This window comes from Deltaproteobacteria bacterium (assembly GCA_026129095.1).
Classification (GTDB): Bacteria; JAGRBM01; JAGRBM01; order JAGRBM01; family JAHCIT01; genus JAHCIT01.
This window is the reverse complement of the sequence record JAHCIT010000003.1, coordinates 173,015-376,523: the sequence shown is the minus strand read 5'-3', so window position 1 is coordinate 376,523 and position 203,509 is coordinate 173,015. Positions and strand designations below refer to the sequence as shown.

The 203,509-nt window shown below is 61.8% G+C and carries 186 protein-coding genes and 3 tRNA genes (1 of these 189 only partly in view); 84 read left to right on the top strand and 105 right to left on the bottom strand.

Annotated features, from left to right (window positions below; translation table 11 throughout):
* From KIT79_06610 to KIT79_06590, 5 genes are all read right to left on the bottom strand, one after another.
* On the bottom strand, positions 1 to 279 hold a 279-nt coding region (locus KIT79_06610), incomplete at its 3' end, for a hypothetical protein (protein ID MCW5828971.1).
* The gene (locus KIT79_06605) at positions 276 to 3,092 is read right to left on the bottom strand and encodes a site-specific DNA-methyltransferase (GenBank protein ID MCW5828970.1); all 2,817 of its coding nucleotides are present in this window, start codon (positions 3,090 to 3,092) and stop codon (positions 276 to 278) included. The genes KIT79_06610 and KIT79_06605, both read right to left, overlap by 4 nt.
* A gap of 36 nt (positions 3,093 to 3,128) precedes the next feature.
* Positions 3,129 to 4,931 (bottom strand): ATP-binding protein, encoded by a 1,803-nt coding sequence (locus tag KIT79_06600; GenBank protein ID MCW5828969.1) that lies wholly within the window; start codon positions 4,929 to 4,931, stop codon positions 3,129 to 3,131.
* 9 nt (positions 4,932 to 4,940) lie between these two features.
* Positions 4,941 to 7,961 (bottom strand): DEAD/DEAH box helicase family protein, encoded by a 3,021-nt coding sequence (locus tag KIT79_06595; protein ID MCW5828968.1) that lies wholly within the window; start codon positions 7,959 to 7,961, stop codon positions 4,941 to 4,943.
* Positions 7,962 to 8,759: 798 nt separating this feature from the next.
* Positions 8,760 to 9,011 (bottom strand): hypothetical protein, encoded by a 252-nt coding sequence (locus KIT79_06590; protein ID MCW5828967.1) that lies wholly within the window; start codon positions 9,009 to 9,011, stop codon positions 8,760 to 8,762.
* A gap of 35 nt (positions 9,012 to 9,046) precedes the next feature.
* On the opposite strand from KIT79_06590, the gene KIT79_06585 reads away from it, so the two are divergent.
* Genes KIT79_06585 through KIT79_06575 form a run of 3 tightly spaced genes read left to right on the top strand, consistent with a single transcriptional unit; the run spans position 9,047 to position 11,573 of the window.
* The gene (locus KIT79_06585) at positions 9,047 to 9,700 is read left to right on the top strand and encodes a phosphatase PAP2 family protein (protein MCW5828966.1); all 654 of its coding nucleotides are present in this window, start codon (positions 9,047 to 9,049) and stop codon (positions 9,698 to 9,700) included.
* Entirely contained in the window at positions 9,688 to 10,839 is a 1,152-nt protein-coding gene (locus KIT79_06580) for a hypothetical protein (protein ID MCW5828965.1), read from the top strand. The genes KIT79_06585 and KIT79_06580 overlap by 13 nt, the downstream gene beginning before the upstream one ends.
* Complete coding sequence (locus KIT79_06575) at positions 10,836 to 11,573, top strand: 1-acyl-sn-glycerol-3-phosphate acyltransferase (GenBank protein MCW5828964.1); 738 nt, start codon at positions 10,836 to 10,838, stop codon at positions 11,571 to 11,573. Before KIT79_06580 ends, KIT79_06575 begins: the two co-directional genes overlap by 4 nt.
* Before the next feature lie 64 nt (positions 11,574 to 11,637).
* On the opposite strand, the gene KIT79_06570 is transcribed toward KIT79_06575, so the two are convergent.
* The gene (locus tag KIT79_06570; protein ID MCW5828963.1) at positions 11,638 to 13,209 is read right to left on the bottom strand and encodes a PQQ-dependent sugar dehydrogenase; all 1,572 of its coding nucleotides are present in this window, start codon (positions 13,207 to 13,209) and stop codon (positions 11,638 to 11,640) included.
* A gap of 197 nt (positions 13,210 to 13,406) precedes the next feature.
* On the opposite strand from KIT79_06570, the gene KIT79_06565 reads away from it, so the two are divergent.
* From KIT79_06565 to KIT79_06555, 3 genes are all read left to right on the top strand, one after another.
* Positions 13,407 to 13,907 carry a hypothetical protein gene (locus tag KIT79_06565; protein ID MCW5828962.1) on the top strand — a complete coding sequence of 167 codons (501 nt, stop codon included), beginning with the start codon at positions 13,407 to 13,409 and terminating at the stop codon, positions 13,905 to 13,907.
* A 170-nt stretch (positions 13,908 to 14,077) separates the two neighbouring features.
* Complete coding sequence (locus KIT79_06560; GenBank protein MCW5828961.1) at positions 14,078 to 15,487, top strand: HAMP domain-containing histidine kinase; 1,410 nt, start codon at positions 14,078 to 14,080, stop codon at positions 15,485 to 15,487.
* A gap of 6 nt (positions 15,488 to 15,493) precedes the next feature.
* Complete coding sequence (locus tag KIT79_06555) at positions 15,494 to 16,912, top strand: HAMP domain-containing histidine kinase (protein ID MCW5828960.1); 1,419 nt, start codon at positions 15,494 to 15,496, stop codon at positions 16,910 to 16,912.
* Positions 16,913 to 16,955: 43 nt separating this feature from the next.
* Here the strand turns inward: KIT79_06555 and KIT79_06550 are convergent, their stop codons facing one another.
* On the bottom strand, positions 16,956 to 17,753 hold the full coding sequence (locus KIT79_06550; protein ID MCW5828959.1) for a hypothetical protein: 798 nt from the start codon (positions 17,751 to 17,753) through the stop codon (positions 16,956 to 16,958).
* Between the two features lie 188 nt (positions 17,754 to 17,941).
* On the opposite strand from KIT79_06550, the gene KIT79_06545 reads away from it, so the two are divergent.
* The 3 genes from KIT79_06545 to mscL all read left to right on the top strand — a co-directional run bounded on the left by KIT79_06545 (position 17,942) and on the right by mscL (position 20,149).
* Positions 17,942 to 18,610 carry a TetR/AcrR family transcriptional regulator gene (locus KIT79_06545; protein ID MCW5828958.1) on the top strand — a complete coding sequence of 223 codons (669 nt, stop codon included), beginning with the start codon at positions 17,942 to 17,944 and terminating at the stop codon, positions 18,608 to 18,610.
* A gap of 115 nt (positions 18,611 to 18,725) precedes the next feature.
* On the top strand, positions 18,726 to 19,595 hold the full coding sequence (locus tag KIT79_06540) for an OmpA family protein (GenBank protein ID MCW5828957.1): 870 nt from the start codon (positions 18,726 to 18,728) through the stop codon (positions 19,593 to 19,595).
* A gap of 95 nt (positions 19,596 to 19,690) precedes the next feature.
* On the top strand, positions 19,691 to 20,149 hold the full coding sequence (gene mscL / locus KIT79_06535) for a large conductance mechanosensitive channel protein MscL (GenBank protein MCW5828956.1): 459 nt from the start codon (positions 19,691 to 19,693) through the stop codon (positions 20,147 to 20,149).
* Positions 20,150 to 20,199: 50 nt separating this feature from the next.
* Here mscL and KIT79_06530 read toward each other — a convergent pair whose 3' ends face one another.
* A complete protein-coding gene (locus tag KIT79_06530; protein MCW5828955.1) occupies positions 20,200 to 21,588 on the bottom strand; it encodes a hypothetical protein in 1,389 nt (462 codons plus the stop codon).
* On the opposite strand from KIT79_06530, the gene KIT79_06525 reads away from it, so the two are divergent.
* Positions 21,587 to 22,957, top strand: a complete 1,371-nt coding sequence (locus tag KIT79_06525) for an adenylate/guanylate cyclase domain-containing protein (GenBank protein ID MCW5828954.1) — start codon at positions 21,587 to 21,589, stop codon at positions 22,955 to 22,957. The genes KIT79_06530 and KIT79_06525 overlap by 2 nt on opposite strands.
* 230 nt (positions 22,958 to 23,187) lie before the next feature.
* Here the strand turns inward: KIT79_06525 and KIT79_06520 are convergent, their stop codons facing one another.
* Genes KIT79_06520 through KIT79_06510 form a run of 3 tightly spaced genes read right to left on the bottom strand, consistent with a single transcriptional unit; the run spans position 23,188 to position 26,219 of the window.
* Positions 23,188 to 23,907, bottom strand: a complete 720-nt coding sequence (locus KIT79_06520) for a hypothetical protein (protein ID MCW5828953.1) — start codon at positions 23,905 to 23,907, stop codon at positions 23,188 to 23,190.
* Positions 23,908 to 23,913: 6 nt separating this feature from the next.
* Positions 23,914 to 24,756 (bottom strand): TetR/AcrR family transcriptional regulator, encoded by an 843-nt coding sequence (locus KIT79_06515; GenBank protein MCW5828952.1) that lies wholly within the window; start codon positions 24,754 to 24,756, stop codon positions 23,914 to 23,916.
* Positions 24,757 to 24,764: 8 nt separating this feature from the next.
* Complete coding sequence (locus KIT79_06510; GenBank protein ID MCW5828951.1) at positions 24,765 to 26,219, bottom strand: hypothetical protein; 1,455 nt, start codon at positions 26,217 to 26,219, stop codon at positions 24,765 to 24,767.
* A 171-nt stretch (positions 26,220 to 26,390) separates the two neighbouring features.
* Between KIT79_06510 and KIT79_06505 the strand changes: the two genes are divergently transcribed.
* Together KIT79_06505 and KIT79_06500 are read left to right on the top strand one after the other, a co-directional pair.
* Complete coding sequence (locus tag KIT79_06505) at positions 26,391 to 27,029, top strand: class I SAM-dependent methyltransferase (protein MCW5828950.1); 639 nt, start codon at positions 26,391 to 26,393, stop codon at positions 27,027 to 27,029.
* Entirely contained in the window at positions 27,026 to 27,811 is a 786-nt protein-coding gene (locus KIT79_06500) for a hypothetical protein (protein MCW5828949.1), read from the top strand. Before KIT79_06505 ends, KIT79_06500 begins: the two co-directional genes overlap by 4 nt.
* 14 nt (positions 27,812 to 27,825) lie before the next feature.
* On the opposite strand, the gene KIT79_06495 is transcribed toward KIT79_06500, so the two are convergent.
* Together KIT79_06495 and KIT79_06490 are read right to left on the bottom strand one after the other, a co-directional pair.
* Complete coding sequence (locus tag KIT79_06495; protein ID MCW5828948.1) at positions 27,826 to 28,545, bottom strand: hypothetical protein; 720 nt, start codon at positions 28,543 to 28,545, stop codon at positions 27,826 to 27,828.
* A gap of 126 nt (positions 28,546 to 28,671) precedes the next feature.
* On the bottom strand, positions 28,672 to 29,505 hold the full coding sequence (locus KIT79_06490) for a hypothetical protein (GenBank protein ID MCW5828947.1): 834 nt from the start codon (positions 29,503 to 29,505) through the stop codon (positions 28,672 to 28,674).
* 214 nt (positions 29,506 to 29,719) lie between these two features.
* On the opposite strand from KIT79_06490, the gene KIT79_06485 reads away from it, so the two are divergent.
* A complete protein-coding gene (locus KIT79_06485) occupies positions 29,720 to 30,712 on the top strand; it encodes an NAD(P)-dependent oxidoreductase (protein ID MCW5828946.1) in 993 nt (330 codons plus the stop codon).
* A 111-nt stretch (positions 30,713 to 30,823) separates the two neighbouring features.
* Complete coding sequence (locus KIT79_06480; protein ID MCW5828945.1) at positions 30,824 to 31,651, top strand: hypothetical protein; 828 nt, start codon at positions 30,824 to 30,826, stop codon at positions 31,649 to 31,651.
* 73 nt (positions 31,652 to 31,724) lie between these two features.
* Here the strand turns inward: KIT79_06480 and tatC are convergent, their stop codons facing one another.
* Positions 31,725 to 32,498 carry a twin-arginine translocase subunit TatC gene (gene tatC, locus KIT79_06475; protein MCW5828944.1) on the bottom strand — a complete coding sequence of 258 codons (774 nt, stop codon included), beginning with the start codon at positions 32,496 to 32,498 and terminating at the stop codon, positions 31,725 to 31,727.
* Positions 32,495 to 32,956 carry a Sec-independent protein translocase protein TatB gene (gene tatB / locus KIT79_06470; protein MCW5828943.1) on the bottom strand — a complete coding sequence of 154 codons (462 nt, stop codon included), beginning with the start codon at positions 32,954 to 32,956 and terminating at the stop codon, positions 32,495 to 32,497. The genes tatC and tatB overlap by 4 nt, the downstream gene beginning before the upstream one ends.
* A 101-nt stretch (positions 32,957 to 33,057) precedes the next feature.
* Between tatB and KIT79_06465 the strand changes: the two genes are divergently transcribed.
* The 3 genes from KIT79_06465 (at position 33,058) to KIT79_06455 (ending at position 38,661) form a co-directional block, all read left to right on the top strand.
* Entirely contained in the window at positions 33,058 to 34,098 is a 1,041-nt protein-coding gene (locus KIT79_06465) for a histone deacetylase (protein ID MCW5828942.1), read from the top strand.
* Positions 34,095 to 37,046 carry an FG-GAP repeat protein gene (locus tag KIT79_06460; protein ID MCW5828941.1) on the top strand — a complete coding sequence of 984 codons (2,952 nt, stop codon included), beginning with the start codon at positions 34,095 to 34,097 and terminating at the stop codon, positions 37,044 to 37,046. The genes KIT79_06465 and KIT79_06460 overlap by 4 nt, the downstream gene beginning before the upstream one ends.
* A 106-nt stretch (positions 37,047 to 37,152) precedes the next feature.
* A complete protein-coding gene (locus KIT79_06455; GenBank protein MCW5828940.1) occupies positions 37,153 to 38,661 on the top strand; it encodes a hypothetical protein in 1,509 nt (502 codons plus the stop codon).
* Between the two features lie 50 nt (positions 38,662 to 38,711).
* Here the strand turns inward: KIT79_06455 and KIT79_06450 are convergent, their stop codons facing one another.
* Positions 38,712 to 39,176 carry a cyclic nucleotide-binding domain-containing protein gene (locus KIT79_06450; GenBank protein MCW5828939.1) on the bottom strand — a complete coding sequence of 155 codons (465 nt, stop codon included), beginning with the start codon at positions 39,174 to 39,176 and terminating at the stop codon, positions 38,712 to 38,714.
* A 151-nt stretch (positions 39,177 to 39,327) separates the two neighbouring features.
* Here KIT79_06450 and KIT79_06445 point away from each other — a divergent pair, with 151 nt between their 5' ends.
* Complete coding sequence (locus KIT79_06445) at positions 39,328 to 39,789, top strand: Rrf2 family transcriptional regulator (GenBank protein MCW5828938.1); 462 nt, start codon at positions 39,328 to 39,330, stop codon at positions 39,787 to 39,789.
* Here KIT79_06445 and KIT79_06440 read toward each other — a convergent pair.
* Complete coding sequence (locus tag KIT79_06440) at positions 39,786 to 41,147, bottom strand: hypothetical protein (protein ID MCW5828937.1); 1,362 nt, start codon at positions 41,145 to 41,147, stop codon at positions 39,786 to 39,788. The two genes, KIT79_06445 and KIT79_06440, sit on opposite strands and share 4 nt — an antisense overlap.
* Positions 41,148 to 41,352: 205 nt before the next feature.
* On the opposite strand from KIT79_06440, the gene KIT79_06435 reads away from it, so the two are divergent.
* Positions 41,353 to 42,888, top strand: a complete 1,536-nt coding sequence (locus tag KIT79_06435; protein ID MCW5828936.1) for a YifB family Mg chelatase-like AAA ATPase — start codon at positions 41,353 to 41,355, stop codon at positions 42,886 to 42,888.
* A 21-nt stretch (positions 42,889 to 42,909) separates the two neighbouring features.
* Here KIT79_06435 and KIT79_06430 read toward each other — a convergent pair whose 3' ends face one another.
* The 10 genes from KIT79_06430 to KIT79_06385 all read right to left on the bottom strand — a co-directional run bounded on the left by KIT79_06430 (position 42,910) and on the right by KIT79_06385 (position 50,562).
* The gene (locus KIT79_06430; GenBank protein ID MCW5828935.1) at positions 42,910 to 43,371 is read right to left on the bottom strand and encodes a hypothetical protein; all 462 of its coding nucleotides are present in this window, start codon (positions 43,369 to 43,371) and stop codon (positions 42,910 to 42,912) included.
* Between the two features lie 136 nt (positions 43,372 to 43,507).
* Positions 43,508 to 44,833 carry a magnesium transporter gene (gene mgtE / locus KIT79_06425; GenBank protein MCW5828934.1) on the bottom strand — a complete coding sequence of 442 codons (1,326 nt, stop codon included), beginning with the start codon at positions 44,831 to 44,833 and terminating at the stop codon, positions 43,508 to 43,510.
* A gap of 116 nt (positions 44,834 to 44,949) precedes the next feature.
* Positions 44,950 to 45,025, bottom strand: a tRNA-Asn gene (locus tag KIT79_06420).
* 3 nt (positions 45,026 to 45,028) lie between these two features.
* Positions 45,029 to 45,208, bottom strand: a complete 180-nt coding sequence (locus KIT79_06415) for a hypothetical protein (GenBank protein MCW5828933.1) — start codon at positions 45,206 to 45,208, stop codon at positions 45,029 to 45,031.
* Positions 45,209 to 45,221: 13 nt separating this feature from the next.
* Complete coding sequence (gene scpB, locus KIT79_06410) at positions 45,222 to 45,995, bottom strand: SMC-Scp complex subunit ScpB (GenBank protein ID MCW5828932.1); 774 nt, start codon at positions 45,993 to 45,995, stop codon at positions 45,222 to 45,224.
* On the bottom strand, positions 45,988 to 46,818 hold the full coding sequence (locus tag KIT79_06405; GenBank protein MCW5828931.1) for a segregation/condensation protein A: 831 nt from the start codon (positions 46,816 to 46,818) through the stop codon (positions 45,988 to 45,990). Before KIT79_06405 ends, scpB begins: the two co-directional genes overlap by 8 nt.
* Before the next feature lie 54 nt (positions 46,819 to 46,872).
* On the bottom strand, positions 46,873 to 48,684 hold the full coding sequence (locus tag KIT79_06400; GenBank protein MCW5828930.1) for a chloride channel protein: 1,812 nt from the start codon (positions 48,682 to 48,684) through the stop codon (positions 46,873 to 46,875).
* A gap of 9 nt (positions 48,685 to 48,693) precedes the next feature.
* A complete protein-coding gene (locus KIT79_06395; protein ID MCW5828929.1) occupies positions 48,694 to 49,473 on the bottom strand; it encodes a TonB family protein in 780 nt (259 codons plus the stop codon).
* Entirely contained in the window at positions 49,470 to 49,922 is a 453-nt protein-coding gene (locus KIT79_06390; GenBank protein MCW5828928.1) for a biopolymer transporter ExbD, read from the bottom strand. Before KIT79_06390 ends, KIT79_06395 begins: the two co-directional genes overlap by 4 nt.
* Before the next feature lie 4 nt (positions 49,923 to 49,926).
* Entirely contained in the window at positions 49,927 to 50,562 is a 636-nt protein-coding gene (locus KIT79_06385; GenBank protein MCW5828927.1) for a MotA/TolQ/ExbB proton channel family protein, read from the bottom strand.
* Positions 50,563 to 50,720: 158 nt separating this feature from the next.
* Between KIT79_06385 and KIT79_06380 the strand changes: the two genes are divergently transcribed.
* From KIT79_06380 to KIT79_06370, 3 genes are read left to right on the top strand one after another with little or no spacing between them, the layout of a single operon-like run.
* Positions 50,721 to 51,656: a hypothetical protein gene (locus KIT79_06380; protein ID MCW5828926.1), complete on the top strand. Its 936-nt coding sequence runs from the start codon at positions 50,721 to 50,723 to the stop codon at positions 51,654 to 51,656.
* Between the two features lie 17 nt (positions 51,657 to 51,673).
* Positions 51,674 to 52,651 carry an NADPH:quinone oxidoreductase family protein gene (locus tag KIT79_06375; protein MCW5828925.1) on the top strand — a complete coding sequence of 326 codons (978 nt, stop codon included), beginning with the start codon at positions 51,674 to 51,676 and terminating at the stop codon, positions 52,649 to 52,651.
* A gap of 2 nt (positions 52,652 to 52,653) precedes the next feature.
* Entirely contained in the window at positions 52,654 to 53,379 is a 726-nt protein-coding gene (locus tag KIT79_06370; GenBank protein MCW5828924.1) for a hypothetical protein, read from the top strand.
* A 33-nt stretch (positions 53,380 to 53,412) separates the two neighbouring features.
* Here KIT79_06370 and KIT79_06365 read toward each other — a convergent pair whose 3' ends face one another.
* The 5 genes from KIT79_06365 to KIT79_06345 form a co-directional block, all read right to left on the bottom strand.
* A complete protein-coding gene (locus KIT79_06365) occupies positions 53,413 to 55,095 on the bottom strand; it encodes an FHA domain-containing protein (protein MCW5828923.1) in 1,683 nt (560 codons plus the stop codon).
* Between the two features lie 95 nt (positions 55,096 to 55,190).
* A complete protein-coding gene (gspN, locus tag KIT79_06360) occupies positions 55,191 to 56,147 on the bottom strand; it encodes a type II secretion system protein GspN (protein MCW5828922.1) in 957 nt (318 codons plus the stop codon).
* Positions 56,147 to 56,686: a type II secretion system protein M gene (locus KIT79_06355; GenBank protein MCW5828921.1), complete on the bottom strand. Its 540-nt coding sequence runs from the start codon at positions 56,684 to 56,686 to the stop codon at positions 56,147 to 56,149. Before KIT79_06355 ends, gspN begins: the two co-directional genes overlap by 1 nt.
* 3 nt (positions 56,687 to 56,689) lie before the next feature.
* Positions 56,690 to 58,768 (bottom strand): hypothetical protein, encoded by a 2,079-nt coding sequence (locus tag KIT79_06350; GenBank protein ID MCW5828920.1) that lies wholly within the window; start codon positions 58,766 to 58,768, stop codon positions 56,690 to 56,692.
* 123 nt (positions 58,769 to 58,891) lie between these two features.
* Positions 58,892 to 59,560, bottom strand: coding sequence for a hypothetical protein (locus KIT79_06345; GenBank protein MCW5828919.1), 669 nt, complete (start codon positions 59,558 to 59,560; stop codon positions 58,892 to 58,894).
* 155 nt (positions 59,561 to 59,715) lie between these two features.
* On the opposite strand from KIT79_06345, the gene KIT79_06340 reads away from it, so the two are divergent.
* From KIT79_06340 to pssA, 4 genes are all read left to right on the top strand, one after another.
* Positions 59,716 to 60,192 carry a 6,7-dimethyl-8-ribityllumazine synthase gene (locus KIT79_06340; GenBank protein ID MCW5828918.1) on the top strand — a complete coding sequence of 159 codons (477 nt, stop codon included), beginning with the start codon at positions 59,716 to 59,718 and terminating at the stop codon, positions 60,190 to 60,192.
* Between the two features lie 20 nt (positions 60,193 to 60,212).
* The gene (gene nusB, locus KIT79_06335) at positions 60,213 to 60,704 is read left to right on the top strand and encodes a transcription antitermination factor NusB (protein MCW5828917.1); all 492 of its coding nucleotides are present in this window, start codon (positions 60,213 to 60,215) and stop codon (positions 60,702 to 60,704) included.
* Between the two features lie 109 nt (positions 60,705 to 60,813).
* Positions 60,814 to 61,830 (top strand): ketol-acid reductoisomerase, encoded by a 1,017-nt coding sequence (ilvC, locus tag KIT79_06330; GenBank protein ID MCW5828916.1) that lies wholly within the window; start codon positions 60,814 to 60,816, stop codon positions 61,828 to 61,830.
* A 60-nt stretch (positions 61,831 to 61,890) separates the two neighbouring features.
* Positions 61,891 to 62,805, top strand: coding sequence for a CDP-diacylglycerol--serine O-phosphatidyltransferase (pssA, locus tag KIT79_06325; GenBank protein MCW5828915.1), 915 nt, complete (start codon positions 61,891 to 61,893; stop codon positions 62,803 to 62,805).
* Position 62,806: 1 nt separating this feature from the next.
* Here pssA and KIT79_06320 read toward each other — a convergent pair whose 3' ends face one another.
* Positions 62,807 to 63,829, bottom strand: a complete 1,023-nt coding sequence (locus KIT79_06320) for a hypothetical protein (GenBank protein ID MCW5828914.1) — start codon at positions 63,827 to 63,829, stop codon at positions 62,807 to 62,809.
* Positions 63,830 to 63,978: 149 nt separating this feature from the next.
* Here KIT79_06320 and KIT79_06315 point away from each other — a divergent pair, with 149 nt between their 5' ends.
* The 8 genes from KIT79_06315 to KIT79_06280 all read left to right on the top strand — a co-directional run bounded on the left by KIT79_06315 (position 63,979) and on the right by KIT79_06280 (position 75,917).
* Positions 63,979 to 64,803, top strand: a complete 825-nt coding sequence (locus KIT79_06315) for a prepilin peptidase (GenBank protein MCW5828913.1) — start codon at positions 63,979 to 63,981, stop codon at positions 64,801 to 64,803.
* Complete coding sequence (locus tag KIT79_06310; GenBank protein MCW5828912.1) at positions 64,800 to 66,320, top strand: HAMP domain-containing histidine kinase; 1,521 nt, start codon at positions 64,800 to 64,802, stop codon at positions 66,318 to 66,320. Before KIT79_06315 ends, KIT79_06310 begins: the two co-directional genes overlap by 4 nt.
* Positions 66,321 to 66,325: 5 nt before the next feature.
* Positions 66,326 to 67,768: a sigma-54-dependent Fis family transcriptional regulator gene (locus tag KIT79_06305; GenBank protein ID MCW5828911.1), complete on the top strand. Its 1,443-nt coding sequence runs from the start codon at positions 66,326 to 66,328 to the stop codon at positions 67,766 to 67,768.
* A gap of 308 nt (positions 67,769 to 68,076) precedes the next feature.
* Positions 68,077 to 68,703 (top strand): prepilin-type N-terminal cleavage/methylation domain-containing protein, encoded by a 627-nt coding sequence (locus KIT79_06300; protein ID MCW5828910.1) that lies wholly within the window; start codon positions 68,077 to 68,079, stop codon positions 68,701 to 68,703.
* A 39-nt stretch (positions 68,704 to 68,742) separates the two neighbouring features.
* Positions 68,743 to 69,387, top strand: coding sequence for a prepilin-type N-terminal cleavage/methylation domain-containing protein (locus KIT79_06295; protein MCW5828909.1), 645 nt, complete (start codon positions 68,743 to 68,745; stop codon positions 69,385 to 69,387).
* A 36-nt stretch (positions 69,388 to 69,423) separates the two neighbouring features.
* Positions 69,424 to 70,821, top strand: coding sequence for a prepilin-type N-terminal cleavage/methylation domain-containing protein (locus tag KIT79_06290; GenBank protein ID MCW5828908.1), 1,398 nt, complete (start codon positions 69,424 to 69,426; stop codon positions 70,819 to 70,821).
* A 41-nt stretch (positions 70,822 to 70,862) separates the two neighbouring features.
* Positions 70,863 to 71,582: a hypothetical protein gene (locus KIT79_06285; protein ID MCW5828907.1), complete on the top strand. Its 720-nt coding sequence runs from the start codon at positions 70,863 to 70,865 to the stop codon at positions 71,580 to 71,582.
* A 57-nt stretch (positions 71,583 to 71,639) separates the two neighbouring features.
* Positions 71,640 to 75,917 carry a hypothetical protein gene (locus KIT79_06280; protein MCW5828906.1) on the top strand — a complete coding sequence of 1,426 codons (4,278 nt, stop codon included), beginning with the start codon at positions 71,640 to 71,642 and terminating at the stop codon, positions 75,915 to 75,917.
* A 102-nt stretch (positions 75,918 to 76,019) separates the two neighbouring features.
* Here the strand turns inward: KIT79_06280 and KIT79_06275 are convergent, their stop codons facing one another.
* From KIT79_06275 to KIT79_06155, 25 genes are all read right to left on the bottom strand, one after another.
* Complete coding sequence (locus KIT79_06275; GenBank protein MCW5828905.1) at positions 76,020 to 77,513, bottom strand: NADH-quinone oxidoreductase subunit N; 1,494 nt, start codon at positions 77,511 to 77,513, stop codon at positions 76,020 to 76,022.
* A complete protein-coding gene (locus KIT79_06270; protein ID MCW5828904.1) occupies positions 77,510 to 79,135 on the bottom strand; it encodes an NADH-quinone oxidoreductase subunit M in 1,626 nt (541 codons plus the stop codon). Before KIT79_06270 ends, KIT79_06275 begins: the two co-directional genes overlap by 4 nt.
* Positions 79,136 to 79,141: 6 nt before the next feature.
* On the bottom strand, positions 79,142 to 81,229 hold the full coding sequence (gene nuoL, locus KIT79_06265) for an NADH-quinone oxidoreductase subunit L (GenBank protein ID MCW5828903.1): 2,088 nt from the start codon (positions 81,227 to 81,229) through the stop codon (positions 79,142 to 79,144).
* Between the two features lie 4 nt (positions 81,230 to 81,233).
* Positions 81,234 to 81,548, bottom strand: coding sequence for an NADH-quinone oxidoreductase subunit NuoK (nuoK, locus tag KIT79_06260; protein MCW5828902.1), 315 nt, complete (start codon positions 81,546 to 81,548; stop codon positions 81,234 to 81,236).
* On the bottom strand, positions 81,548 to 82,048 hold the full coding sequence (locus KIT79_06255) for an NADH-quinone oxidoreductase subunit J (GenBank protein ID MCW5828901.1): 501 nt from the start codon (positions 82,046 to 82,048) through the stop codon (positions 81,548 to 81,550). Before KIT79_06255 ends, nuoK (KIT79_06260) begins: the two co-directional genes overlap by 1 nt.
* A 12-nt stretch (positions 82,049 to 82,060) precedes the next feature.
* Positions 82,061 to 83,359 (bottom strand): NADH-quinone oxidoreductase subunit H, encoded by a 1,299-nt coding sequence (locus tag KIT79_06250; protein MCW5828900.1) that lies wholly within the window; start codon positions 83,357 to 83,359, stop codon positions 82,061 to 82,063.
* A gap of 18 nt (positions 83,360 to 83,377) precedes the next feature.
* The gene (locus KIT79_06245) at positions 83,378 to 84,967 is read right to left on the bottom strand and encodes a (2Fe-2S)-binding protein (GenBank protein ID MCW5828899.1); all 1,590 of its coding nucleotides are present in this window, start codon (positions 84,965 to 84,967) and stop codon (positions 83,378 to 83,380) included.
* Between the two features lies 1 nt (position 84,968).
* Positions 84,969 to 86,231: an NADH-quinone oxidoreductase subunit NuoF gene (gene nuoF / locus KIT79_06240; protein MCW5828898.1), complete on the bottom strand. Its 1,263-nt coding sequence runs from the start codon at positions 86,229 to 86,231 to the stop codon at positions 84,969 to 84,971.
* Positions 86,232 to 86,234: 3 nt separating this feature from the next.
* A complete protein-coding gene (locus KIT79_06235) occupies positions 86,235 to 86,720 on the bottom strand; it encodes an NAD(P)H-dependent oxidoreductase subunit E (GenBank protein ID MCW5828897.1) in 486 nt (161 codons plus the stop codon).
* A 1-nt stretch (position 86,721) separates the two neighbouring features.
* A complete protein-coding gene (locus tag KIT79_06230; protein MCW5828896.1) occupies positions 86,722 to 88,050 on the bottom strand; it encodes an NADH-quinone oxidoreductase subunit D in 1,329 nt (442 codons plus the stop codon).
* A complete protein-coding gene (locus tag KIT79_06225; protein MCW5828895.1) occupies positions 87,947 to 88,282 on the bottom strand; it encodes an NADH-quinone oxidoreductase subunit C in 336 nt (111 codons plus the stop codon). Before KIT79_06225 ends, KIT79_06230 begins: the two co-directional genes overlap by 104 nt.
* 199 nt (positions 88,283 to 88,481) lie before the next feature.
* The gene (locus KIT79_06220; protein ID MCW5828894.1) at positions 88,482 to 89,069 is read right to left on the bottom strand and encodes an NADH-quinone oxidoreductase subunit B; all 588 of its coding nucleotides are present in this window, start codon (positions 89,067 to 89,069) and stop codon (positions 88,482 to 88,484) included.
* Positions 89,070 to 89,073: 4 nt separating this feature from the next.
* A complete protein-coding gene (locus KIT79_06215; protein ID MCW5828893.1) occupies positions 89,074 to 89,574 on the bottom strand; it encodes an NADH-quinone oxidoreductase subunit A in 501 nt (166 codons plus the stop codon).
* Positions 89,575 to 89,659: 85 nt separating this feature from the next.
* On the bottom strand, positions 89,660 to 91,309 hold the full coding sequence (locus KIT79_06210) for an NADH-quinone oxidoreductase subunit N (GenBank protein ID MCW5828892.1): 1,650 nt from the start codon (positions 91,307 to 91,309) through the stop codon (positions 89,660 to 89,662).
* A gap of 53 nt (positions 91,310 to 91,362) precedes the next feature.
* Positions 91,363 to 92,877, bottom strand: a complete 1,515-nt coding sequence (locus KIT79_06205; GenBank protein MCW5828891.1) for an NADH-quinone oxidoreductase subunit M — start codon at positions 92,875 to 92,877, stop codon at positions 91,363 to 91,365.
* A gap of 26 nt (positions 92,878 to 92,903) precedes the next feature.
* The gene (gene nuoL / locus KIT79_06200; GenBank protein MCW5828890.1) at positions 92,904 to 95,234 is read right to left on the bottom strand and encodes an NADH-quinone oxidoreductase subunit L; all 2,331 of its coding nucleotides are present in this window, start codon (positions 95,232 to 95,234) and stop codon (positions 92,904 to 92,906) included.
* Between the two features lie 24 nt (positions 95,235 to 95,258).
* Positions 95,259 to 95,570, bottom strand: a complete 312-nt coding sequence (gene nuoK / locus KIT79_06195; GenBank protein MCW5828889.1) for an NADH-quinone oxidoreductase subunit NuoK — start codon at positions 95,568 to 95,570, stop codon at positions 95,259 to 95,261.
* On the bottom strand, positions 95,567 to 96,157 hold the full coding sequence (locus tag KIT79_06190) for an NADH-quinone oxidoreductase subunit J (protein MCW5828888.1): 591 nt from the start codon (positions 96,155 to 96,157) through the stop codon (positions 95,567 to 95,569). Before KIT79_06190 ends, nuoK (KIT79_06195) begins: the two co-directional genes overlap by 4 nt.
* A 297-nt stretch (positions 96,158 to 96,454) precedes the next feature.
* Positions 96,455 to 97,096: an NADH-quinone oxidoreductase subunit I gene (locus tag KIT79_06185; GenBank protein MCW5828887.1), complete on the bottom strand. Its 642-nt coding sequence runs from the start codon at positions 97,094 to 97,096 to the stop codon at positions 96,455 to 96,457.
* Between the two features lie 24 nt (positions 97,097 to 97,120).
* Positions 97,121 to 98,587: an NADH-quinone oxidoreductase subunit H gene (locus KIT79_06180; protein MCW5828886.1), complete on the bottom strand. Its 1,467-nt coding sequence runs from the start codon at positions 98,585 to 98,587 to the stop codon at positions 97,121 to 97,123.
* A gap of 30 nt (positions 98,588 to 98,617) precedes the next feature.
* Positions 98,618 to 99,754, bottom strand: coding sequence for an NADH-quinone oxidoreductase subunit D (locus KIT79_06175; protein ID MCW5828885.1), 1,137 nt, complete (start codon positions 99,752 to 99,754; stop codon positions 98,618 to 98,620).
* A complete protein-coding gene (locus KIT79_06170) occupies positions 99,751 to 100,371 on the bottom strand; it encodes an NADH-quinone oxidoreductase subunit C (GenBank protein ID MCW5828884.1) in 621 nt (206 codons plus the stop codon). Before KIT79_06170 ends, KIT79_06175 begins: the two co-directional genes overlap by 4 nt.
* Positions 100,372 to 100,416: 45 nt before the next feature.
* On the bottom strand, positions 100,417 to 100,947 hold the full coding sequence (nuoB, locus tag KIT79_06165) for an NADH-quinone oxidoreductase subunit NuoB (GenBank protein ID MCW5828883.1): 531 nt from the start codon (positions 100,945 to 100,947) through the stop codon (positions 100,417 to 100,419).
* 75 nt (positions 100,948 to 101,022) lie between these two features.
* Positions 101,023 to 101,436 (bottom strand): NADH-quinone oxidoreductase subunit A, encoded by a 414-nt coding sequence (locus tag KIT79_06160; protein MCW5828882.1) that lies wholly within the window; start codon positions 101,434 to 101,436, stop codon positions 101,023 to 101,025.
* A gap of 231 nt (positions 101,437 to 101,667) precedes the next feature.
* Positions 101,668 to 103,110 carry a sodium:solute symporter family protein gene (locus tag KIT79_06155; protein MCW5828881.1) on the bottom strand — a complete coding sequence of 481 codons (1,443 nt, stop codon included), beginning with the start codon at positions 103,108 to 103,110 and terminating at the stop codon, positions 101,668 to 101,670.
* Between the two features lie 61 nt (positions 103,111 to 103,171).
* On the opposite strand from KIT79_06155, the gene KIT79_06150 reads away from it, so the two are divergent.
* Entirely contained in the window at positions 103,172 to 104,443 is a 1,272-nt protein-coding gene (locus KIT79_06150) for a 4Fe-4S dicluster domain-containing protein (GenBank protein MCW5828880.1), read from the top strand.
* 4 nt (positions 104,444 to 104,447) lie between these two features.
* Here KIT79_06150 and KIT79_06145 read toward each other — a convergent pair whose 3' ends face one another.
* The 4 genes from KIT79_06145 to trxA form a co-directional block, all read right to left on the bottom strand.
* Positions 104,448 to 105,566 (bottom strand): hypothetical protein, encoded by a 1,119-nt coding sequence (locus KIT79_06145; protein ID MCW5828879.1) that lies wholly within the window; start codon positions 105,564 to 105,566, stop codon positions 104,448 to 104,450.
* Positions 105,559 to 106,704 carry a response regulator gene (locus KIT79_06140; protein MCW5828878.1) on the bottom strand — a complete coding sequence of 382 codons (1,146 nt, stop codon included), beginning with the start codon at positions 106,702 to 106,704 and terminating at the stop codon, positions 105,559 to 105,561. Before KIT79_06140 ends, KIT79_06145 begins: the two co-directional genes overlap by 8 nt.
* Before the next feature lie 79 nt (positions 106,705 to 106,783).
* The gene (locus tag KIT79_06135; protein ID MCW5828877.1) at positions 106,784 to 107,185 is read right to left on the bottom strand and encodes a hemerythrin family protein; all 402 of its coding nucleotides are present in this window, start codon (positions 107,183 to 107,185) and stop codon (positions 106,784 to 106,786) included.
* Between the two features lie 114 nt (positions 107,186 to 107,299).
* Positions 107,300 to 107,623, bottom strand: coding sequence for a thioredoxin (gene trxA / locus KIT79_06130; GenBank protein ID MCW5828876.1), 324 nt, complete (start codon positions 107,621 to 107,623; stop codon positions 107,300 to 107,302).
* Positions 107,624 to 107,786: 163 nt separating this feature from the next.
* On the opposite strand from trxA, the gene mfd reads away from it, so the two are divergent.
* The 7 genes from mfd to KIT79_06095 all read left to right on the top strand — a co-directional run bounded on the left by mfd (position 107,787) and on the right by KIT79_06095 (position 116,915).
* Positions 107,787 to 111,416, top strand: a complete 3,630-nt coding sequence (gene mfd, locus KIT79_06125) for a transcription-repair coupling factor (protein ID MCW5828875.1) — start codon at positions 107,787 to 107,789, stop codon at positions 111,414 to 111,416.
* A gap of 15 nt (positions 111,417 to 111,431) precedes the next feature.
* Positions 111,432 to 112,439 (top strand): peptidyl-prolyl cis-trans isomerase, encoded by a 1,008-nt coding sequence (locus KIT79_06120; protein ID MCW5828874.1) that lies wholly within the window; start codon positions 111,432 to 111,434, stop codon positions 112,437 to 112,439.
* An 89-nt stretch (positions 112,440 to 112,528) separates the two neighbouring features.
* Entirely contained in the window at positions 112,529 to 113,464 is a 936-nt protein-coding gene (locus tag KIT79_06115; GenBank protein ID MCW5828873.1) for a peptidyl-prolyl cis-trans isomerase, read from the top strand.
* 3 nt (positions 113,465 to 113,467) lie between these two features.
* On the top strand, positions 113,468 to 114,466 hold the full coding sequence (locus tag KIT79_06110) for a peptidylprolyl isomerase (protein MCW5828872.1): 999 nt from the start codon (positions 113,468 to 113,470) through the stop codon (positions 114,464 to 114,466).
* A 17-nt stretch (positions 114,467 to 114,483) separates the two neighbouring features.
* On the top strand, positions 114,484 to 115,476 hold the full coding sequence (pdxA, locus tag KIT79_06105) for a 4-hydroxythreonine-4-phosphate dehydrogenase PdxA (protein ID MCW5828871.1): 993 nt from the start codon (positions 114,484 to 114,486) through the stop codon (positions 115,474 to 115,476).
* A gap of 141 nt (positions 115,477 to 115,617) precedes the next feature.
* Positions 115,618 to 116,055 carry a hypothetical protein gene (locus tag KIT79_06100; protein MCW5828870.1) on the top strand — a complete coding sequence of 146 codons (438 nt, stop codon included), beginning with the start codon at positions 115,618 to 115,620 and terminating at the stop codon, positions 116,053 to 116,055.
* Positions 116,052 to 116,915, top strand: coding sequence for an HTTM domain-containing protein (locus KIT79_06095; protein ID MCW5828869.1), 864 nt, complete (start codon positions 116,052 to 116,054; stop codon positions 116,913 to 116,915). The genes KIT79_06100 and KIT79_06095 overlap by 4 nt, the downstream gene beginning before the upstream one ends.
* On the opposite strand, the gene KIT79_06090 is transcribed toward KIT79_06095, so the two are convergent.
* From KIT79_06090 to KIT79_06070, 5 genes are all read right to left on the bottom strand, one after another.
* The gene (locus KIT79_06090) at positions 116,906 to 117,787 is read right to left on the bottom strand and encodes an alpha/beta hydrolase (protein MCW5828868.1); all 882 of its coding nucleotides are present in this window, start codon (positions 117,785 to 117,787) and stop codon (positions 116,906 to 116,908) included. The genes KIT79_06095 and KIT79_06090 overlap by 10 nt on opposite strands.
* Positions 117,788 to 117,789: 2 nt before the next feature.
* On the bottom strand, positions 117,790 to 118,278 hold the full coding sequence (locus KIT79_06085; protein MCW5828867.1) for a glutathione peroxidase: 489 nt from the start codon (positions 118,276 to 118,278) through the stop codon (positions 117,790 to 117,792).
* A 561-nt stretch (positions 118,279 to 118,839) separates the two neighbouring features.
* A tRNA-Glu gene (locus tag KIT79_06080) sits at positions 118,840 to 118,916 on the bottom strand.
* A gap of 99 nt (positions 118,917 to 119,015) precedes the next feature.
* Positions 119,016 to 120,320: a DUF1015 domain-containing protein gene (locus tag KIT79_06075; protein ID MCW5828866.1), complete on the bottom strand. Its 1,305-nt coding sequence runs from the start codon at positions 120,318 to 120,320 to the stop codon at positions 119,016 to 119,018.
* A 6-nt stretch (positions 120,321 to 120,326) separates the two neighbouring features.
* A complete protein-coding gene (locus tag KIT79_06070) occupies positions 120,327 to 120,956 on the bottom strand; it encodes a threonylcarbamoyl-AMP synthase (GenBank protein ID MCW5828865.1) in 630 nt (209 codons plus the stop codon).
* 126 nt (positions 120,957 to 121,082) lie between these two features.
* Between KIT79_06070 and KIT79_06065 the strand changes: the two genes are divergently transcribed.
* The 10 genes from KIT79_06065 to KIT79_06020 all read left to right on the top strand — a co-directional run bounded on the left by KIT79_06065 (position 121,083) and on the right by KIT79_06020 (position 132,474).
* Positions 121,083 to 123,116 (top strand): HEAT repeat domain-containing protein, encoded by a 2,034-nt coding sequence (locus KIT79_06065; protein MCW5828864.1) that lies wholly within the window; start codon positions 121,083 to 121,085, stop codon positions 123,114 to 123,116.
* On the top strand, positions 123,116 to 123,964 hold the full coding sequence (locus KIT79_06060) for a protein-glutamate O-methyltransferase CheR (GenBank protein MCW5828863.1): 849 nt from the start codon (positions 123,116 to 123,118) through the stop codon (positions 123,962 to 123,964). The genes KIT79_06065 and KIT79_06060 overlap by 1 nt, the downstream gene beginning before the upstream one ends.
* A gap of 71 nt (positions 123,965 to 124,035) precedes the next feature.
* Positions 124,036 to 124,404 (top strand): response regulator, encoded by a 369-nt coding sequence (locus KIT79_06055; GenBank protein MCW5828862.1) that lies wholly within the window; start codon positions 124,036 to 124,038, stop codon positions 124,402 to 124,404.
* Positions 124,405 to 124,451: 47 nt separating this feature from the next.
* Positions 124,452 to 126,224 carry a chemotaxis protein CheA gene (locus tag KIT79_06050; GenBank protein MCW5828861.1) on the top strand — a complete coding sequence of 591 codons (1,773 nt, stop codon included), beginning with the start codon at positions 124,452 to 124,454 and terminating at the stop codon, positions 126,222 to 126,224.
* Between the two features lie 11 nt (positions 126,225 to 126,235).
* Positions 126,236 to 127,021: a chemotaxis protein CheW gene (locus tag KIT79_06045; GenBank protein ID MCW5828860.1), complete on the top strand. Its 786-nt coding sequence runs from the start codon at positions 126,236 to 126,238 to the stop codon at positions 127,019 to 127,021.
* 4 nt (positions 127,022 to 127,025) lie between these two features.
* Positions 127,026 to 128,621 carry a HAMP domain-containing protein gene (locus tag KIT79_06040; GenBank protein MCW5828859.1) on the top strand — a complete coding sequence of 532 codons (1,596 nt, stop codon included), beginning with the start codon at positions 127,026 to 127,028 and terminating at the stop codon, positions 128,619 to 128,621.
* Positions 128,622 to 128,666: 45 nt separating this feature from the next.
* Positions 128,667 to 129,464 (top strand): ParA family protein, encoded by a 798-nt coding sequence (locus tag KIT79_06035; protein ID MCW5828858.1) that lies wholly within the window; start codon positions 128,667 to 128,669, stop codon positions 129,462 to 129,464.
* A complete protein-coding gene (locus KIT79_06030; protein ID MCW5828857.1) occupies positions 129,413 to 130,051 on the top strand; it encodes a hypothetical protein in 639 nt (212 codons plus the stop codon). The genes KIT79_06035 and KIT79_06030 overlap by 52 nt, the downstream gene beginning before the upstream one ends.
* 36 nt (positions 130,052 to 130,087) lie before the next feature.
* Entirely contained in the window at positions 130,088 to 131,257 is a 1,170-nt protein-coding gene (locus KIT79_06025) for a chemotaxis response regulator protein-glutamate methylesterase (GenBank protein MCW5828856.1), read from the top strand.
* Positions 131,254 to 132,474, top strand: a complete 1,221-nt coding sequence (locus KIT79_06020) for an FAD-dependent monooxygenase (protein ID MCW5828855.1) — start codon at positions 131,254 to 131,256, stop codon at positions 132,472 to 132,474. The genes KIT79_06025 and KIT79_06020 overlap by 4 nt, the downstream gene beginning before the upstream one ends.
* Here KIT79_06020 and KIT79_06015 read toward each other — a convergent pair.
* Positions 132,440 to 133,045 (bottom strand): methyltransferase domain-containing protein, encoded by a 606-nt coding sequence (locus tag KIT79_06015; GenBank protein ID MCW5828854.1) that lies wholly within the window; start codon positions 133,043 to 133,045, stop codon positions 132,440 to 132,442. The two genes, KIT79_06020 and KIT79_06015, sit on opposite strands and share 35 nt — an antisense overlap.
* A gap of 50 nt (positions 133,046 to 133,095) precedes the next feature.
* On the opposite strand from KIT79_06015, the gene KIT79_06010 reads away from it, so the two are divergent.
* The gene (locus KIT79_06010) at positions 133,096 to 133,740 is read left to right on the top strand and encodes an HAD-IA family hydrolase (protein MCW5828853.1); all 645 of its coding nucleotides are present in this window, start codon (positions 133,096 to 133,098) and stop codon (positions 133,738 to 133,740) included.
* Here KIT79_06010 and KIT79_06005 read toward each other — a convergent pair.
* The 7 genes from KIT79_06005 to KIT79_05975 all read right to left on the bottom strand — a co-directional run bounded on the left by KIT79_06005 (position 133,730) and on the right by KIT79_05975 (position 141,368).
* The gene (locus tag KIT79_06005) at positions 133,730 to 135,193 is read right to left on the bottom strand and encodes a hypothetical protein (protein ID MCW5828852.1); all 1,464 of its coding nucleotides are present in this window, start codon (positions 135,191 to 135,193) and stop codon (positions 133,730 to 133,732) included. The genes KIT79_06010 and KIT79_06005 overlap by 11 nt on opposite strands.
* A gap of 9 nt (positions 135,194 to 135,202) precedes the next feature.
* On the bottom strand, positions 135,203 to 135,934 hold the full coding sequence (bioD, locus tag KIT79_06000) for a dethiobiotin synthase (GenBank protein ID MCW5828851.1): 732 nt from the start codon (positions 135,932 to 135,934) through the stop codon (positions 135,203 to 135,205).
* Entirely contained in the window at positions 135,931 to 137,352 is a 1,422-nt protein-coding gene (bioA, locus tag KIT79_05995; protein MCW5828850.1) for an adenosylmethionine--8-amino-7-oxononanoate transaminase, read from the bottom strand. Before bioA ends, bioD begins: the two co-directional genes overlap by 4 nt.
* A 3-nt stretch (positions 137,353 to 137,355) precedes the next feature.
* The gene (bioF, locus tag KIT79_05990; protein MCW5828849.1) at positions 137,356 to 138,573 is read right to left on the bottom strand and encodes an 8-amino-7-oxononanoate synthase; all 1,218 of its coding nucleotides are present in this window, start codon (positions 138,571 to 138,573) and stop codon (positions 137,356 to 137,358) included.
* A 26-nt stretch (positions 138,574 to 138,599) separates the two neighbouring features.
* The gene (bioB, locus tag KIT79_05985) at positions 138,600 to 139,703 is read right to left on the bottom strand and encodes a biotin synthase BioB (GenBank protein ID MCW5828848.1); all 1,104 of its coding nucleotides are present in this window, start codon (positions 139,701 to 139,703) and stop codon (positions 138,600 to 138,602) included.
* A gap of 126 nt (positions 139,704 to 139,829) precedes the next feature.
* A complete protein-coding gene (locus KIT79_05980; GenBank protein ID MCW5828847.1) occupies positions 139,830 to 140,534 on the bottom strand; it encodes a methyltransferase domain-containing protein in 705 nt (234 codons plus the stop codon).
* A gap of 93 nt (positions 140,535 to 140,627) precedes the next feature.
* On the bottom strand, positions 140,628 to 141,368 hold the full coding sequence (locus tag KIT79_05975; protein MCW5828846.1) for a TetR/AcrR family transcriptional regulator: 741 nt from the start codon (positions 141,366 to 141,368) through the stop codon (positions 140,628 to 140,630).
* A gap of 629 nt (positions 141,369 to 141,997) precedes the next feature.
* On the opposite strand from KIT79_05975, the gene KIT79_05970 reads away from it, so the two are divergent.
* The 9 genes from KIT79_05970 (at position 141,998) to KIT79_05930 (ending at position 150,794) form a co-directional block, all read left to right on the top strand.
* The gene (locus KIT79_05970; GenBank protein MCW5828845.1) at positions 141,998 to 142,390 is read left to right on the top strand and encodes an RNA-binding protein; all 393 of its coding nucleotides are present in this window, start codon (positions 141,998 to 142,000) and stop codon (positions 142,388 to 142,390) included.
* Between the two features lie 181 nt (positions 142,391 to 142,571).
* Positions 142,572 to 144,074: a hypothetical protein gene (locus tag KIT79_05965; GenBank protein MCW5828844.1), complete on the top strand. Its 1,503-nt coding sequence runs from the start codon at positions 142,572 to 142,574 to the stop codon at positions 144,072 to 144,074.
* 120 nt (positions 144,075 to 144,194) lie between these two features.
* Entirely contained in the window at positions 144,195 to 145,292 is a 1,098-nt protein-coding gene (gene leuB, locus KIT79_05960) for a 3-isopropylmalate dehydrogenase (protein ID MCW5828843.1), read from the top strand.
* A 7-nt stretch (positions 145,293 to 145,299) separates the two neighbouring features.
* The gene (locus KIT79_05955) at positions 145,300 to 146,307 is read left to right on the top strand and encodes a hypothetical protein (GenBank protein ID MCW5828842.1); all 1,008 of its coding nucleotides are present in this window, start codon (positions 145,300 to 145,302) and stop codon (positions 146,305 to 146,307) included.
* Positions 146,308 to 146,357: 50 nt separating this feature from the next.
* On the top strand, positions 146,358 to 148,352 hold the full coding sequence (locus tag KIT79_05950) for a hypothetical protein (protein MCW5828841.1): 1,995 nt from the start codon (positions 146,358 to 146,360) through the stop codon (positions 148,350 to 148,352).
* Positions 148,349 to 149,137 (top strand): hypothetical protein, encoded by a 789-nt coding sequence (locus KIT79_05945; GenBank protein MCW5828840.1) that lies wholly within the window; start codon positions 148,349 to 148,351, stop codon positions 149,135 to 149,137. Before KIT79_05950 ends, KIT79_05945 begins: the two co-directional genes overlap by 4 nt.
* 66 nt (positions 149,138 to 149,203) lie before the next feature.
* On the top strand, positions 149,204 to 149,725 hold the full coding sequence (locus tag KIT79_05940; protein MCW5828839.1) for a hypothetical protein: 522 nt from the start codon (positions 149,204 to 149,206) through the stop codon (positions 149,723 to 149,725).
* A complete protein-coding gene (gene truA / locus KIT79_05935; GenBank protein ID MCW5828838.1) occupies positions 149,725 to 150,525 on the top strand; it encodes a tRNA pseudouridine(38-40) synthase TruA in 801 nt (266 codons plus the stop codon). The genes KIT79_05940 and truA overlap by 1 nt, the downstream gene beginning before the upstream one ends.
* A complete protein-coding gene (locus tag KIT79_05930; GenBank protein ID MCW5828837.1) occupies positions 150,522 to 150,794 on the top strand; it encodes a BolA family transcriptional regulator in 273 nt (90 codons plus the stop codon). The genes truA and KIT79_05930 overlap by 4 nt, the downstream gene beginning before the upstream one ends.
* An 18-nt stretch (positions 150,795 to 150,812) precedes the next feature.
* Here KIT79_05930 and KIT79_05925 read toward each other — a convergent pair whose 3' ends face one another.
* From KIT79_05925 to KIT79_05880, 10 genes are all read right to left on the bottom strand, one after another.
* Positions 150,813 to 151,649 (bottom strand): sulfite exporter TauE/SafE family protein, encoded by an 837-nt coding sequence (locus KIT79_05925; GenBank protein MCW5828836.1) that lies wholly within the window; start codon positions 151,647 to 151,649, stop codon positions 150,813 to 150,815.
* A 55-nt stretch (positions 151,650 to 151,704) separates the two neighbouring features.
* On the bottom strand, positions 151,705 to 153,819 hold the full coding sequence (gene glgP / locus KIT79_05920; GenBank protein ID MCW5828835.1) for an alpha-glucan family phosphorylase: 2,115 nt from the start codon (positions 153,817 to 153,819) through the stop codon (positions 151,705 to 151,707).
* A gap of 28 nt (positions 153,820 to 153,847) precedes the next feature.
* A complete protein-coding gene (locus KIT79_05915; protein ID MCW5828834.1) occupies positions 153,848 to 156,190 on the bottom strand; it encodes a hypothetical protein in 2,343 nt (780 codons plus the stop codon).
* A gap of 65 nt (positions 156,191 to 156,255) precedes the next feature.
* Positions 156,256 to 156,462 (bottom strand): hypothetical protein, encoded by a 207-nt coding sequence (locus KIT79_05910; protein ID MCW5828833.1) that lies wholly within the window; start codon positions 156,460 to 156,462, stop codon positions 156,256 to 156,258.
* 2 nt (positions 156,463 to 156,464) lie between these two features.
* Positions 156,465 to 156,680 (bottom strand): hypothetical protein, encoded by a 216-nt coding sequence (locus tag KIT79_05905; protein ID MCW5828832.1) that lies wholly within the window; start codon positions 156,678 to 156,680, stop codon positions 156,465 to 156,467.
* Positions 156,677 to 156,946, bottom strand: a complete 270-nt coding sequence (locus tag KIT79_05900; protein ID MCW5828831.1) for a hypothetical protein — start codon at positions 156,944 to 156,946, stop codon at positions 156,677 to 156,679. The genes KIT79_05905 and KIT79_05900 overlap by 4 nt, the downstream gene beginning before the upstream one ends.
* A 27-nt stretch (positions 156,947 to 156,973) precedes the next feature.
* Positions 156,974 to 157,690 carry a cbb3-type cytochrome c oxidase subunit II gene (locus tag KIT79_05895; GenBank protein ID MCW5828830.1) on the bottom strand — a complete coding sequence of 239 codons (717 nt, stop codon included), beginning with the start codon at positions 157,688 to 157,690 and terminating at the stop codon, positions 156,974 to 156,976.
* Positions 157,691 to 157,760: 70 nt separating this feature from the next.
* Positions 157,761 to 159,248, bottom strand: a complete 1,488-nt coding sequence (locus KIT79_05890) for a cbb3-type cytochrome c oxidase subunit I (GenBank protein ID MCW5828829.1) — start codon at positions 159,246 to 159,248, stop codon at positions 157,761 to 157,763.
* 33 nt (positions 159,249 to 159,281) lie between these two features.
* A complete protein-coding gene (locus tag KIT79_05885; GenBank protein MCW5828828.1) occupies positions 159,282 to 160,124 on the bottom strand; it encodes a c-type cytochrome in 843 nt (280 codons plus the stop codon).
* 59 nt (positions 160,125 to 160,183) lie between these two features.
* Positions 160,184 to 160,447 (bottom strand): hypothetical protein, encoded by a 264-nt coding sequence (locus KIT79_05880; GenBank protein MCW5828827.1) that lies wholly within the window; start codon positions 160,445 to 160,447, stop codon positions 160,184 to 160,186.
* A 128-nt stretch (positions 160,448 to 160,575) separates the two neighbouring features.
* Between KIT79_05880 and KIT79_05875 the strand changes: the two genes are divergently transcribed.
* Together KIT79_05875 and KIT79_05870 are read left to right on the top strand one after the other, a co-directional pair.
* The gene (locus KIT79_05875) at positions 160,576 to 161,325 is read left to right on the top strand and encodes a Crp/Fnr family transcriptional regulator (GenBank protein MCW5828826.1); all 750 of its coding nucleotides are present in this window, start codon (positions 160,576 to 160,578) and stop codon (positions 161,323 to 161,325) included.
* A gap of 11 nt (positions 161,326 to 161,336) precedes the next feature.
* Positions 161,337 to 161,822 (top strand): hypothetical protein, encoded by a 486-nt coding sequence (locus KIT79_05870; GenBank protein MCW5828825.1) that lies wholly within the window; start codon positions 161,337 to 161,339, stop codon positions 161,820 to 161,822.
* Here KIT79_05870 and KIT79_05865 read toward each other — a convergent pair.
* On the bottom strand, positions 161,816 to 162,370 hold the full coding sequence (locus tag KIT79_05865; protein MCW5828824.1) for a hypothetical protein: 555 nt from the start codon (positions 162,368 to 162,370) through the stop codon (positions 161,816 to 161,818). The genes KIT79_05870 and KIT79_05865 overlap by 7 nt on opposite strands.
* Before the next feature lie 139 nt (positions 162,371 to 162,509).
* Here KIT79_05865 and KIT79_05860 point away from each other — a divergent pair, with 139 nt between their 5' ends.
* From KIT79_05860 to KIT79_05845, 4 genes are all read left to right on the top strand, one after another.
* Positions 162,510 to 163,685, top strand: a complete 1,176-nt coding sequence (locus tag KIT79_05860) for an iron-containing alcohol dehydrogenase (GenBank protein MCW5828823.1) — start codon at positions 162,510 to 162,512, stop codon at positions 163,683 to 163,685.
* Positions 163,686 to 163,734: 49 nt separating this feature from the next.
* Positions 163,735 to 165,348 (top strand): L-aspartate oxidase, encoded by a 1,614-nt coding sequence (gene nadB, locus KIT79_05855; protein ID MCW5828822.1) that lies wholly within the window; start codon positions 163,735 to 163,737, stop codon positions 165,346 to 165,348.
* A gap of 118 nt (positions 165,349 to 165,466) precedes the next feature.
* A complete protein-coding gene (locus KIT79_05850) occupies positions 165,467 to 165,865 on the top strand; it encodes a hypothetical protein (GenBank protein ID MCW5828821.1) in 399 nt (132 codons plus the stop codon).
* Positions 165,862 to 167,208, top strand: coding sequence for a glycosyltransferase (locus KIT79_05845; protein ID MCW5828820.1), 1,347 nt, complete (start codon positions 165,862 to 165,864; stop codon positions 167,206 to 167,208). The genes KIT79_05850 and KIT79_05845 overlap by 4 nt, the downstream gene beginning before the upstream one ends.
* A 58-nt stretch (positions 167,209 to 167,266) precedes the next feature.
* Here the strand turns inward: KIT79_05845 and rho are convergent, their stop codons facing one another.
* The 8 genes from rho to KIT79_05805 form a co-directional block, all read right to left on the bottom strand.
* Positions 167,267 to 168,640: a transcription termination factor Rho gene (gene rho, locus KIT79_05840; protein MCW5828819.1), complete on the bottom strand. Its 1,374-nt coding sequence runs from the start codon at positions 168,638 to 168,640 to the stop codon at positions 167,267 to 167,269.
* 407 nt (positions 168,641 to 169,047) lie between these two features.
* Positions 169,048 to 169,872: a peptidoglycan editing factor PgeF gene (gene pgeF, locus KIT79_05835; protein ID MCW5828818.1), complete on the bottom strand. Its 825-nt coding sequence runs from the start codon at positions 169,870 to 169,872 to the stop codon at positions 169,048 to 169,050.
* Entirely contained in the window at positions 169,859 to 170,908 is a 1,050-nt protein-coding gene (locus KIT79_05830; protein MCW5828817.1) for an RluA family pseudouridine synthase, read from the bottom strand. Before KIT79_05830 ends, pgeF begins: the two co-directional genes overlap by 14 nt.
* A gap of 21 nt (positions 170,909 to 170,929) precedes the next feature.
* On the bottom strand, positions 170,930 to 171,190 hold the full coding sequence (locus KIT79_05825; protein ID MCW5828816.1) for a hypothetical protein: 261 nt from the start codon (positions 171,188 to 171,190) through the stop codon (positions 170,930 to 170,932).
* Between the two features lie 123 nt (positions 171,191 to 171,313).
* Entirely contained in the window at positions 171,314 to 172,183 is an 870-nt protein-coding gene (locus KIT79_05820; protein ID MCW5828815.1) for a helix-turn-helix domain-containing protein, read from the bottom strand.
* Positions 172,155 to 173,129 (bottom strand): P-loop NTPase, encoded by a 975-nt coding sequence (locus KIT79_05815; protein ID MCW5828814.1) that lies wholly within the window; start codon positions 173,127 to 173,129, stop codon positions 172,155 to 172,157. Before KIT79_05815 ends, KIT79_05820 begins: the two co-directional genes overlap by 29 nt.
* A 30-nt stretch (positions 173,130 to 173,159) precedes the next feature.
* A complete protein-coding gene (locus tag KIT79_05810; protein ID MCW5828813.1) occupies positions 173,160 to 173,753 on the bottom strand; it encodes an HNH endonuclease in 594 nt (197 codons plus the stop codon).
* A gap of 49 nt (positions 173,754 to 173,802) precedes the next feature.
* Positions 173,803 to 174,525 carry a GntR family transcriptional regulator gene (locus KIT79_05805; GenBank protein MCW5828812.1) on the bottom strand — a complete coding sequence of 241 codons (723 nt, stop codon included), beginning with the start codon at positions 174,523 to 174,525 and terminating at the stop codon, positions 173,803 to 173,805.
* A gap of 144 nt (positions 174,526 to 174,669) precedes the next feature.
* Between KIT79_05805 and ccsA the strand changes: the two genes are divergently transcribed.
* From ccsA to KIT79_05785, 4 genes are all read left to right on the top strand, one after another.
* Entirely contained in the window at positions 174,670 to 175,548 is an 879-nt protein-coding gene (gene ccsA, locus KIT79_05800) for a cytochrome c biogenesis protein CcsA (GenBank protein ID MCW5828811.1), read from the top strand.
* A 1-nt stretch (position 175,549) separates the two neighbouring features.
* Complete coding sequence (gene hemA, locus KIT79_05795) at positions 175,550 to 176,872, top strand: glutamyl-tRNA reductase (GenBank protein MCW5828810.1); 1,323 nt, start codon at positions 175,550 to 175,552, stop codon at positions 176,870 to 176,872.
* A 115-nt stretch (positions 176,873 to 176,987) separates the two neighbouring features.
* A complete protein-coding gene (locus tag KIT79_05790) occupies positions 176,988 to 178,271 on the top strand; it encodes a hypothetical protein (GenBank protein ID MCW5828809.1) in 1,284 nt (427 codons plus the stop codon).
* 67 nt (positions 178,272 to 178,338) lie between these two features.
* Positions 178,339 to 179,823 carry an AarF/ABC1/UbiB kinase family protein gene (locus KIT79_05785; GenBank protein MCW5828808.1) on the top strand — a complete coding sequence of 495 codons (1,485 nt, stop codon included), beginning with the start codon at positions 178,339 to 178,341 and terminating at the stop codon, positions 179,821 to 179,823.
* A gap of 3 nt (positions 179,824 to 179,826) precedes the next feature.
* On the opposite strand, the gene KIT79_05780 is transcribed toward KIT79_05785, so the two are convergent.
* From KIT79_05780 to KIT79_05770, 3 genes are all read right to left on the bottom strand, one after another.
* Positions 179,827 to 180,204 (bottom strand): hypothetical protein, encoded by a 378-nt coding sequence (locus KIT79_05780; GenBank protein ID MCW5828807.1) that lies wholly within the window; start codon positions 180,202 to 180,204, stop codon positions 179,827 to 179,829.
* A gap of 124 nt (positions 180,205 to 180,328) precedes the next feature.
* Entirely contained in the window at positions 180,329 to 181,045 is a 717-nt protein-coding gene (locus KIT79_05775; GenBank protein MCW5828806.1) for a glutathione S-transferase N-terminal domain-containing protein, read from the bottom strand.
* A 37-nt stretch (positions 181,046 to 181,082) separates the two neighbouring features.
* Positions 181,083 to 181,158, bottom strand: a tRNA-Ala gene (locus KIT79_05770).
* 211 nt (positions 181,159 to 181,369) lie between these two features.
* Here KIT79_05770 and KIT79_05765 point away from each other — a divergent pair.
* The 4 genes from KIT79_05765 (at position 181,370) to KIT79_05750 (ending at position 184,501) form a co-directional block, all read left to right on the top strand.
* On the top strand, positions 181,370 to 181,804 hold the full coding sequence (locus KIT79_05765; protein ID MCW5828805.1) for a response regulator: 435 nt from the start codon (positions 181,370 to 181,372) through the stop codon (positions 181,802 to 181,804).
* A gap of 127 nt (positions 181,805 to 181,931) precedes the next feature.
* Complete coding sequence (locus tag KIT79_05760) at positions 181,932 to 182,468, top strand: hypothetical protein (protein ID MCW5828804.1); 537 nt, start codon at positions 181,932 to 181,934, stop codon at positions 182,466 to 182,468.
* Between the two features lie 64 nt (positions 182,469 to 182,532).
* A complete protein-coding gene (locus KIT79_05755) occupies positions 182,533 to 183,453 on the top strand; it encodes a hypothetical protein (GenBank protein MCW5828803.1) in 921 nt (306 codons plus the stop codon).
* An 85-nt stretch (positions 183,454 to 183,538) separates the two neighbouring features.
* A complete protein-coding gene (locus tag KIT79_05750; GenBank protein MCW5828802.1) occupies positions 183,539 to 184,501 on the top strand; it encodes a deoxyhypusine synthase family protein in 963 nt (320 codons plus the stop codon).
* A 2-nt stretch (positions 184,502 to 184,503) separates the two neighbouring features.
* Here the strand turns inward: KIT79_05750 and KIT79_05745 are convergent, their stop codons facing one another.
* The 3 genes from KIT79_05745 to ptsP are packed head-to-tail and all read right to left on the bottom strand — an operon-like array spanning position 184,504 to position 188,590.
* On the bottom strand, positions 184,504 to 185,454 hold the full coding sequence (locus KIT79_05745; GenBank protein ID MCW5828801.1) for a diguanylate cyclase: 951 nt from the start codon (positions 185,452 to 185,454) through the stop codon (positions 184,504 to 184,506).
* Positions 185,435 to 186,205, bottom strand: a complete 771-nt coding sequence (locus tag KIT79_05740) for a glucose 1-dehydrogenase (protein MCW5828800.1) — start codon at positions 186,203 to 186,205, stop codon at positions 185,435 to 185,437. The genes KIT79_05745 and KIT79_05740 overlap by 20 nt, the downstream gene beginning before the upstream one ends.
* A 3-nt stretch (positions 186,206 to 186,208) precedes the next feature.
* The gene (gene ptsP, locus KIT79_05735; GenBank protein MCW5828799.1) at positions 186,209 to 188,590 is read right to left on the bottom strand and encodes a phosphoenolpyruvate--protein phosphotransferase; all 2,382 of its coding nucleotides are present in this window, start codon (positions 188,588 to 188,590) and stop codon (positions 186,209 to 186,211) included.
* A gap of 130 nt (positions 188,591 to 188,720) precedes the next feature.
* Between ptsP and KIT79_05730 the strand changes: the two genes are divergently transcribed.
* The 3 genes from KIT79_05730 to KIT79_05720 all read left to right on the top strand — a co-directional run bounded on the left by KIT79_05730 (position 188,721) and on the right by KIT79_05720 (position 191,955).
* A complete protein-coding gene (locus tag KIT79_05730) occupies positions 188,721 to 190,112 on the top strand; it encodes an MFS transporter (GenBank protein ID MCW5828798.1) in 1,392 nt (463 codons plus the stop codon).
* Between the two features lie 158 nt (positions 190,113 to 190,270).
* Positions 190,271 to 191,053: a urate hydroxylase PuuD gene (locus KIT79_05725; GenBank protein MCW5828797.1), complete on the top strand. Its 783-nt coding sequence runs from the start codon at positions 190,271 to 190,273 to the stop codon at positions 191,051 to 191,053.
* Positions 191,054 to 191,151: 98 nt separating this feature from the next.
* Positions 191,152 to 191,955, top strand: coding sequence for a hypothetical protein (locus KIT79_05720; protein ID MCW5828796.1), 804 nt, complete (start codon positions 191,152 to 191,154; stop codon positions 191,953 to 191,955).
* Here the strand turns inward: KIT79_05720 and KIT79_05715 are convergent.
* Entirely contained in the window at positions 191,942 to 193,282 is a 1,341-nt protein-coding gene (locus KIT79_05715; protein MCW5828795.1) for a hypothetical protein, read from the bottom strand. The two genes, KIT79_05720 and KIT79_05715, sit on opposite strands and share 14 nt — an antisense overlap.
* 117 nt (positions 193,283 to 193,399) lie before the next feature.
* Positions 193,400 to 194,746, bottom strand: coding sequence for a replication-associated recombination protein A (locus KIT79_05710; protein MCW5828794.1), 1,347 nt, complete (start codon positions 194,744 to 194,746; stop codon positions 193,400 to 193,402).
* A gap of 111 nt (positions 194,747 to 194,857) precedes the next feature.
* On the opposite strand from KIT79_05710, the gene KIT79_05705 reads away from it, so the two are divergent.
* The 4 genes from KIT79_05705 to KIT79_05690 are packed head-to-tail and all read left to right on the top strand — an operon-like array spanning position 194,858 to position 199,254.
* The gene (locus KIT79_05705; protein MCW5828793.1) at positions 194,858 to 195,718 is read left to right on the top strand and encodes an NAD(+)/NADH kinase; all 861 of its coding nucleotides are present in this window, start codon (positions 194,858 to 194,860) and stop codon (positions 195,716 to 195,718) included.
* A gap of 15 nt (positions 195,719 to 195,733) precedes the next feature.
* Positions 195,734 to 197,425, top strand: a complete 1,692-nt coding sequence (recN, locus tag KIT79_05700; protein ID MCW5828792.1) for a DNA repair protein RecN — start codon at positions 195,734 to 195,736, stop codon at positions 197,423 to 197,425.
* Entirely contained in the window at positions 197,404 to 197,895 is a 492-nt protein-coding gene (locus KIT79_05695) for an N-acetyltransferase (protein ID MCW5828791.1), read from the top strand. Before recN ends, KIT79_05695 begins: the two co-directional genes overlap by 22 nt.
* Positions 197,896 to 197,910: 15 nt before the next feature.
* Positions 197,911 to 199,254, top strand: a complete 1,344-nt coding sequence (locus tag KIT79_05690) for a TldD/PmbA family protein (GenBank protein ID MCW5828790.1) — start codon at positions 197,911 to 197,913, stop codon at positions 199,252 to 199,254.
* 8 nt (positions 199,255 to 199,262) lie between these two features.
* On the opposite strand, the gene KIT79_05685 is transcribed toward KIT79_05690, so the two are convergent.
* Positions 199,263 to 199,988 (bottom strand): DnaJ domain-containing protein, encoded by a 726-nt coding sequence (locus KIT79_05685; GenBank protein ID MCW5828789.1) that lies wholly within the window; start codon positions 199,986 to 199,988, stop codon positions 199,263 to 199,265.
* A 110-nt stretch (positions 199,989 to 200,098) separates the two neighbouring features.
* Positions 200,099 to 201,589 (bottom strand): DnaJ domain-containing protein, encoded by a 1,491-nt coding sequence (locus KIT79_05680; GenBank protein ID MCW5828788.1) that lies wholly within the window; start codon positions 201,587 to 201,589, stop codon positions 200,099 to 200,101.
* Between the two features lie 156 nt (positions 201,590 to 201,745).
* Between KIT79_05680 and coaE the strand changes: the two genes are divergently transcribed.
* Positions 201,746 to 202,342 (top strand): dephospho-CoA kinase, encoded by a 597-nt coding sequence (gene coaE / locus KIT79_05675; GenBank protein ID MCW5828787.1) that lies wholly within the window; start codon positions 201,746 to 201,748, stop codon positions 202,340 to 202,342.
* Between the two features lie 4 nt (positions 202,343 to 202,346).
* On the opposite strand, the gene recJ is transcribed toward coaE, so the two are convergent.
* Positions 202,347 to 203,509 carry the 3' portion of a single-stranded-DNA-specific exonuclease RecJ gene (recJ, locus tag KIT79_05670; GenBank protein MCW5828786.1) on the bottom strand. Its footprint extends 607 nt past the window's final position, so the window shows 1,163 of its 1,770 coding nt (coding positions 608–1,770); the start codon falls outside the window, past its right edge — the gene reads right to left on this strand; the stop codon is at positions 202,347 to 202,349.

Sequence of the window (203,509 nt, the reverse complement as noted above, 5' to 3'; positions counted from 1 at the left end):
GCCAGGTTCCATAACGTCGTCCGGACTAAGCTTACCAACTGTTCGTATTATCTCTTTCTCAAGATCATCTATATTCGTGATCTCTTCCAGCTTCATCGTGTTATGACCGGCAGCTTGAATTGAGCCGATAATTTTCCCCCGGCCATCTTCGAATAGATCTTTTGATCTATCTATTGTCCCTGCTCGACGTTTTGCCGCATCATCTACACGTTCAGATTCGTGTTGAAGCGATTTCACTAACTGGTCGAATTCTTCCCATAATTTTTTAGAGCCCATCACTTCACCTCATACACCTTCAGTACTTCGTCGCCGTAGTGGTTGATCACCTTGATAGCGATCTTCTTCGTCTTGGGGGGATCGAAGGGCCGGCTCCTGGTTGAATAGAGCGCCGACCAGGCGGCTTCGTCGATCTCCGCCCGCATGGCGCGTTTGAGCTTGTCGTAGGGCTCCTGTGCCCCCGTGAAGTAGGCGTGCCGGACGAAGAAGCTCTCGCCATTGTAGTTGGTGTCGATAAACCAGCAGGCGATGTCGTCGGTCGAGCTGTTGCGGATCTGGCCTGTGGTCGGGTCGTAGACATCTACACCCTTGATCTCGACCGTGACGCGGCCGTCCTTGCCGGTCACGATCTTCACGTCCGGTTCGCCGAACACCATGAACAGGTTGCCGGTGCCCGTCTTCTTAAGCAGCTCTTCGCCCATGAGCAGATCGGGGTTCATACGGGCGAGCAGAATCTGGAGCTTGCCGTAGGGTTTGTGAGGCTCTTCGCCCGTCTGCGCCTCGAAGGCAAAGCCGCAAACGACCAGCAGGTCGAACCCGATTCCCTTGACGGCCTCAAGAGCCGCGTCCTTGATCAGTTCGCGATTTACGGTTCCGTACTGGGGCCCGACCGCCACCGCCACGCGGCGGGATTTGCCGTCCTTGTCGGTGTATTCGCCGGCACCCTGGATCCAGACGCCCGCGTGGGGCTCCAGCCGGTCGAACTTGAGCCGTTCCTCTTTCACGGTGTTCTGGACGCCGGCCTTCTTCAGGTTCTCCAGGATCATCACATGGAACTGGCCACCCATGTCGGACTTCTGGCCGTCGGTGACAGAGCGGGGCTGTTCCTCGTCGGTCGCCAGCACGCGGTGGGGCGAGAGGCTCTCGACCGTGAACGGGCCAGTCACGCGAACCCGCTTCTTGTCCTCTTCGGGCTGGTCGTAGAGCAGTTCCACGTCGGCGCGACGGGCAATGGAGGCGTCGATCTCCTGCTGTCGTTCCCGGCGCATCCGCCAGAACTCCTCGTGGAGCTTTTTCGCCTCGGACGGCCATGCTCCTTCGGCCTCTCGCGGGACTTCCCACTCTTCCCATTTCTTCTTGATGACAGTCCCGAGGGTTTTCCGCACCGGGTCGATCTTGACGGCCCATTTGTCCCAGATCGGGTCGATCTCTTCATTGTTCGCAATCGCCTTCAGCGTAACGTGCGGAACGCGCTTGTAGACAAACCCCTTGCGGATATCGTTCTCGGTCTTGTAGTCGGGCGGAACTTTGCCGGTGGCTTCAGCTTCCTTCTGGATGCCGTCTTTGGAGTCGGCCAAAAAGTAGTACGGGAACTTGGCGGCCATTAGGCGCGTTCGAGCGAGCGCCAGCGCCACCCGGCTCGTATCCATCGTGATCCACCGGCGGCCCCACTGTTCAGCGACATAGGCGGTGGTGCCACTACCGCAAGTTGGATCAACAACGAGATCACCCGGATCGGTGCTCATCAATAAACACCGTTCAATAACCTTTGCGGACGTTTCCACAACGTACTGTTTGTCGGACGCGAAACCGGCCACCACGGTATCTTGCCAAATATCACTCACAGGAAAAGCACGAAAATCATCAAAATACCGAACGTAATATAAACTCGTGTCCGTCGCTTCTAGACGTTCGGCCCTTAAGAGATTGCTCATCCCGCTTTCATTAGTTTTCCACCGGGCCTTTATGCTGGGTCGATATTCTTCCCCGTTAAGTTGGACTGGAAACCACGACGCAGCCCCCTCCCCCTTTTCGCGTCCCATACTTTGGCTCGTTAGATTGTCGAGGCGGTAGACTCGGGCGTGTGCGGGCAGGTCCACGCGACCAGATTTTTCGTCACTTTTGAACGTTCTACGGCTACCGTCTTGTGCAACAATTCGGTTATATGCCGACCCACCCAGTCCACCGACTTCCTTGACGTGGTAGAGGTTCCGGAACTTAAGACGCTCAGAGTTCTTCGCGTAAAAAAGAATGAAATCGATCGTTCCGGGCAAGTAGTCTTTGGTTGACCCGCTCGTCTTAACAAACGGAACCGTCGCGACATGGTTTTCGCTCCCGAATACTTCATCCAACAAACAACGAACGATATGAAGATTGGCATCACCGATTTGCACAAAGATCGTACCCGATTCGTTCAGTAACTCGTGCCCGACCACAAAGCGGTCGCGCAAATAAGAAAGGTACGAATGAATGCCGAGTTCCCAGGTATCCCGGAATGCGCGAATCTGTTCCGGTTGGCGGGTGACATCCTCACTTTTGCCATCATTTAGATCCCGCTTGCGCGTTGAAACTTGCCAGTTTGAACCGAACTTGATGCCGTACGGCGGGTCCATGAAGATCGTCTGGACCTTGCCCTTGAGCCCTTCCTTTTCGGCCAGCGATGTCATCACGAGTAGTGAATCGCCCAGGATCATGCGGTTCGTCCAGTTCTGCTCGTGCTGGTAGAACTCGATCAGGTCTTCAAAGGCGATCCCGTTGAAGTCGCTGAACAGAGACGCCTGCGCCGGCCCGCCCGTTCTGGCGGAACTGCGGAAATCCTCGATCAGCGCCTGCGGATGGATCTTCTCCTGTATGTAAACCGGCACCACCGGCACTTCGAGGTCCTTGGCGTCCTGCTCGTCCTTCCCCTTCCAGACCAACTGCGGATCCAGCGACGGATCGCGCGGGTAGAGCATGGACTTCGGAGCCTTCTCGTCGTCCTTGATGAAATCCTTCAGCTCCTCCGTCGGGATGTTCGCCCGCTTGTCCTTGTGACGTACGGACTCGATCGGTAGAGACGGAGAGGATGAGGATATTGGGGTCTTCTTGGGAGGCATTAACTGTGTGATCCTTAAATTTGAGCGCGTAGGAAACTACTGGCCGAGTAATTCTAAGATTGTTTCAAAGCGGTTCCGAGCTCCCTGAAGCAGGTGTTCATAGGAAACTAGATGGTTCCCAGCCTTCGCTTGTTTTTCCTTCACGGCAAGAACAGCGGGATCGTATTGCCGACCAATCACGTAGGTCTCAAAGATTATGCCAGGTCTGTGGGCCGCAATAATCCCTTCGTACGTCATGGCTTGGGTAATATGTTCTGGTCTGATCTTTTCCTTGGGGCGTTTGAATTCAAGAACAACGGCTTGTCGCCCTTCATCTCTTGAACGACATACGATATCCGGGCGAATATCTGCGTAGTCCTTATAATTTTCGTCAACTTTTTTATCCAAAACAGTTTTTAGTGGTTTGTCAGAACTCCAAAGCTCCAAACCCTGCCGAACTAGCCAAAGGTTATTCTCAACGAGTTTATGCAAATCTATTTCTTCCGCCGTGTCGTCGGAGATCAAATCTTCAAGCCGCTTTATGATGCTGATCTGATCCTTGACATGCTCAACAACCCCATTGACCTGCTGTAAGCCCCACTCTCTTATCATCTCCGACAATATTGCGACATCTTTCGTGTCGGCCTTCACGATAGCACTTATCAACTCACGCAAGACGTTCGACTCGTAATATTTCAATATCCAATCGATCAGCTCTGAGGCTTGGTCTTGGTCAACGCTTTTGAGTTTAGAAAATACTGTTCGAGCAACACGCTCTGCGGTTGATTTAACATGGGCCGGAAGTTTGTTCAGTCTCGCTTCATATTCAGGATTTTTTAAAACAACTGATTCACGCTTTTTTTCTTCGGCGTCTTCGATCGCTCTGAATATTCTTATTAAAAACTCCCGAACCCACTCCTCAAACTTCTGGACGACCGGAGAATCCTCCAAGAACCCATCTCGACTAGTATTGATGACATCATGTGCGCGATTTTCTCCATCCTCGGGATCAAGAAAATCAGCGTTGATTTCACCGTAAATCCGGTTCGTGGAAAAGAACCAATGTTTCGTCGTGTCAATGCCGAAAAGATTTGGCTCCTTAACCAAACGACCCCGCACCCGGACGGCCATACCAAAATTCGGTAGTCGGTTCCCTGCGATTACATAGAAACCATGTACTCTCCCGACGCTCGGAATTTCTTGGTCAAATGGTGTTCGCGTCCCTTCAAGAGCGTCAGCTGTACATTCCTTTTCGTTCACGTAGACACGAAAATCCGGGGTATTCGGCAAAACACGAAATAGGTGTCGGCGAATAGTAGCTTCATCGGGGACGGAGAGTTGAGAATTGGGATTATGAAGTTCGACAGATGTGCCATCCGCTGCATCCGTAGGCGCTGTCTCGATTACGACTTTCTGATCTGCAAGGGTTTTAAGATCGTCGAAATGATGCCGATCGAGAGTGACTGTGGACTTCATGCCTGTGCGAACTGATATCAATCGGAGTTGAGATGACACACCAAAGCCCGCGAGCTTACCGATCCCCTTACTCCCAATAACTAATCTAGGCCTACCTGATTTGGTGCCTGATGTTCGTTGCCCCAACGTGCGCCGATCCCGCCCGATAAAAAGATAGGACTTTTCGATCTGATCGGCGGTCATTCCTTCGCCATTATCAGTGACCTTAATGACCGAACCTCCCTCCAACTGTACTGGAACGTGTATTCGCACTTCGGTGGCGTCGGCGTCATATGAATTGGCTGCCAATTCAGCCAAGCATTTTTTGAGACTCTCGTATGCTGCGAGGCCGAGATGGTCAAATATCCTCGGCGATACTTGGATAGTGGTTTCTTTGGTGCTCATCGTAATCTCTTACGCGGCGACTCCAGCGCCTTGGTACCGTTGCAGGAATTCTCTGATTTCGGTCTTCGCATTCCAAGGATCCCTGATTTCAATGAACCCCCAACGCCCAAACCCGTCGTGATTGTTGACCGCGGGTATCCAGAGGTCGCGGGCGGTGGCGACCTTCTGCTCCTTGTCCTTCTTGTTCTGGCCGGTGACCTCGACAATCAGGTTGAGCGGCTCTATGCCGGCCTCGTCACGGATACGGACGATGAAGTCCGGAACGTAGTTCTTCTCCTGACCGTTTATCAGGTAGGGTATCGTGAAGTTGAGCCCCTGGTTCTTCACGTAGGAGACCACCTCGTCCATCGTCTCCAGTGACTGGGCCATCTTCTGCTCCCAGCCGCTGTCGGCCGACACATGCGAGACGTGGCACTTGGCGGGATCGGTCGTCCAGACCTCTTTGGACGTATCGAAATCGACGATTGCCGTGCTGCCCACCGTGTCGAAAGGCTTCAGGCGCGGAACGATCCGCTTTTCTCCGTCAGCCGACCGGACGATTGCCCCGTAGATCTTGTCCGAGGCTTCGTGCGCAAGCTGGATCAGCAGGAGCAGTTGCGGAAAGGTGTCGTCCTTGAGCTGGAGACACTGCTCCATCCACTGCCGCGCGATCCGGAGCACCTGCGGGAAGAGCCACGCCTGGACGGACGAGTCGAACCGGTGCTCGGCCGGGCGGTCCTTCTGGATCTCGCCGTCCTGCCGGAAATATTTCTCAAGCACCAGCTTGGCCAGCAGGAAGGCGACCTCCTGTTCGCGGCGGGACTTCAGATCTTCCTGCGTGTGAACGCTTCCCTCGCCGACGATGGGCTGTACTTCCGTGAACGACGGCACATCCTGCGTCGAGACGGACATTCGGGCCTTTTCGTCGAATCGGGCCGTGAGTTTTTCTCCGGGCAGGTCGTACCGGTAGCCTTCAAGACGGGGGAACGTGATCTCGCATTGCTCACGCCGGTCCTCGATGGCGTGAACCCGCGTGCGCTTCAGCATCAGGGAGAGTGCCGGTTTCGCCACCGTCGGGATGAACGAGAACGGGACGCCGTAGACTTCGGCGTATTCAGGCTCGAACTTGCCTTCGGTGTTCTCCGCATAGCTCATCCGGCGGAGTCCGCGGCCCACCACCTGCTCGCACAGAAGCTGTGTGCTGAACGCCCGCACGCCCAGGATATGGGTGACGGTGTTGGTGTCCCAGCCTTCCGTGAGCATGGATACCGACACCACGCACCGGACTTTCTCGCCCAGTTTGCCAGGCTTGCCGACCGTGTTCATCACCTCGCGGAGGATGTCGCCGTCGGTCACATCTTCGGCGTTCTGGTGATGCCGTCTCGCGTACTCGTGCTTGAAATCCTCGATCTCACGGGCCGCTAGCTTCTTGAAATCGTCCTTCAGCGGTTCGCCCGATTCGAGCTGGCTGCTGTCCACGAGAATCGTGTTCTGATGACCGCCCGGCTGGCCGTCTTTCGTATTACTGAATAGCGGTAGTGCGCCGTCTGCCCAGATCGGCGAGCCAGCGGGAGTCGTTTTTCCGGTGTCCCAGCCAGAGATGTAGTCGTAGACCAGTTTTGAAATGGCCGTATTCGCACAGACGACGATAAATACAGGCGGCGTGCGCCCCGCAAGCTGCGCCTGTTTATCCTGCTCCCACGTCTCGTAATACTTCTTATAGTGGTCGTAGAGGCTCCGGATCGCACCCTCCAGTCCCATGGGCAGCTCGGGCGCGCCTTTCCGTTCGGTTTCGGCACGGCCTTTCTTCGGGAGCAGCTGGTTTTCCCGGATGTGGAGCCAGAGGTCGCGATAGGTGGGCTGTTCGCCGACCATGGAATCGTCGGCGACCGGCACACGAGGGATCTTCACAATCCCGCTCTCGATGGCGTCGATGAGCGAAAAATCAGACACTACCCACGGGAACAGCGTGCCTTCCGGATAACCGGATCCGCGCAGGAAAAACGGGGTCGCCGACAGGTCGTAGACAGCCCGAACGCCCAACTTCTGTTTCACCGCCTCCAGGCCGCTGATCCAGATACGGGCCGCTTCGGCCCGTTCTTCGGCATCCCTGCGGTCTTCGCCAGACAGGGCCTCTTCGGCGACCGCGACATTCTCCCGGTAACAGTGGTGTGCCTCGTCATTGATGACGATGAGATTCTTCTTGTTCCCCAGCTCCCTGCAAACGCGGCGAACCATCTGGGCAGGCGTCTCAGTAAACGCTTCTGACTTGAGGATTGCCTTGCCCAGTTTCGAGACATCGCCGATCTCGCGCCGTTTAAAGGTGTGATAGTTGGTAATGACGATTTTGGCTTTCTGGAGCTGAGCCCGGTCTTCCGGCTGGCAGATATCCCGTTCACGGTAGTAGTTGTCCGGTTCACTGGGCAGCAGCACCCGAAGCCGATCCCGGATCGTGATACCCGGCGCGACAAGCAGGAAGGCGTCGGAGAACCGTGCATCCTGGGAATTGGTGATCTTGTTCAACGCCTGCCAGGCAATGAGCATCGCCATGACGACCGTTTTGCCGCTGCCAGTCGCCATCTTGAACGCGATCCGGAAGAGGAGCGGGTTAGCCTCTTCGCTTGCGTGCCGAAGCTCGTTCTCGATCCAGGGATCGTACTTGCTGGCGACTTCGGTGATGTAGATGGCGGTTTCAAGCGCTTCGATCTGGCAGAAGAAGAGCCGCTTGGAGCGCTCGGGATCGTTCCAGTATTCGAGCAGCCGGGCCGTGGTCCGGGTTACGCCGATGTATCCGCCCTGGCGCCATTTGTAGATCTGCGGGCGAATCCGGTTGACGAGCTTGTTCTCCTCTATCCGGTCGGCAGTCCACTGGGTATCGAGCGAGAGCTGTTTCTTGCCCCTCTTGGGCTGGGGGATCGGAACAAAATAGGTACTGTTCCGGCGGCCGTCGACGATCTCGTTCGTGATACCTTCGTCGGTAAAACGGAAATGCCGGTCGGGCTCCTTGAACGGGGAGTTCAGGATAGGATTTTCAATAACAGCCTGTTTCACGGACCCTGCGCTCCCCCTTTGCATTAAATAGCTGCGCTCTGGTTTGGCACCAATTCTTTAGTGAACTTGGGCGAGTATCAACTGGTTTCCGCAACGACTTTTTGGCTACGAAAATACCCAAAAGGCCATGGTAAGCCACGGTCGTGACAGAATATGTCACTCGGTGGCCGGTATCCGCTTTTATTCGGGCTGGGGAAGTCCCACATGAGATATTACGCCCCGTGATTTTCCCGGAAACTGACCCGTGCCGATTGATGTCGCCGCCAGAGCCGAACCGCAGCCGACATTCCCCGTTGCCAGCGACGACTTTTGCCACGTCCAGTTACGAAACCAAAGGCTACTGAGTACTGGACCTTGGCCGAAATCCAAACCAGACCATCGTCGTGCCGCAGTTTATCGGCTCCAAAGCAGGGGTAATTTTCAGGCCACACTACCCACCAACCGGGATTTTCGCCGCGCCTTGCTTCACTGCCAACCCGTTGATATCCAGAGCCTTTTGCCGACGAACAGATTCAAGCGTCCAAGGTGGTCCATGAAAAACGCCCTTTGCGCTCCAACCTGACCCTCACGGAGCGATCACCCGGCACTCACCCAAGCCCCCACCATGTAACTATTCATTTCTCTTTGGAAAAAGAAGAATAGTTAGGGGTTGGTGGGGGCTTTTTGACTCTTCCACTGGCAGGACCCGGTAGTTCTAACGGTGCAGAAAGCCCTCGGACACAACGGTATCCTTTTCAGGGACACTGTTGTGAAAAGGGTTGCGAGGTTGCGTTTGAGCTAACCGGTGGAAATGACGAATCAGGCTGCGTTGTCAGCGGTCACCAGAAACTCCCTGATAAGCGCATCGGTTTCGTTGAGTTCGGCGGCATGGTCAAGGCAGAAGGTTCCAAGGTCGTCACCCGCTGCCCGCCAATCACCGTCTTTGTTGCCTTCGGCAATCATGTCGAACGGGAACACCAGGGAATATCCGACGGCTCCGTTCCTCACAAACAGGTTAGGACGCAGTTCACAGGAAATCCGGCCCAGGGCCTTTGGACTGGCGCTTTCCACGATTGTTTTCCTCCGATTTCGGTTACGCTGGACTCATGCCCGCTGGAAAGGACATATCAGCGATGGCCGCCGGTTCCCGGTTCAGTCCGGAGTTCCTGTTCTGGGCGGCATCTGTTGGCGTCGTGTTCGTGACTGGATATCTCGGCATTCCCCGGATACTCGGCGAACGGGACGGTTACGATCTGTCGATTGGCGTCGAATCGTTTATTCCCTATGCGGGATGGGCGGCGATTCCCTACACGCTGGGATATGTGATCATTCTCGGTCCCGCAATTCCGTTCCATGAGATGCACTTCGTCCGCCGGGGGGCTGCCGCCTATCTTCTGGCGATGGCTATCTGTTTCTCGCTGTTTTATCTGGTGCCCGTGCGGTGCATTCCGCCACCCGCCACGGGTCCGATTGACGGTTTCCTGCTCCCGAGACTTCCGTGGCTGGACGACCGGGGCTGGAACGCCTTCCCGTCGCTGCATGTCGCCATGGCGACGCTGGCCTGCCTTTCGCTGCTGAAAGTGTCGCACTGGGTGTCACTCGCCGCGTTGCTGATCTGGACGCTAGTGTTCGCCAGCACGCTGCTGCTCAAGCGGCATTTCCTGGTCGACGGGCTGGCCGGTGCGGGACTCGCCCTGACCATTCACTTCCGGGTCGTCGAGCCGGAGTTCCGCCGCCGGGGTGTCGTGTGGGCCCTCTAGCCGCCGTGATCCTGCTCGCCGCCGTAGCCAACGGAGAAGGCCCATCCATGAATCCCGCCGATTTTACCCGCACCCGGATATTCGATCATGTGTCGGCAGAAATGGCCGCTCCCGGTCCATGGAAGATACGCACCCGGAGCCCTGACGGGTGGACCGATATCGATGTGGACACGTTCGAGGTCCCCGGCCGCAAGCCGGCAGCGTACGATCTGCATTTTCGCGCAGGCGGCCTGGGCCCGGCCGGGAGCGAAATCCCCCCGGGTGCCAGATGGCGTGTCGTGGCCGGTTCCGGCGGCGACCGCCGGGAAGGCTTTCTCGTCGAAGGCGAAAGCGTCCAGAGCGCTTACCGGCTCGAAGCCGGGGCGATGCACGGTCCTGTCTTCGGACTGGATTTCCCCGGCGGCTCCGGGTTCTTCAGCAATCTCCGGATGACCGGCGTGAGCCTGAATATAATCGACGCATTGAAACTGCAGTTTGACGCCCGGTTGTTCGGTCTTGTCAAGGTGTACCGCGACGAGGGTGATTTCCGGTGGCAAGTGAAATCGCTCGAGACCGGTTCGCAGTGTGCGCTGCGCCGCTCGGATGCATCGGTGAGGGCGTTGGTGCGTTATGTCGATCCACATCCGCAGAATATGCTCGTGTGCGGAAACACCATCTTGCAGAAAGTGGAACTGGCGATTCCGCAACTGATCATGCAGCTCGGAGCCGATGTCACGCTGCGTAACGGTTTCGATCTGCCGCAAGGTACGGAAATGCTTCTGCCCGGTGGCAGATCGCTCCGCCCGGCCGTCCGGGTGGAGGAAGAACTTCCTTACGACTGGATCCTGCTGGCAAATCCGGCCGGTGCGATCCTGCATTGGCTCGAACTTCCTGGTCCGGCGGTGCATCTGCGGCCGATGCTGTATGTCCATACGGACAGCGGACGAGCCATTGCCGGTTACCGGATCAGGCAGATCGACAAGAACTGGAGCGAGGCGGCCGGCGGGGCCGGAACGGTATCGCTGGTCCAGAACCTGGCGGTTCTGGGTGGTCCGGACTGGTACGAGGCACTCCGGAAGCCGGAGTTCGCCGCGGCTCTCGCCCGGTCGCTGGATGAACAGCCGTCCCCGTGGACGGTCCGGCTGGAGACGCTGCCATGAGCAGGCCCCATTCACCGGCAAAAACCGTCCGTACGCTTCAGAGAATGTCGGTCATCGCCGGCGTCACGGCCGGTGTCGGCGCTGTGGCGAGCGTTTTTTTCGCGGCCGGCAAGACGCCGGAATGGGGTTATGAGCATCTGAGCCGCCTGTGGTCCGGCGGAGTGCTCCGGGGCTGCGGGATCAATGCGTCGGCACGCGGGCTTGAGCATGTACATCCGGACACACCCGCCGTGTACGTCTCCAATCACGGCAGCGAGTGGGACTGGTACCTGTTTACGCATTTTGTGCGGCTGGACTGGCGGGCCGTGATCCGGGCTGACTTGCGAAAATTCCCTCTTGGCGGGTATTTCTCGGCGAAAACGGGACAGCTCTTTCTGCCGCGCCGGGCCACGACGGCCGATCTGATCCGGCAGTGCCGGCCGCTCCTGGAACGTGGAACTTCAATTCTCATGTATCCGGAAGGGAAGCGGCCCACCGGGAAAATCCTGGGTGAATTCAGGCGCGGGGCGTTTGAACTGGCTGTCGCCTGCAATGTTCCGGTCGTTCCGGTAGCGGTTGTCGAGGAACATCCGGCACTCGGGCCCGGCGTTCTTGGCCGCAGGCTCGGTCACGAACCGGGCAGGGTGACGATTGTGGTGCTGCCGCCTGTCCATCCGGACGGGAATGACGCTGAAGCCGCCGGCCGCCTGATGACCAGCGCGCACCGGATGATCGAAGCGGAACTGACCGCCTAAGCCCGGAGTCCCCGGATAAGCAGTCCGGCGCCTGGCTTTCGCGTGCCTTTTATCTGCGTCTTGCCTATGGCCCTGGAACCGGCGGTATCAGGTACCGAAAAGCCGCCGGCAGCGTACGTGAGACGCCATTGGCGATTACCACGACGTCCACCAGATCCGCTGTTGGCTCCGTTTCCGCCGGTATGGTGCCGATGATACGGGTCGGGCTCACCCTGGTGATCGAAGCGGCTGCGCCACCGATGGTGACTGCCGTATTGGCGGCAGTTCCAAATCCCGATCCGCTGATGACAAACCGCGAGCCTCCCGTGGAAGGAGCCCGCCAGGGAAAGATATCGTGGACCTGGGGGCCGCCGGAATCCGCCGCCAGGGGAGCGGCCATCCGCAGTTTGCCGCCCAGATAGTCCGCTGAAAACAGGACACCGCCCGGTCCGGCCACGAGGCCAATGCCGGGCATCTCGCTGTTGACCAGCTCATGCGTCACGACTGACCGGCCATTTGCGGAAAGCCGTGCCCGGTAAAGTCCTTTCGTCCAGTGGACCAGCATGAGACTGCCCCGGAAGGCGCCGCCGAAGGTCTGTGCCCGGTATTCGTCGAGCCCGTTGGTGGTGGACGGGAACCAGGCGATCGCCTGTGTGAAGTCGCCCGTTTCTGCATCCGGTCCATAATAAACATTCTGGCGATCGTCATCGATGCCGCGATTACGGTTCGGGTGGCCGTAGTAGTGGCCGGCTTCCAGAAGGTTCAGTTCGTCCGGGGCAGACTCCCCGATAGGGGCGGACGTGCCGGGCCCCGTGGAAACATCCCCCTCGGCGCCGCTTGGGCCGTTGGGACCGTTGTCGGTGGCGTATAGCAGGCCCGCCGTGGTCAGTACGAGATCGAACGGGTTGCGAAGACCGGCGGCGAAAACCCCGACGTATGCGGGCTCGGCCAGTTCGACAATGTCGCCATCAACCTGGTCGTTGTTGGGAGTGCCACCGTCACGCTCGACGTAGGTAATTTCGCCGTCGAAATCCGGATCGGACAGCCGTGCCTTCAGGACAGCACCCGACAGGGGGGATTCAGGCAGTCCGCCCTGGGCACAATGGGGAACTCCAGCATTCGTTTGCCCGCCCTGGGCGATCAGCAGGTCGCCGTCGTTGTCGAACAGGAGATTGTTCACTCCGTGTCCGCCGGGTGAGGATGGCAGGCCGGTGATGACTGGCGTGAGCGTATCGAAGTCCGGTCCCGTGAGCATCGAAACCCGGCCGGCATACTCGTGGGTGATCACCGGGCATGGTGCGCCGGTAAAAAGACGGCTGTGGGACACATAGATGGTCGTCGTACCGGGTGGATCGAACGGGTTTCCCGCAATCCCCAGGATATACCGGTCGTCCAGCCCTGCCAGCGTCGCAATGGCCTGTTTGCCGGTGATCCGGTAATCGTCATCGAAGCTGTAGGCGTAAATCGTGCCGCCAAGGGTCGCGACGTAGAGCCGTCCATCCGAACCCCAGTCGGCCTGTGTCGGCGTAGCCAGTTCGTCCATAATGCCGGTCACGAAGCCGGTAGCGTTGTCCACGGGATGGCCGGATGATCCGCACCCGGTGGGAAGTCCAGTGATAAGGGCTGTCGCCAGTAATCCGAGCAGCAGATGTTTCATTTCGCTCCTGGTCTCATGGCAGCATGGCCGCTGGCTGCCCGTGGGGAGAGCTGTATATCCCACGCAGCGGGATTTCCACTAAAAGGGTCTGCCGGGTTGCAGGTTTTCACGGCTTCGGTTATGGCTGATCCCTTCGCGGATGTGTCTGAACTCAAGGTTCCAGCCGCACAACACAAACTACAGGGGAATTCCATATAATGAAGCGTTCCATTGCACTTTTCGTAGCGATCATTTCTGTCGGGACTATCATGGGTTGCGGCAGCAACCGTGCGGCCGTAGAGGATGAGCCCCATCCCCTCGCTGTCTTTTTGTCCGGTGCTACCGCTGCGACCGGGACATCCTACTGGGAGAGTGCCGGGACCAGTTCGATTGCCCTGAAGATCGCGTTGTATGGTGATGGCGATGCCCAGGTGATCGTGTCGGGTTCACTTTATGACAGCACCAACTTGGAACGGGGCGGCGCTTACGACGGAACCTACGAATTCACGGGTGAGGACAGTATCGATGTGGTCCTTGATGGCGAGAGCGGCGATGTCACGCTCGAAATCACCGACATGTCCTATAATGAAGGCACGGAGAGCTGGGACATTACGGTCTACTACGACGGGATACCCGGCGGTGAGTCGCAGGACTACGTCATGTCGCTTGTGGACTGCAATATCGGAGATGCAAGCACCGAGAGCCCGGGCTGTAACTGACGAGTAGTGCTCGTAACGGCAAGAAAAACGCCAGAGCTATGAAAGCTCTGGCGTTTTTCTTCTTGGGGTCCACGCCTCTTTATAAACAATCTTGCCGGAACACAGTGGACATACCGGTTCCTTTACGTGTTTAGCTGGCGCGAGGCTGCTTTCCCGGTTATCAGTCTGGCATGCCCGAAAAGCCGTCAGCTTCATCAGGTGCAGTTGACTCCCTGATCCAGCGGATTGGTAATCCGCTGGAGTGGAGCCCTGCCGGCAAGGCGGCGCTTGCCTGCGGGACCTGTCTCGGTCTTGCGTTCTCCTGGGCGGTATATTTTTACTGGCTTGTCGAGGATTCGTCCCGGGCTCCGTACATGGAACCTCAGGCGGCGTTATTTGCGAGAAATCTCCAGAACGCATTCGTTGTGATATGGGCCGTATTCCTGGGCATTTGCCTGGCGGCGCGGTCTGACAGGCTCCGGATTCTTGGCCAGCCGCTGGTATACCTGACGGCCCAGCTTTTCACCGTGCATACCATGCTGGTTGGACATGCCTTCGGGCTGTTCACTGCGCCCTATGGGGTTCTTTTCGGTGTGTGTGGAATGCTGCTGGGCGTGCTCCTCATGGGCGTCAGGCCAGTGAGTTATGGCGTGCTGACGGGGGTCGCGATCCAGGTCCTGTCGACCATCGGCAGCCAGAACGGCTGGTTCCCCTATGCTCCGTTATTGCGTGGAACTCCGGTCATTAATGAACGCCTCCCGGTTTCCTGGCTCGTCCTGACAGGTAGCTGGGTGACGATTTGCCAGGTTGCGACGATGGTGGTCGGCCTCTACATCCTGTCCCAGTGGAGAGGCCGGCAGGAACGGCTTGAGGCTGCATACGTGCTGCTGCGTGAGCAGAAAACCCAGCTGGTCAGGGCCGAATCGCTTGCGGCGGTCGGTTCACTGGTATCGGGAGCGGCCAGGGAGTTGCAGCGTCCGCTCGATTTCGCCCGGACGAGTTTCCAGAAGCTCCGGACAGATATCGCCGCATCAGATGCTCCCGAATCCCAGAAATCGGAAGCGCTGCGGATTGTCGAGATGTCGCTGAAAGGGCATGAGCGTGCAGCGGATATTGCTGGCAGGCTGAACTCGATCGCAGAAGCGCTTGCTCCGGGGGGTGAAAGCCATCCACTGGATGCGGTCATGAACCTTATCCGGAGCGACTACCCGCAATCTGTATTTCAGGTATCGCCGCAGGCAGCTTCGGTACCAGTCAATGAACGGCTGGTTGCAACGGTTCTCCGGAATCTTCTGAAGAACGCAGTTGCCGCAGGTGGGGACACGCCGCCGAGGGTTGTGGCGTCGCTGGCGGATCGCTTCCTGGATATCAGGGTCAGTGATTCGGGGAGAGGAATCCCGGAGGCGATGCAAAGCGAGGTGTTCAAGCCGTTTTTTACCGGACAGAAGGCTGGTGAGGGACACGGATTGGGGCTTGGACTGTACATCGTTCATGAACTGGTCCATCGGGCCGGGGGGACCATCGATCTGCAAAGCCAGGCAGGCCGCGGCACTTCGGTTTCAATACTGCTTCCCGTAGATGGAGCACCGCATGGGATGTGACGGGTGATGAGTGGTGTTTCGAAAGCCGCTTTCAGCGGGAAGTCGTTTCTTGATGGGGTTAGCCAGAAGTTCAGCAACCTGCTGGAGTGGAGCCTCGGGGACCGGACGGCGCTGGCTTCGGTGATCTGTCTCGGTCTTTCGGGTGCGCACGGGTTGATGTTCAAATGGTTGCTGGCTGATCCCTTGCGGGCACCATATCTTGAACCGGCTGCGGCACATGTCGCCGACCAGATCGAGATGGGGTTCATTGCCGGATGGGCAGTTCTGGCGATGATCTGTTTTGCGGTGCGCAAGGTGAAATCTCTCGAAACAGTGATGATGCATACAGTCATTCAGCTATGCACCGTTCATACCATGCTGGCGGCACACGGTTTCGGGCTGTTCACCACTCCCTATGCGGTCTTGTTTGGAATATCAGGAGTGCTCCTGGGCGGGCTGCTGTTTGGAATCCGTCCGGTTGTTTATGCGGTTGTTACGGGCGTCTCATTCCAGGCGATTTCCATTGCGGGTTCGCAGTTTGGGTGGTTCCCGTACGCTCCGCTAATGCGGGACGATCTGGTGATTGACGGAAGGCTTCACTCTTCCTGGCTGTTGTTCACGGGAAGTTGGGTAACGGTGTTCCAGCTCAGTATGTTCGTCTTTGCGATATATCTGGTCGAACAGTGGCGAAAGCGGGAGGAGCAGTTGAAAGCGGCATACGCACTCCTTCGGGAACAGAAGGACCAGTTGGTGCGTGCCGAGTCGCTGGCAGCGATGGGTTCGCTGGTAACGGGTGCCGCCCATGAGCTCCGGAACCCGCTTTCATCCAGCGGGGCCTTGTTCCAGATGCTGAAGGAGGATGTCGAGCAGTCGGGTGCCACGGCTTCCCAGAAGCGGGAAGTCCTGCAAAGCATTGATAGTTGCCTGTCAGGGCAGGCGAGGGCGGCGAATATTGCCAGCCGTTTGTATCTTTTGGCCGACCTGCTGGCTCCTGAAGACTCGTCGCGGCCGTTGTCCACTATCCTCGACACGATCCGGTCCGAGTATCCCGGTATTGCTGTTCATACGGAGGCGGGCGTGGACCAGGCTCCCGTCAATGAGCGGATGACACTCACCATGCTCCGGAACCTGCTGGATAATGCCCGTGGAGCAGGCGGCGCACAGGAACCCAGGCTCGCGGCATCATTACATGGCCATTCGCTCCGGCTGAAGATTTCAGATACGGGCCGGGGCATTCCAAAGGCACTCCAGGCAGAGATCTTCAAGCCATTCATTACGGGTGAGGGGGCTAGCGGGAATGTCGGCCTGGGTCTGTACGTGGTAAACGAACTTGTGCACCGGGCTGGAGGAAGTATCGGTCTCGACAGTGAGGAGGGGCGCGGTACAACCGTAACGGTGGATATCCCCCTTGGCAGTGCGGCTGGCCAGGAGGAACTCGCGGCGTAGCAGCCATTGCTGGCAGGAGTCTGTGGCCGCTTGCTTGCCCGGTTTAGTCTGCTGCTAGAAACCGCCCGGACCGGTAGAACTCCCTCACATCGCCAAGGGGCATTTCCCACAGCTCCTCGACCTTGAGCGGTATGTGGAACGGATCCTTCCTGCCGCGCTCCAGCCACTCGACGGCAAGCGAGAGAGCCTCGGGGAAATCCTGCCCGCGCTTGTAGGCGACGTGCATGAGAAGCACGCCAACACCCATGAACCCATGAGAGCCGGCTCCCTGGCGGCCTTTTCCCTGAAGCGTAGCATCCGCCATCGCCTGACCGGCCGACCATGCATTGATCCTGACTTCCCCCATGATCTCGGCGTCGCAGCCCAGTATGGCGTGCATTACATCGTGCAGCTTGTAGGCCCGCCGGATGACCCATTCGCTGAAGTTCCGGGGCTGCCGGATTTTTACCATGCTTTGCAGCTGCTGGATGCCGTTGTCCGACATGAACCGGGCGTAGGTTCGTCCCAGGGTGCCGTCGGGGAGCTTCTCCAGACGGGCAAGATCGACCGGCGGATCGTACCGCTCCTTGTACATTGACCACAGGGCGGGGTGCGCCTTTGAGGCCACCTCAGCGTCGCTCACGGGATTTCTGGACAGGGTGGTATTGATGAGCGCATTGATCCCCTGCTCGATGTCGGAGTTCCACGGGTTGTCGATGGTGACGAGCAGGTTCTTCGCTGACAGGAGCCGGTCCATGATCCCGTCTGGCAGCATGCTGCTGCGCGAGAACAGCATCTCGCGGTATTTGCCGAGATCACTGAACAGGCCGCCCTTTCTTGATGGCTTGCTGTAAACGCTCATGAACGCTCCTTCGACCGGGGTTGTAATGCTCCTGCACAGCCTCCGCTTCGCTATTTATAAGGATATACGGCCGTTCGCCCGGAACTACTCGCATTCGTTTTCATGCCTTGAAGGGCTCCTTTTGCCCATTTCAGGGAAATGGGCTCCTGAAAATTGAGCAAATGCTCGAATATGGATAGACTGACTGCATGAACCGGAAACGCACCCGGAAAAGGGCCGGGAGGCCGGCCGTGACGCCTGCCCGCCGGGCGCCGGTGCAGAACCGCTCGCGGGAGACTGTCCGGGCGGTAATCCAGGCGGCTGCCGAAGTGCTGCTCGCCGAAGGCTATGAACGGACCACGACGAACCGGATCGCTGAACGGGCGGGTATCAGCATCGGCTCGCTCTATCACTATTTCCCCAACAAGGAATCGGTCATCGAGGCGATGACAGACCATGCGATTTCCGAGACTACCGGCTATTTCGTCCTTCACGGCGCTCCGCTCCTGTCCAGGACTTCCCTGGAGGAAACCGTCCACGGACTTGTCGAGACGGCGGTGGCGGCTATCGAGCATAACCGGGTGTACGCACGGGCAATCCTCACCGGGGTTCCCATGATCGAGCAGGCGGCCGTCGCACGGCAGATCGAAACCCGTATTCTGGTGGCGGTCAGCCAGCTCGGCTGGCGGGAGATAGACGCGAGGCAGCCGGAATCCAGACGCCGGGCACGGTTTTTCCTCCTGCTAAGCATGGCTGCCGTGGCGGTCATACGGATCGCGCTGAACCGCCCGGCGGACGTCTCCCGGGAGGAACTGGTTAGCGAACTGGCGGGGATGGTATACGCGCAGTTGAAGGACGGGAGCCATACGGTTGAGTAAACCGGTTGTGTAATGATATTGGTCATGGCGGGGCTGGTCTGCCCTGAGGGATGCTACGGGCGTTTGGCCGGGGATGTGGACTGGCTGACAAAACTACTAAACGATGGAGACAAACTTGAAAAAACTTCTGTTCACTTTGGTCTTGTCGGTATTTGCCGCGGGATGTGCTGATCTTGGAGCGGGGAAATACGAAAACTACCGCGGCACCCTGAATGAGCGCGGGATGCGCCGCTGCAGGTATTGGGATGAATGCGGCAGTGGCTGGGGAAGAAGGCAGGCGGAGAAGGCTCCTGCCCAGGATACGGCAAGGTCCGAGCCTGCCGTCAAGGCACCGGTGGCTGCTGCCGCCAAGACGCAGGGTTCGGCTGAGGGCAAGGTGACGTCTGCTGATGGATCGCCGCTTTCGGCCTCCCTTGCCTTCGAGCAGAACGGGAAAACCGTCAGGAATGTTTCTGCCAGGGATGCTGCCTACAGCGAGGAACTGCCTGAGGGAAACTACCATGTCCGTGCGGCCGCCAAGGATCATGAGCCGCAAGTGAAGGACGTGAAAGTCGCTGCTGGTAAAAAGACAGTGACGGATTTCACGCTGTTGCCAAGCAGCAAGGCCCTGGCACGGGTGGAAGGCAACCGGATCGTGATCCTTCAGCCGGTCTACTTCGCAACCAGTAAGGCCGACATCCTGGCGAAGTCATATGACCTTCTGAACGATGTCGCCCGGGTACTGGTGGACAACCCGCAGATCACGAAGGTCGAGGTGGCTGGCCATACGGATACGGTCGGCGACGCTGCCGCGAACCAGCGGCTTTCCGCGGCCCGTGCCGATTCGGTCAAGGCGTATCTCGTGCAAAAGGGTGTGGCGGGTGGCCGCCTTTCGCCGGTTGGTTACGGGGAGGAAAGGCCGGTTGTTACCCCCGACGATACCCCGGACAAGCAGGCACAGAACCGCCGGGTCGAGTTTCTGGTTCTCGAACCCGCCCAGAACTGATAGATTGATACCGTACGGAAAACCCCGGCCCAGCAAGCTGGGGTTTTTCCAGTTCAAAACGCACCATAAGCAGTGCAAGGAGACATTCCGTGTCGATAGCGAAAGAGTTCCGTGATTTTGCAATCCGGGGGAACGTGATCGATCTGGCCGTCGGTGTGATTATCGGCGGCGTGTTCGGAAAGATCGTGACCTCCGCCGTCAATGACGTGCTGATGCCACCGGTCGGCGCGCTGGTCGGACGGGTCAACTTCAGCGACCTGTTCATCAGCCTGTCGGGTGGTGATTTCAAGTCGCTGGCCGACGCCAAGGCGGCGGGTGCGGCGACCATCAACTACGGCCTGTTCATGAACACGGTGATCGATTTCACGATCACGGCGTTCGTGATGTTCATGATCATCAAGCAGTTCAACCGGGTGAAAACCGAACTGGCACGGAAGGAAGCTCCCGCGGCCCCGGCGGCTCCAACGGAAAAGGAATGCCCGCACTGCTTCTCGAAAATCCATATCAAGGCGACCCGCTGCCCGCACTGCACGAGCGAGATGAAAGCCGCCTAGGGCTTCGCTCCGTTTCGCTTTTGCCGCCGGACATCCGGCGGTGATGTGCGTTAGCCCTCGATGCCGAGGTGCTTCCTCACGCCGGCATCCGAGCCGACGCGCCAGATGATGCCGTCCAGGTAGTAGTGCTGCAGCGACCAGCCGACGAGAAACGAGGCGAAGAGGGCCTGGCCGACGGCGGGATATCCCGGCCGGTCCATCGCGCCGTCGAGCCCGGCGCCGATGTCCGACTGGAGAAAGTCGATCCACGGCCCCCGGAACAGCGCGAACGTGAAGACAAGGCCGGTCAGGGCATAGACAGCCGGATGCGAGAAAATCCGCCGGGCGAGCCCGTACGGGTTTTCCGGCCTCTGGCGTTTCCCGCGTGGCGGCGGGCCGCCTGCCGCCGAATGGTATTTCTTCCGGGCATAGCTCCAGACGATCCGGTGATACTGGAGGTTGTGCCCGGCGGTGACGAGCGGGATGGTGAACAGGGCGAGCACCGGGTGCGAGAGGGCGGCCGCGTGCAGCGGTACGGTGGCGAGAAGCAGCATCAGCTTGGGGCCATTGACCGTCTGGCTGCGCCGGTAGCGCATGATCTGGTACCCGGCATAGGCGGCCGTCCCGGCTGCGAGCAGAATCCATGAGAGCGGGCGGATGATCCGGGCGACGGAAAGGCCCCCGACGAAAGCCGTGTTCAGGCCGAGATCAGGGAAACCGCCCGTCGGCGGCGGGTACCACGGCGCCGTGAGGAACAGCGCCACGGGGAGATACATCGCCAGGTTGAAATACCAGGCGTCGGCCCGGTCCCCGGCGGGGTCGAAATCGCCGGCCTTCCGCTTGTAGAGCCTGAAAAACCCCCAGTGCTGGCGCACGACATGGTAGTAGGCCCACAACCGGAACAGGAAGTAGAAGACCGGCGTTCCGGCGAGCGCGAGGCGGGGCGCTCCGGCGGCGGCCCCCGCGAGCCACAGGCCCAGGATCGTCACCGGTCCCGCGAGGAAGAACAGGAACGACTTCCACAGTACCGGGCCGCGGGTTGCACGCTCGGTGGGGTCCATCACGGTCCGGCCAAGCGTCCCCCACAGGTGCGGCCCATCGAGCACGAACGCCCAGCTCCACAGGACGATCACGGTCAGCGTGACCGGGATATCCAGTCCGCCTGCGCGGAATGTGAAAACGGGATCGGTCTCCGGGTTTTCGAGGCCGCTTCCGAGCCATAGGATGAGCGCCGCGTACAGCCACCCGGCGGCGGCCGAGCCGATATACCAGACGAGATCGGACGTGCGGCTGTCGATCCACGCAAAGCGGACCGGCGACGGGTCCGGCGTTTCAGGGGCGGTGCGGGTCATGGATGTAATGACAAGGATGGCCGTTCCCCAAGGCGGGAGTCCAAGCCTGCCGGTTCCTTCCGGACCGGCGGCCGGATATCCTTCCCCTGCCGCACGAAGGGGAAGCATGTCCGAAGCCTCAAAGAACGGGCCCGGCCATTTGGGCCGTCTGGTGGACCGGATCGGTATACCGCTCGACTGGAGCCAGGCCGACCGGTGCTGGCCGGTGGCCTTGATCCTGACCGGCTGGTGGGCATTCGGCCGGTTCATCCTGCTCAATGCCATACCCGGCCTCCGGGTGATGGAGCTGTCCGAAGCCGATCAGGCTGTGATCCAGACCGCCCGGTTCTGGACAGGGCTGTTCGTGGGGATATGGGGCCTGCTGGCCGTGGCCAGCTTTGCCTTGCGGAACCGGTTTCCCGAAAGCCGCCTCTGGGCGCATCTGGTTTGCCAGGTGTGGGGGTTCACGTTCGCCGTCCATTGCTACGCCTTCGGTCCCACGACGAGCCTCATGCTCGGTTTCGTGTCGGTGACGGGGGCCATCGGTGGTGTGCTTGTGCTGGGCTGGTTCCCGACACTGCTCGGCATGAGCACGTTCGTGGGGATCGGGATTCTCCTGGAAACCGCCGCGTGGAACGGGATGATTCCTTACGCGCCGTTCTTCAACGTGGTGGCGGTCCGCGACGGCAAGCTCCTGCTGAACTGGCTGCTGGTGAGCTGGCCGCTCTCGATATTCATGACGCTGCTCACGATGGTCCTGTTCGGCTACTTCTTCCACCACTGGCGGAGCCGCGAGGAGGAACTGGCCGAGGCCCACGTCCTGCTCCGCGCCTCCAACACCCGGATGGAGGAGGCGGCCCATCTCATCCGCCGCTACGTGCCCAGGCAGCTTGCTGAGCGGATCTTCTCCGGCGACCTTGAGCACGAAGGCAAGTGGGAGCGGCGCAAGCTCACGCTGTTCTTCTCTGACATCAAGGGGTTCACCGACGCCAGCGACGAGCTGGAGGCCGAGGACCTCTCCCGCGTGCTGAACGAATACCTTTACGAAATGTCGGCCATCGCCGAGCGGTACGGCGCGACGCTGGACAAGTTCGTGGGCGATGCGATCATGATCTTCTTCGGCGCGCCGGCGGCCACCGACGACCGCGACCATGCGCTCCGGTGCGTCCGCATGGCGCTGGAGATGCAGGCCCGCATGGGGGAACTGGCCCGCAAGTGGTCGGACGAGGGGATCGAAAACCCGTTCCAGATCCGGATCGGCATCAATACCGGTGTCGCCACCGTGGGGAACTTCGGCTCCGAGGGGCGCATGGACTACACGGCGATCGGCAGGCAGGTGAACCTCGCCGCCCGCCTTGAGTCCAGCTGCACTCCCGGCAGGATCCTGATGAGCCACTCCACCTGGGCGCTGGTGAAGGACGAGATTGAGTGTCAGCCCCAAGGTGAAATCACCGTCAAGGGCATCCACCATCCGGTCAAGACGTACGAGGCGGGGTAGGGCTAATTGCCATCCCCTGAAGTGGAGCCATTGGTGCTGGAAGGCGGCGAGGGCGGCGGCTTAGGTACCAATTGTCCGCCCGCATTTGGGTCTACAGCCACAGACTGAATAAATTCTGAATCGATTTTTGCACCGGGCTGCCCCGTAAGTGACTTTTGCAGTGTTTCAGCCGAGAATGATTCGTCCAGACGTTTGCCAGGCATAATAATCTCCATTCGTGAGGATAATTGTTACCGATGATGCTGCTCATTGCAAAAACTGCTGAAGAATTCCTTTAAAATTTTCCAGAAAGATTTGGGCAGAGGGGGAATTACGGCCTTAGGAACTACAGACTGGATTTCATTTATATCGGTAATTCTAATTAGAACAGAATCCACAAACGTCAGTTTCTGAGGGGGCTGATTGGGTTGAGATATCAGTACTACGTAAACGTCCTTAAGTAAAATGAAAGAATCATCCTTTGTGTCGGGGGCACTAAACAGTACGCCAAAGTATTTGAAACCATCCATGCTGACGATTACGCCGCGATTGATGTTTTCCTGGAAAAATCGAAACGCGACTGAAGGATACCAATCGCGGCCAGTAAAATACTTGATAAGAGAGTCTATTAATGGTTTTTTTCGCAAATAGCCCCATACATTTCCAAGCAAAAATGTGGCAACTAGAATGACGAGATAAAAATAGCTTGTGGAATCATTGATTACCTCAGTCCAGTCGACCGTTCCGTTTTTCGTCGCATTGGTGACACTAGAAACTACGTTCTCTCTGAATGGGAAATACGGGATCATGATTGCAAGTGCCCATATCATTGCACTGTACAAGATTATTTCGAATGTCTTTTCGAATTGGGGGACATTCTCTCGAAGCAGATGGATATCCTTCGATTGTGCAAAAATGTATCCTGGCACGAGCATCAAGACGAAGAAGCCAAGATTAATCGGATTGTCCACGGTTTCCTACCTCCCCAGCGCGGCGATCATGCGGATCATGAGCCGCTGGGCCTCCTCCAGCTCGGCGCGGGTGCTGGCGGGCGACAGGTTCAGGTCGAGGGCGATGGCGAAGACGGCGACGAGCTGGGCGCGGATGTATTTCGGGTCCACCTCACGGCCGACGGCGGCCTCGTAGGCCGGCTGGATCGTGGCGGTGAGGCCGTCGAGTATCTTCCGGTAGCGGCCTTCGAGCGGCGAGCCCGGCCGGAGGGCCTCGGTGAGCAGCACCCGGATCAGGCGGCCCGCGAAGCTGAATCCCCCGATGCAGACACGCACGGCCCGCTTGAGTTTCACCTGCGGGGGGGCTTCCGAACGGGCGGCTTCGGCGAACAGTTCGCCCCAGACCTCCATGACGAGATCGAACAGGTCGTCCAGCACGTCCCCCTTGTCGCTGAAGAACTGGTAAAAGGTGCGGCGGGCGACATCAGAGGCCTCCAGGATGCCGTCAATGCTGGTCGCGTCGTAGCCCTTCTCGCCGAACTCGGCCGCCGCGCCGCGCAGGATGCGGCCGTAGCTCTGGTTCACCCCCATGCTTTCCGACATGCGGACCACGTAGTCGAACGACCGGTCGCGGCTGAAACCGGAGGCAGGGCGGGGCGTGATCTCCTCGCCGGGGAGAATCAGCGCCCGGAACACCTCGGGGCTGAGTGTGCGGAACTGCCGGACGAAGGCGGTGGTCTGGCGCTTGAGCAGCGCGAGCGACTCGGCGCTCGTGCCGGCGCGGTCGGGCTGCGGTCGGGTGCCGGGCTTGCGGCGGCGTCCGCGCCGGGAACCGGCGGGCGTTGTCCGGGTGGAAGCGGCGCGGGGCATGGGGGCGCTTATCCCCACTTGTCCAGGAGGTCTTCCTGCTCGTCGCGGTCAAGCTGGAACCGGCGGCGGTAGTGGCGGCCGATGAAACCGGACAGCAGCATGCCCCCGGCGACGATGGTGAAGTTCATGGCGAACAGCACCGGCCGTCCGTAGTTGGCCCACAGCCCCTTGCTGAGGATGGTGTCGAGCAGGAGGTTGTCCGGCATGAACGGTGCGTAGGGGATAATTCCCAGGTATTCGAGGACCAGGATGCTTCCGTACATGGCCGAGAAGAAGATCGTCACGACCATGGCCGCCTCGTAGCTCTTGTGGAGGCAGACAGAGAAGATGATGACGAAGAAGATGCCGGGCGCGGGCGTCGTCATGGAACCGGCGAACTGGATCAGCAGGATCAGGGCCACGCCGTCGGCCAGCAGCCGGAGGCCCTCGGAGAGCTGCTCGCCGCGCTCGTCGGTGAAGGTGAGGGCAAGACAGACGGTGATGGCGGCGGCGTAGCCGATGCCGGTCCAGAACATGTAGGTGGGGATGGCATCGCCAAAGATGAACAGGGCTGCCGCGGTGAACACGCCGGCCAGCAGGCGGACCACGACGAGGATGCGGCCCTTTTCAAGCACGTCGCCCTGCATCAGATGGGATGCCTCGTGGAGGCTCGCCACCTCGTAGCTGCGGCTGAGGGACTTGATCACCTCGCGGCGCAGGGGGCCGAACAGCCACCGGAACACGAAATACTGGAACGGAAAGACGGCAATCCCGATCCCGGCCGTCACCGTCAGGATGAACAGGGCGAAGAAGTCGCCCCAGTGGAGGATGAGCAGGGCGACGAGCGCCCCGGAGACGGCGCCGAACCCCCACAGGCCGGTCGAGACGAGGGCGGCCCGCATGGCGAAGTTGTCGGCCAGCGCCTTTACCTCGATGGGGTGGACGTGCTTGTGCGCCTCAGGGGCCTTGGCTTCCACGTCTTTCCGGAGACGGGCATGCAGGATGAGCCCGATGGCGAGGATGATGACCACCACCACGTCGGCGATGAGGAGGTTCACGATCCCGGTCATGCCGATGCGGATCATGTCGGCGACGGTGACGTTGTATGCCCACAGCACTGCCGGGATGAACACCATTGCGATCAGCGACAGCACCAGCAGCATCCGGATCACGACCCAGTGGATCGGCTCCAGCTCGCGGGCCTCGGGGCGGTCGGGGTTGGAGTAGAGGACGATCTTCTGGAAGTCGCGCTCGTTCAGGAAGATCTGGGTGACGCCGGCAATGGCGATAATGGCCATGACGAACGGGGCCAGCGAGGCGAGATCCTTCAGGCGGATCTGGACAATGAAGGGGACGAGGATTCCCGTGAAGGCCGTGGCGATGACCGTAACGGCGAAGTTCGCCGTCAGCACCCGGAAGCGGACCCGGTTGGCCAGCCGGGAGACGGCCGCTCCGGGCAGTTCGCTTTCAGCCGCTACCGTCATATCCCCCTCGTTCCGTCCCGGCAGCCGTAACCCGTATCCCCCGCCCCGGCCGTGACGCTCAATGAGAAGCCCTTGCTTTGCCCAAGTCTACACAATCAAGGTGAGTGAAGTCACCGCCGCCGGACAGGAAGATAACACAGCCGGACGGCGGGGAAACCGCAAATTTCAGCCATGGAACTGAACCCGGTCGAAAGATGGTTCGTCAACTCGCCGGTGCGGCGCAGCCTGCGGGCGCGATCGGTCCGCCGGCTGGTCGCGCCATTGAGGGACATTTCACCGGACGGAAGGGCGCTGGAGATCGGTTGCGGGGAGGGAGCGGCCATCGGACCGATCCTGAAGGCCGTCCGCCCGTCGGTTCTGGATGCCTTCGATCTGGACGAGCGGCAGCTTGAACGTGCCCGCCGGAAGTTCGATGCGGAAGGCGGCCGTGTCGTGCTGGGCACCGGATCGGCGGCGGCCATACCCGCGCCGCCCGGCACATACGACACGGTGTTCCAGTTCCAGGTGTTCCACCACATTCCCAACTGGCGCACGGCCCTGGCCGAGGTGAGCCGTGTCCTGAGGCCGGGCGGATATTTCATTTTCACCGACACGCCCATCGAGTTCTTCTCCCGGCTTCCGCTGGGGCCGGTCCTGCGGGCAGTGACGGACCACCCGTACGACATGATGTTCTCCGAGGACGAATTCCGCGATACGCTGCGCGCCGTGAAACTGGAAACCGTCCACTGGCGCAGGCTCCGGTCGGGGTCGTTCGAGGGTGTGGCCCGCCGCGCCGGAAGGCAGGCGGCCGGCAGGGAGGACGCCGCGTGAAGAACGTCACCGAGACATTCCTGCATGACCTGGGGCGCGAGGCGGGGGAACTGGCGCTCTCGCTCTTCACAAAGGTCAGCTTCGACGTGAAGGACGACGAATCGCTCGTTACCGAGGCCGACCGCCGCGTCCAGCAGCTTGTAGTCAGCCGCATCCACGAGGCGTTCCCCGGCCATGCCTTCCTCGCCGAGGAGGAGGGACCGATGCCGGGCCCCGCGCCATCGGGCGCGGACCTCTGCTGGGCCATTGATCCGATCGACGGGACGGCAGCCTTCACGGCGGCGCTGTCGTCCTGGGCGATCTGCGCGGGGCTGCTGCACCAGGGACAGCCGGTGGGCGGAGTGATGAACGTGCCCAGATCGGGCGACCTGTTCCTGCTCGCTCCGGGCGGCACGCCGCGGCTGAACGGCGCCGCACTCACCGGCCTGCGCGATCCGGTGATCGGGAAGAACACGCAGATCGCCGTGCAGTCGGGCTCGCACCGGAAGTTCCGGATCACGTTCCCCGGCAAGGTGCGGGCGCTGGGGTCGGTGGCCTCGCAACTCGGCTACCTCGCCGCCGGAGGATTCGTGGCGAGCCACGTGCCGCGCTGCCGCGTGTGGGATCTCGCTGCCCCGATGGCGCTTGTCTACGCCGTGGGCGGAACGCTCTACAACCTGGACGGCACGGAACTGGATTTCCGCACCCTCATGAACGCCGGGCGCGCCCCGCAGGACATGATCGCCTGCAAGCGGGGGTTCTTCGGCCTGTTCAGGCCCTACTTCGAACTGCTGCCAAAATAGAAACCGGCGGGGCTCTACTCGACGACGAGCCTCAGTTCGTGGAAGTTCCGCCCGACATCGCGCCGCTTGGAGCGGGGGGCGGGAGTTTCGGGTTCGCTGTCAGCCCCGCTTTGCGCGCCTTCACCGGCCGGACCGGTCCCGTCGCCTTCGGCGTCGTCGTCTGTTTCACCGGTATCCGGCTCGCCGGTGGCGCCGCCCTGGACGGCAGCCATGTCCATCAGCTTGATCATGCCGCGCCGGTTCACCGAGAGGCGGAACCGGCCGGGCGAGGCGGCGAGGTCGGCGGCGGCGATCCGGAACGGCTCGCCCCGGCAGGGGACCATCTCGACGGCGGCGGGTTTCTCCCCGGTGGGGATGAGATTCTCCATCGCAATCCAGGTTCGGAGTTCCAGCGGCTTGCCGCGCTTTTCGGGCGTGACCGAGCCGGGAAGCCGGACCACCTCGGTGTTGGGCTTCGTCCAGATGACCATTTCGCCCCTGACGAGACGCAACTCCTTCGAGATACGGCCGGTGCAGCGGCTGGGGACGGGCGGCTTGTCCTTGTTGGCCTCGCGGCGCTCGCGGGCCTTTTTCTGCCATTCGCGGAGCTCCGCGGCCCGTTGCTTGCGGGCCTCGATGGCGGCGGCCTGTTCGGGCGTGCGCTCCGGTTCCTTCTTTTTGCAGGACTGGAGCGGCAGAAGGGTAAGGGCGGCAAGCAGCAGGAGGGCGCGGGCGTGCGGGGGTAACGGGTTCATCAGGTTCACCAGTCTCCTTGAAACAGTGTCATAGCTCCGGCGGCTGGCCAAAGGAACAGCCAAAAGAAGCAGGCCCCCCGGTTTCCGGAGGGCCTGCCGTTGTTTCAAGGGACAAAAGGCGGCGGATCAGGGCACGTAGACGAGCGCGCTGATTGAACTGGGGAGTTCGGTGATCAGGGTGTTCTTTCCTGTCTCCGGATTGATCCGCACCAGCCCCGACGGGTAGTCGTCGTCATCGACGCCGCTATCGTCCACCTCGATGCCGTAAAGCTGGTCGCCGATGAAGGTCATGTCGCCGACGCCATAGGCGCCGTCGGTACCGTAATCGACCTCACCCAGTTCCTCGAGCACGGAACCGTCATCCGGGTCCAGAATCATGTACTTTTCCGTCCCAATGTATTCGAATGCGAAAAGGGTTCCGTCGCTGTCGGCGGCAAGGGAGTTGCCATAGTAGCTGTCGATATCGCTATCCGATCCGACCAGCTCCGCTTCGGCGGTGTCCGTGTCGATGGTGAACAACCTTGGTGCGCTGGTGCCGCCTTCCCAGCCGTACAGGACGTCACCGATGAAGGCGAGACCGGAGATGGCGTCTGCCTCATCCTCGTCGCCGAAATCAATGGCGCCGACCTTCTTGACGTCAACCGAATCGTCTTCGCCTAAGTAGGTCAGCCGGTAGAGCAGGTTCAGATGGCTATTGGGTGCCGCACCGCAGGTAGTTCCGTAAATGGAGCCGTCCGGAGACAGCGCCAGGGCAGTAATGCAGGCGGGCAGATCGCCGATCGTTTCTAGGACGTCGCCGGTGGTTTCATCAACCAGGTACAGGCGGCCGATCTCGCCTTCCTTGCCGTCGGCGATGTAGAGGCCTTGGGGAAAGCCGTTGCGGCCGCCGCTGCTTCCGCAGGCGGTGATGGTGACGGCGACGAGCGCCGCACCCAGGAAACTGATGCTGGACTTCAACATGGAAAAACTCCTCTTTATTCTGGGCAATGCAAGGACAGGCTTGATAAGCCGTGAGCCTTGCTCGCGCTTGTCCATACGCGAAAAAAGGCGGGTGGGCAAGGTTTCGGGATACGGCCTGCCCGGTTCTTGATCCCCAAACGGGCGGCGGCCGGGCTTTTACGTTAGGATGCGCGGGCTCCGGCGGTGCCGGGGCGGCCAGGGGGAGATTTTCCGGATGGATCTGGTGACGGGCGGCGGCGGGTATCTCGGCTCCCATGTGGTAGCCGCGCTGATGGCGGACGGGCGGCGGGTCCGTATTCTCGACGTGCAGAAGACGCCCTACTGTCCGGCCGGGGCGGAGTTTTTCGAGGGGGATATGTCCCGCCCGGAAGACGTGCGGGCATCCATGCGCGGCATCGAGCGGGTCATCCACATCGCGTTCGTCCAGTCCATGTCGCGCCGCCCGGAGGCCGAGCGGTACCGGATCAACATCGGCGGAATGACGAACCTTCTGGAAGCCGCCCATGCGGAAGGTGTAAGGCGGTTTGTCTACACCTCCACCATCGAGATTTACGGCGTGACGCCGCCGTTCCCGTGCCTTGAGGACGCGCCCAAGGACGAGCCGGTCGGCTGGTACGGACGGCACAAGTGGATCTGCGAGCAGATGCTGTGGGACTTCAGCCAAAAAACCGGACTCCCGTCGGTCGCGTTGCGGATGCCCACGATCTGCGGCCAGGGCTTTTACAACAACCGGCCCCTGCTGAAACTGATGGACCGTATTCTCGACAGCAAGACGGTGGCGGTGATCGGCGACGGCTCCGTTCCGGGGGATTTCGTGCTGCTGGAGGACGTGGTCCAGGGTTTCATGCTGGCCGCGAATCATCCCGCCGCGCCCGGCGAGCCGTTCAACATTTCCGGCAAGGGGGCCTCGTCGCAACTGGAGGTGATCCGGGCGATGACCGGGGCGGCGGGGTCGTCGTCAAGAATCGTCCGGATACCCGTATGGGCGGCACGCGGCGGTATCCGGCTGGCGAGAACGCTCGGCCTCCACGACCTTCCGCCGGACCAGGACGGCTACCTGTTCAACCCCAATCACTACTCCGTGGAGAAGGCGCGCCGGATGATCGGCTATGAGCCGCGGGCGACTCCGGCCGAGGCAGCGGCGGCGCTGATCGCCGGATACGCCCAGGACCGTGAATATGTCCGGCAGCGTTCGGAGAACTACTGAACCTTCCGACTGCGAGCGGCAAATTCAAGCTGGCTATTGCCGGTTCCCTTGGAGTCTTTTAGTGTCGGCCTCACATCCGCCCGAAGGGGCCAGTTTCAAGGAGCAGAAAAAATGACGAACCGTTTTCTCACGGCGGCCTGTGCCGCCACGATGGTATTCGCCGCCGGGTGCGGCAGCAGCGGGAGCGGCAGTTTTCTCAGCGGCAAGCTGATCGTCGCTGACGGCAAGGAAGGCGTTAATGGCAGCATCTATACCATTGACCCGGAAACCGGCGAAATCGGGGATGAAGTGGGGACATTGCCACGCGGCCTCACGGCGATGGTGACCGCTCCCGACGGGACGATCTACGGTGTCACGTCCTATATGACTACCGACACTGACGGCGCGGGCAACCTGCGGCTTTACCGGTTTGTCTCCGACAATGCCACCCAGACGCTCGAAGCTGAACTGGTCGGCGACCTGGACGAGATCGCCGAGGAAAATGAAACCGACGCTCCCGGCTATGTGATTGCCGGACTCGTGTATATCGACGGGACGCTGTACGGGCATGAAACCGATGTCGAAGATCCGGCGTTCTACTCGATCGATCCCGAGACGGGCATCATGGAAGAACTCGGCACCGCCGAAGGTTACGGTTCCTATGGTGCCGGTATTGCCACCGACAGCGACGGGACCATCTACGGCATTCTGAACGAATTCCTCGTCACGATCGACCCGGATGACGGTTCGGTGGACGAGGAGATCGCCGAGTGGGAAAACAATACCGATGATGGCTCCTACATTACCGACCTGACTTTCGTGGAAGGCCGCCTGCTCGGGCTGGTGGTTTATGAAACCGCCGAGGACACGATTCTCGTCGAGATCGACCCCGAGACCGGAGAGACAGAGGAGATCGGCGTGCTGCCGGGAGACATCGCGGCAATCACCTACGTTCCCTGATCCCGTTTAATCGAAATCGCAGTTATATCCGGCCCCGTTTCCTCATGACAGAGGAGACGGGGCTTGTGATTTTTCAGGATACTTCCCCGTCTGGCGGGCGGTCCTGCTCCACCAGAGCCACGAGCCCGGCGCTGCCCAGGTAGAGCAGCAGCATCGGGACGCCGAGGATGCTCATGGAGATCACGTCGGGCGGCGAGAGCACGGCCGCGATGATGGCGATGAGGAGCACCGCGACCCGGAAGCCGCCGAGCATCCCGCGGGCGGTGATGACGCCGAGGCGGGCGAGAACGAAAGACACGACGGGAAGCTCGAACACGAGGCCGAAGGCGACGAGCATGGTGGTCGCCTGCGTGAAGTATTCCTCCAGCTTGGGAATGGCGACGATGTCATCGGTTGCATAGCCCTGCACGAGGAACCGGAAACCGAACGGGAAGGCGACGGTGAAGCAGAATGCGACGCCAGCGGCAAAGGCGAGGCTGGCGGCGGTGACGAAGGGGAGGGCGAGCCGCTTCTCCTTCTTGTACAGGCCGGGGGAGACGAACGCCCACACCTGCCAGCAGACATACGGGAAGGCCACCACCAGCGCGGCGACGAGGGACACCTTGAGGTGGACCATGAAAGGCTCGGTGATCTTCGTGAACTGGAGGGTGCCGCCGGGCGGAAGGGCGGCCTTCAGGGGCTTGACGAAAAACGCCACGAGCTTGTCCGACTGGCTGTAGCAGGCGAAAAACGCGGCGCCGAGGGCGATCACGATCCTGATGATCCTGGAACGCAGCTCCTCCAGATGCTCGACGAGCGGCATCTCCCGGTCGCCGGGGGGGCGCGGCTCGGGGGTTTCGTCCGTCATCCGTCCCCCTTCGGCAGTTTCCCGGTGACGAAGGTTTCGAGGTCAGGGTCGGCGACGACTTCGGTGCTGGCGGCCGCCCTGGTGGCAGCGCCGGGCACATCCGCCGGGACTGGTCCGGTGCTGCCGGTTTCATCTTTCCCGTCTTTTGCCGGTTTGCGCCTGCGGCCGCCGGCATCGAGCCCGAGGAAATCCCGCGTCTCCACCTTCCCGGCGATGGTGTCGCTCACCTTGTCGAGGGCGGCGGCCGTCTTGCGGATCTCCCGTGGCATCTCGCCCAGTTCCTTCTCAAGGTCGCCCACGTTCTCGCGCAGCTCGGCGGAAATCTCCTCGGCGTAGCGGCGGATTTCGCGCCACAGGCGGCCCGCCGAGCGGGCCAGCCCCGGCAACCCGCGCGGTCCCACGACCACGAAGGCGATGACGAGGATGACGAGGATTTCGCCGAAGCCGATGTTGAACACGGTGCCCCCGCCTGGCGGCGTTGAATTGCCACCGGGGATATAGCATAGACGGCTTCGGACGGGCCGCAATCCCGGCCTTTTCGCATAGTTACGTTAATCATATGGCCACAGGGATCATCCGAGACGACCGGTTTCTCGCCCACGACATGGGAGCGGGCCACCCCGAATCGCCCGACCGGCTGCGGGATATCCACCGGGAACTGGACCGGCTGAACCTGATGCCGCGCCTCACACATCTGGAAGCCCGCCCGGCGGGCGAGGCCGACATCGTGCGGATTCACGACCCCGCCCTGTACCACCGGGTGGAGTTCCTCTCCAGCCGGGGCGGCGGCGGGCTGGATGGCGACACCTATGCCGCCCCGGAGACGTTCGAGGTGGCGCGGCTGGCCACGGGGGGGCTGCTGCATCTGGTGGAGGCGATCGCCACCGGTACGGTACAGAATGGCATCGCGCTGGTCCGTCCGCCAGGCCACCACGCCGAGCCGTCGCGTGCGATGGGGTTCTGCTTTTTCAACAACGTGGCAGTGGCGGCCGACCATGCGCTCCGTCAGACCGAATGGAAGCGGGTCGCCATCGTCGATTACGACATCCATCACGGTAACGGCACGCAGAACGCCTTTTACGGAAAGGGCGAGGTTCTCTACATCTCGTCCCACCAGTATCCCTACTATCCGGGCACGGGCCATTTCCGCGAAACCGGCACGGGAGCAGGCGAGGGAAAGACCCTGAACATCCCGTTGCCGCCGGGGCAGGGGGACGCCGAGTTCTTGTACTTGTACCAGCGCATCGTCCGTCCGGCGCTGGAAAAGTTCCGGCCCGACCTCATCATCGTGTCGGCCGGTTTCGACATCTACCGGCTGGACCCCCTGGGCGGCATGAAGGTGACCGAGCAGGGATTCGCCGAACTGTCGCGGCTTCTGGTCCGGGCGGCAGGCGATCTGTGCGGAGGCCGGGTGCTGTTCGCGCTGGAGGGCGGCTATCACACGCAGGGGCTCGCCGCGAGCGTCGGGAAGGTCGTGGGCGAACTGCTGGGCGACCCCGCCCAGCCGGTGACCGACCCGGAAACCGCCGCCCCCGGCATCCGGGAATACACGAAGGAACTCATCCACCATTTCCGGCCATACTGGGGGGCGCTCGGTTGAAGAAGGCCGCCATACTTCTCCTGTTCCTGTCTGCCTGCACGCTGGGCGACGATGTGCCGCCGGGAACTCCGTCGAGCGTGCTGTTCGATACGAACCTCAGGCACCTCTCCTGGGTTTCGACAGGTGACGACGGCGATCACGGCCGCGGCGCGCTTACCGACGTCCGCGCCGCCTTCGACCCGGATGACGCGAGCCAGGCGGCGTTCCGGCCGGAGAACGTTGCTGACACGGTGGTGATGGAAAACGTGCCGGGATCGGGCCTGTCGCAGACGCCGCGTGAATATCTGGTGAGACGCCTCAGCCTCGGGCGTCCGGTTTTCCTGCTCGTCGCGCAGCGCGACGAGGTGGGAAACGTTGGACCCTTCGCCACGGCTTCGGGTACGGATGAAAACGCGGACGGTTCGGTCTTCACCAACCTGCTCGACCTTGTGTGCCCGCTGGGAAGCACGCCGTCGTTGTCGGCCATCGCCGCAGGCGATCTGGACGGACTGCCGGGCGATGACATCGCCGTGGGCGACCCGGACAACAACCGGGTGCTGCTGTTCTATGGCGAACCCTACCGGCCGTTCGACCTGCTTCCGGCGGCGCGGTTCTGCGAGCCGGACGCGGTGCTGGACGGTGCGCTACTGGGCGGGCGGTTCGGCGCGGCGCTCTCCATCGGCGATGTGGACGGCGATGGTGCAGGGGAACTGCTGATCGGCGCGCCGGATTTCGACCGGAACGACGGCCTCGGCCCCCGGGGGGCGGTGTTCCTCGTCCGCGCCGGCGGGCAGCGGTCCGCGCCGGGCGATTTCCTGTCGATCCAGACCGGTCCGCAGCAGGGCTATGTCTCGAAGGTGATGTCGTCCGATCCGCCGTTCATCCGGTTCGCCAACCGGTTCACCGAATCGGTGGCCGGCAACCGCGAGCAGCAGTGGACCTACTACAGCGGCACGCCGATGCTGGCGGGCACGGACGCGGCATCGCTCGCCGATCCTGTTCACCATGTCGTGAACGGCCGCCTCCTGGACGGAGTGCAGGAGGGCTGGCTCTTCGAGATCACCAGCGGACCGAACCTGGGATTCCGGTGCCGGATTCACGGGCTGGAGGCGGTGCTGCCTGACGTGCTGCGGATCGTCCGGTGCGACCCGGCCGTCCGGAACGCGCAGGCGCTGACTCCGGCCACGGGCCAGTCGTGGAGGATTTACCGCGATCTTGCCGCCGGACGGACGCTGGTGACCGTGAAAGACAGTCCGTTCCTCGTCATGGGCGGACTCAGGAAGCCGGTGACGGCGCTGTCGCTCACGGGCGCAGGGGGGACCAGCGTTCCGCAGCTCGCGATCCTGGGCCCGGTGCCGGTGGCGAACAGCCTGCCGTCCGGTTTCGGTGAGGTGATCGAGGCGCGGGGTGATATCAACGATGACCGCATCGCCGACGTGGTGCTGGGGCTGTCGGGACTGGATGGCGTCTCCTGGGCCGAACGCGACGTGCCGCTCGCCGAACGGGGCGCGGTGTTCGTGCTCTTTGGCGACGGGCGGTTCACGGCGATCACCGGCGAGGGGCCAAACACGCTGCCCAGCGGCATCCGCGATCTGGCGCGCTTCGATGCCCGCCCGGATGTCGTGTTTCTTGGTGAAAATGCAGGCGACCGGCTGGGTACCTCGGTGGCCACGGGCGTCACGGCCCGGACGAACCCCGCCACGCCGGAGGCCGAAGACCCGATGGTGCCGTATTTCGGGCTGGCGATGGGTGCGCCCGGAGCCGTTGCGGACGGCCGGGCTTCGGCCGGGAAAGTGTATGCGTTTCTCGTGGACCGCTACCTGAAGTCGCGGGACTGGCGGGCGCCGGGTTCGCTGTCCGATGGCGTCTACAACTTCAGCGACCCGGACGGGCCGGACGGGCCGCTTCTTTCCGATCACGGGCATTTCGAGATCTGGGGCGCGGAGGCGGGGGACCGCATCGGCCTTGCGCTGGAACTTGGGGGCGATTTCAACCTGGATTCGGTCGCCGATCTCGCCGTGCTGGGCGCCGGAACAGGCGGCGAGGGAATACTGTACCAGTTCCTGGTGACACCCTACCATCCGGCCCCGCCTCAGGCGTATGTCGTGGATCCGGACGTAACGGGCGGTTCGCCGTTCTACCCGGTCCAGACGATCAACATGGGCAACAGGGACGTGAACCGCCGCGTGGACCTGAACGGCGACAGCCTGCTCGATCCGCACGAGGACCGGTGCGTGTTCTGCATCCTGAACCTCGCCGAGCCCGACATCTTCGGTCTGCCGCAGGTGGCGATGGTGGGCGGCCCGGATGCGGTGGTGACGGGACCCCTGTTCGCGGCCGACACGATTCCGGATGGTCTCGATGATCTTTCCTTTCTGGCGGAAACCCCCGCCGGGACCGTCCCGGTGGTGCTGAATGGCCTCGTGGCAGGAACCGCCCCCTGGGTGGCTCCGGATGCCGATGTCTGCACCATCACGGAGCTTGTCCGGGTCGTTCAGATCTATTCCAAACCCGAGGATGTGGCGCTGGCGGTCGAGTCCGCGCTCCGGGGCCGGACCTGCGACGCGCTTCCACGTGTGCGGGGGAAGATCAGGGGCCGGGCCTCGGCGCAGCAGGGGATCGATCCGGTGCTGGACGGCAATGACGGATCGCTGGGCGCGGTGGGGCGGGATTTCCGGGGCCGCGTGACGATCGACGTGGAGCCGATCGCCGCCGCTCCGCGGTTCTTCCGCCGGCTGGAGGAAGCCGCGCCCGACGCCGGTAACGAAAACACAGTGCGGGTGCATATCAACCGGCTGCCGCTGGAGTCCCGGGAAGTGTGGGGGCCGGTGCTCACCACCGGGCGGCCGCCGGAGGCGGGCTACTTCACCGTTCCACCCGCCGCGTATCATGGTGCGGCCGATGTGAGCGGCGACGGGCAGCCGGATTTCATTGTGATCAGTGGCAGCGACGCTCACGTGCTTCACTAAGTATTTGTTAAAGCAGAGCCGGCCGCGAGACGGGCCGGAAACCGGATAAAGCGTTTACATCCAGCCGGGTGATGTGTAATCTTTGACAAGCCGGGAAATGTGGGGCGTGCCCGCTGCCGTGAACCAGGAGGCGCTCGTGCGTCGATCGATTTCGTTTCTTGTAACCGCAACTCTTTTGGCCGGACTGATGGGTGCTTGCGCCGTCAAGTCCCGGCAGGAACTCTCGCCGGTCATCTATGCGCGTGAGCGCAAATACGGATATGTCTACAAGGTCAACGTGTCGGCCTCCTCGACGCAGGAGCAGGCCACTGCGTTTCTGGACGACGTGGTCGAGCGGTTCCGGACTTTTTACCAGACCAGCACCATTCCACTCCAGGCCGATGCTGGCGAGCTGGATTTCCAGAAAGTGCTGTTCACGGGTGCCCTTAACGACGTTGACGACATACTGGTGATCGAGGGGCAGTTCAGCGGCAACACGTTTACCGGCGGTGTCCGCATCCTGAACACCACGGTCGGCCAGGCGGTATTCAACGAGGCCGTCCAGGGCGGTTCGGCCGAAGGCGTGTGGATGTCGCTGGAGTCGAAGATGCTGGCCAGCTACCGCGACCCCAACCAGTTCGCGGTCTATGACGCAGTCAAGATCGTGCGTCGCTACGAAGATCGCGCCGCGCTCAAGCTCAAATACGCCGACGGCACGGTCCGCGAGACGCTTCCGCCGGTGGCGCTGTTCCGCACACTGGAAAAGGCGGAAAAGGACCGCATCGCCCGCGAGCTGTCACGGGCCCGGGCGGTGATGCAGAAGATTCAGAAAGAGTATGAGTTTGGCCAGCGCCGTGTGCTGAGCAGCGACGACACCGTGCTGATCGGTTACGTGGAAAACGAGATCGTGCGTGTGTCCCGCATTCTCGATTTCTACGAGGAAGAGATCGCCGACGCCGAAAGCACGTTCGAGCTCAGGTTCGAATACACGAACCTGACCCCGCAGTTCCAGGGCTACTTCGCCGAGGCGGCGAAACGGATCGACCTGGAATCGACACTACAGCTTTATACCAAGAAGCCGGTGACGCTGAACATCATTTATGACCCCACGAACGATGTGGGAACGGTATATCTGCAGCTCCAGCTCAATCAGGCGGGTTACCTGGAGTTTCTCCACACCAAGCCGCAGATGCATGCCGATACGCGGGTGCTCCGGCTGGAGATGTATAACCGCGTGATGGGCAAGCTGGTGCAGTACCGAACGGCACTGAAGGAAGTGACACCGCTGCAGTTCCGGAACGTGGTGGACAAGTTCTCGGTTGCGCTGGAACTGGTGCGGCCCCGCATGGGCTATGTTCAGGTTCCGATCCTGGTGCAGGACGGCAGGCTGGTCATGCCGGGCGACCTGCGCGTGAAGCTCTGCAATTTCGACCCGATTCTCGTCCAGTCGGCCAAGCCCGAGTTCACCCGGCGCGAGAGCCTGTTCGCGCTGGGGCCGGGGCAGGACCCGACCGGTGCCCGCCTGCCGTGGGGCAACCTGTACGAATTCTTCCAGATGGCCGACTACTACGGTGTTGAGCTGCGCCCTGCCTGTGACGACAGCGGCGGTGAAATCCCCAGCGTCGTGAAAGAGTAGCGGATTGCCTGGTATTGAAGCCTGGGGCCCGGCGGCAGCGCCGGGCCTCTTTACTTGAAGCCGCCGGTCATGGCGAAGAACGCCTTGATCTTCTCGTTCGTCTCGCGGAGGCGGGACGACAGGGTCCGCACGAATGTCCACAGGATAGGGGTGGCAATCTTCTCGTCCACGAACAGGAGCTGCTCGAAGTCGCCCCGGGATATGGTGGCGCATTTGGTCGCCTTGTTGGCGATGGCGTGAGTCGAGCGTTCGATGTCGTCAATGAGGGCCATTTCGCCGAAAAACGAGCCTTCCTTCAACATGGCGAGAGCTTCCTCGCCCACGCCGGGTATCATCTTCGAGATGCGGACCTCGCCCGACAAGACCATGTAGAGCTTGTCGCCCTTGTCGCCTTCATTGAAGATCCTGTCGCCTGCCTTGAAGGTTTCTTCCTTGCAGATGGCGGCGATCTTGGCGATACCGTCCTCGTCCAGGCCTTCGAAGAGATACATTTTCTTGAGCTGTTCGGCGTCCATGGGGCTCCGGCCGCGTCTGATTCTGCCTCACACAGTGTTGACGGCTGATGGGCAGGATATAGCCGCCCCCGCGGCGGTTTTCCATATGGCGGCCCGGGCAGGATGCAAAAGGCCTTGGCTCCGGTACGGGCCATGAATTACACCATACACCATGCGAGTATCGAGAAGATGCGAGTATGCCCTCCGGGCCCTGCTCGAGCTGGGACTCCAGAAGCCGGGCGGCCGCCCGCTGACTGTCGGCCAGATTGCCCGTGCGCAGCGCGTCCCCGAAGGGGTGCTGGCTAACCTGCTTGTCCTGCTGAAGCGGGCCAAACTGGTGACGAGCGTACAGGGGGCGCGGGGCGGGTTCTACCTTGCGAAAAAACCGGCTGAAATCACGCTGGGCGAGGTACTGCGGCTCATTGACGGGCCGGTGGCAGTGGCGCCGATCAAGTGCCTCGCCGGGGAACGGCCGAAGGAGTGCGCCGAGTCGGAGTGTTCCTACTACGACGTTTGGGGCGAGGTGCGCGACGCCATTAGCCGGATCGTGGACGCGACCACGCTGGAAAATGTCATCGACCGTTCCCGTTCGCAGCGCGAAGGCCGCCCAATCCAGATCATGTACTACATCTAGGGCGCGGGCGGTTTCCCCGCCGGCGGTTTTGGGGCCGGGCTTTTCCCGTCCGCAAACTCCACGACGGTGATATCCCGGCGGATATCAATGCCGTTCAGGGGCGTGCCGCCGGAGCCAGTGTCAACGGCGATGCGGGTGCCGGACGGCGACCAGAGGGCGTAGCGGATATTGGCCCTGAGAATGACCTCGCCCGTCTCGGTGTCCTTCCCCAGCAGGGTCAGTTCGTCGAAGGCCGAGCCGTTCCACCGGGCCCAGAAGCCCCGCCCGCCGCTCCAGCGCCAGTGGCCATCGGCATCTCCGGGGAGCGGACGCAGCTCGGTCCGCTGGCCGGTAGAGAGGTCATGCCGGAACAGCCGGAACCGGACGAAATCGGTCGAACTTAGCAGTATGGTTCGCGGCGGCATCCACTGCTCGAACCGGCTGCCGAGGCCCGGTTTGGCGGCGGGGAGGCGGACGGTATTGAGCGTCTGGGTGTTCAGGAACAGGAGCGAATTGCCGGCGGGCTTTCCGGCCTTGTCCCGCTGAAGCGTGGCCAGGACAAGGTCAAGCTCGCGGGGTCCGCCCCAGAGGGCGATGAAATCGTTTTTCCTGAGTGCGGGGGATGACGTAACGGGATTGATCGCCGCCGTGACCGGATTGAGATACCAGGGCCATCCCTGCTTGAGGAAGTAAAGGCGGCTTCCGGTGTCGCTCCATGAAAAATCATCGATCCCCTCGGCGTCGATGAGCACCGGATCGGGAGCGGGATCGGCATCCCACCTCAGGATGGCGAGCACGGAAGGGTTTTCGCCCGGCTCCCCAAGGAGAAACGCGGCGAACGGCCCAGACGGGGGGCACCGGAGTGTACGCAGGTGCTTGCCTTCGAACCGGGTGAGCACCCGGCTGGTTCCATCTGGCTCGCGGAGAACCACCTGTCCGCGTGCATAGAAAAGGGGGTGAACGACCGGCGAACCGGGTCCGGTGTCTCCGGTTTCCACTTTCTGCCAGAAGGCGGAATCGGTTCCGGCAGGGTCGTAGTCCGGTTCCGACCGGATGTAGAGCAACCGGTCGCCTTCTACCCAGCAGGGCGTGTGGCTGAGGCCGTCGGCCGTAATCTGGCGGACCGTAAACGGTTTCGGAGCCGCTGTTTCTTCTTTCCCTGGATCGGGCCGGAGCAGCCGTTCGTGTTCCGGGACGGCAGGATCGGGGGTTTCCGGCGTGAAGGGTTTGCCGCTGGGGAGATCGGGGAGTTGGGCAGGGTCTCCGGTAGAGTCAGGCCGTCCGCTCGGAAGATCGGAGGGCGGGTGCTGGGCTGCGCCCGTACCCGGCAGTCCGGCTGCAAGGAGCGACAGGAGCAGGATGAACCGGAACCGTATCAATCGGGCAGCCTCGTCATGGTGCGGCCAGCTAGTGCGGGCAGTTTCGAGTGTAGCCGTTCGGAATCTGAACGGGGAACCGCTCCGGGTGAAATCGGGTTCATTCAAGCTACTGAAATCACTCGCGTAAATATCTATCCGGCAGGGCGCGGAAATTGAAGCTGCGGGAGGTGTCGATAGGTCCGTTGGGCAAGGAGAACCGAAACACATGCTGGCTGTTACCCGGAGTGCCGCCGTGCTGGGAATTGACGCCTATCCGGTCGGGGTCGAGGTGGATCTGCAACTGGGGCTTCCGCATGTCTCGACAGTGGGGCTCGCCGAGGCGGCCGTTCGGGAGGGAAAGGACCGGGTACGGGCGGCGGTGAAGAACTCCGGCTTCGACTTTCCCGGCCGGCACGTGACGATCAGCCTTACCCCCGCCGATATCCGGAAGGACGGCTCGGCGCTGGACCTCCCGATTGCCATTGCGATCCTGGCTGCCACCGGACAGGCACCCGCTGGCCGCCTTTCCGGGTTTCTCCTCATGGGCGAGCTGTCGCTGGATGGCGCGCTCCGTCCGGTGCGGGGCGTGCTGCCCGTGGCGGCACTCGCCGCTCGTCTCAAGGTTGAGGGGCTTCTGGTGCCGCGGGAGAACGCCGCCGAGGCGGCCGTCGTGACGGGGCTCAGGGTTATTCCCGTGCAGACATTGACCGAAGTGGTGAAGTTCCTCGCTGGAGAGCTGGAAATCGGACCGGCCAGACCGGCTCCGCCGCCAGAGGCCCCGCCACTGGCGGCGACCGACTTGCAGGACATCAGGGGGCAGGAGCACGCCAAGCGGGCGCTGGAGGTGGCCGCAGCCGGTGGGCACAACATCCTGCTGATCGGACCGCCGGGGGCGGGCAAGACGATGCTCGCCCGCAGGTTCCCGACGATCCTGCCGCCGCTCAACTTCGAGGAGGCCCTCGAAACGAGCAAGGTCCACTCTGTCCTGGGGATGCTTCCCAGGGGCGGTGGCCTTCTGCGCGAGCGCCCGTTCCGGGCCCCGCACCATACGCTCTCGGATGCGGGGCTGATCGGCGGTGGCGCGATTCCCAAGCCGGGCGAGGTGTCGCTCGCCACCAACGGCGTGCTGTTTCTCGACGAACTGCCGGAGTTCCAGCGCAACGTGCTGGAAGTCCTCCGGCAGCCGCTGGAGGAGGGCCATGTGACCCTTTCGAGGGCGGCCGTTTCGCTCACCTATCCGGCGAAGTTCATGCTGGTCGCGGCGATGAACCCGTGCCCCTGCGGCTATCTGGGTGATGCGTTCCATGAGTGCACCTGCTCGGTCGAGCAGATCCGGCGCTACCGCTCGCGGATATCGGGCCCGCTGCTGGACCGGATCGACATCCAGGTGGAGGTGGGCGCGGTCCGGTACCGGGACCTTGCCGACACCCGGCGCGGGGAAAAATCGTCCGAGGTGCTGAAACGGGTGGTGGAGGCGAGGCAGGTCCAGTCCCGCCGGTTCTCCCGCAGCGGCATCCATGTCAACGCCCGGATGACCCCGGCCCTCCGGCGAGAACAGTGTCCGCTGGCCCCGGAAGCCGAGCGGCTCATGGAGCGGGTGGTGGACCGGCTGGGTCTTTCGGCCCGGGCCTGGGACCGGATCATCAAGGTGGGCCGGACGATCGCCGACCTGGACGGCTCCGATATCATCGGTCCGGCGCATCTGGCCGAGGCGGTCCAGTACCGGAGTCTCGACCGGCCGCTCAGGCAGGAGGCCGCGTAAAAATGAGGGCGGCGGGTTTTCCTATTCCGCCTGACGGCCGACGCCGAGCCACCAGGTGAAGCGTCCAGTCAGGCGGTTGATGAAGTTGCTGCGTGGCAGGAAGCCGAACAGGGGCCGGCGGCGGAGCCCCATTTTCTGCGCAAGCAGGTTCAGTTCCTTGTGGTCGCCGTGCATGGCAAGCCCCTGCAGAAGCGCGTCGGAGGCCCGCGAGCGGTCCTTCACATGAAGAGTGGCCTTCACCAGGTTCGCCATGCATTCGGGCCGGTGGAATGATTTTTCGGCTGCCGCCTCGCAAAGATGGATGCCACGGTCGGTGTCGGCACCGGAGAGGGTGAGCGCAAGCCCCAGATATGACTGGACAAGCGTATCGCCGGGGCTTTCCGTGTCCAGTTGCCGGAGCACCTTGAGCGCATCGTAGGGGTGGCCCATCCTGAAATGGCGGACAGCCGATGCCAGCCGCTGCATCTTCTCGCGGTTATCCACGCGCCTTGCCTCCCATCACCTGATCGAATGTGCATCTAGTATCCGGTACAGGAACGGGCCGATGCAACGGGAAAATGAACCGTAACGAAACACTAAGATTAACCGTGTTTCATAGAGGGAAAGATGCAGTTTCTTGCTAGAGAAGCGTCCCGCCGAGGAAAATCTGGGCGGCGGTAAAGTAGATGATGAGTCCAGAGACGTCGACCAGCGTCGCCACGAACGGGGCCGATGCGCTGGCGGGGTCGAACCCGAACCGGCGGATGATGAACGGAAGCATCGAGCCTGCAATCGTTCCCCACAGGACGACGCCGACAAGGCTGCTGCCGACGGTGAGGGCCAGAAGCCCGGAGTGGTCGCCATAGCTGTCGAACAGGAACTCCCACAACAGTATCTTGGACAGTCCCAGCAGGGCGAGAATCATTCCCAGCCCGAAGCCCGCGCCGATCTCCCTGCGGATGATCCGGGTCCAGTCACGAAGGCGGACTTCGCCAAGAGCCATGGCGCGGATCACCAGCGTGGCCGCCTGCGAGCCGGAGTTGCCGCCGCTCGAAATAATGAGCGGGATGAACACCGCGAGCACGACGGCCTTGGTGATGTCGTCCTCGTAGCGGGCCATCGCACCCGTTGTCAGCATCTCGCCCGCGAACAGCAGGGTCAGCCAGCCGCCCCGTTTTTTGATCATCTCCCACAGGCCGGTCTGGAGGTAGGGCGCGTCGAGGGCCTCCATACCGCCGAACTTCTGGGCGTCCTCGGTGGCCTCTTCCTGAACCACGTCCACGATGTCGTCCAGAGTGACGATGCCCTGCATCTTGCCGTCGGCATCGACGACCGGCAGCGCCAGGAAGCTGTGCTGCTTGAACAGGGCCGCGACGGCCTCCTGGTCCATGTCCGCCCGGACGGCGACGGGCTCGGGGTTCATGATCTCCCGCACCGGCTTGTCGGGGGGGGAGGCAAAAAGGTCCCGGAACGAGACGACGCCGATCAGCCGCTGGGCCGAATCCAGCACATAGATGTAGTAGATCGTTTCCAGGTGCGACCGGCCCTGCTTCTGGAGGTACCGGATCGCCTCGTCCACCTGCATGTCGGCCCGGATCCGGGCGAACCGGGGGCTCATCAGGCCGCCGGCATCGTCCTCGGCGTAGGCCATGAGGGCATTCACTTCCCGGCGCGTGGTTTCGTCGAGCAGGGCGAGGAGTTCGGGGCGGTGCTCCTCGTCCGTTTCCTGCAGGACGTCGGCCACGTCGTCCGGGGCGAGAAGCCGGATCCACAGCCGCTTTTCACCAGGGGGGACACGCTCCAGAATTTGTGCCTGCCCGAGCGGATCGAGGCTCTGGAAGAACTCCCCGGCCTCGTCGCGGGCGAGAACGATGAACCCCTCGGCGCGCTCCTCGGCCGACAGCGCGGACCAGACATCGCGCAGTTCATCGACCGTGAGGCGTTCGGGGGCCGGTTCGGGCAGCATGTGAAACCTCCCTAGGGACAGGGGCGTGGAAGCGGGCCGGCAAGACCGGCGGCGGGTTCACGTTGTCTGCGACAGGCTCCGGCGGAGCGGGGCGAAAAGGGTTTCGTTGAAAAGTTTGGCTCCGGTGCCTGGACTCGAACCAGGGACAGGCGGATTAACAGTCCGCTGCTCTACCAACTGAGCTACACCGGAGTGTCAGCGGGCCGCAAAAAAGTCCGCCGGGGCCACTTGATAGCCAGTCGCCGCCGTGAGGGCAAGGGGGCTTGAGGTGGAAAGGCGGGGATCAGGCGCGTCCGGTCTGGTAGCGGCACCGGCGGCAATGGCTCCGGCATAAACGATGACCTGCCAGCGTTCGATCTGTTGGCGGGTCAGCACCGGGGGCGGGACTTCACACCTTCCCCGCGTCGTCCACGCTGGTCTTGGGAACGTCGGGGATGTCGTCCATCTCGTCGTCCTCAAGGGGCGGGGGCGGAAGGCGGGCTTCGAGGTCGGCGAACGAGAGCCCTTGGCTCGTCGTGTGGGCGGCGAAGGGCCCATCGGGGACGTTCTCGGTGATTTCCTCGGACTTCTGTTCGAGGATTTCCTTGAGCGGCGGCATCTGTTCCAGGGATTCGAGGCCGAAGAACTCCAGGAATTCGGCCGTGGTGCCCAGCAGTTCGGGGTGGCCGGGGACGTCCTTGGTGCCGACGGCGCGGATGAACTTGCGCTCCTGAAGCGCCCGGATCACGGCACCCGAATCGACCCCGCGGACCTCGTCGATCTCGGCCCGGGTCACGGGCTGCTTGTAGGCGACGATGGCGAGCGTTTCGAGGGAAGGCTGGGTCAGGCGGAACAGCCGGGTGCCCGACAGCCGGCGGATCCAGGCGGCGTTCTCCGGTATCGTGCGGACCTGATAGCCGCCCGCGACGGCCACGATCTGCACGCCCCGGCCCTCGCCGGGTTCTTCCTTCGCCCACTGGGCGAGCAGCTTTTCAAGTTCCTTCTTCGTCGTTTCCGGAATGGCGGCCGCGAGGTCGGAGGCCCGGAGCGGGCGGCCGTTCACGAACAGGAGGCTTTCCACGACCGACCGCAGCCGTTCAGGCGGCAGCTTCTGGCGCGGCGCGGGGTTGTCGCCCCCCTCCGTCACGGTTCCGGTCTCTTCCTGCTCGTTTTTCCTAGCCACGGTATCCGCCGCCTTCTTCCTCGGTATTGCCCAGTGCAGCCTGTGCGTGCTCCGCATCCAGGGTTTCACGCGGGTCGATCCAGAATTCGTCCTCGCCGGCACCCTGCTCGATGCGGACCATGCGGAGGCGTGCCAGTTCCAGGATGGCGAGGAAAGTGATGACCACCTGCTGGCGGTTCCGGTCGCCGGCGAACAGCGAGGTGAACTGGCGCCGGCCGCCGGACCTCAGCCCGTCAATCAGCTGCATGACGCGGGCCCGGATCGTGATCTCCTCGCGGGCGACTTCCTTGAGGTTGGCTTCTGGCAGCCGCTCCAGAACCTTCTTGAATGCGCGCAACAGGCCCATGAACTCGACCGGCTCGATGGTCTCCTCGCCGGGCGGGAGCTTTTCCTCGACGGGCAGTTCGCGGGTGAAGGTATCGCGGCCCAGAATATCCCGCTTGCCCAGTTCGATGGCCGCTTCCTTGAACCGCTGGTATTCGATCAGCCGCCGCTGGAGTTCGGCCCAAGGGGGCTCCGCCTCGGCCTCCTCACCGGTGTCTTCCACGGGAATCAGCATTTTCGACTTGATGCGGGCGAGTTCGGCCGCCATGGCGAGGAACTCGCCCGCCATGTCGATATTGAGCTCCTTCATCAGCTCGATGTACTCGAGATACTGCTCGGTGATGAGCGAAATCCGGATGTCGAAGATGTTGACGCGGCTTTTCTGGACGAGGTGAAGCAGCAGGTCGAGCGGCCCTTCAAAGAGCGGAAGCTCAAGGTCGTAGTCGAACTCGCTCTCGAACTGTTCTTCGGTTCCGGCAGTCATAAGCACTTCAGCCATTCCGCCATAGCACCCGGCACGGGGGGCCACAACTGGGCTCCGTTGCCCGTCGTGTCAGTCTGCAGGGGGGCGGACCTTCAGATGCAGGAGTATTTCATCCCGGGTGAGAGCCGTAAAAGTCCCGTCCTTGCGGATGACCGGGATGGCGTTCACACCGTCGCGGAGCATGAGGGCAAACGCGGTGGAGAGGGAGTCGTCCTCGGCCACGGGATGCAGGTCGGTGCGGGCCAGCGCACCGGCCAGCGCGAGATCAATGGCGGCACTGCCAATGGGATAGTGCAGAATATCGTTGGACAGCAGGAACCGGAGCGCGGAGTCCGGCGGGTCGTCCTTCCCCTTCACGAGGGCGATCGGGGCCAGCATGAGGATTAGCCGCGTGGCGGGTTCCCCGGGATCGAGCACCGGTATGGTGGCGGCGCTCACGGGGAGCGCGTCGCGCACGGGCAGGTCCTCTCCGGTTGGCTTGAGCCAGATATCCTCGGCCGACTCGGGCCGGTCCTTCTGGGCGGAATAAAACGATGTGTTGCCGAGAAGCCGGAAGGTGATGAACGTCGTCCACAGGGCGGGGATCATCAGCGTGTAACGCCCCGTGACTTCGGACACGAGCAGGACACCCGACAGGGGGGCCCGGGAGAGACCGCCATAGAAGGCCGCCATTCCGACGACGGCGCTTGCCGCGACGGGCGGGGCGAAAGGCGGATAGAGCGTGCCGATGGCGGTGGAGACGAGCGCACCCAGCAGGCCTCCGATCGTCACGGCGGGAGCAAAATCCCCGATCCCGGTGGCCGTGCCGATTCCGATGGCGGAGAAGATGATCCTGAGCCCGAGCACGGCCGCGAGCAGAATGAGCGCATTGTCCAGGTGGGGATCGACAGCACCGGCCCGGAACAGCTGGTAGCCGTCGCCCAGCAGGGCAAGCGCTTTTTCAGGGTTTATTCCCGACTGGATAATCAGGGCGACGGTGGTCCCGAGGCAAAGCCCTCCTGCGAGGGAGATTCCGGTACGTCGCCACGAGTCTCCCGCATATTTCTGGACCTTGTGGATCAGCCCGTGAAAGAAGCGGCCCGTGACAGCACAGGCGGCCCCGAGCAGCGCATAACCGATCAGTTCGGATGGATGGTCGAACGGCTGGGCGTCGAGCGGCAGGGCAGGGCCAAAGCCGTATGCCGTCGCGTAAACACAGAAGGCGGCGATCGAGGCGGGGACCGACACAAACAGGACGCGGGCCTCGATGCCCATGGACCGGTACAGGACTTCGGCAGCAAAAATCGCGCCGGCGATGGGCGCCTTGAAGAGCGAGGCGATGCCGGCGCCCATGCCGGCGGCCAGCAGGGCCCGGCGGGGAAGTGGCGGAAGCCGCATGAACTTGATGACAGTGGCCCCGACGGCAGCGCCCATGTAGCCGATGGGGCCTTCGCCGCCGCCGGCGCTGCCGCTCCCCAGGGCGAGCACCGACTGGATGAACTTGTGCCAGAGTGTGCGGGTCTTCAGCCGCTTGCCATCGTGATAACGGGCGATGGCGACATTGATCCCGCCGGTGGCGGCCTCGCCGAGCAGCCAGGCGCCGATCGCTGTCGCGACGGCGCAGCCGGTGGCGGTGATGGCGACGAGCGAGATGAGACCCGGCAGTCCCCAGGTCCCGTCCGGCGAGGCGGCCATGATGACCAGTTCGCGCAGGCCGTGGGTGGCCTCGGTAAAGGCGATGGCGAGCAGGCCGACCGCAGCGCCCACGACCAGGGCGCCGAACTCGGGCGATTCGAGTATCCGGTCCCGGGTTCGCCGGCCGAAGGACCGGAGTCCGCGACCGGTCACTGGAGGTGAAGCCAGATCAGAGGGATGTGCCGGAGGCGGAGGGGTTCGGTTCACGGGGGCTTTTCAGTTCCTGAGCTGGAATTTGACGGGAAGGGTGGCGCGGACGGCGACCGGTCTCGTGCCAATGCGGGCCGGGCTGAACCGGGCCGCACGGACCGAGCGAAGGGCGCTTTCGACAAAGAGCGGGTCGGCCGCCTCGCCCGCCGCCGGCCTGGCGGCGATGACCGAGCCGTCCGGCGCAATGTCCACCTCGATCCGCACGATCGCTTCGTGTCCGCTCCGGCGGGCAGCCTCGGGGTAGCGGGGCGGGGCGAAGTCGAGAAAGCGGGGGAATTCGGTGACTGACGACAGGGATGCAAAGGCGGGCGGTTCGGTGGTGGGAACGCCGCCGCCGGAGTAGGCGAGCGCGTCCGTTGGCGGAATATCACGGCCGGTATCGGGCGGAACGGCCAGCGTGTTCCCGGCGGGTGCTTCGGCAGCGCCGGTCTCCGGCAGGGGATTCAGGCTTTCCGGCGCAACGCCGAACTTGACCGGTGTCGCGCCGGTGGCTGCGGCCACCGCACTGCGCGAGGGCGGCGGAGGTGCTTCCGGGACAGGGCTGACGGTGGTGATCAGTGGCTCGTCGGCGCCCGGTTCTGACGGAACTGGCGCGGGAGCATCGGGCAGCAGTTCCACGAGCACCAGTTCGGGCGGCCTGGCGGAGTAGGTGGTTTCACCGAAGCTGCTGATCATGGGCCCCAGCACGGCGGCATGAACAGCGGCTGAAATGGCGAGGCTCGCCAGAAGGAGCCTCCGGGGGCTGATGGCCGCAGGCCGTACCAACTGCTCACGGGCAGCGCTCACGGCGGAGGTTCTCCCTGGGGCGGCGCGGACGGGACCGGCTGGACGCCGGGGTCCAGATTGATCCCGAAGCGGGTGACGCCGTTCGCTTTCAGAAGTCCCATCACCTCGGTCACGCGGCCGTGACTGGCGCGGCGGTCGCCCTGTATCAGCACGGTCGCCTGCGCGGGACCGCCCCCGGTTTTCGCCAGTTCGGCAGTAATGGCTTCAGGCGTGGCGGGCGCGCCGTTCAGGTACAGGCGGTCGCTTTCGTCGATCACGATGGAGAAAGTGCCGGGCACGGCGCCGTCTCCGGCGGCGGCAGCGGGCAGGTTGATGCGGATGGCCTGCTGGTCGAGGAAGTTCGCCGTCAGCATGAAGATAATGAGAAGCACAAGGACAATATCCACCAGCGGGACGATGTTGATCTCCTCGATCATCCCGTCGCCGGTGTCCGGTGTACCGCCTGCCACGGGGTCAGCCTCCCTTTTTGGGGGCCGGGTGGTCCGGCGCATGGGCGATGACGGCATGGGCGAGGCCATCCAGTTCGCGCTCGATGCGGGCGATGCGGCGGCGGCAGATGTTGTTGAAGATGACGGCGGGGATGGCGACGATAAGCCCCACCGCCGTTGCGACGAGCGCGGTCGAAATCCCGGCCATGACGGCTCCCGGCTGCGCACTGCCGCTGTGGATGGCAGCGGCGAGGTCGCGGAATGCCTGGATGATGCCGAGAACCGTTCCCAGAAGGCCGACAAAGGGGGCATTGCTGCCGACCGTGCCCAGGACCGCCACCCGGCGCTCCAGATCGAGGCGCAGGAAGGCCCGGGCGGAATCGATGGTCTCGCGGACGCCAGCCTTGCCGAGATGGCTGCTCCGGATACCGGCGGCAACTGCCTTGCCGGCGGCGCCCAGCCGGTATTCAGCCTCGCTGGCATAGGCATCCAGCGTGCCGGCGTTGGCCTGCTCGTTCAGACGGTCCAGTTCGCGGCGGCCATCGAAGGTGGCGGCGCGCAGGTAAACGAACCGTTCGATGAAGATCGCCAGCGAGGCGAAGCTGGCAAGACCCAGCAGGGCCAGCAGGGCATGTTCGCCGGTCGAGAGGAGGGTTTGCATAATGCGTGTGTTCGGCCTCCGGTCTTTCCTTTAAGCCGCTTCGGGACGGTGAGGCAAGGCGGGATAAACCAGTGGTGTGTCCCCATTGGCATGAAAGTTGTGTTAGCTTCCGGGGACGGGATTCAGCTCAAAAGGGGGCACCCGGCGGCAGGGACAGGATGGAATTCCCCGGTTTTATTCTGAGGTTTATCGAGTACGCCGGACTGTTCGGCCTTCTTGCCGGTGTTCCGGTGCTGATTACCGTCCTGTCAGGGTCGCGCCGGCCCGCGGGCTATTTCGCGGTGATGGGGCTGCTTCTGACGTCCGGTTTCGCCATCTGGCGCGAGCTGCTCCAGCCTCCGCCTCCACCACCTCCAGCTCCGCCGCCGGCCATCGTACTGAAGAAGCTTGGCCCGGTAGAGGAACCGCCACCACCACCACCACCTCCTCCTCCGGAGCCCGAACCGGAACCTCCGCCGCCCGAGCCTTCAAAACCGGTACCGGTGAAAAAGTGCGCCAACGAGGTGATGGTGAGCCGGCTCGATCCGGGCACCCGGCGGCTGAACGTGACGGCCTGCGGCGCCGACGCGAAGAAGGCCCGCGAGACGGTCATCGCCGAGGCGTTCGGCAACGGTCAGCGTGGGGCCCGCCGTGATGACTTCCACCGGTTCCCGGCGGGCTGGCGGGCTGCCGTGACCGATGCCGTATCGGATACGGTGAAGGAGATTTCGGAAAAAACATCCCCGCGCGGCGTGACCATCGAGGCCTATATCGCGCTGGACGAGTTCACCCAGCAGCTCCGGGCGATCGGATTTGCCGGGAAGGAGATCCGCCCGTCGTTCCGGATCGACAACGCGGGCATTCTGGGGAGCGTCACGCCGTCCGAGATGGAGCAGGTGATCCTGGACCGTCTCAAGCGGCAGTCCCGGTACGCGGTGTCGGGTGGCTTCTATGCGGACTCGAAGCTGATCCGCGACGAAGTGCGCAATCTGGATGTGCTCCACAAGCAGGTGCGGTACATCCTCGATGTGACAGACCTGGTGCCTCTCAGGGCATCCGAGGAGGCCGAGGAGCATTTGTACGTGATACGGGTGCAGCTTGGCGCCAGCGACTGACAGTTCCAGGAGAAATCATGAAGGCATGGCAGGTCACAGAGTGGTGCGAGCCCTCGCAGATGAAGCTCGTCGAGGTTGCACCCTCGCAACCAGGAAAAGGCGAAATCAGGATCCGTAACGGCGCGGCCGCGCTCAACTTCTTCGATATCCTTATGGTGCAGGGGAAATACCAGCACAAGCCGCCGTTCCCGTTCACGCCGGGAGGCGAGGTGGCCGGAACCGTGGAGGCCGTCGGGCCGGGGGTAACGGCGTTCAGGCCGGGCGACCGGGTGATGGCGATGGTGAGCACCGGCGGCTACGCGGAAGAAACCGTGGTCCCGGCGGACGCGGCTTACCGGATTCCGGACACGATGGGATTTGCCGAGGCGGCGGCCATGCCGATCGTCTACCAGACATCCTATTTCGCCCTGAAATATCGCGCCCATCTCAAGGCAGGCGAATGGCTGATCGTCCATGCGGCGGCGGGCGGGGTGGGCTCGGCCGCCGTCCAGATCGGCAAGGCGATGGGGGCAAAAGTGATCGCCTGCGTGGGCGGGGCGGACAAGTTCGCCTTCGTGAAGGAACAGGGCGCTGACGAGGCCCTCGACTACCGGGACGGAGCGTGGGTGGACCGGGTGAAGGAGATCACCGGCGGTCACGGCGCGGACGTGATCTACGATCCTGTGGGTGGCGATATCTTTGATCTTTCCACCAAGTGCATTGCCTTCGAGGGGAGGCTGCTGGTGATTGGTTTCGCGGGCGGAAGGATACCGTCCATCCAGGCGAACCGGATACTGCTCAAGAACATCGCCGTCGTGGGGCTCCACTGGGGCGAATACCGCAAGCACAATCCGGCGCTCGTCGGGGAGGCCCAGAAGGAACTGTTCGACCTGTATTCGGCCGGGAAGATCAGGCCGGCCGTTCACAAGACCTACCCGCTCGAAAAGGCGGTCGAGGGACTCGCCGACCTCGGGGGGCGCAAGGTGCTCGGAAAATCGGTGCTGGTGATGGGGTAGGAATGCCTGCTGCCGAACTTGTGAATGAGTTGTATCATGATATCGACGAGTTCGAAAGGCGCTTTATTCGGGTTCGCCATCGGCTTCATTACATTCAGGAGTGTTTCCTCCAGCTTCGGGCCTACGAAGGAAAACCAGTTGCCAGCAACATGCTCTTTTTCATGTTTTGGGATTCCTATGCACAACTTTTTATCCACCTTGCATCGCTCCAGAAAAGTCTTGAGGTCGGGCTATTCAATAAATTGCGGGCTAACCCGCAGATATTAAGGTGCAAATCTGAAGACGAGATTCCGGATAAGGCCATTTATGGTGAGGTGCCACCCCCACATAGGAAGTTGATCGCTGAGGCGTGCAGATCGAAGTTCCAAGAACTGTTCGGAACGGCTGGGCACAGTGGAACAACGACTGAGTGCAGAGGAGCAACTAAAAAGGATGTCGATAATTTATTGCAAAAATTCACGAACCGATTTGCGGATATCCGCAATTTCCGGAACATAAGTGCACATCCGTTTGAACAGATGCCGACTGGCAAGCAAATCATGCAGAGAGGGGTCGATATCTCCGATTTGGTACAGATAGCGGATCAGATGTGTAAGGATATTGAGTGCATCAGGTTTTTGCTAAAACACCACGACTGCCACTTCCGTCCGCCAGATGAGGATGTTCCCGCCATAGTGAGAACATTTGTGGCCGCGATGTTCGGAGAGTTAGAAGAGCCTAAAAGTTGAGATTGATGGGCTCTATCAACTTTGTAAATCGTGCTATAGCCGCTTCAGGATCTCGGAGCTTTCCAGCACGCTCGGAAGCTGGGCCATTTCCTGCCAGAGGACTTCATAGGCTCGGGTGCCGCCTTCCTTGCCCTTGAGCTTGAGGAGTCCCACGTCTTTCAGCCGGTAGAGGTGTTTCACGCGGTTGGCGGTGCTTTCGCCGATGAGGATGCCGTTCTTGGGAGCGACGCTCTCAAGCCGCTGGGCGGTGTTCACGGTGTCACCGATGACGGTGTATTCCATCCGCTTGGTGGAGCCGATGTTCCCGGCGATCACCGGTCCGGTGTTGATGCCGATCCGTATCTTGAACCGCTTGGATTCGTCCACGTGCTGCATGTAGGCGTCAAGCCGCTGCAACATGCCGATGGCGGAGGCGACGGCCAGCGCGGGGTCTCCGGCATGCGCCAGCGGCGCGCCCCAGAGGGCCATGATGGCATCGCCGATGAACTTGTTGATCGAGCCGCGGTGGCGGAAGATCACCTTGGTCATCTCGTCGAAATAGCCGTTGAGCAGGAAGGCGATTTCCGCTGCCCTGAACCGCGTGGACATGCTCGTAAAGCCGGAAATGTCGCTGAACAGGATGGTGGCGTCCCGCTCCTGGGCGTTGATCGAGGTCATCTGGGTGCCGTCGGAGCCCTCGCGGAGCAGCATCTCCACCACGTCCGGGGAGTGGTACATCTCCAGCTTGGTCCGGGCGACCGCCTCGCGGGCGAGCCGCTCGGTCAGGCGGACGTTTGAAACGCCAATCGCCACCTGGTTGGCGATGGCGGTCAGCAGTTCCAGGTCGTTCTCTGAAAAGGCGCTCGCCTCGACATTGTCCAGATAGATGGCGCCGGAGATTTCCGACCGTTCCCAGACGGGGACGCAGAGGGCCGACCGGATGGCGAACTGGGCGATGGATTCGCCGGCCTCGAACCGGGGATCGTACTTGGCATCCGAGGTGAGGATGCTGATCCGCTCGCCGATTACCTTGTCCAGGATCGTCCGGCTCACGCGGAACTGTTCGGCCTGGGAACCCTGGGCGCGGTTCCGCCAGGTCCTGATGACTGGCGGGCCTTTTGCGTCCACAAGGAAAATCGCGCCGCGGTCGGCGTTGATGACCTCGAAAATGAGCTGGAGCGCCGTGGCGAGGAGATCGTCGAGGTCGTTGTTCGCGTTAATCAGCCGTCCGATCTGGTACAGGATATAGAAATGGCGGGACTTGTCCTGCGCTGCCGGCGGCGGCTGGCGGCGAACAGCAATGCCGTCGCGGCTCATGCCGTAGATATCGTTCACCTTGTCGATGGAAAGCACGACCTCGCCCGGAGACTTCGGGGCATTCGGCCCTGTAGCCGGACTGGCTGCCGGTACCGATGCGTCGAACAGTTCGTCCGGAACCTTGGGCGCGGACGGTTCGGTGGTATCCTCGAAGGTGAGCTTCTCGCGTCCGACCGTCACCACGTCGCCGGCGCGGAGAACCGTTTTCTGCACACGGTCACCATTGACGAAGGTCCCGTTCAGAGAGTTGTTGTCATAGAGCATCCATCCGCCGCCTTCCCGGCGGATTTCGATGTGTCGGCGGGAGATCATCGAATCGTTGATCTCGATATCGTTCTCCGGCATGCGCCCGATGGAGATGATGTCCTTGGTGATGTCGAATACCCGTTTCGGGTCGCTTGCGAATACCAGTCGGGGCACTGGGGTTACCTCGCGCTTCTGGGCGCCGCCTCACTTCAGGGAGCGTGGTAATCCTATACGGAACCGGTGGGAAACCCCAAACGGCACCGTTCCGGCTATTTGTGAACCTGGGGCGATCCGAACTGGCCGACGATGTAGCCGGTGTAGACGCCGCGACCGTCGTCGCGGAGCTTGAGACCGATCACCGGGCCGAGGGTTTTCCGCGTTTCTTCATCCGGCTGGTAGCGGATCTGGAGCCGGAGACCGGACTGCCTGATGGGATCAGTGAAGCTGATCTGGCCCTGCAGGGAGAGATCGCCCTTGGGACCGGTGCCGGAACATTCGGACAGGTTGAGCCGTCCTTCGGCGATATCCCCCTTGATCGTGAAGGTATCGAACCGCAGTTCGGAGAGCGGGAGGGTTTCCGAGGCGAGGTTGGCAAGCCGGACTCCGGTGATCGTGAGATCGATACCGGCCGTGGCTCCATAGATCTGGGCGAGGACCGAGCCGAGGTCAGCCAGTCCTACCTCGCCGCCCGGATCGACCGAGTAACTGACTTTTCCGGAAATGGTGGCATCGATTTCGGTCGGAGGATGATCCGGCGATTTTGGCTCCAGGCGCGCACCGGAAAGCTGGAACTGGCGGAAATCGAGACCGAGGCTGGCGTCGCTGGATTTCGCCCGGACATTCAATTCCAGTGTGCCGCCAGCTTCAGGTTCCGTGATGCCCCAGGCCGACAGCCGTCCGATGAGCGCAGGCAGGATGGACATCCGGATCCGCTGGCGCTTCAGGCGGAGGAGGGGCTGCGCGAACCCTCCTGTGGAGTAGAAATCGACGCCGGTCATGTCGAGTCCGCTCAGCCGGTACAGACCGGCCTTCTCGACCTTCACTTCCTTCCCGGTGATGACCGACATCTCGGCTTCGGCCAGTTCCCGCAGCCGGTTGTCGGGAAACTTCATGGCGACGAAGACGAGGGTGAAGATCAGTCCCCACAGGACATAGCCACCAATCTTGAGCGCGGTGCGCTGGCGTGCGGTCAGCTTTGACAGGGATGCGGGGAGGCTCAGTTCCATCAGCCACCTCCTTCCGGCACCTGCTGCTTGCCGCAGAACAGGGAGACCTGGAAGCGGCTGTCAAGCAGGTTCGCGTCATCGAACCGCCGCCGGACATTGAAACGCCAGGCCCGGTAGGCCTGGGGCGAGCGGTCAATTGCATACAGGAAGTTGACGAGGTTCACGAGTGGCACCTTGCGGACCTCGATTTCCACCGACTGTTCATCGAGATAGTCGTTTTCCTGGGACTGGAGCGGACGGATCGTGAGGTCCGTGATGCCCTCGCGGCGGGCGAGGGATTCGATCGAGCCGTAGAGGTTGCGGTCGCAGGTCGTTCCCGAGGGGAGCTTGATGTTCCCGATCGTCGCCTCGATGTCCGTCAGCCGGTTTCCGATCCGGTAGATCATCTCGACGTCGGTACTGGCCTGCTGGATGCGGTCGGCAAGCTGGCGGCGCTTCTTGCCGGTCACATGCACGAACATGAACAGGGCCGTGATGACCAGCACGGCGGCCATTGCGATGATCAGCGCGCGCTCACGGGGTTGCAGCCGGTCGAACATGTCTTACTGGCGCTCCCTTCGGGGGCGGGTGGGCCGGGTGCGTGGGGCCTCGGGCGGAGCCGGCGCGGCTTCAGCAGCCGGCGGCGAAACGGCAGGTTCGGCCGGAGTGGCAGGCACCGGCACGATCTCCAGTTGGGGACCGTCACTGCCTGGTGCCGCGGCACCGGGAGTTTCAGCCGGGGCACCTTCGGGTTCCGTCGCGGCCGGTTCGTCCGGGATCATTTCTGCTTCGTCGCCGGAAACGCCTGCGTCAGTGGCCGGAGTGCCTGTGGCACCGGCAGCGGCGGCTTCCTTCTTCTTCTGTTCGTCCAGGGCCTTGGCCTGTTCCTCCTCGGAGCTGACATACAGTTCCATGCGGAAGCCGACCTTGCCGTCCGGCAGACGCCGGGTATTGCGGACTTCCACCTTGCGATAGACCGGATGCTTTTCAAAGTAGCTTTCGATCAGTCCGAGCGTGTTGTAGTCAGCCGTGCGGGCATCCAGCAGGACTCGGTCGCGCTCGACGGAGAGGCTATCGGTATCGACCGTGACTTCTCTCTTGATGGTCCGCGAAATCTCCGACAAATGGTTGAGGATCGACACGCCGCTGATCTCGCTCATGACCTCCAGCAGCCGCTCGCGCGCGGCGAGCTGGTTCTGCAGTTCACGGGTGGCCTCGCTGTAGTTGGAGATGTCCTTCCCGGTGGTGCGCCGGTACGCTTCGGCCACGCGGACACGCGATTCGCCGAGCTTTTCCTGGAGTGACCAGATGCTGACCATCGTGCCAATGGCGAACAGGATCGCGCCCACGACGACGAAGTAGGTGGCGGGGAGCAGCTTTTCGCCGAGGTCGCGGAACCGGGACCGGTAGGCGAACTCCTCGCGCCGCAGGTTTACGCCGGTGGCGGCCTTTTCCGGCCGGGCAAGACGGAGAACCATCGCCGTTGCGGGGCCCCAGAGCGAAGGCGAACGGTCCGGCGGAAAGTCCAGCTCGCCGAGCGCCGCGGCGTCGGGCTGGAACTCCGCTGTCGATAGCGAAAGCCCGTCGCTCACGAGCCGGACCAGTTCCGGGTCCGTGCTGCCGGGTCCGAACCAGGTCACGGTGGAAAGATCAATGGAGAACTGGGCTTCGAATGCCCGCACGACCGCGGCTATATCCTTGCGTATGCGGCCTGTATAGAGGCTGTGATCGGGCCGGGCCGGGCCGTCGGGAATGGCCGTGCCTCGTTCCAGGAACTCGCGGTAGCGGCCCTTCTCCGACTCGGGAACTTCCCATCGGAGTATCGAGCTTTCAAGGCCGAGCGGCACCGTCCGCACATAGAGTGGACGCCCGCCGCCATCCATGATGACGGCTGATGTTTCCTTCTCGCCGAGATAGACGCGCAGATGGGGCCCCGGCACCGATGCAGTACCGGCGAGTCCCGCCAGCGCCACCGGCTGCGTGCTGATCTGGCGGAGTTCGATTCCGGCGGCGCGGAACAGCCGGAGCAGGCGGCCCACAGCGCCCTTGAAAGCGGCGAACGCCAGGACGGAGGTACCTGCGTCTTCGTCCACTTCGCCGCCGGGCGCGGGGAGTTTTCCCAGCACCACGAAGTCGGTCACCACATCATCGATGTCGAACGGCAGGCGGCTGTCCACCTCTGTCTTCAGCACCTGTTCGATCTTCGCGCGCTTGTCGAAGGGGAAGGTGGCGAGCCGCGCCGACACCGCCGTGCCTGGCAGGGCCGTGATGACGAATTCGTGGGGGATATGGCCTTCGGCCACGAGCCGCCGGAGCGTGGCAATCTGCCGGCGCTCGATCTCGCTCCAGGGCGCGAGGCCGTCGTCATCGGGGCGGGCGGTGGCGGCAACGGGAGGAGGTGCTTCGCCTTCTTCTTCGCCGCCAGACTCACTGTCGCCGGCCGCCTCGTCAGCACCGGTCTCGCCCTCTCCGGGAGCCGGTTCGGCTCCGGTTTCGTCGGTGATATCGGCGACAGCTTCGGTCAGTTCATCCAGCGGCTGGAGGCCCGTCTCGACAAGCTCCAGCGTCCGGAGCGTGGCTCCGACCTTGATCCACCGGATACCCCAGTGGTTTAGCTCGACGGACGTGAACTCAATCGGCATACTTCAGCGGCGGACCCCAAAAGAAAGTAATCTACTTAAACTAAAGAGTCAGCTTGGGATAAGTCAAACAATTTCAATGGGTTAATCCATATTAAAAGTTAAACAAGGTTAATGGGAAAGAGGTTACTTCTTTCCGTGCAGATCGTGCTTGTCCTTGATCCGCTTGACCAGATCCTGAATGGCCCCGTCGCGGTCGGACTGGAAGGTATGGGCGACATTGTAGGCGGCCTGGCGGTCCATTTTTTCGGCTTCGGTGAGGATTTTTATCTTGAGCTGGCGTTCGGGCGTTTTGGCCGCTTCGACCATGAGGCGCACCTTGTTGCCCGGCGAGCGGAGCTTGAGGATCGTGTCAACCGCTTCCTCACGCACTTTCGTGGTGCGGTCCTCAAGCGCTGCCTTGAGGACGTTGAACTGCACCTGTTCGTCCAGCTTGTCGGCACCCTTGATGACCAGGCTCTTGTCGGCCGGATCGCCAGATTTCATGACCTGACCGAGCACCTTGTCGGCCACGCCGGGCCGGTGCTTGAGGGTGACATCGATGGCGGCCTTCCGGATATCCGCCTTGACGCCTGGCTCGACGGCAGCCGAGAGAATGGCGATGGCACCCGAATCGGGCTGGGAGGCTGCCTCGCGCACGTATTCCTTCGATTCGGACTCTCCGTCGCGGATCGCCTGTGCCATGCCTTCCGGGGTGGGCGTGAGCGGCGGTTCCTCGCTGAAGGCCCGGGGTGGCAGGGCGGCGAGCACGGCTAGGGCGGCGATGCACGGTATCAGGGAAACATGGACACGCATGGGGAAAATCCTCCGGAAGTTATATCGGGGCTGATAGCAGACGCAGGGTAACGGACAGGGGATGGCAAGGCCAACCCCATCACCTTGACCCGGCGCCATTGTAGCCGTAGTGTGGCGTAACTTGTGGGGATTTCGGGAGCCCCGTTACTGTCTTTATGCCGAAGATCTACGAAGGAAAACTTGTCGCCACGGGGATGAAGTTCACGATTCTCGTGAGCCGGTGGAACCACTTCATTACTGACCGCCTGCTGGAGGGCGCCCTGGACGCGCTCGTCCGCCACGGGGCAAAGGATGCCGACATCAGCGTCGTCAAGGTGCCGGGCGCATTTGAGCTGCCCGCCGTTCTGGGCGAGGTGCTGAAGTCGAAATCGCTCAAGCCCTCGGCGGTGATCGTGCTGGGCGCGCTGATCAGGGGCGGGACGGCGCATTTCGATCTCATCGCATCGGAAGTGTTCAAGGGCGTCGCGGCGCAGGCATCTGAATCTGGTGTGCCGGTATCCATCGGCGTGCTGACGACCGAAAATATCGAGCAGGCGATCGAGCGGGCCGGGACCAAGGCCGGCAACAAGGGGTGGGAAGCGGCCGTGGCGGCCATCGAGATGGCCGATCTCTACCGCACGATCCCGGCCTGAACCGCGCCAACCAGTTCACAATGCAGGATGCCAAGGACAGAAGCCGCCCGGACTCCAGCCGGCGGAGCAAGCGGCGGCGTGCCCGTGAGGAGGCCGTAAAGGCCTTGTACGAAATCGAGCTGAACCCGGCTCCGGCTGAAGAGGTGGTCAATCGTCCACAGCCGGGCGGAGGGCGCCTTTCGGGCGAAATCCGCTCGTTCGCCGTGGATCTTGTCCAGGGCATTGTTGCCAACCGCGACGAACTGGATTCGATGCTCGTCCGGTTCGCGGCCCGGCAGCGGATCGACCGCATGGCCGTGATTGACCGGTGTGTCCTTCGCCTCGCCGCCTACGAACTCAGGTTCCGGCCGGATATCCCGGTGGAAGTCACCCTGAACGAGGCGGTGGAACTGGCCGCGCTGTTCGGCGACGCCGCGACGGCTTCCTTTGTGAACGGCCTGCTGGACCGGATGATCCGCGAGCTGGATATCCGGTCCCTGAAGGCCCCGGAAACGGCCAAACGGAGAGGGTGAAAACCGGCTCTTGCGCGGCCTGTCCCCGTGTGGCAAACGGGGTGGTCCGGAAACGGAAACAAATCGCCGGGAACTCCCGGTGTTTACTGGAGAAAACTGAAAAATGGCCCTGACGATCTTTTACGACAAGGACTGCGATCTCTCCCTCATCAAGAACAAGCGGATCGCCATCATCGGCTACGGCTCCCAGGGCCACGCCCACGCCCAGAACCTGAAGGATTCAGGTTGCAAGGTCGTCGTGGGGCTTCGAGAGGATTCGCCGAGCTGCGCCAAGGCGCGGGGTGCGGGTCTGGAAGTGACGACCGTTGCCCGGGCGGTCAAGGACGCCGATATCGTCATGGTCCTGCTGCCTGACGAGAAGCACGGCAGCGTCTACCGTGAAGAGATCGAACCCAATCTGAAAAAGCATGCGGCGCTGGCCGTGGGTCACGGCTTTTCCGTCCACTTCGGCACGATCGCTCCCCACCAGGATATCAACGTGTTCATGGTGGCCCCGAAGGGCCCCGGACATCTGGTGCGCGGCGAGTATGTGGCCGGCGGCGGCGTTCCGGCGCTGATCGCCATCAACCAGGATCCGTCGGGCGACACGAAGAAGCTGGCCCTTGCCTATGCAAGCGCCATTGGCGCGGGCCGCGCCGGCATCATCGAGACGAGCTTCCGCGAGGAGTGCGAGACGGACCTGTTCGGCGAACAGGCGGTGCTTTGTGGCGGCCTGACGGCGCTTATCCAGGCCGGTTTCGAGACGCTGGTCGAGGCTGGGTATTCGCCCGAAATGGCCTACTTCGAGTGTCTCCACGAAGTGAAACTCATCGTGGACCTGATCTATGAAGGCGGTATCGCCAACATGCGGTACTCGATCTCCAACACGGCCAAGTACGGCGACGTGACGCGGGGGCCGAGGATCATCACCGATGAAACCAAGAAGGAAATGAAGAAGATCCTTCAGGAGATCCAGGAGGGCCGTTTCGCCCGCGAATGGATACTCGAGTGCCAGGCAGGACAGCCGAGCTTCAAGGCGCTGCTCAAGAAGGGCGAGCAGCACCCCATTGAGGATGTAGGCGGACGGCTCCGTTCAATGATGAGCTGGATCGCCAAGAAAAAACTGGTGGACCGGACCAAGAACTAGGGATGGTTCCTGTCGGGGACCGATAGGTTATACTCCCTGTCCACATCTGGAGGGATCACCGTGGCCGAAGCGACAGGACAGGCCCCCGCCACCGGGGGCGGGCCGCTCCAGGCGCTGCGCCGCCGCCGGCAGCGGATCAGTTCGGCCGCCCGGCAACGCGGGATCTATGTCGTCCCGGCGATCTTCACGACCACGGCGATGTTCGCCGGGTTCTATTCGATCATGACGTCGATGGACCTCCGCTTCCGCGAGGCGGCCTGGGCCATCGTGATCGCCGGCATTTTCGACATGCTGGATGGCCGCGTGGCGCGCATGACCAAGACCACAAGCGCTTTCGGCATGAACCTCGACTCACTGGCCGACCTTATCAGCTTCGGTATCGCCCCCGCGATGCTGGTTTACCACTGGGTGCTCCGTTCCTACGGGCAGTGGGGGTGGGTGGCGGCTTTCGTCTACGTGGCGTGCGCGGCGATCCGCCTGGCCCGGTTCAACGTGGGGGCGGAGGAAAAAACCGAAGCGGTCTATTTCCTCGGCACGCCGTCACCGGCGGCAGCCGGCCTCATGATGACCCCGGTGCTGCTGCATACGAAGTATCCGGAGTTTTTCGAAAGCCTGTTCGGGATCATCTCGATCGAGGGAACGATCCGGCACCCGTTTTTCCTGGGACTCACGTTTTTCTGCGGGTTCATGATGGTGAGCGAAGTGCCGTTCCGGACCTTCAAGGACATCAACCTGAAGGACAAGAAGCCCTTCATCGTGCTGCCGGTGTTCATCGTCCTCCTGGCGGCCATTTTCCTTTATACGGAACTGATGCTGTTCAGCATGATGTACTTTTATGCGGGGGTTCAGCTGTTCATGTGGCTCGTTTCGGGCGTTCGGCCCCGTCGCGAGGCGCTGCCGGAAGGCGCGGATGCGGTGCCTGATCCGGAAACGGATGATGATGAGGACGAGGATGAGGCGGGAAACGGGAAGTAGCCTACAGTATCCCGGCCCTCAGGATCCCCTGACGGTGATCGACAATAAAGACAAAATGAATCTTGCCATCGGCGGCAAGCGCTCCCTTGGGCGGGTTTGAATCCCAAGCGCCCTTTTTCATGGCGTCGAGGCCCATCTCGTCCCAGAGCCTGAGGCCGGTAGACTGCCGGATGAATACCATCTCCTGGTTCCCGTCCGCAGCGAGGAGAGCGTCCACCCGGAGCGATTCGCCAAGCTGTGCGGGATCGATGCGCCAGCCGCGGGTCCGGTACGACCGGATGAACTGGTTGAAAACATTGGTGGCGACGCGACGGACAAATCCGGCGTAGGTGACCGACTTGGCGTTCAGCAGGGTGATGTTGCCGGTGGTTTCGATCCCGGCAAGGAAATCGATGGTGCTGCCCGATACGTCGGCAGTAACCTGCGGCCCGCACGGCGGGTTGGGGCAGGAGCCGCCCCGCCCGGCGGTTCCCGGCGGCAGGGGCGGAGGCGTTTCTTCCTTGCGGGGGTTCACCAGCGCGACAGACGTTCCATCCGGGCTGGTGGAAGCGGAGGGAAGAGGCGGAGAGTCCGGCATCAGTTCGGGTGGAATAGAGAGCGCCGGAACACGGGGCCGGGCTTCCGGAGGTCTCAGAGCGGTGACAGGAGTATCTGCCGTATCGGGCTCCGGTGACTCGCCGGGCAGCCCCGGATTTACCAGTTCAGGAGCCGCACCGTATTTCCCGCGCTGTTCCTGCTCGACGCGGGAGGCCCGTTCGGCGACAAAAGGGGTATCGGTTTCAGGTTCCTGGTCGTTAGCGGCGGGGAGATCGACGATCTGGCGGCCAGCGGAGATTGCCGCAGGAGGCGATGGAGGCAACTGGGAAACGGTGGTGGCAGGCAGGAGGGGGGTATCACCCGGCGGGGATTGGGGCGGGGGCTCGAACTCCACCAGCACAAGGTCATCGGCCCATTTCCTGAGCCCGTCGGTTACCGGATGAAAAGCACCGCTGGTGACAAGCAGCCATGCGGCCAATCCATGCAAAAGGGCTGATACTCCCCAGGCTGCCCAGTTTACCGGGGCGGACGGACGGAATGGCGGTGTGGCCCACGTTTCCACAGGCAAGGAGGATAGCCGCTGCCTTGTTCCGTGGCGACTTTGGGCATTAAACTCCCTTCCTAATCGGACGGTTGATGATCCATATCCTCAGTTCAGCGTTCAGTGATCCGGTGTTTCGCCTGGCGGTGGCCGGCTGTTTCGGGCTGTGCGCGGGCAGTTTCCTGAACGTGGTGATCGCCCGTCTTCCCGGCGGCGCTTCCGTGGTCACGCCTTCAAGCCGGTGCCCTGAGTGCGGGGCCCTGGTCCGCTGGTATGACAACATACCCGTCGTCAGCTGGCTCATCTGGCTGCGCGGGAAATGCCGGGCCTGCGGGTGGCCAATCCCGTTCCGGTACCCTGCGGTGGAACTGGCCGGAGCCGCCGTCGCCGTGCTGGTCGTCTGGTTCAAGTCCGGTCCATGGCCCGTGGCGACCGGGCTCATGGTTGGCTGGGCGTTTGTTGCCATCAGCCTGATCGACTTCGACCACAAGATCATTCCGGATTCGATCTCGATGCCGGGCGTGGCCCTGGTCCTGGGCACGTCATGGCTGCCGGGGCGGACGGGTACAGAACCGGCCGTACTGGGGATGCTCCTTGGAGCCGGCATGTTCTGGAGCGTTCGCGAGCTTTACTACCGGATGACCGGCCGTGAGGGGCTTGGCATGGGGGACGTCAAGCTGATGGCGCTGGCAGGCGCGCTGCTGGGGCCACTCGGCGTCTGCGTGGCCATTCTGGCTGCGTCGCTGACCGGTTTCGTCGTGGCGCTGGTGCTCATTGCCACAGGCCGGGCTGGCCGGTTTACCGAGATACCGTTCGGTCCGTACCTGGCCGCTGGAACCTTTGTGGTGTTTCTGGGCGGCGGGAAGATCGAACTGCTGCTCCGGCTGGGGATGGTCAACCTGATGCAGAGGTTGCTGTGAACTGGGGACGCGAGCGCGACCGGAACCGGCCGCTGGCCGACCATGTTCTTCTGGAACTGGGCTGGCTGCTGCTGCTCATCCTGTTTCTCGTCGTCGGGGTGCTGACAATAGTCCTTTACCGCTCGAATGTACGGCGCGATCACGCCGAGGCCACGACGCTGGCGGCGACGGTGGCGGCCTCCGTGCATGAGGACGAACTGGCTGGCCGGCCTCCCCGTGAACGGATCAAGCTCCTGCTGGGCCCGGCCCTGGACGAAGGGCTGGTTCGCGGCTGGGCATGGTACCGGGCGGGGGAACGGAACCATCTGTCCGGCGGCGGTGCTCCGCGGGATGAAGTCCAGGATTTCGCCGCCGACGGCGAAATCTGCTTTCGCACCGGCGACTGTCCCACGCCACCGTTGCGTATCGGCCCGTGGTGGTCGCCCATCCCGTTTCATGCGGTCGCCTTTGCCGGACATGACGAAGCCCGCCGCCCTGCGCGTATGATCGTAATGTGGGGACACCCGAGGGAACCCGCATTCTTCGGTGACCTGCGGAGCCCCTGGCTGCTTGCCTATCTCGTTGCGCTGGTGGTGCTGCTGACGGGGCTGGGCTGGTGGCGGCTCCGCACCCTCGTGGAAAACCCCCTTGCACGCATGATCGGATCGATGCGGCGGGTCGAGGCGGGTGATTTCGGGGTCCGGGTGAATGAGCGGACCTGCCGCGAACTGGGTGAGCTGTCGGCACAGTTCAACGTGATGACGGCGGCCCTGGAAACAAAGAGCGCCGAACTGGGCCGGCGGATGCAGGAACTGGAGCAGGCCAACCAGGCCATAAGGCAGGCACGTGACGAGACAATTCAGGCCGAAAAGCTGGCCGGCATCGGGCGGCTGGCGGCGGGGATTGCCCATGAGGTCGGAAACCCGCTTGCCGCGCTGACCGGTTTTGCGGAACTTCTGGATGACGAGACACTGGAACCGGCCGCCCGTGCCGATATCGTCAGGCGGATGCAGGACGAACTGGCACGGACCGACCGGATCATCCGGGGGCTGCTGGACTATGCGCGGGCCGGTTCCCGCGGGGATTTGCGGTTCGAACCGGGTCAGGTTGCCGCGCAGGCGGTGGAACTGTGCCGGGGCCGCGGGTTGTTCGATGGTATTACGGTGGACTATAGCTGCAGTTCCAGCAGCCGCGTTGCCGGTGAGCCCGGACAGATCGAACAGGTTTTCATCAACCTGATGCTGAATGCGGCCGACGCAATGGGGTCAGGCGGCCGTCTCGACATCCGGATTTCCGATTCACAGGATGGCCGCTGGGTCGAGGCACGGGTTAGAGACCATGGGAGCGGAATCCGGCAGGAGGATCTGGTGAAGATTTTTGATCCGTTTTTCACGACCAAGGAGCCGGGCAAAGGGACCGGGCTGGGCCTCGCCATATCGGCACGGCTTGTGGAGGCTCACGGCGGCAGTCTCCAGGTCGAGCGCAGTTCTCCCGAAGGCACGGTATTCCTGATGCGCCTGCCGGTGGCGGAGCGGTAGACACCATGGCGAACGCCGCCAGCCAGGCTCATACACGGATTCTCGTCGTGGACGACGAGGAGAATATCCGGATCATGCTGGGAGCCGTGCTGAAGAAGCAGGGCTACGAGGTGGATGCGGTCGCCAACGGCGCCGACGCTCTCGATGCGCTGCGGAAACGGCCATATGATCTCATCATCAGCGATTTCCGGATGCCGCAGATGGACGGGCTGGAGATGCTGCGCCGGATCCGGGACGAGCGGATTCGCGCGACCGTTATCATGATCACCGCCTACGGCGGAAACGACCAGATGAACGAGGCCATGCGGCTCGGCGCACACGATTATATTTCAAAACCGTTCCGGGCCGAGGAAATCCTGCTGGTGGTCAAGAAGGCCGAGGCCCGGAAGCGTGCAAACGTCTCTACCGTGCCGCCCGCCGGTCCGGGCATGCAGCCGGCTGACCTTACCCGTTCGATGATCGTCATCAGCCCCGAAATGAAATCCGTCATGGCGACGGTGGAACGGGTGGCAAAATACAAGACGACGGCGCTTCTGCTGGGTGAATCCGGTACCGGAAAGGAAATGATCGCCCGGGCCATTCACGAGATGTCGGACAGGCGGAGCGGGCCGTTCGTGGCGGTCAATTGCGGCGCGATTCCAGAGAACCTGCTGGAGAGCGAGTTCTTCGGACACGTCAAGGGTGCGTTTACCGATGCCGTTCGTGACAAGACAGGACTTTTCGAAGAAGCCAGCAACGGCACGCTTTTCATGGACGAAATCGGCGAACTGCCACCGATGCTCCAGGTCAAGCTGCTCCGTGTACTCCAGGAGGAAGAGATACGCAGGGTTGGCGATACCCAGCCGCGCAAGATCAATGTCCGGATCATCGCCGCCACGCTGAAAAACCTGGAGGACGAAGTGGCGGCGGGCCGGTTCCGGGACGATCTCTACTACCGGCTCAATGTGTTCCCGATCCGGATTCCGCCGCTTCGGGAGCGGCGGGGCGACATCATGCCGCTCGCGGCCCACTTCCTTGAAAAATTCAGCACACGGCACGGCCGGCTGATTAACGGATTCGCCCCTGGGGTGGAGGATGCCCTGCGGCGCTACGGCTGGCCCGGCAACGTGCGCGAACTCGAAAACTCCATCGAACGGGCTGTCGTGCTGTGTGAAGGTGACATGATCACCGAGTCCGACCTCCCGTTCGCGCGTTCTGTGGCTGCTCCGGCTGCGGAAGTTCCGGCCGCGCTGCCGGGTGGGGCAAGCCCGGCTGACCAGGAGGGTGCGATCGTCATCAATTTCGGTACGGACCTTTCGATACCGAGGGCGGTGGAAACGATCGAGGAACTGTTCATCCGGCGAGCACTCGACAAGGCGCGAGGGAATCGCGCGCAGGCGGCGAAGATACTGGGGATCGCCAATCGGACGCTTTTATATAAGCTCCAGCGCATGCGGGGAGAGGGCTGATGACGCGCCGCGCACTTGAATCGCGCAATCTTTGCACTCCGCGGCGCAACTGTAGTCGGACGATGCTGCATACATACCTGGAAATTCGGTATTAAATAACGCTCCGCGACATAATTTATCCTTTAAATTCAATGAGTTAGCAACATCGACCTGGCGGAACGGTCATTGCTTGGCAATTAACATCCGTTCACAGGTCTTTATGCCCGGGAAGACGGGCGGGTCTAGGGAAGAGTAGCGTGGAGATGCAGTTTTCAGGTTCTACCAGGAAGCCCAGCCGCCGGGGGGCATGCCGCCGGAGCGAGAGCGGAATGACGCTGATCGAGCTGATGGTTGTGGTGGCCATTATCGCGATCATGGCTGCCGTCGGCACGGCATATACGTCGAACCGGTGTCCGGCTGCACTGAGCGAATACACGCGTCTGATTGCCGGCGAACTGTCGGCGGCCCGCAGCAGTGCGCGGGCGAATTCATGGAACGTGGTGTTCTGGTTCGGGTACGAATGCGATGGCGCTGGCGGTATCAAGCCGAACAACCGGGCCTATGTGCGCGTGGTTGACCGCAACGGCAACCTGCAGATCGACGCGGATGAGGCATGCACGACCACGTCGCTCAATACGGCGGGCTGCAACAGTTCACGCTGGATCGAATTCGGAAGCCCCAACGGAACCGGTCCCAATGACGGGGTGGCGCATGTGCCCGAGGCCGATGGAGTCAATTTCGAAATCCCCAGTGCACCGGACCCCGCGAACGCCGTTGCATTTGGGGGAGGCGGCCTTGTCAACCAGGTCACGCCCCTGACCGACGCCCTGTTCTTGCGGATCATGAATGAGGGAGTTCCGCTGGATTACATGGGCCGGTCCATTGTCATGCGCCAGAACGGCCGGACGGTGGTCTACGGCTTCGAAAACGGAACGTGGGAAATCTACATGAAGTAGCGCGATTTTTTGCGCCTTCTGCAGGGAGTGTTGACCAAGATGAAGACTCAGCCGGACCGGAAAAATGCACGATGGCGGCGTGAGCGTTCCGGTGGTTTCTCACTGATCGAACTGCTGGCGGCATCGGCCATTTTCATTATCGGCGTGCTCGGTGTGATTGGCATGTCGGACCTCGCCGTCAAGCAGAACCAGCAGACCTACTACCTGACAACGGCTGTAGCAGCGCTCCAGGACCGGATCGGGCAGCTCCAGAACGTGCCCAGGGCCTATCTGGATTCCATCGGTGTCGATACGGCGTATACCTGCACGACTGATGCGGAGCCTGCGAGCTATGACAAGATGGACGCCGGCACGGTCGTGGAAAACATGATGGACCCTCCCGGCGGAATCGAGGAAGGAGCGGTTCTTCACGGTTACACGCTGGAGATGCAGTTCTGGGGGGTGTGCAGCCCGGAGCGCAAGGACCAGCAGGGTTTGCCCAACTGTGTTCCCACTCCATTCAGCGATACCCATCCCGACTGCCCGCCGGGACACAAGCTGAATGGCGGGCTTTCACGTAATCCGCTGATGCCCAATACCTATGAGGTCGCTTACACGCTGAGTGATCCTTCCGGCTGGAAAACCGAGGGAGTTTTCTGGGTCGTGGACAGTGTAAACCGGATAGCCGGTCCGGGGGGGCCATGACTGTGAGGACTGAACGCAATGGAAATTGTTAATCGCATGAGAAACCGGTTTCAGAACCGGCGAGACCACGGGTTCTCGCTGATCGAACTGATGGTGTCGCTGGGTGTGCTGTCGATCATTGTGGCAGGTGCCGCCGAGGGACTCGTTGGTGGCATCCGCGCCTGGATGCCGCGGCAATCGGTCGCGCAGCTTTACCAGAATGCCCGCGATGCGGCCTCACTCGTTACCGAGAGCGTTCACAATGCGGGCTCCGGCGTCATCTTCAACCGGGAAGGGGGCAAGTCCACCTTCGGCGTGGCGGTCATTCCGCGCAAGGTAACCGGCGATGAGTTTGGAAAAGAGACAGAAACCTCGACACTGGGAGACGGTGGAGCGGCGGATTCCGATGAGGTGACGCTGGTGGGTGCTTCATCGCCCACGGCGGTCGTGGTTTCCGACAATGGCGCTGGCTTGCTGACACTCACCTACTTCCCGATGGGCCGGGCGTCGGCGGTGACTGGCGCCGGGACCATCGACGCCGGCGGTTCCGTGCACCGGACGAACGTGTTTGAGTTCTTCAACCGGCTGTTCCGGGCTGACGAGCGGTCCTACTACTACCCGGGCATTTCGGCCACGGATGTAGGGCAACTGATGGTCGTCCGGTCCCTGGCTCTGGGGGAGGGCCGGGTCCAGACGTCCCGCTACCGGATGGTGCGCGTCGTCGCTGTGGAACCGGGGCCTGAAATCAACTCCTATAATGTTTCCTATGCCGTTGAACAGGCATTGCCCTTTAACCGGTGGATGCAGGAGATCACGACCGTCAGCGGCCTGACGGGCGGGTCTATCCCGTCGTATTACGATTCATCAGACCCGCTGTTTAACCAGTATACCGGCGGCGGAGTGATCACTTGTGACGGCGCCTTGAGCGAACGGGACGCACTTCTTGGGCTCTCTGGAACTGCACGGACCAAATGCACCATCGCCTCGATGGTATTCATGCACACCTATTACATCATGCGCCCGTCTGGCGGCGGGTTCCCGATGCTCGCCCGCTATGACTATACGGGGCCGGAGTTTCCGGACAAGGAAGCCGTGACCATCGTGGCCGACAACATCGAGGACATGCAGATCGAGTATTTCTTCGGGTCCGATCCGTCCATGCCGATCCCCCGTCCGGGTGCACTGGGTATATCGGAGATCGAGTATCCGGTTCCGGTGATCCTGGGTGCCGAGCCGATCACGGCGGACATCACCACGATGCGGTTCTCATTCCTGTTCGCGACGGCCCGCATGAGCGGTGCGACGTCGGATACCACGACGTTCCCGGTTCTGTCGAACCGCACACAGAAAATCCCGGAATACAACGGCATCAACAACATGGCCCGCATCTCCTACACACTGACCGCGCCATTGAAGAGTTTCCGCTTCAACGACCTTGGAGGGACGGGTATCTGATGCCGGTGTCTGGCGACGGCATGAAATCCGGAGTACCGAACATGAAACGGTTCATTACAGGCAAATTCAGGCGGCGCGGATCCTCCCGCGGCGTCGCCATGGTTATCGTGATGGGCATGCTGCTCATGCTGACCGGCATGGCCGCCGGAACCCTCAGCATCACCGGTGTCGGCCTTGCGGGCGCATCGGCGGAGCGCAAGTTCATTGCCCGTGCGGACTGCCGTGACCGGGTATCGCAGTACCTGATTGACAACCTGGGCGACTGGAAGATTGTGCTGGCCCGCAAGGGCGGAGCCTACAAATGCCGGACGATGTACACGGTCAACATGTCCAGTTATCTGCCGGCCGGTGACGTTGTGGCTCCCAGCGGGCCGGAAGATCCGGCCACCTGTTACGAGGAAGGGGCGGACATGTGCCCGCCATCTTCGGCTTGCGGACAGGATCCGGACTGGCAGGCCTTTCGCCAGCGTGAAGCGCAGGCACTTGCCCGTTTCCAGGGCGAGCCCACCATGACGTTCGACGACGGCGATCCGCTCAAGCCGTGCGGCCAGACGCGTGCGGTCATGGCGCTTTACGATCCGGTCCTTCCGATCAAGACGAGCAAGGTCGGCAAGCAGCAGGGCCGGCAGGGCGACGAATGCACGTATGGCATCCGGCTGTTTGTGATGAACCTGCCGCAGAACGACCAGCGGTACTATTCCAACTATCTGGATATCGAATACATCCGGACCATTTATTCCAGCACCGGGTGCATTTACTGATCTGATGACACAGGGGCGCGGGCGCCTTTTGACGAGAGCAGGAGAGTAGCGATGTTTATGCAGGAAAAAATCTCACTGAAACGGCTGATGGTGCCATGCGCGGCATTTTTCGCGGCGGCGGCCATTCTGGGAGGACCGCTCCCGGCGGGAGCCGTGGCCGACGTGCCGTATTTCGCTGACTCCAACGTGGAGCCCAACGTGTTCCTTGCTCTGGACACCTCCGGCTCCATGACCACGCGGGATATTCCGCATGCTCCGGGCCAGGCTTGTACCGTCGGTAACGGCTGTGGCGGTCCTTCGGGCGGCAATCCGCCGCCTTGCCGCTGCCGCGCCGACGTCATGCGCGAAGTGCTCTCCGGTTTCGAGGGTGCCAGCGACAACTCCGACAGCGGCACCAGCATCATCGACATTTTCGGTGCCCAGGTCCGCTTTGCGATTGGCCGGTTTTCGGGTGGCGGGACTGGGAGTGTGGATGGCCTCAGCTTCTCCCCGCAGGCCGGTTCCATCCACAGCGTCCAGTTCCGGAACGACAACCTGGGCCAGATGAAACAGCTCATCCGCAATACGCCGACCAATGACTGGACACCGACCTCTTCACATTTACTGGATGTAGGCTGCTGGATCATCGGCGAGGAGGGGATGAACGACGGGTTCAAGCGGCTTGCGACCAATGAGCTTGCTTCGCCGCCGATCAAGCACCCGGTGATGAAGCTGAAGCCGCCACTCATCTGGGGGACGTTCACGTACCCGGAGTTTACGTACGAGGAAATGGAGCTGGGCAGATTCGACTGGACGACAGGGTTCAACCACGCGGGACCGACGATCAACTGGGCCGATGTGGAAGCTCCGATGGGCGCTCCCAACAACTCCTATATCTGCCGGGATGATTACAAGGACGCTCACGTCCGGGCGACACAGCTCGAAAAAGGGGTCGGTGCCAACAAGGCGACCATACCGGCCGATCCGGCATTCCGGTGCCGCCAGACATTCATCGTCTATCTGACTGACGGCGAACAGTCGGTTGGTTATGGGCAAACAGCCCAGCCAGCACGGCAGGAGCTGCCCCAATGGGATGTTGACTACATTGGCCGGTGTGCTGCTAACCGGGGAGACCGCATCTTCAACATGGACTATGTGACTAGCTGCAATACCCCGGCTGATCTGACGACGGCAGTGTCCGGGGCGACGATACCCACGACAGCGATTTTCCGGGCAACGACGACGAGCGGCACAAACTATCAGGGTCGCTGGGTCGTGTTTACGGGAGGGAATGCTTCGTCGGCTCCTAACCGGTGGATTGCAAGGCAGATCACAGGTTACAACACGGGAACGAAGGAGATGACATTTGCCTCTCCCTGGCCGGCATTGCCGCAGCCAAACGACCCATTCGTCATTGTGACGCAAAACTCCGAGGCGGGACGGCTTCTGCTGCCGTGCATCTATTCGTATAGCCTGGATTGCCGGATTGCGAGCTGCACGACCAACCAGTGGTTCAATTCGCCGGTTCAGGTGAAGCGGCGCGGATGGCTGCAAAACCGCGTCGGGCAGGACCGGAGACTGGTCTATACGCTGGACGGTCTTGTTGATGTACCGGGCCGATCCGGATGGGTGGGCGCTGCGACGACCTGTAATGCGAATACCAGCACATTTGTGGAAAACTGGGGTCCGGGTGTCCGGACCGTTCTGTCGGCACTGAGGCAGTCAACCTACCTCCCGGCGGGAAAACTCCGGCAGGCAACCCACAATCTGGACCCGAATCCCGGTCCCGGCATCATGACCTATGTGGTCGGTCTGGTGGCGCCGACCAATGCACCGCTCAAGATCGCCAACGACGTGGCAGCCCGTTTCGGCGGAACGGATGCGACGCCGACCGATCCGGAAAAATGCCTGCAGATGAATGATGACGGTGGGGAGGCCTACACGGCCTATTCCGCCCAGGAACTGACCGATGCGCTGACGAAAGCGATCCAGTGCATCATCAAGGGAAGCTATACGCGCGCGGCGCCGGCGTTCGTCGTCTCCGGCGCGGGGTTCAGCAGTTCACAGGAAGTGAACGCCTATTTCGAGATCACCGCTGACAGCGTCTGGTGGATGGGCCATCTGGTTACCTACAAGTTCAGCGAACTGGCCCGGGCATCCCAGACGAATACCGCCCCGATCCCCGATTTCGATGCAGGGCAGGTCCTGACGAACCGGGCGACTTCCGATCCGCGGGATCTCTACATCTCGCTCAATCCGATCCACATCCCGACAGCGGTCAATCCGGCCAACAAGGCCCTGGGGTCGCAGATCGGCGAGCCCGTGAATCCGGCCATTGACCCGTCCAAGTTCATCCCGTTCACGGTGGACAACAAGACCCAGATCCAGCCGCTATTGGGCGGCGCCACCGTGGCGGAAACGGAAACGGTCATCGAGTTCCTGCGTGACGAGGATGGCCCCGGCGGAACGGACATCAAGTTCGAGGACGGATCGGTCAAGACCTGGGCGCTGGGCCCCATCGTCAACAGCACGCCGGTCATCGTGGAGGCACCGTTCTTCGACCCCTTCATTGGCGGCAATAACGCAAAATATGTTGATTTCATCAATAACAACGAGATCCGCCCCACGATCGTTTATGTGGGAGCAAACGATGGCTTCCTGCACGGTTTCGTGCTGGAAGATCCGCTCGCCGGTATCAAGAGCAATACGCTCAAGCCGGGGCACGAGATGTTCGGTTTCATGCCGCGTGAAGCCGCCCGGCGAATGAAAGAATCCATGCGGGGCGTCGTATTCTCGGTTGACGGCCAGGTAACTGTCAGCAACGTGCAGTTCCTCGGCAATGACGTTACGTCCGAGGACGACGATACCTTCCACACCGTCCTGATCGGCGGACTTCGCGGCGGCGGGTTTTCTTACTATGCCCTGGATGTGACGGACCCGACCTCTCCGAGTTTCCTCTGGGAAGTAAGCCATCCGAATATGGCCCGTACGTTCAGCCGGCCGAACATCAGCCGGTTCCGTGTGGTGAATAACCCGGTGGATGACGCGTCCGTTGTGGTCAGCCGCTGGCTGTTCGCGGTGGGCGGAGGCTTCAATGCGGCGCGAACCGACGACAATGACGCTTTTCTCGTCAATCCGGGCGATTGCGGTTATTATACGTCTACCGATACGACTTGCTGGGCCAACGCGGGCAAGACGATCGTCAATCCCGCCCCGACGACGACCGATCCGATCAACCCGGCCTATCCTGCCCAGTGCCCGGGCGGGGCTACTCCAGAAGGGCTGTGTGTGAATGGCGTGGACAATACGATCATAGTCAGTCCGCAGCCTCCCGCGCCGGGGTTGCCCGACCTCGGCCAGCAGGATGTCGGCAACTGGGTTTTCATATTCGATATCGAGCGCGGCATCCTGTACCAGAATATCCGGGTACCCGATCTGCCGGCGGCGCAGGATCCGCGGTTCAATTCGGTTCCCGGCGAGATGCTGCTGCTGGACCGGACCGACAACGGTTTCGTGGACAACATCCTGTTGGGCGATATCGAGGGCAGGCTCTGGAAAATCGTCGTTTCTGACCCGGACCCCGTCAAGTGGAGAAAGGATCTCAACAACAACGGCGGCCTGGACGGCGATGATTCCCCGTGCCTGATGTTTGATCCGCTGATGCCCAATATTTTCAACCCGGCACCAGGATGGATGGCTGAGCTCAAGCGCCGGCCGATCTTCTACGCCCCGGCGGCAACCGAGGACTGCAACGGTGACATCAACCTGTTCTTCGGAACCGGCGACCTGGCGCAGCCAAATGACATCACGAACTGGGACTACCTCTATGCCTTGAAGGACCGGAATCGCAAAGGATGCGGAACCCTGGATGGCGGGGATGCGGCCCTGGTCGACTTCGAATGTCCGGCGGATTCGGGCTACTTCGGCGTCTCGGACGAGACCGAGGCAAAGGTCGCGCAGATGTTCCCGCTCCGGCTGCGCTACAAGGGCGAAAAGATCCTTTCATCGCCGGTAATCTTCAATGGTGACATGTTCATCACGACCTTTATTCCTGAACTGGCGCTCCCGTCAGACCTCCAGTCAGTGGACGGATGCTCCTCGGGCAAGTCATCGGTCATCAAGGCCCCGGCCGTGTGCTGCCACCCGAAAATCCTGACCGGGCAGGATGACCTGCTGCAGTACGAGGAGCCGGGCGCGCTGCTCCCGCCGCCCGTCCGCACGCCGCAGGGCACGGTCGCCTCACCATCAGCCATCCAGGTTCTCCAGGGCAACGAACTGCCGCCACCGCTGGAAGAGTTCCACAAGCAGGTGCCGGCCCGCTGGTTCAATGTGATCGGGCAGGAGTTCATCCCGTAAGCAGCGAGCGGGGCTGAACGCCGAAAGGGCCGGACGTTACTGTCCGGCCCTTTCCTTTTGCGGGGCCGTCCCCAGCGAACGGCCTGTCTGGAAAATTACCTGCTAGAAAAGCACCTGAAGGTGCGACCGGATGGCCTCGAAGTAGCTGGCCTTGAAGGCACCGGTTGCCGGAATGGCTGAAATGCCGAGTTCCATGACGAGGATCGCTGCGGCCGCCAGTCCGGCGACCAGCGCCGGCCGGAGGGACCGGCTTGTGCCGAAGGGGCTCGCCTCGGGTTCTTCCATGTACATCACGGCGATAACGCGCAGGTAGTAGTAAACCCCCACGACGGCTGAAAGGACGCCGGCGATGGCCAGCAGGTAGAGCTTCGACTGGATGGCTGCGGAGAACAGGTAGAACTTGCCGGCAAAACCGGCGAGCGGGGGGATCCCGGCCAGCGACAGCAGGAACAGGGTGAGCAGAAGGGCCATCAGGGGCCGCTTCTGGCTGAGGCCCCGGAAATCGCTGAGCGAGGTCCGTTCCCCGGTATCCGGCTGGACGGCGATGATGACGGCAAAAGCGCCGGTATTGGTTACGGCGTAGGTCAAAAGATAAAAAAGAATACCGGCTGTGGCCTGGTTCCCGGCTCCCGGCTGGATGGCGGCCGCAAGGCCCACGAGCAGGTACCCGGCGTGGGCGATGGACGAATAGGCCAGAAGCCGCTTGAGATCGGTCTGGCGGAGGGCCAGCAGGTTTCCGGCCACCATGGTCAGGATGGCAAGGGCCAGCAGGGCCGGATACCAGCGGTCGGAGAGGGGGGCGAGTGCCTCCAGTGCGATGCGGGCCAATGCGCCGGTGGCGGCCGCCTTGACGCCGACGCTCATGAATGCCGTGACGGGTGTCGGCGCGCCCTGGTAGACGTCAGGGGCCCACATATGGAACGGGACCGCACCGATCTTGAAACCAAGGCCGGTCAGCAGGAAGCCGGTTCCGAGAAGGGCGAGCATGGATTCGCCACCAAAGGTGCCGCTCGCCAGTGATGTCCGGACGGCGACGAGGTTGGTGGTCCCGGTGGCGCCATAGATCAGTGCAATGCCGTACAGGAGGAAGGCGGACGCGAACCCTCCTATAACCAGATATTTAAGTGCTGCTTCGATCGAGGTATCTCGCCGCCGGGCAAAACCTGTCAGCACGTAGACCGAAATCGACATCACCTCGATGGCCAGAAACACCATGATGAGGTCAGCGGCAGTGGCCAGCAGCATCATGCCCCATGTGGCAAAGAGGAGCAGCGAGACATATTCCCCTGCGTGTTCGTTCCGGTTCCGGGAGAGGTGATCGCTGGCAATGAGCAGCGACAGCGCGGCTCCGGCGATGATTGCAGCCTGCAAAATCGTGGAAAATCCGTCCACGACGACCATGTTGCCGAACGAGGTCGTGTGGTAGCCGAGCAGGCGGGTGAGCCATCCTCCGGCAACCGCAAGTCCGGTAAAACCCAGCAGGGTATGAATCCCGGCGTGACGGTCCTTTACCAGCATGGACAGGCAGAGAACCAGAATGGCGGTTCCCAGCACGACAAGCTGGGGGGCAATGGTCCAGTAGTAGAGGTCGTTCATGGGCGGCCTCCGGTTTCCTGTTGCAGGGCAACCTGTGTGCGGCCTGCCGCATCGTCGTCAGCGGCGAACCTGGCGGTGATGATTTCCCGGCCGTCCAGATCGCTGGCGGGCAGTGTTGCCAGCACGCTCACCTTTGAAAACCGGGCGAGGTGTTCCCTGGATGCGTTTTTGAACGTATTCATGAAGGGTTTGGGATATACCCCCATGAGGACGATGAGAATGGCCAGCGGAACGAGATAAGCCAGTTCGCGGCCGTTTACGTCCTTGAGTTTCTGGTTTTCCACGCTGGTTACAGGGCCGTAGAGAACCCGCTGGACCATCCACAGCATGTAAACGGCGCCGAGGATCACGCCCGTGGCGGCAAGGGCGGTGGCGGCCTTGGCTCCCGCCATCCGGGAGATGAATGTGCCGTACAGGATGGAGAATTCGCCCACGAAACCGTTTGTTCCGGGCAGTCCGACCGATGCCATCGTCGCCACGATCAGGAGGAATGAATAGACCGGTATCACCTTCGCGAGGCCCCCATAGTCGCGGATCAGCCGGGTATGGCGGCGCTCGTAGACCACGCCCACAAGGAAAAAGAGCATTCCGGTCGAAATGCCGTGGTTCAGCATCTGGTAGATGGCACCGGAGGTAGCGGCTTCGGTGAAGGCAAAAATGCCCAGTACGACGAAACCAAGGTGCGATACGGACGAATAGGCGACGAGCTTCTTGATATCCGGCTGAACCAGCGCAACGAGGGCGCCGTAGATGATGCCTGCCACGGCAAGCGCCATGAAATAGGGGGCAGCTTCCAGCGCGGCGGCGGGGTAGAGCGGCATGGCGTAGCGGAGGAAGCCGTAAGTGCCGAGTTTCAGCAGTATTCCGGCCAGAATGACCGAACCGCCCGTGGGGGCCTCGACGTGCGCGTCGGGGAGCCAGGTGTGGAGCGGAAAGATCGGCACCTTGATGGCAAACGCCAGGGCATAGGCGGCAAACAGCCAGCGCTGGGTTGAAAGGGGGAGCTGCTGGCCGGCGAGGGCAGCCAGTTCGAAGGTCACTTTCCCGGCTGACTGGTAGTAGAGATAGACAGTGGCAAGGATGGCGAGCAGCATGAGGACCGAACCGGCCATCGTGTAAAGGAAAAACTTCACGGCCGCGTACAGGCGGCGTTCGCCTCCCCAGATCCCGATGAGCAGGTACATAGGGACCAGCATCACTTCCCAGAAGACGTAGAAAAGGAAGATATCCTGGGCGAAGAACGCGCCGAGCATTCCCGCCTCCAGGAGCAGCATCGAGGCGAAATACCCGGCCGGTCGGCGATCCACGGCGCTCCATGCCGAGAGCAGGATCAGCGGGACAAGGAATGTCGTGAGAATGACGAGCAGGAGCGAGAGCCCGTCAATGCCGACCAGGTATTTGATCCCGTAGGGTTCGATCCAGTGGTAGCTTTCAACGAACTGCATTCCGGCCGCGGCCGGGCTGAAGGCCCACCAGAGGTAAAGGGAGAGCACGAACTCCGCCGCGGCAAACCACAGTCCGGCGAGCCGGGCAGGGGTCTGGTCGTCGAACAGCTTGCCGAGCACCGCGACCGTAATGGCCCCGATGACCGGCACAACAAGCAGCGTGGTGAGTATACCCATCGTCAATCATCTCCCCGACAGGTACAGAATGAGCGCAAACGCCCCGGCCAGCATGATGGCGGTATACTGTGCGGCAATGCCGTTCTGGAGCCGGCCGATCTGCCGGCCTGTCCAGCGGGACAGGTCAGCCAAAAGGTTAACGAGGCCATCGATCAGCCGGACGTCGATAAACTTCCACAGGAAGAACTCCGATACCTGCTTGACCGGCGTCACGATCATCCGGTCGTACAGTTCATCCACGTAATACTTGTCCGAGAGCCAGCGGTGAACCCGCGGCAGCGCAGCTTCCGCCTGCGCCGGTATGTCGGCTTTGGGCAGGTAGAGATCGCGGGCGGCGAAAAGGCCCAGAAGGCCCAGACCGGCGGCCAGTGCCGTAAAGGCCAGTTCGCCTGACAGCGTGTGCTCAATGTGTTCCCAGACGGGGAAGAAGTGTCCGAGGCTTTCCTCGATCCCCGGCACCCGCGGATCGGCGGCCAGCAGGGGGGCGAGCCAGCCTTCCATCGCGTTCGGCGCCCAGTGCCAGAGGTGGGGGATACCCAGGAACCCGGCCGTGATTGACAGGAACGCAAGTATTCCCAGTGCGCTCGTCATGGAGGCGGGGGACTCGTGGATATGTTCCTGCGTGTGGTGATCGGCCCGGCATTCGCCCTCGAAGGTGAGGAAATAGCAGCGGCCCATGTAGAACGCCGTCAGCAGGGCGGTCAGGAGGCCCAGGCCTGACAGGAACCAGGGGAGGGCATGGGCCACGGCCCCGAGCGTCTGGCCGGGCAGGTAGAAGTGGGCATTGAACGCACCGTAGAGGATGGCGTCCTTCGAGAAGAAACCGGAGGTCAGCGGAAATCCGGCGATAGCCAGCGTCGCCAGCAGGAAGGTCCAGCGCGTGACGGGCATGTATTTCTTGAGCCCGCCCATTTTCCGCATGTCCTGCTCGTGGTGCATGCCGAGAATCACCGAGCCAGCGCCGAGGAACAGGCAGGCCTTGAAAAACGCATGGGTCATCAGGTGGAACATGGAAGCCCACATGACGCCGGACCCGAGGCCCAAAAACATGTAGCCGAGCTGGGAAACCGTGGAATAGGCCAGAACCTTCTTGATGTCGTTCTGGACCAGTGCGATCGTCGCGGCGAAGAAGGCGGTGAGCCCCCCGACGACGGCGATCACGGTCATGGTGACCGGACTTGCCTGGAACAGCGGCGAAAGCCGGGCAACCATGTACACACCGGCCGTCACCATCGTTGCCGCATGGATCAGGGCGGAGACCGGCGTCGGGCCGGCCATGGCATCCGGAAGCCAGACATAGAGGGGGATCTGGGCGGACTTTCCGGTGGCGCCGATAAAAAGAAGCAGGCAGGCCAGCGTCACGGCGCGGAACTCGATGCCGAACAGGTGGATGCTGACCTTCAGGATTTCCGGCAGCCGTTCCTTCAGGGCGGCGATCTCCAGTGTGGGAACGCCAGCCTGCGAGACGGCATAAACGAGCGTGAACATGCCGAGGAGAAACCCAAGGTCGCCCACCCGGTTGACGATAAAGGCCTTTTTCCCGGCATCCGAGTTCGGCATGTGTTCGTACCAGAACCCGATCAGGAGGTAGGAGCAGAGGCCGACGCCTTCCCAGCCGACGAACAGCACCGGTAGCGAGCTCCCCAGCACGAGAACCAGCATGAAGAACACGAAGAGATTGAGGTAGGTGAAAAACCGCCGGTAACCGGGGTCGCCATGCATGTAGCCGGTCGAATAGACGTGAATGAGGGAACCGACGCCGGTGATAATGAGCAGCATCAGCACGCTCATCCGGTCGGCGACGAGCGAGAAGTCGATCTTGAGTCCGCCAAGCTCCATCCAGGTGAAAACCTGCTGGGAAAGCGCGACGGGTCCGGGGGCGAGCAGGATCTGCAGCCAGGCCGCCAGCGACAGCGCGAAAGCGAGTCCCACGGCCCCACAGGCGATCCGGGAGGCGCTTTCGTCGGAAATGTCGGCCTTGAACAGGATCGAAAGGCCATTCCAGGCGGCTCCTGCCAGCGGGAGCAGCGGAACAAGCAGAAGCCAGGAGACTTCCCGGACCGGTATGGCAGCTATCTGGGCGGCAGCTTGCATGGGTTCAGGCTGGCTCCTTGAGGCCGCTGATGGCTTCGATATCCACGGTCTGCTTCATCCGGTACCAGGCGATCAGGATGGCGAGGCCAAGCGCCGCTTCGGCGGCAGCTACCGCCATGACGATCACGACCAGGCCCTGACCGGTCATGTTGTTATGGAACCGGCTGAAGCCGACGAGCGCCAGGTTCACGGCGTTCAGCATCAGCTCGACCGAGACGAGCATGAGAATGGCGTTCCGGCGCGTCACGACGCCGTATGCGCCGATGAAAAAGAGCGCCATCGAAACGAGCAGGACCGACTGGGGAGTCATCGGTGGCATCAGGTGTCCTCCCGGCGTGCGATCCAGACGGCGCCGACGGTCGCCACGAGGAGAAGAACGGAGACTGTCTCGAAGGGCAGTATGTTGTCGATGAGAATCACCCGTGCGATGCGCTCGACCGTGCCGTGTCCCTCGGTGAGCTCCGGGAACCGGTCCAGATTCGCCTGGACCACGCGGGACCAGAGGGCCATGAACAGGGCGGCAGCGGCTCCGACGCCCAGGAACCGGCCCGCAACCATCCGGGTGGGTCCTGTGATGTCTCCGGCCCGCAGGTCCAGAAGCATGATGACGAACGTGACCAGCACCAGAATCGCGCCCGCGTAGACGATGATCTGGGCGGCTGCGAGGAAGTGGGCGTCCAGCAGGACGAAAATGGCCGCGAGCGAAAAGAAGGTGATGACAAGCGACATGACCGACTGGACGGGGTCCTTGAGTGTCACAACGAGCACGGCCGAGCCGATGGCTGCGCCGCTGAATATCCAGAAGAGGAGGTCAATCATGCTGGAGACTCCTCACATTCCGGGCCGGTCCAGATACCAGGCGGCAGCCGCGGTAATCAGGATCCAGACAATTGCGATTTCGATCATGTATTTCCAGCCGAGTTTCATGAGCTGGTCGTAGCGGAAGCGCGGGAGTGTCCAGCGCACCCAGATGAAGAGGAAGCAGAAAACGAGGGTCTTCGCCATGAAGCAGCCGAACTGGAGCGCGGCGGCGACAATGGTCGATGCCGAGTGTCCGAGCTGGATGTCGCCGCCGGTGAGAGCCAGCACGGCTCCGGCGGTGAGCCCCGGCGCAAGTCCCGCAACCGTGGCATAAAAGAGGGTTTCCCGGTTGACGCGGTCCTCGCGGTCCCGGTGGCGGGCCGCCATGTAGGCAAGGAACAGGCCGAAGCCGGTCGCACCCACGGCCGTGAGCTTGAGGATAGCCGTCAGGATGCCGGACGCATGGGAAACCAGCATCCCGGTCGAAACGTAGGGTATCTGGTAGCCTCCAAAGAACAGCGTCGCCGTCAGCGCGGAAGCGACGAAAATGTGGGCATATTCGGCCATGAAGAACATGGCGAACTTGAACGACGAATACTCGGTGTGGAACCCGGCGACGATTTCGGATTCGCCTTCGGGGAGATCAAACGGGTTGCGGTTGGTTTCGGCGAACGCCGATGTGATGAAGATGATGAAGGCGACGGGCTGAACGATGACGCCCCAGTGGGGGATGGCGCCGAACAGCAGGATCCCCTGGCCGTGCACGATATCGCCAAGCCGGACCGATCCGTACCAGAGCAGGACGGAGATCAGTGCGAAGCCGAGTGCCAGTTCGTAAGAGATCATCTGGGCCGAGGAACGGAGCCCGCCCAGCATCGAATACTTGTTGTTCGAGGACCACGCCGCGAGAATGATCCCGTATACGCCGAGCGAGCTGACGGCGAGAAGGTAGAGTATGCCGACATTCAGTTCGGCCACCTGCAGGTTGTAGCGGGTTCCGCCGATCTCGATGTAGTCGGCAAACGGGATCACGGCGAAGGTGAGCAGGGCGAGAAACATGCTTACGCACGGCGCAAGAGCATGGAAAAACCGGTTGGCTGCACGGGGGACGACGTCTTCCTTCCCCCAGAGCTTCAGGACATCGGTCAGGGTGTGGACCATTCCGAAGGCCCGCACGGGACCGATATGGGCGTAGGCCGGGCCCCGGCGGTTCTGGATATAGCTGGAGGCCTTTCGCTCCATCCAGATGAGCAGCGGCAGCGTCTGGAGCACGACCACAAGCGAGATCACGATCTCGACGGCCATGACGATGCTTGCGGTCAGATCCATTCGGTTCCCAGTCCGGGCTCAGGACGCCAGCAAGGCGCCCTGTTCCCCAAGTCCTTCCCAGGTAAGTCCGCGGAATGCGGCATCGCTCGCAGTCATGCGGGCAAAGGTGGCGGCAGCATTTCCGGAAGCAGTTTCGGTTCCGAGCAGGTGCGCCAGCCGGGAGACGATATCGAGCCCTTCCAGCGCCTCGCCGGGAGGCGGAACGCTGCGGGCGATACGCTGCACCCGGCGGTCCACGTTGATGAACGTGCCGGTCGTTTCGGTAAAGGCGGCCTTCGGCACGATGACCGAGGCAAGCCGCGTGGTTTCGCTCTCATGCGGCGTGACGGCGACGACTTCGGCCACTTTGGCGAGTGCGGCCCGGAACCGGTCGGCAAGCCGGTTGTTCGGGTTCCGCGAGGAAGCATAGTCGTCGTCGAGAACAACGAGCGTGGCGATCTGGCCTGATTCCATCGCCTGAACGATCTGTTCGAGGGATGACCCTGACCGCAGTCCGAGTGCATCACCGGCAGCCTGGTTCGGACTCTTGTCGGCCGTGATCAGGATGTCGTCGCCTTTCCCCTCCGCGTAGAAATCCGCCGGTGTGAATGCAACGAAGGCTTTCGGGAACCTGGACTGGATAAGACTCCGCCAGGCGTAGTTCTCTTCGGTCGTGGCGCGGGCCGACAGGAGGACCGCGAGCTTGCCGTCCCCGGCCGACCGGAGGGCCTCGGCCACACGGTCAAGAATGCGGCCCCAGGGTTGCTGCTTCAGCTCTCCAGCCATCCGGGCCTTGGGCCGGAGCAGACGCCCTTCGGCCTGCTGGCTCGCACAGGAAAGCCGGCCGGCATCGCACATCCAGTAGTCGTTCACTTCCAGATTGGGCCGGGGGCGGTAACGGAACAGCTTTTCGTTGTCCCAGTCCAGGTTGATGTTGCAGCCCCGCGAGCATCCGTTGCAGACCGAAGGGGTGGTCTTCAGGAAATACACCCGTTTCTGGAACCGGAAGCTCGCCGACGTCAGGGCGCCGACGGGGCACACGTCCACGACGTTCATGGAGTAGTCGTTGGCCAGTTGCCGGCCTTCGTTCAGGCCAATGAGGCTCACGGCGCCACGGTTGAACATGCCGAGTTCGTTCGTGCCTGGCACTTCCCGGCAGAACCTCACGCAGCGGGTGCAGAGGATGCACCGCTCGGCGTCATAGATCACCTTGTCGGAGAACTGGACGCGCTTGGGCTTGAGGATCTTCTGCTCCAGCGGCACATGCGACGGCCGCCGGTCGTGCTCCATGTAGTAATCCTGGAGCTTGCACTCGCCCACCTGGTCGCAGATGGGGCAGTCGATCGGATGATCGACGAGGAGGAACTCCATCACGTCGGCCCGGGCCTTCTTCACCTTGTCGGTATTGGTCCGGACGATCATCCCTTCGCCCGCAACGGTCGTGCAGCTTGGAGCGAGCTTGGGCATCTTTTCGATTTCGACGAGACACAGCCGGCAGTTGCCCTCCGGCGACAGGCCGGGGTGGTAGCAGTAGTGCGGGATGTCGATGCCGTTTTCGTGGCACGCCTTGATGACGGACGTGCCTGCGGGCACCTCGTATTCCTTGCCGTCGATGGTCAGTTTGGGCATCTCAGGCGGCCTTCCGTTTGATCTTGGCTTCGAACTCGGCGCGGAACTTGGGAACAAAGCTCTTGATCGGCATGGCGAGGGCATCCGCCAGCACGCAGATCGTCTGTCCGGCCATGCCGTCGGCGATCCGGATCAGCAGGTCGAGGTCTTCCATCCGGCCCTCGCCCGCATCGATCCGGCTCATCACTTCATAGGCCCAGTGGGTGCCGGTGCGGCAGGGCGTGCACTGGCCGCAGGATTCATGGGCGTAAAAGTGGGCGAGGATCTTCAGCATGTGGACCATGTCGGTCGTCTCGTCCATGACGATCATGCCGCCGGAGCCCAGCATGGTGCCGGCGGCGGCCAGCGACTCGTAATCGAGATTGACGCCCTCGCACTGGGGAGCCGTCAGCACCGGGACGCTCGACCCGCCGGGAATGCAGGCCTTCAGCTTGCGGCCCTTCCAGATGCCACCTGCCCAGGCGGGATCGTTGATAAACGTGGTCAGCGGAAGCCCGAGGGGAATCTCATAAACGCCGGGCCGGTTCACATGGCCGGAAACGGAAAAAAGCTTGGTGCCGGGGCTCTTTTCCGTGCCGGTTTTCTTGTAGGCATCGGCACCGTTATTGATGATCCACGGCACGGCGCAGAGGGATTCCACGTTGTTGACGACGGTCGGGCAGTTATAGAGGCCAGACACGGCCGGGAAGGGGGGCTTGATCCGGGGCTGACCCTTTTTCCCTTCCAGCGAGTTGATAAGGCCGGTCTCCTCGCCGCAGATATAGGCCCCGAAACCGTTGTGAACCGTGACCTTGAGTTCATAGTCGCTGCCGAAGATGCCTTTGCCGAGGAACCCCTTGGCATAGGCTTCTTTCACTGCCTGCTTGACGATTTTTGTCTGCTGGAAGAACTCGCCCCGGATATAGATGAACGCGTGATGGCAGTTCAGCGCCTTGGAGGCGATGATGACGCCCTCAACCAGCATGTGAGGGTCGTTTTCCATGATGAACCGGTCCTTGAACGTGCCCGGTTCGGATTCGTCGGCATTGACGCAGAGGTAGATGGGCTTGCCCGTATCCTGGGGGACGAAACTCCACTTGAGGCCGGTGGGGAAGCCTGCGCCGCCGCGGCCGCGGAGCCCCGATGCCTTCACGGTCTCGATGATGGTCTTTGAATCGAGCTCCTTCACCGCCTTTTCGGCCGCCTTGTAGCCGCCGTTGGCGATGGCGCCATCGATCGTTGCCGATCCGGGCTTGCCCCAGTTCCTGGTGATGACCTTTTCCATCGCTCAGCCCTTGCGGCGCCACTCCTCGATGAGCTGGTCCACTTTCTCGGTGGTGAGGTGCTCAATGTATTCGTCGTTCACAAGCGCCATCGGTCCCGATCCGCAGGAGGCAAGACATTCGACGTGCCGGACGGTGAACAGGCCGTCTTTCGTCGTCTCGTTGTTCTTCAGGCCGAGCTTCTTGCAGAAGTGGCCGTAGATTTCCTCGCCGCCAACGAGGGCACAACTGATGTTCGTGCAGACGTTGATCTCGTATTTCCCGACCGGCTGCTGGTTGAACATCGTGTAGAAGGTGACGCATTCGACGACCCGGGATTCAGGAACCCCGACCAGTTCAGAGGCGAAGCGGATCGTCTCGGGGCTGATCCAGCCTTTTTCCTTCTGGGCGAGCTGGAGCACCGGCAGGATGGCGGATGCCCTGCTCGGGTATTCCTCGATGGCGGACTTCATCTGCCGCAGGGTTTCATCTGAAAACAGGGCGTCAGACATCTCAGCGATCCAGCTCCCCGGCGATGATGTTGAGCGATCCGAGGACCGCAATCGCATCGGCGATGTAGTGCCCGGTGACGATTTCCGCAAATGCACTGAAGGCGGCAAACGAGGGCGAACGTACCTTGACGCGGTAGGCGTTCTTGGTGCCGTCGGAATAGATCGTGTAACCGACCTCGCCGTTGGCGCACTCGGTGGATGAATAGACGTGGCCCCTGGGCGGCCTGATCCCCTCGAACACCAGCTTGAAGTGGTTAATCAGCGCCTCGATGTTGTTGTAAACCTCGTTCTTGGGGGGCGGGGTGATGCGGGGATCCTGGATGCGGATGGGGCCGTCCGGTATGCGGGCGACCGCCTGCCGGAGTATGCGGACCGACTGGTGGATCTCCTCCATGCGGACGAAGAAGCGGTCCCAGCAGTCGCCCTTTTCGCCGATTGGCACGTCGAAATCGAATTCGTCGTAGTGGTAGTAGGGAAAATCCTTGCGGACATCGTAGGGGACGCCGCTCGCACGCAGCAGCGGGCCGGTAAAACCATAAGAGAGGGCCATCTCCCTGGGGATGACGCCCACGTCCCGGATACGGTCGTTGAAGATTCGGTTCCGCTTGAGGAGCTTCATCATCACGACAAGGGAACGGTCCACTTCCCTGAGCGCATTCTCAAGGTCGGCCTCAAATCCGTCGTAAATATCGTGGATGACACCGCCCACGCGGGTATAGCTGTTGGTGAGCCGCGCCCCGGTGAGCTTGACGAGGATGTCGTAAATCCGTTCGCGCGGATAGACACCGTACCAGAAGTTGGTAAGTCCGCCCAGGTCCATCGCCGCCACAGAGTTGCAGACGAGGTGATCCATGATCCGCGACAGCTCATCGACGATCACACGGATATAGACGGCGCGGTCCGGGATCTGGATGCCAAACAGGGCTTCCACGGCCTTGGCGTAACCCGTGTTGTTCATCGGAGCCGACAGGTAGTTCAGCCGGTCGGTATAGGGCACCACCTGGTTGTAGGTGACGTTCTCCGACATCTTCTCGAAGCCCCGGTGCAGGTAGCCGATTTCGGGAATGGCCCGGACGATGACCTCGCCATCCAGCAGGCACTTGGCACGAAGGGTGCCGTGGGTGGCCGGATGGGCTGGACCGATGTTCACTTCGACCAGATTATCGATCGGGTCGAGCTGGTAGCCGGTGTTCCTGGCGGTATCGGAGATGGGCGTCGGCACGGCGCTAGAACCCCCCCTTGTCGAGTTCGAGGGAGTCGGCGCGGCTGAGGGGCTGGCGGCCGTCCACCGGGTAGTCCTTGCGGAGCGGGTGCCCGGTGAACTCCACATGATTGAGAATGCGGCGGAGATCCGGATGACCGTCGAACCGGATGCCGAACTGGTCGAAGGCTTCGCGTTCCAGCCAGTTGGCCGAGCGGTACAGGCGGACCAGCGAAGGGATGACCGGACTCGACTCCGGTACCCGGACCTGAAGCCGCACGCGCTCGATCTTTTCCGGATTCAGGAACAGGTAGTCTGCGCCAAACCGGGGGCTCTTGGGATCGTAGCCGCTGAAATCAATGCCGACGATATCGAGCAGCACCGAAAAGCCCAGATCGTCGCGCAGGGAACGGGCCGCGTCCACAATGGCCGCCGGATCGAGAACCGGCACGACCAGGCCGTCAGCGGCAGTGCTTTCGCCGGTGATGCGGCCCTGAAGCAGGCTGCGGATGCGCTCGACTGTGCTCAAGGCTGCCGGTTCTTCCTTTCAGGTATCTCTCTCACCGCATGACCATCGGGGGCCGTGCGGGGACATCGGCCAGGCCTTCAATGAGAATCTGCTTGCGTCCCCGCTCGAATGTATTGCCGGAGGCGATCTTGTCCTGCAGGGCCATCACGCTGTGCAGCAATGCCTGGGGATGCGGCGGGCAGCCGGGCACGTAGACATCCACGGGGATCACTTCGTCCACCCCCTGAAGGGTGCAGTAGTTGTTGTAGAAGCCGCCGGAAGAGGCGCATGCTCCCATCGATACCACCCATCTGGGCTCGGCCATCTGGTCGTATATTTTCTTGATGATTGGGGCCATCTTGATGCTGATGGTCCCGGCCACGATCATCATGTCCGCCTGCCGGGGCGAAAACCGGACCAGTTCGGCGCCATAGCGGGAGAGGTCGAACCGGCCGCCAAGGACAGCCATCATCTCGATACCGCAACAGGCTGTCCCGAACGGGTAGGGCCACAGGGAATATTTGCGGCCCCAGTTCACGACATCCGCAAGCCGGGAGAGCATGTAGCTTTCATCGCCTTCCTGGGCCGGCGTGACACCAGCGGGAAGCGGCTTGTGCCCGGGATTGAGCAGTGATCCCATGACCTCAGGCGGCCTCCTGCTTCGCGGCAGCGGGCCGGCCCGGCGGATCAAGCGGAACGATGCGCGGATCCCTGGCGAGCAGTTCCCGGCGAGCTTCCTCGGATGTGGCCCGGTCGGACCATTCGAGGACGCCCTTGCTCAGGACATAGAAGAAGCCGACGAACAGTATCCCCACGAACAGGGCTGCTTCCAGAAACACAATTCCGCCGAACTCCCTGACGAGCGCCCGGTACTGGGCTGCCCACGGATACAGGAAGATCGCTTCCAGATCGAACAGGATGAACACAATGGCCACCATGTAGAAGTGGACCGAATAGCGGCTGCGGGCGGGGCTTGTCGGGTTGACACCGCATTCGTAGGTGGATGTCTTTTCGAGGTTCGGGGCATGGACCCGGACGCCGCTCTTGCGGGCAAGCCAGGGGAGCACGGCGACAAAGACGGTCACGAAAACGGTGGAGATACCGAGGAGAATGAGGACCGGGATGTAGTCTACCCGTAAATCCATCCGCACTAACTCCCGACTCCCGGCCCCGTCTTATCCTTACGCAACCCCGCCCGGCTGGGTCAACCCGTCTGCCATGCGGCCGCCACTAATTGCCAAACAGGTAAATGGCTGAATCGGTCAGCCGCTTGAGCATGTCAAACTTCACAATAATGAAAACCGTGGGCAGTACAAACAGGCCGTAAAGGACTCCATATTCAAAGAGCCCCGGCTTGACGGGTGGCAGCTCCGCCGCCTTTTCCGCACGCACATGTCCGTGCCCCTCGTGGGCTTCCTCATCCTGGGCCGCCCCTTCCATCATCGAGATCACGATCCGGGCGTAGTAAAAGAGCGAGACGACAGAGGTCAGCACGCCCACCAGCGCAAGATACAGGAACTTCGGATCCTTCAGCCGGACGTATTCGTTAACCACGGCCGCGAACACGAAAAACTTGCCCACAAAGCCCGAGAAGGGCGGCAGGCCGGTCAGCGAGAAGAGGAATATGCACATCGCGACGGCCAGCCAGGGGGAAGACCGCAGGAGGCCCTTGAAGGCGCTGATATCGTCTGACCGGCGGGCTTCCTCGACCATTTGCACGACGAAGAAGGCACCGAGGTTCATGATGGCGTAGATGGCGAGGTACAGCGTCACTGACGCATAGCCGCGCGGTGTCAGGACCACAATGCCCATCAGCATGTAGCCCGCATGTGCGATCGAGGAGTAGGCAAGCATCCGCTTTGCGGATTTCTGTCCCATGGCGGCCAGATTGCCGATGATCATGGTGAAAATCGCGCTCCAGAACAGAAGCGGCATCCAGTCGACACCAGGGAGCGGAATGGCGAGCGGCACGGGATTTTCCGCCCGTGCCATGGCCGGGATAGGGAGGCTTGTCATCGGGTTCTGCGTGGTCAGCATGGAGTCGACCACCCGGATCAGGAGGCCGAAACCGGCGGCCTTGGGGGCGACACTGAAGAAGGCCGTCACGGGAGTTGGAGCGCCCTGGTAAACGTCCGGCGCCCAGAAGTGGAAGGGGACAATTGATATCTTGTACCCTAGACCGGACATGAACAGGATCACGCCGAGCAGCGCCGAGGTCTTGTTCGGGCTGACCAGAATTGCGTCACGGATCTCGAAGATGCTGGTGGAGCCGGTGATCCCGTACAGGTAGCTCATGCCGAAGATCATGAAGCCGGAAGTCACGCCGCCGTAGAGCATGTATTTGGCGTTCGCTTCGGCCGCATGGGGACTGGCCTTCTGCATGCCCGGCATCAGGTACGAGATGATCGAGACGAACTCGATGGCGAGATAGATCATCAGCAGGTCCATCGAGGAGACCATAAGCATGCCGCCGATGACGAGCGTGAGTATGAGGGCGTGAATCTCGGCGTGGAAATGCTTCAGGAGCTGCTTCGAGCGCATGGATACGAGCACGGCCCCGGCTCCCGACAGCAGCAGCACGAACTTGAAGAAGTTGCCCAGCCGGTCAACGAACAGCATCCGGTTGTCGTTGCCCATGTCCAGGGGGCCCGCGGACTGCTGCGGATAGTAAAGCGGAAGCTGGCGGACGTTCGTGTAGTAGAGGACAAAGCACCCGCTCACGAGGAAAAAGAGGGCGGTATATCCCATCAGGTCGCGCTGCGCGGTCAGCTTCGGCGACATGCTGAGGAGCAGCAGCACGAGGATGCCCGCCGTCAGCCAGATCTCGGTCCGGATGAAGAGCGTCCCGCTCAGGATTTCAGTTACTGGTATCAGTTCCATGTTCGGTCGGTGGTTCCTGGGGCGTTAGGGGTTTGCCGGTATCCTCTCAAGTATTAGGGGCGGAGCCAGGAGGCCAGGTTCACCATGGCCGGGTTCATCAGCTTGAAGAGCGGCGCCGGATAGAAACCAAACAGGATGGTCAGCACCGCAAACGGTACCAGCGTGAGCTTCTCCCGGAGGGTGATCTCCGGAAGGGTATCGTATTTGGGGTTCTTCGGGCCCAGGAATACCCGCTGGAGCATCCAGAGGCAGAACGCAGCCGTCAGGATGACACCGGTAATGGCGATCACGGTGTATCCCATGAAGGGCTTGAACGCGCTCAGGAAAGTGAGCGCCTCGCCGGGGAAGCCGATCAGGCCGGGAAGTCCGAGGTTGGCAAAGAACGCCAGTCCGGCGAACGCCGTGTAGACCGGCATCTGCTGGGCGATGCCGCCGAAACCGTCAATCTGACGGTGGTGGGCTCGGTCATAGATGACGCCGACGAGGAGGAAGAGCTGGGCGCTGACGATTCCGTGGGAGAACATCTGGAACGACGCGGCCGTGAGTCCCATCTCGTTGGAGGCGGCAATGGCGAGGAGGCAGTAACCCATGTGGGAGACCGACGAATACGCCACGAGTTTCTTCATGTCCGTCTGTGCCATGGCGCACAGGGCGCCGTAGACGATGTTGATGACGCCCAGCAGGGCCAGCGTGGGAGCAAACCACAGGGCGGCATCCGGAAGGAGCGGCAGGCAGATGCGCATGATGCCGTAGGTGCCCATCTTCAGCAGCACGGCGGCCAGGATGACCGATACCGGGGTTGGCGCCTCGACGTGGGCGTCGGGAAGCCATGTATGGAACGGGAAGCAGGGAACCTTGATGGCAAATCCGATGAAAAGCCCGACGAACAGCACCTTGCTCAGCGGAACGATGTAGCCGAAGGCGCTGAAGTTCCGGGTGAACGACTTGTGCTGGGCCATCAGTTCCAGGAGGTCGAAGGTGTTGGGGGAACTCTGGAGATACAGGGCGATGAGCGCCAGCAGCATCAGTACCGAGCCGGCCAGCGTATACAGGAAGAACTTGATGGCGGCGTATTCCTTGCGTGGACCGCCCCAGATGCCGATGAGGAAATACATCGGCAGCAGCATCACTTCCCAGAACACGTAGAACAGGAAGAAGTCGAGGGCGACGAAAACGCCATACATTCCGGTCGTGAGGAACAGCAGGAGTGCAAAGTAGGCCTTGATCGCCTTGGTGATACCCCATGAGGCGATGACCGAGAACAGGGCGACAAGTCCGGTCAGGACCACGAGCGGCATGGAAAGCCCGTCCACGCCAACGTGGTAGCGGATGCCGTAGGTGGTGATCCATGCGTAGTTCTCGATGAACTGGAGCCCTTCGCGCACATTGGTGCCGGCGCCAGGATTGAACGACGGCAGCATCATCAGCGTGAGCAGGAACGGCACGGCGGTCGCGAGGACTGCCGTATAGCGGATCGCGTCACGCTGTGAGGATGGGATGCAGAGCACGACAAGCGCTCCCACGAGCGGCAAGAACGTGATGATGGATAGGACGTTTGCTGGTACCATGTGCCCGCTGTCTCCCGCAGCCAGAATCAGTTCACAGGTCCCGAGACCGCAGTGGTCATCAGGCGCCCGAAATCAGCGATCAGAAATGCCAGTGCCAGTATGAGGCACGCCATCACAAAGACGATGTACGTCTGGATGCGTCCGGTCTGGAACTGGCGGAAGAGGGAACCAAACGTCTGGCTAACCCAGGCGGTCCCCTCAACCCCAATCTTGTCAACAACCACCCGGTCGAACCATCCGGCGACCTGGCGGAGTCCCCGCACCAGCCGGCCGGCAAGGTTCACCAGTCCGTCAACGATCGTGCTGTCGAACCATGCCGACAGGCGTGAAAGCCCCATCGTTCCCGAAACGAACGTGGCGTCGTACCCCTCGTCCACGAGGTATTTCCGGTAAACCACGCTGTGGAGGTTGGGGAACTTCCTGACGAAATTGTCGGCCGTTTCGGGCTTCTTCGTGTAAATGGCCCGGGCGGCGAGAATCGAGCTTCCGGCTACCGCCACCGATATGACGGCGAACAGGACCGCTTCGCCGGCATGGGCGTGGTAATCGCCCCAGATGTGGTGCATGCCCGGCATGACCGGCTCCAGGAAGTGCTCCAGCACGTTCCAGCCCGGCACGAAGAAGAAGCCAAGGAAACCGCCAAACACGGAGAGGAATGCGAGCACGACCAGTGGGATGGTCACGCTGCGCGGCGATTCGTGGATGTGGTCGCGGACCTTCGGATCGGCGCGGTTCTCGCCGAAGAAGGTCATGCACACCTGCCGCGTCATGTAGAAGGCGGTCATGGCGGCGGCGGCAAGGCCCACGAAGAACAGTATCTTGCCCAGATGCGGGAGCGGCATTTCAGGGCCGAAGCCGAAATGGTGCGAGCCCCACATCTTGTGGAGGATTTCGTCCTTGGAGAAGAACCCGGCGAAGGGCGGGATACCGGCGATGGCGAGCGTCGCCAGGCCGAAGGTCGCATAGGTGACGGGCATCAGACGCTTCAGGCCGCCGTATTTGCGCATGTCCTGTTCGTGGTGGTTGCCCATGATGACCGAACCGGAGCCGAGGAAGAGGCAGGCCTTGAAGAAGGCGTGGGTCATCAGGTGGAAGATGCCGGCCCAGAAGGCGCCGGTCGCCATGCCCATGAACATGAAGCCGAGCTGGGAGACCGTCGAGTAGGCCAGCACCTTCTTGATGTCGTACTGCGTGATGCCGATTGTGGCACTGAAGAAGGCCGTCGCCGTGGCAACGATGGCGATCACCGTCAGCGTCGCCGGCGATACGGCAAACAGCATGTTGAGCCGTCCGATCATGAACACGCCTGCGGTCACCATCGTGGCGGCATGGATGAGCGCAGAGACGGGAGTCGGGCCGGCCATCGCGTCGGGGAGCCAGACGTAGAGGGGAATCTGGGCCGATTTGCCGGTCGCGGCGCCGAACAGGCAGAGCGTGGCAAGCGTCGCCACCGACATGGCCCCGACGCCGACGGCAGTCTGGGCGAGGTTCCCCGCCTGGGCGTTGATCTCGAAGAAGTTGAGCGTTCCGGTGTTCCACCAGATGAGCGCGACGCCAATCACGAAGAAGAAGTCGCCGACGCGGTTGACGACGAACGCCTTGATGGCGGCGGTCGCGTTGGCCATCTCCTTGTGCCAGAAGCCGATGAGGCAGTAGCTCGCCAGTCCGACGCCTTCCCAGCCGATGAACATGATGAACAGGTTGTCGCCCATCACGAGCAGCAGCATCGCGCAGCAGAACATGTTCAGGTAGGCCATGAACCGCCAGTGGTTCTCGTCGTGGGCCATGTATCCCATCGAATAGATGTGGATGAGCCCGCCAACGCCGGTCACGAGGAACATGGGGAGAATCGAGAGGCGGTCGGCGACAAAAGCCATGTCGGCCGAGAACTTGCCGATGAAGAGCCACTGGTAGAGATGGTTGTGGAGGCCGACGACGCCTTCGGGCAGGGTGGCAATCTGGAATGCCGCGTAGCAGGTGATCAGGAACGGGATCCAGATCGCCGCGTTGGCAATCGCATTGACGACGTTCATCCCGCCCTGGCTCTGGCCGGGGGCGAGCCCGTGGTGTCCGTGATCGTGGTCATCGTGCCCGTGGTCACCATGTCCATGATCGCCGTGACCATGGCTGCCATGTGAATCATGCCCATGACCGGCGGGGGAATCGTGACCGTGATGGTCATGGGCGTGCCAGTCCCACCTGGCCGGGTCGTTGCCCCAGGGCGGCGCATCCTTGCCGGGGTATTCCAGCCGCCGTCCGAACAGGGCGAGCACTGCCGCACCCAGCGCAGGAATGGCGGGCACCAGCCAGAGGTAGCCGGCTTCGGCGAGCTTTACGGCGTGGACGGCATCACTCATGGGTTCGGGGCGGTCTCCGTTTCACTAGTTGCGCAGCGTGCTGACCGAGTCGATGTTGATGTTGCGGAAGTTGCGGTAAACGACCAGCACGATTGCCAGGCCCACGGCGGCTTCTGCCGCGGCCAGCATGATGACAAATGCGGCAAAGATGTGGCCATCCACATGGCCGGTGACATAGTGGCTGAATGCGATGAAGTTGATGTTCGCGGCGTTCAGGATCAGTTCCACGCCCATCAGGACGGCGACGGTGTTCCGCCGGGAGATGATGGCGAACAGTCCCATGCAGAACAGCAGGGCGGCGAGGTTCAGGTAGTCGGTGAGCAACGCCTCGTTCAAGAGAGCGCGTCCTCCTCGGCGTTGATCTCTTTCTTGATCAGGACGACGGTGCCCACAAGGGTCATGAGCAGCAGCACGGCGATCACCTCGAAGGGGATGACGTGACTGGTCACGATGTGGTCGCCGATCGCCTGGACCGTCGAGCCGATCGGCCGTTCGGGACGCACCGGGAAGCTGGTGGTGGCGATAATCCTGCGCAGGATGAAATACAGGCCGCCGCAAAGCGCAGCCGATCCGATCAGGGTGAGCGGCCCCTTGGATGGGTTCAGGTAGCTCTGCTCGCCGCGACGCTGGGTGAACATGACGGCGAAGAGGATCATCACCAGGATGCCGCCGATATAGACCAGTACCTGGAATGCCGCCAGCAGGTCGGCCCCCAGCATGACGTAGAAGATGGCGACGCCGAAAAACGTGAGCATCAGGCACAGTGCCGCCCGGACGATATTCGGCAGAAGGATGACGCCGAAGGCTCCGGTCACGGTTGCCACGGCCGCTGCCCGGAAAAAGGGGTGCTCGCCGGTGGTCAGCAAGCTGGATGCGACGATTGCAGCGAGGACGGAGAGGCCCGCGATGAGCTTGTTCTTCATCTTCCCCTGAGTTCCCCGATTCCTTCCCCGGCGGAGGGCCTCACCTAAAAAGGCCATTTGCCGGAAAGCTCAATTGAAATCGGCAGCTAAGGCGCGATGCAGCCCACGCAACGAGCACTTAGAGGCCTCCCTCTATTGCCCGTGCGGGGTGTCCGGGTCAAGGGGCATCGGGATGTTTTTTGTATACAATTTCAGGGCCTTACGCCGCTCTGGTGCCATGTGGCGAAAGCCCCCGGTTTCACAGGGAAATCGGTCCAATCGGGGCACTGAAAAAGGCCCCCAAAACGGGTGCCGGTTTCAGCTCTTCGGGGGCTCTGTCGGGGGGGTGGCGGGAGTCGCCGTTTCAGCCGGCTTGGCAGCAGCAGCGGCGGCTGCCGCAGCCGCTTTTTTGGCCTTGGCTTCAGCCTCTTTGGCCTCGAACTTTTCCCGCTTGGCGAGAACTTCCTTGCGCTCTTCGGGCGAGACGAATTCGAAATACAGGTTATGGAAATCCGTCGTGGCGCGCTCGAACTCCTTGGTGAAGTGGATCGCGTCAGTGGGGCAGGGTTCGGTGCAAAGACCGCAATACATGCACTTGCCAAGGTCGATATTGAAGACGACCGGGTAGAGCATCTTCTTGCTCGGCTTGCCGTTGTTGCCAATGATATCAACCCGGTCGAGCTTGACGTCCTCGATCCAGATGCAGTCGATCGGGCACGCCTTTTCGCAGTTACGGCAGGAGATGCAGACGTCCATGTCCACGGTCAGGAAGCCGCGGTAGCGGTCGGGAAGCGTCGCCTTCACGTCCACTTCCGGGTACTGGACGGTGCTGGGAGCCCGGAACAGGTGGCTCATCGTGTTCGACATGCCGTAGAACAGCGACTTTGCGGTGTTCCAGATGTCGGCAAAATAGCCCGTTGAGAACGGTTCGGGGTGGTATTCCTGCTTCTGTGCTTCCATCGTGTGCGTTCCTTAAACGTGCCGTCAGACGGCCAGCTTGAAGTCGAAATTGGCTTTCGCGTGACGCAGGTTCTGCACCACCATCAGGATGTATTTCAGGATGAGCAGGTTCGTCAGTGCGAACAGTACCACGCGTGTCAGGTTCGCGGCCGTCCCATTCATGTCGATAAAGGCAATCCAGGCCATGTTGCCCAGGATACAGACGAAAGTGACGGGCATGAGGTATTTCCAGCAGAGCATCATGAGCTGGTCCACACGCAGGCGCGGCACGGTCCAGCGGAGCTGGATCACCAGAAATACGAGAATGTGCGCCTTGATGAAGATGACGCCGAACTGGGCGGCGTTCTTGATGACCGCAGGTGCGGCCGACGGCAGCCCGAAGGCGATGAACAGCGACAGGACGGCCAGGGCGGTGAAGGCCGGCCCCCAGCCCAGCACAACGGCCAGGATCGTCGTCCCGAGATCGCCGGTGGGCTTGGTAAGCCGTGTGGGCTCGTCGGCACGGACACCCATCCGGTAGCCGACCCAGGTGGCCCCTATCACGGTCAGGATGAGGGCCCCGTAAATGATGTAGGGCGTGATCGCTTCCCACTGGGCGGCGGTATGCACGCCGGGCACCGTCCAGCCGCCGAAGAACACGACGACGGCGATCATGCTGATCACGAAGATGTTGGCCCACTCGGCAAAGAAGAAGAACAGGAACCGCATGCCGGAATACTCGGTGCAGAAACCGGCGACGAGTTCGCTCTCGGCCTCGGGCAGGTCGAACGGAGCGCGGTTGATCTCCGCAATGGCCGCCGTGAAATAGGCGAAGAAGGCGATGAACGCGAATGGCGTCGCGAAGAAGTTCCACGCGAGTATCGACCGGAAGAACCCCTCGTGCGACTGTGAGAGCACGATCTGGTTCAGGTTGAGCGATCCGGACAGGAGAACCATGGACAGAAGGGCGAGCCCCACCGGGATCTCGTAGGAAACGAGCTGGGCGGCCGAGCGCATGCCACCATAAAACGCCCACTTGGAGTTCGATCCGTAGCCGGCGAGCATCACGCCCAGCACTTCGATGGAACTGACGGCGAGGATGTAGACGATTCCGATATTGAGGTCCGCCACGACCAGCGTGTTGGAGAAGGGGAGTACGACGAATACGAGGAACATGCCGCAGAACGATAGGTAGGGCGCGATCCGGAAAATCACGGAGTCGGCGTCCTGCGGAATCAGGTCTTCCTTCTGGAAGGTCTTGAGCCCGTCCACGGCCCACTGGAGAAATCCCTGCGGTCCGACCCGGTTGGGGCCGATGCGGGACTGGATGCGCCCGGCGATGCGCCGCTCGGCCCACGAATAGATGCCTGCCAGATGTGCCGCGATAACGAGCGCCAGGATGGCGCCAATCAGCATCGTGACGGAATAGACGAGGTAGGGGCTCGCTCCCTGGAATACGCCGCCGAGAAGTCCTTCCCCGGCTATCCACTTGTCTGCGATCTGCTGCAACATGTCTTGTCCCTGCGTTCCCTCTGAATCTGCTTACCGGTCGATCTCGGGCGCCACCACGTCCAGCGACGCGATGAATGCCACAAGGTCTGCGATCATCATGCCCGGCGCCATCCTGCTGATGATGCTCATGGCCGCGAATGATCCCGTGCGGATCTTGCACCGGTGGGCTTTTCCCGTGCCGTTGGACATGAGATAGAAGCCCATCTCGCCGCGAGGCGCCTCGACGGCCGAATAGACATCGGCCCAGGCCGGCGGCTTGATGTTTTTGGGCACCTTGGCGATCACCGGTCCCGGTTCCAGCAGTTTCAGGCACTGCCGGACGATCTTGACCGACTGGCGCACTTCCTCGACGCGGACCAGATGGCGGTCAAAGCAGTCGCCGAGCGTTCCGAACGTGCCGGTTCCCACCGGAATGTCGAACTCCAGTTCCGGGTAGATCGCGTAGGGCTGGTCCCGGCGGACGTCGCGCTTGATACCGGTCGCCCGCAGGACCGGTCCCACGAGGCCATAGCTCACGGCATCCCCGGCGGTGATCGTGCCGACGTTCATCAGGCGGGTGCGGAAGATTACCGAATCGGTAAGCAGTCGGTTGATCTCTTCCCATGCCAGTTCGAAGTGGTTGAGGAAGGCCGTGACCTTTTCGACAAAGCCGTCGGGCAGATCGAACCAGACGCCGCCGATGCGGACGTAATTGTAGGTTAGCCGGGCGCCGCACAGTTCCTCGATGATGTCGTTCACCGTCTCCCGCTCGCGCATGGCGTGGAGGAACGGCGTCGCGGCGCCGAGGTCCATGCCAAGGGCGCCGACGCCGATGGCGCCGTGGCAGATGATGCGGTTCAGTTCGTCGGTGATGACGCGGATGACCTGTGCCCGGCGCGGCACCTCGATCCCCGCAAGCCGTTCGACCGCCAGGGCATAGGCGTGGTTGGCGTTCATTGCGGCCAGGTAGTCCACCCGGTCGGTATACGGCATGAAACCGGGGTAGTCGCACTTTTCGCAGATCTTCTCGATCGAGCGGTGCAGAAATCCCACGTCGGGTTCGCAGGCCGTCACGATCTCGCCGTCGGTCTTGAGAATGAAGCGCAGCACGCCGTGGGTAGACGGGTGCTGGGGCCCCATGTTGAGGAGCATTTCGTCGGATTTGAGCTGGGTAACGAGGCTGCTCATGATTCGGCTGTCTCCTCGCCGGCGGCGCTGCCGCCACGGCGGAAGTCGTAACCCTCGGTCTCCTTTACGCGGCGGGCAAAGATGTCGTGCATCGATTCGCGGGTCGTCTGGATGCCGCGGTAGTTGTCCTGCTCGGTCCAGTCCTTGCGGAGCGGGTGTCCGGTCCAGTCGTCCGGGAGCATGATCCGGCGCAGGTCCGGGTGCCCGTCGTAGATCACGCCGAGAAGATCGTACTGCTCGCGTTCATGCCAGATGGCGGCGCCGTAGAGGCCCGCCAGCGATGGCACATGCGGGTTGTTGCGATCGAGCTTTGCCTTCACCATCAGCGTCGTGCCGTGTTCGTAGCTCTTCAGCACGGCCGTCGAGAACTGGTGTCCGGGACCGGGGGGCGGCGGTTCGCCCTTTTTCTCGGATACGGGCGGGTGATCGGTGGCGGCGACGGTCGCCAGATACTTGAAGCTGAACCCGGAATCGTCCCGCAGCGTCTTGACGATATCCAGCAGGTCCTTCTGCGGGTTCCTGACGATAATGAAAGGCGTCGGGTTGGCTTCGGGACCGCACTCGATGCGGTCGCCAAACCTTGCTGACACCATTTCGAGCAGCGACTTCTTGTCCATGAGCGGGGTTGTCCGGCCTTTCGTTGGGCTCGCTAATGCTAAAGATCAGGCGGTCTTGCGGCGCAGGAACCGTTCACGCTTGACGATCTCCTGCAGCTTCATGACTCCTTCGGTGAGTGCCTCGGGCCGCGGCGGGCAGCCGGGCACGTAGACATCCACCGGGATGATCTTGTCCACGCCCTTGCATACCGAATAGCCCTGTTCGAACAGGCCACCGCAGTTGGAGCAGGAACCCATCGAGATGACGTATTTCGGCTCGGGCATCTGGTCGTAGAGAATCTTCACGCGGCTGGCCATCTTGTAGGTCAGTGTCCCGGCCACGATGATGAGATCCGACTGGCGCGGCGAGGCGCGGAAGACGGCACCGAAGCGGTCGAGATCGGCGCGGGGTCCGCCCGTCTGCATCAGTTCGATGGCGCAGCAGGCAAGTCCGAACAGCATGTACCACATGCTGTTCGCACGGACCCAGTTGAGAAAGTCGTCGGTATTGGCGGTGATGATGCCGCCGTCCTTGGGGCTGTAGTAGCTGGTATCGATTGTCTGGGGGACGGCGACTGTGGTTTTCGTGTCAGTCATGGCGCTCTGGTTGCTCCTGAAATCCTGCCTGAAACCCTTGTCCGGAACCGCCGGAAGGCGGAAATTACAGTAATTCTAAGGGTTTGTTCCCGGTTTTGGCACCGTGCTGCCCAGCTCTTTCACCCACTTCAGGTCGCCCTTGCCCCACACGTAAAAGAGGCCGATGGCCAGAATGACCACGAATGTTCCGACCCATACAAAAAGGGCCGGTCCGTAGCCCTTTTCGACCCAGCTCCGGAATACGGCGGCGGTGGGATAGAGCAGGGTTACTTCCACGTCGAAAATCAGGAAGTCGATGGCGATAGTATAGAAGCGGACGTTGAACTGGGCCCAGGAGTTCCCGATGGGAAGTTCGCCGCATTCATAAGAAGTTTGCTTGATGACCGACTGTTTCGATGGGGCGACCAGGTGGCTCGCGGTGAGCGCGATAGCGATGAAACCCGCTCCCAGCGCGATAAAAACCAGTACGTGGCCAAACTGGTAGTACATGTCCACGGTGAGACGGTTCCTCCCCGGAAAGAGCCCCGGCGGCCGGTCTTTAGCCGATGAATTGGCGGCTGCCAACAAGCTAGCCAAGGTTTTGAAATCAGCCGGGAAATCTGGCTGGTTAATCCTCGCCGGAACCCCTCTGGATTTTCCGCAAATCGGCCAGAAACCAGATGAAAATCCCGGCGGCGCCGGGGCCGAGGATCAGTACGGACAGCCAGGTGCCGAACTCCATCATGACCGGGGCTCCCGCGACAGCATGTTAGCCACGGCGAAGGCCGCGGCCGAGATGGGCAGGGCCACCAACACCCCGTATTCACGCCAGATTTCGGCGCCGCCTACCTGCCATGCCCAGGACTCTTCATCGGCATTGTAGGTTCCGAATCCGTATATGCAGATGTAAAAGCCCGCCAGAGACAGAAGGCCTGCCAGTGATGAGGCGAGTCCTGCCTGCCTGGCCGGTTTCAGGAAAACAGCCCCCAGCACCGGGACAAAGGCCACCGAGGCCAGCACACTGGACATGAATATCCAGGCATCTGATATCCGGTCGAAAGCGAACGAGAGGGCCAGGCCCCCCAGAGTGACCGCAAAGACGCCGATTCGCGTCGCCCGGACGAGTTGCTGGTCTGTCATTTGCGGCCGGACAAGCGGCCGCCAGATGTCATAAACGAGGTTCCCGCTCGCCAGAAGCGAATAGGAATCGACGCTCGACATGGCGGCCGCCAGCACGCCACCGATAAATAGTCCCTTGAGACCGACCGGCAGCAGCGTCATGGCAAGGGTGAGCAGCGCGGTGCGGCCGGGGAGCCCCTCGGCCAGCATCCCCTGCTCGACCGCCGAGCGGGCGATCATCCCCACGAGGGTCACGCCCCAGTCATACGCGGCCCAGAGAAAGATGCCGATGATGAGCGCCCGGGTGACATCCTTCTCCGACCGCGCTGCGAAGATGCGCTGGTAGAAGGCGGGCTCAACAAATACCGTGAGCGCGCCGGCCGACCAGGCCGCAATGAGCCAGGGACTCAATCCGCCGGAAGCGGTGAGATGCGCTCCGGGCAGATGATCCGTGAAGCCGAAACCCCCGCTCCACTCAAGGGCATAGGGAATCAGGATGGCGACCGCCAGGCACATGAGGACGAACTGGACAGTGTCGGTAATGACGTCCGCCCACAGGCCGCCCATGAGGGTGTAAACGGCACAGACCGAGGCGCCGAGGAAAAGCCCGATATCGCGTGGCAAGCCCAGTGTCTCAAACAGTGCGCCCATGCCAGCCAGTGCGGTGATAGGGAGCGAGTATACGAAGCAGGCGGTAGCGACGGTGACCCGCGCTCCGTCACCGTAGCGGGCGCCGACAACATCGGGGAGGGTGTAGTAACCGTGCCCCCGGAGCCGCTTGGCCACCAGCACGGCTGCCAGCAGGATCGCCACGTAGTACGGCCGGGAGAGCCAGAACCAGGCGGCCATTCCGTTGTAGTAGGCGCGCTCGCTGGTTGCGAAGGTAACGTCCAGTTCGTAGTAGGTACTGACCAGTGTGCAGACGAGCAGCGGTGTCGTCAGTGCCCCGCCGGCAAGGAAATAGTCCTTGAAATGCCGCGTGCGGCCCGAAAAATACCACCCGGCGGCGATCATGGCTGCCAGGTACACGGCCACAATGGCGAAATCGGCGGAACCCAGGGGCATGCCGGGATATGTAGCTGATCCCGTGCCGCCCGGCTCCTGATGGAGTAGGATTTCCTTTCAGATGACGGCAGCAGCAGACCCCACTGGCAGCAGTCCGGCGTTCGCCGATGATCCGGATTTCGGCAAGCGGCCAGGTGATGCGGTCGAAATGTTTGAAACCTGCACTGGGTGCGCCATTTGCCGTGACGCGTGTCCGATGTTCGTGGACCTGTTCGGCCTGATCGAAGGCCGCGACACGCTTGGCGACGCCGGTTTGATCGGAAACCGGCGCGAAGTGCTGCTGGACAAGTGCTTCCAGTGCGGTCTTTGCGTCAGGAACTGCCCGATCGGTTTCGACTTTCCTGCCATCGCATTCCAGCATCGAATGGAAGCGGCTCATGGCGGCCGGAAGGCGGGTGGCCTGCGGACACTTGCCGGAGCATCCGCATGGCGGAAACTTGGCAGCATCCTTGCGCCAGTTGCGAACTGGCTCCTTGGAAGCCGGCTGTTCCGGTGGCTCATGGAGAAGCTGACCGGCATCGACCGGCGGCAGCGGATTGCACCGTTCAGCACACAGACATTTTCCGGCTGGTTCAGGAAACGACTGAAGGCCGCAACCGGGGAATTGTCTCGCGGGAAGGTACTGCTCATCGTCAGCGAGACGGTGAACGGCCACTACCCGGCAGAAGGGCAGGCAGCGGTGGAACTGCTGGAAAAGTCCGGCTTCGAAGTGAAAGTGGTCGTTCTGGATGACGTGGGCGAGAGAGCCTTTGCCTCTGGCCTGAAGGATGAAGCCGTACGGAATATCAGGCGTGCGCTCCGGCAGGTACAGGTTTTGCTGGATGGCGGTTTTGAGCCGGTGGCGTCGAACACGGAACTGGTGCACTTTTTCCAGAGCAGCTCCGGCAAGCTGCTTGATTCCGGCGCCGACAGCGAACTCCTGCCGATAGCGGCGCGGGTCCGGGAGCTCACTGCATTTATGTGGGATTGCCAGCGCCGCGGGCTGTTGCCTCCGCCCAGGAACGAGGTCCACGAGACGGTCGCCTGGCATTCAGCCTGCACGGCCCGTGCGCTCGGAACCGGCGAATCCGGTTACAACCTGCTGAAAACCATTCCGGGGCTGGATATCAGGCGAATTGATGCTGGCTGTTGCGGTTTGGGCGGAGGATGGGGCGCCGCCGTGGAGAATTTCGAGCACGCCCAGAAGTCGGCGGCACAGGTGGTGACGGAGATCCAGAAATCAGGCGTATCGCTCGCTGCCACTGCCTGCGCCGGATGCCGTGTCCAGATCGCACCGGCCGCCGTGGGGACCGCGCATCCAGTGGAGCTTTACTGGCGGAGCGTGGGCGAATGATCCGTCAGGCCAAAGGCCTGGCTTCGAGGATTCTGGCCACTTCCGTGACGCGCTTCTGGAGCCGCCGCGACAGGTCGTTTTCGATGCGGCCGGGCCGGTAGCGCCGGGCAAAGGATTCCATGAGACGGAGGAGTCCCTCGGTGTCGCTGGCTGTGACACGTTCAGATTCCAGTTTTCCCTTGCCCTGGTTGTGGTAGTTCACCAGCGAGACGGCGAGACCCGTGGCGCGGAGGCCCAAGGCAAGGAAGGCCGTCGCTTCGCAGGTGCCGCCATCCATGACGCGCTTCTGGAACCGGAACCGGGGATTTTCCTTCTGGAGGGCGAGGGCGGTTTCGGTAAGCAGCCGCGTGGCCATCGGGTCGAAGACGCAGGTGGCGTCGCCAAGTCTCACGATCGGCCCGCCGCCGGGAACCGCACCGGGCCGTTCCGAACTCGTTTCGACCGATACGAGCAGCGACCGTTCTGGTACCAGTTTCGCGCCGGCAAGTGCCCCATAAAATCCGTTCTCCTCGCCGCGGGTGAGAAAGGCCCTGATGTGCGCCGTGCCTTTCAGGCGGGTCAGCAGCTCGATGATGCAGGCCGAACCCACCAGGTCATCAATCCGGATGCTTTCGATCCATTTGCCCGCGATACGGCATTCGGCCAGCGCCCAGTTTCCGACATAGGTGCGGCCGCGTTCGGCCGGTTCGTCCAGCCGGACCTTTACGGTTTTCGGCTTCATCGCCTGCGGGTTCATCACCATAGACCGGATGGTGCCTTCGATGGCCTGCTTGCTGGCATCGGCCGGGTTTGTGCAGTCATAGGGGTAGAGCCGGACGCGGGCCCTGCTGAACAGCTTCGGGTCAACACGCCCCCACCAGGTGAGGGTTTCCACCGGACCGCCCAGTGCCGGGGCAAGTGAAAACCCTGGGTGGTCCAGGTGCGCGACAAAGATCAGCGGTGATTTTGACTTGAGATCACCCGCGTGGATATTCCCGTAACGGTCCAGCTTGCAGGGAATCCGGCGGGACTTGAGAAGTGAAAGCGCGGCCGCGTGGGAATACCGCTCGAACGTGGTGGTGGTGGGGCATTCGAGCAGGCGGACGAGCGCCTCCCGAAGGGATGGGGAGAGTTTTTCAGCCAAGCCGGTAGCGGGCCTCGATCGCCTCGAAGCCTTCCTTGAACTCTTCGGAGCGGAACTCCAGCACGACGCCAAAACCGGAGTCGAGCACCAGCAGCTTCTGGGACTTCTGCGGGTCGGGGATGGACACCCAGACCACGCTGGCCTGTTCCTCGCAGGGGTTCTGTACGTCCGGGAGACTGAACTTGAGGACGATTTCCGCGTTGGGTTCCGGCAGTTCGAGTGACCGGATGCACAGGCCGTTTTTCGAGATGTTTACCGTCTCGCCCATGATCCAGTGACGGTCGGTCTTGAACTGGACCGGAACGTGAAGGCTGTAGCGGGGATCCCGCCGGGTATCCGAGCTTTCGGCGAACATCAGTTCGTCTATGCGGTACAGCAGGTCAGTCGGCGGGATGGCCTTGTTGATGAATTCGGTCACGCCCAGGCTGCGGGCTTCGGCGGCCAGCGGATCCAGCGGACTGACCGATGTGAGTGCCACCACCGGGATTTTTTCGGCATCCGGGACGGCCCGGATTCGCCGGAGGATGTCCGGACCGCTCTGGCTCGGCATGATGAGGTCGAGCAGGACAAGATGCACGAACCGGCCATAGGCACCCAGGCGCTCCTCGGCCTCGCTGCTGCTGGAAGCCGTCATGACGTCGTAGCCGCGTGCCGAGAGGGTGTCCTTGAGCAGGGTCACAAAGAAGGCCGAGTCCTCGATCACGAGCACCGTTGGCCTGTCCTTGGGCAGCATGGAAACGGGGCTGAGCTTGAGGTCGGTCAGCTTGTCTATGGATGCCAGCAGCTCGTCGCGGCGGAGCGGCTTGGTAATCACCATGTCGGCACCGGCCCTGAAGCATTCCTCGACCGCCTCGCTCGAACTGTTGGCGGTCACCATCAGGATCGGGATTTCGCGAGTCACCACATCGGATTTGAGCTGCCGGCAGGCAGCGTCGCCATTCATCCGGGGCATGAAGTTATCCATGATGATGAGGGCCGGGCGTATTTTCCGGGCGGCTTCGATGGCTTCGATACCGTCATGGGCCGTGTGCACCAGAAGCCCCTTGCCCTCAAGGAACTTCTTTTCGATCTCCAGAAAGAGATCGACATCGTCGACCAGCAGCACGTTCCGGTTGACGATGTTTTCCTCTGGAGCCATGGCGTTCCCTCGTTCGTTCCGGATCGGGTAATCAGCGGCAAGTTTACGCTGCCACGCAGGGAAAGGCGACAGGCGGGGCTCAGTGCTGCCCAGCTTTGATATGCTCCGCCAGTTGCCTGTCGATGACCAGGATATGCTGCTCCAGCCACTGTTTCAGATACTGGAGCACCTGCTGCGTCAGCAGGGGATCCTGCGCAAATGTTTTTTCCAGCCGGCCAACGTTGTTGACGAAAAGCCGGTGTTCGGCGATGTGGTCGGGGGATTCCGGGTAGCCGTGGTGAGCCATCAGGGCTTCTTCCACCTTGAAGTGGTAGTCGGCGTATTCACGCAGACGGCTGAAGATGGTGCTGCACAGTTCGCTGTCCAGCCCCCGGTTTACCGATAGATGAAAATCATTGATCAGTGCCACCAGATTGTGGTGGTGCTGGTCCAGGACGGGGATTCCCAGATCGAAGTCAGGCCGCCAGACAATGTAGCTCACGACGGGCGACTATACTCTTTCAGAAGGCAGACGGGTATGCGACCCGGCCAAAATCAGTACCAAAGCCGTTTGTGACCGGAGCAAGGGTGCGGTTCGTTCTGAATCGCCGGTTATTCAGATATGCTTGTTCAGAACCGTCGCAATGGATGCCTTGGGCTGTGCGCCCATGATCTGGTCCACTGCCTTACCGCCCTTGAAGACGATGAGCGTCGGGATGGCCCGGACACCGAACTGGCTGGGCGTATTCATGTTCTCGTCAATGTTGATCTTGGCAATCTTGGCCTTGCCTTCATACTGGCCGGTGAGCTCTTCGAGCGCCGGGGCGATGGCACGGCAGGGACCGCACCAGGGGGCCCAGAAGTCCAGGAGAACAGGAACCGGTGACTTGAGCACTTCAGATTCAAACGTTGCGTCGGTTACGTCGATAGGCTTTGCCATGATGGGGAACGGACCTCCCGGGCCGTAGAGAGAAAATCTGTCCTCAGTTTCACCAAGGATACCCGGCTGGTCAACCGGTAACGACAAAACTGTCCATGATTGAATGTTTGTCAAGGATTGAAGCCCCGCTGCGCTTCGCGTAGCGTCGCCGCCCGGCCGGAACGTGGACACCACTGAACCGACCACTACTGATTTCAGGATACTGGCCGAACGGCTTCGGCAGCGGGGCTCTTTTGTCCTTGGCGGACCGGCGGGTGCGGCCGCAGCCTGGCATCTGGCGTGTCTCTACCGGGAGGGATTCCGCCCGCAACTGGTCGTGGTTCCCGACATACTGGCGGCCGAACAGCTCCGGTCCGACTGGCTGCGGTTTCTGGGCATCGATCCCGCCGACGATCATCCGCATGCCCTGACGGCCCGGAAATTCCAGATACTGCACGCATGGGAAGCCCGTCCCGAGGATGACCGTTCGCCGCCCGTGGATGTGGCGAGCGGCCGGGTGACGGCGTTGTACCAGCTTTTTGCGAGGCAGGGCGAAGCAGTGGTTATTGCTCCAGCCGAGGCGCTTCTCCCCCGGCCATTCCCGCCCGCCACGCTGCGGACCGAATACGATCTGCTGGCTGCGGACGAAGAGACCGATTTCGAAACGTCCGTCAGCCGGTTTGCCGATCTTGGCTACCGGCGGTCGGCACGGGTGGAAGATCGCGGTGATTTTGCCGTGAAAGGCTCGATCATCGATATTTTCGCCACCGGTTATGACTGGCCGCTCCGGCTCGATTTCGAGCTGGACCGGCTGGCCACCATTCGCCCATTCGATCCATCCACCCAGAGGACCCTTCCGTTGCCGGGCGGGGTAGCGAGCCTGCCTGATTTTGTTCTGCTGCCTGCAAGCGAACTGTTACTGAAATCTCCATACCGGGAGCGGGCCGTGGAATACCTCAACACGGAGCGCGACCGTGAGGAGGTGGACTATGAACTGGTGACGCGGGTCAGGGACGATCTTGCCAGCGGAATACATGTCACGGGTGCCGAGTACCTGACGCCGGCACTTTACGGCCAGCTGCCGTCGATAGCGGACTACGTGACCGGCCCCATCGTCATCTGTGAGCCGATCGCCTGCGACCGGGTGCTGGAGGATTCCGCGGCCCGGCTGGAGGAGTCCTACCGGCGCCGCCGCGAGGAAGGGCTCGCGCTGGCCCGCTACAGCGAGCGGTTCGCGGGCGCGGATGAGATCCGCAAACTGATCGACCGCCAGAAGCGTCTCGAAATTTCCGGCCTCGAGATATACGAAAAACTCGATGACCGTGAGCACCTGAACATTCGCGTCGGCACGCCGGAGAAGGAGTTGCATCCGCCTCAGGCTGGGGAGGGTGAGGAATCGCCACTGGAGCCGGCGGTCCGGCGCCTGGAGGAGTGGAAGGCCGCCGGGTACCGGGTGCTGTTCAGTCTCCAGAACCGGTCCGCGCTGGAACGGGTCCGGACCCTGCTGGACCCCCACGGGCTGGCACCGGTTCCCGTTGATCCCGTCATCATTCCCGATTTCACCCGCCCGCTGACTGACCGCGACCTGCAGCGGCCCGTGGCCGAGCCGCCACGAGTGGTTATCGGAGCCATGTCCGGCGGGTTCGTGCTGCCTGACGAACGGCTCGCGGTTATCACCGAGGGTGATTTCTTCCGTACAGGACAGCAGAAACCCGTTCGCACTGCACGGCGGAACCTGGAGTCGTTCCTTCAGTCGCTGGAGGATCTGAAGCCCGGCGATTACGTGGTCCATAACGATTATGGCGTGGGACGGTATCTGGGGCTCAAGACCGTCATGGTGGACCAGATTCCCGTCGAGGTGATGGAGCTTGAATACGCGAACAGCGACAAGCTGCTTGTGCCGGTGGACCGGCTCCACATGGTGGCCCGCTATTCGTCCGCGGAAGGCCATGTGCCGGTGCTGGACCGGCTCGGTGGAAATCAATGGCAGACGACCCGCAAGAAGGTGTGCGACGCCGTCTACAAGCTGGCCGCCGAACTGCTTGATCTTTATGCGCAGAGGCAGGTGCATCCGGCTTATCCTGCCCGGCCGCTCCAGGACGATTACCGGAAGTTCGAGGCCGAGTTCCCGTACGAGGAGACAGAAGACCAGGAACGCGCCATCGGAGAGGTCGTTCATGACCTGATGAGCGGGAAACCCATGGATCGTCTCGTTTGCGGCGATGTGGGGTACGGCAAGACCGAAGTGGCGCTCCGGGCTGCTTACAAGGCCGTCCTGGATGGCAAGCAGGTGGCGCTGCTCGTTCCGACGACAGTACTGGCACAGCAGCATCAGGAAACCTTCACGGGCCGGCTCGCCCATCATGGAGTCCGGGTTGAGGCGTTGAGCCGGTTCCGGACGCCGGCCGAGCAGCGGGACATATTGAAGCGCCTGGCAGCCGGGCAGGTGGATATCGTGATCGGCACGCACCGCCTGCTTCAGAATGATGTGGGTTTCCGTGAGCTGGGACTGGTCATCATTGACGAGGAGCACCGTTTCGGCGTCCGGCACAAGGAACGCCTCAAGAAACTCCGTGTGGTCGCGCACTGCCTGTCCCTGTCGGCGACGCCAATCCCCCGTACGCTTCAGATGTCCCTGACCGGGCTAAGGGAGTTTTCCCTTATTGCGACGCCGCCGCAGGACCGGCTTTCGATCCGGACCGTCGTCAGCCGGTATTCGGAACGCACGATCAAGGACGCTGTAATGGCCGAGGTGAACCGTGGCGGACAGGTCTTTTACCTGTTCAACCGTGTGCAGGGCATTGAGGAACGGGCCCGCACGCTGCGGGAACTGCTGCCCGGTGTCCGTATCGAGATCGGACATGGACAGATGGAGCCGGCCCGGCTGGAAAAAATCATGCTCGGCTTCCTGCACAACGAGTTTCAGGTGCTTCTTTCCACGACGATCGTCGAAAGCGGACTCGACATTCCCAATGCAAACACGATGATCGTGGAAAGGGCTGACCGGTTCGGGCTTGCGCAGTTGTACCAGCTCAGGGGCCGGGTGGGGCGGTCGAACCGCCGTGGCTACTGCTATCTTTTGCTGCCTCCAGGAGAAAAACTGAACCCCGAGGCAGAGAAACGGCTCAGGATTCTGCAGGAACACAGTGACCTCGGTTCCGGGTTCAAGATTGCCAGTCACGACCTGGAACTGCGTGGCGGCGGGAATGTTCTGGGAGATGCACAGTCGGGGCACATCGCGGCGGTCGGGTTCGACTTATATATCGAGTTATTGGACCGTGCGGTTCATGAACTGAAAGGCGAAGCCTACCAGGAGGAGATCGAGCCGGAGGTCAGTCTCCCGGTAGCGACCCTTCTGCCTGTCTCATATGTGCCCGACCTCACGGAAAAGCTCATCTACTACAAGAAATTGTCAGCCGCACGGACCAAAGAGGCCCTGGAGCAGGGGCGGGATGAACTGATTGACTGCTACGGGCCGCTTCCTGACGAAGCCCAGAACCTGATCTCCCTGATGGCCATCAAGATACGGCTCCGGCGGCTTGGAGTCATGGAGATGAAAATCGGTTCACGTGATGTGGCACTCAGGTTTGCAGCAGGCGCAGATGGTTCCTTAAAAGTTCCCGACCCGGACCGTCTCGTTAACTTGATTCGGACCGATCCGGTAAGATATCGAGTTACACCAGAGAACCGGTTTATAGTGCGTTTTGACGACATCCGCCCGACGGAGGTTTTCCATGCAGCACACTCGGTTCTGGAGTTGATAGAACACGCGGATGGGGAAACCGCTGGGGTAAAGAAAAAACCGAACAGGTAAGGAGATACCAGTCAGATGTTTTTCACACGCAGGATCATAGCAACCGCCCTCATGGCAGCAGCACTGGCGTCAGCAGGCGCCTGCAACAAGGGCAAGAAGGGCACCGACGGCGCCAAGGGCAAGGCCGATGATTCGCCAGTCGTCGCCCATGTGAACGGCGAGCCGGTCCGTCTCGCGGCTCTGGAAGAATCCCTTCGCCGTGTACCGTTCCAGCAGCGCGTCCAGATGTCGCAGGACAAGGCGAAGCTGAAGGAATACGTCAGCACGTTCCTCTCGGAAGAGGCTGTCTACATCGAGGCCAGGAAGCGCGGGATTACCGAAGACCCTGAAGTGAAGGCCAAGGTGGAAAACTACACCAAGCAGATTGCTTCCAACATGCTCCGCCGCAAGCTGATGAATGAAAGCCCGTCGGATGAGGAACTGAAAGCCTTTTACGACGCGCACCAGGATGACTTCAAGGAAGAAACGGTGAACATCGCCCGCATCCTCAAGCGGGCTCCGCCGCCGGGCATGCCTGACACGGTCGCCAAGCGCGCCGAAGCCGAGCGCGAGATCAAGAAGGCTCATGCCGCCCTGAAGCGCGGCCGTGCATGGGATGCCGCCGTCAAGGAGTTCAGCGATGATCCGCAGCCGGTCAAGGACCAGGCTGGCGATCGCGGCCCGGTGCCGGCCAACGCCCAGACTCCGGTGGGACGTGCCATCGCCAATCTCAAGGTGAACGACTACTCCGAGCCTTTTGAGTCGCCGGAAGGGTGGGAAATCGTCCGCGTGACCGGCCCGAAGACCGTCACGGCACGGGCTTTCGACAACCCGCAGGTCCGGCGCCAGATCATGAACAAGCTGCGCGTCAAGAAGTTCGATGACTTCAAGCAGCAGCTCATGACCAAGTCAGACGTGAAGATTGATGACGCCGCGTTGTCCCGCGTGGATTTCGCGCTGCCCGCAAATCTGGCCAACCGGCCGGGTGCTGGTGGTGCATCGGGAGCGCCGGCGACAGAGACGGCACCCGCGCCGGGCGAATAACCGGCGCCCGTTTGATTGTGATGAACCGGGGGGCGGTCCGCACGGACGGGTGCAGGGGCCGCCCCTCGTGCGTCTGGCGGGGAAGTGCGGTGATATCCTGCACCCTGATCCTGCTGGCCGTATCCGCCGGATGCCAGGAAACAGCGCGGACCGAGCCAATCGTGATTCGCGTGGACGACCGCACCGTGACCCGGCGCGAATTTGACCGGATGCTGCTTCCCCGCCTCGCTGCACAGGGAAACCCGCCAGCTGGTTCATCCGGATACGAGATGGAGATACGGCAGCTGATTCGTGAGCAGATCGACGAACAGCTTCTGCTTGCCGAGGCCCGCCGCCGTGGAATCACGCTTGAGCCGGGGGAGATCGACGGCGAGGTCACACGTCTGCTCAGCCACTACGAGGAACAGGAACTGGAGCGGGAACTGTCGCGCCGCTATTTTACCCTTGACCAGTGGCGCGAAATGGTCGCCCGCCGCCTCCTTCTAGAGCGGGTATCGGACACAATCGCCGCCAGTGCTCCCGATCCGGACGATGCGGAACTCCGCCAGCAGTATGACGAAATGCCAGATCGTTTCGGTTATCCCGAGCGTTTCTCCGTGTCACAGATACTGTTGCGGTCGGAGACCGAGGCGCTGGAAATCATCAATCTCATCCGGAAGCGGAATGTCCCGTTTGAAAAACTTGCCCGCGAGCGGTCGGTGGCCCCGGAAGCGGCCCGTGACGGATTTGTCGGGGAGTTTGCTGCCGGAGAGCTTCCCCCCGAGCTGGAAACGCCGGTCCGCCATCTGTCCGTCGGAGAAATATCGGGTGTGGTACGGACCTCGTACGGGTATCATGTGTTCCGGCTGAACTCGGTGAACCCGCCCGGCCGGAGAGCTTTTGAAGATGTGCGGGACGAGCTGGCCGGCCAGATGAGGTCTGAACGGCGGATGCGGGCGGTTGCATCATGGCTGGAAAAGCAGCGCAAGGCGGCCAGGATTGAAGTGACCGACGACCTGCTCAAGAATATCACCGCTGCAAGGTAGTGCATGGACAACACGTTCCGGTTTCTTTTCGTTGTTATCGGCATTCTGCCGCTGCTCATGCCGCTGCCGGCAGGTGCGGCACAGCCTGGGGTTCTTGATGCCGTGGCAATCGTGGTGAACGACGAGCCGATCCTGCTCAGTGACATTCGTGAGACCAGGGAACAGGAACTGACCAAGTTCCGGATGCTGAACCCCGGCGTACCGGAGGCGGAACTCAGGCGTGCGCTGGGTGACGGCATGAGCCGGGCTGCCGATGAGCTCATCAGGCTGGTGCTGGTGGACCAGGATGCCCGGCGGTACGGAATGGCAGTAACCGACTTCGAGGTGGATGAGGCGATCGAGCGGCTGCAGTCGGGCAGGGGACTGACCCGCGAGCAGTTGCAGGCAGAGGCCAAGGCACAGGGACTTACCTGGGATCGTTACCGGCGGGAAGTCCGGTATGCGATCCTGTTTGACCGGCTGAAAATGTCCTTGCTCCGCCCCAGGGTATCGGTTTCGGAAGCGGAGATAAAAGCCTACTACGACGCCAGCTACAGGAAGTCTGCCGAGGAAGCCCGCGTCCAGATGCTGTTCCTGCCTTTTGCGGATCCTGCCGATGCCAAGGGCCGGGTCCGGACGATGGAACGTGCCGTGTCGCTCAAGGGCGAGGCCGAGAAGACTGGAGATTTCGCGGCGATTGTCCGCCAGCACTCCAGCGGACCGAATGCCTCACGAGGTGGCGATATTGGTGTCGTGCGGCGGGGATCGATCCTGCCGTTTCTGGAGGCGGCCATTTTCTCCACCCCCAAGGGGCAGATCTCAGATCCGGTGACGGACGAGCGGGGCGTCTACCTGCTCAAGGTTCTCGACCGGTCCGGGAGCGAAAGCCAGCCGCTCGACGCGGTATTCTCCCAGATCAAGGGTGCTCTTGAGAACCAGAAGACCGACGAGGCGTTCGAGCACTATATTGAGGATCTGGTTGCCGGCGCCCGTATCGAACGCCACGAACTTCCGGGGCTGTAGGGCCAGAATATCTCATCATGCCACCGGAAACACCGCTGCTTGCGATTTCTCCGGGCGACCCGCATGGCATCGGACCGGAAGTGACAGTCCGGGCCGTTCTGGCCCGTCCGCACTCACGGTATCTGGTTACCGGCGCGGCGTCGGTAATGGAAGAAGCCGCCCGGCGGTTTGCTCCGGGGCTGGTGATCCGGCGGATTGGTTCGGCCGCCGAGGCTACCGAAGCAGGTATTCTTCATGTCCTTGCGCCGGAAGTCCCCGGAGCCGTCGATATCCCCTTTGGCGATGTTGACCCGGCATACGCGGGCAGGCGGTTCGGCCGGGAAATTCACGGGTGGATTGTGAAGGCTGCCGATCTTGCACTTGCGAAGGAAGCCCAGGCCGTAGTGACGGCACCGATAGCCAAGACCGCATTCAAGGCGGCTGGAATCGCATTCCCCGGCCATACGGAGCTGCTGGCCGAACGTGCGAAGACATCCGACTTTGCCATGATGCTTTCCTGCTCGAAGCTGAGAGTCATTCTGGCGACAATCCATCTGCCGTTGCGGAAACTGTTTTCGGCCCTGACGCCAGCCGAGCTGGAACGGGTCATCCGGCTGGGTTGCCGGGAACTGCCGCGATGGATAAGGACGGAACGCCGGTTGAAGCTCGCGGTGGCTGGCCTCAATCCCCATGCCGGAGAAGACGGGATGCTGGGAAGTGAGGAAGTCGAATGGATCGGGCCACTTGTATCACGGCTTGCCGCAGAAGGGCTCCCGGTCGAAGGGCCGCTCTCTCCGGATACCGTTTTTCACCGGGCGGTGACCGGAGAGTTCGATGCCGTGGTCGCGCTTTATCACGACCAGGGGCTGATACCAGTCAAGGTTCTGGGGTTTGACGAAGGGGTCAACTCAACCATCGGCCTTCCGTTCATACGGACCTCTCCGGATCATGGCACGGCGTTCGGCATAGCCTGGCAGGGCAGGGCCAACCCCGCGAGCATGATCGCCGCCATCGATATGGCCGTGCCATAACGGCAACACCGGCTATCCACGATGGTTGCGGCAACGTAGCGCCTGAAAATGCATCGTGATATCATGGCAGCGTTGGACTTCAAGGAGCTACAGAATCGGGTTCGCAGGGGCTGGCGGATATGGGCGATCCGGGCGCTGACCGTGGCCGGGGCATCGGCGAGTGTTGCCTATTATACCTATCCGCCGCTGATCACGTGGGCCAAGGCCCTGATGGTCGCTCCCTATGCAGTGGTGTTTTCCAACAGGGGAGAAGGGATGCCGCAATACAGTCCGTGGTTCCATGCCGATTTCAGGCTCACCGACGGAACGGTCATCCATAAAGAAACCACTTTGGGCATTCTCCGGCAGTTGCCCGGACCGTATCAGTTCAAGGCAGGATATGCCGCCTCATTGACAGCGGCTCCGCATCGCCCCATTCAGGCACTTTATGGCATGTTGCAGCACGGATTCTGCAACGGGCCGATCGCAGAACTTCTGCAGGTGCAGTCACGCGTCAGGGAAGTTCAACTGACAATTCCGGTAGAGGAAACACCTGAAGGAACCCGTGCGCAGGTCATGACCGTGAGATGCCGCCAATGAAGATGACCGGCCGGCACTTCGCGATTTACCGGATGCTGCTGGGTACCTATCTGGCACTGTATTTCTTCCATCTGGTCCCCTGGGCCGAAGAACTGTTCGGGCCGGAGGGAATGGTTCCGGTTCCTTCTTCGAATGTGATCCGGCTTGGCTGGTTCCCCAACATACTTGCTCTTATACCGCTGCCCGCGGCAGCGCCCCTTTTTCTCACGCTGGTCGGCATGGCGTCGCTGATGCTGGCCGCCGGACTGTACCGCCACGCGATGGCGGGGCTTGTCTGGTATGGCTATGCCTGCATCATTCAGCGAAATGCCGTCGTGGATAATCCCGCGATAGGTTTTGTGAGCTGGGTGGTGCTGGCGACGCTTCTGGTGCCGGCGGGCGAACCGTGGAGCATGCACAACCGTTCGCGCGAACCGGTCGAGGGGTGGTCGGTTTCGCCGCAATTGATTATGGGCGGCTGGATTGTGTTCGGAGTCGCATACACCGTCAGCGGGGTAGACAAGATCTTCCAGCCATACTGGCGAAGCGGGGCCGCATTCCGTGAATTTCTGGACGTTCCGCTGCACAGGAGCTGGGGGATTCATTCTTGGTTTCGCGAACTGCCGATGTTTGTCTCCCAAGTGCTGACGTGGGCCGCGGTATGGGTTGAGATACTGTTCCTTCCGGCCATCTTCCATCCCCGCGCCCGTATGATCGTCTGGTGGCTGACGGTGGGGCTGCATCTGATTGTCCTGCTGAACATCAACATCACGATGCTGACAATGGGCGCACTCGTCTCGCTTGGCTTCCTGTTTGATCCGGAATGGATACGAAAGTCGCCCGGCCGGGCCGCCGGGGTGGCGGCAGCCCGTCAGCCCTGATCCTGCCAGATACCCCTTAGCCACCGGTCCATGGCCTCGACTGCGGGTTTTCCGTGACGGGTGCGCGGGGTGTTGATGAAACCATGAGGCGCGCCATGAATCCGGACATGCTCGGCACTGGCGCCGGATTTCTGTGCGTGCTCATGCAGCCGGACGCTCATCCGGTACGGAACCAGCGGGTCCCGGTCGCCATGAATGGTCAGCAGCCGGACATGGCGCGGCCAGGGAACGGTGACGTTTGAAAGCAGCGGCGCGGCTTCCCGGAGCGAACCGTACGGGTGACGCAGCAGGCGCATGGCGGCACGGGTAATGGGCTGGGCGCGGGCGAGAAAGTTTTCCATGTCATGGGGACCGAAGACCGCGATGTGGGCAGGTGGCGCAATTCCCTCAGGAGCAAAATGCCGCAAGAGGGCGCGTGTCGTCAGGTGCGAGCCGGCCGATTCTCCTCCAAGGGCGACCCGGGCGGGTGAAAACCCTTCCCGGTCCGCAAAGCCGAGCGCCCATTCCCAGGCGCGCCGGACATCCGAGGTGGCCTCCTCGACATTGGCCTGCGGCAACAGGCGGTAACCGGGCATGATCGTCAGGAAGCCACGGCTCGCCAGTTCCCGGCCGAGCGGCTCGCCAAAGCGCCGGGTGCCGCCAGCCCATCCGCCTCCATGAACGAACAGGACGGCACCAAGGGCTTCCGCTGGCGGATAAAAAACGTCAGCCCGGTGGGCGCTGCCCGGTCCGAACGGCAGTCCGATATCGGCCCGGATCCGCCGGAGGTCCGGGTTCTGGAGGTCATGGATGACGGCCTGGCCGAGTGCCCAATAGCTGGATGCGCGCATCCAGGCGACAAATGCCGCTTCGGGCCAGGTCAGGCCGGGCATGGCTACTTCAGCGCAGCCTCAATCGCCTCGACGATTTCCGGCGCGTTGGGTTTCACCTGCGGGTTCCAGCCGCCGATGACCTTCCCGTCTTTCGAGATGAGATATTTCTGGAAGTTCCACTGCACATCTCCCGGATTGAACCGGTTGTGTTCCTTTGATTTCAGGAAGTCCTTGTAGAGCGGATGGGTTTCCGGGCCATTGACATGGATCTTTTCGGTGATATCGAATTCGACGCCGTAGTTTTTCGTGCAGAACTGTCCGATCTCCTCGGGCGTTCCCGGTTCCTGCTTGCCGAAATCATTGCAGGGGAACCCGACGATCCTGAGCCCCTTGGGCCCCAGCGTCTCGTGCATCGCCTGGAGCTGGGCGTACTGGGGAGTCAGGCCGCACTTGCTGGCCACATTCACTGCCAGAACCGGATGGCCGCTGTAGAGCGAAAGGCTGAGGGGCTTGCCCGTCAGCATGTGAAGGCTGAAGTCATGGAAAGTCATTCTGGGGTCCTCCGTCGTGTATGGAGGCATGACTCTACATGGCCCCGGCCGTACTGGCGAGCCACCCGGCCGGTTCAGGGTGACATGGTATAATGGGCGGCGGACAGGGGGCATCGCGCTCCATCAAATGAGCGGCCTGCCCGGCCGTAAGGGTCTTGGTCATTAAGCAAATTGCTTCTATTTCAGGAAACTGGCGTCCCAGAGAACTGGCAGCTGCCTTGGGTTGCACCCGGCGGGTGAACCGGGCCGCCGCCACGGCGCACCACGCTTCGCCACACCTCAACACGGGTCAGGCCGGTAGAACGTGATGGAGATCACACAAAAATAGCAAGTTAAAACAGCTATTTATAATCACCACGGCTCACCACGGCTCACCACGCCTCGATTGAGGTGAGGCGTGGCCACAGGACGGACCTGGCCTCTGGGAATGCCGGAAAAGGGTTATTAGAAACAGAAATCAGTTCTGATTATAGTTGCAAGGGGCAGTGAAGTAGCGGCGGCCCGACCTGCATGTCGCCGTACAAGGGCGAGACAAGAAACAGTAAGGATGCGTTGAAAGTTTGGCGACCCCAGCGGGATTCGAACCCGCGTTACCAGGATGAAAACCTGGCGTCCTGACCTGGCTAGACGATGGGGTCGGACGGAGAAATCCGGCGCCGGGAACCGCCAGAGTTCCAGAAAGCGCGGGAGCCACATAGCGCCTATTGGGGGCCCAGGCAACTCCCTGAAAGGCGGCGCTATTCGGCGACCGGGTTGAAGACGATCCCGGTGGGCAGCTTGGGATAGAAGTAGGTGGACTTCTGCGGCATGACCTGCCCGGCGTCGGACACCTCCTGCACCTGGCTGACCAGCGTGGGCCGGAGCAGGCAGCCGAGCTGCTGCCGTCCGGCGCGGACTTCGGCGACAACCTTCGCGGCATCCGGCGTGTAGGAAAGATACGATTCTTTGGCGAGCGCCGACTGGTCAATGCCGAGTTCCCTGGAGAGCAGGAACTCGTGAAGAACGGTCACGTCAAGCTTGCGGAGGCTTTCGTGCAGTTCGCCGGGAAGCCGGGCGCGGATCGCCGCCGGGTTCCTGGCCCGGATGACGAACAGCCTGGGTTCGCCGGCCACCGCCAGGCAGAACGAGTTCTGTTCGGCGGGCGCGGAGTTGAGCGTGGCAAGCGCGGTGTCGAGATCGTCCTGCTCGGTGATTTCAAAGTCGCCGGTGAGGGCGGTTTTCGCCTTTGCCCATTCGAAACCGGGCAGGTTCCGGGCCATGCGGTGATAGGCCAGAACGGTCATCTGCCCGGCAGGGGCCAGGTACATCAGCACCCGCTCCCAGGGCGCGCCCTGCGGAGCGGAACCTGCCTTTTCGCGGCACTCGTTCCGGTAGTTGATGGCGGTGCCGTACCGGTGGTGCCCGTCGGCGATATAGATGGACACCGGCTCCAGCGCCGCCACGATCCGGGAATTGGCCACCGGGTCATCCAGGCGGCGGACCTCATGCTCGATCCCGTTTTCATCGGTGAACCGGCGGGCGAGCTCACCCTGGGCGGCCTTTCCGGTGGCGGCATCCAGTGCGTGCATGACGGCGCCGCCGGCATCGGAAAAGAAGCCGAAGACCGGGGAAATGTTCATTCGTGTGGCCCGGATCAGGTCAAGGCGGTCGGCCTTGGGCTTGTCGAGGGTTTTCTCGTGGGGGAGGATAATTCTGCGGTCGTAATCCTCGATCCTGACGGCGGCAAAGAAACCGTCCCGGGAGAGGCGGTCCCTTGATCCCGGCGGCGTGAAAGTCTGGCGGTACCGGTAAAAGCAGCTTCTTGAATCCTGGGTGAGCGACCCGTCCTGCCTCCACGCGGCAAGCTTGCGGGCGGCGGTTTCGTATCTGGTCTCGTTTCCCTCGGCTTCGGGGAGTTCGATGAAGATGGCATTCCGGGGATCGCGGGCGGCCAGTTCGGCCCGGAAATCGGGGGATATGACATCGTAGGGTGGTGCGACCACCCTGGAGAGATCCAGGGAGTCGGCATAGCGAACGGCACGGAACGGGTAGACGGTAGCCATAGTGTTTCAGGAGTCCATATCGAGGGACAGGTCGCCTTGCCGCACGGTACGCAGGCGGCCGGTTTCGACCCGGACAATGGTGGCCCCAAGGGACGGGGGCAGTTCGCCGGCATCTATCACGTAGTCGGCGCCCTTCAGGATTGGCTCCGGAATATCGGCGAGACTGGACGGGTTGGACTCCCCGGACAGGTTGGCGGATGTGCAGACGATGGGGCGGCGGAACTGGTCCAGCAGGCGTACGGTAAAGGGGTGGCTGGAGATGCGTATTGCCACGCTGGACGGTTTCCCGGAAACGAGGCTTTCCGGGAAAATGCCGGGCCGGGCATCGAACACGATGGTCAGTGGTCCGGGCCAGTAACGGTTCATGGCCCGGCGGTGAATGTCGGAAATGCCGGAGACCAGATCGTCAAGAAGGCTGCGGTCCTGGACCAGTATGAGCATGGTCTTCTGCCGGCCGCGCTGCTTGACCCGGAAGAGGCGCTCCACCGCCTCGGCATTCAGGGCGTCACAGCCGATCGCATAGCCCGTCTCGGTCGGGTAAATGATCGTCCGGCCGTCGAGCAGCCCGCCCGCAAGGGCCTGATACTCCTGGGGCTGGAGTTTCGGGTAGAGCAGTGTTGATGTGAAGTTTTCCACGTCAGGGTTTTAGGCTGCCGTTTCGGGCCCGCAACGCGTACAACCTCACGGCCTGCGTTGCAAGCGAGCCGGGACCAGTGGTAAAAACCCGTTGTCCCGATCTGCCTATTTTCTCAGGAGAAAAACATGCCGGATGACGGCAAAACCGTCCGGATCAGGGCCCTTATTGAGCGGCTGAAGACTGGCGACATCGAGCATCGCCGGGAAGCGGCGATCGGGCTGGGTGAGATGGGCGCCGTGGAGGCGACACCAGACCTGCTGGCCGCCTTTGATGCGTCCGGGTGGCTCGTGCGGCAGGCGGCTGTCCAGGCACTTCTGTCCATGCCCTCGGCGGAGGCCGTGACCGGCCTGCTGGAAAAGCTCCGCAACTCCGACGCCCGTATCCGGGCGGCTGCAGTGGAAGCCATCCGCGGGATTGGAACCCCGTCGATCAGGCCGCTGGTGGCCCTGCTGAAAGATCCTGCTCCACAGGTGGTTCGCTATGCAGCCGAAATGCTGGGCGATATCGGCTCTCCGGAGGCGATCCCGGCCCTGGAAGAGGGACTCAACCACCCGGATGAAAACACCGTTTACCAGGTGTTGTTGGCGATCGGAAAACTGAGAGACACGCGCACGGTGGCGAAGATCAAGCCGCTCCTGTCCCGGTCGCTCTGGGTCCAGACTGCCGCGCTTGAGGCACTGGCGATGATCGGGGGGCATGAGGCCGAGGCAGAAGTGGTCTCGCTCCTGAAGGGCGAAATATGGGCGTTGCCGGCGGTGCTGGATGCACTCTCCCAGATTGGCACCGAGAAAGTCTTGCCGCAGCTTTACGAGTTCATCGTTTCAGATCAGGAACTGGCCCAGATCGCTCTGAAGGCCGTCGCCCGCATCATCGGCCGGACCGGTACGCATACCTTCAGCGAGAAGGAACGCTCGAACCTGCTCAAGGTGTCGGCTCTTGCCCTCAAGGCGACCGATCCGGATATCCGTCGTGCCGCAGTCTTTCTGGTGGGCCATTTCCGGGCGCCCGAGTTTACCGGCCCCCTCTGTGATGTGCTCCGGCGGGGTGAGGCGGGCGAGGCGCTCGGTTGCGACGACGACGAGCAGCGCGAGGCGGCCAGCGCACTGGCCGCAATTGGCGCCCCCGCCATCGGGGGGCTCGTCGAACTGCTTTATGAAGTGGATACGGCCTCACGAATGCTCGTCATTGATGCGCTGGCGCAAATCCGATCCCCGGATGCCGCACGGGCGCTGGAGCCGCTTGTGGAGTCCGACGATCCGGAGATCGCCCGTGCAGCCACCGATGCCCTTGGACGGATCGCCGACCCGGACTCGATCGACATACTGTTCAACCTGTTCGGGCATTCTGATGCGGGTATCCGCGGGGCGGCGCAGTCAGCCCTTGCCCGGTTCGGAAACCGGGTGCTCGAACGGCTGCTGGCAATGGTTTCCAGTCCGGCCGCGGAAGTCCGTACGCAGGCGGCGGCGGCACTGGGCGCGCTCAAGGATCCGGTTGCCATCGAACCGCTCAAGAAGCTGCTGGTGGACCCTGCAAACGAGGTGAAGCGTGCCGCCGTATTCGCCCTGGCCCAGATCAACGAACAGCACGTGGGCTCCCTGCCTCTGCTGCTGCTGGGCAACCAGGACCCGGCCGTCCGGAGCGCATCCGCGCAGGTTCTTGGACGGCTTCGGGACAAGCGGGCCGTTGAACCGCTCCAGTACCTGCTCACCGAAGACGCCGATCCGTGGGTTCGTTACGAAGCGGCCCAGGCACTTGGCGAAATCGGTGACCAGCGGGCAGTGGCCCCCTTGTGCGAACGGACGTACGACGATGCGCCACAGGTCCGCATTGCCGCACTGAAAGCGGTGGTACGGCTCGCGCTTGAAGACCGGATCCATGAACTGGAAAAAGTTCTTGAGGACCGCGATCCGGAAGTCCGGCTCGCGCTCATCGAATCTCTCGGACCGCGGGCGGTTGTTCCGGGCGCCGAAGCGCTGATCATTGTTGCGCTGAAGGATGAGGACTGGCGGGTCAGGGTGGCCGCTTTCCGGTCGCTCGCCCGGAGATCGTCAGAGTCACCGGCCCGGATGCTGCCGCACCTTCGCCCGCTGCTTTCCGATCCAAACGACCGGGTCCGGAATGCGGCAGCCGACTTTTTCCGTTCGATCGAGGGCCAGTAGTGTCCGAAAGGCTATTTACCGAATCGGATTTCGCCGATTTCCGCGACCTCATCCTGGAGCGGACGGGAATCTCGATCCGCGAAACCCGGATCGACTATCTCGAATTCCGGGTTCTGGAGCGGGTCAGGTCGGTGAATGCGGGAACCGTGCGGGACTATTACTACCGGCTCAAGTACGGCCCGCATGATGACCCCGAATTCCAGGCACTGGTCAACGCCATTACGGTCCAGGAAACCTACTTTTACCGGAATCCCCGGCAACTGGAGACGCTGAAAAACAACCTGCTTCCGGAGGTCCTGGAACGAAAGAAACAGGAAGCTGACCAGTCGCTGTCGCTCTGGAGTGCTGCCTGCGCCACCGGGGAAGAGCCCTATACGCTGGGAATGATCTCCCGGGAAGCGAGTCATCTGGTCGGGAATCGCCGTGTAGACATTTACGCCACGGACATATCGACCCGTGCCCTCGAACTGGCTGCCAAGGCTAGCTATGCGGAGAACAAGCTGAGGGAAATGTCTGCCGCAGCACGCGTCAGGTTCTTCGACCAGTCCGGCGACCAGTGGATCGTGAAGGACGATATCCGGAACCTCGTCCGGTTCCGGCGGATCAATCTGGTGGATGACCGGCAAACGCTGGGGCTCCCCCAGATGGACATTATCCTGTGCCGCAACGTGTTCATCTATTTTTCGCCCAAGGCGAAGATCCAGGTGGCCAGATTGCTGTATGCGAAGCTGAAGCCGGGCGGCTACCTGCTGCTCGGTAATGCGGAAACGATAGATGTGGTTCAGGTCCCATTTCGGATGAAATTCATGGAAGGAGGAATGGTATACTGGAAGCCGGCCGGAGCCTGACAGGTTCAGGGGCTCCCGGATGGTCCGGGGGCGGGATTCCGTATGCCATTTCCTTGCGGGGTGGCTGAAGAGTGAAACGAATACTGGTTGCCGAGGATTCGGGTGCGACGCAGAAGTTTATCGCATATACGCTGCGATCGCGGGGGTACGAGGTGGACACCTGCGCCGATGGACTGGATGCACTGACACGTTATGCATCCGAAACCTACGACGGCGTGGTTCTGGATATTATGATGCCACGCATGAATGGACTGGACGTGCTGGCCGAGATACGGTCACAGTATCCCGACAGGAAAACGCCGATAATCCTGCTGACCAGCGAAACCCGGCCGGACGACCAGAAACGGGGTCTCGAACTGGGCGCCGACAGCTTCGTGGCCAAGCCGTTCAAGCCTGAGCAGCTTCTGGAAGTGGTGGAGAAACTGGCCGGGAAAGCGTGATGTTCACCTGCTGGCAAGTGGCCCGGAAAGGCCGGAACTGATTTCTGATGAGCGACCGTGATGAGAACTTGCAGGAACTGTACGGGGAGTTTCTCGATGAAACGAGAGACCTTCTCGACAGTTTCCAGCAGCATCTGGTCCGCCTGGAGAACGAACCCGGCAATCATGACCTGATCAAGAAGATTTTCCGGGTTGCACATACCATCAAGGGTAATGCGGGGTTTATCGGATTGGTACCGCTGGGAGAGCTTTCCCATGCGATGGAGTCGATACTCGGCCAACTCCGTGACGAGAAGATGGTGTTTTCGCCCGATATCAACGACGCGCTTCTAGAAGGCGTCGATGCGGCTCGTGGCGTCCTGAAGGAGTTTCTTGCCGACAACCTGGCATCGGTTGACGTGAGCGACATTATCGACCGTCTCCACCGGATCGAAAAACACGAACCGGTCCTGGCTACCGGCCTGAAAGAAGCTGATGAGTCGTGGAATCCTGATATCCTCGATCATCATGAGGAAAGCGAAAAACCGGCGGATGCCCCAGCCCCAAGGCTGGAGGCTCTTTCCGGCGGGAAGGCCACCGCACCTGCCGCAGCCGATGAAGCGGATGCCAGCCGCCATTTCATGCGGGTGAGCGCCGACCGGCTTGATCAACTGGTCAATCTGGTGGGGGAGCTGGTTGCCGGTCGGTCCCGTCTCCTTCAGCTCCGGCGGGAAATCCCGCTCAAGAGTTTCGAGGAAGTCTCGTCATTCATTTCCAGCATCGCCACCGAACTGCAGAGTGCGGTCCTGTCGATCCGGATGGTGCCGATCAGCCAGCTGTTCAACCGGTTCTACCGGCCTGTCCGGGATACTGCCCGGCAGATCGGCAAGGATGTGCAACTGGCCATGGAGGGCGAGGACACGGAACTCGACAAGACAATAGTCGAGGAGATCCACGATCCCCTGCTGCATCTGGTCCGTAACGCCATCGGGCACGGGATCGAATTTCCGGAGAACCGCGTTCAGGCCGGGAAAAAGCCCCGGGCGACTGTTCTGCTCAAGGCGTATCACGCCCAGAATAGTGTTTTTGTCGAGGTAATCGATGATGGCGTAGGGCTCAACTACTCCCGCATCTCCGAAAAAGCGGTGGAGCGCGGACTGATGAGCCGGGATGAGCTTCGGGGAATGGAGCCGGCAGAACTGGCCGAACTGATCTTCCTGCCCGGCTTTTCGACAGCAGGAAAGGTAGACGATCTTCAGGGCCGCGGTGTGGGCCTGGATGTGGTGAAATCAAAAGTCGAGCATCTTGGCGGAAACGTGGAGGTGCTGTCGACGCCCGGCGAGGGTACGTTATTCCGGCTGAAGCTTCCGCTTACCCTGGCTATCCTGCAGATATTCCTGGTGAAATACGGGAAACAGACATTTGGGATACCCCTCAACTACGTGGACGAGACGGTCCGGGTCCGGAAGTCGGAACTGGAACGGGTCAAGGGCCAGCAGGTGATGATGCTGCGCCATCACGCCGTATCCATCACGACCCTGGGGGAACTGTTCGGCCAAAAGGCACTGGCCGAATTGCCCGATATCCTGAACGTCATTATCCTCCGGGTTTACAACCGGCGGGTTGGTGTCATTGTCTCGGAGCTTCTTGGCAAGGAAGAGACTGTGCTCAAGCCCCTCGGACCATACATCGGAAGCCTGGAGCAGCCCGCCGCCGGTATCGCGGGCGCGAGCATTCTGGGGACCGGTGAAGTGGTACTGATTATCGATGTCCCGCTGCTGGTCCGGTCCAGTGATGTCGGGGGACACGCAGCCGAAGAACAGGGTGCAGGGGCGAGGTAGCCGTCAGGGATATGGGTTTTATCAGGCAGGAACGGGAGAGCGAGAAGGCGGTCGAAAATATCGTCAAGTTCGTGACGTTCGCCCTCGGCAAGGAAAAATTCGCCGTCCCGGTGCTCCGGGTGAAGGAAATCATAGCCAAGTACGAAGTGGCACCGCTGCCCAAGACGCCGCAATTTGTCGAGGGCATTATCAGTCTTCGAGGCGATATCATTCCGGTTGTCGATCTCCGCAAGCGGTTCGATCTGCCGGTCCAGGGCCGGACCGACGACACCCGGCTGATCGTTCTCGAAATGGATGATTTCTTCGTTGGCATCGAAGTCGATATGGTGTTCGAGGTTATCAAGATCAATGCAGACCATATTGAGCCGCCTCCGGCGCTTGTCGCGGGGCTGGAGGCCGATTTTCTTGAAGGCGTCTGCGAGATCGCCAGTCGCCTGATCACAATCCTGAACCTGGACCGGATATTCTCGCCGCAAGAGAAAGATGTTCTGAGTGAATCGAGCGCCGAGGTGCCAGCAAAGGCTGCTCCATCTGCATCTCCGTCGGGGGCATCTGCAGTTGCCACTTCGCCTGCAAAGCCGGCTGTTGCACCCAGGACGCCGGCGCCGCGTCCGGCAGGTCCGGCCCGGAACCTGAAAGCCACGGTAACGGACAACGGCAGGATTACGGCCGAGGATCGTTCCTTTTTCGTTGGCAAGACCTATGCCGGCAGGGAACTGCAACTCGAACTTGCCGACCGGGAAGTCAGGGTGCTTGATGAGGGCAAACTTGTGAAATCGTTCAAACGGGTGGTGTGAAGACGTGAAACGCTCTTTTCGAATCGGATATGTACTGATCGGACCGCCCATCGTCATCATGTTCATGTCGCTGGTGGGCTTTCTCGTTGTCCGCAATTCGGTGACTCAAACGCTTGAAGACCGTTATTTCGAGAAGATTCAGGTTCTCGTGACCAATGCCAAGCTGAATGTCGAAGGTTTGCTGAAACTGGGGCTCCTGACGCTGGGTGATCTCCAGCAGATCGACCAGATACTGCCGCCTATCGTGGCAGAGCACAGCGAGGTCAAGATCTGGCTGGTCGCCGACATACAGGGAAAGGTGCTTTACCGCGGTGGCGAGCTTGTCACGCATGCAGATGATTTCGCACAGACCGCAAGACTTGGTGAACGGATCGAAAAACCGGAGAAGTTCACCATTCCGGTGCAGGGGCAGGGCGTATTCAACGTCGTGACCGCGCCAATCATGGACCAGGTGCTCCAGAGCGCGACCGGTGTTGTGATGCTTGGCATGCCGGCGGAGATCGTCGAAGAGCAGGTATCCGGTGCCATGAACAAGGTGTTTCTGGGCATGGCATTCGCAGGAGTCGTTCTGGTTGTTCTGGTAATCATGGGGCTTCAGGCCCTGATTGCCCAGCCGATCCGGGAGCTTTCCCAGGCTGCCAACAACATATCGAATGGTGATCTGCGCCAGAAAGTCCAGTACAATTCGGCACTGGAAATACAGGAACTCCGGGAACTGACCGATTCATTCGACAAGATGTCGGTCAACCTGAAGAACGTGTTTTCCGGGCTGAACCGCAAGACCGATGAACTGGCGCAGGCCGCGAACCAGTTCCTGGTCGGCATGCGGGCCGTGGCCCAGGCATCGGAGAACCAGTTCCTCAAGACCAAGGAGATGGCCGTCGCCATCGAGGAAATGGCCTCCTCGGTCCAGCTTGTCTCGGAGAATGCCAGCCGCTCGCAGGAAGTCAGTGCCAAGGCTTCCAGCTCCGCTTCCCGTGGAGGCCAGGCGGTTCAGGAAACACGCCAGGGCATCACCCGTGTCGAACAGATTGTTACCAGTTCGGCCGAAAGCATCCGTGCGCTGGGCGAGCGGTCGCAGCAGATCGGTCAGATCATCGATGTCATCAAGGAAATATCCTCGCAGACCAACCTTCTGGCCCTGAATGCCGCCATCGAAGCCGCCCGCGCCGGCGAGCATGGGCGCGGCTTCGAAGTGGTCGCCAGCGAAGTACGAAAACTTGCGGAAAAATCCACCGATTCGACGGCACAGATTACTGCCATCATCGAGGAGATACTTCGGGATACGGACCGGGCCGTGACAGTGATGCAGGAAGCTACCAAGGAAGTCACCAAGGGAACCGAGATGGCCGGGCGCACGGAAGCGGTGCTCCATGAAATCATCGGTGCCAATACGAACGTGTCAGAAATGATTAACGCCATGGCAGATGCCGCACGGCAACAGAGCAGTGTTTCCGATGAGGTGGCCAATGCTGTGGACCAGATATCCCGCTCGGCGAAGGATGTCTCCAATCAGGCCGAGGAGCAGTCCAATACGGTTCAGAACCTGTTCGATCTGGCTGAACACCTGAGAAAGGTCGTCGGCGACTTCCGGCTGTAGGCGGCCGGTTGCCGCCTTTGATGGCCGACGGAGCGCCTTGATATCGTGGGCATCACGCTGGCTATAGCCAATCAGAAGGGCGGTTGCGGCAAGACAACCACCGCCACAAGTCTGGCCGCCTGCTGGGCTATGAACGGCTCGCGGGTCTTGCTCGTCGACTGCGATCCGCAGGCCAATGCCAGCTATTCATTCGGCCTACCGGTTGCAGCAGCTCCGGTAACGCTCTGGAGCCTGTTCGAGCGGCCCGATCTTGGCATCGAATACGGCCTCTACAAGAAGGGCAATCTCCACCTTTTGTGCGGTTCGCCCCAGCTCGCACGAGCCGAGCGCGAATGGCCGCCCGGGTACACGTCTCTGTTTCGCCTCTCCACGCTGCTCGGCCGGGCTTCTGGTGACTATGACTATATCGTTATTGATTGTCCCCCGAGCACCGGGCTTCTCACCCAGAATGCGCTGGCGGCGGCCGACCGGCTGATCGTGCCGGTGGATATCGGGTTCTACTCGCTGATCGGCATCACGCAGCTTTTGGCCCGTATCGAGGAAGTCCGGGAAGTGAACCCGCGGCTGGAGATCCTCGGTTTCGTTCTCACCCAGTATGATGGGCGTGCCGGATTGAGCTCCAGTGTCCGCGAACGGCTGGAACAGTCTTACCCGGGCAGGGTATTCCAGTCGGTTATCCGTCCGACTGTGCGGCTCAAGGAGGCTCCATCGCACGAGCTATCGATATTCGAGTATGACCCTAATGGAAATGGTTCCCGGGACTACCGGGCGCTCGCCCTGGAGGTGGAAACATGGCTAAAAAGCGCGGCACGCTCGGCAAGGGCGCCGAGTCAATCGACCTGAAGGAACCGCACGGACTGGCCCCGATGGTGGCACCGCCACCTCCTCCGCCGAAGGAGGACGGGAAGCCTGTGGCGCCGCCTGTACCGAAATCTCATGCGCGGGAACCGGACCCGGCTGATATTGCCGTGCCGGCCGCGGCAAGCTGGCTTAGCGATGAGCCGGCCATTTCAAAGGCAAAACCGGCGCCGATTGAGCCCGTTCAGGAGAAACCGGCCGCGACGTCGGCCAAGGCACCGGAAGTCCGGAAGATTGATCTCTCGCTGCTTCCCTGGGTCGTCAAGAAGCAGATCGCTGGCGAAACCGACCGTGAGGATCTCGATTTTCGCGTCATTTTCGCCGTGAAAGGCCATGCCCACTGCCTGGTGATGGAAGGACACCGCAACGACTTTGGGAGGGTCTATGCCGCCGACCATGCCGATCTGAGCAACCGGTATGTCCGCTGGTCCCAAAGCGATTTTTCCCGCCTTCCATCGGACGAGGCGCTTCTGCTGGTTCGTGGCGATGTGGAAGGGGTGCTCGTTGAAAGTGCGGGCTATGCCCTGGAACTGGGCTCACTCGATGACCTGCTCGACTGGTGCGGCTACTGATGATGCGGCAGATATTGTAACCGGGGCGAATGCGGCATGGGGTCAGCGCCATCGAATGAGCCGATCAAGGTCATCATCGTCGATGATTCCAATTTCATGCGCCGGGCCATATCCAACCTGATCTCACGGGATCCAGGAATACAGGTAATCGCCACGGCCCGCGACGGTTACGAGGCGGTTGAGCTGGTCAGGAACCTGGAGCCGGACGTCGTTACTCTCGATATCGAAATGGAGGGCATGTCCGGCATCGAGACGCTGGAACAGATCATGCGCGTCCATCCGGTACCGGTCCTGATGGTGAGCGCCTATACGTCGCAGGGCGCGGCAGTGACGGTTGAGGCCCTTCGGCTTGGGGCCGTCGATTTCATCGAAAAGCCGTCTGGGGTCGTATCCGTAGATATCCACACCATTTCGGAAGCGTTGATCAGGAAGGTCAAGATCGCCGCACGAGCACAGCCCCGACCCCTGCTGGAACGTACCGTCGAGCCCCGGCGGTACAAACCGGCCACACCGGGGACGATCTCGGTTTCGGGACCGGTCCCCGCATCATCGCGGCCGCCGGTGCTGCCAGCGAGTGGAATCCGGCCGGTACCGGCAGAATTTCCGCCGGTAAAAATCGTCGCGGTCGGGTCTTCGACGGGCGGTGTTCAGGCGCTTCAGCATCTCCTGGGCGGACTGCCAGAAGATTTTGAACTTCCGGTGGTCATTGTCCAGCACATGCCGGCCAAGTTCACCCGGTCATTTGCGGCGGATCTGGACCGGACGGTCCCGCTCATGGTCCGTGAAGCGGAAGACGGCATGCCGCTGAGGCCGGGTGTCGCCTATGTCGCTCCCGGAGGTATTCATACGATTGTGGCCCCCTTGCAGGACCGGCCGAACCAGTTCTGCATCCGTCTGACCGAAAATCCGGCGGAATCGCTCCTCAAGCCATCGGCGGATGTGCTTTTTTCCACAGTGGCCGAAGTGTTCGGTCCGGCAGCCATCGGCGTCGTGCTGACCGGCATGGGAAGCGATGGAACATGGGGGATGAAACGGATCCGGGAAGCCGGCGGTTACAACGTCGCACAAAACCGGGAAACGTGCGTCGTCTACGGGATGCCCAAGTCGGCTATCGAGGCTGGCGTCGTGGATGAAATACTCCCGATCCAGTCCATTCCGGAACTGCTGGTTTTGCATGCCCGGCAGCGGATCCGGAGCAGCGGGTGACCACCGCCCAGGGCGTGGATGTCGCCGTGGTGGGAAGCGGTCCTGCCGGCATGTCCACGGCGATCTCGCTCAAGCGGCTCGCGCCACAGCTTTCCGTCGTTGTTCTTGAAAAGTCGGTTCACCCCCGGCCCAAGCTATGCGGCGGCGGTGTTTTGGGCCGTGCGGTCCCTCTCTTCAATGCGCTCGGGCTTGACCTGCACAAGGCACCGGTCGAGGCCGTCCGGGCCGGGCATGTCGATATACGATTCCGGCAACGGCAGATCACGCTCAGCGAGCCGGAGATGGTGTTCGTGTTCGAACGGTCCGCCCTGGACCACTGGCTTGTCCGTTCGGCCCGCGGGCATGGCATCGACATCAGGGAGCACTCGCCCGTCAGGGCCATATCCGGGAAGCCGGGAGGGTTCAGTATCGAAACCACGTCCGGTGCCACAATCCAGGCGAAAGTGATCGTTGGGGCAGACGGTGTGGGGAGTATCGTGCGGCGGACGTTTGTTGAGCCGGTATCACGGGGGCTTTCCCAGCTTGTGCAGGTGGAAGCCCCACTGAAAGCCGCTCCGCCAGACACCCTTCGGTTCGATTTTACGGCCATCCATGACGGCGTGAACGGCTACTCGTGGCTGTTCCCCGAACGTGACACTGCCGGAAACCCTGTGGCCAAGATCGGCGTGTATTCGCGGCATGGGCGTTCTCCGGTCCCGCTTCGGGACTACTGCATTCGGACGGCCAGCCGGTATGGATATGACGTGTCGCCAAAACAGGTCCACCACTGGTCTTTCCGGGAGTTTGCCGCCGGACACTCCCGGTATTCGGCGCCCGGAGTTCTGCTGGTGGGTGATGCCGCCGGTTCTGATCCGCTGGTGGCCGAAGGGATCCGCCAGGCGATCTGGTGGGGACAACTGGCGGCGGAGCATATTTGCCGGAAGCTGGGACAGGACGGGGACGTGACCCTGCGGGGATATGAACGGGCAGTGAACAGCTCCGGGCTTGGAATCGAACTGAAGCGCAACCGGTTTTTTGCCGACATGCTGTATTCGCCGCTGCACCCGGTTGGACTTGCCGCGGGTTTTTATGAACCCCGGATACTGGAAAAGGTGTTCGCCTGGGTGGCTGGGCGCAACGACTATGAAAACCTGACGGCCGCTGAAACAGCGAAAAAGGCCATCAAGGCAGTCGGGCGGCGGATTATCGGACTCTCCGGCCCAGCCAGGCGGCGGTGACGCGACCGTCCGGTAGCGGCCCCTCACGGCTTTCCAGGGTTTCGAAGCCATCGAAAAGTGTGGGGAGTTCTCCCGGTTCCAGCAGGAACTCCCGCGGACATTTGGGGCTAACGGGTGCATCAAGCTGGCCGGTTGTGTAGGTCTCAAAGCAGATGAGCCCGCCGGGAACCACGGTCCCGGCGATCTTCGGAATGAGGGGCCGCTCCAGATAAAAGAAATCGATGACAAGGCTGAACACAGCCGGCGCCCAGTCCCAGTCGTAGGCACTCGTTCTCACGGTCGTGATGTCCAGCCGCTCTGCCTCTGCGAGCTTCCCGAGACGCTCCAGTGCGACACCGGAGATGTCCAGCGCTGTGACGTCGAAACCGCGGCGGGCGAGGGCCAGTGAGTTCCGGCCCGGTCCGGCGCCGATGTCGAGGGCAGTGGCTGGAAGGCTAATGAGCCTTTCGATCGTTGGATAGCAGTGGAGCAGCCAGTCCGACGGCCCGCGGCCGAACAGATCAGGGTTCGATCCGTATTTCGAATCCCATTTGATTCGGTCGGGGTGGTCCCGGTATTCCTTGCCCGCCATCGGATCGCCTCCTGCACGGTTTGTAGGTGGCCCGGCCCCAGGAGGGAAACTTGCCCCGTTGTCACCTGATTGTTTTCGACCTGGACGGGACGCTGGTTGATTCCAGTGTCGATCTCGCCGATGCCGCCAACCACACTCTTTCGGTATTCGGATTTCCCCCGAAGCCGGTTCCCGAGATCGCCCGGTATGTGGGCGACGGCGCCCGGAAGCTCGTGGAGCGGGCGCTCCCCGCCGGAGTTACGATCGATCTCGACGAGGCGGTCAGGGTATTTCTTGGGTATTACGAAGAAAGCTGCACCCGCCATACGCGGCTTTATTCCGGAATGGACACGCTTCTCCATGCCTGTGCGGGTATCCCCAAGGCGGTGGCGACGAACAAGCCCAAGCGGTTTACGGACAAGATACTGAAGGCGCTCAGGGTGGAAGGCGAGTTCATCCAGATCGAATGTGGCGATACGGTCGCAAAGCCCAAGCCTGATCCGGAAATGCTCCGGAAAATCCTCGCTCCACGCAACATCGCCCCCATGGCGACGTTCATGGTGGGCGACAGCAGCACGGACGTGAAGACGGCCCAGGCGGCAGGGGTTGTCAGTGTCGGAGCGGCCTGGGGTTTCCGGGGACGGGAAGAGCTGGAAAAATCCGGGGCCAACTACATCATCGAGCGGCCAGTCGACCTGGTGCAGCTTATCGGCTGACCGGCGGCCGCCTGAATTCAGACCAGCCCGCCACTGGCGCCTCGTACAGTTTGAGGTTCAGCAACTCTTCGATCTTGCGGATCGTCCCATCTGACGGCTGTGCGGCGCGGACCATCAGCCGCCCATGCGCCGAAAGCATGGGCTCATGCCGGTCGAGCAGGGCGAGCATTAGGTCGTCGTCAGTGGGCTGGGCTGGGCTGCCGGGTGTGCCGGCCAGCCGTACGAGGGCCTGCCGTGCCGGTTTGCGTGAGGGCGGCATGGCCGCAATCAGATGAAAGCCCGGATCATCTCTCCGGCGCCCGCGTTCGATATATAGCTCCGGCACTTCCAGTTCGATATGTGCCACCGGGTATTTTTTCAGCAGCCGGTCGATGTGGACCTGCACTTCTCTCACACGTGCGAGGAAGTCTTCGGTTTCGCCGTCGAGCGTGTCGATCAGGTTGGCAATGGCGCCGGGCCGGATCCGGGCACCAAGCCGGACGGAAAGCCATAGGTTTGCAACGTCGCGGAACCGGCTCAGGCCGAGTTCCAGCCGGTTCCTGGCTCCCCGGTTGGTCGCCGTGGGCCCGATCGAAAGCAGCGTGAGGTCGTTGCCGAGAAGCTGAAGCTGCTCGGCAAAGTGGATCTCAAGGAAACTGATCTGCGGATTTGGCAACGCTCGCGGACGGGGCAGGCCGGGATCACGGGACAGCTCCGTCACAAATGCATGAAGCCCCGGTTCGCCGGTGAGGAACCGGATCTCGCCTGCCAGACTGCGCGGCCGGATGGGGCTGCTGGGCAGGGCGGCTTCCTCGAACCGGTCAGGGAATTCGCGCCGCTCGACCACGAACAGCAGGGGATGTCCGTATTTCAGCGCCAGTTTCCGGGTCCGGGAATAAAGGGAGCGTACTTCGCTCGCCAGGAACTCCCCGGCAATCAGTGTCCGCTCCAGGGGAGCATCACCAGTGATGTGGTCAAGGGTGGCCGGATCAGACGATTTTGCCGCAGGCAGGAGGGCGCGCTCCCAGGGCCCTCCATTTTCAGCACAATGCCCGCCCAGAAAACCGGACACTCTGGCGAGATGGCGGCGGTCCACCATAAGGTAGTTGAGTTCAGGATCCGGAGCGGCCAGCGAGTACAGTTCCAGCCGGCTCTTGAAGAAGATGAGAAGCCACGGCAGCTCCCGGTGGAACCCGCGGCCAAGCGCCATCTGCCTGACCCGTGCTTCATCGGCATCAGGGGCTGCTTCGGCTGCCAGGGCAACAATGTCGCCACCGGACCGGATGATCGCCTGGAAACGAAGGGAGCTCGCGGATGCGGCGTCTGTCACCGTTTCCAGATCGGAAAAGCCGAGCATTCTCAGGCAGTCAGTCGCGCCTTCGGGATATACGGTCCGGGCCGGGGAAGCCTGCCGGTCCATTTCCTCGATGAGGCGTGGCTGGAACAGGGAGTTGTGAAGAACCGCTGAAGGCACTTCGGAACCTCAGAGTCCGAATATACGCTTGAGGGCGCTTTCGTCCAGTGCCTTGCGGACAGTTTCCAGATAGTGCTGGCGGCGGTAGGCACCAAGATCACCACTGAGGTGCGGAATTTCGCCCAGTACCGGAATCTTGGTCCGGCGGCGGACATCTTCCAGATTCGTTTCCAGAGACGGATCAGCGGCCGGATCGGCCGCACTGACCCGGTTGAGTATGATGCCCGCCGTCTTGATCCCCCGGCGATCCAGGGCTTCCAGAGTCAGCAGCGTGTGGTTGATACAGCCGATCTTTGAAGCCACGACCAGAATTACTTTTGCCTTGAGCCGGCTGATAAGATCGGCCGTATTCAGCTTGTCGGTGAGGGGGACCAGCAGGCCGCCGGCCCCTTCCACCATCACTACCTTTTTCCCCTCGCCCATGCGGGCCCGGGCATCAAGTATGCGGTTAAGATCGATCCTGACTCCCTCTGATCCGGCCGCAGCCTCAGGAGAGAGTGGAAGCCGGAACCGGTAGGGACAGATGTCGTCGATCGGCCCGCTGTACTTGATGGCATCGGACAGCAGCGAGGCGTCGTTGGCCAGCAGTGCTCCCCGGTGTTCCTGGCAGCCCGTTTCCACCGGCTTCAGGGCGCCGACACTGAGGCCCTGATCCCGCAGGTACCAGATGAGTCCGCAGGTGACGAATGTCTTGCCAACGCCTGTATCAGTCCCGGTGACGAAGTAGGTTTGCACGCTCACTGCCTGGCAATCTCTCCGGTAACGTGCTCAAGTCCATCGAACACAACGTCGCAGAGTCTATCCAGTTCTTTCGGCGTGATCGACAGTGGCGGCATGAAAATCAGCGTATTGCCGAGCGGCCGGGTAATGACGCCACAGCTACGGGCGAATCTGGTGACCCGATGTCCGGTCCGGAGCTCCGGTGGGTACTCCAATTGTGGACGATTCCGGTCCGGGATGAGTTCGATACCGGCCATGAACCCGCACTGACGGATGTCGCCCACGTGGGAATGGGATGTGATGGATTCCAAACGTCTACGGAGCTGGGCGATCTTGGGCTGGAGTCTTTCCAGCGTCTTTTCCGTCCGGAACAAATCAATGGAGGCGCAGGCCACCGCGCAGCCGAGCGGATTGCCTGTATAGGTGTGGCCGTGAAAGAAGCTCTTGAACTCCTCGAACCGTCCCTTGAAGGCATCGTAGACCTTTTCGGTGGTAAGTGTTGCGGCGACCGGGAGGTATCCGCCGGTCAGTCCCTTGGCGAGGCACAGGAAATCGGGACTGACGTTCTCCTGCTCGCAGGCGAACATGGTTCCGGTACGGCCGAATCCGGTCGCCACTTCATCCAGAATGAGAAGGAGCCCGTGCCGGTCGCACAGTTCGCGGACCAGTTTCACGTAGCCCTTGGGCTGGAGGAGCATGCCGGCGGCTCCCTGGACCAGGGGTTCGATCACGACCGCGCACAGTTCGTCCCTGTATTTTTCAACGCCCTGTTCCAGCTCGCGCAGGGCGGCGCGGTCGTGATCCTCTCCGGGCCAGGGATTCCGGAACCTGTACGGTCCCCGGATACGCCGGGTTTCAAACAGGAGTGGCCGGAATATTTCGTGGAAGAGGTCGATCCCGCCAGCCGAAACCGATCCGATCGTGTCACCGTGATAGGCATTGGTAAGGGTGAGGAACTTCGTCCGGCGGGTACCGGCACCCCGCGTGAGGCGGGAATACTGGAAAGCCATCTTGAGGGCGATTTCGACGGCCGTCGAGCCTGAATCAGAGTAGAAGACCCGGCTGAGGCCATCGGGTGCCAGAGCGGCCAGCTTTTCAGCCAGTTCCACCGCCGGGACGTTCGACAGCCCCAGCATCGTCGAGTGGGAAACCCGGGCCGCCTGCCGGTTGAGGGCACGGTTCAGGACTGGATGGTTGTGGCCATGAACGGTGCACCAGAGTGACGAAACGCCATCCAGATACCGGTTTCCCCGGACGTCATAGAGCCAGGATCCTTTTCCCTTTTCGATGATCAGGGGTTCTTCCAGTTCCCATTCCTGCATCTGGGTGAAGGGATGCCATATGTTCCTGAGATCGGCGGCGGCGAGGCTGCGGGCCCGTGATCCCCGTGACCGGGAGGTACGCCGCCGGGCGGGGCGTTTCGGTTTCCTCACCGGCATGGGTCAGTGGATCACTCCATGCCGCTGGCAGGCCGTGGCAATCGCAGCGGCGGCGCGGTCCAGATCGGCTTCCGTATGGGTCGCCATCACGGTCGTGCGGATCCGGCAGGTTCCGGGCGGGACGGTCGGCGGACGTATGGCGATGGAAAAGAAACCCTCGTTCCAGAGATCCTGGGCGATGGCGAGCGTCCGGTCCTCGGGGCCGATCCTGACCGGCACGATCGGAGTTACCGAACCGCAGATGTCCAGCCCCGCCGACACGAGCCGGTCCCGGTAGCGGGCCGAAAGCCGGTGAAGCCGGGCGATCCGGTCCGGCTCGGATTCGAGGATGTCGAGCGCCCGGATCACCCCCGCGCAGACCGCTGGCGGCAGGGCTGTCGTGAAGATCAGCATCCGTGACTTGTTGATGAGGAAATCGATGAGCCTGCGGCTTCCGGCGGCGAAGGCGCCGAATCCGCCCAGAGACTTGCCCAGTGTCCCCATCACGATGTCGATTTTGCCCGTCAGCCCCAGATGATCCACCAGGCCCCGGCCGGAGCGGCCGAAAACACCGGTCGCATGGGCCTCGTCAACCATCGTCCACGCGCCGTAGCGCCGGGAGAGATCGGCGATTTCCCGCAGTTTCGCCACATCGCCATCCATCGAAAAGACGGCGTCGGTCACGATCAGCTTGTGCCGTGCGGCGGTTTTTTTCAGCCGCCGTTCCAGGTCATTCATGTCGGAGTGGCGGTAAATCTCCTTCTCCGCGCCGGAGAGCCGGCAGCCGTCGATGATGGATGCATGGTTGAGCTCGTCGGAAAAGACGGCATCACCGGGGCCCAGCAGCGAGGAGATGATGCCCACATTCGCCATGTAGCCGGTGTTGTAGAGAACGGCGGCTTCGGTCCCCTTGAAGGCGGCAAGCCGTTCTTCCAGCTCCTGATGCCGGTCCATTGAGCCGCTGATGTGGCGCGAGGCGCCGGAACCCGTGCCATCGGTGCGCAGGGCTTCGCCGATCGCCTCCGAAATCCGTGGATCGCCGGCGAGCCCCAGGTAGTTATTCGATGCCAGCATCAGCAGTTCGCGGCCGGCAGCCTGGACAGTGGGTCCCTGAGATCCCGTCACCGGGCGGAAAAACCGCCAGCGGTTTTCGGCACGGACGCGATCCAGTTCTGTTTCGAGGTAGTCCTCGAACGAGCCGGTCTTTTCAGCCGGTATCTGCGTGGGCCGGGGTGGTGTCATTGGCGGGATGTTTTCAGGCTGTGCCTTCAGTTCGCGGGCCGATCGATCTGGTAAAGCTTCTGGCTCGGGACTGCCTGCCTGACTTCCGTCGCCGGTGTTTTCACTTCCATGGGCTGCTTGGTCTTCACATGGCAGCCGTCATCCTTGATGCGAAGTCCTTGCGCGGCGACCATCTCCCGGTCGTGGAGATAGTTGCGGTTAGAAGTAGTGAGGTAGTTCCCCATCATGAGCCCGGAAGCGCCTGCCCTGAATATCTCGTCCTGCCGGTTGCCCAGAGTCACTTCGCGGCCGCCGCATACGAAGCTGGGCGTGCCGGGCATCATGAGACGCATGACAGCAATCACCTTGAGCGCCTCCTCGGCCTCCATCGGCTTCAGGTGGCCGAGCCTGGTCCCCTTGATGGGGTTCAGGAAGTTGATGGGGATCGAATCGACGTCGAGGTCACGCAGCGTCTCCATCAGTTCGACGCGCTGTTCGCGGTTTTCACCCATGCCGAAGATGCCGCCGCAGCAGACTTCAAATCCCAGTTCCTTGGCCATCCGCACCGAGTTCACCTCGTCGTCGAAGCTGTGGGTCGTGACGATGTTCGGAAAGTGGCTCCGGGCCGTTTCCAGGTTGTGATGGAAGTGGACCATGCCGGCCTCCTTGAGGCGCAACAGGTCTTCCCGCTTCATCAGGCCGAGCGAGGCACAGCTCTCCATGCCCACCTCGTCGTTCACGCGGCGAACGGCATCGACGAGCGTGTCCACTTCCTCCGGCCGGTACATACCGGTTCCGGCGGTGACGATGGAAAACTCCCGTCCGCCGATTGCCTTCCGTTCCCATGCCACATTCACGATGTCGTCTGCCGACATGAGCGGGTAGGTCGTGACGCCAGTGTCCTTCTGGTAGTAGGCACTCTGGGCGCAGAAGCCACAGTCCTCGGCGCAGTTGCCCGACTTGGCATTGACGATGGTACAAACGGAAACGTCCTTGCCGAACATCTCGGCCCGGACCCGGCTGGATGCGGCATAGAGCAGGTCCAGGTCTTCCGGTCTTTCGAAGCCGATGGCTTCGATGGCTTCTTCGCGGGTGAGCGGATTCGAGCGGAAGTCCCGGTCCTTGAAACCGAGGGCGAGTGCGGATGGCATGTGGCGGTTTTCCCCTTGCTTTGGCGGACATCCCGGCGGCGTTGCGCTTCCGGGTGAGGGCGAGCTTACGAAAGAGGCCCGAAACTTGTCAACCGGTTATCCGGTCCCGGTTGACAATCTCCGGTATCAGCCTGGCCGGGTTCCCCGCAGGAGAATCCGGCTGAAGGTAAAGAGGTAAGGGCGTGTGTCAGGAAGTTTGTCTTTCAGGCGGGTCCGGTAGTCGTTCATGAACCGGATAAACAGATCCGTGTCGAGCCGTGTCTCGTAGGCGGTCAGCAGCGATCCGCGGTACCATTCGGCCACCGCCTCGCGGGTTTCCAGAAGGTGCACATAGACCTTCAGCATGACAAGGGGATTTGCGAAACCCAGTTCGTGCAGGATAGCCGCGTAGGTTTCTGGCAGTTCGACACCGTATTTGAGGTTCCAGCCCTGTAGAGCGGTCCGGTACGGTTCACTCATCGCCAGTTCCGTTGCCGCAAGATGCGACGGGTGAAGGTGGTTCGCCGGTATCTGGGCGGCGAAGGAGCCGCCGGGCTTCAGTGCCCTGAAGAACCGGCCAAAGAGGGTGCGGTGATCCGGAAGCCAGTGCAGGGCGGCATTCGAGAAGATCAGGTCATACTCGACCTCTCCGGGAAATGAGGCAATGTCGCCTTTAACAAACCGGAGTCCCGGCGCCTCATGATGGCGGCACTTCTCCAGCATGGCCTGCGAACTGTCGATGCCGGTTGTCTCGCCAGCCTGAACCGCCTCGTGGAGCAGCCGAGTGATCTCTCCGGTGCCGCAGCCCAGGTCAATGGCCCGGCCACCCGGGACGGGTGCCACCAGCGACATGAGATCGAATGCCGGCTGGAGCCGCTCGGTCCGGAACCGTTCGTACTGGTCGGGGTTCCAGGCGTCAGGTTTGTCTGGCACCGCAACTGCCGGTCAGGGTCTCAGGGCGTTCAGCATGAACCGGAAGATAACCGCCCGGCCTTCGGAATCGAGCCTCCGGGCCTCGCCGCGCCACAGGTAGTTGAACACTAGGCCTTCGACGCCGCTAACGACGGCGAGCAGGGTCATGTCGCTCGGCGTGTGGCCGGGATATACCTTTGCCGCGAGTTCGCGGAACATCTTGATGAACTCCTGATGCACACGATCCCGGCGCTCCAGCATCTTCGGCCCCCCGGCGGCGACCTCGTTGACGATCACGCGGGCCACATCGCCCCCGTTTGTGAGCATGAAGAGATAGGTATCGAATGCCTTTTCGAGGCGCTTGAGCGGCTCGTTTTTGGGAACGGCGGCGGCCGCCTGCCGGATTGAGCGGATCGTGGCGGAAGCTCCCGTGTCGTACAGCTCGCCAAGCAGTTCGTCCTTGTCCTGAAAATGTATATAGAAGGTGGCCCGGCTCATGCCGGCCGCCTTCACCACATCCTCCACGGCGGTGTCGGCAAACCCCTTGGCGGCAAAAACCTGGGCAGCGGCGGTGAGCAGCTGAAGACGCTGGCGCTCGGAGCGGTCCTGTGGGGAGAGATCCCGCCGGTAACGTCCGCGGGGGAGGGCACGCTCGACATTTGGCCTGAGATTGCCCGGAATCCTGCCGGGTGGAGGGGTATAGTTACTTGCGGAAGTACTTGTTTGCGCGGCGGCGTCGGCGGGGCTTCTGGTGCTGGTCGGTCGGGTTTGCATATGGGCCTCCCTACAAGAACACAACTGTTTTATTGTGATTTGATGCACCCTGTCAACATAAAAATAATGGCGTTCTACTAGTCGTTCGTGAGGCGTGGTGAGGCGTGGTGAGGCGTGGTGAGGCGTGGTGAGGCGTGGTGAGGCGTGGTGAGGCGTGGTGAGGCGTGGTGAGGCGTGGTGAGGCGTGGTGAGGCGTGGTGAGGCGTGGTGAGGCGTGGTGGCAGATTAAAATCCCCTGTATTCATACTGGTATGGCCCTATTGAGCCACCGGAGAGTGAAGATGGGCCTTCCCTGGAAGACGGGCAAGCAGGGCAAAAAGGGACGAAACGAACGGCCTTCATAATTATTTTCAGGCCCCATCGCCCTTTACCAGGTGAACGTCTACCCTCCCGTTCAGGCTGGGCAGGGCCTGACGAATCTGCGATAACTGATGACTCTCTTGTTCGAGATCCCGAGCTCCAGAGTACAAGTGACCCCGGTTCCCGAAGACCCTCCAAAAGAAGCAAGTTCGCATTTACCGTTCCGAAGTGTCCAGCCCGGTACGTGCGATCTTCCGGCCCAGGTTTCCGGCGGGCAGCCGGGACCGGAGGGGGATGTCGGGCCTGCCACTGTTGGAGTTCCAAGTTACATGAGAGTCTTCGTCGGGAATCTTCCCTACAACGCAACGTCAGAAGATGTACAGCGCTTTTTCGAGGAGGCTGGCTGCGAAGTCACGGGCGTCAAGCTCGTGACGGACCGCGAAACCGGCCGCTCGCGGGGCTTCGGCTTCGTCGAGGTCGCCGATGGCGACAACATCCGTGAGACCGTGGACGGTCTGAACGGCAAGGCCCTGAACGGCCGCAACCTTACCATCAACGAGGCCCGCGAGCGGGCTCCGGGTGGCGGTGGAGGCGGCGGCTTCCGCGGTGGTGACCGCGGCGGGCGCGGCGGCTACGGCGGTGACCGTGGTGGTGACCGCGGCGGGCGCGGCGGCTACGGCGGCCGTGACCGTGGTGATCGCGGCGGGCGCGGCGGCTACTAAGCTCCGTTCCTTCGAACCAGTAAAGACCCGGAACACCGAAAGGGGTTCCGGGTCTTTCTGTTTGCATGTTTGCAACTGGATGAACCGGCCTCAACCGGCAGCATTTGCCACGGCAAAGGGCTCGGCTACAGTTGCGCTTCCGGTTATTCAGGCTTTCTGGTTTCGAGGGGTAGGCAAACTCATGCGGATTTTTCCATACGGAATGGCGGCGATTCTGTGCGCGGCAACGGCCGCCTTGTGGCCTGCTCCGGCGCAGGCGCAGGAGGCTCCGGCGGCCAAGTCCCTCCGCCGGGAGATCGACCCGGTGGTGGTATCGGGCGATCCGGTCAAGCCGCTCTGGGGCAGGAAGATATCCAGCCTGCGTCTCCAGGTCCGCCGTGATGGCGCCTGGGCCGCGATCCCGTTCCAGATCGACAAGGTGGACGGTGACGGCGACTATTTTATCGCCACCAGCACGATACCCCAGGAAATCCGGGACGAAACCGGCTTCGAGGATGTTCCGGAGGAGAAAAAACGGGCCCGGCGAATCAAGAAGTTCGAGGGCGAGCGGAAGAAGCTGGAACGCCAGGTCGAAGAGGGAAAGCTGACGCAGGCCGAACTCGACGACCGGAGACGGAACGCCTACTTCGAGGAGGATCTCGAAAAGCTCGACTATAACGACGAGGTCGTCTTCATGGGCCGCGATGCCGGGGATCAGGCGTCCTGGGACACCTGGCCATCACCTGATGGCGTGGAACTGGAAATCACCGATCCCCTGGACGGTGGCAGGGCCTGGGCCTACCTGTTCTTCTTCGCATCCAGTCCGCCGCCACTCAGCAAGGATGACTACATCACCTATCACCCGGAGCGGGATTTCATCGTGACGCGCCTTTCCGAGATCGACTTCAACGACGAGAACCCGATGCTGGTGGAGAGCATCGTCGGCAAGCCGCCCGGAAGCCCGGTCATTCCGAACGTGCTCGACCGGTTCAAGATGCGGATCCGCATCAGGCCGATTGGCCTGTTCTGCGCCTCGCTCAATTTCGACGAGAACAACGCGAGGGCTTTCACCATCGGTTACAAGGATGGGCCGGTTCGGCTGCTCCGTCGCAATATCTTCTGGATCGTGATCGCCGGTGTGCGCCTGCCGTTCGCGCCCAAGATCGTCATGTATTTCAAGTTCTACGAGAACGGGCTGGCGGCGTCATCCGACCTGTATGTGCCGTTCAATCCGAAGTATTTCGTTTGTGAAGGCAGCCGGTTCACCGCCGGGCTCGACTTCCGTAAAAATACCTACGGGGCCAGGGTATTCACCAAGGACAACAAGGATCTGGTGATCGACGGCAAGATGAGCCCCGCCGAGATCGACCGGGTGAAGCCGAACCAGGACTGGATCGCCGGCTACCTGCCCAGCCGGGCGGCACTCATGTCGCGCATGATTTACGATCCGGAGATGGTCAGGCACGGCGCGAAGATGGATTTCCATTTTCTCGACGACGGGGAACTGGAGGACAAACCGGAGCATGAGCCAGGGCAGCATGTGATCGGCTACACGATCGATGTGAAGAACTTCCCCAAGGGCAAATACTACGTCGGGTTTTCCATCTACACGGCCTACGATTTCGAGCCGGAGCAGGTGCAGGAACTCCTGAATGTGGATGACAACCCGCTGAAGGTGACGGGGCGGCCCGGCGGATCCAACTAGGGGAAATCCCCCCGCCGCGATCCCTTTACACTGACGGCATCTGGGCTAGAGTCGCCGCCCTTGGCCCCGGCCGGACCGGCCGGCGGGAGCCGACTTCATGCGAAGGGACAATTTCCGCCCATGACAATCAAACTGGCAGTGCTTCCCGGCGATGGTATCGGACCCGAGGTGGTCGGCGCAGCACTCGAAATCCTCGACAGGGCCGAGTCGCTGTTCGGCTTCAGGACCGAACGCACGACTTACCTTGTGGGCGGCTGTTCCATCGACAAGCATGGCATTCCGCTGACTGATGAGGCGATGGCTGGCATCGCCAAGGCCGACCTCGCGCTGTTGGGCGCGGTGGGCGGCCCGAAATGGGAGGGGCTCAAGTACGAGGTCCGGCCGGAACGGGCACTGCTCAGGCTCCGGGCCGAGCTCGGCCTGTTCGCCAACCTCCGCCCGGCGACGGTTTTTCCGGAGCTGGCCGATGCGTCGTCGCTGAAGCGGGAGATCGTCGAAGGAGTTGATGTCCTCGTTCTCCGGGAACTGACCGGCGGGGTCTACTTCGCCAGACCGAAGGGCGTCACGAAGAACGAGCAGGGCGAGCGTTATGGCGTCAACACGATGGCCTACAGCGAGAGCGAAATCCGCCGGATCGTGAAACTGGCCTTCGAACTCGCCCGCCTGCGCCGCAAGAAGGTGACGAGCGTGGACAAGGCGAACGTGCTGGAAGTGTCCGAGTTGTGGCGCAACATCGCCATCGAGCTGCACAAGGAGTTTCCCGACGTCGCGCTGGAGCACATGTACGTGGACAATGCGGCGATGCAGCTGATCCGCAATCCCCGCCAGTTCGACGTGCTGGTGACGGAAAACCTCTTTGGCGACATCCTTTCCGACGAGGCCGCCATGCTGACCGGCTCCATCGGGCTGCTGCCGAGCGCATCGCTGGGCCAGGCCTCCGGCAACAGCGGCATCCGCTACGGCCTGTACGAGCCGGTCCATGGTTCGGCGCCGGATATCGCCGGGCAAGGGAAGGCCAATCCCATTGCGACCGTGCTGTCGGTGGCGATGATGCTCGACTATTCGCTTGGGCAGCAGAAGGCCGCCCGCGCCATCGAAAAGTCGGTCCGCGACACGCTGGCCGCCGGGGTCCGCACGCCGGATATCGCTGTGAAGGGGCAGGCGGCCGCATCCACCCGCGAGATGACACGTGCACTGCTCGACCACCTGAAGGCCTGACGCAGAAATGGCCGCCACTTCCAGAGGCCCGTTCCGGATCGGCATCGCCGGCGCGGCAGGTGTTCTGGCCGAGGAACTGCTCCGGACGCTCGTCACGCGCGAATTTCCGGTGGCCCGGCTCCGGCTGTTTGAATCGGACGACCGGCTGGGCAGCGACATGGGGTTCGGGAGTTCCATCCTCCCGATGGAAACACTGTCGGACGAAACGCTGGAATCACTCGATATCATCGTCTTCGCCGGCCCTGCCAGCGTGACTGAAGAGTGGGGCGCGCAGGCAGCGGAGTCGGGACTGGCCGTGCTGGATTTTTCAACTCCGCCCCGGCCGGGAACCGTACGGGTGAGCCAGCTCGGCGGCCGGGTTCCGGCTGGCGCTCCGGTGCAGGTTCCCTCGGCAACTGCGGCGATACTTGCCCTGGTCATTGCGCCGTTGCAGCAGGCCGGGTTCCGGATCGAGCGGCTCCGCGTGGCCGCTTCGCTTTCCCTGAGCGAAGCGGGCCGCGAGGGCATCGAGGCGCTCTCCGGAGAAACACGCCAGCTTCTGGCGATGGAAACCCCTGAAGCCAATGCGCGGTACCGGGGCCGGCTGGCCTTCAACGTGGTGCCGGGCGCGCAGATGCCGGGCGCAGCGGACCCGGAGAAACGGGCGGCCGATGAACTGGCAGAGCTGATCGGCGTCGAGCGGGCGAGGGTGTCGGTGATGAGCTCCTTCGTGCCGGTTTTCTACGGGAACACCTATGCCGTGGAACTGGAAACCACACCCCGGCTCGATCCGGCAGAACTGGGCGATCTTCTGGAGGCAGCCGGGCGTGTCGAGATCTGCGATGAGGGCGGTGACAGGCTGCTTCCGCCGCTGGCCAGCGAGTTCGTCGGCCGCGAGGAGTTCGGGGTGGGACGCATCCGGGCGACCGGGACCGGAATCCAGTTCTGGGTGGCCGCCGACAACGTGCGGGTGGTGGCCGACAATGGAATCCGCTTGCTGGAACAGTTGCTGGGTCTGGAAACTACTGAAAATTAAGGCTTTTTCAGTGTTTTTTCTGTAGTGCATCGGTTAAATTCCTCACTCGAATGAAGGAACTCACTTCATTTTCTGGACGCCGGTCATCCGGGCTGATTGCCGCCGTTCTGGCCGTTGTGCTGGGACTTCCGGGGCTCGCCGGGGCTGTTCCAGAGGATATCCGCGCCACCATTCCGGTCGGTACCACCGGTTCGGCCGCCAGGGGATCGGTTTTCGATGCCAGCGGCCGGTTTGTGTTCGTGATCGATTCGGCCGCCAGCCAACTCAGCATCATTGACCGGTGGCGGCTGGAGGTGCGCTCCACGTTCAACCTGCTCGCCGCCTGCGTGCCGGTTGATCTCATTCGCGCCGGAAGCCGCCTCTATGTTTCCTGTTCGGGCCTCGACCGGGTGGAGGCGCTGGATATTTCCGGTGTTACCGGCGACGCCCCGGAGATCACCCGCCTCGTCTCCATCGGAGTCCCCGCCGGCGACAACCCCGGCCCGCTGGCCTATCACGCCGGTATTGACCGGGTGCTGGCCGGAAATCGCGGCACCGCCAAGTCGGTCTCGGTGATCGACAACAGCGTCGCCACGCCGGTCAAGGTCGGTTCCGACATCACGGTTTGCAACGGATCCGATCCCCACGGCATCGGTGTTGCGGCGAACGGCAAGGTGTATGTCTCGTGCGGTGACGGCACGATAGATGTCCTGAGCGGTTTCCCCGCCACTCCCGGTGTTCTCACCAGCCTGAGCGGCGTCCCCTTGAGCGGGTTCATTCCCTACGAGATCACGGGAATCGGGGGCACCTATCTTTATGTCGCCTATACGAACGGCGGGAACACCAATGCCGGATACATCGTCATCAACACAACGGACGACACGCTCTGCACGAACAACCAGCATGTCGGGGCCGGTGCGCTCTCGATGCTGGCGTTCACGGACACGGACAGTACGCCCGACCACCACCTTGCGTTCCTGATCGAGACCGGGGCCGTCTACACGGTGGTCTACACGAACGTGAACGCAGTGGAGGCCGGCGCCTGTCCGGTACCCGGACCACCGGCGGTCAACAACGTCCTGCTGGACATCCCCTCCGAGACACCGATGTTCACGGGCCGGCGGCGGATGGCGTTCGACGAAAGCCTGCTGGTGCTGCCCTCCAACGGCGGGCGGGTGTTTGCCGTTAGCTCGGCGCCGCAGTTCCTTCCCGGCTTTGCGGAACTGGCGTTCGCCACCCACAACAACACGATCGGTACCGACCCGCTGTTCGATCCGGACGGCGTGGACGGCGACCGGCCGCTATCCCCCGTGTCCCTGCCCTTCACCACGGCGGCAGGCTCCAGCCTGGACCCGGTATCGCTGGAAGTGACGCTCTATCCGTCGGGCAACGTGCTCACACTCAATGCCGTCTCGGCCTCCGGCGGGAACATCCAGATTTCCGCATCCGACCTGGAACTCCTGACCGAATCGCAGGTGGTCGAGGCCCGGTTCGAGGCCGCCTCCACGGGCGGCGACAGCGTCATCCAGCTCATGCGGATACTGCGGCTGGACCTGGAGCGGCCGGCGAACATGTCCGCCCCCGTCGCCCAGTCCACCGGGACATTCGTCGCCGTCCAGTGGAGCAGCGCCAGCGACACCTGCCCGAGCGCAGATGCCACTGTCTGCGCCGGACTCCGTTCAGGCCCCGGACAGGTAATTTCAGGCCCCGGCACCTACATCGTCCGCATCCAGTCCACTTCCGATCCCTCGGTGGTGCGTTACGCCGCAGTGCCCGCCCCGGCGACCTCGACAACCATTGGCATCACGGGGACCGGCTTCGGGATAGACGAGACCTGGCTCGCTGCCGTCGCCGTGCGCGACCGTGCGGGCAACCGCAGCGCCAGCTTCTCGGGCCAGAGCTACAGCTCCCCGCTTCCCATCGGCGCGCTGGCCCTGTTTGGGGAGGACGGCGGGTTCGGCTGCCAGACCGGCCGTTCGGGAGCCCGGCTTGCACTGCCGATGGCGGTCTTTCTGGTTATCGGAGTGATGCGGGCCACCAGACGGCGGAAGGGAATGCGCCCGTGAGCCACCGGTTTTTCCGGTACCGGGTGATGCTGGCAGGGCTGTCGGCTCTCTTCGGCGTACTGGCAGCCGGTTCCCCTGCGCTTGCACAATCCGGGAATCCCGACCTGGACAGGATCGGCCGCGGCAGGCGGTACCTCTATTCGCTGGAGCTGGGGTATTCCCACTTTTTCCCTTACCAGCGGATCTTCGAGTCCTCATACGGGAACGTGAATCCCGGCGCGGTGGTCCGGTTCGGTATCCTGGCGCCGCGGCTTGTTGCGCAGACCTTCGGGCAAGGGCACAAGGACATGGGCAGTCTCCAGTTCTCGCTCGGAGCCGGATACAGCTACTCGGAGCGCAAGAATGTCTCGGTGCTGCCGGACCTCAAGGACCGCATTCACGGCATTCCGCTGGACCTGACCGTTTCCTACCATGCCCGTTATTCGGAGAGGCAGTGGCTCTGGCCCTCCTTCGGCGTGGGGCCGGACTTCGATATCTATATCAACAAGGTCGATCTGCCTTCGCAACCCTCGCTTGCGGGGACGACCAAGGGGATGAAATACGGCTGGCATGCGGAAGTGCAGCTCAATCTCTCGCTGAACCGGTTTGACCGGTATGCCGCCACCACGGCGCGGCGGACCGGCTTGCACGACACCTCTATCTTCGCCCGCGGCCGCTGGCGGAACGCATCCGCCCCAGGCGGCGGCCGTATTACCGATCCCGTTACCGGTACGACGATCCGGGGCGAGGGAATCCGCTTCACCGGCTGGGTGGTGGACGGCGGGATTTCCTTCCTGTTCCGGTAAGACCGGGGCCTTGCTGGATTTTTGCCGCCCGCGGGGGAATGATCCGCGCCGGGGAGCTTCCTTCCGATGCAGACGTTCATGCAGGAACATGTGGCGCCGTACTACCTGTACATCAAGTTCGTGCATGTGTGCGCCGTGACGCTCTGGGCCTGGAGCACGTCGGTCGCCTTCTACTGGTTTGTCCGCCAGGCCCATCTGGACTGGCGGCGCAACCGGTCGGACGCCGAACTGAGGCGCCGCAAGGACTGGACGCTGGAGCAGTTCGACCGGGGCGCTTCCATTGAGCATATCGCCTTCGGTGTGGCCATCGTGACAGGTTTGATGATGTTCTTTGCCGCCGGATGGGGGCTGGACCGGCGGTGGCTCCTGTGGAAGCTGGCCATTGTCGTGCTGATCTTCATTCCAATGGAGATTCTCGACATCTGGCTGTCCCACATGGGCGGCAACAAGGAAAAGACGCGGCTGGCGGGGAATCCGGATCGCTATGAATCCCTGGTGAGGTTCCACTGGCAATTCTTCCGGGTGGCGTCTCCACTGGTGGCGGTATTCATCCCGGTGCTCCTGTTCCTCGCCATCGTGAAACCCTGATGCGAACCATCGCCCTTGTGATCGAGTATGACGGCACGGCCTATGTGGGCTGGCAGAGCCAGCAGAACGGCCCGTCCATCCAGGAGACGCTGTGCCGGGCCCTGGAGCAGCGTACGGGCGCGCCGGCCAGTCTGACCGGGGCAGGGCGGACCGATGCCGGTGTGCACGCACTGGGGCAGGTGGCCACGTTCGGCACCGCACAAGGTGCGCCACTCACTGCCTTCCGTGAAGGCCTTAACGTGCTTCTTCCGGCGGATATTCGCGTTGTCGAGGCGCGGGAAGCGAGGGAGGGGTTCCACCCGATCCGGTGCGCGGAGAGCAAGATTTATCTCTACCGCCTGCTGCTGAGGGGTGTTGGATCGGCTCTGGAACATCACCGGGCGTGGAAGCTTCCGAAAGAGCCGGACGTGGGAGCCATGCGGGAAGCCGCAAAGGCGTTTATCGGGACGCACGACTACACGAGTTTTTGCGCCGCTGATGCCGAGCCGAACCGGACCAAGACCCTGACCCGGATTGACATCATCGAACACGCGGGTTTGACGGCACCGGAGCTGCACATCGAAGTCGAGGGGTCCGGTTTCCTCAAGCAGATGGTCCGCACGATCACGGGAAGTCTAGTAGACGTGGGGCGGGGCAAGCGGCCGCCCGGCTGGATCGCTGAAACGCTCAAGGCCCGTGACCGGCGGCTCGCGGGGCTGACAGCGCCGGCCTGGGGCCTTTATCTCAAGCAAGTAGGCTACGCCCCTGACTGGTTTACCGGCTCCACCGGCCAGTTTCCGGTGACGGAGGAAGAACCGTGAATACCGCAGATACCATCCGCCGGATACTGGCCGAAAAGTTCCAGCCGACGGTGCTTGAAATCGACGACGACTCCGCCGCCCATGCCGGTCATGCCGGGGCACGCCAGTCGGGCGGGGGACATTTCGCCGTGCGGATCGAGAGCGAGCGGTTCCGGGGACTCGGACTTGTGGAGCAGCACCGGCTCGTCAACGAGGCCCTGAAAGACCTGCTGGGCGACGGCAAGATTCACGCACTGGCGATTACAACAAGGATACCGGCGAAAGGCTGACTGCGGTAACTCCCCGTCTCATCCGGTGACCGTCCGGTAAACCACGAAAAATCCCATCAGGCACAGGGCGAAGGCAAACGTCCTGCGGAGTTTCGCCGGTTCCATCCGGGTGGCGTGGCGCGCTCCGAGCTGGGCGAAGAAAATGGACGCCACGGCCAGCAGGATCACAAGGCCGGGGATCACGATGCCGATGCCGCCCGGAACCGGTTGCGATGGCACGGCGGTCAGGTAGCCAGCCGTGCCAACCAGCCCGGAGGCTGCGCCTACGACGCTGGAAGTCCCCACGGCCCGGTGAACCGGCTTGTGCATGAGCAGGACGAATGCGGGGACGGCCAGCGATCCGCCACCGATCCCAAACAGGCCGCCCACCAAACCGATCAGAATGCCAATTACAGCCCCCTTGCCAAACTGCGTGACGCCCCTGACCGGCTTGTCGTCCGAGGCGGTTCTTGCCGAGTCGAACAGCCACAGCCGCACGGCCATGGCGGCGAGGAATATGCCAAACGCGATCTTGAGCGAATCCTCGCCGATCCTCAGTGCAAACCTCGTGACGATGAATGCGCCTGCGGCGCTCATCGGCGCAGCCAGGGCGGCGAGCCGCCAGTCGATATTCCGTTTGCCATGGTGCGCGTGGGCGGATGAAACCGACGTGAAAAACACGCATCCGAGCGATGTCGCCACGGCGACTTGTGCCGTTTGCGGGTGCGGGCCGATAACATGGGGCAGGAGTTCAAACAGGACCGGGACCATGATGACGCCGCCGCCAAGTCCGAGCAGACCGCCGATGTACCCGGCGATCATCCCGGTCGCCAGCAGGGCCGCATAGTCGGCAGGGATCAGGTTGAGGTCCATCATGCGGGGCAAGCCGGCTCCAGTGGCGGCTCCGGCCGGTATGCTCCAGACCGGGAAACTATTTCTTGAACTCCCGCGTCAGGGTCTTGGATGCCGGCAGGTACATTTCGTTGACGTAGTCGATCACCATCCGGTCGGCATTGTACCGCCAGGCGAGGGTTTTCATCGCCTCCTTGATCATGGCGAGCCATTTCACGGGGATATTCTGGGCGTCGCGCTCATAGAACAGGGGGACGATGCGGCTTTCCAGCACGTTCAGCATGTCCGCGGCGTCCCGGCGGTCCTGAACGTCCGGGCTCGTGTGGGTGAGCCCCTCACCGAATGCAAAACCGTTCCGCGTGTCGTACGCCTCCGCCCACCAGCCATCCAGTGTCGAGCAGTTGAGCGTCGCGTTGAATACCGCCTTCTGGCCGCTCGTTCCACAGGCTTCCAGGGGCCGCCTCGGAGCGTTCATCCAGAGATCACAGCCTTCCAGCAGGTGCCGGGAGACGTTCATGTCGTAATCCTCAACCAGCAGGATGTGGTCTCTCAGCTCAGGGTCGCGGCTCAGCTCGACAAGCTGATGGATAATCTGCTTGGCGGGCATGTCCTGGGGATGGGCCTTTCCGGCGAAGATGATCTGCACCGGACGGGCAGGATCGAGCAGCAGCCTGCGGACCCGGGCCATGTCGCTGAACATCAGCATCGCCCGCTTGTACAGGGCGAAGCGGCGGGCAAAACCGATGGTAAGGGCTTCCGGGTTCAGCTTCCGGAGCGATCCGGGAACTCCCATGCGCTCGTACCGGCGACGGGCCCGCCGCTCCACGAAGTCGAACAGCCGCCGTTTCAGCGCCACCTTGGTCTGCCACAGCTCCACGTCGTCGATATTGTCCATGAGCCGCCACCGGCGGGCATCGCACTGGTGCTGTTGCCAGTCCGTCCCCAGATAGTCCCGGAATATCCGGTCCATCTCCTTGGCGAGCCAGGTGGAGATATGGACGCCGTTGGTAATATGGCCGATGGGCACGTCGGGGGTGCGCCGTTCCGGCCACAAAACACGCCACATGCGGCGGGACACCTGTCCGTGGAGGGAGCTGACGGCATTTGCCCGGCCCGACAGCTTGAGTGCCAGCACGGTCATGCAGAACTCTTCGTGGTTGTTAAACGGATCGGTGCGGCCAAGTCCCAACAGTTCCCGGTCGCTGATACCGAGCCGCTGCTGAAGGCCCGCCAGATAGTGCAACACCATATCGGGGGAAAACCGGTCGTGGCCAGCCTCGACCGGTGTGTGCGTGGTGAACGCAACCTTTTCGGTGATTTCGGAGGCCGCCTGCTCAAAGCGCTGGCCGGTTTCCTCCATGCGCTCGGTGATGGCTTCGAGAATGGCAAAGGCAGAGTGGCCTTCGTTCAGATGAATGACACCCGGCCGGATGCCCAGCTTCCGCAGGGCCCGGTAGCCGCCGATGCCGAGCACCACTTCCTGCGCGATCCGGTTTCCGCGGTCGCCGCCATAGAGACGCATTGCCAGCGGCGGCGAACCACCGCCACCCTGGAAGCCGCGAACGTCCAGCAAGACGAGTTTCGCCCGGCCCACATCGGCCATCCACAGGTCGGCGTTGAGAACGCTGCTGTTCATCGGGATCTCGACCGAAAGCGGCTGGCCGTTGTGTTCCAGCTTGCGAATGGCCACGCGGTTCACGTCGAGGTCGTGGTATACCTCGGTCTGGTTTCCGGCACCGTCCAGATGCTGCGTAAAGTAGCCTTCCCGGTAGAGCAGGCTGACACCGTAAACCGGGACACCAAGGTCCGAACAGCTTTTCAGGTGATCGCCAGCAAGGACTCCCAGGCCGCCCGAATAGATCGGTATCGATTCGTGAATGCAGAACTCGGGGCTGAAATAGGCGACCGGCGCCGAATACAGTCCGGGGGCATTCCACGAGGTCCAGTGGTTTTCCGTCTCCAGATACTGGGTCAGCAGCCGTTCGGCGTGGGCGACGTGGGCAAGGATGTGTGCGTCGTTTTCGAAGGAAGCCAGTACGGCCGGATCCACATCGAGCAGGAATGCAACCGGATTGTGGTTGCTGCGCCGCCACAGGTGCAGGTCAATGGCCCGGAATACCTCGTCGATGTCCTCGTTCCAGCTCCACAGCAGATTATAGGAAAGCCGGGTGAGCCGGGTCCGAAGGTCGAGCACGAAAGGGATCCTCCTTGATGCTGTTTCACTATAGCCGACCGGGCCGCCAAACCGCATAGCCGAGCAGCATCAAAAGCATCAATCCGCTCGTCCACAGACCGGGCGTCAGTCCCGGCGGCCAGTAACGGAATTCAACGACAGACCGGCCCGTTGGCAGCATGACCGCCCGGTGAACTCCCCACGCCGGGAAGATATCCGCGGGAGTCCCGTTTACCGAAGCGGTCCACCCGCGAAACCAGGCGTCCATCAGGACGACCGGACCACCGGCCTCCTGATCTACCATAATATGCACACGGTCATGGTCATACGAACGGATTTCGCACTGACGGATTTTTGCCGCCGGCCGGCTACCAGACGGAAAATCATCTGCTTCAACGAACAACGTCTCACGGGGGTCGAAATCCGGTGAGCGAACCATCCGGTCGATGCCGGCGGTATCGGCACTTCGCCAGTTGCGGGGGCAGATCACCCGCGGCACGGGATCGCTCACCGTTATCGCCCGGAAACTGCCCAGAAAGAGCGGTCCGTTTCCCATGTCATCAGTATCCGGCTGACTGCCCGGCGCCGCGATGATGGCGTCAACGGCAAAGAGCCTGATGTGGTTTGCATTCGGCAAATCCCGGGTCGCACGCGCATGCCGCTCCGGAATGAATGCGTTATATCCCCGGATGGAACTGAAATCCGTCACGAGCACGGTGTCCATGTCGAGCAGATGCCAGTGGATCGTATGCCGCCAGTAGTCCGGCGATCCGGGCGGGAACCGGAACCCGTGGAACACCGGCAGCGGCCAGATGCGGAGCGGGTCTGTACGGTTTTCTCCGGCCCGAAGGGCGGCCACAGCCGCCGGTTCGGAATAAACGGTTTCCTCGCCGGGGATAAACCGCATGACATCCAGCGAATTGATGCTGAGCGGTAGCGCCGCGGCGGTAGTCACCAGCCACGGGAGATAATACCCCGTGCGCCTGAGCTTCCACATAAGGGCCCCGGCGGCGGCAGCCACCAGCAGGTAAAGCCGCCCCTCGGCAAGTGAACCCGAGATGACCGAGCCCATCACGTCCGCATCGACTGGTCTGAACAGGCTGCCGAACTGTTCCCACAATGGCGTAAACCAGGAAAGCGCCACTAGAGCAATGGCCGACAGCATCAGGACCAGCCCCGTGCGAGATCGCCGGTCATGGCCGAGAGCGTCATCAAAGCCGTACCCGGCCAGCATGGAGATGCCCACGATGGCCCATGGAATGAATCTTTCAGGAAGACGGAACTGGTTCCAGAGCGGCACATATTTCCAGAACAGGCCGAACAGGCCGATGAGGGGGCCAAGGGCGAACATGATGCCGAGCAACGTCAGCAGGAGAAACGGCCAGGCGGAGCGGCGGCGCCGGATCCCTTTCAGGGAAAGGGCGGCGAAAAAGAGGGGAATGAAACCGAGGAAGTAGCTCCAGATATAGAACGAGCGGTTCGCCACCGGATCGCAGAAAAGGGACTGCGGCCACAGGGTTCCCAGATTCGTGGCCGATCCAAAAAAAAGGGGAAATAGCATTTCGACAAAGCGTGCAGGGTGGGAACTGCACTGGTGGGCCCGCTCCCATGAAATACCGTCGTTACGGACAACCTCTTTCAGCAAATGGAGGGTAGGCATCCACTGGATCGCGGCCAGGGTGAATGCAGCGAAGGCAACGGCGCCGGAGGCCAGCGCGGTCCGGAGGCGTGCAGCGGGCAGATCGTCAGCCGTCCCGGCCGAAAAAACTGCCAGCAGGATCATCAGCACCGTGGAGAGGACGAAGGTCTGAGGCTCTCCCGCAAGGAGGGAAAGGCTGTGCAGCACAGCCGACAGGGCGAGCCAGCGTGCTTTGCCTGCCGGTACCGCTGCTTCAGAGGAACGGATGAACGCCGCCAGTGCCCAAGGCACGGAGGCGATAGCGAGCAGGTAGTTCTGGAGGCTCGTGTGGCTGGCCAGCGCCCCGGAACCCGCGGCCACCAGTCCGGCAAAAACGGCGGCGGGGGGCGAGAACTTCAAGCTCCGGCCGAGGGCGAACATTCCTGTGCCGAACAGCACGAACAGCAGGGCGACAAAAGCGTTGACGAGCCAGGCCGGGTTTGCCGGGAGAAAAAACAGGAGCTTCAGGGGATGGAAAACCGACTGGACCGGGTCGGCGGCAAACGGAAAGCCGCCGAAGATGCCGGATGTCCAAAGCGGGAAGTCCCCCTGCTGCAGGCGGCGGATGTGGTGAATCTGGTTCGGGAAGAAGTTGAGCGTGACGTCCCAGTGCCAGAGCGTCTGTCCGGCGAACAGGGCCGGAATGAATACCAGCGTTACGAATCCCGCGATGATCCAGGCGGGGGATTTCAGGAATGGAAGTCGCTGAAGCATCTGGCAGCCGTGTATGGCCAAGGATGGGCTGCCATCGCCGGGAGTTCAATCGTTATTTACGTTACTTACCTGACGCCCATCTCCTCGATCAGGGTCGGGACCATCCAGGTGCCGAGGTAGTACAGCATGAAGGAAAAGAAGACCGCCCAGGCGAACACCAGGACGAGCGGCATCCGGCCCTTGCGGGAGTATTCGTAGCTGATCTGGCCCTCGCCGGGATCGGCCGGCCCCGGTTCGCGTGCATCGTCGGGCAGTGGTGCGTTGTCGCCCATGGCTACTGCTTCCTTTCCTGGATGAACAGATCGTATTTGGGAGCCTCGGAATGGCGGAAATCCCCATTGCTGACCGACCACAGCAGCAGCAGGGCCGCGCCGGCGAGCCCGGAGCCCACCAGCGTCAGGAAAAATATGAGGATGGGAGTCGAATCGACACCGCAGAAAAAGCAGCCCGTGACGGCCAGTTCCCGGAGCGTATTGGAAAGGGGAATCATTCGAGTTCCTCCCGGTCAAAGAGCACCATCTTGGAGTTTTCCACGGCCTCGAACTGGCCTTTGAAGTAGGCCCATGAAACGACGGCGAGCCATACTCCCGTGGCGAAAACATAAACAAGTCCGGCAGCGACCATGTAGGAGGCGAGGTTCGGCGCAAAAACGAGGTATCCCACCACCAGGATGATCGCGGCGACGCTCAGTTGCAGCAGCGCCAGCACGACACGGAAGCCGGTGCCGGAAGCTGCTTTTTGCGTGGAGTCGTTCATCGTCGGTCTGCTCCCTTGGCGCCGGTTCTAGCGGACCGTCGTCGCCAGCGGATCCGGACGCCCGCCGTTCGGAAGCCAGGAACCCAGCCACTGGATATAGGCAACGATGGCGATTCCGTCATTGTTGGGTTTCCAGGCGGGCTCGGTCCGGTACTGGTGCTTCGGATCAGCCCGGCCTTCGTCCTGGGCACGCTGGGCGTCATCGGACTGGAAGAATTCTATCGCGTCCTTTGCTTCATCGGCCGAGTAGGTGCACTCGGCGGTCCGGCACATGGAGCTCCCATCCGCACGGAATACCCAGAACCGATCAGTCTTCTCGAAGAACCAGCGGTATTCCGGCATCACGCTGTCCGGGACCACATCCCTCGGCCGGAAGAAGTGGGCGAAGTGCCAGTCGTTGCTGTATTTGCCGCTGATCCGTATAAGGTCAGGCCCCACGCGGCGGGTTCCGAAGAGCTGGGGCAGCTGCAGTTTGTTCTCGTATTCCCCCGCCGTGGACACCGCACCATAGAACAGTGCCTCATTGGCGACCGGCCGGATGTACTGGCTGTGGCAGTGCCAGCATGCCTCGCGGACATAGATATCCCGCCCGCGGTAGACGGCCTTTTCGTATTCGGCGGGATCCTTGAAGTAATCCTCGAACTCGTAAGGCACCGAAGTGAATTCGCCAACGGTGCTCGGCGTGCTGCGGGAAACCATCAGCCAGGGCGCAAGCCCCGTCGTCAGGAAGCCGAACGCGAACATGCTGATGCCGCCCACCAGGAATATGAAGTTGAATCTTTCCATGGAGACTCCTTGGTAATTCCTTCGCCTCTCAGACCGCCGGGACCGGCCGTGCGGCCGCGGCCGGTCCGGTGATGACCGGCTGCCAGTTGGCTGGTTCACTGCAATCGAGCGGGATATGCACCTCGTCGGTGAGGACTTCCGGCCCCTTGAAGGTACGGTACAGGTTGTAGAGGAAGAGAAGCTGGGCGATGACGATGGCCGTGCCCGTCAGGGTGCGTGTGAGCCAGAACGGGACCGATGCGCGCACGCTATCGATGAACGGCGCCATGCTCTTCCACATGTATCCCTGGACGAGTCCTGCCGCCGTCAGCGAGACGAACATGAGGAGCAGACCAAGAAAGCTAAGCCAGAAATGCCACTGGGCCAGCGTGCGGCTGTAAAGCCGCCGGTGCCAGACCTTCGGGATCAGGTAGTAAACCCAGGCGATCGACCAGAACGTGAAGGTTCCGAACAGCACCATGTGGGCGTGGGCGACCACCCAGTCGGTGAAGTGGATGATCTCCTGGAAGGTGAGGGTCACATGGAACGCGCACTGGATGCAGGTGACCAGATAGAAGAACGTCCCGGCCATGATCCATCCGTACGGAATATTACGTCCGAGCTGGGCGTTTTCACCACGCATGGTCATCCAGAAGTTGTAGACCACGGTATAGACGACCACGTGAACGCCAACGGAGGCGACGATGCCGGCATACTGCGCCCACATGGGAATCGGGCTGAAGATGTAATGGTGTGTCGAGTTCAGCGGATAGAAGAACGCAAGGCCCCAGAAGCCGATCAGCGACAGGGAGTGCGAGTAGATCGGCTTATTCAGGACCAGCGGTAGCAGATAGTACATGGAAGCGATGCCGATCGGCGTCACAAACAGGCCGACAAGATTGTGGATGAACATGCTGGTGAGCGCGGCACCACCGGTTCCCGGCGCCACGTACTCCACCATGAAGTTGCCCATGACGTAGTTGAGGCCAGTCCAGACCAGGGCCGCGACGATATACCACGTACTTACATACAGGTGCTTCTGCCTGGACTTGATGACCGGGGCGATGAAGTTCGCGGCCATGATGAGGTAGACCACGACGATGATCGGATCGAGCCAGGCGGGCGTCTCGCCCCATTCCAGTGCCTGGGCGGTTCCGCCGAGGATGCCGACGACGGTGCCGGCCACGATCGCTACCCATGCCCACAGGACAAAGCGGCTGATGACCGGGCTCAGAACCCGCTGTCCTGTCAGCTTCGGGAGCATATAGTGAAGCAGGCCGAAGAACGCCATCACGAGCCAGGCGTACGCGATGGCGTTGGTGTGGAGCATCCGGACCCGGCCGGGCGAGAGCCAGGAAATCCCCTTGAAGGGATAGGAGTTGGTGAACTGGAGCGAGTAGAGGAACCCGGCCAGGATCGCCACCAGAAGGAAGATGACCGATACCGCCAGATGCGCCTTGACCATCGCGTAGTCAACGAGCGTTTCCTCGCTGGCATAGTATCGGTTGGCGGGTTTTGCACCGGTCGTTTCACTCATGTCTGGCATACTCCTTGAGCAGGAACTTCAGGATCATTCTGCCGCTTCGGGGGCAGGGGGATGCGGGTCGGCTCCGTCCCTGAGCGCCCGGATATAGGCGACCAGCGACCACCGCTCGTCCTCGGTCAGGTCGTCGCGGTAGGCCGGCATCGGCGTGCCGTTCAGGCCCGTCGTGAAGGTCCGGTAGATATCTACCGGGGTGTCGCCGCCGCGGAGCTTGCCGTGGACGAAGTTTGCCGGTTTCAGCCTGAAGCCCCACTGGTCATCGAGCGCATTGGCCGAAGGGCCGTCGCCCAGGCCGGTATCTCCGTGACACTGGTTACAGGCCATTTTTTCATAGACCAGCCGGCCCTCGTAGACCCGCTGCGGGCTCATCAGGTCTTCTGGCGGCGGGGAGAGGTGGATTGGCGGCTCGCTCATCGAAACGTCTTCGAACGAGGCCGAGAAGGTCTTGATGTACTGGACCAGCGCATAGCGGTGCCGGTCGGGGACCAGGTGCCACGAAGGCATGCTCGTTCCGATCACACCGGCGGTCAGTGTCCGCATCAGGTCGCCATCGGTGGGCAACGCTCCGGCGGGTGTGGAGCGGAACTTGTAGACCCCGTCGCGGAAGTCCCGGGGCTTGGGGTTCAGCCAGCGGGCAGCCGGTCCATGCCCGTCCCCCTTGAGGCCGTGGCAGCCGGCACAGTTCTGCACGTACAGTTCCCGGCCCTGCTTGAGAAGTTCGGCCTGTTCCAGAGCCGACATGCGCTCCGAGGTGGCTCCGCCCTGGGCGTGAACGGCAAACCGGCCGCCTGCGGCGAGGGCGATCAGCGCGCCCATTAGTCCCGCAACCAGAAATGCCGACTTTCGCGGGATCATGCTGTCAGTGCTCACGTAGCGTCCTCGTTTCCTTCGCCCTTGCAATCGGTGCATCCCCGGCCATCGGTCCGGGGTCAGTCGGCCGTACGCTGTAGAGCAGCCCCGGGACGGCCTCTCAGCCTCAGGGCTTCCAGTTCAGCCCGGTACCGGGCCTCCTTGCGCTCGTTACGGTTGAGAGAAACCACCCAGACCAGTACAACGGCTGCCGGGATATGGAATGCCGGAACCAGCTCCGGGTGACCGTACTGGCGCTTGATGATCACTCCGCCAAGAATGAGCCCCAGAAAGAGAGCCACCGACAGTATTTTCCAGAGCAGCGTCATAATAGAGGCCAGCACATTCCGCGCAGCCCTCGCGCAGTCAGCCAGTGGCCTCATCATTAGGAGAAGTTCAGGCAGGGTTTTATGACCTGCGTCAGTACATCGCAGCTAATTTTCGGTCACTATTGGCCGAGCAAGGCAGACCGATGGCGGCAGTCCGAACCAGCAAGAACCGGATACTCAGCGAAAAACTAGACTGTGCACTGTGCGGCACCGTGGGGCAGAGTCCGTTCCAGGATCTCCAGCGTCCCGATCTGGAGCGGCTGTCGGAACGGAAGATTCATAACGTCTACCGGCGCACCCAGTCTCTCTACTATGAGGGCAACCGCCCGACCGGCGTGTTCTGCATCAAGGAAGGCCGGGTGAAATGCTACCGGCTGGGACCGGGCGGGCAGCGGCAGATTATCCGGATCGTCGGCCCGGGGGATCTGCTGGGATTCAGCGCGGTCATCCGCGGAGGGGCACATGCGGAAACCGCCGAGGCCCTCGAAAATGCCGTCGTCTGCTTCATTCCGAAGGAAAGCTTCCTGTCCATGTTCTCGGACCGGCGCGAACTGGTGAGCCGGCTGCTGTCCAAAACGCTGGGCGATACCCAGCAGATGGAAGATACGGTTCTCTCTATATCGACGATGAATGTCCGTGACCGGACATTGAGGCTGTTCCGTCATCTCGGAATGCGGTTTGGCATCACCGATGCCCAGTCCGAGGGGATTCTCTGGCTGGATGTGCCGCTGACCCGGCAGGAGATGGCCGAAATGATCGGGACCAGCGTGGAGACGCTGATCCGGATGCTCGCCGAGCTCAAGGATGAAGGACTGGTGACAAGCCAGGGCCGCATGATCGGCATTTCCGACATGAAACGCCTGTCTGACCTGACCAGTTCCGCCGCCGGATAATTTTCTCCGGATTGATCCAGATCAACGTCAGTTTCCTGTTCCTGTGGTTAACTGGGCCTGCGATGAGACTTGGCACCCAGCATTCACCCGTGGAGCTTCTGATCCGCTACGGAACCGGGCAGGAGGTTGAGCGGATTGCGCCGGTGGCGACGCCCGTGAATTACGGGGCGGGGCAGTTTCTTTTTTATGAGGGGCATCAGCCATACGGGATTTTCCTGTTCACGGGAGGGACTATCGAACTGTTCCTGACCGACGGCGGCGATCCGCTCGGAAAGCCGGTTTCCGCCTGGACTGTCAGCGCACGGGAACCGCTGAACCGGCCCGTCGTCATCGGGGCGAGCCTTCTGGCGATGGACAGTCCGTACCCGCTGAATGGCCGCGCCGCCGAACGGATATCGGGACTGTTTCTGGACCGGATCACGCTCAAGGAAAACCCGGACATCTGGCATCCGCTTGTGTCAGCCATGGTGAACGCGGTCCAGGGCCCCGTTCAATAACCGGACCCGCGGCCGATCTGTGTGCCGGGCGGGGGCTTCCGTATTTCCCGGCCGTCGTCACTCACGACCGTTTCACCGGCAGGGCCAACTGGTTCGTAACCGGCCATCTGCATCCGGGCGGCCGCCTCGGCACCGCGAAGAAAATCCATCACCCGGGCGTATCCCTCGCGCCTGGACGACCTGCGGAGGAAGGCCAGGGCAATCGTCGTGTCGCCACGACGGGCTACCGGAACCGCCTTTTCGACCAGCTGGGTACCTGCGACCTGGAGAAGTCCCGACGCGTCCGAGGTCAGGACCATGTCGGGCGAGAACCCCTCATCACGGATACGGCGAGGTATCGACGCGGCGGGACCGGAGACCACGACAGCCCCATATCCACCAAGGGCATGGGGAGTTTTCAGGAGTGGCTCGAAGTCGGCGCGAATATCGGCCGATACGGCGATGGTCAGGAATTTTTCCGGACCGGGCTTGTGGCAACCGGCGACGAAAGCAGCCACCAGAACCAGTGGCAGAAGGACCAGGGCTGAGAGCGGGTGAGGCGTTTTCATGGGCGGAATCCTAGCCGGAAACCGGCGGGTGTGGCGAGACGGTGTGAGCCGCCGCGAAATTGACCGCCCCATCGACAAATCGTACGGACGTGCTACTAAACCGGCGACTGACGGCTTCCAAGGGACAGGTAACCGGGACATGGCTCGTTTTAATCACACACTTCCCTCCAGGATCATCATTGGTGACGGCGTTTCGACGACGGTCGGCTCCGAAGCAAAGAAGATGGGGATCACCCGCGTCCTTGTTGTTTCCGACAAGGGCGTCGAGAGCGTGGGCGTGCTGGGCCCTATCTGCGAGTCGCTGGAAAAAGTGGGCCTCAAGGTGGAGAAGTTCCTGGGCGTGCTGCCCAACCCGACGGCCGACCAGGTCCGTGCCGCCGAACAGATCTACAAGTCGGCCGGATGCGATGGCGTCGTGGCTGTTGGCGGCGGATCGGTCATGGACGTGGCCAAGAGCGTGCGAATCATGGCCAAGCACCCCGGCGACATCATGGACTATGAACTGGGGAAGGGCGGACTCGCCAAGATCACGGCCGACCAGCCGCCGCTCATCTGCCTGGCCACGACATCAGGTACCGGCTCGGAAGTTTCGGTCGGCGCCATCATCACCGACGACAAGACGCATGTAAAAAAGACCATCGTGAGCCCGTTCGTGGTGCCAACACTGGCACTCGATGACCCCAAGCTCACCCACGGACTGCCGCCCTTCCAGACGGCCTCCACCGGCATGGACGCGCTGACCCATGCGATCGAGGCCTACGTATCGAAGATGGATTCGCCGTTCGGGGGTGCGCTGGCGCTCGAAGCCATCCAGCTGATCGGCAAGAGTCTCGTCACGGCCGTCAAGGAGCCCACAAACGCCCGCGCCCGGCACGACATGATGTATGCCTCGATGATCGCTGGCATCGCATTCTCGCAGAACAACCTCGGCGCGGTCCACGCGCTTGCCCACCAGCTCTCGACCGAGTTCGGCTTCGCCCACGGCTTCGCCAATGCGCTCATGCTGGTGCCGGTGATGAAATACAACCTTGAATCCGCACCCGCGAAATACGCCCAGATCGCCATCGCGCTCGGCGCCGACCGGAAGAAGTCCGACGCGGAACTGGCGAAGGAAAGTGTCGATCTCGTCGAAAGGCTCCGGATCGCAACCGGGCTGCCGGGCCTTATCCGCGAAGGGAAGGGAGCCAGGGCCACCGACCTGAAGCGGCTCGCCTCGCAGGCCATGATGGACGTCTGCCACGTATCCAATCCCCGGCCCTGTTCGCCGGCTGTCATGGAACAGCTCTTTGCCGAGGCGGGGGCGGACGCGGCATAACGCTTCCCGCCGGGAGACGACACCCCGCCACCGGCCCAGGAGTCCCAGCTTGGAATACCGTTCCGACTATCTGGTGCTGGGGAGCGGACTGGCAGGCATGGTGTTCGCCCTCAAGGCGGCACGCACCGGGACCGTTCACCTCGTTACCAAACGCACCCTGGACCAGGCCGCAACCGACTGGGCCCAGGGGGGCATCGCCAGTGTGTGGTCGGAAACCGACTCCTTCGAGAGCCACATTGCCGACACGCTGGCTGCCGGGGCAGGGCTTTCCGATCCGAAAGTCGTGGAGAGGGTAGTGTGTGCCGGGCCGGCACGGGTGCAGGAACTGATCGATTGGGGCGTCCAGTTCAGCCGCAGCGACCGCGACGAGTTCGACCTCGGCCGGGAGGGCGGGCACTCCCGCCGCCGGGTGCTCCACGCGACCGACATGACCGGCCATGCCATCCAGATGGCCCTCATGGCCCGGCTGAAGGAAAATCCCAACATCCGGATTTTCGAGAACCATTTTGGTGTCGATCTCATCACCAGCCAGCGGCTGGACCGCCGTCAGGGGCGGCGATCGGGAAGCCGGAGCATCTGCTACGGCTCCTATGTCCTGAACGATGCCACGGGAGAGGTAGATACGTTCCTTTCCCGCACGACGGCGATTGGAACCGGCGGCGCGGGGAAGGTGTATGTCTATACGTCGAACCCTGACACGGCCACCGGTGACGGCATCGCCATGGCCTGGCGCGCCGGGTGCCGCGTGGCGAACATGGAGTTCATGCAGTTCCACCCGACCTGCCTGTATCACCCCAAGGCCAAGAGCTTCCTCGTGAGCGAGGCGTTGCGCGGCGAGGGCGCCATCCTGCGGCTTGCGGACGGGACGCCGTTCATGGAGCGTTATCATCCCATGAAAGATCTCGCGCCCCGCGACGTGGTGAGCCAGGCGATTGACCGGGAGATGAAACGCACGGGCGATGACTGCGTTTATCTCGACATCACCCACAAGTCCGCGGAGTGGCTCAAGGAACGATTTCCCAACATCTACGAGCGGTGCCTGCTCTATGGCATCGACATGGCCGTGGCCCCTGTACCGGTCGTTCCGGCCGCGCATTACACCTGCGGCGGAATCATGACCGGCATGACCGGCGAAACTGACGTGGCGGGGCTCTATGCAATCGGCGAGGCCGCCTACACGGGACTGCACGGAGCCAACCGGCTGGCCAGCAATTCACTGCTGGAATGCGCGGTTTTCGCACACTGGGCATCCGAGCATGCGGCCTTAACCTACGGGCCGGGTTCGGACTTTCAGCTTCCGGAGCGAACGATTCCACCCTGGGATCCAGGCCGGGCCACGGAACCGGACGAACTGGTCGTCGTGACGCATAACTGGAACGAAGTCCGGCGGTTCATGTGGGACTATGTGGGTATTGTCCGGACGAACCGGCGTCTGGAACGCGCGCGCCGACGGGCCGACAACCTGATCGGGGAGATCAACGGCTTCTACTGGGACTTCAAGGTGACGCCCGACCTGCTGGAACTCCGCAACCTGTCCCGGGTGGCCATGCTGATCATCCAGAGCGCACGGGCCCGCAAGGAGTCCCGCGGCCTGCATTCCACGCTCGACTACCCGGACCGGAACGACGAGGCATTTGGCCGGCCGACGATCCTCTACCCCTAGCCAGTAGCCCCGGCGGGCAGGGGCGCACCTTCTTTTCCGCTTTATGACGAATCTCCTGTTTGTGCCCCTGTCGGTATCTGTTACCCTAGGGTCATACGCCGCCTGGAGGGGCCAGCCCATGATTGTCGGATTCTTCCGTTTGCTGATGAACTTCTTTGTCGTTCCGTTCGATGTCTACAAGGAGGCAATCCAGATCCTGAAGCGGATCGGGGAGCGTGGCTTCCACAAGCAGGATGGCGACGAAGAAATCGAACTGCCCATGCTGAACTACATCTGGGAGATCGGCATTGTCCTCGTCGCGCTGGTGGGAATCATCACATTCGCCGGTGGAATAGTGCTGGCTGTCATTGCCGCCAAGGGCGTCGGGATTGAGTTCCGGGTTGGCATGGTGCTACTGGGGGCCGTGACGGCGTTTGTGAACGTGTGGCTCGGCGGGATCGCCGTCGAGTTCCTGGAAGCCTGGATGCTGACGATCAAGCATCTGAAAGAGATTGCCGCGAACACCAAGAAAAGTTGAGCGCAGCAGCGAAAAACCTCCTTTTCATTTCCTATTTCTACCCGCCGCTGGGCGGTGGCGGCGTCCAGAGGGTGCTCCAGACGACGCGTCTGTTGCCGCGCTTCGGATGGAAACCCGCCGTTCTGACCGTGGACGGAGGCCGGTGGACCAGTGCCGATGACAGCGGACTGTCGCGGATCCCGCCGGATGTGACGGTCGAACGGACCCGGTACATCACGGCCGCCGGAATCAAGGAAAAACTGTTCGGGCGCAGGAGACTGCCGGGAACCGTGGCCACGCTGCCTTCAGATGGCTACGGGGCCGCTCCGCAGACCCTCCGGGACCGGATCGTATCGCGCGTCAGGGCGCTCTGGCAGACGCCGGACGAATTCATCGGATGGTATCCGTTCGCCGTGAAGCGGGGCCGGGGGATGCTCGCCCGCAGCCGGTTCAACGCGATCGTTTCCAGCGGTCCGCCCTGGACGGCGCACCTCATCGCCCGGCGGCTCGCACTGGAAACCGGGCTGCCCTGGCTGGCCGATTTCAGGGACGGCTGGACGCTGATGCCGTGCAATCCGCATGGGAATGGCTGGCAATACAGGATCGAGGAACGCCTGGAACGTGGAGTCCTGGACCGGGCGGATGCCCTTGTCTTTACCAATCCGCAGACGCAGCAGGACTACGTTTCGCGTCGAAAAGTGGATGCCCGCAAGACCCATACGGTCACCAATGGTTTCGATCCGGAGGGATTCACGGGCACCGTCGAAGTGGAGAAGGATTTCGTGCTGTTTTATGGAGGCACGACGCTGGGCGGACAGCGGCTGGAACGGCTGTTTCCCGCCCTCGACCGCTTCCATAAGCGCCACCCGGACGAGAAGGTCCGGATTGAATACGCCGGGAGCGAAGGACCGGCACTGGCGGCGGCCGCAAAGGCAGCCGGGGTCGAAGCGATGTTCCGCGATCTTGGCTACCTCCCGCATGCGGAGACTGTGCGCAAGATGCGGACATCGGCGGCCTTGCTGCTCCCCATGATGAGCCGGGATGTTTCCCGGTCCGTCTATCCGGGGAAGCTGTTTGAATACCTGGCGGCCGGACGGCCTGTATTTTACGTAGGCCGGGACGGAGCAACGACGGATCTTCTGCGCGAACTCGGGATGACCAAGTTCGTTATCGGCGAGCCGGGGAACGCGGACGTGGACCGGGCGGTGGATGAGGCGCTGGACGAACTCCATGCCGCCTTCCGGACGGGAGGAACCCGCCAGCCGGCCTCGGTGGTGATGGATATTCACGCCCGGTTTTCGCGGGTTGATCTGACCCGGCGGTTTGCCGGGATACTGGACGAAATCAGCTCAAAACGGCCGTAAGGGCCTGCATTCTAGCTGGCATATAAATTACGACCTATTTATATTATGTCAAATAATATTACCGGTTCATCGACTGGATGAAATGGTCGTTATCCTTGGTCCCATCCAGCTTTTCGACGAGGAACTCCATGGCGTCGACCGGATTGAGCGGCGCGAGCACCTTGCGAAGCATCCAGATCTTCTGGATGAGGTCCGGCCGGAGGATCAGTTCCTCCTTCCGGGTTCCCGACTTGTTCAGGTCGATGGCCGGGAAGATGCGCTTTTCGGCCAGCTTGCGGTCGAGTACCACTTCCATGTTGCCCGTTCCCTTGAACTCCTCGAAGATCACTTCATCCATCCGGGAGCCGGTATCGATCAGCGCCGTTGCGATAATGGTCAGCGAGCCGCCTTCCTCGATGTTCCGGGCCGCTCCGAAGAACCGTTTGGGCTTGTGAAGCGCGTTGGAATCGACACCGCCGGAGAGGATCTTCCCTGACGGCGGAACCACGGTGTTGTAGGCCCGCGCCAGCCGGGTGATCGAGTCGAGCAGGATCACCACGTCCCGGCCGTGCTCCACCAGCCGCTTGGCCTTCTCGATGACCATTTCGGCCACCTGGACGTGCCGCTGGGCGGGTTCGTCGAAGGTCGAACTGACGACCTCGCCGGCCACCGAACGCTGCATGTCGGTCACTTCCTCGGGCCGCTCGTCAATCAGCAGCACGATCAGGACACACTCCGGGTGGTTCTTGGTAATGGCATTGGCGATGGCCTGGAGCAGCATTGTCTTGCCGGTCCGGGGCGGCGCGACGATCAGGCCGCGCTGGCCCTTCCCGACCGGAACCAGGAGGTCGAGGAGCCGCCCCGACATGTCGGTCGGGCCGGTTTCCATCTTGAGCTGCTGCGTCGCATAGAGCGGCGTCAGGTTGTCGAACAGGACCTTGTCGAAGGCCTTGTCGGGCGGATCGAAATTGACGGTTTCGATCTTGAGGAGCGCGAAATACCGCTCGTTATCCTTGGGAGGCCGGATCTGCCCGGTGATCGTGTCGCCAGTCCGCAGGTTGAACTTGCGTATCTGGGACGGCGAGACGTAGTTGTCGTCGGGCCCCGGCAGGTAGTTGTAATCAGGCGACCGGAGGAACCCGAAGCCGTCGGGCAGGCATTCCAGCACGCCCTCCGAATAGATCACCCCGTCCTGCTCGACCTGCTTCTGCAGGATCTGGAAGATCAGTTCCTGCTTGCGGAGGCCGGCATACCCCTCGACCCCGAGTTTCTTGGCAACCTCGTTCAGTTCGAGCGGCTTCTTGGACTTGATCTCGCGCAGATCGAGGACATTCTTGCGCTCCTCGGGGCTGGCAATCTCCGGATCATCCGGTGCCGGTGGAGCAATCGGGGCATCCCGCCGGCGTGAGCTCAGGACTCCTTCGCCCCCCTTGTTGCCAAGGTTATCGGGCATATCCCCCGATGGCCTGCGTCCCCGGCTGTGTCCTCCGCGCTGGTTTCCCCTGGATGGCCTGCGATCGTCGTTCATTTCCTTCTCTGTCCTTCAGTCGTCATTTTTGGTGGTGAGTCCGTGCCGTCCGGCTGGCGCTGGGCAGGCTGGCTTTCCAGCTTCCTGTCCGCACTCCGGACCGGGTCCGGCGGTAAATGGTTGTGCTTGGTGTTCTGGTTGATCTTGGTCGATGGATATGGCTGTGGAGTTGGTTTGGTATTTAATTGAGAGGCGGGGCCGGACGCTTACTCGTGATAAAGTCCGGATTGTGATGGAATTGGTTAATGGGCCGTGGCGGCAAACACCCCATGAAGTCCCGGATGGGGTCCGCCCTCTATTGGGCTAATATCTACAAATTACGGCGCCCCGTGTCAAGAGCGCCCTTTCTGGGCCTTCAAACCGATAAAATTGAACATCCGCCCCGCCTGCTCTCCGTCCCGCCGGTAGCTGTGGAACAGGTCCTTTTCCAGGTAGGTACAGTGGGTGGAAATCCAGAAGTTCCGTTCTTCCAGCCCCATCAGCGCAAGCATATGGGCGTTAATCATGCGGAAATCGATCAGCCACTTGGCCTGCCGTTGCGGCCGGGCGTAGCGGCTCCAGTATTCAAACGTCTGCCGGAACTGGTTCAGCAGCGACTCGTCCACCTCGAACGACTGCCCGGAGATGGACGGTCCCAGGGCAACCGCCAGATCGCCCGGCTCGCAGCGGAAATCCTTGACCAGTATCTCAAGCGTACGGCGGGCCACCTGATTCAGGGTGCCCCGCCAGCCGGCATGAATGGCCGCGACGACTTTCCGGTTCGGGTCATGGATGAGTATCGGCAGGCAGTCGGCAGTCATCACACCGATGAGCAGTCCCGGCACGTTGGTGATGATCGCGTCGGCCTCTGTCTGCCGGACCTCTTCCGGGTCCGGTGGCGCCGAATCGAACACCAGTACCCGGTTCCCGTGAACCTGTTTTGGGAAAAGGATGTTCTTCGCCGCGAACCCGAGTTCCTTGCCCAGATCGGCGACGGCGGACTTGGTGTCGAAGGCGCCGCTCGCCGTGAACGGAGCGGCAAAGTTCGCCACGGACCGGCTTTTCGTCCCGGCCTGTTTCCTGGTTCCGAAGCCATGAACAAGCCCCTTGACCTGGCCCATAACGGGAGCCGTGATCACCCGGTATGAACCGATCCGCGTGAGATCAGATTCCGGCACTTTGCAGAACCTCCAACATGTCTTCCGGCATCGGCGTCTCGAACCTCAGTCCCTCGCCCGTCACGGGGTGGGTAAATCCTAGCACACCGGCGTGGAGAGCCTGGCCCCGGAGTGCCTGGACAGCCCGCTGGAACTGTCCGGAAAGCCCTTCCGGAAGCCGTTTCCAGCCATATACCGGGTCTCCAACGAGCGGATGTCCCAATTCGGCCGCATGAACCCGTATCTGGTGCGTGCGGCCGGTTTCCAGCTTGAACCGCAGATGGCTCACCGGCCCCCGGACAGCCACCCGCTTCCAGTGGGTAACAGCCCGGCGCCCCCCCTGCCTGACCGACGCAAACCGCGTCCGGTGTGCAGGGTGCCGTCCCAGAGAGCTTTCGATTGTCCCCCTCGCCTGCCCGACGGCTCCCCAGACGACGCCGTCGTAAATACGGTCAATAGCATGTTCGGCAAACCGGGATGCGAAAAAATGATGCGCCCGTTCGGTTTTTGCGAACACCAGCAGGCCGGAAGTGTCCTTGTCGATGCGGTGAACCACACCCGGGCGCGAGGGCGCACCGACCGGCGACAGCTCCGTATGGGCAAGCACCATCTGGACCAGGGTCGGAGATTTTGTGCCTGCGCCGGGATGCACGGCAAGCCCCCGCGGTTTGTTCACGACGAGCAGTTCGGAATCCTCGAACCTGATATCGAGCGGTGCCTCGACGGGTTTCAGCGCGGAACCGGCGGGAGTGTCTTCGATGATCTGGATGGACGTCACGTCCCCCGGCTGGAGCAGGTGAGAGGGCTTGTAGACAAGTCCGCCGTTCACCGTCACCGAACCGTTCTTGATGAGACTGCGGACGCGCTCGCGGGAACCAGCCGCACCGCAATCCGCCAGGAAGCGGTCGAGCCTGAGGCCGTCAGAACCGCCGGGAACCTCAAAATGCCGGACATAACTGGATGACGACATGGCAACAGCCCCGCCCGGATCAGGGCACAGGAAGCGGCGGAACGGGATAACCGCCGTCGCGGCGTCCATCGCCGCTGGGTTTGCCATTGCGAACATCAGGTCCGCCAATCACCAGATTTTCGACTTGTATTTGGCACTGTGCTTGAGGAGCACGTCCACAATCGCCAGATCAAACAGGTTGCCGCGCTGCGACTGGTCCACTCGCTCGTGGAACAGCGCCCGGCCCTCCTCTATTTCATCCTTGAGGGCATCGAACAGGTTGTCCTGCTCGATGGCCGTCTTGATCTTTTCGCCGTTGTACAGCTCGACGTCCGAGACGATCGCTCGTGCCAGTCGACGCGCTGCCTGGGGATCCGTTATGAGGGCCACGGTTTTAGGTACCTGAACTTTCCGGGGACGGAAGTTTCTAACGTGGTGATAGTATTACGAAAGTTCGGGAAAGGTCAATGATCTGGTTGCGGCGAAGATCTATCTAGCGAAGCAGATGCACTTTTACCTATGTAACTCCATAAATATCCGAACGTGGTTCAGGTAACCGTCAATCACCGGCTGCGGGTTCAGGCCCACTACACGGCAGTAGCTCTTCAAAAATCCTTTCAAATAAACCGGCGCCGGGAGCATCCCGAACTCGTCGCCCTCGATGTTCTCCAGGTGCTGGGGCGATATCCGGGTAATGGCAGCCAGTTCGCGGATGCTGAAGCCGGTCGCCTCCCGGTACCGGCGCAGGTTCTTGCCGGTATAGTCGTTGGCTTCGTTGAAAAAGCTTGCCGGATCGGGACGGTTCTTGGCGGGGGCATTTGCCGGGACCGGAGCGGTGTTGTGCGGAATGACGGAAGCCGGCTTTACCGGAGCCGGACGCATGGCGACCGGACGGGCCACCGGATCAGGCTGGTTTGCAGGCGCAGCCGGTGCTGGAGCCGCAACCACCGGCTGTGGCCGCGGCGGGGGCGGCAGCGACGAAATGCTGGCCACAGTCTGCACAGGTACAGCCGGACGCGGCAAAGGCGTGGCAGCCGCTTCAGCCGCGGGCGGCCGGAAACCGATCGGCTGGCGGGATGTCTCCAGCGCGGCCGGAGCCGCCTGGAGATGGGCTGGCACAGGAAGCTCGTGACGGGTGCCGCCGATACCCAGGACCTCGCGGTCGTACCGAGTGCGCCGTTCCGTGTCGAGCAGGTGAAACTCGGCCTGATCCAGTTCCATCAGCGTGCGCTGCCGTTCGTCGTCGGAAAAAAGCGTGTAGGTCGCTTCGGATTCGGGGGAATACAGGTACCGCAGGCGGCGGAGGGCGTCGATGATCTCGCTGCGCCCCGCGACGGGGGTCAGCTCAAGCAATTCATACAGGTTGGGAAGCCCGTTGCTCACGTTCCACCTGGTCCACCATTGACGTAACTGTCAATCGCCCTGCAAGCCGGTCCGCGACGCGCTCTATATCCGCAACGGCCGCTGCATCGGGCCGGAAGCTGTAGAGCGGCATCCGTTTCCGGAGACTCTGCCAAACAAGGTCATCATACCGGATTTCACCAAAGTTGTGAACCGTTAAACCGAAATACCGGCGGCTGGCGGTTGCCATCGCTGTTCCCAGGGACCGGTCTGCGTCAATCCTTAACTGATTAATGATTAGTCCAAGGTCCAGCCGGTCCAGAGCGGCCATGAGCGCCGACGCCCCGGCCGGGTCCAGTTCCCGCAACCCCGCTACCATCTGCACGGGCGTGGGGAGCTTGCCCGCCCCTGTCCGGTAGAGGAGATCCGAGAGATACTGCTTTGCTTTTTCATTCAGGGGAGTTTGTGCAAGTTTGCGATAAAACACGGCTTTCAGGAACCGGTAGGCATTTTCGATGGCCGTCGGCTCCGGCGTGGTCAGGGCAATCCCCGTATCGGCGTGCAGGAAGAAATCGACCCGGTCCCCGCTCGTTCCAGCCCCAATGTCCAGCACCAGAACGTCCCCAGCCAAGGATCTGAGCTGCTCGATGGCCCGCTTCCGCTGGGCCGGTTTGATCAGGGGGACATGCAGGGGGTCGTTGGCCCCGCTGACGAACCGCAAGTTGGGTTCGTTCGTCAGGACGACGACACCGGCCGCCTGGGCGGGGGTTTCGGCATCAAGGAGATCCAGAAAGGAGACTGCCGGGGGCTGGATGCCGAGGCAGGTATGGAGGTTCGATCCGCCCAGGTCGCAGTCAACCAGAAGCGTGCGGTAGCCCCGCCGGGCGAGTGCAATCGACAGGTGGACGGAAGTAAAACTCTTGCCGATACCTCCCTTGCCGCCGGCAATGGCAAAGGTGTGCGGAACCTTTTGTGATGCTGACTGCAATGCTCCGCCTCATGTACCGGCCGCCCGGTATCAGTCCTGCTGGAGTTCCACGTTCCAGTAGGCCGTGGAGACAAGAAATGGAGTCCAGTCCCGGTGTATTCCGACCGAAACCGGCAGGTTGGCGATGGGCGACCAGGCGGGCTTGAACGGCTCCCGGACCAGCCTCATGCCAGCCTGGTCGGGGGTATTGCCACCCTTCACGCGGTTGCACTGGATGCAGGAGCAGACGATGTTTTCCCACGTCGTCCGGCCTCCCTGAGAGCGGGGAACCACATGGTCCAGATTCAGTTCGGAACGCGGAAAGTTCTTCCCGCAGTACTGGCAGCGGTTCCGGTCACGGGCGAAGATAGACGCCCGGTTGAACTTCACATGACGCCGGGGAACCCAGTCGCACTGGCGGACCAGGATCACGCGCGGAACCCGGATACCGCCGTTGACGAGGCCGATCTGTTCCTCATGCACGGCCACCGAGAGAGCAGTCCATGAATCAAAATCGAACGTCTCGTATTCCGGCGTCACGGCGCGCGCGAGCCCCTGGTAGAACATCACGATCGCACGGCGCAGCGTAATGACATTGATCGGCTGGAACAGCCGGTTCAGTACCAGAACTCTCGAATCCAAGATAGTCGTCGACATACGCGGGCCACATCAATGGCCGAAAAACAGCCGGTTTTCAAGGAGTTGACGCCGTGGCAGCCCGGCGTTCCGGGGTTTCCGGGGCGTCTGCCGCCGGGGCACGAAGGATCTTATCGCGGATGTTCTGAGCGCCGGTCCGGGCATTTTCCCGCACCAGACCAGACACCTTGAGCGCATCTCCTGCCTCGAAAGCGGCAATAATCTCCTCATGCTGGCGCAGGGAGTCGGCGATCTCCCCCTTGACCGACAGCAGATAACGGAAACGCGCAAACTGGGACATAAGCTGGTGAATGAGGTCGCGCAGCTTGTCGTTTCCGCACAGGTCCACGAAGGTCAGGTGAAAGTCGTTATGGGCCCGGAATACCGCACGGGCGTCTCCCCGGACGGCAGCCGCCCGCATGGTTTCGTTCAGTTCCTTGAGGCGGCCGATCTCGCGGGCCCCCATGCGGGGCTGGGCCAGCCGGGCGGCCTCGCCCTCCAGCAGCGCCTTCAGATCGTAGAACTCCTCGATATCCTTTTCGCTGAAGGAACTGACCACGGCCCCCTTGCGGGGCACTACGGTCAGGAAACCCTCGCTTTCCAGCTGGCGAAACGCCTCCCGGATCGGGGTCCGACTGATACCAAGGGACCGGGCTACTTCGCTCTCAGCTACCCGTTCACCAGGTTTCAGGTTGCCCCGGATGATCGCATCGCGGACAGTCTCGACAATACGCTCACGGAGCGTCAGATGGCTGTCAAATTTCAGAAGTGGTTTCGCCAATTTACGACTCCAGAGCAGCCCCTTTGTACATTGTATGCAACTTCTTCGTGAAAGGGCAACCCTCACCACTTAATGAAATGCACAGGATGACAAATGCCAGTTGATTCAGTGAACGGCTAATGGATACTTGGTAAAGCTGACGCCGTGTATAAAATCCTCCTGATCATCGCCCTGCACCTCCTGTTCGTCTCCGGCGTGGCTCACGTTTGGCTCCTGCTGACAGCAAAGAAGAGGCGTCCATTCTGGGAACAAACCGCCCGGTGGAGCACGGTCGGCGCCTGCGCGACACTGACAATCGCGCTCCTGCTCGTTCACCTGATGCGCGACGCACGGCTCTTCTCGACCAGTGCCGACCTGTTCGTCTTTCTTTCCCTTTCGACAGTCGGCCTGTATCTTATTTTTTACAACCGGTTCCATACGCGAACGATCGGTGCCATCGCCGTTCCCCTCGCGGCCCTGCACCTTACGCTGGGACTCATCACCCAGGAACGCCAGATCGAGGTCGCCGAACGGGCCACGGTGCTGGTCGTCTGGACGACGGTCCATGTGGCGGCCGCGGCCATCGGCGCGGGACTGTTCAGCATCGCGGCCATCGCATCGGGACTGTATGCATTCCAGGACAGGAGGCTCCGTAACCGGCACTCCGCGCCCAGCCACATCATTCCCCCGCTGGACACGCTGGACCGGATCAACCGGCTGGGAATCAACTGGGGGTATGTCCTGTTTTCCGGCGGCCTGGCGTTGGGGATCATCAAGGTGTTCGTGATCCGCCGGATCGAAACATTCTCCGATCCGTTCACTGTTGTATTCGTCCTGTGCTGGCTGCTGTATACCGGACTTCTGGTGGCGCGGAGCACCGGCAGCATCGGCGCGCGCCGGGCGGCCTTGGGATCCATCGTCTGCTTCGCGGTCGCCTTTTCGGGGTTCATGAGCGCAAAACTCGTGCGCGGGGTTTCGGGAGACATGCTGTTCCACGGCACCTCCCCGTCCCAAGAACCCAAACAACCGGGAGCGCCCGACTGACATGGATATCCTGCTGGTAGGCGTCAACCACCGCACGGCGGATATCGAGATCCGGGAACAGCTCGCCTTCACGCCGGAGCAGGCCCGGGCAACCGCCCTGGAACTGATCCACAAGGGCAGTTTCCGGGAAGCGGTCATCCTGTCCACCTGCAACCGGACGGAGTTCGTCGGGGTGGCGGCCAATTCCGATGCCGGTGCCGAAGAGGTCTATGAGGCAATTTCCCGGCAGCGGGAGCTTCCGGCAACCATGCTTCGGCATCACAGCTATGCGTACCGGTCACTGGATGCGGTCCGGCACATTTTCCGGGTGTCCAGTTCACTCGATTCGATGGTGGTGGGAGAACCACAGATCCTCCGCCAGATGAAGGACGCCTATCAGAATGCCGCCGATGGCGAGGCAACGGGCCCCGTGCTGAACAAGCTTTTTCACCGGGCCTTCAGTGTCGGGAAACGGGTCCGGACAGAAACGGCCATTGCCGAGAATGCCGTATCTATCGGCTACGCCGCGGTTGAACTGGCACGGGAAATCTTCAACGACCTCAGCGAGCGCACAGCCCTGCTGATCGGCGCGGGTGAAATGGCCGAGCTAACCGCCCGGCATCTCCTGTCCACCGGACTCAGGAATATCACCGTGGCCAACCGCTCGCTCTCCAATGCGGTCAAGCTGGCCGAGGAGTTCCGGGGTCAGGCGGCCGAACTGACCGATATCCGCCAGCACCTGGTTACTGCCGACGTGGTGATTGCCTCGGCGGCCTCACCGGATATCCTCATTGACCATGCACTCATGGAGGAAGTGGCCAGGGCCCGGCGATACCGGCCGGTCTTTCTTATCGACATCGCCCTCCCCCGGAACATCGACGCCGATGTGAGCCGCGTGGAGGGATGCTACGTCTACGACATTGACGATCTGGACCGGGTTGTCGCCCGCAACCTCCAGAACAGGCATCTGGAAGCCCAGAAGGCCGAACAGATTGTCGCCGAAGAGGTGGAAAAATTTCCGCTTTATCTCAAGAGCCTTCGCGTCGTGCCGACAATCCGCCAGCTCCAGAACAAGTATGATGCGATCAGGCGGGCCGAAATCGAACGGGTCATGGGCCGTCAGCCCAATCTGCCGCCGGAACTGGCCGAAAAGATCGACTACCTGACGCAATCCCTTCTCAAGAAGTTCCTACACGAGCCGATTACTGTGCTGAAGAAGGAAGAGGCAGGCTTCACCGACGGACTCGCCGCCAGTGTCGTCCAGCAGATTTTTGGCCTGACCATCGAAGATACTGCCAACCCAGTGATGGCCAAGCGAGACAGCGACAACTCCGAAGGCTCCTGAGCTTTCAATCCAGCACTACCAGAACAATCCGGGGTTGACAGTCCCCCGGCCTGCCAGTATTGGTTTGCTGGCGATTAAACGCATAGTTTTGCAATAAGGATTCCGACAGTCTGCCATGCTGAAAAGATTTGTACAGGCAACCCTTGTGGTTTCCCTTCTGGCGGGTTCCCCCGCTCAAGCCATAGCCGGTGATACTCCGCCGGCCACGCCCGGTTCGGAGCAGCCCACCGAACAGGAACAGCCGCAAGATAAACCCGGCTGGCGGGAAACCCTGAAACGGCCACAGCTTCGCGCCGGAGATTCCGTTGTCGATATCTCCGCCAACTGGGTACAGAACTTCCACTACTACTCAGACGCGCCGACGCCGCGCCTCGATGAACATGAACCGTTCTCCCTGACCAGGGGGTTCGGCATGCAGCTCCAGGCCCTCGAAATCGCCTTCCAGGCAGAGCTGGATCACCACTTCCGTGCCGACCTGTTCCTTGCCTTTGACCGTGACGGTGTTGAAATCGAGGAAGGCTTTCTGACTGCACGCGAGATTCCGGGCGGATTCAGTGCCCGTGCCGGGCAGTTTTATACCGCTTTCGGGCAGTTCAATACCGTGCACTTTCTTGAAGCCTCGCCATTTGTGGACATGCCGCTCGTCAACCGCAGGTTCTTCGGCGGAGAACAGCTCCGGGGGCTTGGCGCGGAACTGTCCTGGGAACTTCCCCTGCCCTGGCATGTGGAACTGACGGGTTCTATCCAGACGGCCGACAACGACGTGAGTTTCGGCGTTCCGGCCGAAAGCACGGAAAGCCTGCGGCACTTCCTCACGAACCTGCATCTCAGGCAGGACTGGGATATCTCCGAATCCCTGTACCTGCGGCTCGGCGGATCGTTTGCCCAGGGACCGAACGATTCTGCCGGACCGGCATTCTGGAGCCGGAACCGCACCTATCTGTGGGGAGGTGATATCCAGCTCCGGTGGCACGACCGGGATCACCACCGGTATGCGGCATTCCAGGCTGAATACATCCACCGGGAAGCGGAACTGCCCGGTGGACGTCTTGCTGAAGGGGGAATCTACACGGCTGTCGAGGTTTGCCCGGATGAACACTGGCAGCTGGCTGCCCGTTTCGACTACGTGGGACTTCCGTCAACCCTTCGCGGACCCAATCCGCCCCTGATCGCCAACCCGGAACTGACCGGGTTCCACACCGGACTGGAACAGTGGCGTATCGGCTCGTCGGTGTCGTACCACTTCTCCGAGTTCGTCCGGCTTCGCATGCAGTACAATTACGACAAGCTGGCCCTGGCTGGCGGGGTGCATGAACTGTTCGGGCAGCTTCAGTTCACCATCGGCCAGCATGGCAGAACCCATGAAGGGCATCACGGCCGTCACGGACACCATGACTGACCGGTAGCGGTACGCCCCCTTCCCTTTAAGGGAAAATCGGCAACAATCGCAGGCCGGGAGGCCCGGAATGGGCGCATATCTTCTTATCGCTGCCGCCTTGATTACCGCCGCTGGTATCCTGTTCTGGCTTGGCCGGGTGGCCATGCACCGGAACGAGGCCGGCATTTCCACCTCGATGGCGACCCGTTCGACGCTGGTGGGGTCGCTGGTCACCCGCTCCGTCTTCCGCAAGCTCTGGCTCCGGTTCCGCCAGATGATTGCCAGCCATGAACAGAAAAAGCGTCTTGAGGAGCAGTATCACATCCAGTCGGCGGAAGAAGCCGTCAAGGTCATGGGCAGCATGAAGGGCGTGTTCATGAAGCTCGGCCAGATTGTCTCGTTCACCAACGACGACCTTCCGCCGCAGGCCCGCGAGATGCTGCAGAGTCTCCAGAAGGATTCCCCGCCGATGGCATTCAGCCTGGTCCGCGGCGTGATCGAATCGGAGCTGAAGGGCGACATCGGAAAGTTTTTCAGGCATTTCGACGAGGAGCCGCTCGCCGCGGCATCCATCGGACAGGTCCACAAGGCCCAGCTCCACGACGGTTCGCACGTGGCGGTAAAGGTGCAGTACCCGGGAGTCGACACGGCGATCGAGAACGACCTGAAGGCATCGCAGGGGCTCGCGTTCATGATCAGCAGCGTCAACAAGAATATCGACGCCAACGCCGTCGTGGCCGAACTGAAGGAGCGGCTGCTGGATGAACTGGACTACCGGCAGGAACTTCGCAACCAGCAGGTTTTTCATGAACTCTGGAACGGGCACCCCCTGATTCATATCCCGCGGGTTTACCCGGAATTCTCGGCCAAGAAGGTCCTCTGCCAGGAGTTCAAGCGGGGGCTCAGTTTCTACGATTTCCTCAAGCAGTCGAACAGCAGGGAACGCGAGACGGCCATCTACGTGCTGAACGATTTTGTATTCGATTCCATGAACCGGTTTTTCGTCTTCAACGGCGATCCGCACCCCGGCAACTACCTGTTCCATGAGGACGGCGGGATCACCTTCCTCGATTTCGGCTGCATCAAGTATTTCGAACCCGCTTTCATCACGGACCTGCTCCGGCTCAACCGGGCCCTTGTCGAAGGTGACCATGCGACGTTCCACGACTACATCCAGAAAATAAAAATCGTCCTGCCCGGCCGGAATTATGACAAGGACTGGATGTGGGAGTTTTTCAGCTATCACGCCGCCCCGTTTATCAAGAACGAGGTGTTCACCTTCACTGCCGAATGGGTCTCCCGCGCACGCGACATCATGGACCCGGTGAAGCTCCGGCAGATGAACCTGCCGCCGGAACTTATCTTCTTCAACCGGATTACGTTCGGCCTGAACGCCATCTTCCAGAAGCTCGGCGCTTCAGGCAATTTCCACGAGTGCTATCTCCGCTATATCCTTGAGGAAGAAAACCGGCCGCCCTCGGTGGCCCGGTTCGGCATCAGGCTCGACGAAAAGTTCATGTCGGCCCGGAAGATGCCTGCCCGGCGCGTCCTGGCCCGTGACCAGGCGGCCTGATCCCTACTGCTGGACAATTCCTGCCAGGATCGCGAAGAGGGCCGGGCCGATCCGCAGCAGTTCCATGAATTCCGGGCGGCTGAGCCGCAGGACCCTTCCGGCGGCCGGCGTGTCGGCAGTTTCCGGTCCGGCTTCGGACAGCAGTATGGTCAGCGGACTGCCCGCCCCCGGCGGGACCAGTCCATCGAGCCTGAGCTTTCCATGGATTGCCATTTTTTCCGGCGCAACAACGATATCCGGCTGTTCAAGCCGGGAGATCGTCTCTGCCTCCACGGCGCTTCCCGCCAGAATGGCCGTGAACCCGCGGTATTCGAGATAACGCTTCAGGATCCGGCGGAATACAGGGTTTTCGTGGGCAATCAGAAACTTGAGCGCTTTCACGGCGTCCATTCCCCCTTGGTCTGGATGACGGCCTGGCCCTCTCGTCTGGCAAAACCGATCCTACCAAGGGAAGGGAAAAGAACGCTTAAGCGGGGATGAAAAGCCGTGAAGGAAAGTGAAAAAACTAAGCCTTCGCCCGGTTCTGGTCGCGGAGCTTCTGCACCCGGTCGAACCACGCCTTCAGTTTCGGGCGTGACATCGCCTCGCCAAAGGCGGGGAACTCCTCGATGCACTTGAGCGCGCCGTGGACCGCCACGTCGGCGAGCGTGGGCTCGCTGCCGCAGGCGAACGGCTGGTCACCCAGCCAGCCCTCAAAACGGTCCAGTTCCTTGCGCACCCAGGCGTGGCCATCGGTCTGGTTCCGCTTCTTCAGAATCCGCTTGGACACCTGGTACATGATGAGCGAGCCGCCGGCCCGAACCATGAGGTTCTGGAAGAACCCGAAGTTGGAGGTGCGGGCCGTCACCTGCGCCGCCTTGAATGCCTCCTCGCGGGTTCCATAGATCACGGTGGGAAGCGCATACGTCAGGTCGTCATCGACCCACTGTTCGATCATCTCCGATTTGGCCCGGGCTTCCGGATCGGCCGGCAGGAAAGTGACCGGTCCCTTCACCTGCTCGTCCAGAGCTTTCAGAATCGCCGTGGAATCCTCCACCAGTTTTCCGTTCAGGGTGACGACGGGCACTTTCTTCGGCGACCCCTGCGGCAGCGGCGGAAGTTCCTTCTTGTTGAGTGGGTTCACCTCCACCTTCCGGTAGGGGACGCCCTTCAGCTCAAGGCCGGCCTTCACCTTGTGGCAGAACGGGCACAGTTCGAACTGGTAAAGCGTGACGGCTTCCATGGCGCAAAGACCTCTTTGTCATTCTGGCAGGGATGGATGGTGGAGCTGATCGGGATCGAACCGACGACCTCCTCATTGCGAACGAGGCGCTCTCCCAACTGAGCTACAGCCCCTTGTACGGGTCCGGCAGCCATCAAAGCGGCCACCAGCGGGACCATATGTGGTCAGGAGCGGCCCGCCAAGTCAAGTCCCGGTTTAGACTGGGTATTTCCCTGTAGCCTCTCCGCGCCAGACTGGCTATAAGCACAGGCACCGGCGGATTGGATTTCCGGATAATACAGATGGCAGACCGTGCGCCTGCTGAAGCCGATCCCTGGAGAGTCGATGCCGAAAGCCAAAATCCTACTCGTTGACGATGTTCAGGGGATTATCGACCAGGAACGCGCCTTCCTCGATGGCCGCGACCTTGAAATCTCCGAGGCACTCAACGGGCTCGATGCCCTGAAACTGGTCAAAACGGAAAAGCCCAACGTGGTGTTCCTGGATCTCAACCTGCCCGGCCTGAATGGCGATGCTGTCTGCAAGACGATCAAGACCCTGCCGGGGCTCGAACGCACGGCTGTCATCATCGTAACTGGCGATGCCGAGGACAAGAGTCTCAAGCGCTGTTTCCAGGCCGGGTGCGATGCCTACGTCGTGAAGCCGATGACCCGGGAATCGATGCTCGAAAAGCTGGATATGGTCCTGTCCGAACAGGAACTGGATGAACTCGAAGCGGCCGCCGATGTCCCGTCCGGTGATGACGCCGCTACCGAGTGACCGGGTATTACCGGATTCATCCGGAATCCCCTGCCCAGTTAATTGAATTATTGCCGCTGGCATACTTTCCTGCCCAAAATAACCCGCCTAGTATTGTTTCGATACACCCGCATATCGGGAGGTCTTTATGAAGCTCCATGCAAACCGCTGCTTTGTGACATCTCTGGTACTGCTGTTCGCCGCTCTCCTGGCGCTTCCACAATCTGCCAGCGCCTTGGGAGAAAAGCGTGACAAGCGGTTCCAGATCGGCATCGGCCCGGGATTCATCCTGAGCCCGACCGGGTTCAACATGGGACTGGAAGCCGAGTATTACGCCACCAAGAATCTCAGCGTCGCGCCCAAGTTCAGTATTTCGATTCCGGACGGGGCCGAGATTTATACCATCAGCGCCGAAGGCCGGTACACGCTCGACCTGACCGGGAACGACGCGGTGGTGAAAAACCTCAAGCCGTGGGTAGGCGTGGGCGGCGGAATTATCATCGCTGACCCGGATGGGCGGCGTGGTGCCGATGCCGGTATACAGATCCAGATGACCGGCGGGGCGAACTACTACATTCATGCGAATATAGCCCTCTCTTCCAGCATGGAGTTCACTATTCCGTTCGGCGTCCGGGACCACTTCATCTACCGCTGGCATGTGCTTCAGGTGAAATACCTGTTCTGAACCGGCTTCAGGGCCCGCAGCTTTTCCCCATTACGATTCCGGTGCCACCGGATACAATGAGCGGGTGGATGCAGCATCCCTAAAGCCTGCGGTTCTGCGACGCTGCTCGCCGCCGGCAGCCTGGGAAGCATTTTTCCTCATCGGGATTTTTCCGGCCGGTTCCAGCCTCAAGTGGACCAAGGTGCAGCTTTTTTCCGGCGGCCGGACGCCGGGGCGCCACTGCGTTTCCGCACTGGAGGCGATGGACGGCACCATTGGCGAGGAGTTGATCCTGTTCGGCCATGAAAACGGTGTCGAGGAAGTCCGCCGCAAGCTGCCGAGGGAAACCTTCGACCGGAGCCGGGATGGATGGGGGCTGCGGACCGAAACCGGACTCGACTGGCAGGGCACCTGGCCCTCGCTGACGCTGACCTCGCGGGAACCGGGATTTGTTGCAAGAACCCGGAGCCGTGACGTGCTGTGGTGGATCCATATGCAGCCCGTGCTCTCGTACTGGGGAGTGTTCGGGTCCCTGGAGTTCGAAAAAAACGGCTCGCGCCATACCGGTCTTGGCATCGTCGAGCATGCATGGGGCGGCGAGGTTCCGTTCGATCCCGGGCGGCTGTCTCCCGGCCGTTGGCAGTGGGACGTGCTCGCCTTCGAGGACGGAACTGCCTGCGCGGGGCTTGCCACCAGTCTCTTTGGCAGGAATCTGGGGCTGCGGAGCGGCGGCACCGCCCCCGGAACCGCTTTCCAGTATGGCCGGGGAATGAAAGTTCGGGTGTCTGAATGGGAGATTCTCGACGGGCGGCGAACACCTTCTATCTGGAAGGGAACGATGATGCTGGGGCCGCGCCGTTTTGACTATGAGGCACGCCGCTCCACGCCACCCGCTCCGGTATTGCCACAGGGTGGTTTCATGGGTTTCGGCTTCGAGGGGCGCTGGCGCGATGCTCCCGGCCGGACTTTTGCCGGGACCGGATTTACCGAATTCCGGGCCGCCTGAAACCTTTCACTTTCCCCCTCCCCTCTGCTACAGGATTTCCCTCCGGCTGAGGCCGGACGATTTTTTCAAACGGGGAATCAAGCACATGGGACCGATCCGGAATTTCATGGACCGCAACTACCGCCACTTCAATGCCGGCGAAACCGTCCGCGCCGCACAGGGCTATATCCGGCACCTGGAACAGGGCGGGAAAATGATGATCACACTGGGCGGTGCCATGAGTACGGCCGAACTGGGCATCACGCTCGCGGAGATGATCCGGCAGGACAAGGTGCATGCTATCACCTGCACCGGAGCGAACCTTGAGGAAGATGTGTTCAACCTCGTCGCCCACGACGACTACCGGCAGGTGCCGGACTGGCGCAACCTGTCGGCCAAGGATGAGGAAAAGCTCCTCATGGACGGCTTCAACCGCGTGACCGACTGCGCGTTTCCGGAAACTGTCATCCGTGACATACAGGGAGTGATGGAAGGCTACTGGAAGGAGGCTTCCGCCACGGGCAAGGGCTTCTTTCCCTATGAATACTTCTACCGCGGCTTCGAGGAAGGGGTCTGGAAGGACAAGAACCACGTTCCGTGGGAGAATTCCTGGCTCTACGCCGCCTGGCAGAAAAAGCTGCCCATTTTCACCCCCGGTTGGGAGGACTCCACGCTCGGCAACATCTTTTCATCGACACTGATCGATGGCATCACCAAGCCCTGTGCCATTCGCACGGGACCGGAACAGATGGTCGCCCTGCACGACTGGTACCTGGCCACCACGAAAAAGAATTCCATCGGATTCTTCCAGATCGGCGGCGGCATCGCCGGAGACTTCCCGATCTGTGTGGTGCCGATGATCCGCCAGGATCTCGAAATGGACTGCCCTCTGTGGGGCTATTTCTGCCAGATCACCGACGCCACGACGAGCTACGGCGGCTATTCCGGCGCCGGAGGAAACGAGAAGATTACCTGGGAAAAACTGGCCGTCGATACACCCAAGTTCGAGATCAACTCGGATGCGACCATCGTCGCTCCGCTGATCTTCGCCTATATATTGGGACAATAAAGCTACCTGGACCCGGCCATCCGGACCCGGTTTCTGCCGTCCCGCTTGGCACCGTAAAGGGCCTCATCTGCATCGCTGATGAGCCTCTCGCGGGTAAGGTCGCCATGCCCTGGATAGGTGGCGACGCCAATACTCACGGTCACCCGCAATCCTGGTTTTTCCGGGAATGTGATCGCCGAAATCCCCTTGCGAATCCGTTCGGCAAGCTGGAAGGCGTGTTTCCCGCCAGTTTCCGGCAGGAGCACCGAAAACTCCTCGCCTCCGTACCGGAAGGCCATGTCGCTCTCCCTCAACGTCTCTTTCAGGAACTCTCCCACCCGTGAAAGCACCCGGTCCCCGACGGGATGTCCATAGGTGTCATTGAGCTGCTTGAAGTGGTCGAAATCCAGCATCATGAGGCTCAGTTCCCGCCGGTGGCGCCGGGACCGCTGGAACTCGGCCGACAGACGTTCGTGGAAAAACCGGTGATTGAACAGGCCGGTCAGGTGATCGGTAATGGCCAATTGAGCCATCCGGTCATTTTGCGCCTTGATCCTCAGGAGAGAACGCACGCGGGTCAGGAGTTCCATCGGCTCGATGGGTTTCGTGATGTAATCATCCGCCCCGCTCGTATAGCCGTCCTCCAGCATCTGGAGATCGGTCCGGTGGGTGCACAGGAGAACCGGGACAAAGCGGTCGCCCACTTCTGCCTTGATCATGCGCGTCGCTTCCAGCCCGTTCAGCCGCGGCATGACGATGTCGAGAAGCGCCAGATCGACCTTCTGGCGAATGGCCTTTCCGATAGCTTCGTATCCGTCGCTGGCCGTGATTACCTTGTAGCCGGCGCCTGTCAGTATCTTGCGGAGCAGATTGCGCTCTGAAGCGGTGTCCTCGGCCACCAGTATGGTGCGCCCGATTGCCACATCAGCGTCCCTCGCGGCCCGTGCCGCCCGCTCAGGCCGTTTCGCCGCCATCAGCCACCATCACCGTGCCCGTTGTAAACGCCGACGCATCGGAGGCCAGGAAAAGCACCATTTCGGCGATTTCCTCCGGCAGGCCGATCCGCCGGATCGCCTGCCCCGCCATTGCCTGCTTGAGCAGCGCCTCGTTCTGCCAGATCGCCCTGGACATTTCGGTCTTGATGATGCCGGGGGCGATGGCATTCACGCGGATGCTGGCGCCGCCCCATTCGGTCGCCAGTACCTTGGTCAGCATGATGAGGGCGGCCTTGGTGACGCTGTATATGCCGAGCATCGTGGCTGGCCTCAGGCCCGCAATCGAGGCGACATTCACCACCGACGCCCGCCCGCTTTTCGCCAGTGCTGGATGCAATGCCTTGCACAGGAGTAATGGCCCCTTGACGTTCACGCCCATCGTCTTGTCCCAGCCCCGTTCGTCGGCCATCAGCACCGGCCCCATGACCGGATTGGTCCCGGCGTTGTTGACGAGGATATCGAGGCCGCCCAGCCTGTCCACCGCCGCCTTCGCCAGCCGGTCGATATCCTCGGCGGACGACACGTTGGCCGGCTGCACCCAGCACTGGCGGCCGAGGTCGCGGCATTTCTTTGCCACCGTCTCAAGCTGCTCCGGCTTGCGTGAAGCAATCACCAGGTCGGCTCCGGCTCTCGCCAGCCGGATGGCCGCCGCCTCCCCGATCCCACGCGAGGCACCCGTTACGAGGGCCTTTCTGCCCGTGAGATCCCATGCATTTCCCGCCGTATCCACGTCCTATCCCTTCATCGCATTTCGTATCTGGGTCAGCCGGTAGGCCGGCAACCTCGATATTTCCGTTCCAACGAGCTTCCTCACCTCGGCCGCCGTGGAGCAGGTCAGCGCCTCCGCCGCCAGTTCACGGCAATCCTTGGCCGAAAGCGATTTCACCAGATAACGAACCACAGGTATAAGGGGCGGCGCAATGGAAAAGCTGGTGAGCCCGAGCCCGATCAGGACCGGCAGGGCCGTCAGGTCCGCACCCATTTCCCCGCAGATCGACACGGGCTTGCCGGCCCGGCCTCCGGCTTCCACCGTCCACTTGATCAGCTTCAGGACAGACGGGTGAAGGCTGTCGTACATCTTCGCTACCCGCTGGTTGTTGCGGTCCACGGCCAGCGCGTACTGGGTCAGGTCGTTGCTGCCGATGCTGAGGAAGTCGGCCTCGGCGGCAAGCGCATCGGCGATGAGTACGGCCGTCGGAACCTCAATCATCGCGCCGACGGGGACATGCTTGTCGAACGCAACGCCTTCCTGCCGGAGTTCCTGCTTGACCTCCTCGATAATGGCCTTGGCCTTCCGGATTTCCTCCACCGTCGTGACCATCGGGAGGAGAATGGACACTTTTCCCAAGGAAGATGCGCGGAAAATCGCACGGAGCTGGACCTTGAACACATGAACCAGGTCCAGGAGCACGCGAATGGACCTCCAGCCCAGATAGGGGTTGTCCTCGCGACGTTCATTGAGGCCTTCCAGGAACTTGTCGCCGCCAACATCGAGGATGCGGATAACCGCTCCCTGGGTTTTCAGTTCCTTCGCCACACGGCTGTATGAACGGAACTGTTCCTCCTCTGCCGGGAAGGTCTTGTGCATGAGAAAAAGGAACTCGGTCCGGTAAAGCCCCACACCTTCGGCTCCGTAGTGCTTGATCAGTTTCAGGTCGGCAACGAGGTTGAGATTGCCAAGGAGCTGGATCCGTTCTCCATCGGTGGTCTTGGCCTTGCCCGTGCCGGCATCGTCCAGTTCCCGGCGGCTCAGGTCCAGTTCGCGCTTTACCCGGCGGAACTCCTTCAAGATCGCCGGCCGCGGATTGACGTGGATATTGCCGGTATTGCCGTCGAGGATCACGTAGTCACCCGTACGGATCGAGCGGTACTGGTCCTCGATGCCGACAACGGCGGGTATCTCCATGCTCCGCGCAAGAATGGCCGCATGGGAAGTCGGGCCGCCCTGACCGGAGATCATGCCGACCACCTTTTGCGGGTCCATTTCCACCGCATCCGATGGCGTGATGAGATGGGAGACCAGGATGTACCGGTCATTGAATGGAACTTCGAGCCGGGGCTTGTTGACGATTTTCGTGATGAGCCGCCGCCCCACGTCTTCTATGTCTATGACCTTCTCGCGCGCGTACGGATCCTTCGCATCGCTCAGGATTTTCACATATGAGCCGACCACATCGCGGATAGCGAGCGGCGCGCTCTTGCCCTCGGCGATCCGCTGCTCGATCTTTCCGATAAAGCCAGGGTCTTCCAGGAACATGAGGTGCGTGGAGAATATCTTGGCTTCCTCGTCAGACAGCTTTTCCGCAACCCGTGCTTCGGCATCCTTGATGTCGTTCTCGGCAGCCTTGATCGATGTACGGAGGCGTTCCAGTTCCTGCTTCTCACCCAGATAAACATCATCCAGGAACAGGGCGTCCTGCTCGGCCGTCGTGACAACTGCACGCCCCATGGCCACGCCAGGTGATGCAGGAAGCCCGCGAAGCAGCGCGCCTTCGAGAGATGCCGCCGCCTGCGACTCCGGCTTCTTTCCTTCGCGGTCAGCCTTGCGGGACCGTGACGTGGAGCCGTCAGCCGCGGCCTTGTAGTTATCAATCGAATCCAGAAGCCGGCTGTTCTGGATAATCGTACCCAGAAGACTCGCGATAGTCGTGACGATCCGCGTGTCATCGACAGTAAAGTCATAGACCTCTTTCGTCTGGATCGTCAGGACGCCGATCGCTTTTTCACGGAGAATGATCGGCGTGGCGAGAAACGAGGAGTACTTTTCCTCCTGCGTCTCGGGGAAATACTTGTAGCGGGGATGCAGCGGTGCGTTCCGGACCGTCACCGTCTGCATCTTCTCGATGGCGAGGCCGGTAAGACCTTCCTGTGTCGAAAGGCGGACCTTGCCGACCGATTCGGTATCCAGCCCCCTGGTCGCGGCCAGCGTCAGGTACTGTCCCGATTCGTCGAGCAGGTACACCGAGCAGACGTCCATCTCCATCGTCTCGGCCACCGAAACGACAATGCTTGCCAGGATGTCCTGAACACCGTGGGAGCGGGCAATCAGGTTGGCGATCTTGTCCAGCAGCGCCAGCTTCTTGGACGTGGGATCAGGTGGACGCTCATGAATCAAGAATGGAGGGCTCCTTGCCCTGCACTATAGCCGATTATCCGGTATTCCACCGGCCGCAACAGGCGAAAAAATGGCCAGATTGCATGGTTTTGATTTCATTCGCCCGATACCCTAACAAGCGGACGGTCCGATGGACTCCCCCCCTGCCCAGACCGGCTCCAGTGCCCAGCTTCGAGGCAATCCCTTCAGCCGCTGGCTCGTCCGGACCGGTATCTACTACGGCTGGACGATGACACTGGTCGCCTTCGTCTGCGGGCTGTGGTCGATCGGGTTTATCTTTTACACGTATGGCATTTTCCGGGAACCGATCCGTCACGATCTCGGATGGAACGTCTCCACCCTGACCGCGGCTTATGCCGGGTACACCATTCTCATGGCCATCTGGGGGCCGGCGGCGGCGAGACTGACCGAGCGGTACGGTTCCCGCCAGATCGTTCTTGCCGGCACGTTTATTCTTCCGGTGGCGATGGTGGGAATCTCGTTTGCCCGGACCGAGTTCCAGTTCTTCATCGCCTTTTCCGTTCTGGCATCCCTTGGCACGGCATTCCTGGGAATGATCCCGAACTATGCGGCCCTGAACCAGTGGTTCACCGCGAACAAGGCCCAGTCGTTCTCGTGGGCGTCTGCCGGGATTTCCAGCGCTGGCATGACGCTCGTTCCCTTTACCCAGTACCTTCTCAACCATTACGGCTGGCGTGAAGCTTACCGGATCAATGCCGCCCTTCTGGTGATAACCGTGCTGCCGCTGGTGCTGCTGACGTTCTACGACCGGCCTTCGGACCTGGGCGTTCCCGAAGAAACACCCCCTCCCGCCGACCCGGATGCCGAACCTGACCGCCTGATGGAGTTCCGTGAAATCGCATTCGACAAGCGGTTTATCCTGTCGGTTCTGTCGCTGAGTCTCGCCTCGGCCTGCTGGTCCGTGATCCTCCAGTCCTTCGTCAGCGACCTGAGCACCCGCGACACCGGCTACCGGTGGACCCAGGGTGATGCGGCCACGCTATACACCTGCATGGCCGTGCTCTGCGCCATAGGAAAGCCCATCTTCGGCGCGCTCGGCGACCGGATGGAGCGCCGGCGTGCGATCATCTTTGCCGTCTCGATGCAGGTGGCCGGTTTTGTCCTGATTACCGTTACCCGCTGGGCGACGCTGGTGCCGTTCAGCTTCCTGGGGGTGCCGGTCGATCTCTTGCTGGTCTCCGGCGTCCTTCTTTACGGCCTTGGAGTCGGGGGAACCCTGCCCCTGTTCAGCGCGCTCCATGCCGACCAGTTCGGGCGTCTCTCCTTCCCACGGGTTTCGGGCCTTGCGACGCCATTCAACGTGGCGATCATCAGCGTCATGTACCTGGTGACAGGGGCCATGTACGACCGGTACCTTTCTTACCTCCCTCAGGGCTGGCTCATGCTGGCCGCCTATGCCGTCTCGATCGGTGCGATCCTGATCCTGCTCATCCGGGTGAAACGTCCGCGAAACCCGAGACGGACATTTGAAACTCCGCTCGAAAGGGCCGAGCCGGTCTGACGGCAGATCTTTCCATGCCCCGCGTAACGGGGCAGATTCATTCTGTTTCTTGACACCCCGCGGCAAACAGGGGTAAAAAACTCCAGCATCCATTCAGCTAATCCCGGTCCCTTGCGGGACCGGTTCAGGTTTCAACTACAGGAGAGAAAGAGGAGATTATGGGAGCACATACCTGGGCAGAAGCATTTTTCCGGTGGATCCACGTCGTCGCAGGCGTGCTGTGGATCGGACACCTTTATTTCTTTAATTGGGTCAACGGCCCGTTGCAAAAGGTTCTGGACGGAGAGACCAAGAAGAAGGTCAACCCCGAACTCCTGCCGCGTGCCCTCTATTTCTTCCGGTGGGGAGCGGCCTTCACCTGGGTGACCGGCATCCTACTCATCATGATGGTCTACTACATGTACCCGTCGGCCATGATGGTGACCGAGGGCGGAAACGCTGGCGTGGCGATTGCGGCCGGCGCCGCGGTCGTGCTGGTGCTTCCGTTCGCCTACGACGCGATCTGGAAGACCGGGCTGGCGAAGAATGAGGAGATGCTCGTCGTCATCACCTACGTCATTGTTGTTGGGATCATGGCCGGACTGACCTACGGACTCGGAATGCCAGGACGGGCCATTTATATCCATATTGGATCGATGTTCGGCACGTCAATGGCATTCAACGTGTGGTTCCGCATCTGGCCGAACCAGCGTAAAATCATTGCCGCCGTCAAGGAAGGCACTCCGCCCGACGCTGCCCTCGTGGCGCTGGCGGGACTCCGGTCCAAGCACAACACCTACATGTCCGTGCCGCTCATCTTCGCGATGATCAGCAACCACTATCCGAACATGTACGGCGGGCAGCTTGCCTGGGTGTGGATGACCGTCGTGATCGGTCTTGCCTGGGCGATCACCAAGCACCTTTACACGATTTCCGGGAAACCGGCCGCTTCGGCCTTCTGATCTGTCCGGTTTCGTGCAATCCTTGAAGCCGTCCGGCGGGAATACCCCGGACGGCTTCAGCCTTTTGTGCCGGACCATTCCGGCAAGGAGTGACACCCATGCCCTCCCGTCTCCCCATCAGCATCGCCACGGTTCTCGCCATCCTGACAGTCGCGTCCTGTACGCAGCAGGAAAAACCGGCCGTGCCTGCAGCATCGCCGGTTGCACCGGCGGTACAGGCAGAAGCCGCGCCTGCATCCGCCGGCCCGGTCGATCCCGGGACAGTCGGCTCGATTTCCGTGACTGTGAAGCTGGATGGCCCGGCGCCTGAGCGGCAGCCCGTACCGGTTGGGAGCGTCGCCGCATGTGCGGCCCACTGGGGAGGGAATCCGCCGCTCTCCACGGCGGTCCTCGTCAAGGACGGACTGGTGCAGAACAGCTTCGTGCATATCCGCAGCGGCCTGCAGAACCACGAATATCCGAAGGCCGATCAGCCGGTGGAACTGGACCAGGTGGGCTGCATCTATACTCCTCGCGTGGTGGGAGTCCGGGTCAACCAGCCGGTCAATATCCTCAACAGTGACAGCATGCTCCATAACGTCCACACGGTTTCCAAGGCGAACCGTCCGTTCAACATCGCCCAGCCCTTCAAGGGGAAGATGGACACCAAGGTGTTCGGCAAGTCCGAGGTGATGATCAAGACCAAGTGCGACGTCCACCCCTGGATGGCGGCGTTTATCGGCGTCGTCGATCACCCCTATTTCGGCGTGACCGGTGAAAAGGGAGAGGTGACAATTTCCGGCGTTCCTCCCGGCACCTATCAGCTTGAAGCCTGGCACGAGGTCTTCGGAACGCTCACCCAGGAAGTCACCGTCGGCGAAAAGGAAACGGTGGCCGCCGCCTTCACCTTCACGGCGAACTGACCGGCATAGCCGCTATCTGCCGGGTCTCGATCTTCATCGGGGCGCGGAGCGCCCGGTAGTAGCCGCTGGCGCCGCCTTCGGGGAGTCCCGGCAGCATGGCAATGTTGGCAGCAAATTCGTACCAGCGGGCTTCGAGGTTTTCCCAGCCGAGAAACTGGTAGCCGACTGACGGGAGCCCGCCCGGCACGGATTCTGGCGGCTCGCGCAGCTCCGGGTCGTCCACCAGATAGACGGCCTGTTTCAGCTTCAGGCCGGGCTCCAGGTCGATGGAAGTCATAAGCTGAAGGCCCTGCCCGGCGATGTAGAACCACGGTTCGCTGCCAAACTCCATCGTCCGTTCGGAATCGAGCATCCGGCCGTCAATGGACGTCCCCTGTGGAACGGCACTGGTGGCGAGCTTGAGGCCCTTGAGGTCGATGAAGTCGTGGATGAGCGACATGTCGAGCGAGTTCACGAACAGGGCTGCCGCTCCGGGGATACGAAGCCGCACGCGGACCCGCCAGAGACGCTCGTAGTGCTGCATGGTGACGACGGCCGGGATGGTGAAACCCGGCACGGTCTTTACGCGGACGGCCAGTTCCCGGGTTACCCGGATCGGCCCCGCCCGGACCCCTTCGAGGTCCGATTCCATCTCGTCCTCGTTCAGCCTGAGCTGCATCAGGTTCGAGACAGCCTTGACACGTACGCGGAGCTTGAACCGGTCCATGACGTCCTGTGTCTCGCGTCCACGCAGGTCGGCAAAAACCACCCGGTCGGTCATGAACGGCCGGTCGGCCGCATAGCCCCATGAATAGGCGGAGGTGGACACCTGGGAAGATACCGAATCGTACCGGAGATAAAGGGCCGGCGGTGCCACCGGCTGGGAGCCGGAAAGCAGGTACAGGATGCCGGGCGTCGCAAGATAAGGCGCGGTAATCCGGATTTCCGTCAGGGTACCGCGCGCCCGTTCCAGCCGCTCCTGCTCGCAGGGCTTTCCGGTGTCCCGGAGCATGAACACGATCTCGTCGTCAGCGTCGAGGATACCCGGCGGATCGTCCCGGGCGATCCGGCTGCGGGGGTCCAGGCTCGCGATGCGCCCTTCAGTATTGACCTCGTCCACCTGGACGGGGACCGGCATCAGTTTTCCCTCGAAGCAGGAGAACGCCGACAGGTTGATCGCCTGCGTGCCGATGAGCCACGGCACCTCGGCGGCACGAACAGTCACGGGAAACACTCCGGCATTGACAGGCTGCCGGGGTTCATAGGCAAAGCCCCGTAGCGGGCTGGCACAGACGGCAAGCAGCAGCGCGGCGGCAAGGAGACGGCAGGATTGGGAGGCGGGGGGCATTGGCGGGTCAGTCTATGACAGGCCGGTTTCCGGCGTCTACCAGGAACTATCAGTCTCTCTAGACTGAACGGCGAAAAAATGTCCCGTTTCAGGTGTGGTGGGCGTGGACCCAAGGGCTCAGCCTTCGTCTTTCCGCTTTCGGGCCTTCCAGGCGGCGATTCGCTCCAGGCGTTCGGCGATATCCTTTTCCGCGCCGGTTCGCTTGGGCTCGTAGAAAATCCGCTCGCCGGTCTCCTCCGGCAGATGTTCCTGAAGGATCAGCGCATCGTCAGCCTCGTGGGCATACTGGTACCCCTTGCCGTAGCCCAGTTCGCGCATGAGGCCAGTCGGCGCATTGCGGAGATGGAGGGGAACCGGCAGCGGGCCTGACCTTTTCACCTCGCCGATCGCCTTGCCGATGGCGGCATAGCTCGCGTTCGACTTGGGCGCGCTGGCGAGATAGGTCACGCCGTGCGCCAGGTTGATCCGGCATTCGGGCAGTCCGATCCGCTCGCAGGCCTCGTAGACGTTCAGGGCCATCTGCAATGCCTGCGGATCGGCATTGCCGATATCCTCGCTGGCAAAGATGACCATGCGACGGGCGATGAACAGCGGATCCTCGCCCGATTCCAGCATCCGGGCGAGCCAGTAGATGGCGGCATCCGGGTCGGTGCCGCGCATGGATTTTATGAACGCGCTGATGACGTTGTAGTGGTGCTCGCCCTTCTTGTCGTAGGATAGCGTGGCCCGCTGGAACGACCGGCGTACATCCTCCACTCCCATTTCCGCCCTGCCCACCGGCAGCGTCTCGACGGCCGACTCCAGCATGTTGAGCGCCGAGCGGGCATCCCCGCCCGACATCTGCGCGATCAGTACCCGTGCATCCGGTGTGATACTGACCCTGCGGCTGCCAAACCCCCGCTGCTCGTCGGCCAGCGCCCGGTCGATCAGGTTTTCAATGTCCTCTAGCGCGATCGGCTGGAACACCACCACACGGCACCGGGAGAGCAGCGCGGCGTTGATCTCGAACGAGGGATTTTCGGTCGTCGCGCCGATCAGGATGATGAGCCCAGACTCCACATGGGGCAGGAAGGCATCCTGCTGGCTCTTGTTGAACCGGTGAATCTCGTCAACGAAGAGAATAGTCGGCTTCCCGGTCCGTTGGAGGGTGCGCCTCGCCTCATCGACGATATCGCGCACTTCCTTCATTCCGCCCAGCACGGCGGAGAAGTGGACGAACGGGAGTCCGTACTGCTGCGACAGAATACGGGCGACCGTCGTCTTGCCCGACCCCGGCGGGCCCCAGAAGATCAGCGACGGAGGCTGCGCCGTCCGGAGCAGGCGGCTGATGAACCCCTCATCCCCGAACAGCTCGTCCTGCCCCACCAGATCGCCAAAAGACACCGGCCGCATGCGGTCAGCCAGCGGCCGGGATGCGGGCACGGCGTCCGGTTTCCCTTCCGGTGTGCGGTCGAACAGGTCCATGGAGGGATCACTAACCGGGCGCCCGAAGGACCACAACCGACCCGCCTACCCACCCCCAGAGCTTGTGCTACTGTTACCGGTGTGAATTCGGTCAAGATACACAGCGCCGGAATGGTCCTGAAGACACGGGATCCCAGGGCCGTGGAGCTGGGTAAGCAGATACGCGATTTCCTGGCGGCACAGGGCATCCGGTTGTTCGTCAGCCGGGAGGCGGCCGAGGCGTTTGGAATGGACGGGGGCGTTTCCGACACGGCCCTGTCGAAAAGCGTGGATATCATGCTGGTGCTGGGTGGCGACGGGACGCTTCTCGGTGCGGCCCGTCAGGTGGCCGGTGAGCGGTGCCCGATCCTAGGCATCAATCTGGGAAGTCTTGGCTTCCTTACCGAAATATCCCGCGAAAACGCGATTGAAACCCTCAGGCGGGTCATCTCCGGGGACTACGAGACCGAGGCCCGGGCACTGCTCGACGTTGAGGTGATCCGAGACGGCCGGGAGATTCACCATTCGCTGGCGCTGAACGATGCGGTCATCTCCCGCCGGGGAGTCGCCAGACTCCTGCAGGTCAATGTCACGATTGACGAGCGGCCGGTAACGTCATTCGCCTGCGACGGAGTGATCGTCGCCTCGCCCACCGGGTCGACAGCCTATGGACTCGCCGCCGGAGGGCCGATCGTTCATCCCGCAATTGCCGCGCTGGTCCTCGTTCCCATCTGCCCGCACATGCTGGCCAACCGTCCGCTGATCGTTCCGGATACCAAGGTCGTGGAACTCCAGGCAACCAATGCACCGCATGGCGACATCGTGGTTTCACTTGACGGGCAAGTGTCTATAGATATCCATCCGACGGATATCGTGCGCGTCACCAAGGCGGACAAACGCATCAATCTCGTCAAGAACCGGGCCGAAGGGTATTTCGACGTGCTGCGGAACAAGCTCGGCTGGGCTCCCACCCGCAAGATCACGGGAACCTGACAGGACAGTTATCCAATGCTGCTGGGCCTCCGGCTCAAGAACCTCGCCATCGTGGACTCGGTCGAGCTGGAACTCGGTCCGGGCCTGACGGTGCTCACTGGCGAAACCGGAGCGGGGAAATCCCTGCTGGTCGAGGCGCTCAAGCTCCTCTGGGGCAGCCGCGGATCGGCCGATCTTGTACGTACCGGCGCCGACGAGGCGACTGTCGAAGCCCGCTTCGAAATTCCCGCGTCCGGCGGGCTTCGCCGCCTGCTGGAACAGCAGGAGATCGCTCCCGATGGGGACGAAGATCTCATCATCCGCCGGTCGGTCAGGCGGGATGGCAAATCCCGTGTGGTGATCGCTGACCACTCCGTCACGGTCGGCACCCTGGCCGCCATTTCTGCCCATCTCATCGCCGTCGTATCGCAGCATGAACACCAGTCGCTGATGGACCCGGACTCCCAGCTCGACCTGCTGGACGAAATAGCCGGGACGAACGTGCTGCTGGCCGAAACCGCCCAGACGTGGGAAGCCTTCAGAAAGCTGGAGACGGAAAAGGCCGCGCTCGCCACGGCCGCTGCCGGACGGGCTGACCGCCTCGACTATCTCAATTTCGTTCTCAGGGAACTGGAAGACGCCGAACTCTCGCCGGGCGAGGACGACCGGCTGAAGGCCGAAAAGCGCCAGCTTCTCTCGCTGGAAAAGATGGTCCGGCTGGTATCCGGTGGCGTGGAGTTCCTCCTGGAAGGCGACCAGCCGGCAGGGGCCGCCCTGAGCCGGATCGCCGAAAGCCTGAAGCCGCTGGCCGAGGGGGATCCGGCGCTGGAGCCTCTGGCCCGCCGCATGTCGGACCTGGCGATCGAGCTGGACGACCTCGGCCGGGAACTGGAACGGCGGTTGGACACGCTCCGGATGTCCCCCTCGGAACTGTCGGCCCGGCTGGACGAGATTGAAACCCGACTGGCCCTGATCGACCGCCTCTGTCGCAAGCACGGCGGGACGGTTACGGAAGTGATCGCCCGGACTGGAGCCCTCCGCGAAGAACGGGACCGGCTGGAAAACCATGAAGCTGTCACCGGCAAGCTCGACGGGGAGATCGCCCGGGCCCGGAAAGCCTACGAAACGGCAGCCGGGAAGCTGTCAGAAGCCCGCCGGAAGGCGGCGCGGGATCTGGCCGTCTCGATCCGGAAGGAGTTGGAACAGCTCCATTTCCGCCAGGCCGATTTCCGCGTGGAGCTGGCCGCTGCCCCCCAACCGGGGCCGGGGGGCCAGGACCGGGCGGAGTTCCTGTTTTCGGCCAATCCGGGCGAACCTCCCAAGCCGCTGGCCAAGGTCGCCTCGGGCGGAGAGCTTTCGCGGGTGATGCTGGCCGTCCGGCTGGCCCGGACCCGCCCTGATCCGGCAACGACACTGGTCCTGGACGAAGTGGACGCCGGCATAGGCGGGGTCACGGCTGACCGCGTGGGTGCTCAGATCCGCAAACTGGCCGGGAAAGTCCAGATTCTATGTGTTACACACCTGCCCCAGATCGCCGGGCGGGCCGACCATCACATCCGGATCGAAAAACAGGTCCGGAAGGGACGCTCGGAGGTAACGGCCGCCAAACTCGGCTATGATGAGCGGGTGGAGGAACTGGCCAGGATGCTTGGAGGCGAGAGCGCGGCCGTATCGACACGGACGGCCGCCAGAGAGATGCTGCAGGAATGGAAACAGGCGGGCAACTGAAACCGGTCCCGGCCGTCCGGATCGAGCGCCCCACGACAGACGATGTGGACGCCATACATGCCCTCATTGCGAGGGAAGCGGCCAGCAACGAACTGCTTCCCGTCGACAAGGATTCGATCTATGAATCGCTGCGCGATTTTTTCGTCGCCCGCCGGAGCGACGGGCAGACTGTCGGAACCGTCGCCCTGCACGTCTATACGTGGGATCTGGCCGAGGTCCGCAGTTTCTGCGTGGAACCGGAATGGCGGGGGTGCGGCGTCGGCGGCGAACTGCTCCGGGCGGTAATCGCCGAGGCCCGGACGCTCAGGATCGGGGAGGTTTTCGCCCTTACCCGCAAGCCTGAACTGTTCGAGCATTTCCGGTTCCGGAGAGTGGACAAGACTTTTCTGCCTCACAAGGTCTGGAAGGACTGTCTCAAGTGTCCCAAACTGTTGGAGTGCGACGAAGTCGCCGTCATTCTCGAAGTGTAAGCAAGCAGGAGCAAAGTGAACGCACAACGACTACTGAACGACGTGGCCCGCCAGCTAAAGACCAAGAAGCTGGCCGGGTGGGATCTGTACCTGGACCAGTCGCAGACCATCAAGGCCGAGGCAAGGGACAATGCGGTTGAGTCGCTTTCCAAGGCGGTTTCCCACGGGCTTGGCGTGCGCGCCGTTCACAAGGGCGCCGTCGGATTCGCCTACACCACTGATTTCGGCAAGCCGGCGCTGAAAAGCGCCGTGGATGCCGCCGTCGGTGCGGCCAAGGCATCGTCTCCGGACGAATTCGCCAAGGTCGCCCCGAACACGCCCATCCCGGCGAACGATCTGGAGCTGATCGATCCCGCGCTTGCCGCCCTGTCCGACAAGGACAAGGTGGACCTGGCGCTCCAGCTCGAGAGCATGACCCGCCGGAGCGACCGCCGCATTACCCGCGTCCGCAATGCCCAGTATCACGAGGCCCGCCGCACCGTGACGATCTGGAACTCCGAAGGCGTCCGCCGGGAGGCCGAATGCGTCCAGTCGGTCCTGAGCGTCATGGCCGTGGCCGAGACATCGGGGGATTCGCAGGTCGGCTACGATTTCGTCGAAAGCCGGTTCATGGAAGACCTGAATCCCGGCCGGGTGGCCCGGAAGGCAGCCCTGAACGCCGTGGAGCAGCTTGGCGCAAAGCCCATCCCCTCCCGCACGGGGCCGGTCGTACTCGATGCCCTGGCGGCATGCGAAATGCTGGGCGTGCTGACCCCCAGCTTCTGCGCCGATTCGGTCCAGAAAAAGCGGTCATGGCTCGACAGCAAGGTCGGCAAGAAGGTGTTCAGCCCGCTGATCACGATCTACGACAACGGCCTGCTGCCCAAGGGCACCGGGACGTTCCCCTTCGACGATGAAGGAGTCCCCCGCCAGAAGACCACGCTGGTCCGCGAGGGTATCCTCGAAAATTTCCTGTATGACACCTATACGGCCGCCAAGGCAGGCACGAAATCGACCGGGAACTGCACCCGGTCGGCCGGTTTCCAGTCGGGGCCTTCCGTCGGGATATCGAACTGCTACATCCGCCGCGGCAGTTTTTCCCTGAAAGACCTGCTGAGCGAGCTGCGGAACGGCCTGTTCATTACCGATCTGGCAGGAGTCCACACGGCAAACCCCGTGAGCGGTGAGTTCTCCCTGGGCTGCTCGGGGTTCGTGGTGGAAAACGGCCGGCGGGCCGGGCCCTTCAACGGAATGGTTATCAGCGGAAACCTGTTCGACCTGTTCCTGCGGGTCGAGGCACTGGGCAACGACATGCGTTTTGTCAACGGCGTCGGCAGTCCAAGCCTGCTCGTTTCAAAGGCCAGCGTAGCCGGGACGTAATCACCGTTTCAGGCCGCGCCCGGCTTGGTCTTGCCACCCAGCCGGACGAACTCGATCCGGCACTGTTCGTGCGTGGGATCCAGTTCATATGCCCGCTTCAGGTGGGTCAGCGCCAGCGACTTGTTCCCGTCAATCTTGCAGATGAGGCCCTGGTAGTAGTGGGCCCGGAAACTATCCGGTTTCAATTGAAAGGCCTTTTCGAGGTATTTCCGCCCCTTGGCGCGGTTGGCATCCTTGGATCCTTCCCGCAGCGAATAGGTCGCCCATGCAAGCACGGCCCAGTTGTCGGCCTCGTCCGGGGCCAGCTTGACCGCCGAGCGCAGATACTCGATTGCTTCCGGAAACTTGCCGCGCCGGACCAGAATCTCGCCCTTCTGGAACTCCAGTTCGCTCTTGAGGATACGGTTGGCCTTTTCAACAATCGCTTGCTCGTCCACGACGCCGGTCTTCAGTAGCTCGTCGTATTCCTTGCGCTTCTCCGTATCGGTGAGGGAGTCGTGAATCTCCGTCAGCTTGGAGAATACACTCCGCACCAGGGACATCTCGTCGGCCGACAGTGTCATCCCCACCAGCGAGTCAGGGTGAAACGTCTTGACGAACTTGAAGTAGGCCTTCTTGATATCTCCGGTCGAAGCCGTGTCCGGAATACCGAATACCTCATAATGGCTTGTCTTGCCGATCCGGGCCTTCAGGTCCGCTGCCTGCTTGAGAAGCTCTGTTTTGGGATCACTCATGGTTTCAATCTGGTCCACAATCTTCGCCGCAAATGAGTTATTAAGCAGTAAGCCCCTGATTTTTCAAGCAGTCTGGCCGTTCCCCCGGCACACATACACAGCTTTTTGCATCAGGCACTTTTGGCCGATACCTGCCGAAGAAGCCCCGTCACCTCTGGCGTCTCTGGCCGGATCCGATCAGCGGATTCATACATCTTTCTGGCCATCTCGGTTCTCCCCTCGTACTGGTATACCTTGCCCAGTTCCACGATCGAACGGAAATGGTGAGGGTCCAGTTCAAGAGCCGCAGCAAGCCGGGTCTTGGCTTCAACTACCTGCGGCGGTTCTGATTTCATATATGCACTGGCAAGCCCGCTCAGATAGTCCGGCTGCCGGGGGTTCAGGTCGGCAGCACGGGACAAATGCTGGAGAGCGGTGGGGAGCCGCCCCTTTTCCAGGTGCTCTCGGCCCAGCGTAAATTCGATCTCCGCCGAGAAACGCTGCCGGCGATCCGATTCAAACGCTTCCTCATTTCGCTTGAGGAACAGGTCATAACTGGCCCGCCGGTTTGTATCCCGAAGTGTCTGGGAGGCAGTCTCTATCTTGGCATAAATCTCGAAAAGCCGGGCCCGCATGGGACCAAGATCGTATTGCGTGTATCTGGCTGGATCGTATTTTTGCGACAGTTTTTCATACGCCTGCTGGATCTGTTCCGGCGTCGCTGCCGGGGTAACTCCCAGAAGGCGGTAGTAGTTGTACGCCTTGACACGGATGTAGTTTTCCAGGATGACGTTCCGCATTTCCATGTCTTTCGGACTGGTGCTGGAAGCCGCCGCCGCTGGCGTTCCATCCATTACGAACGTCTCGGCCGGAGCCGGCGCACCCTTCAGCCAGCCACCCAGCGCCAGGTAGGCAAGCAGCGGGAAAAGCAGCCGCAAGTCCACCCCCGGCAGGGCCGCCAGATCGACCAGCGTGCGGGTGCCATTGATCGAAGGCAGCAGCCGGAGTTCCCGGTCCTGAAGCCCAGTCCAGCCTCCCTCGCCTACGAAACGCTCTTCCAGGGAAAAATAGGTCTTCTCCAGACCGTCGAACAGCCGGGCCAGCCGTGTGAAACCATAAGTCCGGCGCATACCCTCGGCGAGAACCTCCAGAAAGGGGAGATCGACAGCCGTTATGTCGTTCCAGAAACTGTCATTCGTGCTGAAGGCATAGTGGCCGGTATCCCATCCGAAAACATCGAGAATGCGGAACCGCGCCTGCCGTTCCAGCGCCTGATAAACCTCGGCTGAAGTGAGCTTGCCGAGCAGGATGAACGCCTCACCCTGCTTCATCTGTTTTTCCTGTATCAGCTCCGTTGCGGCCCGAAAGTCAGCAAGGGATATCTTCCCTTCCTCCAGCAGGAATGCTCCGAGCTGCTCATGGCGCTGGTTCGAGGCGACTCCGACCGGCAGGCCCCTGGAGATATAAATGGTCTTGATCTGGCCGGGACGTTCGATCGTGAGGACACCGGTCGCTCCCTGGGCGCGCAGGCCTACCAAGAGCAGCGGGATGGTCATATCCCCGATCTGGCCGTTCTCCAGCGACGGAGACGGCGGGAATTTGAGCGGACTGGATGCTGGCACTGTCCAGATTTACCTGTAACCGTATCGTTGAAGCAACGTATTTTGGGAAGCATAGCAAACTGCAAACGGACCGGGCCAGACGAATACTTTTCTTCCCTGCCGCAGCGCGGTAAAAGACCGGCTCCCATCTCTGTACGCAAGGAATTGCACCGCCTCATGCATATATTCGGACTTACCGGCGGAATCGCCTGCGGCAAATCAACCGTAACTGCCATGTTCGAAAAGCTGGGTGCCCGGATTATTGACGCCGACCACGTGGCCCGCGATGTCGTGAAACCCGGCACCGACGGTCTTGCGGACATCGTGCGGGTATTTGGTGAAGAAGTACTCCTGCCCGACGGGACCCTTGACCGGCCGGAACTGGGGCGAATCGTGTTCGGCGACGAAACGAAGCGACGCAGACTGAATTCGATTCTCCATCCCCGCATAGGACTGGAGACCGCCCGGCGGTTACAGGAAGAACGGGCCCGGGGGACGGATTACCTGATCTATGATGCGGCACTGCTCGTGGAGACCGGTCAGGCGAAGTTCGGTGAAAAACTGATCGTCGTCCGTGCCGACCCTGAAATCCAGGTCAAGCGGCTCATGGAACGGGACGGCATTTCCCGTGACGAGGCCGATCAGAAAATCCGGTCCCAGATGCCAGTGGACGAGAAGGCCAAACTGGCCGACTACGTGATCGACAACTCCGGCAGCATGGAAAATACCCGGCAGCAGGTCGAATATATCTGGACAGAACTGACCGGCCGTTGAGCTTTCAGGACAGGCGGTAATCCAGCATCCGTATCTGCACCGATGGCGACGGGTTATCCGGGGGATAGTGGTTCAGTTCGAGATACCCGGCCACTTCAGCAGCCCGGCCATTCATATCCGCCGCATCAATGCCCTCTCCCATCCTGAATCCGATTACGTCCACCGAGCGGCCAGTGGGGTCTGACAGCCGGAACTTGAGGTGAGCTTCTTTCAGGACTTTCGGCCAGCGGATCTGCCCACCCTGCACTATAAAGACCGGCGGTTCGTTCATGACTCCGAACGGTTTCAGCCGGGCCAGTTCGTGCACCAGCTCAGGCGTGACATCATTCACGTTGATCACGGCATCGGCACGCAGTTCCGGCGTGAAACTTTCCTCGCTCGTCCATTTGCGGACGTTCTGGTCCAGCCGGTCATAGAAAAGCGACAACCTCCCTGTTTCCAGCGTCAGTCCCGCCGCGAACTTGTGTCCCCCGAAACTCTCGAAAAGTCCTTCGCCATGCGTTGCCCCGGAGCCCGGCTGGTGGGCGAACCGGAGGCCCTCGTAAATGTTATAGGTCGGAATGGTCCGGCATGATCCCTTAGCCTTTCCGTCTTCAACGGCCAGCACCACTGTAGGCCGGTAATATTTGTCCACCAGCCGTGCAGCGACGATACCGATGACTCCCGGGTGCCATCCCTCTTTCCAGACGACAATCGCCTTGCGGTCGCGGAGCAGCCCGTTGGCCTCGACCAGTTCCACCGCTTCGGTCAGGATCTGGGCCTCCACCGACCGGCGTTCGGAATTCTGGTCATTCAGGATGCGTGCCAGCTCCCGCGCTTTCTCCTCATCTGTTGTGGTGAGCAGTTCAACACCGTCACGGGCGAATGACATCCGGCCGGCGGCATTCAGACGTGGAGCCAGCCCAAAGCCGATATCCCGTGCCGACAGTTCCCGGCCATCGGCGCCAGACACCTGAATGAGCGCCTTAAGGCCGGGATCAGCGGTTTTCTCCATCATCTGGAGCCCGTATTTGACGAATATCCGGTTTTCGTCGGTCAGGGGGACCACATCGGCCACCGTGCCCAACGCAGCATAGGGGATCAGATCCTTCAGGTTGGGGGGCTCCCGCCCGGCAGTAAAATATCCCTGATCGCGGAGCCTGCGGCGAACCGCCATCGCCAGATTGA

What these genes read in the sequence shown, in the direction of transcription:
- KIT79_06605 (MCW5828970.1), bottom strand. Translation starts at nt 3,092, where the DNA reads ATGCCTCCCAAGAAGACCCCAATATCCTCATCCTCTCCGTCTCTACCG.
- KIT79_06600 (MCW5828969.1), bottom strand. Translation starts at nt 4,931, where the DNA reads ATGAGCACCAAAGAAACCACTATCCAAGTATCGCCGAGGATATTTGAC.
- KIT79_06585 (MCW5828966.1), top strand. Translation starts at nt 9,047, where the DNA reads ATGCCCGCTGGAAAGGACATATCAGCGATGGCCGCCGGTTCCCGGTTC.
- KIT79_06575 (MCW5828964.1), top strand. Translation starts at nt 10,836, where the DNA reads ATGAGCAGGCCCCATTCACCGGCAAAAACCGTCCGTACGCTTCAGAGA.
- KIT79_06570 (MCW5828963.1), bottom strand. Translation starts at nt 13,209, where the DNA reads ATGAAACATCTGCTGCTCGGATTACTGGCGACAGCCCTTATCACTGGA.
- KIT79_06565 (MCW5828962.1), top strand. Translation starts at nt 13,407, where the DNA reads ATGAAGCGTTCCATTGCACTTTTCGTAGCGATCATTTCTGTCGGGACT.
- KIT79_06560 (MCW5828961.1), top strand. Translation starts at nt 14,078, where the DNA reads ATGCCCGAAAAGCCGTCAGCTTCATCAGGTGCAGTTGACTCCCTGATC.
- KIT79_06555 (MCW5828960.1), top strand. Translation starts at nt 15,494, where the DNA reads ATGAGTGGTGTTTCGAAAGCCGCTTTCAGCGGGAAGTCGTTTCTTGAT.
- KIT79_06550 (MCW5828959.1), bottom strand. Translation starts at nt 17,753, where the DNA reads ATGAGCGTTTACAGCAAGCCATCAAGAAAGGGCGGCCTGTTCAGTGAT.
- KIT79_06545 (MCW5828958.1), top strand. Translation starts at nt 17,942, where the DNA reads ATGAACCGGAAACGCACCCGGAAAAGGGCCGGGAGGCCGGCCGTGACG.
- KIT79_06525 (MCW5828954.1), top strand. Translation starts at nt 21,587, where the DNA reads ATGTCCGAAGCCTCAAAGAACGGGCCCGGCCATTTGGGCCGTCTGGTG.
- KIT79_06530 (MCW5828955.1), bottom strand. Translation starts at nt 21,588, where the DNA reads ATGCTTCCCCTTCGTGCGGCAGGGGAAGGATATCCGGCCGCCGGTCCG.
- KIT79_06515 (MCW5828952.1), bottom strand. Translation starts at nt 24,756, where the DNA reads ATGCCCCGCGCCGCTTCCACCCGGACAACGCCCGCCGGTTCCCGGCGC.
- KIT79_06510 (MCW5828951.1), bottom strand. Translation starts at nt 26,219, where the DNA reads ATGACGGTAGCGGCTGAAAGCGAACTGCCCGGAGCGGCCGTCTCCCGG.
- KIT79_06505 (MCW5828950.1), top strand. Translation starts at nt 26,391, where the DNA reads ATGGAACTGAACCCGGTCGAAAGATGGTTCGTCAACTCGCCGGTGCGG.
- KIT79_06495 (MCW5828948.1), bottom strand. Translation starts at nt 28,545, where the DNA reads ATGAACCCGTTACCCCCGCACGCCCGCGCCCTCCTGCTGCTTGCCGCC.
- KIT79_06490 (MCW5828947.1), bottom strand. Translation starts at nt 29,505, where the DNA reads ATGTTGAAGTCCAGCATCAGTTTCCTGGGTGCGGCGCTCGTCGCCGTC.
- KIT79_06485 (MCW5828946.1), top strand. Translation starts at nt 29,720, where the DNA reads ATGGATCTGGTGACGGGCGGCGGCGGGTATCTCGGCTCCCATGTGGTA.
- KIT79_06480 (MCW5828945.1), top strand. Translation starts at nt 30,824, where the DNA reads ATGACGAACCGTTTTCTCACGGCGGCCTGTGCCGCCACGATGGTATTC.
- tatC (MCW5828944.1), bottom strand. Translation starts at nt 32,498, where the DNA reads ATGACGGACGAAACCCCCGAGCCGCGCCCCCCCGGCGACCGGGAGATG.
- KIT79_06465 (MCW5828942.1), top strand. Translation starts at nt 33,058, where the DNA reads ATGGCCACAGGGATCATCCGAGACGACCGGTTTCTCGCCCACGACATG.
- KIT79_06450 (MCW5828939.1), bottom strand. Translation starts at nt 39,176, where the DNA reads ATGGACGCCGAACAGCTCAAGAAAATGTATCTCTTCGAAGGCCTGGAC.
- KIT79_06445 (MCW5828938.1), top strand. Translation starts at nt 39,328, where the DNA reads ATGCGAGTATCGAGAAGATGCGAGTATGCCCTCCGGGCCCTGCTCGAG.
- KIT79_06435 (MCW5828936.1), top strand. Translation starts at nt 41,353, where the DNA reads ATGCTGGCTGTTACCCGGAGTGCCGCCGTGCTGGGAATTGACGCCTAT.
- mgtE (MCW5828934.1), bottom strand. Translation starts at nt 44,833, where the DNA reads ATGCTGCCCGAACCGGCCCCCGAACGCCTCACGGTCGATGAACTGCGC.
- KIT79_06405 (MCW5828931.1), bottom strand. Translation starts at nt 46,818, where the DNA reads ATGGCTGAAGTGCTTATGACTGCCGGAACCGAAGAACAGTTCGAGAGC.
- KIT79_06385 (MCW5828927.1), bottom strand. Translation starts at nt 50,562, where the DNA reads ATGCAAACCCTCCTCTCGACCGGCGAACATGCCCTGCTGGCCCTGCTG.
- KIT79_06380 (MCW5828926.1), top strand. Translation starts at nt 50,721, where the DNA reads ATGGAATTCCCCGGTTTTATTCTGAGGTTTATCGAGTACGCCGGACTG.
- KIT79_06375 (MCW5828925.1), top strand. Translation starts at nt 51,674, where the DNA reads ATGAAGGCATGGCAGGTCACAGAGTGGTGCGAGCCCTCGCAGATGAAG.
- KIT79_06370 (MCW5828924.1), top strand. Translation starts at nt 52,654, where the DNA reads ATGCCTGCTGCCGAACTTGTGAATGAGTTGTATCATGATATCGACGAG.
- gspN (MCW5828922.1), bottom strand. Translation starts at nt 56,147, where the DNA reads ATGGAACTGAGCCTCCCCGCATCCCTGTCAAAGCTGACCGCACGCCAG.
- KIT79_06355 (MCW5828921.1), bottom strand. Translation starts at nt 56,686, where the DNA reads ATGTTCGACCGGCTGCAACCCCGTGAGCGCGCGCTGATCATCGCAATG.
- KIT79_06350 (MCW5828920.1), bottom strand. Translation starts at nt 58,768, where the DNA reads ATGCCGATTGAGTTCACGTCCGTCGAGCTAAACCACTGGGGTATCCGG.
- KIT79_06345 (MCW5828919.1), bottom strand. Translation starts at nt 59,560, where the DNA reads ATGCGTGTCCATGTTTCCCTGATACCGTGCATCGCCGCCCTAGCCGTG.
- KIT79_06340 (MCW5828918.1), top strand. Translation starts at nt 59,716, where the DNA reads ATGCCGAAGATCTACGAAGGAAAACTTGTCGCCACGGGGATGAAGTTC.
- nusB (MCW5828917.1), top strand. Translation starts at nt 60,213, where the DNA reads ATGCAGGATGCCAAGGACAGAAGCCGCCCGGACTCCAGCCGGCGGAGC.
- KIT79_06315 (MCW5828913.1), top strand. Translation starts at nt 63,979, where the DNA reads ATGATCCATATCCTCAGTTCAGCGTTCAGTGATCCGGTGTTTCGCCTG.
- KIT79_06305 (MCW5828911.1), top strand. Translation starts at nt 66,326, where the DNA reads ATGGCGAACGCCGCCAGCCAGGCTCATACACGGATTCTCGTCGTGGAC.
- KIT79_06300 (MCW5828910.1), top strand. Translation starts at nt 68,077, where the DNA reads ATGACGCTGATCGAGCTGATGGTTGTGGTGGCCATTATCGCGATCATG.
- KIT79_06295 (MCW5828909.1), top strand. Translation starts at nt 68,743, where the DNA reads ATGAAGACTCAGCCGGACCGGAAAAATGCACGATGGCGGCGTGAGCGT.
- KIT79_06290 (MCW5828908.1), top strand. Translation starts at nt 69,424, where the DNA reads ATGAGAAACCGGTTTCAGAACCGGCGAGACCACGGGTTCTCGCTGATC.
- KIT79_06285 (MCW5828907.1), top strand. Translation starts at nt 70,863, where the DNA reads ATGAAACGGTTCATTACAGGCAAATTCAGGCGGCGCGGATCCTCCCGC.
- KIT79_06280 (MCW5828906.1), top strand. Translation starts at nt 71,640, where the DNA reads ATGCAGGAAAAAATCTCACTGAAACGGCTGATGGTGCCATGCGCGGCA.
- KIT79_06275 (MCW5828905.1), bottom strand. Translation starts at nt 77,513, where the DNA reads ATGAACGACCTCTACTACTGGACCATTGCCCCCCAGCTTGTCGTGCTG.
- KIT79_06270 (MCW5828904.1), bottom strand. Translation starts at nt 79,135, where the DNA reads ATGGGTATACTCACCACGCTGCTTGTTGTGCCGGTCATCGGGGCCATT.
- nuoL (MCW5828903.1), bottom strand. Translation starts at nt 81,229, where the DNA reads ATGCAAGCTGCCGCCCAGATAGCTGCCATACCGGTCCGGGAAGTCTCC.
- nuoK (MCW5828902.1), bottom strand. Translation starts at nt 81,548, where the DNA reads ATGCCACCGATGACTCCCCAGTCGGTCCTGCTCGTTTCGATGGCGCTC.
- KIT79_06255 (MCW5828901.1), bottom strand. Translation starts at nt 82,048, where the DNA reads ATGATTGACCTCCTCTTCTGGATATTCAGCGGCGCAGCCATCGGCTCG.
- KIT79_06250 (MCW5828900.1), bottom strand. Translation starts at nt 83,359, where the DNA reads ATGGATCTGACCGCAAGCATCGTCATGGCCGTCGAGATCGTGATCTCG.
- KIT79_06245 (MCW5828899.1), bottom strand. Translation starts at nt 84,967, where the DNA reads ATGCCCAAACTGACCATCGACGGCAAGGAATACGAGGTGCCCGCAGGC.
- nuoF (MCW5828898.1), bottom strand. Translation starts at nt 86,231, where the DNA reads ATGGAAAAGGTCATCACCAGGAACTGGGGCAAGCCCGGATCGGCAACG.
- KIT79_06235 (MCW5828897.1), bottom strand. Translation starts at nt 86,720, where the DNA reads ATGTCTGACGCCCTGTTTTCAGATGAAACCCTGCGGCAGATGAAGTCC.
- KIT79_06230 (MCW5828896.1), bottom strand. Translation starts at nt 88,050, where the DNA reads ATGTGGAGTTCACCGGGCACCCGCTCCGCAAGGACTACCCGGTGGACG.
- KIT79_06220 (MCW5828894.1), bottom strand. Translation starts at nt 89,069, where the DNA reads ATGGGATCACTGCTCAATCCCGGGCACAAGCCGCTTCCCGCTGGTGTC.
- KIT79_06215 (MCW5828893.1), bottom strand. Translation starts at nt 89,574, where the DNA reads ATGGATTTACGGGTAGACTACATCCCGGTCCTCATTCTCCTCGGTATC.
- KIT79_06210 (MCW5828892.1), bottom strand. Translation starts at nt 91,309, where the DNA reads ATGGAACTGATACCAGTAACTGAAATCCTGAGCGGGACGCTCTTCATC.
- KIT79_06205 (MCW5828891.1), bottom strand. Translation starts at nt 92,877, where the DNA reads ATGGTACCAGCAAACGTCCTATCCATCATCACGTTCTTGCCGCTCGTG.
- nuoL (MCW5828890.1), bottom strand. Translation starts at nt 95,234, where the DNA reads ATGAGTGATGCCGTCCACGCCGTAAAGCTCGCCGAAGCCGGCTACCTC.
- KIT79_06190 (MCW5828888.1), bottom strand. Translation starts at nt 96,157, where the DNA reads ATGAAGAACAAGCTCATCGCGGGCCTCTCCGTCCTCGCTGCAATCGTC.
- KIT79_06185 (MCW5828887.1), bottom strand. Translation starts at nt 97,096, where the DNA reads ATGGAAGCACAGAAGCAGGAATACCACCCCGAACCGTTCTCAACGGGC.
- KIT79_06180 (MCW5828886.1), bottom strand. Translation starts at nt 98,587, where the DNA reads ATGTTGCAGCAGATCGCAGACAAGTGGATAGCCGGGGAAGGACTTCTC.
- KIT79_06175 (MCW5828885.1), bottom strand. Translation starts at nt 99,754, where the DNA reads ATGAGCAGCCTCGTTACCCAGCTCAAATCCGACGAAATGCTCCTCAAC.
- KIT79_06170 (MCW5828884.1), bottom strand. Translation starts at nt 100,371, where the DNA reads ATGGACAAGAAGTCGCTGCTCGAAATGGTGTCAGCAAGGTTTGGCGAC.
- nuoB (MCW5828883.1), bottom strand. Translation starts at nt 100,947, where the DNA reads ATGACTGACACGAAAACCACAGTCGCCGTCCCCCAGACAATCGATACC.
- KIT79_06160 (MCW5828882.1), bottom strand. Translation starts at nt 101,436, where the DNA reads ATGTACTACCAGTTTGGCCACGTACTGGTTTTTATCGCGCTGGGAGCG.
- KIT79_06155 (MCW5828881.1), bottom strand. Translation starts at nt 103,110, where the DNA reads ATGCCCCTGGGTTCCGCCGATTTCGCCATTGTGGCCGTGTACCTGGCA.
- KIT79_06150 (MCW5828880.1), top strand. Translation starts at nt 103,172, where the DNA reads ATGACGGCAGCAGCAGACCCCACTGGCAGCAGTCCGGCGTTCGCCGAT.
- KIT79_06140 (MCW5828878.1), bottom strand. Translation starts at nt 106,704, where the DNA reads ATGGCTCCAGAGGAAAACATCGTCAACCGGAACGTGCTGCTGGTCGAC.
- trxA (MCW5828876.1), bottom strand. Translation starts at nt 107,623, where the DNA reads ATGGCAAAGCCTATCGACGTAACCGACGCAACGTTTGAATCTGAAGTG.
- KIT79_06120 (MCW5828874.1), top strand. Translation starts at nt 111,432, where the DNA reads ATGTTTTTCACACGCAGGATCATAGCAACCGCCCTCATGGCAGCAGCA.
- KIT79_06110 (MCW5828872.1), top strand. Translation starts at nt 113,468, where the DNA reads ATGGACAACACGTTCCGGTTTCTTTTCGTTGTTATCGGCATTCTGCCG.
- pdxA (MCW5828871.1), top strand. Translation starts at nt 114,484, where the DNA reads ATGCCACCGGAAACACCGCTGCTTGCGATTTCTCCGGGCGACCCGCAT.
- KIT79_06095 (MCW5828869.1), top strand. Translation starts at nt 116,052, where the DNA reads ATGAAGATGACCGGCCGGCACTTCGCGATTTACCGGATGCTGCTGGGT.
- KIT79_06090 (MCW5828868.1), bottom strand. Translation starts at nt 117,787, where the DNA reads ATGCCCGGCCTGACCTGGCCCGAAGCGGCATTTGTCGCCTGGATGCGC.
- KIT79_06085 (MCW5828867.1), bottom strand. Translation starts at nt 118,278, where the DNA reads ATGACTTTCCATGACTTCAGCCTTCACATGCTGACGGGCAAGCCCCTC.
- KIT79_06075 (MCW5828866.1), bottom strand. Translation starts at nt 120,320, where the DNA reads ATGGCTACCGTCTACCCGTTCCGTGCCGTTCGCTATGCCGACTCCCTG.
- KIT79_06065 (MCW5828864.1), top strand. Translation starts at nt 121,083, where the DNA reads ATGCCGGATGACGGCAAAACCGTCCGGATCAGGGCCCTTATTGAGCGG.
- KIT79_06050 (MCW5828861.1), top strand. Translation starts at nt 124,452, where the DNA reads ATGAGCGACCGTGATGAGAACTTGCAGGAACTGTACGGGGAGTTTCTC.
- KIT79_06045 (MCW5828860.1), top strand. Translation starts at nt 126,236, where the DNA reads ATGGGTTTTATCAGGCAGGAACGGGAGAGCGAGAAGGCGGTCGAAAAT.
- KIT79_06030 (MCW5828857.1), top strand. Translation starts at nt 129,413, where the DNA reads ATGGCTAAAAAGCGCGGCACGCTCGGCAAGGGCGCCGAGTCAATCGAC.
- KIT79_06025 (MCW5828856.1), top strand. Translation starts at nt 130,088, where the DNA reads ATGGGGTCAGCGCCATCGAATGAGCCGATCAAGGTCATCATCGTCGAT.
- KIT79_06015 (MCW5828854.1), bottom strand. Translation starts at nt 133,045, where the DNA reads ATGGCGGGCAAGGAATACCGGGACCACCCCGACCGAATCAAATGGGAT.
- bioA (MCW5828850.1), bottom strand. Translation starts at nt 137,352, where the DNA reads ATGCCGGTGAGGAAACCGAAACGCCCCGCCCGGCGGCGTACCTCCCGG.
- bioF (MCW5828849.1), bottom strand. Translation starts at nt 138,573, where the DNA reads ATGACACCACCCCGGCCCACGCAGATACCGGCTGAAAAGACCGGCTCG.
- bioB (MCW5828848.1), bottom strand. Translation starts at nt 139,703, where the DNA reads ATGCCATCCGCACTCGCCCTCGGTTTCAAGGACCGGGACTTCCGCTCG.
- KIT79_05980 (MCW5828847.1), bottom strand. Translation starts at nt 140,534, where the DNA reads ATGTCGCTGGTGGCACCCGTCCCGGGTGGCCGGGCCATTGACCTGGGC.
- KIT79_05975 (MCW5828846.1), bottom strand. Translation starts at nt 141,368, where the DNA reads ATGCAAACCCGACCGACCAGCACCAGAAGCCCCGCCGACGCCGCCGCG.
- KIT79_05970 (MCW5828845.1), top strand. Translation starts at nt 141,998, where the DNA reads ATGAGAGTCTTCGTCGGGAATCTTCCCTACAACGCAACGTCAGAAGAT.
- KIT79_05965 (MCW5828844.1), top strand. Translation starts at nt 142,572, where the DNA reads ATGCGGATTTTTCCATACGGAATGGCGGCGATTCTGTGCGCGGCAACG.
- leuB (MCW5828843.1), top strand. Translation starts at nt 144,195, where the DNA reads ATGACAATCAAACTGGCAGTGCTTCCCGGCGATGGTATCGGACCCGAG.
- KIT79_05955 (MCW5828842.1), top strand. Translation starts at nt 145,300, where the DNA reads ATGGCCGCCACTTCCAGAGGCCCGTTCCGGATCGGCATCGCCGGCGCG.
- KIT79_05950 (MCW5828841.1), top strand. Translation starts at nt 146,358, where the DNA reads ATGAAGGAACTCACTTCATTTTCTGGACGCCGGTCATCCGGGCTGATT.
- KIT79_05940 (MCW5828839.1), top strand. Translation starts at nt 149,204, where the DNA reads ATGCAGACGTTCATGCAGGAACATGTGGCGCCGTACTACCTGTACATC.
- truA (MCW5828838.1), top strand. Translation starts at nt 149,725, where the DNA reads ATGCGAACCATCGCCCTTGTGATCGAGTATGACGGCACGGCCTATGTG.
- KIT79_05925 (MCW5828836.1), bottom strand. Translation starts at nt 151,649, where the DNA reads ATGATGGACCTCAACCTGATCCCTGCCGACTATGCGGCCCTGCTGGCG.
- KIT79_05915 (MCW5828834.1), bottom strand. Translation starts at nt 156,190, where the DNA reads ATGCTTCAGCGACTTCCATTCCTGAAATCCCCCGCCTGGATCATCGCG.
- KIT79_05910 (MCW5828833.1), bottom strand. Translation starts at nt 156,462, where the DNA reads ATGGGCGACAACGCACCACTGCCCGACGATGCACGCGAACCGGGGCCG.
- KIT79_05905 (MCW5828832.1), bottom strand. Translation starts at nt 156,680, where the DNA reads ATGATTCCCCTTTCCAATACGCTCCGGGAACTGGCCGTCACGGGCTGC.
- KIT79_05900 (MCW5828831.1), bottom strand. Translation starts at nt 156,946, where the DNA reads ATGAACGACTCCACGCAAAAAGCAGCTTCCGGCACCGGCTTCCGTGTC.
- KIT79_05895 (MCW5828830.1), bottom strand. Translation starts at nt 157,690, where the DNA reads ATGTTCGCGTTCGGCTTCCTGACGACGGGGCTTGCGCCCTGGCTGATG.
- KIT79_05890 (MCW5828829.1), bottom strand. Translation starts at nt 159,248, where the DNA reads ATGAGTGAAACGACCGGTGCAAAACCCGCCAACCGATACTATGCCAGC.
- KIT79_05875 (MCW5828826.1), top strand. Translation starts at nt 160,576, where the DNA reads ATGGCGGCAGTCCGAACCAGCAAGAACCGGATACTCAGCGAAAAACTA.
- KIT79_05865 (MCW5828824.1), bottom strand. Translation starts at nt 162,370, where the DNA reads ATGAAAACGCCTCACCCGCTCTCAGCCCTGGTCCTTCTGCCACTGGTT.
- KIT79_05860 (MCW5828823.1), top strand. Translation starts at nt 162,510, where the DNA reads ATGGCTCGTTTTAATCACACACTTCCCTCCAGGATCATCATTGGTGAC.
- KIT79_05850 (MCW5828821.1), top strand. Translation starts at nt 165,467, where the DNA reads ATGATTGTCGGATTCTTCCGTTTGCTGATGAACTTCTTTGTCGTTCCG.
- rho (MCW5828819.1), bottom strand. Translation starts at nt 168,640, where the DNA reads ATGCCCGATAACCTTGGCAACAAGGGGGGCGAAGGAGTCCTGAGCTCA.
- KIT79_05830 (MCW5828817.1), bottom strand. Translation starts at nt 170,908, where the DNA reads ATGGCAAACCCAGCGGCGATGGACGCCGCGACGGCGGTTATCCCGTTC.
- hemA (MCW5828810.1), top strand. Translation starts at nt 175,550, where the DNA reads ATGGATATCCTGCTGGTAGGCGTCAACCACCGCACGGCGGATATCGAG.
- KIT79_05790 (MCW5828809.1), top strand. Translation starts at nt 176,988, where the DNA reads ATGCTGAAAAGATTTGTACAGGCAACCCTTGTGGTTTCCCTTCTGGCG.
- KIT79_05785 (MCW5828808.1), top strand. Translation starts at nt 178,339, where the DNA reads ATGGGCGCATATCTTCTTATCGCTGCCGCCTTGATTACCGCCGCTGGT.
- KIT79_05775 (MCW5828806.1), bottom strand. Translation starts at nt 181,045, where the DNA reads ATGGAAGCCGTCACGCTTTACCAGTTCGAACTGTGCCCGTTCTGCCAC.
- KIT79_05765 (MCW5828805.1), top strand. Translation starts at nt 181,370, where the DNA reads ATGCCGAAAGCCAAAATCCTACTCGTTGACGATGTTCAGGGGATTATC.
- KIT79_05760 (MCW5828804.1), top strand. Translation starts at nt 181,932, where the DNA reads ATGAAGCTCCATGCAAACCGCTGCTTTGTGACATCTCTGGTACTGCTG.
- KIT79_05750 (MCW5828802.1), top strand. Translation starts at nt 183,539, where the DNA reads ATGGGACCGATCCGGAATTTCATGGACCGCAACTACCGCCACTTCAAT.
- KIT79_05745 (MCW5828801.1), bottom strand. Translation starts at nt 185,454, where the DNA reads ATGGCGGCGAAACGGCCTGAGCGGGCGGCACGGGCCGCGAGGGACGCT.
- KIT79_05730 (MCW5828798.1), top strand. Translation starts at nt 188,721, where the DNA reads ATGGACTCCCCCCCTGCCCAGACCGGCTCCAGTGCCCAGCTTCGAGGC.
- KIT79_05725 (MCW5828797.1), top strand. Translation starts at nt 190,271, where the DNA reads ATGGGAGCACATACCTGGGCAGAAGCATTTTTCCGGTGGATCCACGTC.
- KIT79_05720 (MCW5828796.1), top strand. Translation starts at nt 191,152, where the DNA reads ATGCCCTCCCGTCTCCCCATCAGCATCGCCACGGTTCTCGCCATCCTG.
- KIT79_05715 (MCW5828795.1), bottom strand. Translation starts at nt 193,282, where the DNA reads ATGCCCCCCGCCTCCCAATCCTGCCGTCTCCTTGCCGCCGCGCTGCTG.
- KIT79_05710 (MCW5828794.1), bottom strand. Translation starts at nt 194,746, where the DNA reads ATGGACCTGTTCGACCGCACACCGGAAGGGAAACCGGACGCCGTGCCC.
- KIT79_05705 (MCW5828793.1), top strand. Translation starts at nt 194,858, where the DNA reads ATGGTCCTGAAGACACGGGATCCCAGGGCCGTGGAGCTGGGTAAGCAG.
- recN (MCW5828792.1), top strand. Translation starts at nt 195,734, where the DNA reads ATGCTGCTGGGCCTCCGGCTCAAGAACCTCGCCATCGTGGACTCGGTC.
- KIT79_05695 (MCW5828791.1), top strand. Translation starts at nt 197,404, where the DNA reads ATGGAAACAGGCGGGCAACTGAAACCGGTCCCGGCCGTCCGGATCGAG.
- KIT79_05685 (MCW5828789.1), bottom strand. Translation starts at nt 199,988, where the DNA reads ATGAGTGATCCCAAAACAGAGCTTCTCAAGCAGGCAGCGGACCTGAAG.
- coaE (MCW5828787.1), top strand. Translation starts at nt 201,746, where the DNA reads ATGCATATATTCGGACTTACCGGCGGAATCGCCTGCGGCAAATCAACC.